This is a genomic window from Kushneria marisflavi (genome assembly GCF_002157205.1).
GTDB classification, from domain to species: Bacteria; Pseudomonadota; Gammaproteobacteria; order Pseudomonadales; family Halomonadaceae; genus Kushneria; species Kushneria marisflavi.
Genome location: NZ_CP021358.1, coordinates 113910 through 344595, shown reverse-complemented (window position 1 = coordinate 344595; position 230686 = coordinate 113910). Strand labels below are relative to the sequence as shown.

General features: G+C 58.1%; 211 protein-coding genes and 4 tRNA genes (2 of these 215 only partly in view). 137 read left to right on the top strand and 78 right to left on the bottom strand.

Annotated features, from left to right (window positions below):
- The 12 genes from leuB to B9H00_RS01610 all read left to right on the top strand — a co-directional run.
- Positions 1-655, top strand: the 3' portion of a protein-coding gene (gene leuB, locus B9H00_RS01665) for a 3-isopropylmalate dehydrogenase (RefSeq protein ID WP_086899191.1). It extends 431 nt beyond the left edge of the window; the window shows 655 of its 1086 coding nt (coding positions 432-1086); its start codon lies beyond the left edge, outside the window; it ends in the stop codon at positions 653-655.
- A 196-nt stretch (positions 656-851) separates the two neighbouring features.
- The gene (locus B9H00_RS01660; protein ID WP_157663161.1) at positions 852-1460 is read left to right on the top strand and encodes a GNAT family N-acetyltransferase; all 609 of its coding nucleotides are present in this window, start codon (positions 852-854) and stop codon (positions 1458-1460) included.
- Positions 1454-2569 (top strand): aspartate-semialdehyde dehydrogenase, encoded by a 1116-nt coding sequence (gene asd, locus B9H00_RS01655; RefSeq protein ID WP_086899189.1) that lies wholly within the window; start codon positions 1454-1456, stop codon positions 2567-2569. The genes B9H00_RS01660 and asd overlap by 7 nt, the downstream gene beginning before the upstream one ends.
- An 84-nt stretch (positions 2570-2653) precedes the next feature.
- Entirely contained in the window at positions 2654-4234 is a 1581-nt protein-coding gene (locus B9H00_RS01650; RefSeq protein WP_147376528.1) for a type IV pilus assembly protein FimV, read from the top strand.
- 99 nt (positions 4235-4333) lie between these two features.
- Positions 4334-5245 (top strand): tRNA pseudouridine(38-40) synthase TruA, encoded by a 912-nt coding sequence (gene truA, locus B9H00_RS01645; protein WP_086899187.1) that lies wholly within the window; start codon positions 4334-4336, stop codon positions 5243-5245.
- Complete coding sequence (locus tag B9H00_RS01640) at positions 5246-5878, top strand: phosphoribosylanthranilate isomerase (protein ID WP_086899186.1); 633 nt, start codon at positions 5246-5248, stop codon at positions 5876-5878.
- 158 nt (positions 5879-6036) lie between these two features.
- Positions 6037-6969, top strand: coding sequence for an acetyl-CoA carboxylase, carboxyltransferase subunit beta (gene accD / locus B9H00_RS01635; RefSeq protein ID WP_086899185.1), 933 nt, complete (start codon positions 6037-6039; stop codon positions 6967-6969).
- Between the two features lie 5 nt (positions 6970-6974).
- The gene (folC, locus tag B9H00_RS01630; RefSeq protein WP_086899184.1) at positions 6975-8240 is read left to right on the top strand and encodes a bifunctional tetrahydrofolate synthase/dihydrofolate synthase; all 1266 of its coding nucleotides are present in this window, start codon (positions 6975-6977) and stop codon (positions 8238-8240) included.
- A 15-nt stretch (positions 8241-8255) separates the two neighbouring features.
- Positions 8256-9035 (top strand): SPOR domain-containing protein, encoded by a 780-nt coding sequence (locus tag B9H00_RS01625; RefSeq protein WP_086899183.1) that lies wholly within the window; start codon positions 8256-8258, stop codon positions 9033-9035.
- Positions 9032-9586, top strand: a complete 555-nt coding sequence (locus B9H00_RS01620) for a CvpA family protein (RefSeq protein WP_086899182.1) — start codon at positions 9032-9034, stop codon at positions 9584-9586. The genes B9H00_RS01625 and B9H00_RS01620 overlap by 4 nt, the downstream gene beginning before the upstream one ends.
- A 59-nt stretch (positions 9587-9645) precedes the next feature.
- Positions 9646-11163, top strand: a complete 1518-nt coding sequence (gene purF, locus B9H00_RS01615; protein ID WP_086899181.1) for an amidophosphoribosyltransferase — start codon at positions 9646-9648, stop codon at positions 11161-11163.
- 155 nt (positions 11164-11318) lie between these two features.
- On the top strand, positions 11319-12512 hold the full coding sequence (locus tag B9H00_RS01610) for an O-succinylhomoserine sulfhydrylase (RefSeq protein WP_086899180.1): 1194 nt from the start codon (positions 11319-11321) through the stop codon (positions 12510-12512).
- Positions 12513-12583: 71 nt separating this feature from the next.
- On the opposite strand, the gene B9H00_RS01605 is transcribed toward B9H00_RS01610, so the two are convergent.
- Entirely contained in the window at positions 12584-13540 is a 957-nt protein-coding gene (locus B9H00_RS01605) for a LysR family transcriptional regulator (protein ID WP_086899179.1), read from the bottom strand.
- 158 nt (positions 13541-13698) lie between these two features.
- Between B9H00_RS01605 and B9H00_RS01600 the strand changes: the two genes are divergently transcribed.
- The 3 genes from B9H00_RS01600 (at position 13699) to B9H00_RS01590 (ending at position 16295) form a co-directional block, all read left to right on the top strand.
- Entirely contained in the window at positions 13699-14169 is a 471-nt protein-coding gene (locus B9H00_RS01600; RefSeq protein WP_086899178.1) for a hypothetical protein, read from the top strand.
- A 158-nt stretch (positions 14170-14327) separates the two neighbouring features.
- Entirely contained in the window at positions 14328-15674 is a 1347-nt protein-coding gene (locus B9H00_RS01595) for an MATE family efflux transporter (RefSeq protein ID WP_086899177.1), read from the top strand.
- A 57-nt stretch (positions 15675-15731) separates the two neighbouring features.
- Positions 15732-16295 (top strand): EF-hand domain-containing protein, encoded by a 564-nt coding sequence (locus B9H00_RS01590; protein WP_157663160.1) that lies wholly within the window; start codon positions 15732-15734, stop codon positions 16293-16295.
- 72 nt (positions 16296-16367) lie between these two features.
- On the opposite strand, the gene B9H00_RS01585 is transcribed toward B9H00_RS01590, so the two are convergent.
- Both B9H00_RS01585 and cfa read right to left on the bottom strand, forming a co-directional pair.
- Positions 16368-17558, bottom strand: a complete 1191-nt coding sequence (locus tag B9H00_RS01585; protein WP_086899175.1) for an amino acid aminotransferase — start codon at positions 17556-17558, stop codon at positions 16368-16370.
- Between the two features lie 133 nt (positions 17559-17691).
- Positions 17692-18837, bottom strand: a complete 1146-nt coding sequence (cfa, locus tag B9H00_RS01580) for a cyclopropane fatty acyl phospholipid synthase (RefSeq protein WP_086899174.1) — start codon at positions 18835-18837, stop codon at positions 17692-17694.
- Positions 18838-19038: 201 nt separating this feature from the next.
- Between cfa and B9H00_RS01575 the strand changes: the two genes are divergently transcribed.
- Complete coding sequence (locus B9H00_RS01575; RefSeq protein WP_086899173.1) at positions 19039-19371, top strand: MTH1187 family thiamine-binding protein; 333 nt, start codon at positions 19039-19041, stop codon at positions 19369-19371.
- On the opposite strand, the gene B9H00_RS01570 is transcribed toward B9H00_RS01575, so the two are convergent.
- The 6 genes from B9H00_RS01570 to B9H00_RS01545 all read right to left on the bottom strand — a co-directional run bounded on the left by B9H00_RS01570 (position 19352) and on the right by B9H00_RS01545 (position 23513).
- Positions 19352-19708 (bottom strand): hypothetical protein, encoded by a 357-nt coding sequence (locus B9H00_RS01570; protein WP_086899172.1) that lies wholly within the window; start codon positions 19706-19708, stop codon positions 19352-19354. The genes B9H00_RS01575 and B9H00_RS01570 overlap by 20 nt on opposite strands.
- A gap of 2 nt (positions 19709-19710) precedes the next feature.
- Positions 19711-20625, bottom strand: coding sequence for a LysR family transcriptional regulator ArgP (locus B9H00_RS01565; RefSeq protein ID WP_086899171.1), 915 nt, complete (start codon positions 20623-20625; stop codon positions 19711-19713).
- Positions 20626-20722: 97 nt separating this feature from the next.
- On the bottom strand, positions 20723-22087 hold the full coding sequence (locus B9H00_RS01560; protein ID WP_086899170.1) for a TrkH family potassium uptake protein: 1365 nt from the start codon (positions 22085-22087) through the stop codon (positions 20723-20725).
- Between the two features lie 2 nt (positions 22088-22089).
- The gene (locus B9H00_RS01555) at positions 22090-22332 is read right to left on the bottom strand and encodes a TrkA C-terminal domain-containing protein (protein ID WP_086899169.1); all 243 of its coding nucleotides are present in this window, start codon (positions 22330-22332) and stop codon (positions 22090-22092) included.
- Between the two features lie 27 nt (positions 22333-22359).
- Complete coding sequence (locus B9H00_RS01550) at positions 22360-22746, bottom strand: potassium channel family protein (protein WP_086899168.1); 387 nt, start codon at positions 22744-22746, stop codon at positions 22360-22362.
- The gene (locus B9H00_RS01545) at positions 22743-23513 is read right to left on the bottom strand and encodes an SIMPL domain-containing protein (RefSeq protein WP_086899167.1); all 771 of its coding nucleotides are present in this window, start codon (positions 23511-23513) and stop codon (positions 22743-22745) included. Before B9H00_RS01545 ends, B9H00_RS01550 begins: the two co-directional genes overlap by 4 nt.
- A 290-nt stretch (positions 23514-23803) precedes the next feature.
- Here B9H00_RS01545 and B9H00_RS01540 point away from each other — a divergent pair, with 290 nt between their 5' ends.
- Positions 23804-24904 carry an ABC transporter substrate-binding protein gene (locus B9H00_RS01540; protein WP_157663159.1) on the top strand — a complete coding sequence of 367 codons (1101 nt, stop codon included), beginning with the start codon at positions 23804-23806 and terminating at the stop codon, positions 24902-24904.
- 62 nt (positions 24905-24966) lie between these two features.
- Here B9H00_RS01540 and cobO read toward each other — a convergent pair whose 3' ends face one another.
- Complete coding sequence (gene cobO, locus B9H00_RS01535; RefSeq protein ID WP_086899165.1) at positions 24967-25575, bottom strand: cob(I)yrinic acid a,c-diamide adenosyltransferase; 609 nt, start codon at positions 25573-25575, stop codon at positions 24967-24969.
- Positions 25576-25623: 48 nt separating this feature from the next.
- Positions 25624-26844: a NupC/NupG family nucleoside CNT transporter gene (locus B9H00_RS01530; RefSeq protein ID WP_086899164.1), complete on the bottom strand. Its 1221-nt coding sequence runs from the start codon at positions 26842-26844 to the stop codon at positions 25624-25626.
- A 239-nt stretch (positions 26845-27083) separates the two neighbouring features.
- Between B9H00_RS01530 and B9H00_RS01525 the strand changes: the two genes are divergently transcribed.
- Positions 27084-28643 carry a BCCT family transporter gene (locus B9H00_RS01525; RefSeq protein WP_086899163.1) on the top strand — a complete coding sequence of 520 codons (1560 nt, stop codon included), beginning with the start codon at positions 27084-27086 and terminating at the stop codon, positions 28641-28643.
- 130 nt (positions 28644-28773) lie between these two features.
- On the opposite strand, the gene B9H00_RS01520 is transcribed toward B9H00_RS01525, so the two are convergent.
- Both B9H00_RS01520 and ydiJ read right to left on the bottom strand, forming a co-directional pair.
- Positions 28774-30663: a cation:proton antiporter gene (locus tag B9H00_RS01520; protein ID WP_086899162.1), complete on the bottom strand. Its 1890-nt coding sequence runs from the start codon at positions 30661-30663 to the stop codon at positions 28774-28776.
- A 109-nt stretch (positions 30664-30772) separates the two neighbouring features.
- Positions 30773-33865, bottom strand: a complete 3093-nt coding sequence (gene ydiJ, locus B9H00_RS01515; protein WP_086899161.1) for a D-2-hydroxyglutarate dehydrogenase YdiJ — start codon at positions 33863-33865, stop codon at positions 30773-30775.
- Between the two features lie 295 nt (positions 33866-34160).
- Between ydiJ and serS the strand changes: the two genes are divergently transcribed.
- A complete protein-coding gene (gene serS / locus B9H00_RS01510; protein ID WP_086899160.1) occupies positions 34161-35441 on the top strand; it encodes a serine--tRNA ligase in 1281 nt (426 codons plus the stop codon).
- Between the two features lie 79 nt (positions 35442-35520).
- Positions 35521-36696 (top strand): uroporphyrinogen-III C-methyltransferase, encoded by a 1176-nt coding sequence (cobA, locus tag B9H00_RS01505; protein WP_322788261.1) that lies wholly within the window; start codon positions 35521-35523, stop codon positions 36694-36696.
- Between the two features lie 46 nt (positions 36697-36742).
- On the opposite strand, the gene B9H00_RS01500 is transcribed toward cobA, so the two are convergent.
- From B9H00_RS01500 to B9H00_RS01485, 3 genes are all read right to left on the bottom strand, one after another.
- Positions 36743-36994 carry a hypothetical protein gene (locus B9H00_RS01500; protein ID WP_086899159.1) on the bottom strand — a complete coding sequence of 84 codons (252 nt, stop codon included), beginning with the start codon at positions 36992-36994 and terminating at the stop codon, positions 36743-36745.
- 252 nt (positions 36995-37246) lie between these two features.
- On the bottom strand, positions 37247-37603 hold the full coding sequence (locus B9H00_RS01490) for a hypothetical protein (RefSeq protein ID WP_086899157.1): 357 nt from the start codon (positions 37601-37603) through the stop codon (positions 37247-37249).
- A 41-nt stretch (positions 37604-37644) separates the two neighbouring features.
- Complete coding sequence (locus B9H00_RS01485; RefSeq protein ID WP_147376527.1) at positions 37645-37857, bottom strand: hypothetical protein; 213 nt, start codon at positions 37855-37857, stop codon at positions 37645-37647.
- Between the two features lie 414 nt (positions 37858-38271).
- On the opposite strand from B9H00_RS01485, the gene B9H00_RS01480 reads away from it, so the two are divergent.
- Positions 38272-38356 (top strand) — tRNA-Leu (locus B9H00_RS01480).
- Positions 38357-38551: 195 nt separating this feature from the next.
- Here B9H00_RS01480 and B9H00_RS01475 read toward each other — a convergent pair.
- Together B9H00_RS01475 and B9H00_RS01470 are read right to left on the bottom strand one after the other, a co-directional pair.
- Positions 38552-38983: a YybH family protein gene (locus B9H00_RS01475; protein ID WP_157663158.1), complete on the bottom strand. Its 432-nt coding sequence runs from the start codon at positions 38981-38983 to the stop codon at positions 38552-38554.
- A gap of 62 nt (positions 38984-39045) precedes the next feature.
- Positions 39046-39975, bottom strand: a complete 930-nt coding sequence (locus B9H00_RS01470; protein WP_086899154.1) for an alpha/beta hydrolase family protein — start codon at positions 39973-39975, stop codon at positions 39046-39048.
- Positions 39976-40078: 103 nt separating this feature from the next.
- Here B9H00_RS01470 and B9H00_RS01465 point away from each other — a divergent pair, with 103 nt between their 5' ends.
- Positions 40079-41014: a LysR family transcriptional regulator gene (locus tag B9H00_RS01465; protein ID WP_169713408.1), complete on the top strand. Its 936-nt coding sequence runs from the start codon at positions 40079-40081 to the stop codon at positions 41012-41014.
- Positions 41015-41163: 149 nt separating this feature from the next.
- Here the strand turns inward: B9H00_RS01465 and B9H00_RS01460 are convergent, their stop codons facing one another.
- The 10 genes from B9H00_RS01460 to B9H00_RS01415 form a co-directional block, all read right to left on the bottom strand.
- On the bottom strand, positions 41164-42099 hold the full coding sequence (locus tag B9H00_RS01460; RefSeq protein WP_086899152.1) for an SMP-30/gluconolactonase/LRE family protein: 936 nt from the start codon (positions 42097-42099) through the stop codon (positions 41164-41166).
- A gap of 3 nt (positions 42100-42102) precedes the next feature.
- A complete protein-coding gene (locus B9H00_RS01455; RefSeq protein ID WP_086899151.1) occupies positions 42103-43398 on the bottom strand; it encodes a TRAP transporter large permease in 1296 nt (431 codons plus the stop codon).
- Positions 43398-43922, bottom strand: a complete 525-nt coding sequence (locus tag B9H00_RS01450; RefSeq protein WP_086622633.1) for a TRAP transporter small permease — start codon at positions 43920-43922, stop codon at positions 43398-43400. Before B9H00_RS01450 ends, B9H00_RS01455 begins: the two co-directional genes overlap by 1 nt.
- Positions 43923-43936: 14 nt before the next feature.
- A complete protein-coding gene (gene dctP / locus B9H00_RS01445) occupies positions 43937-44881 on the bottom strand; it encodes a TRAP transporter substrate-binding protein DctP (protein ID WP_227875823.1) in 945 nt (314 codons plus the stop codon).
- 448 nt (positions 44882-45329) lie between these two features.
- On the bottom strand, positions 45330-46142 hold the full coding sequence (locus tag B9H00_RS01440; RefSeq protein WP_086622635.1) for an amidohydrolase family protein: 813 nt from the start codon (positions 46140-46142) through the stop codon (positions 45330-45332).
- Positions 46139-47644 (bottom strand): tripartite tricarboxylate transporter permease, encoded by a 1506-nt coding sequence (locus B9H00_RS01435; RefSeq protein WP_086899150.1) that lies wholly within the window; start codon positions 47642-47644, stop codon positions 46139-46141. The genes B9H00_RS01440 and B9H00_RS01435 overlap by 4 nt, the downstream gene beginning before the upstream one ends.
- Before the next feature lie 48 nt (positions 47645-47692).
- Positions 47693-48151: a tripartite tricarboxylate transporter TctB family protein gene (locus B9H00_RS01430; RefSeq protein ID WP_157663157.1), complete on the bottom strand. Its 459-nt coding sequence runs from the start codon at positions 48149-48151 to the stop codon at positions 47693-47695.
- A gap of 14 nt (positions 48152-48165) precedes the next feature.
- Positions 48166-49119, bottom strand: a complete 954-nt coding sequence (locus tag B9H00_RS01425; RefSeq protein ID WP_086622638.1) for a tripartite tricarboxylate transporter substrate binding protein — start codon at positions 49117-49119, stop codon at positions 48166-48168.
- Positions 49120-49459: 340 nt separating this feature from the next.
- Entirely contained in the window at positions 49460-50134 is a 675-nt protein-coding gene (locus B9H00_RS01420; protein WP_086622639.1) for an RraA family protein, read from the bottom strand.
- Positions 50135-50191: 57 nt separating this feature from the next.
- The gene (locus B9H00_RS01415; protein ID WP_227875824.1) at positions 50192-51184 is read right to left on the bottom strand and encodes a hydroxyacid dehydrogenase; all 993 of its coding nucleotides are present in this window, start codon (positions 51182-51184) and stop codon (positions 50192-50194) included.
- A gap of 145 nt (positions 51185-51329) precedes the next feature.
- On the opposite strand from B9H00_RS01415, the gene B9H00_RS01410 reads away from it, so the two are divergent.
- A complete protein-coding gene (locus tag B9H00_RS01410; protein ID WP_086622641.1) occupies positions 51330-52211 on the top strand; it encodes a LysR family transcriptional regulator in 882 nt (293 codons plus the stop codon).
- 29 nt (positions 52212-52240) lie between these two features.
- Here the strand turns inward: B9H00_RS01410 and B9H00_RS01405 are convergent, their stop codons facing one another.
- The 5 genes from B9H00_RS01405 to B9H00_RS01385 all read right to left on the bottom strand — a co-directional run bounded on the left by B9H00_RS01405 (position 52241) and on the right by B9H00_RS01385 (position 57402).
- A complete protein-coding gene (locus tag B9H00_RS01405; RefSeq protein ID WP_086622642.1) occupies positions 52241-53215 on the bottom strand; it encodes a Bug family tripartite tricarboxylate transporter substrate binding protein in 975 nt (324 codons plus the stop codon).
- 44 nt (positions 53216-53259) lie between these two features.
- Complete coding sequence (locus tag B9H00_RS01400; RefSeq protein ID WP_086899149.1) at positions 53260-54288, bottom strand: amidohydrolase family protein; 1029 nt, start codon at positions 54286-54288, stop codon at positions 53260-53262.
- Complete coding sequence (locus B9H00_RS01395) at positions 54288-55796, bottom strand: tripartite tricarboxylate transporter permease (RefSeq protein ID WP_086622644.1); 1509 nt, start codon at positions 55794-55796, stop codon at positions 54288-54290. The genes B9H00_RS01400 and B9H00_RS01395 overlap by 1 nt, the downstream gene beginning before the upstream one ends.
- 12 nt (positions 55797-55808) lie before the next feature.
- Positions 55809-56288 (bottom strand): tripartite tricarboxylate transporter TctB family protein, encoded by a 480-nt coding sequence (locus tag B9H00_RS01390; RefSeq protein ID WP_157663156.1) that lies wholly within the window; start codon positions 56286-56288, stop codon positions 55809-55811.
- Between the two features lie 157 nt (positions 56289-56445).
- Complete coding sequence (locus B9H00_RS01385; RefSeq protein ID WP_086622646.1) at positions 56446-57402, bottom strand: Bug family tripartite tricarboxylate transporter substrate binding protein; 957 nt, start codon at positions 57400-57402, stop codon at positions 56446-56448.
- 704 nt (positions 57403-58106) lie between these two features.
- Here B9H00_RS01385 and aspA point away from each other — a divergent pair.
- The 5 genes from aspA to B9H00_RS01360 all read left to right on the top strand — a co-directional run bounded on the left by aspA (position 58107) and on the right by B9H00_RS01360 (position 63681).
- Entirely contained in the window at positions 58107-59570 is a 1464-nt protein-coding gene (gene aspA, locus B9H00_RS01380; protein ID WP_086901639.1) for an aspartate ammonia-lyase, read from the top strand.
- A gap of 386 nt (positions 59571-59956) precedes the next feature.
- A complete protein-coding gene (locus tag B9H00_RS01375; RefSeq protein ID WP_236944328.1) occupies positions 59957-60442 on the top strand; it encodes a ComF family protein in 486 nt (161 codons plus the stop codon).
- A 36-nt stretch (positions 60443-60478) separates the two neighbouring features.
- On the top strand, positions 60479-61453 hold the full coding sequence (locus B9H00_RS01370) for a serine/threonine protein kinase (RefSeq protein WP_086901637.1): 975 nt from the start codon (positions 60479-60481) through the stop codon (positions 61451-61453).
- 93 nt (positions 61454-61546) lie between these two features.
- Positions 61547-62101 carry a GTP cyclohydrolase I FolE gene (gene folE, locus B9H00_RS01365; RefSeq protein ID WP_086899148.1) on the top strand — a complete coding sequence of 185 codons (555 nt, stop codon included), beginning with the start codon at positions 61547-61549 and terminating at the stop codon, positions 62099-62101.
- Between the two features lie 122 nt (positions 62102-62223).
- Entirely contained in the window at positions 62224-63681 is a 1458-nt protein-coding gene (locus B9H00_RS01360; protein WP_086899147.1) for an NAD-dependent succinate-semialdehyde dehydrogenase, read from the top strand.
- 70 nt (positions 63682-63751) lie between these two features.
- Here the strand turns inward: B9H00_RS01360 and B9H00_RS16705 are convergent, their stop codons facing one another.
- The 9 genes from B9H00_RS16705 to ppa form a co-directional block, all read right to left on the bottom strand.
- Complete coding sequence (locus B9H00_RS16705; protein ID WP_157663155.1) at positions 63752-63901, bottom strand: hypothetical protein; 150 nt, start codon at positions 63899-63901, stop codon at positions 63752-63754.
- 225 nt (positions 63902-64126) lie between these two features.
- Positions 64127-65740: a bifunctional phosphoribosylaminoimidazolecarboxamide formyltransferase/IMP cyclohydrolase gene (gene purH, locus B9H00_RS01355; protein ID WP_407656541.1), complete on the bottom strand. Its 1614-nt coding sequence runs from the start codon at positions 65738-65740 to the stop codon at positions 64127-64129.
- Positions 65741-65792: 52 nt separating this feature from the next.
- Positions 65793-66089 (bottom strand): DNA-binding transcriptional regulator Fis, encoded by a 297-nt coding sequence (fis, locus tag B9H00_RS01350; RefSeq protein WP_227875826.1) that lies wholly within the window; start codon positions 66087-66089, stop codon positions 65793-65795.
- Entirely contained in the window at positions 66086-67099 is a 1014-nt protein-coding gene (gene dusB / locus B9H00_RS01345) for a tRNA dihydrouridine synthase DusB (RefSeq protein ID WP_086899145.1), read from the bottom strand. Before dusB ends, fis begins: the two co-directional genes overlap by 4 nt.
- 94 nt (positions 67100-67193) lie before the next feature.
- Entirely contained in the window at positions 67194-68114 is a 921-nt protein-coding gene (gene prmA, locus B9H00_RS01340; RefSeq protein WP_086899144.1) for a 50S ribosomal protein L11 methyltransferase, read from the bottom strand.
- A 109-nt stretch (positions 68115-68223) separates the two neighbouring features.
- Complete coding sequence (accC, locus tag B9H00_RS01335) at positions 68224-69567, bottom strand: acetyl-CoA carboxylase biotin carboxylase subunit (RefSeq protein WP_086899143.1); 1344 nt, start codon at positions 69565-69567, stop codon at positions 68224-68226.
- Positions 69568-69580: 13 nt separating this feature from the next.
- Positions 69581-70054: an acetyl-CoA carboxylase biotin carboxyl carrier protein gene (accB, locus tag B9H00_RS01330; protein ID WP_086899142.1), complete on the bottom strand. Its 474-nt coding sequence runs from the start codon at positions 70052-70054 to the stop codon at positions 69581-69583.
- Positions 70055-70283: 229 nt separating this feature from the next.
- Positions 70284-72200 (bottom strand): protein-disulfide reductase DsbD, encoded by a 1917-nt coding sequence (gene dsbD, locus B9H00_RS01325; protein WP_157663154.1) that lies wholly within the window; start codon positions 72198-72200, stop codon positions 70284-70286.
- A 167-nt stretch (positions 72201-72367) separates the two neighbouring features.
- Positions 72368-72904 carry an inorganic diphosphatase gene (gene ppa, locus B9H00_RS01320; RefSeq protein ID WP_086899140.1) on the bottom strand — a complete coding sequence of 179 codons (537 nt, stop codon included), beginning with the start codon at positions 72902-72904 and terminating at the stop codon, positions 72368-72370.
- 229 nt (positions 72905-73133) lie between these two features.
- On the opposite strand from ppa, the gene B9H00_RS01315 reads away from it, so the two are divergent.
- The gene (locus B9H00_RS01315) at positions 73134-74822 is read left to right on the top strand and encodes a bifunctional protein-serine/threonine kinase/phosphatase (protein WP_086899139.1); all 1689 of its coding nucleotides are present in this window, start codon (positions 73134-73136) and stop codon (positions 74820-74822) included.
- A 94-nt stretch (positions 74823-74916) separates the two neighbouring features.
- Here the strand turns inward: B9H00_RS01315 and B9H00_RS01310 are convergent, their stop codons facing one another.
- Positions 74917-76176, bottom strand: coding sequence for a 6-phosphofructokinase (locus B9H00_RS01310; RefSeq protein ID WP_086899138.1), 1260 nt, complete (start codon positions 76174-76176; stop codon positions 74917-74919).
- Here B9H00_RS01310 and B9H00_RS01305 point away from each other — a divergent pair.
- Both B9H00_RS01305 and mpl read left to right on the top strand, forming a co-directional pair.
- Positions 76175-76417: a hypothetical protein gene (locus B9H00_RS01305; RefSeq protein ID WP_086899137.1), complete on the top strand. Its 243-nt coding sequence runs from the start codon at positions 76175-76177 to the stop codon at positions 76415-76417. The two genes, B9H00_RS01310 and B9H00_RS01305, sit on opposite strands and share 2 nt — an antisense overlap.
- Before the next feature lie 35 nt (positions 76418-76452).
- A complete protein-coding gene (mpl, locus tag B9H00_RS01300; RefSeq protein ID WP_086899136.1) occupies positions 76453-77838 on the top strand; it encodes a UDP-N-acetylmuramate:L-alanyl-gamma-D-glutamyl-meso-diaminopimelate ligase in 1386 nt (461 codons plus the stop codon).
- Between the two features lie 64 nt (positions 77839-77902).
- Here mpl and B9H00_RS01295 read toward each other — a convergent pair whose 3' ends face one another.
- Positions 77903-79321 (bottom strand): bifunctional DedA family/phosphatase PAP2 family protein, encoded by a 1419-nt coding sequence (locus B9H00_RS01295; protein ID WP_086899135.1) that lies wholly within the window; start codon positions 79319-79321, stop codon positions 77903-77905.
- Between the two features lie 206 nt (positions 79322-79527).
- Here B9H00_RS01295 and B9H00_RS01290 point away from each other — a divergent pair, with 206 nt between their 5' ends.
- The 14 genes from B9H00_RS01290 to msrQ all read left to right on the top strand — a co-directional run bounded on the left by B9H00_RS01290 (position 79528) and on the right by msrQ (position 92683).
- A complete protein-coding gene (locus tag B9H00_RS01290) occupies positions 79528-80808 on the top strand; it encodes a glutamate-5-semialdehyde dehydrogenase (protein ID WP_086899134.1) in 1281 nt (426 codons plus the stop codon).
- Positions 80795-81457, top strand: a complete 663-nt coding sequence (gene nadD / locus B9H00_RS01285) for a nicotinate-nucleotide adenylyltransferase (protein WP_322788260.1) — start codon at positions 80795-80797, stop codon at positions 81455-81457. Before B9H00_RS01290 ends, nadD begins: the two co-directional genes overlap by 14 nt.
- A 90-nt stretch (positions 81458-81547) precedes the next feature.
- On the top strand, positions 81548-81913 hold the full coding sequence (rsfS, locus tag B9H00_RS01280; protein ID WP_086622663.1) for a ribosome silencing factor: 366 nt from the start codon (positions 81548-81550) through the stop codon (positions 81911-81913).
- Positions 81910-82377: a 23S rRNA (pseudouridine(1915)-N(3))-methyltransferase RlmH gene (rlmH, locus tag B9H00_RS01275; protein ID WP_086899132.1), complete on the top strand. Its 468-nt coding sequence runs from the start codon at positions 81910-81912 to the stop codon at positions 82375-82377. Before rsfS ends, rlmH begins: the two co-directional genes overlap by 4 nt.
- A gap of 73 nt (positions 82378-82450) precedes the next feature.
- Entirely contained in the window at positions 82451-84367 is a 1917-nt protein-coding gene (gene mrdA, locus B9H00_RS01270; protein WP_086899131.1) for a penicillin-binding protein 2, read from the top strand.
- 5 nt (positions 84368-84372) lie between these two features.
- Entirely contained in the window at positions 84373-85509 is a 1137-nt protein-coding gene (gene rodA, locus B9H00_RS01265) for a rod shape-determining protein RodA (protein ID WP_086901636.1), read from the top strand.
- Positions 85510-85565: 56 nt separating this feature from the next.
- A complete protein-coding gene (gene mltB / locus B9H00_RS01260; RefSeq protein ID WP_236944327.1) occupies positions 85566-86546 on the top strand; it encodes a lytic murein transglycosylase B in 981 nt (326 codons plus the stop codon).
- A 1-nt stretch (position 86547) separates the two neighbouring features.
- On the top strand, positions 86548-87492 hold the full coding sequence (locus tag B9H00_RS01255; RefSeq protein ID WP_236944326.1) for a septal ring lytic transglycosylase RlpA family protein: 945 nt from the start codon (positions 86548-86550) through the stop codon (positions 87490-87492).
- A gap of 25 nt (positions 87493-87517) precedes the next feature.
- Positions 87518-88711 carry a D-alanyl-D-alanine carboxypeptidase family protein gene (locus B9H00_RS01250; RefSeq protein ID WP_086899129.1) on the top strand — a complete coding sequence of 398 codons (1194 nt, stop codon included), beginning with the start codon at positions 87518-87520 and terminating at the stop codon, positions 88709-88711.
- Between the two features lie 123 nt (positions 88712-88834).
- Positions 88835-89161 carry an HP0495 family protein gene (locus tag B9H00_RS01245; protein WP_086899128.1) on the top strand — a complete coding sequence of 109 codons (327 nt, stop codon included), beginning with the start codon at positions 88835-88837 and terminating at the stop codon, positions 89159-89161.
- A gap of 50 nt (positions 89162-89211) precedes the next feature.
- The gene (gene lipB, locus B9H00_RS01240) at positions 89212-89916 is read left to right on the top strand and encodes a lipoyl(octanoyl) transferase LipB (protein ID WP_086899127.1); all 705 of its coding nucleotides are present in this window, start codon (positions 89212-89214) and stop codon (positions 89914-89916) included.
- Positions 89916-90890: a lipoyl synthase gene (gene lipA, locus B9H00_RS01235; protein ID WP_086899126.1), complete on the top strand. Its 975-nt coding sequence runs from the start codon at positions 89916-89918 to the stop codon at positions 90888-90890. Before lipB ends, lipA begins: the two co-directional genes overlap by 1 nt.
- Positions 90891-91049: 159 nt before the next feature.
- The gene (gene msrP, locus B9H00_RS01230; protein ID WP_086901634.1) at positions 91050-92060 is read left to right on the top strand and encodes a protein-methionine-sulfoxide reductase catalytic subunit MsrP; all 1011 of its coding nucleotides are present in this window, start codon (positions 91050-91052) and stop codon (positions 92058-92060) included.
- On the top strand, positions 92060-92683 hold the full coding sequence (gene msrQ / locus B9H00_RS01225) for a protein-methionine-sulfoxide reductase heme-binding subunit MsrQ (protein WP_086899125.1): 624 nt from the start codon (positions 92060-92062) through the stop codon (positions 92681-92683). The genes msrP and msrQ overlap by 1 nt, the downstream gene beginning before the upstream one ends.
- A gap of 46 nt (positions 92684-92729) precedes the next feature.
- On the opposite strand, the gene B9H00_RS01220 is transcribed toward msrQ, so the two are convergent.
- Entirely contained in the window at positions 92730-93746 is a 1017-nt protein-coding gene (locus tag B9H00_RS01220) for a zinc-binding alcohol dehydrogenase family protein (RefSeq protein ID WP_086899124.1), read from the bottom strand.
- 141 nt (positions 93747-93887) lie between these two features.
- On the opposite strand from B9H00_RS01220, the gene B9H00_RS01215 reads away from it, so the two are divergent.
- A complete protein-coding gene (locus tag B9H00_RS01215) occupies positions 93888-94511 on the top strand; it encodes an NUDIX hydrolase (RefSeq protein ID WP_086899123.1) in 624 nt (207 codons plus the stop codon).
- 5 nt (positions 94512-94516) lie between these two features.
- Entirely contained in the window at positions 94517-95461 is a 945-nt protein-coding gene (locus tag B9H00_RS01210; RefSeq protein WP_147376526.1) for a DUF429 domain-containing protein, read from the top strand.
- Positions 95462-95539: 78 nt separating this feature from the next.
- Here B9H00_RS01210 and pyk read toward each other — a convergent pair whose 3' ends face one another.
- Positions 95540-97009: a pyruvate kinase gene (pyk, locus tag B9H00_RS01205; protein ID WP_086899121.1), complete on the bottom strand. Its 1470-nt coding sequence runs from the start codon at positions 97007-97009 to the stop codon at positions 95540-95542.
- A gap of 412 nt (positions 97010-97421) precedes the next feature.
- Between pyk and topA the strand changes: the two genes are divergently transcribed.
- The 4 genes from topA (at position 97422) to B9H00_RS01185 (ending at position 101672) form a co-directional block, all read left to right on the top strand.
- A complete protein-coding gene (gene topA, locus B9H00_RS01200; RefSeq protein ID WP_086899120.1) occupies positions 97422-100091 on the top strand; it encodes a type I DNA topoisomerase in 2670 nt (889 codons plus the stop codon).
- Positions 100088-100546, top strand: coding sequence for a DUF6586 family protein (locus B9H00_RS01195; RefSeq protein WP_086899119.1), 459 nt, complete (start codon positions 100088-100090; stop codon positions 100544-100546). The genes topA and B9H00_RS01195 overlap by 4 nt, the downstream gene beginning before the upstream one ends.
- 89 nt (positions 100547-100635) lie before the next feature.
- The gene (locus tag B9H00_RS01190) at positions 100636-100881 is read left to right on the top strand and encodes a hypothetical protein (RefSeq protein ID WP_086899118.1); all 246 of its coding nucleotides are present in this window, start codon (positions 100636-100638) and stop codon (positions 100879-100881) included.
- 89 nt (positions 100882-100970) lie between these two features.
- Positions 100971-101672, top strand: a complete 702-nt coding sequence (locus tag B9H00_RS01185) for a lipopolysaccharide kinase InaA family protein (protein ID WP_086899117.1) — start codon at positions 100971-100973, stop codon at positions 101670-101672.
- 45 nt (positions 101673-101717) lie between these two features.
- Here the strand turns inward: B9H00_RS01185 and lexA are convergent, their stop codons facing one another.
- Positions 101718-102362, bottom strand: a complete 645-nt coding sequence (gene lexA / locus B9H00_RS01180; RefSeq protein WP_086899116.1) for a transcriptional repressor LexA — start codon at positions 102360-102362, stop codon at positions 101718-101720.
- A 165-nt stretch (positions 102363-102527) separates the two neighbouring features.
- On the opposite strand from lexA, the gene B9H00_RS01175 reads away from it, so the two are divergent.
- From B9H00_RS01175 to B9H00_RS01160, 4 genes are read left to right on the top strand one after another with little or no spacing between them, the layout of a single operon-like run.
- Positions 102528-103235 carry a TetR/AcrR family transcriptional regulator gene (locus B9H00_RS01175; protein ID WP_086899115.1) on the top strand — a complete coding sequence of 236 codons (708 nt, stop codon included), beginning with the start codon at positions 102528-102530 and terminating at the stop codon, positions 103233-103235.
- A complete protein-coding gene (gene nagZ, locus B9H00_RS01170; protein ID WP_086899114.1) occupies positions 103232-104272 on the top strand; it encodes a beta-N-acetylhexosaminidase in 1041 nt (346 codons plus the stop codon). Before B9H00_RS01175 ends, nagZ begins: the two co-directional genes overlap by 4 nt.
- A 12-nt stretch (positions 104273-104284) precedes the next feature.
- Positions 104285-105625 carry a mechanosensitive ion channel family protein gene (locus tag B9H00_RS01165; protein WP_086899113.1) on the top strand — a complete coding sequence of 447 codons (1341 nt, stop codon included), beginning with the start codon at positions 104285-104287 and terminating at the stop codon, positions 105623-105625.
- A 22-nt stretch (positions 105626-105647) separates the two neighbouring features.
- Positions 105648-106205, top strand: a complete 558-nt coding sequence (locus tag B9H00_RS01160; protein ID WP_086901633.1) for a hypoxanthine-guanine phosphoribosyltransferase — start codon at positions 105648-105650, stop codon at positions 106203-106205.
- 104 nt (positions 106206-106309) lie between these two features.
- Here B9H00_RS01160 and mfd read toward each other — a convergent pair whose 3' ends face one another.
- Positions 106310-109759 (bottom strand): transcription-repair coupling factor, encoded by a 3450-nt coding sequence (gene mfd, locus B9H00_RS01155; RefSeq protein ID WP_086899112.1) that lies wholly within the window; start codon positions 109757-109759, stop codon positions 106310-106312.
- A 401-nt stretch (positions 109760-110160) separates the two neighbouring features.
- On the opposite strand from mfd, the gene B9H00_RS01150 reads away from it, so the two are divergent.
- From B9H00_RS01150 to B9H00_RS01105, 10 genes are all read left to right on the top strand, one after another.
- Positions 110161-111609: a glyceraldehyde-3-phosphate dehydrogenase gene (locus B9H00_RS01150; RefSeq protein ID WP_407656539.1), complete on the top strand. Its 1449-nt coding sequence runs from the start codon at positions 110161-110163 to the stop codon at positions 111607-111609.
- A gap of 277 nt (positions 111610-111886) precedes the next feature.
- On the top strand, positions 111887-113242 hold the full coding sequence (locus tag B9H00_RS01145) for a Na(+)-translocating NADH-quinone reductase subunit A (protein ID WP_086899110.1): 1356 nt from the start codon (positions 111887-111889) through the stop codon (positions 113240-113242).
- Positions 113242-114471, top strand: a complete 1230-nt coding sequence (locus B9H00_RS01140; protein WP_086899109.1) for an NADH:ubiquinone reductase (Na(+)-transporting) subunit B — start codon at positions 113242-113244, stop codon at positions 114469-114471. Before B9H00_RS01145 ends, B9H00_RS01140 begins: the two co-directional genes overlap by 1 nt.
- Positions 114471-115256, top strand: coding sequence for a Na(+)-translocating NADH-quinone reductase subunit C (locus B9H00_RS01135; protein ID WP_086899108.1), 786 nt, complete (start codon positions 114471-114473; stop codon positions 115254-115256). Before B9H00_RS01140 ends, B9H00_RS01135 begins: the two co-directional genes overlap by 1 nt.
- Before the next feature lie 2 nt (positions 115257-115258).
- Positions 115259-115939 carry an NADH:ubiquinone reductase (Na(+)-transporting) subunit D gene (locus B9H00_RS01130; RefSeq protein WP_086899107.1) on the top strand — a complete coding sequence of 227 codons (681 nt, stop codon included), beginning with the start codon at positions 115259-115261 and terminating at the stop codon, positions 115937-115939.
- Positions 115939-116559, top strand: a complete 621-nt coding sequence (gene nqrE, locus B9H00_RS01125) for an NADH:ubiquinone reductase (Na(+)-transporting) subunit E (RefSeq protein ID WP_086899106.1) — start codon at positions 115939-115941, stop codon at positions 116557-116559. Before B9H00_RS01130 ends, nqrE begins: the two co-directional genes overlap by 1 nt.
- Before the next feature lie 34 nt (positions 116560-116593).
- Positions 116594-117826: an NADH:ubiquinone reductase (Na(+)-transporting) subunit F gene (gene nqrF, locus B9H00_RS01120; protein ID WP_086899105.1), complete on the top strand. Its 1233-nt coding sequence runs from the start codon at positions 116594-116596 to the stop codon at positions 117824-117826.
- A gap of 165 nt (positions 117827-117991) precedes the next feature.
- A complete protein-coding gene (gene nqrM / locus B9H00_RS01115; RefSeq protein WP_086899104.1) occupies positions 117992-118246 on the top strand; it encodes a (Na+)-NQR maturation NqrM in 255 nt (84 codons plus the stop codon).
- 3 nt (positions 118247-118249) lie between these two features.
- Positions 118250-119641 (top strand): Si-specific NAD(P)(+) transhydrogenase, encoded by a 1392-nt coding sequence (sthA, locus tag B9H00_RS01110; protein ID WP_086899103.1) that lies wholly within the window; start codon positions 118250-118252, stop codon positions 119639-119641.
- Positions 119642-119682: 41 nt separating this feature from the next.
- Positions 119683-120018, top strand: a complete 336-nt coding sequence (locus tag B9H00_RS01105) for a YrhK family protein (protein ID WP_236944324.1) — start codon at positions 119683-119685, stop codon at positions 120016-120018.
- Between the two features lie 6 nt (positions 120019-120024).
- Here B9H00_RS01105 and B9H00_RS01100 read toward each other — a convergent pair whose 3' ends face one another.
- The 3 genes from B9H00_RS01100 to B9H00_RS01090 all read right to left on the bottom strand — a co-directional run bounded on the left by B9H00_RS01100 (position 120025) and on the right by B9H00_RS01090 (position 123013).
- Complete coding sequence (locus B9H00_RS01100; protein ID WP_086901632.1) at positions 120025-120885, bottom strand: DNA replication terminus site-binding protein; 861 nt, start codon at positions 120883-120885, stop codon at positions 120025-120027.
- A 147-nt stretch (positions 120886-121032) separates the two neighbouring features.
- The gene (locus tag B9H00_RS01095; protein WP_086899101.1) at positions 121033-121932 is read right to left on the bottom strand and encodes a carbon-nitrogen hydrolase; all 900 of its coding nucleotides are present in this window, start codon (positions 121930-121932) and stop codon (positions 121033-121035) included.
- 16 nt (positions 121933-121948) lie between these two features.
- Positions 121949-123013: an agmatine deiminase family protein gene (locus B9H00_RS01090; RefSeq protein WP_086901631.1), complete on the bottom strand. Its 1065-nt coding sequence runs from the start codon at positions 123011-123013 to the stop codon at positions 121949-121951.
- Between the two features lie 165 nt (positions 123014-123178).
- On the opposite strand from B9H00_RS01090, the gene B9H00_RS01085 reads away from it, so the two are divergent.
- Positions 123179-124420 (top strand): lipoprotein-releasing ABC transporter permease subunit, encoded by a 1242-nt coding sequence (locus B9H00_RS01085; protein ID WP_086899100.1) that lies wholly within the window; start codon positions 123179-123181, stop codon positions 124418-124420.
- The gene (locus tag B9H00_RS01080; RefSeq protein WP_236944323.1) at positions 124413-125132 is read left to right on the top strand and encodes an ABC transporter ATP-binding protein; all 720 of its coding nucleotides are present in this window, start codon (positions 124413-124415) and stop codon (positions 125130-125132) included. Before B9H00_RS01085 ends, B9H00_RS01080 begins: the two co-directional genes overlap by 8 nt.
- 89 nt (positions 125133-125221) lie before the next feature.
- On the opposite strand, the gene B9H00_RS01075 is transcribed toward B9H00_RS01080, so the two are convergent.
- Positions 125222-126019 (bottom strand): SDR family NAD(P)-dependent oxidoreductase, encoded by a 798-nt coding sequence (locus tag B9H00_RS01075; RefSeq protein ID WP_086901629.1) that lies wholly within the window; start codon positions 126017-126019, stop codon positions 125222-125224.
- 145 nt (positions 126020-126164) lie between these two features.
- Complete coding sequence (locus B9H00_RS01070; RefSeq protein WP_086899099.1) at positions 126165-126686, bottom strand: DUF2062 domain-containing protein; 522 nt, start codon at positions 126684-126686, stop codon at positions 126165-126167.
- A gap of 22 nt (positions 126687-126708) precedes the next feature.
- Here B9H00_RS01070 and B9H00_RS01065 point away from each other — a divergent pair, with 22 nt between their 5' ends.
- The 7 genes from B9H00_RS01065 to murB all read left to right on the top strand — a co-directional run bounded on the left by B9H00_RS01065 (position 126709) and on the right by murB (position 134432).
- Positions 126709-129066: a DNA internalization-related competence protein ComEC/Rec2 gene (locus B9H00_RS01065; protein WP_086899098.1), complete on the top strand. Its 2358-nt coding sequence runs from the start codon at positions 126709-126711 to the stop codon at positions 129064-129066.
- Positions 129067-129179: 113 nt separating this feature from the next.
- Positions 129180-130934 carry a lipid A export permease/ATP-binding protein MsbA gene (gene msbA / locus B9H00_RS01060; RefSeq protein WP_236944322.1) on the top strand — a complete coding sequence of 585 codons (1755 nt, stop codon included), beginning with the start codon at positions 129180-129182 and terminating at the stop codon, positions 130932-130934.
- Positions 130935-130958: 24 nt separating this feature from the next.
- Complete coding sequence (gene lpxK, locus B9H00_RS01055; RefSeq protein WP_086899097.1) at positions 130959-131942, top strand: tetraacyldisaccharide 4'-kinase; 984 nt, start codon at positions 130959-130961, stop codon at positions 131940-131942.
- A 15-nt stretch (positions 131943-131957) separates the two neighbouring features.
- Positions 131958-132167 carry a Trm112 family protein gene (locus B9H00_RS01050; protein ID WP_086899096.1) on the top strand — a complete coding sequence of 70 codons (210 nt, stop codon included), beginning with the start codon at positions 131958-131960 and terminating at the stop codon, positions 132165-132167.
- Positions 132164-132952, top strand: coding sequence for a 3-deoxy-manno-octulosonate cytidylyltransferase (gene kdsB, locus B9H00_RS01045; RefSeq protein ID WP_086899095.1), 789 nt, complete (start codon positions 132164-132166; stop codon positions 132950-132952). Before B9H00_RS01050 ends, kdsB begins: the two co-directional genes overlap by 4 nt.
- Positions 132949-133428 (top strand): low molecular weight protein-tyrosine-phosphatase, encoded by a 480-nt coding sequence (locus B9H00_RS01040; RefSeq protein ID WP_086899094.1) that lies wholly within the window; start codon positions 132949-132951, stop codon positions 133426-133428. Before kdsB ends, B9H00_RS01040 begins: the two co-directional genes overlap by 4 nt.
- Complete coding sequence (gene murB, locus B9H00_RS01035) at positions 133425-134432, top strand: UDP-N-acetylmuramate dehydrogenase (protein WP_086899093.1); 1008 nt, start codon at positions 133425-133427, stop codon at positions 134430-134432. Before B9H00_RS01040 ends, murB begins: the two co-directional genes overlap by 4 nt.
- Positions 134433-134508: 76 nt before the next feature.
- Here the strand turns inward: murB and rne are convergent, their stop codons facing one another.
- Positions 134509-138054 (bottom strand): ribonuclease E, encoded by a 3546-nt coding sequence (gene rne / locus B9H00_RS01030; RefSeq protein ID WP_086899092.1) that lies wholly within the window; start codon positions 138052-138054, stop codon positions 134509-134511.
- Between the two features lie 562 nt (positions 138055-138616).
- Here rne and B9H00_RS01025 point away from each other — a divergent pair.
- Genes B9H00_RS01025 through sppA form a run of 3 tightly spaced genes read left to right on the top strand, consistent with a single transcriptional unit; the run spans position 138617 to position 141305 of the window.
- Positions 138617-139555, top strand: a complete 939-nt coding sequence (locus B9H00_RS01025; protein ID WP_086899091.1) for an RluA family pseudouridine synthase — start codon at positions 138617-138619, stop codon at positions 139553-139555.
- A gap of 54 nt (positions 139556-139609) precedes the next feature.
- The gene (locus B9H00_RS01020) at positions 139610-140302 is read left to right on the top strand and encodes an HAD-IA family hydrolase (protein ID WP_086899090.1); all 693 of its coding nucleotides are present in this window, start codon (positions 139610-139612) and stop codon (positions 140300-140302) included.
- A complete protein-coding gene (sppA, locus tag B9H00_RS01015; RefSeq protein ID WP_086899089.1) occupies positions 140295-141305 on the top strand; it encodes a signal peptide peptidase SppA in 1011 nt (336 codons plus the stop codon). The genes B9H00_RS01020 and sppA overlap by 8 nt, the downstream gene beginning before the upstream one ends.
- 25 nt (positions 141306-141330) lie before the next feature.
- Here the strand turns inward: sppA and B9H00_RS01010 are convergent, their stop codons facing one another.
- Positions 141331-141990, bottom strand: a complete 660-nt coding sequence (locus tag B9H00_RS01010; protein ID WP_322788259.1) for a Maf family protein — start codon at positions 141988-141990, stop codon at positions 141331-141333.
- Between the two features lie 66 nt (positions 141991-142056).
- Between B9H00_RS01010 and B9H00_RS01005 the strand changes: the two genes are divergently transcribed.
- From B9H00_RS01005 to B9H00_RS00930, 16 genes are all read left to right on the top strand, one after another.
- Entirely contained in the window at positions 142057-142581 is a 525-nt protein-coding gene (locus B9H00_RS01005; protein WP_086899087.1) for a YceD family protein, read from the top strand.
- A 38-nt stretch (positions 142582-142619) separates the two neighbouring features.
- The gene (gene rpmF / locus B9H00_RS01000; RefSeq protein WP_086622709.1) at positions 142620-142796 is read left to right on the top strand and encodes a 50S ribosomal protein L32; all 177 of its coding nucleotides are present in this window, start codon (positions 142620-142622) and stop codon (positions 142794-142796) included.
- Between the two features lie 12 nt (positions 142797-142808).
- Positions 142809-143819, top strand: a complete 1011-nt coding sequence (gene plsX, locus B9H00_RS00995; RefSeq protein WP_086899086.1) for a phosphate acyltransferase PlsX — start codon at positions 142809-142811, stop codon at positions 143817-143819.
- A gap of 96 nt (positions 143820-143915) precedes the next feature.
- Positions 143916-144872, top strand: a complete 957-nt coding sequence (fabD, locus tag B9H00_RS00990) for an ACP S-malonyltransferase (protein ID WP_086899085.1) — start codon at positions 143916-143918, stop codon at positions 144870-144872.
- A 50-nt stretch (positions 144873-144922) separates the two neighbouring features.
- Positions 144923-145663 carry a 3-oxoacyl-ACP reductase FabG gene (fabG, locus tag B9H00_RS00985; RefSeq protein ID WP_086899084.1) on the top strand — a complete coding sequence of 247 codons (741 nt, stop codon included), beginning with the start codon at positions 144923-144925 and terminating at the stop codon, positions 145661-145663.
- A 93-nt stretch (positions 145664-145756) separates the two neighbouring features.
- Positions 145757-145990, top strand: coding sequence for an acyl carrier protein (gene acpP / locus B9H00_RS00980; RefSeq protein ID WP_019951639.1), 234 nt, complete (start codon positions 145757-145759; stop codon positions 145988-145990).
- Positions 145991-146257: 267 nt separating this feature from the next.
- Entirely contained in the window at positions 146258-147496 is a 1239-nt protein-coding gene (fabF, locus tag B9H00_RS00975; protein WP_086899083.1) for a beta-ketoacyl-ACP synthase II, read from the top strand.
- Positions 147497-147509: 13 nt separating this feature from the next.
- Entirely contained in the window at positions 147510-148349 is an 840-nt protein-coding gene (pabC, locus tag B9H00_RS00970) for an aminodeoxychorismate lyase (RefSeq protein WP_086899082.1), read from the top strand.
- A 32-nt stretch (positions 148350-148381) separates the two neighbouring features.
- Positions 148382-149365: an endolytic transglycosylase MltG gene (mltG, locus tag B9H00_RS00965; protein ID WP_236944321.1), complete on the top strand. Its 984-nt coding sequence runs from the start codon at positions 148382-148384 to the stop codon at positions 149363-149365.
- Positions 149366-149373: 8 nt separating this feature from the next.
- A complete protein-coding gene (gene tmk / locus B9H00_RS00960) occupies positions 149374-150015 on the top strand; it encodes a dTMP kinase (RefSeq protein ID WP_086899080.1) in 642 nt (213 codons plus the stop codon).
- Positions 150006-150989 (top strand): DNA polymerase III subunit delta', encoded by a 984-nt coding sequence (locus tag B9H00_RS00955; RefSeq protein WP_086899079.1) that lies wholly within the window; start codon positions 150006-150008, stop codon positions 150987-150989. The genes tmk and B9H00_RS00955 overlap by 10 nt, the downstream gene beginning before the upstream one ends.
- Before the next feature lie 82 nt (positions 150990-151071).
- A complete protein-coding gene (locus B9H00_RS00950) occupies positions 151072-151368 on the top strand; it encodes a PilZ domain-containing protein (RefSeq protein WP_086899078.1) in 297 nt (98 codons plus the stop codon).
- 143 nt (positions 151369-151511) lie between these two features.
- Positions 151512-152369: a TatD family hydrolase gene (locus B9H00_RS00945; protein ID WP_086899077.1), complete on the top strand. Its 858-nt coding sequence runs from the start codon at positions 151512-151514 to the stop codon at positions 152367-152369.
- Positions 152370-152379: 10 nt separating this feature from the next.
- On the top strand, positions 152380-152952 hold the full coding sequence (locus B9H00_RS00940; protein ID WP_157663153.1) for a DUF1285 domain-containing protein: 573 nt from the start codon (positions 152380-152382) through the stop codon (positions 152950-152952).
- Positions 152949-155129 carry an ATP-dependent helicase gene (locus B9H00_RS00935; RefSeq protein ID WP_086899075.1) on the top strand — a complete coding sequence of 727 codons (2181 nt, stop codon included), beginning with the start codon at positions 152949-152951 and terminating at the stop codon, positions 155127-155129. The genes B9H00_RS00940 and B9H00_RS00935 overlap by 4 nt, the downstream gene beginning before the upstream one ends.
- Before the next feature lie 15 nt (positions 155130-155144).
- Positions 155145-155990 carry a sulfurtransferase gene (locus B9H00_RS00930; RefSeq protein WP_086899074.1) on the top strand — a complete coding sequence of 282 codons (846 nt, stop codon included), beginning with the start codon at positions 155145-155147 and terminating at the stop codon, positions 155988-155990.
- Between the two features lie 59 nt (positions 155991-156049).
- Here the strand turns inward: B9H00_RS00930 and B9H00_RS00925 are convergent, their stop codons facing one another.
- Positions 156050-157696, bottom strand: a complete 1647-nt coding sequence (locus tag B9H00_RS00925) for an electron transfer flavoprotein-ubiquinone oxidoreductase (RefSeq protein WP_086899073.1) — start codon at positions 157694-157696, stop codon at positions 156050-156052.
- A gap of 314 nt (positions 157697-158010) precedes the next feature.
- Here B9H00_RS00925 and B9H00_RS00920 point away from each other — a divergent pair, with 314 nt between their 5' ends.
- The 8 genes from B9H00_RS00920 to B9H00_RS00885 all read left to right on the top strand — a co-directional run bounded on the left by B9H00_RS00920 (position 158011) and on the right by B9H00_RS00885 (position 165123).
- Positions 158011-158760, top strand: a complete 750-nt coding sequence (locus B9H00_RS00920; protein ID WP_086899072.1) for an electron transfer flavoprotein subunit beta/FixA family protein — start codon at positions 158011-158013, stop codon at positions 158758-158760.
- A complete protein-coding gene (locus B9H00_RS00915) occupies positions 158760-159695 on the top strand; it encodes an electron transfer flavoprotein subunit alpha/FixB family protein (protein ID WP_086899071.1) in 936 nt (311 codons plus the stop codon). Before B9H00_RS00920 ends, B9H00_RS00915 begins: the two co-directional genes overlap by 1 nt.
- 275 nt (positions 159696-159970) lie before the next feature.
- Positions 159971-160720: a DUF3450 domain-containing protein gene (locus tag B9H00_RS00910; RefSeq protein ID WP_086899070.1), complete on the top strand. Its 750-nt coding sequence runs from the start codon at positions 159971-159973 to the stop codon at positions 160718-160720.
- A gap of 14 nt (positions 160721-160734) precedes the next feature.
- The gene (locus tag B9H00_RS00905; protein WP_086901627.1) at positions 160735-162114 is read left to right on the top strand and encodes a MotA/TolQ/ExbB proton channel family protein; all 1380 of its coding nucleotides are present in this window, start codon (positions 160735-160737) and stop codon (positions 162112-162114) included.
- On the top strand, positions 162111-162647 hold the full coding sequence (locus B9H00_RS00900) for a MotA/TolQ/ExbB proton channel family protein (RefSeq protein ID WP_086899069.1): 537 nt from the start codon (positions 162111-162113) through the stop codon (positions 162645-162647). Before B9H00_RS00905 ends, B9H00_RS00900 begins: the two co-directional genes overlap by 4 nt.
- Positions 162640-163047 (top strand): ExbD/TolR family protein, encoded by a 408-nt coding sequence (locus B9H00_RS00895; protein ID WP_086899068.1) that lies wholly within the window; start codon positions 162640-162642, stop codon positions 163045-163047. The genes B9H00_RS00900 and B9H00_RS00895 overlap by 8 nt, the downstream gene beginning before the upstream one ends.
- Complete coding sequence (locus B9H00_RS00890; protein WP_086899067.1) at positions 163047-163826, top strand: energy transducer TonB; 780 nt, start codon at positions 163047-163049, stop codon at positions 163824-163826. Before B9H00_RS00895 ends, B9H00_RS00890 begins: the two co-directional genes overlap by 1 nt.
- Before the next feature lie 4 nt (positions 163827-163830).
- Positions 163831-165123, top strand: a complete 1293-nt coding sequence (locus B9H00_RS00885) for a tetratricopeptide repeat protein (RefSeq protein WP_147376524.1) — start codon at positions 163831-163833, stop codon at positions 165121-165123.
- Between the two features lie 68 nt (positions 165124-165191).
- On the opposite strand, the gene xthA is transcribed toward B9H00_RS00885, so the two are convergent.
- Complete coding sequence (gene xthA, locus B9H00_RS00880) at positions 165192-166007, bottom strand: exodeoxyribonuclease III (RefSeq protein WP_086899065.1); 816 nt, start codon at positions 166005-166007, stop codon at positions 165192-165194.
- Position 166008: 1 nt separating this feature from the next.
- Positions 166009-166263 (bottom strand): hypothetical protein, encoded by a 255-nt coding sequence (locus B9H00_RS00875; RefSeq protein ID WP_086899064.1) that lies wholly within the window; start codon positions 166261-166263, stop codon positions 166009-166011.
- Positions 166264-166434: 171 nt separating this feature from the next.
- Here B9H00_RS00875 and B9H00_RS00870 point away from each other — a divergent pair, with 171 nt between their 5' ends.
- Positions 166435-167793, top strand: coding sequence for a DEAD/DEAH box helicase (locus B9H00_RS00870; protein WP_086899063.1), 1359 nt, complete (start codon positions 166435-166437; stop codon positions 167791-167793).
- Positions 167794-167825: 32 nt separating this feature from the next.
- A complete protein-coding gene (gene dinG / locus B9H00_RS00865) occupies positions 167826-169973 on the top strand; it encodes an ATP-dependent DNA helicase DinG (protein ID WP_086899062.1) in 2148 nt (715 codons plus the stop codon).
- Positions 169974-170060: 87 nt separating this feature from the next.
- On the opposite strand, the gene B9H00_RS00860 is transcribed toward dinG, so the two are convergent.
- Positions 170061-171134, bottom strand: a complete 1074-nt coding sequence (locus B9H00_RS00860) for a 3-deoxy-7-phosphoheptulonate synthase (protein ID WP_086899061.1) — start codon at positions 171132-171134, stop codon at positions 170061-170063.
- Between the two features lie 310 nt (positions 171135-171444).
- Here B9H00_RS00860 and rpoE point away from each other — a divergent pair, with 310 nt between their 5' ends.
- From rpoE to B9H00_RS00780, 16 genes are all read left to right on the top strand, one after another.
- Positions 171445-172053 (top strand): RNA polymerase sigma factor RpoE, encoded by a 609-nt coding sequence (gene rpoE / locus B9H00_RS00855; RefSeq protein ID WP_086899060.1) that lies wholly within the window; start codon positions 171445-171447, stop codon positions 172051-172053.
- A gap of 131 nt (positions 172054-172184) precedes the next feature.
- Positions 172185-172871 (top strand): sigma-E factor negative regulatory protein, encoded by a 687-nt coding sequence (locus tag B9H00_RS00850; RefSeq protein WP_086899059.1) that lies wholly within the window; start codon positions 172185-172187, stop codon positions 172869-172871.
- 16 nt (positions 172872-172887) lie between these two features.
- Positions 172888-173925, top strand: a complete 1038-nt coding sequence (locus B9H00_RS00845; protein ID WP_169713407.1) for a MucB/RseB C-terminal domain-containing protein — start codon at positions 172888-172890, stop codon at positions 173923-173925.
- A gap of 280 nt (positions 173926-174205) precedes the next feature.
- The gene (locus B9H00_RS00840) at positions 174206-175582 is read left to right on the top strand and encodes a DegQ family serine endoprotease (RefSeq protein ID WP_236944320.1); all 1377 of its coding nucleotides are present in this window, start codon (positions 174206-174208) and stop codon (positions 175580-175582) included.
- A gap of 207 nt (positions 175583-175789) precedes the next feature.
- Complete coding sequence (gene lepA, locus B9H00_RS00835; RefSeq protein ID WP_086899057.1) at positions 175790-177607, top strand: translation elongation factor 4; 1818 nt, start codon at positions 175790-175792, stop codon at positions 177605-177607.
- A gap of 42 nt (positions 177608-177649) precedes the next feature.
- Complete coding sequence (gene lepB / locus B9H00_RS00830; RefSeq protein WP_086899056.1) at positions 177650-178447, top strand: signal peptidase I; 798 nt, start codon at positions 177650-177652, stop codon at positions 178445-178447.
- 118 nt (positions 178448-178565) lie between these two features.
- The gene (gene rnc, locus B9H00_RS00825) at positions 178566-179249 is read left to right on the top strand and encodes a ribonuclease III (protein WP_086899055.1); all 684 of its coding nucleotides are present in this window, start codon (positions 178566-178568) and stop codon (positions 179247-179249) included.
- A 73-nt stretch (positions 179250-179322) separates the two neighbouring features.
- Positions 179323-180261, top strand: a complete 939-nt coding sequence (gene era, locus B9H00_RS00820) for a GTPase Era (RefSeq protein ID WP_086899054.1) — start codon at positions 179323-179325, stop codon at positions 180259-180261.
- Between the two features lie 2 nt (positions 180262-180263).
- Entirely contained in the window at positions 180264-180974 is a 711-nt protein-coding gene (gene recO, locus B9H00_RS00815; protein ID WP_086899053.1) for a DNA repair protein RecO, read from the top strand.
- An 11-nt stretch (positions 180975-180985) separates the two neighbouring features.
- The gene (gene pdxJ / locus B9H00_RS00810) at positions 180986-181765 is read left to right on the top strand and encodes a pyridoxine 5'-phosphate synthase (RefSeq protein WP_086899052.1); all 780 of its coding nucleotides are present in this window, start codon (positions 180986-180988) and stop codon (positions 181763-181765) included.
- Between the two features lie 70 nt (positions 181766-181835).
- Positions 181836-182732, top strand: a complete 897-nt coding sequence (gene cysM, locus B9H00_RS00805) for a cysteine synthase CysM (RefSeq protein WP_086899051.1) — start codon at positions 181836-181838, stop codon at positions 182730-182732.
- Positions 182733-182734: 2 nt separating this feature from the next.
- Positions 182735-184108: an rRNA adenine N-6-methyltransferase family protein gene (locus B9H00_RS00800; RefSeq protein ID WP_086899050.1), complete on the top strand. Its 1374-nt coding sequence runs from the start codon at positions 182735-182737 to the stop codon at positions 184106-184108.
- Between the two features lie 24 nt (positions 184109-184132).
- Positions 184133-186394 (top strand): GTP diphosphokinase, encoded by a 2262-nt coding sequence (relA, locus tag B9H00_RS00795; protein WP_086899049.1) that lies wholly within the window; start codon positions 184133-184135, stop codon positions 186392-186394.
- 39 nt (positions 186395-186433) lie between these two features.
- Positions 186434-187264, top strand: a complete 831-nt coding sequence (mazG, locus tag B9H00_RS00790; protein ID WP_086899048.1) for a nucleoside triphosphate pyrophosphohydrolase — start codon at positions 186434-186436, stop codon at positions 187262-187264.
- Positions 187265-187378: 114 nt separating this feature from the next.
- Complete coding sequence (gene ppc, locus B9H00_RS00785) at positions 187379-190102, top strand: phosphoenolpyruvate carboxylase (protein ID WP_086899047.1); 2724 nt, start codon at positions 187379-187381, stop codon at positions 190100-190102.
- Between the two features lie 204 nt (positions 190103-190306).
- The gene (locus B9H00_RS00780; RefSeq protein ID WP_086899046.1) at positions 190307-190939 is read left to right on the top strand and encodes a superoxide dismutase; all 633 of its coding nucleotides are present in this window, start codon (positions 190307-190309) and stop codon (positions 190937-190939) included.
- Between the two features lie 118 nt (positions 190940-191057).
- Here the strand turns inward: B9H00_RS00780 and B9H00_RS00775 are convergent, their stop codons facing one another.
- Both B9H00_RS00775 and B9H00_RS00770 read right to left on the bottom strand, forming a co-directional pair.
- Positions 191058-193010, bottom strand: a complete 1953-nt coding sequence (locus tag B9H00_RS00775) for a DNA topoisomerase III (protein WP_086899045.1) — start codon at positions 193008-193010, stop codon at positions 191058-191060.
- 1 nt (position 193011) lies between these two features.
- Complete coding sequence (locus B9H00_RS00770) at positions 193012-194913, bottom strand: hypothetical protein (RefSeq protein ID WP_086899044.1); 1902 nt, start codon at positions 194911-194913, stop codon at positions 193012-193014.
- 172 nt (positions 194914-195085) lie between these two features.
- Between B9H00_RS00770 and B9H00_RS00765 the strand changes: the two genes are divergently transcribed.
- Positions 195086-196918: an SEC-C domain-containing protein gene (locus B9H00_RS00765; RefSeq protein WP_086899043.1), complete on the top strand. Its 1833-nt coding sequence runs from the start codon at positions 195086-195088 to the stop codon at positions 196916-196918.
- Between the two features lie 45 nt (positions 196919-196963).
- On the opposite strand, the gene mltA is transcribed toward B9H00_RS00765, so the two are convergent.
- Both mltA and B9H00_RS00755 read right to left on the bottom strand, forming a co-directional pair.
- Entirely contained in the window at positions 196964-197923 is a 960-nt protein-coding gene (gene mltA / locus B9H00_RS00760) for a murein transglycosylase A (protein ID WP_086901625.1), read from the bottom strand.
- 243 nt (positions 197924-198166) lie between these two features.
- Entirely contained in the window at positions 198167-199351 is a 1185-nt protein-coding gene (locus tag B9H00_RS00755; protein ID WP_236944319.1) for an AmpG family muropeptide MFS transporter, read from the bottom strand.
- A gap of 147 nt (positions 199352-199498) precedes the next feature.
- On the opposite strand from B9H00_RS00755, the gene rfaH reads away from it, so the two are divergent.
- The gene (gene rfaH / locus B9H00_RS00750) at positions 199499-200023 is read left to right on the top strand and encodes a transcription/translation regulatory transformer protein RfaH (RefSeq protein ID WP_236944318.1); all 525 of its coding nucleotides are present in this window, start codon (positions 199499-199501) and stop codon (positions 200021-200023) included.
- Positions 200024-200046: 23 nt separating this feature from the next.
- Here the strand turns inward: rfaH and B9H00_RS00745 are convergent, their stop codons facing one another.
- The 3 genes from B9H00_RS00745 to B9H00_RS00735 form a co-directional block, all read right to left on the bottom strand.
- On the bottom strand, positions 200047-200601 hold the full coding sequence (locus B9H00_RS00745; RefSeq protein WP_236944317.1) for a lytic transglycosylase domain-containing protein: 555 nt from the start codon (positions 200599-200601) through the stop codon (positions 200047-200049).
- Between the two features lie 37 nt (positions 200602-200638).
- Positions 200639-202345 carry a proline--tRNA ligase gene (locus B9H00_RS00740; RefSeq protein WP_086901623.1) on the bottom strand — a complete coding sequence of 569 codons (1707 nt, stop codon included), beginning with the start codon at positions 202343-202345 and terminating at the stop codon, positions 200639-200641.
- 442 nt (positions 202346-202787) lie between these two features.
- On the bottom strand, positions 202788-203366 hold the full coding sequence (locus B9H00_RS00735; RefSeq protein WP_086899040.1) for an outer membrane beta-barrel protein: 579 nt from the start codon (positions 203364-203366) through the stop codon (positions 202788-202790).
- A 363-nt stretch (positions 203367-203729) separates the two neighbouring features.
- On the opposite strand from B9H00_RS00735, the gene miaE reads away from it, so the two are divergent.
- Entirely contained in the window at positions 203730-204347 is a 618-nt protein-coding gene (gene miaE, locus B9H00_RS00730) for a tRNA-(ms[2]io[6]A)-hydroxylase (protein ID WP_086899039.1), read from the top strand.
- Between the two features lie 55 nt (positions 204348-204402).
- Here miaE and B9H00_RS00725 read toward each other — a convergent pair whose 3' ends face one another.
- On the bottom strand, positions 204403-205158 hold the full coding sequence (locus B9H00_RS00725) for a UDP-2,3-diacylglucosamine diphosphatase (protein ID WP_086899038.1): 756 nt from the start codon (positions 205156-205158) through the stop codon (positions 204403-204405).
- A 60-nt stretch (positions 205159-205218) separates the two neighbouring features.
- A complete protein-coding gene (locus tag B9H00_RS00720; protein ID WP_086899037.1) occupies positions 205219-205716 on the bottom strand; it encodes a peptidylprolyl isomerase in 498 nt (165 codons plus the stop codon).
- 206 nt (positions 205717-205922) lie between these two features.
- Between B9H00_RS00720 and B9H00_RS00715 the strand changes: the two genes are divergently transcribed.
- Both B9H00_RS00715 and cysS read left to right on the top strand, forming a co-directional pair.
- A complete protein-coding gene (locus B9H00_RS00715; RefSeq protein WP_086899036.1) occupies positions 205923-207602 on the top strand; it encodes a glutamine--tRNA ligase/YqeY domain fusion protein in 1680 nt (559 codons plus the stop codon).
- Between the two features lie 14 nt (positions 207603-207616).
- Positions 207617-208993 (top strand): cysteine--tRNA ligase, encoded by a 1377-nt coding sequence (cysS, locus tag B9H00_RS00710; RefSeq protein ID WP_086899035.1) that lies wholly within the window; start codon positions 207617-207619, stop codon positions 208991-208993.
- A gap of 94 nt (positions 208994-209087) precedes the next feature.
- Here the strand turns inward: cysS and folD are convergent, their stop codons facing one another.
- Complete coding sequence (folD, locus tag B9H00_RS00705; protein WP_086899034.1) at positions 209088-209945, bottom strand: bifunctional methylenetetrahydrofolate dehydrogenase/methenyltetrahydrofolate cyclohydrolase FolD; 858 nt, start codon at positions 209943-209945, stop codon at positions 209088-209090.
- 207 nt (positions 209946-210152) lie between these two features.
- Between folD and B9H00_RS00700 the strand changes: the two genes are divergently transcribed.
- The 10 genes from B9H00_RS00700 to B9H00_RS00655 all read left to right on the top strand — a co-directional run bounded on the left by B9H00_RS00700 (position 210153) and on the right by B9H00_RS00655 (position 220365).
- A tRNA-Pro gene (locus B9H00_RS00700) sits at positions 210153-210229 on the top strand.
- 65 nt (positions 210230-210294) lie between these two features.
- Positions 210295-210371: transfer RNA gene (locus tag B9H00_RS00695), tRNA-Arg, on the top strand.
- 41 nt (positions 210372-210412) lie between these two features.
- A tRNA-His gene (locus B9H00_RS00690) sits at positions 210413-210487 on the top strand.
- A gap of 276 nt (positions 210488-210763) precedes the next feature.
- Entirely contained in the window at positions 210764-212110 is a 1347-nt protein-coding gene (tig, locus tag B9H00_RS00685) for a trigger factor (RefSeq protein WP_086622763.1), read from the top strand.
- Between the two features lie 91 nt (positions 212111-212201).
- Positions 212202-212822, top strand: coding sequence for an ATP-dependent Clp endopeptidase proteolytic subunit ClpP (clpP, locus tag B9H00_RS00680; RefSeq protein WP_086899033.1), 621 nt, complete (start codon positions 212202-212204; stop codon positions 212820-212822).
- Positions 212823-212888: 66 nt separating this feature from the next.
- Positions 212889-214178: an ATP-dependent Clp protease ATP-binding subunit ClpX gene (gene clpX / locus B9H00_RS00675; protein ID WP_086622765.1), complete on the top strand. Its 1290-nt coding sequence runs from the start codon at positions 212889-212891 to the stop codon at positions 214176-214178.
- 155 nt (positions 214179-214333) lie between these two features.
- Positions 214334-216748, top strand: coding sequence for an endopeptidase La (gene lon, locus B9H00_RS00670; RefSeq protein WP_086899032.1), 2415 nt, complete (start codon positions 214334-214336; stop codon positions 216746-216748).
- A gap of 173 nt (positions 216749-216921) precedes the next feature.
- Positions 216922-217194, top strand: a complete 273-nt coding sequence (gene hupB, locus B9H00_RS00665) for a nucleoid-associated protein HU-beta (protein ID WP_086622767.1) — start codon at positions 216922-216924, stop codon at positions 217192-217194.
- Between the two features lie 218 nt (positions 217195-217412).
- Positions 217413-219251, top strand: a complete 1839-nt coding sequence (locus B9H00_RS00660; RefSeq protein ID WP_086899031.1) for a SurA N-terminal domain-containing protein — start codon at positions 217413-217415, stop codon at positions 219249-219251.
- 109 nt (positions 219252-219360) lie between these two features.
- Entirely contained in the window at positions 219361-220365 is a 1005-nt protein-coding gene (locus B9H00_RS00655) for an NADP-dependent oxidoreductase (protein WP_086899030.1), read from the top strand.
- Positions 220366-220426: 61 nt separating this feature from the next.
- Here B9H00_RS00655 and B9H00_RS00650 read toward each other — a convergent pair whose 3' ends face one another.
- From B9H00_RS00650 to B9H00_RS00625, 6 genes are all read right to left on the bottom strand, one after another.
- The gene (locus B9H00_RS00650) at positions 220427-220732 is read right to left on the bottom strand and encodes a YkgJ family cysteine cluster protein (RefSeq protein WP_236944316.1); all 306 of its coding nucleotides are present in this window, start codon (positions 220730-220732) and stop codon (positions 220427-220429) included.
- On the bottom strand, positions 220729-221577 hold the full coding sequence (locus B9H00_RS00645; RefSeq protein WP_086899029.1) for a 6-pyruvoyl trahydropterin synthase family protein: 849 nt from the start codon (positions 221575-221577) through the stop codon (positions 220729-220731). The genes B9H00_RS00650 and B9H00_RS00645 overlap by 4 nt, the downstream gene beginning before the upstream one ends.
- Positions 221577-222221 (bottom strand): 7-carboxy-7-deazaguanine synthase, encoded by a 645-nt coding sequence (gene queE / locus B9H00_RS00640; RefSeq protein ID WP_086899028.1) that lies wholly within the window; start codon positions 222219-222221, stop codon positions 221577-221579. The genes B9H00_RS00645 and queE overlap by 1 nt, the downstream gene beginning before the upstream one ends.
- Positions 222222-222223: 2 nt before the next feature.
- Positions 222224-222922, bottom strand: a complete 699-nt coding sequence (gene queC, locus B9H00_RS00635; protein ID WP_086899027.1) for a 7-cyano-7-deazaguanine synthase QueC — start codon at positions 222920-222922, stop codon at positions 222224-222226.
- Between the two features lie 249 nt (positions 222923-223171).
- The gene (locus tag B9H00_RS00630) at positions 223172-223789 is read right to left on the bottom strand and encodes a CBS domain-containing protein (RefSeq protein ID WP_086899026.1); all 618 of its coding nucleotides are present in this window, start codon (positions 223787-223789) and stop codon (positions 223172-223174) included.
- A gap of 71 nt (positions 223790-223860) precedes the next feature.
- Positions 223861-224361, bottom strand: a complete 501-nt coding sequence (locus B9H00_RS00625; protein WP_086899025.1) for a hypothetical protein — start codon at positions 224359-224361, stop codon at positions 223861-223863.
- A gap of 240 nt (positions 224362-224601) precedes the next feature.
- Here B9H00_RS00625 and B9H00_RS00620 point away from each other — a divergent pair, with 240 nt between their 5' ends.
- Entirely contained in the window at positions 224602-225201 is a 600-nt protein-coding gene (locus B9H00_RS00620) for a hypothetical protein (RefSeq protein ID WP_157663152.1), read from the top strand.
- Positions 225202-225282: 81 nt separating this feature from the next.
- Here the strand turns inward: B9H00_RS00620 and B9H00_RS00615 are convergent, their stop codons facing one another.
- On the bottom strand, positions 225283-225879 hold the full coding sequence (locus tag B9H00_RS00615; RefSeq protein ID WP_086899023.1) for a rhomboid family intramembrane serine protease: 597 nt from the start codon (positions 225877-225879) through the stop codon (positions 225283-225285).
- Between the two features lie 163 nt (positions 225880-226042).
- Here B9H00_RS00615 and B9H00_RS00610 point away from each other — a divergent pair, with 163 nt between their 5' ends.
- Both B9H00_RS00610 and eutC read left to right on the top strand, forming a co-directional pair.
- Positions 226043-227434 carry an ethanolamine ammonia-lyase subunit EutB gene (locus B9H00_RS00610; RefSeq protein WP_086899022.1) on the top strand — a complete coding sequence of 464 codons (1392 nt, stop codon included), beginning with the start codon at positions 226043-226045 and terminating at the stop codon, positions 227432-227434.
- Positions 227435-227446: 12 nt separating this feature from the next.
- On the top strand, positions 227447-228286 hold the full coding sequence (gene eutC / locus B9H00_RS00605) for an ethanolamine ammonia-lyase subunit EutC (protein ID WP_236944315.1): 840 nt from the start codon (positions 227447-227449) through the stop codon (positions 228284-228286).
- Here the strand turns inward: eutC and B9H00_RS00600 are convergent.
- Positions 228274-229800 (bottom strand): cobyric acid synthase, encoded by a 1527-nt coding sequence (locus tag B9H00_RS00600; RefSeq protein WP_086899020.1) that lies wholly within the window; start codon positions 229798-229800, stop codon positions 228274-228276. The two genes, eutC and B9H00_RS00600, sit on opposite strands and share 13 nt — an antisense overlap.
- On the bottom strand, positions 229797-230686 hold the 3' portion of the coding sequence (gene cobN, locus B9H00_RS00595) for a cobaltochelatase subunit CobN (RefSeq protein ID WP_086899019.1). The gene runs 2992 nt beyond the window's last position; 890 of the gene's 3882 nt are visible here — the last part of the coding sequence; its start codon lies off the right edge, out of view — the gene reads right to left on this strand; the stop codon is at positions 229797-229799. Before cobN ends, B9H00_RS00600 begins: the two co-directional genes overlap by 4 nt.

Sequence of the window (230686 nt, the reverse complement as noted above, 5' to 3'; positions counted from 1 at the left end):
GCCACGCGGTCGCGAGACCCGTGAAGACGGCACGCGCTACGGCTACAACACCTATATCTATGACGAGCACGAGATTCGTCGTATCGGCCGGGTGGCGTTTGAAATGGCGCAAAAGCGCAACAAGAAGCTCTGCAGCGTCGACAAGGCCAATGTGCTGGAAGTGACCATCCTGTGGCGCGATATCATGAACGAGCTGGCGCCCGAATATCCGGATGTCGAGCTGTCGCACATGTACGTGGACAACGCCGCCATGCAGCTGGTGCGTGCGCCCAAGCAGTTCGATGTCATCGTCACCGGCAACATGTTTGGCGATATTCTCTCCGATGCTGCTGCCATGCTGACCGGCTCGATCGGCATGCTGCCGTCGGCCTCGCTCAATGAGAGCGGTCAGGGCATGTTCGAGCCCTGCCACGGCAGCGCGCCGGACATCGCCGGCCAGGGCCTGGCCAACCCGCTGGCGACCATTTTGTCGGTGGCCATGATGCTGCGCTATTCACTGGACGCCCCGGCGCTGGCCGATCGTATCGAGCGGGCCGTGGGGGCTGTGCTGGATCAGAACCTGCGTACGGCAGACATCGCCTATGACGGCACGCGTCAGGTCACGACCGAAGAGATGGGAGACGCTGTGGTGGCGGCGTTTGAGGCCAGCATCTGAGCCGGGTTGTGTAGGCAGGTAACCGGGTGCCTTTAAAACATGCAGGGCACCTCTTGACGGCAGCGAACGTAACGGTTCGCTGCCGTTTTGTCTTGCCGTCCTGTCGGGCCTCTTCACACGATGGGTAATGCGGCTGGTCATGCGCGGCGCGGGTGGTAGACTGAAAACCGGTAGGCACGTGGATAACGGAGGGGGCATGTCAGGGAAGAGGGAAAGACAGCGCTGGTTGATTCGTCAGGCCAGCATGGCAGATGCCGAGGCCGTCTGTCATATGTTCAATCATGACGACGTTTTTCCCAACACGCTGCAGCTGCCGTTCAGCTCGCTATCCGATTGGCAGCAGCGCCTTGAACGCATGGATCACGGTCACCACATGCTCGCCGCCTGCCATCCCGAAACGCCTGAGGCGCTGCTGGGACTGATCGGACTGCATCCGGTTGCCGCCTCGGCGCGCGTGGCGCATGTTCGAACGATCGGGCTTGCCGTGCATCCCGACTACGCCGGTCAGGGGATCGGCAGTCAGCTTTTAAGAGCGGCCATTGATCTGGCAGACAACTGGTTGAATGTGACCCGGTTGAGCCTTGGAGTCTATAGCCACAACCATCGGGCGATCGATCTTTACGAGCGACACGGCTTCGTTAGAGAGGGCCTGAGTCGCGGTATATCCTTTGGCCATGGCCGCTATCTGGACAGTCTGGAAATGGCACGCCTGCACCCACGCCTTGAGCAGGCGATCGAGGCGCAGCGCGAGTCGAACGAAACAGGTATCCATCACTTATCACAACAGGGGAACACAAGATGTTGAGAACCGGATTTGTTGGCTGGCGCGGTATGGTGGGTTCCGTACTGCTGCAGCGCATGCTCGAAGAGGACGGCTTCAAGCATATCGAGCCCATCTTTTTCACCACGTCTCAGGCGGGCAAGCCCGGCCCGGACGTTGGCGTGGAAGTGCCGCCGCTCAAGGATGCCTTTGATATCCAGGCGCTGGCCGAGCTGGATGTCATCGTGACCTGCCAGGGCGGCGATTACACCGGCGAGGTGTATTCAAGGCTTCGTGAGTCCGGCTGGAAGGGCTACTGGATCGATGCTGCCAGCACCCTGCGCATGGCTGATGATACGGTGATCGTACTGGATCCGGTCAATCGCAAGGTGATTGATCAGCGCCTGGATGAGGGGTTCAAGACGTTTGCCGGCGGCAACTGCACGGTCAGCCTGATGCTGATGGGGCTGGGTGGCCTGTATGAGGCCGGGCTCATCGAGTGGATGACCTCCATGAGCTATCAGGCAGCCTCCGGTGCCGGAGCGCAGAACATGCGTGAGCTGCTCAACCAGATGTCGATGGTAGGCAATGCGGCTCGCGCCGAGCTGGATGATCCCGCCTCGGCCATTCTGGACATCGATCGCAAGGTCATTGAGACCATGCGTGGTAGTGACTTCCCCATCGATCAGTTTGGTGCACCGCTGGGCGGCAGTCTTCTGCCGTGGATCGACAAGAAACTGGACAACGGTCAGAGCAAGGAAGAGTGGAAGGGTGGCGTCGAGAGCAACAAGATTCTCGGCATGGCGCCCAATACCGTGCCGGTCGACGGTCTGTGCGTTCGCGTCGGTTCGATGCGCTCTCACGCTCAGGCCTTCACGATCAAGTTGACGCGCGATGTGCCGATAGACGAGATCGAGGATCGAATTGCACGTCATAACGACTGGGTCAGTGTGGTACCCAACGACAAGGATGCGACACTGGCGCGTCTGACGCCGGCAGCCGTCACCGGAACGCTTGATGTACCGGTGGGCCGTCTACGCAAGATGGCCATGGGCGGTGAGTATCTCTCGGCCTTTACGGTCGGCGATCAGCTGCTGTGGGGCGCGGCCGAGCCACTGCGCCGCATGCTGGCGCTTCTGGTCGAGCGTCACTGACGCACCATCATCGTTATGCACCATGGGGCGCCTCATCGAGGCGCCCTTTTTCATTGATGGCTCTGGAAAGAGTGACGGGAGAACATGATGGCCGAACGACCCTGTCGTTTGCGTTCAAGAGGCTACCTGCTGGGCATGTTATTGATGTCATGGACCATGGCCTCTCATGCCGTGGGCATTGCCGCGCCTCAAGTCATGTCCGGGTTCAACGAACCCCTGAGAGCACGCGTGGCGCTGCTGGATACCGGAACGCTGCGGGCCGATGATATTCGCGTCACGCTTGCAGACAGTGCGCGCTGGCAGGCCATGAATGTCACCCGAACGGCCGATACGGATACTCTGCGCCTGGCCGTCGACGGGACGCCGGGTCACCTGTACCTGGACCTGCGGGGCAGTCGCGCACTCGATACCCCCTGGCTGGATGTGGTGCTCACGCTTCGCTGGCCAGAGGGGGAGTTAACACCTCAACTGACATTACTGCCCACTGCGGAAGCCTCTGGCGCCGGTGAGGTGCCGACTGCCGGGAAACCCGCCTATGGGCCGGTAGCGCGTACTCGAGTGCCGGCATCAAGTAATCTACGGCGCGATCCGGAGGCGGATCGGCAGGCGACGTCTTCGGAGTCATCTGCGCGGGACGATCAGCGTCTTTCGGCTCTGGAGGAAAAAATTGATCGTCTTGAGCAGCAACTGCGCGCAAGCCTTGACGCTCAGACGGCACTGGCAACGGATCTGGCATCGCTCAGGGCATTGTCCCTCAATGCAGCTCCTGTCAACGATAGGCCCGATGATACCGCTGAGCTGGCGGCGCTGACGCAGCGACAGCAGGCGCTGGAAAGCCGTCTGGATCAGCTTGATCAGCAGGTGCTGGCGGCCGATACCGTTGCCTCGCAAGTGCCTCGGGCCGAAACCGTGCCATCAGCGGTGTCGTCTCAAACGGCAGCCCACATGCTCGATAACGGCGCCGGCCGCCACACCAGCTTTGTCTGGACCTGGGTACTCGCGGCGGTCCTTTTAATACTGGCAGGGGCATGGGCCGGGGTACGTCGCTGGCGGCAGCGCCGTTACCGGCTGGTCAGCGCTCAGGAGCTTTCTTCCACACCAGGGGCTACGGCGCCTTTTGAAGGCACGGCCGCTGCTGATGGGGGGGAGGACGATGCTCCAGAGAGAAGTGATCTCCACGAATATGATGAGGCATGGTCGGCGCATCGCGCGCAGGTCGAAGCCATCTGCGCAGAAGCCGAGGTATTTCAACGCCATGGACGACGTGAGCATGCCATCACCATGCTCAGGGAGGGACTTGCGCAGTATCCCGGGGATGCTCAATTGATACAGGCGCTGGCCGCACTGGAGGCAATGTCCGAGCGCCAGGATGCCTGCGATAGCGCAGACGATGACCAGGCCCGTCAGGGGGCATCGATGCCCTCGTCTGATCCTTCGCCGACGCTTGCTCCGGCGTGGACCTTATCGTCCTTTCCGGATCGCGATGCGCCTTCTGATGCTATCGAATGGGACATGTCCGATCCCCGGTCAGGTAACCGCGTGAATCTGCCTGCCACCCCTGGTGCTGTCTTTCCTCAGGGGTGGGCGCTGGAAGAGGTGGCATTTGAGGGTGGCGATACGGATAATGAGCGCCCCGATGCAGATTCTCCCCACCGTCATCGTTGACGAGCCGGGGCGATATCGATCCTTCAATCCCTTATATGAGGGTGCCCGGCCGGGAGACATGCGATGTCATGGCCGGGTACCCCTGCATTACCGAGTCACATGTCCCTTTTTACACGAATGGATGAAAACGAGCGCGTCAGCGGTCGAATCGCGCTGGGCCTTGAGTATCGTGGCACGGCCTATCAGGGCTGGCAGCGCCTGAGTCATGGTCCATCTCTTCAGGCCTCCCTCGAAACGGCACTTTCCCGCATCGCACAATCGCCCATCGAGGTCATGTGCAGTGGCCGTACCGACAGCGGCGTCCATGCGACCCGTCAGATCGTGCATTTCGATACAGACAGTGCGCGCGCGTTAAAGGCCTGGGTCATGGGAACGAACGTACATTTGCCGCGTGACATGTCGGTGCGCTGGGCACGTGTCATGCCGCATGATTTTCATGCTCGTTTTTCAAGCCTTGCCCGCCGCTATCGCTATGTGATTCTCAATCAGCCGGTGCCCCCAGCGCTTGATGCCGAGCACATGACCTGGCATCGCACGCCACTGGATGAGCGGCGCATGCATGAAGCGGCGCAGGTACTGGTCGGCGAGCACGATTTTTCCGGTTATCGTGCTGCTGGCTGTCAGTCCAGTACGCCCTGGCGCCATGTTCATTTTGTCGAGGTCACACGGGTCGGGCCGCTGGTCGTTATCGACATCCAGGCCAACGCCTTTTTACATCACATGGTACGTAACATTGCCGGTGTGTTGCTGACCGTTGGTGACGGGCGTCGCGAAGTGTCGCGCACGCGTGAGATTCTGGAAGGCCGGGATCGGACGCTTTCCGAGGCCACGGCTCCGGCGCAGGGCCTGCATTTCGTGGACGTGTACTATGATTCACGTTTCAATTTACCGGTCGAGCCGCTGGGGCCTGCAGAGCTTTACTTCAGCGGTGAATGGACCGGTGAGCGTACGCTGCCTGTCTCGAACTATCAGCGTCCGGTCTATCGTGGTGAACCGGCAGGACATCTGTAAATGCGAACCCGAATCAAGATTTGTGGACTGACCCGCGAGGCGGATATTGATGCCGCTGTCAAAGCCGGGGTCGATGCGTTGGGATTTGTCATGTGGCCCGGCAGCAAGCGGGCGCTGACGCCCGAGCGCCTTGAACAGCTCAGTGCCCGGGTGCCACCGTTTGTGACACGGGTCGGGCTTTTTGTCGATCAGGCCCCTGATTTGATCGCCGAATGTGCCCCCTGGCTCGACATGCTGCAGTTTCATGGTGAGGAACCGCCCGAGGCCTGCGAGCTTTATGGCATGAGCTGGCTCAAGGCGCTTCGCATGCGCGATGATATCGATCTTCATGAGCAGGCCAGCCGCTACCATCGCGCGCGCGGCCTGCTGCTGGATGCGTACCGCCCGGGCGTTCCCGGGGGTACTGGCGAGGTCTTTGACTGGTCACGTGTTCCGGCAGATCTGGCGCTGCCGGTCATTCTGGCGGGTGGGCTTTCCCCGGAGAACATCGTACAAGCCGTTCATCAGGTTACGCCTTACGGTGTAGACGTCTCTGGAGGGGTGGAAGCCAGCGCCGGAGTGAAGGATCATGATCTGATCCAGGCCTTTATCGGCGGCGTGCAGACAGCAGACGTCACGCCTGCGACACGCTGACGCTTCAAGGCGGTGGAAAAGAATGATGCAGGGTAGAGATGCACGCCGGGCTGGCCCTCACTACCGCCGATGATTGATAATGGGGCCATGCGCCACGAGTTTTTTCGGCGCGCCCATTTTAAAAGACTGACCATCAACGATATGGAAGCCCTTTCTCGATGAGCTGGCTCGACAAGATTGTTCCTTCAATGGGGCGTACTGCCCGTACCGATCGTCGCAACAACATCCCCGACGGCCTGTGGCGCAAATGTCCCAATTGTGAGGCTGTCCTTTATCGGCCCGAGCTTGAGCGGCATCACAATGTCTGCCCCAAGTGTGATCACCATCTGCGCCTGAACGCGCGTCGTCGTCTTTCCTGGTTCCTTGACAGTGAGGGACGTGAGGAAGTCGCGGCTCAGCTCGAACCGGTAGATCGACTCAAGTTCCGCGATTCCAAGAAGTACAAGGATCGTCTGGCCGGTGCACAGAAGGCCACTGAAGAAAAGGATGCCCTGATCGTCATGAAGGGAACGCTGGATGGCCTGCCGGTGGTGGCCGTAGCGTTCGAATTCGAATTCATGGGCGGCTCCATGGGCAGCGTCGTGGGCGAGAAATTTGTTCGCGCAGCCACGATTGCCCGTGAAGAGAAGCGTCCGCTGGTCTGCTTTGCTGCCTCTGGTGGTGCGCGCATGCAGGAAGCCCTGTTCTCGCTGATGCAGATGGCCAAGACCTCGGCGGCACTGGAGCGTCTCAGCGGTGCCGGTGTTCCGTATATCTCAGTGCTTACTGACCCGGTCTTTGGCGGCGTATCGGCCTCACTGGCCATGCTGGGCGATCTGAATGTCGCCGAACCCAATGCCCTGATCGGCTTTGCCGGCCCGCGCGTTATCGAGCAGACCGTACGTGAAAAGCTGCCCGAAGGCTTCCAGCGCAGCGAATTCCTGCTGGAGCACGGGACGGTTGACATGATCATCCATCGCAGCGAAATGCGTACGCGTCTGGGACGTATCCTGCGCACGCTGACCGATCGCCCCTCGGAGCCTGCCGTCACCATGCTGGAGGACGTGGAAGGTGATGATGGGACACCGTACAGCGCCGAAAATGCGCGCTGATCATCATGTCTCGCACACTGACACAGTGGCTGGCCCACCTGGAAAAGCTGCACCCGATCGCCATTGACCTGGGGCTTGAGCGTATTCGCGTCGTGGCCGAACGGCTGGGGCTTTTATCCCGTCCCATTGCCCGGCAGGTCGTGACCGTGGCCGGCACCAATGGCAAGGGCTCAACCGTTGCCATGCTGGAAGCCGTGGCGCGTGCTCATGGGCTGAGTACGGCCTGCTACACCTCGCCGCATCTGCTGCGCTATAACGAACGCCTTCTTTTTGACGGTGCCGAGGTTGGCGATGATGCCCTGATCGATGCCTTTGAGCGTATCGATGCCGTCCGCGAGGATACTGGGCTGACCTACTTCGAGATGGGTACGCTGGCAGCACTGGTCATTATCCGTGACCGTGCGCCGGACATGGCCATCCTTGAAGTCGGGCTGGGTGGGCAGCTGGATGCCACCAATATCATTGATGCCGATGTCGGCATCGTGACCAGTGTGGCGTTGGATCATGCCGATTTTCTGGGGACCGATATCGAAAAAATCGGTGCCGAGAAGGCCGGTATCCTGCGCGCCGGCCGGCCGGCGGTGCTGGGCAGTCGACAGATGGTCAAAACCGTCGCGGCGCATGCCAAGGCACTGCCGGTTTCCCGCTGTCTGGTGCTGGGTCAGGATTTTGACTGGCAGCATGCCGAAACAGGTCGCTGGCAGTGGCAGCGACCGAGCGAGGCGGCAGACGCCGGGGGTTGGTCGCTTCCCGACCCCGGACTGCCGCTGGATAACGCTGCCAGTGCACTAACGGCACTCGTCGCGCTTGGTCTATCGCTTGAAGCCGAAAAGCTTGAACAGGCCTTTTCCGGCATTCGACTGTCGGGAAGGATGCAGCGCATCGGGCGCTACTGCCTGGATGTGGCGCACAACCCCCATGCAGCGAACTACGTGGCAAGTCAGCTTGCTCAGCGGCCTGTGGGCCGGCGCGTGGCGCTTTTGGGCATGCTTGGGGACAAGGATGCCGAAGGCGTGATCGATGCCCTCTGGCCGGTTGTCGATGACTGGCTGGCGGTGACACTGTCGGGCGCGCGCGCGCGCCCCGGTGAAGCACTGGCCGAGATTATTCGCGCACGTGGTGGGCAAGTCCTTGCCGTGGTTGACGGCCCTGAAGCGGGCATCGACTGGCTCGAACAACATTCACAACATGATGACGTACTGGTTTGCGGCTCCTTTTTTACCGTGGCAGAAGCTCTGGCTCGGCTCGAAAGGGGCGAGGGAACCGCGTAACAAGGAGAGAGTCGCATGAAATACGGCATGCGTGAGCGCATCAGCGGTATCGTCATTATTGTGGCACTGGCCCTGATCCTGCTGCCCATCCTGTTTGGTGGTTCAAGTGATGATGAAAAGAGCAGCGACGATTCATCGGTGATCATCGAACAGCCCATCGAAATGTCACAGCCCGATGTGGCCGAGCCGCAGTCGCCGCTGTCCAGTGAAAACGATGTCGCGACCAATGACGACATCAGCACTGATAACACTGATGAGCGCTCCGGTCAGGCCAGCCAGAGCAACCAGCTTTTTCCGGACCGTGAGCGCGAGACGTCATCATCGCAGACCCCGGCCCGTAGTGCGTCGTCCTCTTCGAGCTCGCGTGACAGTGCTGCTGCGCGTGGCAATGGCGGCAGCACGAGTGCTGCAACAAGTGCGAGCAGGCCTTCCACAGCCTCCCGGGACAGCAGCGCCGGCAGCACTCAGCGCCAGACACCGGCCCGCAGCGATGACTCCTCGGGAGACCCGATCATGGCGGCTGCCAATCGAAATAGTCATAGCGCCTCACAGCCTTCCGGAAGTGGTGGCTGGGCCGTTCAGGCGGGCAGTTTCGGTCAGCCCGGTAACGCTGACCGACTAATCCAGCAGCTCAAATCGCAGGGCTTTTCTGCCTACCAGCAGCCGCGTGGCGAGCTCAACACGGTCTATGTCGGGCCGTTCAGCTCTACCGAAGAGAGTGAACGCGCGCGCGCCGAGTTGCAGGAAAAGGCCAACATCAAGGGGCTGATTGTTCGCCGCGAAGGTGGTCAGTGAGCTGGACCTGGATCGACTGGGCATTTGTCATCATTCTGGGGTTCTCCGTTCTCTCGGGGTTTGCGCGTGGCTTTATCCGTGAAGGGCTGGGGCTGGCGGCCTGGGTGGCCGCGCTACTTACGGCCCGAGCCCTGGCAGCGCCGGCTGCCGGTCTTTTCGCAGACTATATCGACAGTCAACAAATTCGATTGGTGATCGGCTTTGTGCTGGTGGTATTTGTCGTGCTGCTGGTAGCCAACATGGTCATCAGGTTGTTGCACGCCATGATCGAGTGGGTGGGGATGGGGTTTTTCAATCGTCTCCTGGGGGCCGCCTTTGGTTTTTTGCGCGGCGGTCTTGTCCTTGTCGTGATCGTGGCGGTGGTCGGTTTGACACCGTTGAGTCAGACCACTGACTGGCAACAGTCGACATTTTTACCCTGGGTCGAGCAGGGGCGGGATCTGGCCATTCGCCAGTATCAGCAGCTCGACAGGGATCAGTCCCTCATGGATGAAGCATCGCAGCGCGCTCGTGAACTGCAAGGGCATCTGCCACGGCAGATGTCGCAATGATCAAGCGATCAGTACGGCCGACAACACGTCGGCAATCACCGACAGCGAGGATGTAACGCATGTGCGGTATCGTGGGCCTGATGGCCAATTCGATGGTAAACCAAGCAGTCTATGATGCGCTGACGGTGCAACAGCACCGGGGCCAGGACGCTGCCGGCATGATGACCTGGGATAACGGGCGCTTTTTGCTGCGTAAAAGCAATGGTCTGGTGCGCGACGTCTTTCATACGCGTCACATGAAAAGACTCAAGGGCAATATTGGCATCGGTCATGTGCGCTATCCGACCGCCGGCTCTGCCAGCGAATCGGAGTCCCAGCCCTTTTACGTCAATTCTCCCTACGGCATTGCGCTGGTTCACAACGGCAATCTGACCAATTCCGAACAACTCGTGGCGGAGCTGTTCAACGCCGATCTGCGCCACATCAATACCAGTTCGGATTCAGAGGTGCTGCTCAACGTCTTTGCCCATGAGCTTGGCAAGCAGGGGCACCAGCTGGAAGCCGAAGATATTTTCGATGCCATTCGCCGGGTGCATCGTCGCTGCAAGGGCGGCTATGCGGCGGTATCGATTATTAATGGCAAGGGGCTGGTCGCCTTTCGCGACCCGCACGGCATCCGTCCGGTGGTCTTTGGTCGTCGCGATACGCCGGAAGGCCCGGAGTACATGATTGCGTCCGAGTCGGTGGCACTGGATGTAGCAGGCTTTGAGCTGATCCGTGATCTGGCACCGGGCGAGGCGCTCTACATCGATATGGCGCGCAATCTGCATACGCAGCAGTGCGTTGAAAACGCCCGGCTGACGCCCTGCATTTTTGAATACGTTTATCTGTCTCGTCCGGACTCGATCATCGACGGTGCCAATGTCTATGCCACACGCATGCGCATGGGGCAAAAGCTTGCCGAGAAGATCAAGCGTGAGTGGTCCGAACATGATATTGACGTCGTCATCCCCATTCCCGATACCAGTCGTACGGCTGCGCTGGAACTGGCACTGCATCTGAACGTGGCGTATCGCGAAGGCTTCATGAAGAACCGCTACATCGGGCGGACCTTCATCATGCCAGGGCAGACGCAGCGTCAGAAGTCGGTTCGACAAAAGCTCAATGCCATCGATATCGAGTTTGCCGGCAAGAATGTTCTGCTGGTCGATGATTCCATCGTGCGGGGCACGACCTGCAATGAAATCATTCAGATGGCTCGCGAGGCCGGCGCCAAAAATGTCTATTTCGCGTCTGCTGCGCCTGCCGTACGCTATCCCAATGTCTACGGGATCGACATGCCGGTGGCCATGGAGCTGATTGCCTTTGATCGCACGACCGACGATGTGGCCGAGTTGATCGGCGCCGACCGGCTGGTCTATCAGGACCTTGATGATCTCAAGGAGGCGGTCAGGGAAATCAATCCGGGGATTTCCGAGTTTGATTGCTCGGTCTTTGATGGCTGCTATGTCACGGGGGATATCGATCCGGACTACCTGGCCCGGCTCGAAATCGCGCGTAGCGATGCCGCCAAACAGCAGTCCAGCGGCGGTCATGCGCAGGTAGACCTGCATAATGATGTCGAGGAAGTTGACTGATTCCCGTGCCCGCGGCAGGGTAGGATATCGCTAAAGGGTATTCATTGAATGACCGGGCCATGCGCCCGGTCATTTTGTTCATGATGATGACGGGCCGCGCGGTCCCGGGCATTTTTAAATGACGTCACGGTCTTCGACCATTCAAGGAAGCCATCATGTTTGAAAAAGACGCCCAGGGCGATCATCTGCATCCGGATACACTGGCCATTCGAGCCGGCCATCAGCGTACCCATGAGCAGGAACACAGCGAACCGATCTTTCCTACTTCGAGCTTTGTCTACGAAAGCGCTGCTGAAGCTGCTGCCAAGTTTTCCGGCGAGTCGCCGGGCAATGTCTATTCGCGTTTTACCAACCCCAGTGTCCAGACCTTTGAAGCACGTCTGGCAGCCATGGAAGGGGCTGAGGCCTGTGTGGCCACCTCGTCGGGCATGGCGGCCATCATGTCGACCGTGCTGGGCCTTCTGGAAGCCGGTGACGAGATTGTGGCCTCCAGATCACTGTTTGGCTCGACGGTCAGTCTGTTTGCCAAATACTTTGGCAAGTTTGGTGTGGTCACCCATTTTGTAGAGCTTTCCGACCTGGAAAGCTGGAAGGCGGCCATGACGTCGCGTACGAAGCTTTTATTTGCCGAGACGCCGTCCAACCCGCTGTCGGAGATCGCCGATATCCGCGCGCTGGCTGATATCGCGCATGATCATGGGGCATGGCTTGCGATCGATAACTGCTTTTGTACGCCGGCGCTGTTGCGACCGATCGAGCATGGCGCTGATCTGGTGATCCATTCGGCCACCAAATATCTGGACGGGCAGGGGCGTGCCATCGGTGGGGCAGTGGCCGGTCGTGCCGATCTGGTCCGGGAAGTGCATGGGGTTGTGCGAACCTGTGGTCCCAGCATGAGCCCCTTCAACGCCTGGATATTTACCAAGGGCCTGGAAACCCTGGGGCTTCGTATGCGGGCGCACTGTGACAATGCGCTGGCGCTGGCACAGTGGCTCGAAGCGCATCCGGGCGTAGAGCGGGTCCATTATAGCGGCCTGACCTCGCACCCGCAGCACGCGCTGGCCGCTCGTCAACAAAGCGGTTTTGGGGCCGTGCTGGGCGTGGAAGTGAAGGGCGGTCGTGAAGGGGCCTGGTCCGTGATTGATGCCACGCAACTTCTGTCGATTACCGGCAATCTGGGCGATCTAAAGACCACTATCACGCATCCGGCAACCACTACGCATGGTCGGCTCAGTGATGAACAACGTGACACGGCGGGCATCACGGAAGGGTTGATTCGTATTGCGGTCGGTCTTGAGCATCTCGAGGATATCAAGCGGGATCTCTCGCGAGGACTGGACGCACTATAAACCCGTTGGTATCAGGGCTTCAGGCATGTTCTGGAGCCCTTGCAACGCTTTGCCGTCCGTTTTGTTCGTACTCAGGCCATCGGGTCATAGCCCTGCAGCATATTGATACGCGGCATATTGCGCTCCCATACGGGCGGCTCTCCCACGATTTCCTGCAGACATTCGATAAAGCGTCGGGTCTTGAGAGAGAGAAACTCTCGGTGGGGGTAGACCATGTAAATATCGGGGCTCGGCGCCAGTCGCAACTCTGGCAGCAGCGGAAACAGTTTGCCTTCCCGAAAGGGCTCTTCGAGCATGAAAGCTGACATTACGCCATAGCAAAGCCCTACCAGCATGGCTCTGACCATGACCTCAGGTTCGTTGGTCCGAAAGTGCGAGTTGAAAGCCCCACGCACGATCGTGTTGCTCTCGTCGTAATAGTGGAGATAGTCGAGCGTCAGGTCGTCGCGTGAGTAGGTCACCGCCGGTAGCTTCAGCAGATCTTCAACGCTTTCAGGCAGGCCGTATTTTTGAATGAATTCGGGACTGGCGCTGATGACTCGATGGTTGCTTGCCAGCGGCCGCGCAATCAGTGATGAATCCCTGGGCTCGCTGATGCGAATGACCAGATCATAACCGCCGGCGATGACATCGACGTAGGCATTGTCGAACTGCAACTCGACCTGCATCTCATTAAAGCGTCTCATGAAAAGACCCACGGCGGGGGCCACGTAGCGTCGACCAAAGTCCGTTGGCGCATTGATGCGCAGTACGCCTCGTGGTTCGCTGTGATAGGCTTCTGCCACGTGCCGGGCATCTTCCATGGCGGTGCGCAGCCGCAGGGCGCGCTGGTAGATTTCACGGCCGACGTCCGTGAGATGCACCACCCGGGTCGAGCGGTTGAAAAGTCGTACCTCAAGCTCCTTTTCCAGCTGCCCGATCTGGCGCGAGATGACAGAGCGGTCAACGTGGCGCAGATCGGCGGCACGCGTGAAGCTTCCGGCATCGACCACTTCGGCAAGCAGTAACAGGCGGCTGGACAGATCCATGGGAAACACGTCTCCCGGCTCGAATGTTGCATTTTTTGCAACATAAAGTTGTTATAGAGTGCATCGATCAGAAGTGCTTTCAGGTGGAGAATATATCTATCGATACGGGCGCTGACAAAAACAGCTCCGAGATATACCACACTGAAAAGGGACATGACATGACACGCACACTTCTGATCGCTGCACTTTCGCTGACCACACTGATGGCACAGCAGAGCATGGCGTCTACTACTGAAGGCCAGTTCATGAAGGCCAACAATGGTTCAGCTCTGAACACCAGCAGCAATGCACTGTCGCCTTCTGCCGTAGCCACTGCCGATGGTCTGACCGGCACCTATTACGCCGCTCAGGGCGCTCCGCAGCGCTTCAACTTTCACGTTGAAAACGGCGGTCAGGTTCAGCTTGCCAGCCGTCATTCGGCAGGCGCTCACAACGCCTCCTATCGTCTGAATGCCATGGTACTGGACCAGCAGGGACAGGTCGTTGCCAGCAGCGCCAGCGACGCGCAGGGCAACTTCAACATCGACAGCACGCTGTCCGCCGGTCATTACACGCTCGTCGTGGATGGCAATACCACCCAGAGCCCTTCAAGCTCGGACAGCAGCTACGAGATCCTGACCTCCATGTAATCCAGCTGCTTCCGGCGGCCGATAGGTCGCCGGAAAGTAATCCTCTCGAAAAGCAGGCCTTGCCTGCTTTTTTTTGTGCATAAGGTTAGACTGCGCGCCGCATTCATTCTCATCCCATCAACTCTGGAGGTGCTGTGGCATCGCCTCAAACCCGAGAAATGGGTAAAACTCTCTGGCGTCAGACACTGCCCATGGCCATGGGCGTCATGGCGCTTTTGGGCTTCAACCTGATCGATAGTATTTTTATCGCCCGCCTTGGGACCCAGCCGCTGGCGGCGCAGTCATTCACGTTTCCTGTCGCCACGGTCATCATTGGGGTACAGGTCGGTTTTGGCATTGCCATTGCGGCCATGATTTCACGCGCGCTGGGGGCAGGTGAAACGGCTCGCGCACGTCGTCTGGGCAGTCTGGTTCTGCTGGGAGGCAGTGCCGCAATGCTTGCGTTGCTGCTGCTGCTCTGGCTCATGGAACCCATTATTTTCCGTTTGCTGGGGGCCAATGCAGATACGCTGGTGCTGATCCATCAGTACTGGGGGCCGTGGCTTCTGGCCAGCTGGGTCGGGGCATTGCTGTATCTGGGTTACAGCCTTTTTCGCGCTCATGGCGAAACGCGGCTTCCCGGACGCATGATGATGCTGACCAGTCTGATCAATCTTGTGCTGGACCCTGTGTTGATCTTTGGGGTGGGCCCCTTCAATGGCTGGGGGTTGGCAGGTGCCGCATGGGCCACGCTGATTGCCTTTGTCATCGGCCTTTTGGTGCTGCTACGAAGTCTTGCCCGGCGTGACTGGCTCAGCAGAACAGGCCTTCGTCAGGAAGCCGGCGCCTCGTTGACACGCTTTATGGGCATTGCGCTTCCGGCCATGGCCTCGCAGCTGTTGCCGGCGGTATCGGCCCTGGCCGCGACCGGCATCGTGGCAAGGCTTGGTGAGGCGGCAGTGGCGGCCTGGGGGCTGGCAGCGCGTCTGGAAACCTTCGTCATTCTGGTCGTGCTGGGGCTGACCATGTCTCTGCCACCCTGGCTTGGCCGCAGCTTTGGCGCCGGTCGCTGGCAGGAGATTCGTGCGCTGATGAACCTTGCCGCTCGTGTGGTGCTGATGTGGCAACTGGTGCTTGGCATCGTATTGAGTGCTGTCGCCATGCCGCTGGCGGGGCTTCTGGCCGGTAACGAAGAAGTGCGTGGCATGCTGGCCACGCTTTTGCATTTCATGCTGCCAAGCTATGCCTTTTTGGGGATCTGTATGCTGGTGGTGTCGGCTTGTAATGCGCTTGGCTGGCCGCGCCGAGCGGTAACGGTCTCTTTCATGCGTCTTTTTGTCTGCTATTTGCCCTGTCTGAGCCTGGGCGCCTGGCTGGGCGGCTTCATGGGTCTTGGCATCGGCGCTGCCATCGGCAATGTGATGGCGGGTGTTCTGGCCTGGTGGAGTTATCGTCGCATATTGGGAGACAAGGGGCGCTCACCGGCTGACGTTCCTGTAGAGCAGTCTTCAGAACGTCTTTCGTGAAGCGTGACCTCATTGTGTTTATAGTATTAGTACTCTTTCATGATCGATGGTGCGGAGATGCTTATGCGCAGCGGGCCAATGGGGTATCACAAACGGCTGTCAGGATTTGTCATGATGGCAATGCTGGCCGGGTGCGCTCAGCACTCGACGCAGGAAGGCGATGCCACACAGGCAGGCGCCACATCGGACAGCGTGCAGCAGGCCGACGCGCTTTTTGATCAGGGCAATACCGATCCTCGCGATGGTCTGAGTGCGCTGGACCTTGAGCACCTTGGTCTGGGAGATCACTGGAATACGCTGGATGAAAATGGTGATGGTCAGATATCGCGTCAGGAGTTTCGCAAACGTCTGAGTGATCCTGCCCTTCAGCGACAGCTTCAGGCCAGCACGCAGGGGGCGGAGGCGATGGGCTCTGATCAAATCGTCTCATCTTCATGGCGACTGCCGCCAGAGCCGGCGTCCCAGACGTGGCAGCGCTCCAAAGCGACCGCTACGCCTGCCACCATGAGTTCGTCCACAGCGGCGGCCTGGGGCGTTGTTCCCTCATCCGAGGCGGGCGATGAGCCGGTGCAGATCGAGCCGAATACGTCTGCAGAGACGGTGGAGTCGGTCTCGCCCTGAGTCATGGAGACATAAAAAAGCGAGCCGGATGGCTCGCTTTTTTTTGTTTCAACAAATGGTGATGCCTAGGCGCTATTTCACAACGGTCGCAATGGCGTTGGCCACGTACTCCAGCGTCTTTTCAGACAGTCCGGCAATGTTGGCACGGCCGGAGCCCACCATATAGATACTGAACTCATCACGCAGTCGCTTGACCTGCTCGTGAGTCAGCCCGGTGTAGGAGAACATGCCGCGCTGCTCGGCGATGAAGGCAAAGTGCTCTTCAAGGCCGTGTGGACGGAAAGCGGCCACGAAATCGCTGCGCAGACCATTGATACGCCCGCGCATGTCGGCCAGTTCCTGTTTCCACTCGTCGGTCAGTGCCTGAGAGCTCAGAATCTCGGCGACGACCGCAGCGCCATGCGAAGGTGGCGTGGAGTAATTTTCGCGAGCGGCAATGGCGACCTGGGTGCGAACATTTTGCATCTGCTCTGTATCGGCGGCCAGTAGCATCAGCGAGCCGGTACGTTCACGATAGAGGCCGAAGTTTTTTGAGCACGACGTTGTGATCAGCATTTCGTCGAGTGCTTCAACGAAAAGGCGAACGCCAAAGGCATCCTGATCAAGGCCATCGCCAAAACCCTGGTAGGCAAAGTCGATCAGCGGCAGCAGTCCGCGAGACTTGACTACGTCCAGGATCTCTCGCCACTGCGCCTCTGACAGGTCAAAACCGGTCGGATTATGGCAGCAGGCATGCAGCAGGACGATGTCGCCTTCGGGGACTTCCTTTAAAGCGGCCAGCATGGCCTCGAAGTCCAGACGATTATCGGCGTTGACGTAGGGGTAGCGCTTAACGTCGATGCCAGCAGCATCAAAGATGGCCGGATGGTTGGGCCAGGTCGGGTCGCTAAGCCAGATGGCGCGGCCAGGCAGGTGCGCTTTCAGGAAGTCGGCGGCCAGACGCAGCGCACCGGTGCCCCCCGGGGTCTGGGTAGTACTGATGCGACCGGCGCTCAGTGCCGCAGAGTCTTCACCTACCACCATTCTGGTGACCGCCTCGGTATAGCGCGTATCGCCATGGGAGCCTATGTAGCTTTTGGTGGCTTCGTTCTGACAAAGCTGCTCTTCTGCTTTCTTGACCGTCGCAAGCACCGGCGTGCGGCCCTGGTCATCACGATAGACACCGACCCCAAGATCGACTTTCTGAGGGTTGGAATCCTTTTGATAGGCTTCGATCAGGCCGAGGATAGCGTCCCCGGGAACTCGCTCGATACGCTCGAACATCTTGAATGACTACCTCGTCGGGTTGACGGTCCTGAATGAATGGGCATAAGGATGATACCTGGGAAATAATGCCATTGCGGGGCCGCCACGGCTACCGCAGATGCCAGGTGGCCACACATCCGGGCGAGAGTGCCTAACGAGGCGCGTCATAACGCCCGGGGCGACGTTTGGAAAAGACGACCTGCCAGAGCTGAAGGTCACGGGCCCTGAAGGCGCCGGCACAGCTGGCCAGATAGTAATGGAACATGCGCTGGGTACGTTCATCGTAAGGCAGGCCGGGCCAGGCCGCTTCGATGTTCTCCAGCCAGGCCATCAGGGTGCGGTCGTAGTCGGCACCGAAATTCTGCCAGTCCTCCATCACCATCCTGTTCTCGGTAGGCGTGATGATCTGCGCTATCGAGGGCAGTACGCCATTGGGAAAGATATACTTGTTGATGAAGGGATCTGCATCGATGGTCGAATTGTTGGAGCCGATGGTATGCAGCACGAAAAGACCATCCGTCGTCAGCAGACGTTCCACGGTGTCGAAGTAGGTCTGATAGTTTTTCTGCCCGACATGTTCGAACATGCCGATGGAGACAACGCGATCAAAGCGGCCTTCCAGGTCGCGATAGTCCTCGAGCAGGATGTCGACATCGAGCCCTTCACAGCGTTTTCCGGCAAGCTCGGCCTGTTCTCTGGAGATGGTGATGCCGGTCACATGAACGCCGTAGTGACGAGCTGCATGCTCGGCGAAGCTGCCCCAGCCACAGCCGATATCGAGCACCCTCATGCCGGGTTCGAGTTGCAGCTTGCGCGCGGCCAGATCCAGCTTGGCCACCTGCGCTTCATGCAGGGTGGTGGCCTCTTTCCAGTAGCCGCATGAGTAGCACATGGTGCTGTCCAGCATGGCCTCGAACAGGTCATTGCCGAAGTCATAGTGCTGCTCGCCTACCATGAAAGCGCGTGTCCTGCTCTGCAGATTGGTCAGGCTGGTTTGAAGCTGATAAAACATCTTTTCACGGCGGGTATGGGCCCGCTCGCCCAGATTGGCCAGCAGGACGCGCTCGATGAACTGGTCGATGCGCTCGCACGACCACCAGTGATCCATATAGGATTCACCGAGGCCCAGTGAGCCCTGTCGCACGACCCGGCTATAGAAATCGGAATTATGAATCTGCAGATCCCAGGGCTTGTTGCCATTGAGTGTTATGCCCGTGGGTTCCAGCCAGCGCTCGATCAGTCGGCGTGATCGGCTTTTGCCGTAGGCTGTTGAATTGTCAAAGGTATTGCTGGTCATGCCATTCTCCCCTGGTAATGGTTCATTACCCCCACGATGCCTCCCTGTACCATGAGCGGGTGACACGTCCGGTGATGCCAAGGAAACGTCGAGCTATTTTTCTTGTTCGGACCTTAAAAATTTAAGCAACAATTGCCGATTTTGCAGCCCGTTTTTTATGAACCAAATTGACGTTACCAATATTTTCGGGAGGAAAGCGTTATGAAGGTCATGGTGGACCTGTGTGTTGTGCCACTGGGTGTGGGTGTTTCGGTAGGGGCTTATGTCTCGGCATGTCAGGATGTGATTGAGCAGGCAGGGCTTTCACATCAGATGCATGCCTATGGCACCAACATCGAAGGAGAGTGGGAGGCTGTTTTTGATGTGGTCAGGCGCTGTCATGAGGTCGTGCATGAGATGGGGGCGCCCAGGATCACAACCTCTATGCGTATCGGAACGCGCACGGATCGTGAGCAGAGCATGTCGGACAAGATCGAGAGCGTGCAGGCGATTCGCCAGCGTGAACAAGGCGGGCTCAGCGACAGCGAAGGGTAAGTCTGGCGCGCCAGATGTCGCCTTCAGAGGTGGCCGCTTCCAGGGCATCCGTGTTGGATCGGGCGAGCGGATCTTTATCAACGTTGGTCATGGTGGGTGGCGTGACCTGCATATCCACCATGCTGGCCTGTCTTCCACCGCGTGACAGACACAGATGCTGACCGGTTTCCATGGCATTGGCTCGGGCAGTAGGCTCATCGGTGGCGCCGGCAGCGACGACCAGCGTATCTCCACCCTGTCCGCCCTGCGGGGCAGTGCTGCAGGCTGTTAACAGACCGGATAAAAGCAGTATGCAGGGATAGAGATACGCTGTGCTGAAGACAGACGGAAAACTCATGATCAGAGCACTCCCGAAGGGTTATCAAAACCATCAAGGTCGGTCAGCCAGCGCCGCGCATGCTGGGTCAGATGCTGTGTCAGGGCTTCCAGAATATTCCCACCCTGACGCCAGTAATGCCAGTAGAGCGGCACGATAACATCGGAGCTTGTTTCGAGATCGACCAGCTCGCCCTGATCAATGGCCTCCTGAGCCTGAATTTCAGGGACCAGTCCATAACCGATGCCGGACCGAATCATTCGATAAAACCCTTCTGACGACGGGCATAGATGATGCGGGAAAGGGGCGGTCACGCCATGATTGGCCACATAGCGCTGCTGTAGCCGGTCATCGGGACCAAAGACCACGGCGGGCGCCTCTGCCAGCGCAATGCGGTTGAGGCCGTTGGGAAAATATCGGCTCATGAAGTCAGGCGTGGCCAGGGGGCGATAACGCATGCCGCCCAGCGGGCGCGCGCGCGCGCCCTGGATGGAGCGCGGGGTCATGCACAGACAGGCTGCCACTTCGCCGTCGCGCATGCGCTTGAGTGCCGTTTCCTGATCTTCAACGACCAGGTCGAACATGACCCGGTGATCGCGAAAGAAATCCTCTACCGCTTCGGCCCACCAGGTGGCCAGGCTATCGGCGTTGAGCGCAATGCGAAGACGCTGTTCGCGATCACCGAGTGAGGGGACATAGTCAAGCAGATCATGTTCGAGCAGACGAACCTGCTGAATATGATTGAGAAGTCGCTTTCCCAGATCTGTCGGGGCGATACGGGGCGCTCGAATCAGCACCGGCTGTCCCAGACGCGCCTCCAGAAGCTTGATTCTCTGCGACACGGCAGACTGAGTCAGCCCCAGTACCTGCGCACCGCGCTCAAACCCTGCCTGATCCACAACGGCGCCCAGCGCCTCAAGAAGTTTATAGTCGAGCATAACGCCTAGCCAGGAAGCCTTATATGATTGATCTATCAGGAACTACAGGATAGAGCAAACGATGCGAGTACGCGTCTTGTGAAGGGCCCTACGACTATTAGCCGATCTGCAGGGGCGCCCTGGCGAAGCGTGTCGCAGGTGTGTGTTTGCCGGCCATCATGTATCCCAGAGACAGGGGGCCAACGCGGCCGATCAGCATGGTCGCGATAATGATATATTTGCCAGGCATGGACAGCTCGCCGGTCAGGCCGCGGGAGAGGCCCGTTGTGCCAAAGGCGGACACAACTTCAAACATGATGTCGAGCATCCGGGCATGCGGCTCGGTGATGCTGAGCAGCATGATGACTGCAAAAATCATGAAGACGGCAGCTAGGGCCACGGCCACCGCCTTGTTGACGGTATCGATGCTCAAGCGTCGGTTCATGATAACCGGTTCTTCACGCTGTTGAAAAAAGGCGCGAGCCGTCAGTACCAATACGATAAACGTAGTGATCTTGATACCGCTGGCGGTAGAGCTGGGCCCGCCGCCAATAAACATCAGCATCATCGTAATCAACGAGGACGGTTGCGTCATGGCGCCCGTATCAACGGTATTAAATCCCGCGGTGCGCGGCGTCACGGCCTGAAACCAGCCGGCCATAAGACGGTCAGTGGTACTGTCAAGCTGGCCCAGCGTCCCGTTATTGTGCCACTCAAGTGTGGTAATACAGGCAAAGGCCACCATATTGAGCAGCAGGGTGGCGATCAGGATCAGGCGGCTCTGAGTGGAAAGGCGTGACCAGGCCCGCTTTTCATGAATATCGGCCAGCACCGCAAATCCCAGCCCGCCAATGATAAACAGCGCCGAGATGGTGAAATTGACCAGCGGGTTGCCGACTTCGCTCATCAGGCTGTCTGCGTGAGTGGAAAAGCCGGCATTGTTAAAGGCGGATACCGCATGAAAGAAGCTTTCCCATAGCCCGACACGCCAGCCGCTTTCAGGTACCCAGTGTATGGCCAGCAGCACGGTGCCGGCGATCTCCACGATGACGGCATAAAGCGCGACCGTGCGCACCAGGCGGCCAATCTCGCCCACCGAGGACTGATTAAGTGACTCTCTCACCAGGCTTTGCTGGGACATGGGCAGGCGGCCTCCCAGCATGATGACGGTCAATGCGGCGAAGGTCATGAAGCCCAGGCCGCCAACCTGAATCAATACCAGTACGATCAGCTGGCCCCAGAAGCTCAGATCGGCGCCGGTATTGATAACGCCCAGCCCCGTCACGGTGACCGCTGAGGTCGCTGTAAACAGGGCGTCCAGCCAGCCGACGCCCTGCGTGGTCGATATCGGTAACTTCAGCAGCACAGTGCCGATCAGGCTCATGGTCATGAAGCCCAACAGCAGAATTTCAGGTGGATGGAGCTGTAGTATCAACCCTCTTGGAGAGCGCCGTGCTGGCCTGCGTAGTCGCTTAAAGGCCATGGTCAGGCTTTCACATCAAATCGCTTCAGGGCATCAAGGTCCCCGATCAGAATGACATGGTCCCCGGCCTTGAGGTCTGCATTATTGTCCGGGGAGCAGTCGAGTTTGTCGTCGCGCTTGATGGCCACCAGCCTTGCCGATTCGTTGTCGTGAAGATGCATGATGCCCCCCTTGCCCTGATGTTCGACCAGGGCCCGAGTAATCTCGACCTCGATGACGTACTGGCCATCCCCCAGCGAAATCATGTCGACCACGGTGCGGTGATTGATGCTTTAGGCCACATGAATACCCTGGTCGTGCTCTGGATAGACGATATGGTTGACGCCCAGATGCTCCAGCAGCTTGTAATGATCATCGGATAGTGCCCTGACCCAAAGCTCCTGCACCTTTCGTCCACTGACGTGCATGGCGCACAGGATGCTGCTCTCTATGGTATCCAGATCGATCAGTACCGCATCGAATCTGTGCAAATCCAGTTCATCAAGCGCTCGCTCATCCTTTGGGTCGGCAATGACCGTATGCGTCAGCTGGTTGGCAAGAGAGTCCACCCGGCCCTCATCATGGTCGATGCCCAGGACCTCATGATCCTGGCGCACCAGTTCAAGGGCCACTGTCATGCCAAAGTACCCAAGGCCAATCACGGCATACTGACGACTCATGGCCGCGCCTTGTCGGCTGATGTATCAAGGGACCAGTTGACCAGTACACCGGCATCCACGCTGATGGTGCCCGGTGTATATGTCGCGCTGTCGGCCTGTTCGGTGCGTGCCGAGGCCATCATCATTGGGCGCAGAACCGGTGAGCGGGTTTCCTGGATGCGCTCAACGTCGCCCAGTGTCACGGACAGGGCGCTCGCCATCAGTTCTGCCTTCTGGTGCGCACGTGCCAGCGCCTGTTCAAGTGCCTTGTCTTCAACGGCTTCACGATCGCTGACGTCGTAGCGAATGCCCTCCAGGCGGTCGATGCCGTTGGCAAACAGGGCATCGATAATCCCGGGCAGGGCGCTCAGGTCGTTGATGTCGATATCCAGATTGCGCTCGATGACCACACGCTCTTTCAGGGGAGCGGCCTGGTCATTACCCTGCAGCTGCTGCTCGTTGTAGACGCTCAGATTGCCGGCATGAAGATGGTCACTGTCGACCCCCATCCTGTTTAAGGCCTTGATCAATGCCGTGCTGCGCTTTTCCAGCTTCTTGCGTGCCTCTGTCGTGTCATCTCCATCGCGCTTGCTGCCCATCTCGACCAGAGGGGTTGCCTCAACCAGCACCGCATTGAGGGTCGCGCGGTCAGGCAACACATCAATGCTGGCGCTGGCCTGAACCTCGATTTGTCGGGATGGGGTGCTCTCGGCAGCCGCAGCAGGCAATACGGGAAGGCTCATGGCCAGCAGTGCCAGGAGTGCAGGAAAACGCTTTGAAACGGACATTTGGCTGAAGCTCCATGCAAGGGCATCATCTGCGCCATCAAGGTGCGATGATGGTGTCAAAAGGATTCTGAAATGACCCCGGGGGAATGCTGTCCGAGATAGTAAAGAGGCTGTGACGTAAAGTGCAACGCTCTTCAAGAGACATCTTCTGCTGGCGTCGGGAAAGCAGCCCAGCCGTTTGATGCGATATTTGCCTCATCATCGCTGCAGGATCATGATGAACGCCGCGGGCAATGTCCCGCATCACGCTACCGTTTTTTGATCAGTCAGGACAATACATCAGGATGCATGTGAGTAAACGATGGCTTGCAGGTCTCGCCCTGGGTGTTTTTTCACTCTCGGCGCAGGCGGACATTACGGTACATGATATTGAAGGCCGGGATGTCACCCTTGAAAAACCGGCGGAACATATCGTACTGGCCGAGGGACGCCAGTTGATCGCATTGTCGTTGCTGGACACCAACCCGGCCCACTGGCTGCTGGGCTGGGGCAGTGACATGAAACGCTCCCCCGAACTTTATGACATCTACCACAAGCGTGCCCCCGAGCTTGATGACTTGCCCATCGTGGGGGATGGCCCGGGTCCGGGCAGCATCTCGGTGGAAAGGATCATCTCGATGAACCCTGACGCGGTCGTACTGAGCCGCTCGCAGATTCCGGTCTCTCAGGGACAGGAGCTCATGCATCAACTGGACGCCGCCGGCATTCCGGTCGTGTTCATTGATTTTGCAACCGACCCACTGGATGACACCGTACCCAGCCTGCGGGCCCTGGGGACTCTGCTTGGTCGGGAAGATCAGGCAGAACGCTATATCCGCTTTTATGAACAAAAGCGTCAGGCCGTGCTGGACCGGGTCGGGCAGATATCGAAAGCCGACAGGCCCACGGTCATGATTGAAGCCCATGCCGGTATGGGCGAGTGCTGCAATTCACCCGGGCAAGGCAGCTTTGACTATTTTGCCAAACGCCTGAACGTGGATAACATCGGCGCCGATGTGCTCAAGGGCAAAAGTGGGCGTATTGATCCCGAATATGTTCTGACCCGCGATCCGGAGGTTTATATCGCGACCGGTGGGGGCTATCTACGTCAGGTCAATGGTCTGGTGCTGGGGCCGGATGTCAGCGAAAGCGAGGCCCGGCAATCCCTCAAACATATTCTTGAGCGTCCGCTGATCGGTCATTTGAGCGCTGTTGAAAATGGTCGAGTGCACGGGCTGTACCACCATCTCATCAACACGCCGCTCAATATTCTGGTGCTGGAACAGATGGCCAAATGGAGCTATCCCGACCGGTTCAAGGATATCGATGCTCAAAGGACGCTTGAAGAGATCAACGAGCACTACATCAGTGACCCGTTCATGGGCTCGCTGTGGGTTGACCTGAAAAAGTAAGCGGCGCCATCAGGAATGGCGCCGCACTGGACGAGACGGTCCTGTTGTTGCCAGGCCCGCGTCTAGTAGTCGAGTCCCCGTCGTGCCTTCAAACCGTTATTGAAGGCATGGCGGGTCTCCTGCATTTCGGTAATCGTATCGGCCATGGCCATCAGTTCACGATGCGCATTGCGACCAGTCACGATGACGCTCTGTTCGACGGGGCGATTTTGCAGCGCGGTCTTGACCGATTCGATATCGAGATAGCCGAATTTAAGCATGTAGGTGATCTCGTCGAGCACGACCAGATAGATATTCGGGTCGCTCAACATTCGGCTGGCGTGCTGCCAGACCGCCTCACAGGCCTGACGATCGGTTTCCCTGTTCTGGGTCTCCCAGGTAAAGCCGGTGCCCATGGTCGCGACCTGTAGGTTTGGATCCTCCTGCAGGCGCGCTCGCTCGCCACACTCCCATTCACCCTTGATGAACTGAATGACCCCCACGCCATAGCCGTAGCCCAGCGCGCGCGTCACCGTGCCCCAGGCCGCGGTGGTCTTGCCCTTGCCGTTGCCGGTGAAAATCAGAAACTGCCCGCGTTCTTCACTGGCGTTGGCCACCCGCTCATCCACGTGGCTTTTCAGTTTCTCCATGGCGCGCTGGTGGCGCGCCTGACGCTGTTCGTCGTTGCTCATGTCATGACGTCCTGTGACCTGAAAACATGCTGTCGTGGCATCGCCGTGTTACAGCGATAAAAACAGACCTGCAAGCGAGGCGCTCATCAGGTTGGACAGGGTGCCGGCCAGAATCGCCTTTGGCCCCAGTCGAGCGACATCACCGCGCCGTGAAGGCGCCATGACGGCTAGACCGCCCATCAGGATGGCGATGGAGGAAATATTGGCAAAGCCACATAGCGCAAAGGTGATAATGGCCTGCGTATGTTCGCTGAGATCGCCCTCAAACCCTGTAAAGGAGGCAAAGGCGACGAACTCATTGAGGATCGTTTTCTGACCGATGAAGTTGCCGGCCGCAACGGCTTCCGACCAGGGAACACCGATCAGCCAGGCCACGGGAGAGAAGATATAGCCCAGGATCAGTTGAAGGGTGAGGTCTTCAAAGCCGAACAGCCCGCCGATACCGGTGAGGATGGCATTGACCAGTGCGATCAGACTGACGAAGGCCAGCAGCATGCCGCCCACGTTGAGCGCGAGCTGCACCCCGGTGCTGGCACCGGTGGCCGCCGCGTCGATGACGTTGGCCAGCTTTTCGTCGTTTTCAGCGGTCGATACGTTGGTATCGTGCTGGGGTGTCTCGGTTTCCGGCAGCATCATCTTGGCCATCAAAAGCCCGCCCGGTGCCGACATGAAAGACGCCGCAATCAGATATTGAAGATTGACCCCCATGGCGGCATAGCCTGCCAGCACGCCACCGGCCACGCTTGCGAGACCACCAACCATGACCGCGAAAAGCTCGGAGCGGGTCATGTTGGCAATGAAGGGACGAATTACCAGGGGAGCCTCTGTCTGGCCGACAAAGATGTTGGCCGCCGCTGACAGGGACTCCGGTCGGCTGGTGCCCATCAGCTTCTGAATGCCGCCGCCGAGAATATTGACCACCCAGCGCATGATACCCACGTAATACAGTACGGAAACCAGTGATGAGAAGAAGACAATGACCGAAAGTACCTGAATGGCAAAGATGAACCCGTTATTGCCACCGGCCAGCGAGCCGAAGAGGAAGGAGATACCGTCGCCGGCGCTGTCGATCACGGCCTGAACGCCGCCTGACATGCCCATCAGAATGTGTTGGCCCACCGGAACATAAAGCACGAACAGTGCAAAACCGGCCTGCAGTACAAAGGCCCAGAATACGGTGCGTAGACGAATGGCGCGGCGATTTTCGGAAAAGATAAAGGCAACGGTCAGCACGAAAACGATGCCGACCAGTCCCATCAGAATTTGCATGTGCAGCAACTCCCGGTCTGTATTGTTGATTGTTCCAGGGAACAACGTGCTCTTTCGTGTTGCCCGGGCGATATGGCGCACACCTTACCAGATTGAGGGCCTGACGCACGGGCCAGAGGCCGGTTGAAAGCCCGACGCTCCGAGATCGGGCAATTATGGACGGATTTGAAATTTGAATATACCTGAGGGGAATCGATTGGTAGGGTGAGCACCTTTGATTCCAATGGTGACCCTCCTTCATGTCCTCTTCCGACTCTGCTCGAGTGCGCGGTCAACGTATCGTATTTGCACTCAGTGGCGGCCTGCTTGTGCTGTTTGTGGTCGCAGCACTCATTGATATCGATAAAGTCAGTAGCTGGATCGATACAGCCTTCGGCTGGTCGACCCACTGGTTTGGTGCCTACTGGCAGCTCTGGATGCTGCTCAATCTCGTGATCGCGCTGGCGCTGGCGTTGACCCGTTACGGCGATGTCCGTCTGGGTGGCAATGACAGCGAAGTTACGATGTCGACCTTCAACTGGCATGCCGTGATCCTCTGTGCGCTGCTGGGTGGTGGAGGTGTGTTCTGGTCGACGGCCGAGCCCATCTACCACTTCATGTCCACGCCGCCGGCCTTTGACGGCGTTGAAAGCAGCACATCGTCGGCGATCGGTCCGGCGCTGGCGCAGGCCTTTTTCCACTGGGGCTTCAGTGCCTGGGCCTGTCTGGGCACGCTGTCAGCTCTGGTCATGATTCATGCCCACTATCACGGCGGCATCCGGCTGCGCCCGCGTGCGCTGTTGTATCCCTTTCTGGGACAGAAGGTGGAAACGCACTGGCTCGGAATCGTGGCCGATGTGATCTGCATTCTTGGCGTCGCCGCCGGCACCATCGGCCCTATCGGGTTTCTGGCGACCCAGCTTGCCTACTCCTTCAATACGCTGTTTGGCTGGGCCGACAGCTATGTCCTGCAGCTGGCCATTCTGGGTGGGCTGGTCGTGATCTATACGCTGTCGGCGGCCACAGGGCTTTCCCGCGGCATCCAGTGGCTTTCCAACTGCAACGTCTGGATCGTTCTGGCGCTGTTTGTGTTGATCATGGTGGCCGGTCCCGGCACGTTCATCATTCACTCCATGATGGAAGGCTTCGCCAGCTATCTGGATCATTTCATTGATATGTCACTACTGCGCGGCAGTGAAAACGAGGTCTGGCTGGGACAGTGGACGCTCTTTTTCTGGGGCTGGTTCATCAGTTTCGTGCCGTCGATGGCCATGTTTGTGGCGCGCATCTCGAAGGGCAGAACCCTGCGTGAGCTGGTCATTGCACTGGCCATTACCGCGCCGATCGCCACCAATATCTGGTTTGCGACGCTTGGCGGCTCGGGCATTTTCTATGAGCTGCAAAACCCGGGCAGCGTATCGGACTCCCTGACGGCCGGTGGTCTGCCTGCCGCGCTGCTGGCGGTGACCAGCCAGCTGCCGCTGGCGTTCATTATCGTTCCGGCGTTTCTGGTGCTGACGACGATCTTTGTGGCCACGACCGGTGATTCGATGGCCTATGCCATTGCCATGTCGGTCACCGGTGATGCCCGACCCTCGGCGTTTGTGCGTATTTTCTGGGCCATCTCCTTTGGCGTTGTAGCAGCGCTGCTGCTGATGATGGGACAGGGCGGTATCAATGCGCTGCAGTCCGTCATCGTCATTGCGGCCGTGCCGGTTTCCCTGCTGTTGTTACCACTACTGTGGACCGGGCCCAGAGCGGCCTATGCCATGGCACGTGAGCAGGGCATTGCCACCGAGAAACGTCCCGAGAGCGCATGATCGAATAAACGGCAGTGTTTTGTCGCCGTCATGAAAAAAGCCCCGCAAATTGCGGGGCTTTTTTTGTGTCACAGAGCTTGATGGACAGGCATATTAAACCATGTGCGCGAGTGCCTGTCGCCGCGCTGGATCAGGAGGGAAGTCGGCCCGGGTTGCCGCTGTCATTGCGTGTGGGCGTCACGCGCTGCTCCTCGCGGGCTCGCTCTTCGCGCTCGTTCGGCTGCATTTCCGGGGAGTCCGGATAGATCAGGCTGATCACGCGCTCGCCTGATTTGGGCGCCAGGGGCGAATCGGTATGCGCCACACGCAGGCGGCCGTTGGCGCCAATGCAAAACAGCGGCATCAGCCGGGCGTCATGAATGCGGCGATACTCTTCAAGCCCGAAGTTCTCTGTCATTTTCGCCACTCGTAGTTCGGCGCCGTTGGCCACAAGGCTTGCAAGCTTTGCAAAGGTGGCATCGTTATCGAACAGGCGGGGCAGATGCCCCAGAGCGCGATCCTGCTGGCGCTTGGCGTGCTTGCTCGACTCCTCGGCGAGTCGAAAGACATTGCCGTGACCGAGCATGTGTTCAAAGTGCAGGGCGGCCAGATTGTTGAGCTCGCGATAGGGCGATAGCGGCAGCAGTCGGCCAATGCCGGTCAGCTCCAGATGCTGGGTCGCATGTTCCGACAGCGGATTGCCGTAATAGACCGGCAGGCCGGCCATGCGGGCTTCCTGCACGGCATCCCAGCTGGTGTCGGTCAGCCGAACGGTCCATCCCATCGTCATCAGTTCGCTGGCAATGGCGCGGGCAACCGGATTGGCACCGATGATGAGAAAGCCGGTGGGTTCCGGTTCGTTGACCTTCAGGGCCCTGACGATGGGCTTTGAAAAGAGACTCTGGATCACCACGGTACCGATGATGACCAGAAAGGTAATCGGTACCAGCATCTCGGCGCCTTCGACGCCGGCCTTTTCAAGCTTGATGGCAAACAGTGATGCTACTGCGGCCGCCACGATACCGCGCGGCGACAGCCAGGCCAGCAGCGCCTTTTCCCGCCAGTGAAGCTCGGTCCCAATGGTACACACCCAGACAGTGATCGGGCGGGCCACAAACATGAGCACGCCCAGAAAGACCCAGGCCGGCCAGTTCAGCGTCATCAACTGTTCGGTGGAAATGCGCGCAGCCAGCAGGATGAAAAGCCCCGACACGAGTAAAACGGTCAGGGTTTCCTTGAACTCGATGATGGGTCGGACCGGAATGCCGCGCATATTGGCAAGCCAGATGCCCATGACCGTCACGGTCAAAAGGCCGGATTCTTCAAACAGCGCGTTGGAGCCGGCAAACAGCGTCAGCATGATCATCAGGGTGCCGAAATTGTGCAGCCGCTGCGGCAGCCAGTGATGGCGCAGGATCAGTCCCCAGAGCCAGCCGCCTAGCGCGCCGAGGCTAAAACCCAGCCCCACGGTCTGACCAAACAGCAACACGGTGTGCGACGCCGCGCCGTTTTCCTGGCCAATCGCCACGAATTCATAGATCAGGACCGCCAGCAGGGCGCCGACCGGGTCCACCAGGATGCCTTCCCAGCGCAGAATCTGGGAAAGGTTGGCCTTGGCTCGCAGTGTTTGCAACAGTGGAATGACCACGGTGGGGCCGGTTACCACCAGAAGTCCCCCCAGCACGGCGGCGATCTCGAGCGGCATGTCGAGAAGCCACCAGGCCGCCAGCGTGCCGATCAAACCGGTGATGATGACACCCCAGGTGATCAGGCGAATCACGGTGCGCCCGTGACCGCGCAGGTCTTCGTAATTGAGCGTCAGACTACCTTCAAAAAGAATCACGGCAACCGACAGCGAAACGAGCGGAAACAGCAACTCCCCCAGAATGGCATCGGGATCAAGCCAGCCGGTGACGGGCCCGGCAATCAGGCCGACAATCAACAATGGCAAAATGGCAGGCAGATGAACCCGCCACGCCGCCCATTGGCACATCAGGGACAGCAGGCCGATCAAGGCCAGATAAAGCGCAGCGTTTTCCATGCAGGAAGATTCCGATAGGGGTCGATAATGAGGGCGCAGCCTAGCCGCAGGCGATAGACGTTGCAACGGGCAAAAAAAGAGGCCGCCTTAAGTTGGCGGCCATTGATCATTATCGTGATGCTTGTTGATAGCGTAGATGCGCCAGCAGCGCCTGAAGAGGGTGCTCAAGCGTGACGCTGGAAAAGCGTTTGACCTGACTTCGACAGGAGTAACCGGTGGCCAGCAGTCGAGTGCTGGTTTGATCAGTCTCCACCAGTGGCTGCCAGGACTGGCTGTAAATGGTGCGAGACGTCTCGAGGTTGCGCGCTTCATGTCCGTAGGTGCCGGACATGCCGCAGCAACCCGTGGGCACCAGCTCAAGCTCGAGCCCGAAAGCCTGGAATACCTGCTGCCATGCCCTTGCGCTGCCGGGCGCGTTGGTTTTCTCGGTGCAGTGGCTCAAAAGTCGGTAGCGAGTATTCCTGCCGTCCGGGGCATTGAGTGATGAGGGCGCCAGAGAGCCTGCCATGGACAGCAGCCATTCCTGAGGCAGCATCACCTCTGGCACGGCCTCCTGACCCAGAGCATCGACATATTCCTGACGGTAGGTCAGGGTCATGGCCGGATCGAGACCGACCAGCGGCACATCAAGACGCGCCAAGGCTCGGAGGTGTTCGGCCTGGCGTTTGGCAGCCCGGGTAAATGCCCCCATGAACCCCTGGACGTGCATGGGCTTGCCGTTGGGCTGATAGGGCGCGACGAACACACGAATGCCCAGAAGACTCAGACATTCGATCATCTCCCGAGCCACACGAGCATCAAACCAGGAGGTGAAGGCATCCTGCACCAGCACCACGCTGCGTGCCTTTTGTTGCTCGCTCAAAAGCCCCAGCGCGACCGGAGTTGCTTCGCTGATGCCCCAGGCGTGGAGCTGCTTGTGAAAATCGCTGTGGGAAAAGCTCGGGGCATCCACCATGCCGATCCAGCGGGCCATAACGTGCTGTACCGGCTTCTGGCGTAGCAGGGCGTTATATAGCGGCGCGACGGGTTTGAGCCGTGGCATCAGGGTTTCCATGCGTGCAATCAGATGATCGCGCAAGGGCCTCACGCGTCGGCCATGGTAGAGCTCCAGAAAACGGCTGCGAAAATCCGGCACATTGACCCGCACCGGACACTGCCCGGCGCAGGACTTGCAAGCCAGACAGCCGGCCATGGCCTCATGAACCTCATCGGAGAAGCGATCACTGCCGCTGAAAGTGCGTCCCAGTCGCGCCGGCAGCGTTTTCAGACGCTGGAGGGTACTGGCCTGTCGCAGGGCCTGAGCCTCGGCCAGCACATCGTGGCCGGCCGACTGTTCGCGTCTCAGCCACTCTCGCATCAGGCTGGCACGACCCTTGGGCGAGTGGATGCGCTCGCGAGTGGCCTTCCAGGAGGGGCACATGGCGTCGTTGGGATCATAGTTGTAGCAGGCGCCGTTGCCGTTGCAGTAGACCGCGCTGTGATAGCTCTGCCACACACGCTCATCGATGGTGCGATCCAGCTCACCACGGGTGGTCACGCCATCCACGGCGAGCAGTGAGGCCTGCGTCTGCGGTGGCGTGGCAATCTTGCCCGGATTGAGCTGATTGTGCGGGTCGAAAGCGCCCTTGAGCTGCTGCAGGGCCGGATAGAGCTCGCCAAAAAAGGCCGGGGTATATTCCGAGCGCACGCCCTTGCCGTGCTCTCCCCATAGAAGTCCGCCGTAGCGCTGGGTAAGGGCGACAACCTCATCGGAGAGCGGCCGAATCAGGGCCGCCTGCTCGGGGTCTTTCATGTCGATGGCCGGTCGAACGTGCAGCACACCGGCATCGACATGGCCGAACATGCCATATTCGAGCCCGTAACCATCGAGCAAGGCGCGGAACTCACCGATATAGTCAGCAAGCTGCTCTGGGGGGACGGCGGTGTCCTCGATAAAGGGGATCGGGCGCTTCTCCCCGCGCACATTACCCAAAAGTCCGACAGCGCGCTTTCGCATGCCATAGACGGTGGTAATGCGCTCGCGGCCCCGAGCGATGGTATGGCCCAGTCGCTCGACGTCCCGATTTTTCTCCAGTGCGTCTGTAAAGCGCTTGATGCGACGCTCAAGGGCAGCCTCGTCGTTATCGTTGAACTCCACCAGATTGATCCCTCTGACCGGCGCGCTGCCTTCCTCGCCGGCGGGGAAATATTCTGCGACGCCATCCCAGATGATGTCTTCCATGGCGAGCATCAACACGCGGTCATCGATGGTTTCAATCGATGTGGGGGCGTCCTCGCTGTCATCACTGCCCATCAGGGCACGGGCATCACGCAGGGCGTCCATGAAGCCGGAGTAGCGCACGTTGATCAGGGCCGAATATTTCGGCAACGGCAGAACATTGAGCGTGGCTTCGATCAGAAAGCCCAATGAGCCTTCGCTGCCACACAGCACGCTGTTGAGATCGAAAAGACCGCTGTCGGTGCGCAGGTGCGCCAGATCATAGCCCGTCAGGCTACGGTTGAGAGGGGGAAAGACCTGCTCGATCTGCTCTTTGCGGGTATCGATGATGTCTCGGGCGCAGCGGTATATGTCACCGATGCGGTCTGTACGAGCGCACTGCGCTTCAAGGCTTTTGTCATCGAGCGGCTGGCTGATAAAACGCTCGCCGCCCAGAAGCGCCACATCGAGTTCAAGGACGTGATGGCGCGTCTTGCCGTAAGCCCGCGAGCCCTGACCGCAGGCATCGGTACTGATCATGCCGCCAATGGTGGCGCGATTGGAGGTCGAAAGCTCGGGGGCAAAGAATAGCCCATGGGGCTTGAGCGCGGCATTGAGCTGGTCCTTGACCACGCCGGCCTGAACCCGCACTCGACGGTTGTCCACGTCGATGTCGAGGATGTGGTGCATATAGCGTGTGACATCCACCACCAGCCCATCGGTCAATGACTGTCCGTTGGTGCCTGTGCCGCCACCGCGAGGGGCGAGCACAACCTCACGAAAGGCCGGTTCACCGGCAAGGCCCGCCAGCAGGGTGATGTCATCGCCATCTCGCGGATAAACCACGGCCTGAGGCAGTCGCTGATAGATTGAATTGTCGGTGGCAAGCACCACGCGGTTGGCATCATCGGCGGCGATATCACCCTTGAAACCGCGGGCATCAAGCGTGTCAAGAAAGTGCTGATAGCACTGCTCGAGCGTTGGGGTCTTAAGCTGTTCGGTCATGATCAGGTCTTGTGGCCATGGTCTGTCAGATGCGTGCTATGTCCTGCGTGATCGAATCCATCTACAGACAGTGTACAGGGACTGTCCGGTCATGGCGGGCAGGCGGCGGTCGCCATTGTGGTTCTGTATGCGCATAATGCACTGGCAGTGATGTAGCTGCGGCAGATAAAGTGTCGTGGTCGGCTGTCGGCCAATAGTGTCGGGCAGCGTTATTTTTTACAATGTGTTCCTTATCTTGATTCCGCATCGCGCTTGCGATTGGCGGACATTATTGTCACGAACCGACAGGATAGTCATGCTCGATCCCAAACTGCTGCGCAGCGACCCTGACAGTGTTGCCGCCAGGCTCGCCCGCCGCGGCTATGCCCTTGATGTTGATCAGGTCCGCACGCTCGAGGCTCGCCGCCGGGAGCTTCAGACCCGGACCGAAGAACTTCAGAACGAGCGTAATACCCGCTCCAAAGAGATCGGTCAGGCCAAGTCACGCGGCGAGGATATCGAGCCGCTGCTGGCACAGGTGGGCAATCTGGGAGATGAGCTCGACAATGCCAGCCGCGAGCTTGCCCAGGTGCAGGCTGAATTCGAAGCCATCGCCACGGCCATTCCCAATCTGCCGCATGACAGTGTTCCCGGCGGACAGGACGAGGAAGATAACGTCGAACTGCATCGGTGGGGCACGCCGCGCGAGTTCGACTTTACCGTGCGTGATCATACGGATCTGGGCGGCATGCACGGCTATCTCGACTTTGAGCTGGCCACCAGGATTACCGGCTCACGCTTTGCTGTCATGCGCGGACCGCTTGCGCGCCTGCATCGGGCGCTGGCACAGTTCATGCTCGATAAGCAGACGCTTGAGCACGGCTATGAAGAAGTGGCCGTGCCCTATATCGTCAACCGCGATTCGCTGTTTGGTACCGGACAGCTGCCCAAGTTCGGCGATGACCTTTTTCGGCTGGAGGGGGATCAGGAGTACTACCTGATTCCGACCGCCGAGGTGCCCTTGACCAACATCGTGCGTGACGAGATCCTGGAAGGCGCCAACCTGCCGCTTCGCATGACCGCGCACACGCCCTGTTATCGCAGTGAAGCCGGCGCCTATGGTCGTGATACGCGCGGCATGATTCGACAGCATCAGTTCGACAAGGTCGAAATGGTGCAGGTGGTTGACCCCGAGCACTCCTATGAAGCGCTTGAGGAGATGCGTGGACACGCCGAGGCCATTCTGCAGGCGCTGGAACTGCCGTATCGGGTCGTGACCCTGTGTACCGGCGACATGGGCTTTGGTGCGGCCAAGACCTACGATATTGAAGTATGGCTGCCCAGTCAGAATACCTTCCGTGAGATTTCCTCGGTGTCCAACATGGAGGATTTTCAGGCGCGGCGCATGCATGCCCGTTTCCGCGCGCAGGGTCAGAAAAAACCGTCACTGGTGCACACGCTCAACGGTTCGGGGCTTGCGGTCGGACGCTGCCTGCTGGCGCTGATGGAAAACCATCAGCAGGCGGACGGTTCGATCACTGTACCCGAAGCCCTTCGTCCCTGGATGGGTGGCGTGGAAGTGATTAACCAGAAGTAATGGTGCGCGCGCCGGTAACTGATCAGTCAATACCGGCGCGCGACATCATGACGTGATTACGACAACTCTCAGAGCGCTTATGGAACTGCTTTCTCTTCAGTTTGATCCTCGCCATCTTGAGGCCCACCTGATCGGTGCCGGTCAGGACGCCCTGATGATGGCTCGTCAGTTCCAGGGACTTGAGCTTGACCTGACCCTGCACGGTGAAATGATGCCGGCACTAACGGCGCTGGCACGTGAAGAGAGCTGGCGCTGTGTCGAGGAAATGCCTGAGACCGGCCAGCTCTGGGTGGTGGCCACCGGCAGTCCCGTCGAGGATGCCTGCTGGGCGGAGAGGGCGCATGAGCGTCGCATCGGCGTGTATGTGCCTTCGTGTCCGACACTGTCTACCGTGCGCTTACCCGTTCGCACCCGTGCACTGACGCCAGAAACGCCCAGTGCATTGCGGCGTGGGCATGTTTCCCTGGTGGGGGCCGGCCCGGGCGATCCCGGTCTCCTGACCCTGCGGGCGCTGGAGCGCCTGCGCGAGGCGGACGTGGTCATTCATGATCGTCTGGTCAGCCCGGAGATTCTGGCCCTGGCCAACCCGGATGCACGCCGCCTGTACGTTGGCAAGGCACGCTCGGCACATAGCGTGCCTCAGGAAGGCATCAACCAGTCACTGGTGGACTGGGCGCGTGGTGGTTATCAGGTCGTGCGGCTGAAGGGGGGAGACCCTTTTATTTTTGGACGTGGGGGCGAGGAATTACAGGCGCTGGCGGCCGCAAAGCTTTCCTTCGAGGTCGTACCGGGGATTACGGCAGCCACGGGGATTTCGGCCTATACCGGTATCCCGCTGACTCATCGGGATCATGCCCAGTCAGTACGGTTTGTGACCGGACATCTTCGTAACGGCACCTGTGATCTTGATTGGCAGACGCTGGCGGCCCCGGGTCAGACCCTGGTCTTCTACATGGGGCTGGGGACACTGGATACCCTGTGCGATCAGCTGGTTCAGCATGGCCTGCCTGCCTCTACTCCCATTGCACTGGTAGAACAGGGTACGACGGCTCGACAGCGTCTGCATACCGGCACGCTTGATGACTTGCCGGGCCAGTTGGCGGATCTGAAGGCCGCGCCTCCGACGTTGATTATCGTCGGTGACGTCGTGAATCTACACGACACGCTGGGCTGGTTTGCCACACAAACGGCGAAAAGCCTGGGCTGGGAAAGTGGCAAGCATCCTTCCCCGCTTTCCCTGGCGGACAGCCGTTGATGGTCAGGTAAATGTCCGGCCTTCGGGCAGGGCCTGCCAGGGGCGCTTAATGTAGAAAGGGCAGATCAACGCTCGAGAAGGGCGAGGGGATGTTTTGTACATGCCCGATCACCAGCGCCAGCACGATGGGGCTGAAAAGTGCGAACAGGGTCAGCATCAGCCAGTTGAACCGTTCGTACCAGAGTACGTTGCGATAGCGACGGTTGGACGGCAGCGGGTTGCGAAGGGAGCGATAGCCCATCGGCATCGTCTCCTCGGCATTTTCATCGCTTGCGTCACCACTATCCTGCTGAGCCATTACGATACCATCTGCGCCTGAATCAATGAGTCGATCAATACATCCTCGCCTATCCCGGGTCGTGTGACCTGCAGGATAATAAAGGCCGTCCTGTGGGCGGACTCAAATGTATTCCACGCCTCGTCGGGACTTGTCAGAAAGGACGCCACCCAACGGGATGCCCACGCCTGACAGGGGGTATGTTGTTCCGGATAGCAGGGGCTGGTCATCACGCGAACCTCCATCGAAAGCCGAACCGTTGATGACAGTGTATCAGCGAACGCTGCTATCGTGATCATTGCCTGTCGTGCGGGGCGAATTCGGCATAGAGCTGCTGCGCTGCTGATAGCGGCGCTTTTCCGACTGAAGCTCGCGCTGCGATTGCCGAAGCTGCTGTTGCTGCAGGGTACGTTCGGTTCGAGAGGTATTTTGCTGATTGCGAAGGCTTGAGGTCTGGCGATCAATGCTGGCTTCACCGGACTGGATGCGAGAGTGCTGCTGAGCGCGCTCAAAGCGTTGCTGTGCCTCGCTGCCGGCGCGCTCCTGTGTCGCTGCCACGGACTGTAGTGTGACCGTGGCCAGCATCAGGCCGGCAGACAATGAAAGAAGACCCGCGCGATCATAACGCATGGTAAAGCTCCTGTTGTCGGACACGACCTGTCTTGATGATGTTAACCAGCCTTGCGTGTCATACCGTTACGGTGCAGCTGAAACTCTTCGGCCAGGGCAAGCTCATGGGCCGCCTGACGAAATTCCTGCATCGTGCAGATATAGTGCCCGTTGGCACAGCGTAGCTCATGGTGATCGGGAATACGCTCAGGCCAGGAAAGCGTGATACTGCACTCCGGGCAGCGCGGGCCATTGCGGGAGCCGATTGGGTTCATGACATTTCCCTTGTCTATAGGGGTGATAAGAAGCAGATCCGCGATCAAAAGCATTCCTTGCCTTCGATGCGGCGCAGACTCTAGCACAATGTCACGGTCTGTAAAGGACCTCCGGTATCATCCAATAGGCTACCCTCGTCTTGATTTAAGAATGGGCTAAAGCTCGGAGGGTACCGGGAGAGAAGGTGTTGTTTAAGCGCTGTCATGACAGTTCATGCAGGCATTTCAGAATTAATTTAAAAATATCGGAACCAATCCCGACTACGGTAGTCAGAGATAGTGCAAGACATCCTTCTGGGTTTCTTTGCCCCTCTTTTTAGAGGGGCTTTTCTTTGCCCAAATATCGTCAAACTGATCCGGATCAACTTCTGTTGATTGACTGAAGTGTCGCAATGCGTACAATACGTCGCACTCGCGGGAGTGGTGGAATTGGTAGACACGCTGGATTTAGGTTCCAGTGCCGTAAGGCGTGAGAGTTCGAGTCTCTCCTTCCGCACCATTTGCTTTACTTGTACGCCCTCCGATATATCCTTGAGCCCCCACGGGGCTTAGCCTGCAGCAAATCTCTTTTATCATCCTTGAGAAGCTCTTCAAAAGAGTTCTCCGTCTATGTATGCCACCTCTGCGCTCGCTTGTCGTGGCAATTGCTCGTAACGAGACCATGCCTTGATAAGTGGTTCCTGTGTGAGCGCGTTCAGGGGTGATGGTCGGTCACACCGATGCCGGTATTCAGATCGATAGGCACCGACACGTGATCATGAATCATCAGCCATTGGCCATCGAGCTTTCGCAAACCGATGGTTTCACGCGTCCACAAATCGATTTTTTTGCCGGATATTGAGCCGGTGAAGCGAGTGAAGCCGGTGGTAAAGGCGACATCGCCGGAACAATGAATCTTCATGTCCTTGAACTCGAACACAGGGGCTTCGTCGAACATCTCGAAGAAAATGATCCAGTTCTGGCGAAAAGACTCCCAGCCCTCAAAGCTGAAGGGCGGCATCACATCGAAGCCGAGGTACTCCTTTCCCGGATAATAGGTGGCCATTGTGCGGTCGAGATCGCGTGACTGCACGGCATCCTGCCACTCGGCGCGCAAGGCGCGAATCTGTTGTTCATCATGGGTCACGGGTCGGTTCCTGGGTTGGATGACTTCGAAACGGTCTGTATCGGATCTGGCGCTGGCACCTTTCATGTCATGTATCGGTTGAGCCAGTCGAGTATCGGCTCGGGGCGGCGCTGGAATTCCAGATAGCCATCCCAGCGGGCCTGGGTACCGTATATCCAGTGCAGCAATTTCTCGCTGATCGGAAGCGCGTCAAAGGTCGCCTGGACATCGGCGGGAGTGGTCATCAGGTCGTCGTGCACCTGATAGATGAACGTCGGTGTGTGTACGCTGCGCGCCCAGTCGTTGGGCGACATCTGGTCGAAAGTACAGCTGGAGACGAGTTGCACTTCGCGTTCCAGCATGTCGAGGTGATCGACCAGGCCTATCATTTCCAATTCACGACGCATGACCGAGCCGATCGATAGTGGCTGACAGAGCACTAGGCAGCGCACGTCGTCGAACGCCCGCGGTTCGGTGTGGATCGCGAAGAGCGTCGCGTTGGCGCCGTTGCAGCGTGAAAACAGCCCCACTGCCACACCCTCGAGATCTGCCCGCGAACGCACGTAGCGCAGCGAGCCGATGACGTCGCGTGCCTCGAACCGACCGCCGCTGTTAAGTCCGCCATTGGCGGCTCCGCTCAATCCGAAGTTGCGCTCGTCGTAAGTGAGTACGTGGTAGCCTGCCTCATGGAGGATGCGGTAGTCGGCCAGATAGTCGACTTCGAAGGTGTTGCCGCCGGCCGCGCCAAAGGATCGCCACGGCTCCAGATGGCTGGCCAAACCATAGCGATTGAACGTCAGTGGATGGTTGATGATGACGAGTCGCCGAGAGTCCGGGCAAGGGATGTACCATGCTTCGAGCGGCACACCATCCTGTGACGGAAAAGTCACGTTCTCGAAGGCAAGCCCCTCATTTGCCGGTGTCCTTAGTACGGGCGAGCGAGCGGGCTGACTCCACCCCCTGGCCATGGCCTTCAGAGTCTGAACGATGTCCTCTTCTGGTTGTGACTGCATGATCTCGATCCTCTGGCGTGTTTTGGGGCGATACCATCTTGTCAGCGACCCAATTTAGACAGACGCTATTCATTCGTGGAATGACGATTTGTGATGGATGATCATGCAAAAATCGAATGACCGCGCGACGGGCCACCTTGATTTACGCTCTCTGCGTTTTCTGGCGCAGGTACTGAGCCTGCGCAGTGTGACGCGAGCGGGCGAGGTGATGGGATTGAGCCAACCCGCTGCGAGCCGGTTACTGGCTCAGCTGCGTCGTGCATTGGGCGACGACCCGCTATTGGTGCGCACTCAGGGAGGTGGCTACGTGCGTACCGCGCGCGCAGAAGCCTTGATGCCGCAACTGGCCGAGGCGATTGCTGCTGAAGACCGCCTGTTTCAGCCGCCCGGCTTCGAGCCCTCATGCTCGGAGCGTATCCTGCGAATAGCGACAACCGACTATGGTGCGGCAGTCGCAATCAGGGAATTTGCACGTTTGGTGGCCTGCGAAGCACCAGGCGTATCGCTGGAGCTACGCGTCTGGGAGAGTGAAACGCTGGTCGAGCTGGAGGAGGGAAGGCTCGACTTCGCGCTCTATACCGATGAGGCAGTGCCGCAAGGGTTCCATCATGAGACACTGTTCACCGAACGTTTCGCCTGCGTCGTGCGGCGCGACCACCCGGTTTTGGCGTATCGAGACGCTGACGGACATATTGCACCTTCACGGCTCGCCGAGTTGCCCCGCGTTGTTCTGCTCTACCCTGAAGGTCGTGCCACGGCAATCGACGATCCGTTGGCGAGCCATGGTCGAGCGCGAGGGCCGGGGGATACCATAACGCCGTATTTTCTTTCCAGCCCGCTGCTTATTGGACAGTCAGAACGCGTACTTTGTCTGCCACGTCGGGCAGCGGAACTCATCGCGCCGTTAGCCGATCTCGCCGTGATCGATTTCCCGCAGGCAGGAGAGATCCACTACTGCGTCATCTGGCATGAACGAGCGGCAAGGGACCCGGCCATCGCGTGGTCGATAGAGTGTCTTCAACGAACGGTGGGGTATTGAGCGAACCCGGCCACCCCGTGGCCGGGCGCGAATTTACCCATATCGACCCATGACGGCAGAGCTTTCTTCGATTCATGCCGCTCGTCTGGCCTTTTAAAACTAGCAGGCGCTGCGCGATGGTATGCGTATTGCCTTGCGCGTCGAAATGATCAGCGCCCCCAGCCGGAGGCCATGGGATGACCGGCGACGGGCAGCTCGGCGCGCAGGATGCTGCCGGAATCCGATTCGGTGATGTACAACGTGCGGTTTTCCGGCCCGCCGAAGGCGCAGTTGGTGGTTCCCAGCCTCCTGGGTGACTTGACCACCGCGATGGGTACGCCAAGCGCGTCATGTACCCACACCAGCCCCATGCCGGTCTGGCAGACCACAACGCCGTTATCCTGTGTCAGTGCCAGGCCATCCGGTCCGGCGCGGCCACCGGAAAACTGCAGGAAAAGCCCCGCTTTCACCACCCGCTGGCTGGGCGACAGCGGCAGCCGCCATACTGCATTGGCACGCGTTACCGCGACGTAGAGCGTATGGCCACTGGTATCGAGCACCAGCCCGTTGGGGCTCGGCACACGATCGATCAAACACTCGAGCCGGCCATCATCGGGTGTCCAGCGGTAGACACGCCCACTGGGGTCATGAAGCCCGGTCTGTCCCTGGTCGGTGAAATAGATCGCGCCGTCCGGGCCTATATGCAGGTCATTACAGCCCTTGAAGCCTTCCGAGTCGGCATCGCCCAGCACCGTACTGATGCTGCCGGTTGCCGGATCGAGTTGCAGGATGCCGTTCTTGAAATCGGCGATGAAGATGCGGCCCTTCGTATCGATCTTGAGGCCGTTGGGCTGACCGTCGTATTCGGCGATCTGTTCAACGTCGCCTTGTGGTGAGGCGCGAAGTATCCGGCCGAAGAGAATATCAACGAACCATAGATGCCCGTCCAGATCAAAGGAGGGGCCCTCGATGAAGCTGTCGACAGCCGCGCCGCGGCGATTCTTGGTTGCCCAGTCAGAAGGCGTACCGGGGCGCCGCAGCGCCTCAGGCAGGGTCGTGAAGACCTCGGCCTCGATCAGGGTCGGGTCTGGATGGGGAAAGGCCACGGGTCAACCTCCGGAAGTCAGTTGGGGAAGCCACAGCACGATGTCGGGCATCGCAATGAGCAGCACGAGAAACGCCAGAATGATGGCGAAGAAGGGCAGCACGCCCATGACCACGTCTTCGACTCTGGTTTCCGCATCGGAGCTGGCCACCACGAACAGGATGACGCCTAGCGGCGGGGTCAGCTGGCCAAGCTCGACCAGGATGACCACGAACACGCCAAACCAGACCGGATCGACGCCCATTGCCATCAGGGTCGGGAAGATGACCGGGACGATGATCGCGATCATGCCAAGGCCTTCCATGAAGCAGCCAAGAATGGCAAACACCACCACGAGAATCAGAAGCAGCGAAAACTGCGACAGACCTGCCTCGGCAACGCGGTCGACCAGTGCTTCGCCGACGCCGGACAGCGCCGTGGCGTAGGCAAACAGCATCGAAATGAACACGATGAACAGCACGTTGCCGCTCATGGTCAGCGTGCGCGACAGCGCCGACTTGAGCATTGTGATATTGAGTCGGCGATACAGTGCCGAGATGGCCACGGCACCGACCACGCCCAGCGCACCCGCCTCGGTCGGGGTGGCGATGCCGGCGTAGATGCTGCCAAGAATGAACACGATCAGGATCGTAAAGGGCAGCACGTCCGCGGCGGCGCGCAGGTAATCGGTAAACGTGCGTTGCTGGGTATCTTTGGGAACCAGCGAAGGTTTCGCCAGCGCACGCGCGATGATGAAGAGGCTGTAGCAGGCACCGAGCAGAATACCGGGCACCAGACCGGCGGCGAACAGCTGGGCGATGGAGGTTTCGGTAAAGGTGGCGTAGATGATCATGGTGATCGACGGCGGGATCAAAATGCCCAGTGTGCCGCCGGCCGCCAGTGAGCCTGCCACGAATCGGCGGTTATAGCCGCGTGCCGACAGGGCCGGCAATGCCACGGTCGACATCGCCGCCGCGGTTGGCGCACTGCCGCCGGCGACGGCGGCAAATACGCCGCTACCCACGATGTTGGTATGCAGTAACCCGCCTGGCAGGCGGCGCATGAAGGGGGCGATACCGTTATAGAGTCGCGCACTGAGCCCGCTGGCCAGCAGGATCTCCGCCATCAGAATGAACAGCGGAATCGCAGCCAGCGTGAAGCTGTTGGCGGCTCCCCAGCTGACCAGCCCGAGAGCCTTCCAGCCAGCGACGCCCTTGATCAGCCACAGGTAGGCCAGCGCTGCCGCGCCAACGGCGAATTGAACCCACAGCCCGCCAACAATCAACACCAGTAATACGCCAAAGGCGATCAGGGCATCCATCAATCAGTTCCTCCATGACGCAGGGTGATGATCGCGCGCTCGATGATGAAGATCGCGGTAAAGGTCAGTCCCAGCGGAATCAGCAGCTGAGGCATCCATAACGGCGTCATCAAAAATGTCGGCGCGACATTGCCGCGTGACCAGGAGCTCAGGACCAGTTGCAGGGTGTACCAGATCAGCACGCCGCAGACGGCAAGCGACAGGGCCATATAGATCAGGCTCAAGCCCTTTTTGAGAGCGTGGGGCAGGGCGTCAAAGATGAAACCGACCTGAAACAGACTGTTTTTCCGAACAGCCAGACTGGCGCCGAACAGGGTCAAGCCTACGACGAGGTACCCTGCCAGCTCTTCGACGACGCGCAGTGAATGGTTGAAGAAAAAGCGCGAGACGATTTCGGCGCTGACGATCAATACCAGTACCACCAGCGCCAGTCCCGCGATAAATCGCACGCCGGCGGCGATCATATCGAACAGGGAGCCGGCAGATGCCGGCTCGTTGACCTGATGGGGGGATGTATCACTCATGAAGGGCTCCGGAATTACTTGCCAAGGGCGTTCAGAACCGCCTCAAGCGCTTTTTCATGCTCCGGTCCCGCCTGTTTGGCCCACTCGCGCCACCATGGCGCCATCTTTTCCTGGGCGCGTTTGATGTCGGACGGGTCGGCATCGACAATCGTCATGCCGGCGTCTGCCTGCTTCTGTTCCTGTGTCTTCTCATCGACGAGGAAGTCCTGAGTGATCCGGGCTGTTTCCTCACTCACGATACGATCGAGTGTCTGGCGCGTGCTGTCCTTGAGGCCTTCATACGCAGAGGCATTGGCGATGATGGCACTGTTGGCGTAGTTGACCGGCAGGCGGTAGTTGTAGGGCAGGAATTCGTGCCAGTTCTTGGCACCGCCCGCACTGGCTGTCAGTACGCCATCAATGACGCCACGTTCCAGCGCCGTCGGTACTTCCGAGCCTGAAAGTGTGATCGGTGAACCACCGAAGGCCTCGACGAATTCACCCTGTTCAGGCGAGGTGACGCGCACCTTGTGATCCTTGAGGTCGTCCAGTGAGTCCATTTTGAAGGTACTAAAGATGACCTGTTGCGGGTAGCGATAGCTGCCCAGATAGGTCACACCCTGATCCGCGAACCCTTGTTTGAGATACGGCTCCATCACCGCGTAGGCCTTGTTCCACTCTTCATCGTTGTTGATCAAAAGGGGCAGGTTGAGAATGCGCGCGATGGGGACGTTGCCTGAAAAGAACAGATCCGCGGCGAAATCGACAATGCCATCGCCGGTGGCCTGCGTGATATCGCTTGAGGAGATTTGAAGTGTCTTGCCCAGGTGAAGCGTGATCGACAGGTCATCGTCCGTTTCCTTCTCGACACGGTCGGCAATTCGTTTCATGCCCTGAACAGCAGCGGTCGTGGACACGGAGGAATAGGTATATCCCGTCCAGTTATCGGCCATGACGTTACTGGTCATCGATGTACTCAAGATGACCAATCCGGATAGTAGAGCATTCTTGATTGTTTTCATCAGGACTTCCTCACGTTCAATGATAAAAGCTCGTTATTTTTGAAGTGTGCGGGTGCATTATTGGAATAAGCCGGCGTATTTTTTCGACTTTCGTCTATATTTTGGCGTCATTTTCAAGAAATTATGGGGTAGTTGGCGCTCTTTCAGACGTCGAGTGAACATGAAAAAGAAGGATTGCTAAAGCGTGTTTTTCTGCATTAAACGTGCAGTGAATCTTTATGCTCAGCCCTTGAGATGAATGTTTTGTCGATGAGACCTTGGTCGTTTTAATTCAGCGAGATAAATCGGAAATTGCTCGATAAAACGAGCTTTTTATATTCGGGAAAAGGGGATGCCAAAAGTGATCGACGTCACCAAAGGACGTCGATCATGGCGGGCAATGCGAAGGCTGATCCAGGTCCGCAGATCAGAACCGATAAAGTCGTTCAGGGTTATCGCGCAGGCAGGCCTGGCGCTGAGATATGGAAAGGGTACGCTCGAGAAACCTGATCATGTCGAGGGAGCTGGGGATAGGCGACGGCGTCATGACGTGGGGCCAGTCGCTTCCCCAGAGGCAACACTCGCGGTAGCGCTCGACAAGATGGCGAGTTAACTCGATGAGGTCGTCATAGCGCCTCGGGTGCTGGCTGACACGGGTGGGGGCAAGTTTGATCCAGACGCGCCCGGTGTCGAGCAGGCGGCAAAGGCGGGTCAGTTCATCAGGATGGCCGGGTGTTACGTGTCCGAAATGATCCAGGACGATTGTTTGCCCTTCCGGGAGCGTCGGTAACAGTGCTGCCAAAATGTCGTAGCGCTCGGGTTCTGTATTGAGTTCGACATGCCAGTCCAGTGCTGCGGCGCGAGCAGCAAGCTCCGGCAGGCGCGCCAGGTCGTGCTGGCCCAGCCGTGTGCGGTCCTGAACGCGGATGCCACGCACGCCAGCTTCGCGCATCGCCTCAAGCCCTGAGGTGTGCTCATCGATCATGACCACGCCACGCAGCTCAAGCGGCGGGTTGAGCGTCTGCGCCTGACGAAGCGTCTCGAGCAGATAGTGGTTGTCGGTGCCATCGATGGAGGCCTGTATCAGCACGGCGCGCCGGATGTCCGAGACCGCGGTTTCCTCCATGAAATGGCCGATGCCCTTGCGAGGGGGCTGGTAGGTCGTCTCGATGTACTCCCGGTCACGGTCGAAGACGTGGATATGGCAGTCACAGGCGGGCGCCATTGAGGTGTGAGTCATGACGCATCTCCCTGGCGCGTATGGCGGTAGCGCCTGATGGTGACACCCAGAACGCACAGCAGCGTGACGGCCAACAGCCCCATGGCGATCGGTGACTGCAAAAAGATGTCAGCGCTTCCGGCACTGGTCAGCAGCGCCTGGCGCAGGCTCTGCTCAAGCGGTGGACCGAGGATCAGCCCGATCAGCAGGGGCGGCAGCGGAAAACCGGCCCGCCGCAGCACAAAGCCAATCCCCCCGGCACCCAGCATCACGGCGACATCGAAAAGACTGTTGTTGACCGAATAGGCACCAAATATCGCCAGAATCGCAATGACCGGGAACAGATGACGGGGGCGGATTTTAATGATGTGAACGGCGCCACGAAACATGGCCAGCCCGAACACCACACAGGGAATGGACAGCAGTATCAGCGCCTCGAAAATCGCATAGACCTCAACACCGTGCTGCTGGAAGAGGAACGGCCCCGGCGTCAGCCCCTGCAGCATGAACGCTCCCAGAATAACGGCGGTAACGGCGTCGCCGGGAATGCCGAGGGAGAGCATGGGCACCAGCGCGCCACCAGTTACCGCATTATTGGCGGCCTCCGGGGCGGCCACGCCCTCCGGTTCTCCCTTGCCGAAGCGGGCCGGATCGCGTGAACGGGAGCGAGCCAGGTTGTAGCTGACGAAGGCGGGCACCGTTGAACCAATTCCCGGCAGGATACCCACCAGGGTGCCGATGATGGAGGACACCATTAAGGTGGCGCGCATCTTCCACAGGGTCAGCCACCCGACCGGGCGATTCGAGGTGCCGTTGCCCGAAATCGGGCCGATGTCAGTGTCCGGTGCCGTCTTCTGCTTGCCGGCAAAGGCCTGCAGCAGTACTTCGGACATCGCGAAAAGACCGATCAGCACCGGAATCAGCGCCAGGCCGTCTTCGGCCGCAAAACTGCCAAAGGTGAAACGCGGCAGCCCCTCGATGGGATCGAGTCCGACAATGCCGGCGGCGACGCCGATCAGTGCCATCAGGGCTGCATCAAGAATCGAACCACCGCCGAACAGCACGATGATGATCAACGCAAACGTCATCAACGCCGCCATCTGTGCAGGGCCAAAATCGAGCGCCAGCGAGGCCAGTGGATGGGCCAGCACGATCAGCACCAGACAGCTGAAAATGTTGCCGAACACACTGGCATAGAGCGCGATGCGCAGTGCTTCTCCGGCACGGCCCTGCCGTGCCATGGGATGGCCATCCAGCGCCGTGGCTGCCGAAGACGGTGTCCCGGGAACGTTGAGCAGTATGGCGGAAATCGAGCCACCAAAGATCGCCCCCTGATACACCCCTAGAAGCAGGATAAGAGAGGGAATGGGGGACATGGTGAAGGTCACCGGGATAAGCAGGGCAATGGCCAGTGTCGGGCCCAGGCCGGGAATTGCGCCGATGACAATACCGACGGCCACCCCCACCAGGGCGGCGATCAGCACCCAGACATCAAGCAGGGCATGGAAGGCATCAAGAAGCATGTGAAGTATCTCTTGGGGTGTCTCGGACGCGAAAACGCGGTGACGGACTCAGGGCAGGGGCAGGTTGAGCAGATGCTGTCCGGCCCAGAAAATGGCAACGGTGACCATCAGCGGCAAGGCCACGTTGAACAGCCAGTGGCGCTCACCCAGCAGCCAGGCCAGCACGATACCGATCGTGGCCACGGTAACGATGAAGCCCAGCAGCGGCATGGTTGCCAGGGCCACGGCCATCAGCATCATGATGAAAAGCACGCGGATCCAGCCGGCAACCGGGCCAATGGCCGTCTCCGACACTCGTCGATGGCGCCACAGTCTGAGTACGGCACCCAGGGCCAGTAGCCACAGCACCAGTCTGGGGAAGAAGCGTGCATCCGGGCCCGGGTCGCCAAAATCAAACACCGTCACCTGATCATTCAGAGTCAGCAGACCAATGACGGCAATGAGCAGGATTGCGAGACAGGTACAGCTCTGTAATCCATAACGCGACGCTCGCTGTTGGGAGGACATGCTCTTATCGATGCTCATCGCTTCAGGGTCTCGGCCAGTTGATGGTAGGCGGCCAGATTTTTCTCGATCACGGCCTCGACCTCGTCACCGGGCAGTAGCCTCACGGGCTGGTTGAGTTTGTTCATGACGGTGGCAAATTCCGGTGAAGAGGCGGCCTGGCTGAATGCGGCGCGCAGTGTCTCGGCGCGCTCGGCGCTGACGCCATGGGGCACCATCAGGGCCACGATGGAGGGAAATTGAATATCGTGTCCTGACTGCTCAAGCGTGGGGACTTCCGGGAAATCCGGGTCGGGCTGGTCATCAAGCACGGCAAGCAGCCGTAGCTGGTCACTTTTAACCAGATCGCGATAGGCAGGCACCAGCGCGATATCGACATGGTGGCCAAGCAGGGCTGCGGTTGCGCCGGCGGCGCCGTCAAACGGAACGTGCTGAAGCCTTGCATCGGTGTCGCGTCCCAGCTGAGTAAACGCCAGGCGTGCACCGCTCAGGGCGCCAGCCGTTGCATAGGTGAGGCGAGCGCCATCGCGGGCAGCGTCAAGCAGCTCCGCCAAGGTGTGGTAGGGACTGTCGGCATTGACCAGGACACCATGCCAGGGCCCGGAATAATTCAGGATCGGCGTGAAATCCTTGAGCGTGTCATAGCCCGTATCGCGCAGTGCCGGCGCGACAAAGGAGGGAGAGGAGGTGGTCGCGATCAGGGTATAACCATCCGGCGCGGCGCGGGATACCGTGCGCATGGCATTCACACCACCACCGCCAGGGCGGTTTTCGATAACGACCGGTTGGCCGAGCAGGGGTTCTGCCAGTCTGGCGAGCTGCCTTGCTGAAATGTCGGTGGTTCCCCCTGCACCGTAGGGTACAACCAGTGTGATGGGGCGAACGGGATAGTCATTCGCCCCGGCTGCAGAGGCCAGCATGATGAAAAGGGCGCAGAAAAAATAAACCCAACGGTTTCGAAGCGAGGGCATTAAAACTCTCCCAAAAATATAAATATAAAAGCGGTGATGGTGAGTTTATGGCGTGTTGAAAAAGTAAAAATGGAAGGGTTTTGTCGAAATGAATGATATCGACATTCCATGGGTTTTTAGTCATCACGGCAAGCGATTGATGGTACGCCGAAACGATTGCGTTTAATTATTAAACCTTCGTCTATGTTTTCATTTTTTATGTTTTATTATTAATGGTTTGAGTGGTTGTTATCTAAATTTAAAACGCCAAAAGGATGCCGGATATTGTGGTATCTGGCATCCTTTGATAGTCCATAAACCTTGGCTTTTATCGACTTTATTTAGTGAGAAATCGCCGAGTTTATGCGAATTCAAAGCCTGTCGATTTTAGTGCGGCATCTACCCAGCTTCGATCATTTTCGCCGGCATGGATCGCGGCCATTTGCTTTTCTTCTGCCGCCTGCTTGGCTTGAGCAGCCTTGAGTACAGCATCGGCATCGTCATACGGGACGCAAAGCATACCGTCACTGTCACCGATGATCAGATCGCCCGGCTCGATAACCATGCCGTTAAGGCTGATCGCCGTATTGATTTCGCCCGGACCATTCTTGTAGGGACCGCGATGGGTAACCCCGGCTGCAAAGGTGGGCAGATTGGTCTCGCGAAAGCCATCAAGATCGCGGATAGCACCATTGAGGACAAAGCCGACCACGCCCTTTTTCACCGCATAGGCCAGCATCAGCTCGCCCATCAGTGCGTTGGTGGTGTCACCACCCGCGTCGCAGACAATGACATCGCCGGGTTCAGCCATGTCGATGGCCTTGTGCAGCATCAGATTGTCGCCCGGACGAGTGCGCACGGTCAGGGCCACGCCTGCCATTGAGCCATCACGGTGCATGGGGCGAAGGTCGCTGCCACCAGCAAAGACACGGGACATGCTGTCGCTGACAACCGCAACAGGAAGTGCTGCAAAAGCCTCGACGACAGATGCGTTGACCTGGCGCTGGCGCTTGAGAACTCGATTACCGATGGACATGTTGTTACTCCATTGAGGTGGCCAGTACCTCTGGCCGATATGTCATGAAAACAGGGCTCAGGAACAGGTTGTTTCTGAAATGCTGTTGACCATGCGCGCCGGTGGCAGCGCTGTGCCAGAGAGAAAGTCGACAATGCCACTGACGGCCAGAACGCCAACACGTGTACCGGCTTCTTCAGTAACGCCTGCAATGTGCGGCGTAAGGATGACTCGTTCGGAGCCAGCGAGCGGGTTGACACCCTCGGGTGGCTCACGCTCGAAGGTGTCCAGCCCGGCACCGGCAATGTGGCCGTTCTCGAGCGCAGCCAGCAGAGCCTTTTCGTCGATCAGCCCACCGCGGGAGGTGTTGATGACGTAGCTGTCTTTCGGCATCAGGGCCAGCGTTCTGGCATCAAGTAGATGTGCGTTGGCTTCGGTCAGGGGGCAGTGCAGGCTGACGATGTCGGATCGGGACAGCAGTGTGTCGATATCGTCGATGGGCTCGGCGCCGAGGGATCTGATGGCTTCTGGTGAGGCGTATGGGTCGTAGACGGCAACGTCCAGACCCATACCCTTGACGATTCTGACCACGGCAGCGGCGATGGCACCACCGCCGACCAGGCCCAGGCGCATGCCTGACAGTTCTCGTCCAAGAAATTCGGCCTTTTCCCAGCGGCCCTGACGCATGCCCGCGTCCAGTGGCAGCAGGCGCTTGACCGTGGCAAACATCAATGCAACGGCATGCTCTGCCACCGAGACCGCATTGCCACCGGCGGCGCGAATGACCTGAACACCATGGTGAGTGGCCGCATCAACATCAATGTTATCCACGCCGGCGCCATGCTTGGAAATCACCTTGAGTGACCGGCCGGCCGCAACCGCTTCAGCCCCGAATCGCCCCATGCGTGACACGATGCCTACCGGGTCATGACGGTTGATGTGTTCAACGAGCACCTCTGCCGTCGGATAAGCGGGCGTGTGGTATACGTCGTAGCCTGCGGCTTCTGCGTATTGACGTGCCTCATCAGCCAGGTAAGGGCCGGTTACAAGAATGGCGGGTCGGTTCTCCAAGGTCTTTCTCCATTGATTATCAGCGACAGTGCGCATGGTTTTCCGTGTCGTTGGCAGACGACCAGCGATCAGAATACAGCTAGTTTTTCTTTATAAAAGCGACTAATATTTTATATTAAGTGAAGAAATTCTTAATGGTGATGGCATGGATACACGTCAGCTACGCACGCTAATCGCGATTTCCGAATACGGTACTTTTGCCCGGGCGGCCCGCGAAGTCAGCCTGACCCCCTCTGCTGTCAGTCAGCAGATGCTCGCGCTGGAGCAGGAGCTGGATACCTCGCTGTTCAATCGACAGACGCGCCCGCCAAGTCTTAATCTCCAGGGTCTGCAGCTTCTGGAAACGGCAAGGAAAGTTCTGGGTCTGGTCGAGGAAACCCGGATTTCGCTGAAGGGCAGCAATGTCTCAAGCTCGCTCAGCATTGGTTCTGTTCGCACCAGCACCATTGCCCTGTTGCCGCGTGCGATCGTGGCGCTGCGCGAGACGTTTCCCGAGCTGCATGTGGATCTTCGTGTCGGGATGTCCTCGGCGCTTCTCAGTGATGTCAACGCCGGCCGCCTGGATCTGGCGGTCGTGGCCGAGCATGCTGGCGTCTCGAGAAATCTCTCCTGGGCTCCCTTCCTTCGTGAGCCGCTGGTCTTCATCGCGCCTCCCGGTACGCCGGTAAGGCCGGTTCGAGAGTTGCTGGAAACCCTTCCTTTTGTGCACTTCGCCAGCGACGTTCCTCTGGCGGCACTGATCAACAACGAACTGACCCATCAGGAGATCAAGGTCAGACACATTGCCGAGATCGACACCATCCCGGCGATTGTCGAGTGTGTCGCCGCCGGCCTGGGCGCGGCAGTCGTGCCCGATATTGCGGTGCGCGAGAATGGCCGCGACATGCTCAAGCTGCCGTTCGGCCGTCCTCAGGTCTATCGCCAGATTGGAACGGTACGGCGCGCCAGTTCGCCCAAGTCCGAACTTCTGGTGGCGATGCACAACAAGCTGGCGGAGCTTTCCGGCAAGTTCGGCGTGTTCATGTGATCCGAAACCGGTCGGGCACTTCATGACGCTCATTTCCATGGATGGCTTTCCCACAGTTTTTTGGCGACGTCGGCCTGGGATTCGCTCAGCTGGCGGTAGTCCTCTCCCGTGATGATGTCGAGCGTGTTGCCCTGGGCGGCCAGTTCATCGAGCAGATTCTCGTTATCGGCCAGCGCCTTGAAGGCCGTCACCAGTCGAGTCCTGACCTTCTCCGGGAGCCCGTGAGGCGCCACGAAGCCGCGATAGGAGCCCATCGTGACGTCGTAGCCCTGCTCCTTTGCCGTTGGCACGTCAGGCGCGAAAGAGGAGCGCTTGTCATCAAGAACGGCCAGTACGCGCAGTTCGTCTTCAAAGCCGATGGTCTGGCTCAGGGCCATGGTGCCAGCGGCGACATGGCCGCCCAGCAGGGCAGTGCGCGCCATCGAGGCGCCGCTGAAGGGAATCAGGTTGAATTCGGTATCTGCGGCTGCAGCCAATAACAGCGCACTGAAGTGGTCATTGCCTCCCAGTGATGCCAGGGCCATGCCAACGCTACCCGGTTTCTCTTTCGCCGCCTGAATCAACTCTTTCAGGCTGTGATAGGGAGAGTCCTGACTGACGACCAGGGTATTGGGGTCGTGCACCACATTGGCGAGGTAATCAAAGCTGTTGACATCGTAGGCCGCCTTGCGATCGTAGGTCAGCGCCATGGCGGCCGGCAGGTTGAAGGTGCCAAGAGTAGTGCCGTTAGCCTTTGCCTTGGCGACGCTGGTAAATCCGATCTGGTCGCCGGCGCCAGGCTGGTTCTTGATCACCACACTGGCGTCATTTCCCAGCTCCTTCTCCAGATACTTCCCGACGACGCGGGCGAGGACATCGGTGCCCCCTCCGGCGGAATAGCCGACAATCACTTCTATGGGCTTTTCCGGATAGTCGGCGAATGCAGGGTTGCCCACCGCTGTCACCGCCTGTGTCGACAAGGCGATTGCTGAAATGATCAGTGTCTTTCGAAAGGTTTTGAACATGTCCTGTTGCCCCATTGTTATTCGTATTGTGGTAGCGCCACTGGTTAGGTCAGAGCGTGAGGTGTGACAGCATCGTTGAAGGCCACACGGTAAGTACTGGCAGCAGTCTTCCAGAACAGCTGATCCCGGTCGTTCTGGCTTAACGCTTGCGTCAATCGCTTGAAGGCATTCCAGAGCGCGACATAGGAGAACATTCCCTTGTCCACGGGGAAGTTGCTCTCAAGCATGCAGCGCGTCGGACCAAAGGCCTCAAGACAGACTCCGAACCAGGGCGCCCAGTCTCTTGCCAGACGTTCGGAGTCCGGGGGCGCGGGTTGGTGGTGGTAGTCATTGCCGAAAACAGCAAGCCCGAACCCGCCGATCTTGAGGTGCGTATTGGGCAGGGCGGCAAGTTTCTCGAGGCCCGCGCGCCAGGCGGCAAAGTCAGCCGGTGTTCGTTCACGAAATGGCCCGACGCCGAGTGGCCCGCCACAGTGATTGATCACCACCGTCAGCTCCGGCAGCAGGCGAGCGAGCGCTTCGACTTCATGCAGCTGCGTCTGGTAGGCCCAGACGTCCAGGGTCAGTCCGGCCCGGGCGACTTCAGCGGCACCTCGGTGAAATTCCTTTGATCGCAGCAGACCATCCGGAGCCGGCCTCGGATTGGAGCGCACCGCCGGGTCGGGGTGATAGGCCGTGGTATTGCGAATGCCACATACGTGATTCGGGGCCAGTTCCCGCAGGCCATCGAGGGTGTCGCGTACCGCGTCGCCCTGCATGAGGTCGGCAAAGGCAACGATGCCGACCGGATGATTCGGGGTCTGAGCGCTCCACTCAAGGATCGTTTCGACCTCACCCAGCGGGTAGAGCGACTCGGGCCCCGAGCGGCGATACCCGGTGCGGCACTGCACGTAGATACTGGCGCGCACGTCATGGCCACGGCTCACATCGGCGATGAAGTCCTCGGTGCGATAGCGGCTCTCTTCGCGATCCCACAGATGATGGTGCGCGTCCAGAATCGGTTGGGCCGGGTCCAGCACCGACTCATCGGTCAGTGCCAGCCATGCTTCCCGGATCGAGGCATGAGGTGTCATCACTCGGCGACTCGTTTGGCCTTGCGCGCACGCATCAGCCGTGAGAAGACCGGAGACAGTATCACCAGCAGGATCATGCCGATCAGCACCTTGGCCGTCGGGCTCGAGGCCAGAATGTCCCAGTTACCGCCACCAATGCGAAGTGCAAGACGCAGGTTCTGTTCGGCAAACCCTCCCAGAATCAGCCCCAGTACAACCGGCGGCAGCGGGAACTTCAGCTTGTCCATGAAATAGCCGATCAGGCCAAAGCCGAGCATCAGATAGACATCGAACATGCGGCCATTGATCGAGTACACGCCGATGAACACCAGGGAGATGATAATGGCGCCAAGCAGCGGTCGTGGCAGGCGCAGTACCTGCGCAAAGCTGTTGGTGGCCAGCGCCCCCCCGAGGAAGATCAGCAGGATGGCGGCAAACAGGAACTGCCACATGAAGCCAAAGACGATTTCAGGGTTGTCACGGAACAGCATGGGGCCAGGCTGCAGGCCGTGGATCAACAGTCCACCGAGCATGACGGCAGCGACCGCCGTGCCGGGAATGCCCAGCGTCAGCGCCGGGATCAGTGCGGCGGCAGTATCGGCATTGTTGGAGGTTTCCGAGGCAGCAACGCCTTCCGGTTCGCCCTTGCCCCAGTCATCCGGATTTTTGGAGGCTCGGCGGGCTTCGTTGTAACTGAGAAACGCTGCCATGGAGCCGCCGGCGCCAGGCAGGATGCCGACAAACACGCCGATGATTGAAGAGCGTACCCAGGTCTTCCAGTACTTCAGCATGCCGGGGATGGCCTTCCAGATGCTGGTGGTATTGAGTCGGCCGGTATTTTCGGTATCGAAATCGCGGATTTCCTCAAGCAGGCCGATGGCCGGCGGCAGTGCATAGAGCCCGACCAGCAGCACAACGATGTTGATGCCGTCGAGCAGCTCCAGATGCCCAAAGGTGTAACGCTCGGCGCCAGAGATGGTATCGGCACCGACGAGGGAGACAAAGACACCAAAGGCTGCGCTGATCAAACCCTTGATCACGTCACCGCCAAGCAGGAAGACGATGGCCGACATGCCAAAGACCGCCACCCAGAAAATTTCGGTCGGACCGAAAAGCAGAGTGACCTTGGCCAGTGGTGGTGCCAGCAGCATCAGGACCAGCGCCGAGGCGATACCGCCCAGCGCAGAAGAGACCACGGCGACCTGAAGGGCATAGCCACCACGGCCCTGCTGGGCCATCGGATAACCATCGAAACTGGTGGCGACAGCGGCTGGCGTGCCTGGAATGCGCAGCAGGACAGCGGGAATTGAACCGCCGTACATGGCCCCGTTGTAGATACCGGCCATCATGCCAAGGGCGACCAGCGGGTCCATGCCGAAGGTAAAGGGAATCAGTACCGAGATGGCCATGGTGGCGCTGAGACCGGGCAGGGCGCCAACGCAGATACCAGCGACAACACCAACAACGACCGCCAGCAGGTTGCCCAGGGACAATACGGACGGTAGTGCATCAATAAGATTGCCGTACATGACATGTCCTCGTTAGCGCAGGAAGAATTCGGTGGGCAATTCCTGACCCATCAGCAGCACGAAGATGATCGCGATGCCGCCTGTAAAAATCAGATCGGCGAGCAGTACGCCCTTGAGGTTTCGGTACCCGAAGCACCAGGCCACTACCGGGATCATGACGGCTGTTGAGGTGTAGAAGCCCAGCAGCGCTACAGCAGCGACATAAATCGCAATGGACGCCACAATGCCGATAAATCGTTTGGCATTGTCAAAAACCTTGATGGCTGCCACGGTCTGACGCCGGCGGCGCAGTACGCAGCGTCCGATCAGCAGGACGCCGAGCAGGATCAGTGCTGACAGCATGGTGACCGGTAATAGCGCTGTCATGCCCGGCATGTCTGAAGTCCGGGTCAATAGTGCGCCTGCGCCAAGCACGATGATCACGCCAGCGATCAGGTCCGGATCGATACCGCGAGAAGGCTCGTGGGCAGTGTTAGCGGGTTCACTATTCATGGGAGATGTCTCATGGAGTAGCGTTGGAGCCAGCCATGACAGGCCGGCCATGACGATTCAGTCATGCCGTTTGAACCACCGCGCTTTCGTTGGGGAATGGCGCGGTGGCTCTGTCGTGGAGGTCATGTGTCAGAAAATCGGGGCAAGTGGCGCAGGCTTACTTCCAGGGAGTGGTTTCCCAGATGCGTTTTGCCAGTTCCAGCTGCTCGGCGTTGAGGGTTTTGAAGTCATCGCCCAGAGCCAGTTCTGTCGGGTTGCCGGATCGACGCATGGCTTGCTGGAATTCAGGGTCGTCGTAGGTCTTCTGGAAAGCGTCGAGCAGCCTGGTCCTGACGTTTTCAGGCAGGTTCGCCGGCGCTACGAAACCACGAAGTGCCCCGTTGACCAGGTCAAATCCCTGCTCCTTGAAGGTAGGGATGTCGTCAGCCATGGAAGAGCGCTTCTCGGAGGCAATACCCAGTACGTTTAGCTCATCGCGGAAGGCCACGACTTCGGAGATGTTGATGATGCCCATGGTCACATGGCCGCCCATCAGTGCGCTGCGGGCGGGGGCCGAGCCCGAGAAGGGCACAACGGTATAGTCGGCACCGGTGACATCGGTGAGTCTTTGAAGGAAGAAATGGTCGTCGCCACCCAGGCTGGACATGGCCACCGTCACGGCACCGGGACGCTTTTTGGCTGCCTCGACCAGCTTGTCCATGGTGTCAATGTCGCTCTTTTTAGGGGTGACAATGACATTGGGATCGTTCACGACATTGGCCAGATAGGTAAAGCTATCGGCGTTGTAATCGGCGTCCCGGTCCAGGGTTCGAGCCATGGCGCCCGGCAGATTATAGGTGCCGATCGTATAGCCGTCTGGCCTGGCTTCGGCGACCGCGGTAACGCCAATCTGACCACTGGCGCCCGGCATGTTCTTGACCACTACCGAGACATCATTACCCAGGTATTTTTCCAGAAATGGAGCCGTTGTACGGGCCATGACATCGGTGCCACCGCCAGCAGCAAAGCCGACAACCAGGTCGATGCGTTTTTCGGGATAGTCCGCCAGTGCCGCTGTGGACATGCTGCTCGACAGGATAAGTGCTGTGGCAATGGCAATCGATTTGAAACCCATTGTGGTGCCCCTTGAGACATGAATTCGTCTGCGAAGTTAAAGGCACGATTAAAGGGTATTAAAGCGAATAATTTTTCCTGCGTTATCCAGTTTTGTTTCACGAAGCGCTTTAAAGCCAATAATTTATACCTTGGTCTTAAAAGATATTATTTTGCTTAATTGATATAAAAATAAGTGTCAATAAGACTAATGATCTCTGGTTTTGGCCGCACTTGTGGATGCCCGTCCACACCATAAAGATGATCATGATGCCGTAGTGAAAAATCATCACGAACGGATAAATGCTGTTGGCCTTAATAACGTCATTCGTCATGGACAAGTTTAAAAACCGACATGATGAAAAGATGTGGGGCAGAGGCCGTATTGCGCTGAGTTGGCCTGATGCCTTTAAAGGGTTTTGATCTGCCCACGACAAATGGAACAAAACCTTTTGAGATGAAGTTTCCCTTCCTTGATGACTACCTGTCCTTATTGAACTTGATGGGGGACCCAGCGATTTCGTCAAATCGGGTGGGCATTGTGATGTCTTCAGGACGTTCGCTTTCGACGGCCCACCAGCACGGTGGTTGAACCGTCATTCGTATATGCCGAGCCTGCATGAGACAGGAGGTAATGGCATTGGTCGGCTGGTGCCTTGAGAGAGTAGTGTGGCCTGGTTGGGCTCTATTGATACTTCTTCTCTTCAGGTGGGTGGAAATACCGGCATGACTTCGTCTCAAAAGATTGACTCGAGTAAAAAACACCCGAGCGTTCGTCAGGAAAAGGATCTACTGGGCATTCTGGAGGTCCCGTCGGAAGCCTATTACGGTATTCAGACGCTGCGTGCCGTGAACAATTTCCATCTTAGTGGGGTTGCGCTGTCTCACTATCCTCGGCTGGTTGTGGCGCTGGCCATGGTCAAACAGGCCGCTGCAGAAGCCAATCATCATCTGGGCCATCTTGATGAGCAGCGCTTCAGGGCGATTCATGAGGCCTGCCAGCACATCATTGAAGGCCGTTATCATGAACAGTTTGTGGTCGACATGATTCAGGGCGGCGCGGGTACTTCAACCAACATGAATGCCAATGAGGTGATCGCCAATGTCGGCCTGGAAATTCTGGGGCATGCCAGGGGGGACTATCACCACCTCCATCCCAACAATGATGTCAACATGTCCCAGTCGACCAACGATGCCTATCCGACGGCCATCCGTCTCGGCTTGTTGTTGGGTCATGATGCCCTGCTCGATAGCCTGGAGCAGTTGTCCACCTCCTTTGCCGAGAAGGGAAGGTCTTTTGCCGATGTGTTGAAAATGGGGCGTACCCAGTTGCAGGACGCGGTCCCAATGACGCTGGGTCAGGAATTTCAGGCATTTGCCACGACCCTGGGTGAGGATCTGGGTCACCTGCGTCAACAGGTGCCGCCCTTGCTGCGTGAGGTCAATCTGGGTGGCACTGCGATCGGTACCGGCATCAATGCCGATCCGGGGTATCAGCATGTTGCTGTCAACCAACTGGCAAGAATCAGCGGTCAGCCACTGGTTCCGGCGACCGATTTGATTGAAGCCACATCCGATATGGGTGCCTTTGTTCTGTTCTCGAGCATGCTCAAGCGACTGGCCGTAAAACTCTCGAAAATCTGCAACGATTTGCGCCTGCTCTCCAGCGGGCCCCGTACCGGCCTCAACGAAATCAATCTTCCTGCGCGTCAACCGGGCAGTTCGATCATGCCCGGCAAGGTGAATCCGGTCATTCCCGAGGCCGTCAATCAGGTGGCCTTTGAAGTGATCGGCAACGATCTTGCCCTGACCATGGCAGCTGAAGGCGGGCAGTTGCAGCTCAACGTCATGGAGCCGCTGATTGCCTACAAGATCTTTGACTCCATACGGCTACTGACACGAGCCATGGATATGCTGCGCGAGCAGTGCATCGTGGGCATTACGGCCAACAGGGAACATTGTCAGGCGCTGGTGGAAGGCTCGATCGGGCTGGTGACGGCTCTCAACCCATACATCGGTTATGAAAACTCCACACGGATCGCAAGACAGGCGCTGACAAGTGGCCGGGGGGTGCTTGAACTGGTGCGTGAGGAGGGGCTTCTGGATGAAGAGACCCTGCAGGATATTCTGCGCCCCGAGAACATGATCGCACCGCGGCTGGCACCGAAAAATGTTGTGAACAAGCCGTAATCCGGCTCTACCAATCACCCTGCCGTGATGCTTCTGGCTGACACATTGTGTCAGCCAGAAAGCCTCTCAAGCGCTGCTGCCGGTTGCCGATAACCCCTTGATGGATCGTGGGTATGGCGAAAGCCGGGGCAGGGTATCTCTTGCAGGGAAAAGGCAGGCGTTGGATGACATGGCTGGATCGCGTTCTCGTCTGGGCCATGCCGGGCTATTGCAGCTTTTGTCTGGCCGGCGCAGGGGACAGCCCCTGGTGTGAACAGTGTCTGGTCGGGCTGCCATGGCACGTCAGCGGTTGCCCCGTATGCAGCGAGCCGAGACCGGCTTCAGTGCCTTCCCATGTGATATGCGGCCATTGCCTGAAACGGCGACCAGATTTCGATCAGAGCTGGGTGCCCTTTCTTTATGAGGATGAGATTGCGCAGCTGATCCAGCGCTTCAAGTTCAATGCTGATCGGCGTGCCGGACAGATTCTTCTGCAGCTCATGGTGCACGCATTTGACGTACAACATGGCCCCGAACATGTACAGGCCATCGTCACGGCAGATCTTCATTTGAGTCGTGCGCGCGAGCGTGGCTTTGATCAGACACGGTGGCTGGGTCAGCGGCTGGCTCATGCGCTTGACCTGCCGTTGTATCGAGCCACACGACGTCGTCAGACTCCGACACAGAGAGGACTGTCGCGATCGGCCCGCCAGCGTAACGTTCGCCACGTCTATCACGTCACATCAGCGTTGCCGCCATGCGTATTGCTGCTGGATGATGTCATGACCACTGGCGCGACGCTTGATGCGCTCTCGCGTGCCTGCCGTGAAAAGGGCGCCGAGCACGTGACTGCCTGTGCGATGGCTCGTACCCCGGCAGGACGTGCAATCTGATAGCATGGCGCCTTCAGCACGTGGAGGTGGTTTATGGTGGCTCATCCCTTTGAACAGCTCGATCCGGCGCGCATTGTCGCCGCCATAGAAGCACAGGGCTTTTATACTGAAGGCGAGCCCTTTGCCCTCAACAGCTACGAAAACCGGGTCTTTTTGTGGCGCGACGATCAAAATCAGCGCTTTATCGTCAAGTTTTATCGACCCGATCGTCTGGGGGATGCCGCCATTCTGGAAGAGCATGCCTTTGTTGATGAGCTTTATGCCGCCGGTTGTCCGGTCAATCGTCTCTGGCGAAACGATCTGGGTGAGTCGCTCCTTCACCATGACGGCTTTCGACTCGCCATCTTTTATTTTGTGCCAGGTCAGGCGCCGGAGCTGGATAACCCCGAACATCTGTTTGCCCTGGGGGGCGCCATTGGACAGATGCATGCCATTGCCCGGCAAAAGCCCTTCATGCACCGATCCATTCTAAAGCCTCATGCCATCGCGCTTGAGAGTCTTGAAAGCATTCGTGCCAGTCAGTGGCTCAATGCTCGTCAGCGTCGCGCCCATGAACAGATCAGTCAGGCGCTGCTGGACATGCTGCCCGAAAAGGCCTGGCCGGATGACGCCTTTCAGCGTGTTCATGGCGACTGCCATCTGGGCAATATTCTGGGACGGGGAGATAGTTTTACGCTGGTGGATTTTGACGACTGCGTCATGGCGCCGGCGGTTCAGGATCTCTGGATGCTGTTAACCGGAGAGGATGAGCCTGCCTGGCAGGGGCAACTGGCAGAGCTGATCGAAGGATATGAAGAGCACTGTCCGCTGGATCGACGACAGCTGGGCTGGATTGAACAGCTACGAACGCTGCGCCTGGTGCGATATAGTGCCTGGCTGGTAGAGCGCTGGAGTGATCCGGCCTTTCCCCGTGCCTTTCCTTGGCTTGCCAGCGAAAATTACTGGGATCAGCATATCAGAACTCTCGAACAACAGCGTGTCGCGCTGTCATCACCTCGATGGCTGGCGTGACAGGCACTGCGACGATCGCCGGCCAGTCCGGCATTGAAACATGACACGGTGGCCGCCGAGCCACTGGATATACCCGAAACGCAGGAAAGAAACATGAGTCAGGAGATGGAAAATCACTATCGCGAAATCCTTTCGGCGCTGGGTGAAGACCCCGAGCGTGAAGGACTTCAGGACACACCGGCACGCGCTGCCAAGGCCATGCAGTTCCTGACGCACGGCTATCAGCAAAGCCTTGAGGATATCGTTAACGGCGCGGTGTTTTCATCGGATACCGATGAGATGGTGATCGTGAAGGATATCGAGCTCTATTCGATGTGCGAGCACCACATGCTGCCCTTTATCGGCAAGTGCCATATCGGCTATCTCCCGCGTGGCAAGGTGCTGGGGCTTTCCAAGTTTGCCCGTATCGTGGACATGTACGCGCGTCGTCTGCAGATTCAGGAAGAGCTGACGCGCCAGATTGCCAATGCCGTACTCGATGCCACCGATGCCCGCGGGGTTGGCGTGATCGTCGAGGCGCGTCACATGTGCATGATGATGCGTGGCGTCCAGAAGCAGAACTCCAGCATGAAGAGTTCTGTCATGCTGGGAGATTTCCGTGACAACCTGTCGACACGTCAGGAGTTCCTGACCCTCGTCCATAACTGATCTCCATTACACTGCCTCTATGGCCACATGGCCGGTGGCAACGGTTCTCCTGTTCAGCGGCATGTCCTATGCTTGGGCCTATCCCGAGTGCTCAAGGGACTTCAAGCTGACAGGAGAACGACATGGATACGTTGAACGACAAGCATCTTTTCAGACCCTTCGCCTATATTGACGGCAGCTGGGTAGCGGCCGACAGCGGTGAGCAGATCGAGGTCGACAATCCTGCCACGGGCGAGATCATTGCCCGGGTTCCCCGACTTGGTGCTGCCGAGGCGAATCGTGCCATTGAAGCGGCACATGCTGCCTTTCCGGACTGGCGTGGCCGTACGGCCATTGAGCGCGCTGATATCCTCTATCGCTGGTATGAGCTGATGATCGAGCACAAGCGCGATCTTGGCCGAATCATGACGCTTGAACAGGGCAAGCCCGTTGCCGAAGCAGAAGGCGAAATCGTCTATGCAGCCAGCTTCATGCGCTGGTTCGCTGAAGAGGCGCGCCGCGTCTATGGCGATACCATTCCGGGTGCGAAAGCCAATCAGCGCATCATGGTGCTCAAGCAGCCGGTCGGCGTTGTCGGCGCCATCACGCCCTGGAACTTTCCTTCCTCCATGATTACTCGCAAGGCGGCGGCCGCACTTGCTGCAGGCTGCCCGATCGTGATCAAGCCGGCAGGACAGACGCCGCTTTCTGCCACGGCGCTGGCGGTATTGGCCGAGCGTGCCGGCGTGCCACGCGGTGTGTTTAACGTCCTGCCGGGCAGCGCCAGCGATATCGGCAAGGCGATGACCGAATCACCGCTGGTGCGCAAGATCACCTTTACCGGGTCCACCGATGTGGGTCGAAAGCTGATGTCACAGGCCTCGACCCATATTCAGAAGGTATCGCTTGAATTGGGCGGCAACGCGCCCTTTATCGTCTTTGATGACGCCGATCTGGATGCCGCCGTCGCCGGCGCCATGGCGTCGAAATTCCGCAATGCGGGACAGACCTGCATCTGTACCAACCGATTCCTCGTGCAGTCGGGGGTCATCAACGCCTTTTGTGAAAAGCTGGCGGCGGCGATGAACGGTGAGCTGGTGGTCGGCAATGGCATGGAAGAGGGCGTCAACATCGGCCCCATGATTGATGAAAACGCCGTCAGCAAGGTACATGAACACGTGCAGGATGCCATCGACAAGGGCGGTGAGCTCATGATCGGCGGTCACCAGCATACGCTGGGCGGACGCTTCTACCAGCCGACCCTGATCAATGGTGCTGATACGTCGATGAAGGTGGCCTCTGAAGAGACCTTCGGACCGCTGGCGGCGGTATTTCCCTTTGACGATGAGGCGCAGGCCATCAGCATGGCCAACGATACCGAGTTTGGCCTCGCCGCCTATTTCTACACGCGCGATGCCGGGCGGATCTGGCGTGTGGGTGAGGCGCTGGAATACGGCATCGTGGGGATCAATGAAGGGCTGGTCTCCAACGCCGCGGCGCCGTTTGGCGGTATGAAGGAGTCCGGGCTGGGGCGTGAAGGTTCACGCTATGGACTGGAAGAGTATATGGAAACGAAGTATCTGTGCATGACCATCGATTGATCCGGGTCAGTGACAGACACTTTCAAGCATTAAAAAACCCCGCCCTGGCGGGGTTTTCGGTATTCGAGGTTCAGGAGCACATGCTGCCCTGTGCCGGCGTGAACCACCAGCTGTGCTCGCTGGCATAGCCGTATGTGCCGGCTGTCGTTACGATGGTGATCGCAACGGCAATAGTGATTTTCTTGATGGTCAATCCCTTGAGAGACAGTACCTTCCACATGCGTGTTTACTCCGGACAATTTTTTTAATTTTTGCCATCAAGGGTCATTGCTGTTGACCCTGACCGGGCTACGCATTATTGCTCGAAGAAATGTGAGGCGACTGTGCTGTTTGGATTAAGCCCGGTTTCAGTATGAACTTTTTATAACCATGGGTGTGATGAAAAGCGGGATGTTAAAAAGGCCATCCCCTATCGGGTATGGCCTTTTGGATCTGCGGGTATGCGTTAGTGCCTGAAGTGACGCATACCGGTAAAGACCATGGCCATGCCGGCTTCGTCGGCAGCCTTGATGACTTCTTCGTCGCGCATGGAACCGCCTGGCTGAATCACTGCCGTGATGCCTGCTGCCGCGGCATTGTCGATGCCGTCACGGAACGGGAAAAAGGCATCCGAGGCCATAACGCTACCCTTGACCTCAAGACCGGCATGATCTGCCTTGATGGCGGCAATGCGTGCAGAATTGACGCGGCTCATCTGGCCGGCGCCTACCCCGACGGTCTGGCCATCGCGCGCATAGATGATGGCATTGGATTTGACGAATTTGGCGACCTTCCAGGCAAACAGCAGGTCATCAAGCTCTGAGGCCGTGGGCGCGCGTTGTGTGACCGTACGCAGCTCTTCTTCAGTGACCATGCCGTCGTCGCGGGACTGAACCAGAAGGCCGCCGGTCACGCGCTTGTAATCAAAGCTCTCGGGCGCATGCTCGGGCCAGGCGCCACACTCCAGCAAACGTACGTTTTTCTTGTCGGCGACGGTCTTGCGTGCGGCATCGCTGATGGCTGGTGCGATGATGACTTCAACGAACTGACGCTCGACGATAGCGGCGGCCGTGTCGCCGTCGAGTTCGCGGTTAAAGGCAATGATGCCGCCAAAGGCAGATTCGCTGTCGGTGGCAAAGGCGAGTTCATAGGCGCTCTTGAGCTGGCCGTCACGGCTGATGCCAACGCCACAGGGATTGGCATGTTTGACGATGACACAGGCGGGGGCATCAAAGCTCTTGACACACTCCAGTGCGGCATCGGTGTCCGCCACATTGTTATAGGACAACGCCTTGCCCTGTAGCTGGACGGCGCTTGAGATACTGCCCGGGCTCGGTTCACGCTCGGTATAAAAGGCCGCCTGCTGGTGCGGGTTTTCGCCATAGCGCATCTGCTGACGCTTGTGGAACTGGGTCGACCAGGTACGGGGCAAAGCGGTGGTCTCACCATCACCGGCCTCGACGATGCCGCCCAGATAGCGAGCGATAGCAGCGTCATATCCGGCCGTATGCTCGAATGCCTTGACGGCCAGATCAAAACGCAGGGGCTGGTGGGTGCCCTTATCTGTTCCTTCCAGTGATTCAAGCACGCGCGTGTAATCGACGGGATCGACCACGATGGTGGTATAGGCATGGTTTTTGGCGCAGGCACGCACCATGGTCGGGCCGCCAATGTCGATATTTTCGATGGCGCGCTCCAGCGTGCATGCCGGATCTGCCACGGTTTCCTCGAAGGGGTAGAGATTGACCACCACCATATCGATCGGAGCGATGTCGTGTTCGGCCATGACCGCGTCATCCTGGCCACGGCGGCCCAGGATGCCGCCGTGAATGCGCGGATGCAGGGTTTTGACCCGACCATCCATGATCTCAGGGAAACCGGTGTGCTCCGACACTTCGGTAACGGCAATGCCCTGTTCATTGAGAAGGCGCCATGTGCCACCGGTCGAAAGAAGTTCCACGCCAAGGTTGGAAAGGCGGCGGGCGAAGTCCACGATGCCTTCCTTGTTGGAGACACTGATCAGTGCACGGCGGATCGGCAGGCAGGCGTTGGACATTGCAGTCTCGTCTTGATGAGTCATGAGGTTTCCGTGGCAGGCAGTAAGCATGTCATGCGCGAGCAGCGCATCAGGCTCAGATCAGATCGTACTGTTTGAGCTTCTTGCGCAGTGTTCCGCGGTTAAGGCCCAGCATCTGTGAGGCCTGGGTCTGGTTGCCGCGGGTATGGGTCATGACCGAGCGCAGCAGCGGGGCTTCCACTTCGGCCATGACCATGTTGTACAGGTCGGTTACGTTTTCACCATCAAGATGGGAAAAATAAAGCGACATGGCCTGATCAACGGCTTCACGCAGCGTGCGCGACTGAGAAGGATGCTGGTGAAGCTGAATGGGGGTTTCACCCGGTTGATCAGACAATGGATGACTAGTCATGCGGCACGCGTTCCATCTATATGGGCGAACGGAGAATTTTCGGCAAAAAGCTCTTTCAGGTAGCGCTGCTGTTCATCGCACTGTTCGAGGGTATTGAATGCGCGACGCCATTGTTCGCCATCCTCGGCGCAGGCGAGATACCACCCGATATGCTTGCGTGCAATGCGCACGCCCATGTGCTCACCGTACAGTACATAAAGGGCTTCGAGGTGGTCGGTCATGACCTCGGAACGCTCGGCGGCGGTGGGCGGGCTCAAAAAATTGCCGCTTTCAAGGTAGTGTTCGATCTCGCGAAAGATCCAGGGGTTACCCTGTGCCGCGCGACCCACCATGACAGCATCGGCGCCGGTATAGTCGAGTACGTGTCGGGCCTTCTCGGGTCCGTCGATGTCGCCATTGGCAAACACCGGTATGGTCAGCTCGGACTTGATCCGAGCGATGGTGTCGTACTCGGCCAGCCCATGGTAGCGCTGCTCGCGAGTGCGTCCATGGACGCTCAGTGCGGCGATACCGGCAGATTCTGCCATGCGCGCAATAGTCAGTGCATTGCGGGTCTGATCACACCAGCCGGTACGAATCTTGAGCGTCACCGGAATCTCGACGGCATTCACTACGCGCTCAAGTATTTCGGCCACCAGTGACTCATCGCGCATCAGGGCTGAACCTGCGGCCTTGTTGCAGACCTTCTTGGCTGGACACCCCATGTTGATGTCGATGATCTCGGCGCCGTTATCAGCGTTGACGCGAGCAGCATCTACCAGCATGGCGGCATCGCCGCCGGCGATCTGCACCGAGCGGGGGCCGGGCTCGCCGGTGTGATCCAGTCGCAGGCGTGATTTGGGCGTGTGCCATAGACGCTTGTCGGCCGTGACCATCTCGGAAACCACCAGTCCGGCACCCAGCTTTCTGCAGAGCTGGCGAAAGGGGCGATCGGTGATTCCCGCCATGGGCGCAAGAATAACGCGCCCGGCCAGCCGGTGAGGGCCGATACAGGGCAGTCCGCTAACCATTGAAAGCTTTATCCGAAAAAGGGAGAGACATGATAGCGACCTGAGCGCCGATCTTGAAGGGCCAGGTCGCGTTGCTACGCCGAAAGAACGGGCCTCAGACGGACTCGGCCGGGCGATAGCCTTCGACACAAACCCAGCCCTCGCGCTCGCGCGGCTCGTTCATGTGAAGTCCCTGATCGCGATAGGCATCAAGAATATCATTGGCCTGGTGCGACAGAATGCCCGAGAGTGCCAGGCGTCCGCCCGGAACGACATGACCTGCAATCATGGGCGCCAGTTCGACCAGCGGTCCGGCCAGAATATTGGCCACCACTACGTCAAAGCGATCATTGGGTGCCTGTTCGGGCAGATAAAGATCGAAATCCTGCTCGGCAATGTCATTGCGACCGGCATTGTCGCGGCTGGCCAGCAGTGCCTGCGGATCTATATCGGTGCCCACGGCATGAGCCACGCCGAGCTTGAGTGCCGCGATGGCCAGAATGCCCGAGCCGCAACCAATGTCGATCAGGCGCTTATGCTCCAGCTCACCGGCTACGGCCAGCTCGTCAAGCCACTGAAGACAAAGGGCGGTGGTCGGGTGTGTGCCGGTCCCGAAGGCCAGGCCCGGGTCCAGCATCAGATTGACGGCATCCGTTTCCGGCGGGTCGAACCAGCTGGGTACGATCCATAGCCTTTGGCCCATTTTCATGGGTTCAAAGCCGTCCATCCACTCGCGGCTCCAGTCGCGATCCTCAAGCACTTCGTATTCAATCTCGGGGCAGGGCTCATCACCAGCAACGCTGGCCCAGTGCTCTCGCACTCGGGCGATCATGTCGCTGACGCCTTCCAGATCGTCATAGAGACCGGTCAGAACGGTTTGATTCCACAAGGGGGTGGTGCCGCGCTCGGGTTCGAAGACCGGATCATCCACGGCATCTTCAAGCGTAATGGCCTGAGCGCCTTCATCGGTCAGAAGCTCTTCGAGCAGTTCGGCGTATTCCGGCGCGATGTGCGCCTTGAGTTGAAGCCAGGCCATAAGGCCTCCTGCAAGCAGGGTTGAAGGCAGTCACGACTGCCCTGAAAGCATCAGGGGGCGATATGATCGCCCCCTGATGGGTCAGGAATATACCGCTATCCGGTGAGCGTTATTGCAGGCCCAGTTTCTTTTCCAGATAGTGGATATTGACGCCACCGCGCTGGAATTCGCTATCACGGACCAGATCCTTTTGCAGATCGGTATTGGTCTTGATGCCCTCCACCAGCAGCTCATCCAGCGCATTTTGCATGCGAGTCAAAGCGCTTTCGCGGTTCTCGCCCCAGGTGATCAGCTTGCCGATCAGGGAGTCATAGTTGGGCGGTACCGTATAGCCGGTATAGAGGTGTGAATCCATGCGTACACCCAGCCCGCCCGGCGCATGATAAAAGCTGATCTTGCCGGGCGAGGGCATGAAGGTGCGCGAATCCTCGGCGTTGATGCGACACTCGAAGGCATGCCCGTTGGCCACCACATCTTCCTGGCGAATCGACAGGGGAATGCCGGAGGCAATCTTGAGCTGTTCCTTGACGATGTCCACACCGGTGACCATTTCGGTGACCGGGTGCTCGACCTGAACGCGCGTGTTCATCTCGATAAAGAAGAACTCGCCGTTTTCGTACAGGAACTCGAAGGTGCCCGCGCCGCGGTAATTGATTTCGAGACAGGCATCCACGCAGGCCTTGAGCACGTTCTCGCGGGCCTTTTCATCAATATGGGGTGCCGGAGCTTCCTCGAGCACCTTCTGATGACGACGCTGCAGTGAGCAGTCGCGATCGAAAAGATGGATGGCATTGCCCTGGCCGTCGGCGAGTACCTGTACCTCAACGTGACGAGGCCGCTCCAGATACTTCTCCATGTAGACGACATCGCTGCCAAAAGCAGCATTGGCTTCCGATTTGGTTACCGCTACGGCCGATACCAGCTGGGATTCTTCACGAACCACTCGCATGCCACGGCCGCCGCCGCCGGCAGCTGCCTTGATCATGACCGGAAAGCCGATGCGGCGACCGATCTCAAGGATTTCAGCCTCATTGTCGGGCAGCGGACCATCGGAGCCCGGAACCGTGGGAACACCGGCCTTTTTCATGGATTCGATGGCCGAGACCTTGTCACCCATCAAGCGAATGACGTCAGCCGTTGGTCCTACAAAGACAAACCCGGAGCGCTCGACCTGTTCGGCGAAGTTGGCGTTCTCGGAGAGAAAGCCATAGCCCGGATGGATGGCGGTGGCATCTGTCACCTCGGCGGCTGAAATCAGCGCCGGGATGTTGAGATAAGAGGCCGGGGAGGGCGCAGGCCCGATGCAGACGGCTTCGTCGGCGAGACGGACGTGGATCAGGTCACGATCTGCCTTTGAATGGACCGCCACCGTCTTGATACCGAGCTCCTTGCAGGCGCGCAGTATACGTAGTGCGATTTCGCCGCGATTGGCGATCAGTACCTTTTCCAGCATGCTGAAAATCCTGTCAGGCAATGATGATCATGGGCTGGTCGAACTCGACCGGCTCGCCATCTTCAACAAGGATGGCATCGATCACGCCGTCCTTGTCCGCTTCGATCTGGTTCATCATCTTCATGGCTTCAACGATGCAGATGGTGTCACCCTTTCTGACGGTCTGGCCGACTTCGACGAACGACTTGGCACCGGGTGCCGGCGCGCGATAGAAGGTGCCGACCATCGGAGAAAGCACCTGATGGCCGCTCGGCACGGCCGGTGCGGATTCTTCGGCCGCGGCCGGTGCACCGCCGGTGCTCTGCTGCGGCTGTGCCTGAGTCTGCGGGTAATAGCCCATCGGTGCCTGCGGCATCATGACCTGACCCTGCTGGCCGGGCAGATTGCGGCTGATGCGGACGGACTCCTCGCCTTCCTGAATCTCGATTTCGCTGATGTTGGATTCTTCCAGCAGCTCGATGAGCTTCTTGACCTTGCGAATGTCCATGGCAATACCTGTTGATCGATCGGGCCTCGTCTGGCACAGGGCCCGGGAAATAAACTCTGTTGTCAGGCAGCGGATGTGCCCTCGAACACCTCATGGTTAACCTGAAGGTCAACCGGCAAGATAGCGACATGATCTCAGACGATCACGTCGCCGCAAATGTGTTGGGGGAGTTTGCCGAAAAAAGCGAACGGTGTCCAGAAAGTCGCCGAATGATATGAGCCAAATTCGATCAGGCATTTTCTTTAACCTGCTTGAGCAAATCGCGCATCCGGGGACGCTCGATTTCACCCTGAGTACGCTGATCGGTCATTTCCTGTCCGCCGCTGAAAAACAGCAGTGCCGGGGGGCCGAAAAGGCCATAACGCTTGAGCAGCGCACGTACTTCCGGGCCGTTATCCGTGACATCCAGACGAATCAGGTCAAGGTCCTGAAGCTGCCGGCGTATATCGTCGTCTCCCAGTACGTCACGCTCAAAATGACGACAGCTGATACACCAGTCAGCATAGACATCCACCATGACCGGCCTATCCGCATGACGGATTAAATCGTCAAGGGCCTGACGCGTTGTCACCGTAGTCATCTCGGGGGCTGCAATATTGCTGGTGCTCGGCGAGGCTTGCCCATCACTGGCCAGCGGCATCCATGGATCCTCATGCCCCATGGCGGCACCGATCAGGCATAAAGCCCCCCAGAAAAGAATCATCAGGGCCAGTGCCTGACGAAGACGCGACCAGAGTGCCAGCCTGCTGCCCGACAGGGCGCCCATGCCTGCACTGGTCAGTACCATAAGCCCGCCCCATAGCCCCAGCGACAGGGTTGAGGGGATCAGACGGTCAAGCAGCCACAGGGCAACGCCTGCCAGCGCCACGGCAAAGAGCTGACGAACGCCTTCCATCCAGGGCCCGCTATGTGGCAGCCAGCCGGCGCCCAGCGTGGCGACAAGAATCAGGGGGAGGCCCATGCCCACCCCCAGTGCCAGCAGAGCCAGCATGCCGGTCAGCGGGTTGGCGCCGGCGGAAAGATACACCAGTACGCCGGCCAGCGGAGCAGAAATGCAGGGCGAGACGATCAGGGTCGACAGGGCTCCGGCCAGTGCGGCACCGGACAGGCCTGCATGACGCAGCCGATCCTGCCATGTATTGATGCGTTGTTGAAAACGCCCACCAGTCGGAAGCTGCCAAGCTCCCATTAGCCACAGGGCCAATATGACAAACAGGCCGGCAAAGGGGATCAGAATCCAGGGCGACTGCAAACGTGCCTGCAGGTTGAGGCCGGCGCCGAAAAGACCCATCAGTGTCCCCAGGGCGGCATAGGTCAGCGCCATGCCGGCGACATAGGCCGATGACAATGCCAGTGCCCGGCGTTTGTCGGCATTCTGGCCGACCACCAGGGTGGTCACGATGGGCAGCATGGGAAGCACACACGGCGTGAAGGCAAGCCCCAGGCCCGCCAGAACAAAGATTCCCATCATGACCAGCAGGCCGGCCTGGTCTGGCAGTAGCGGCGCCCCGGTAGCGTTATCAGATGATGGCGGCGTGACAGTATCGGTCGCCGGTATCGAATTATCCGGCCCCTGAGCATCAATGAAGCGCTCGGGCGTATCGCCTGGCGCTGCCTGAAGATGGCGTGTCTCGGGTGAATAGCAAAGGCCGGCCTCGGCGCAGCCCTGAAAATGAACCCGGATCGGAACCGCGGCCTCGTCGGGCAGCGGCGTTTTCAGTATCGCCGTCATGATCAGCGGATGATGAAAGACTTCCACATCGCCCAGAAACTCATCGTGAATGGCTTCCCCGCGAGGAATGTCGGGTGCACTCAGGGTGATGTCGGCACGGTCACTTTCAAGACCGAAGCGGTGACGATAGAGGTAGTAAGCGTCTGCACTTTCAAATCCCACCTTGATCGTATTGCCTTCACGCCATGCTTTGTAGGTAAATGCCTGATCAACCGGCAGGAAGTTGCCGTCGCTGGAGGCATTGTCCTTCGAGGTTTGCCATGGAGAGGTCGTAACGGCGCTATCGACGCGGCTGGCGCCCTCAACAACCACATCGTCGTTGACGCTGGAAAAGATATCGTTTGCAGAGGCCGCGCCTGAAAGGACCGCGCTCAGCAGGATAACGAGTAACAAAAAGAGGGCGCGCGACATCATGAACTCCGCAGCGCTGGCATATCGCAATGCCGAAAATGGAAAAGGTAGTGCCGGAATAAAACATGTCGCGGCACCATGGCGCCGCGACATGCAGTCAGAAAGACACTTTTTCAGCGAATAGGTTCGCTGATCGGTCTTTCAATGGTCACACGATCATGACGTGATGATCAGTGACTTTCCTTCTGGAAAGCATCAATGGATTTTTCGATGGCCTTGATGGCGGCTGCCTTGTCGCCCCATGTGTCGATCTTGACCCACTTGCCCTTTTCGAGATCCTTGTAGTTCTCGAAGAAATGAGCAATCTGCTGACGCAGCAGCTCGGGCAGGTCGGTGACTTCTTCGATATCGTCGTAGGCGGCAGAAAGCTTCTGGTGCGGTACGCAGATCAGCTTGGCATCTTCGCCGGCTTCATCGGTCATGTGCAGGATGCCTACCGGGCGTGCACGGATGACGCAGCCAGGCTGTACCGGGTAGGGCGTGACGACCAGTGCGTCCAGCGGATCCCCGTCGTCGGCCAGAGTATTGGGGATAAAGCCATAGTTGGCCGGGTAGAACATCGGGGTCGGCATGAAACGATCGACCAGCAGCGCGTCGAGATCCTTGTCGATTTCATACTTGATTGGCGTATGGTTGGCAGGAATTTCAATCGCCACGAACAAATCGTGGGGAACATCCTTGCCGGCGGGGATCTTGTCGAAACTCATCGATCGAGTCCTTGCGTTTGCGGGTTGAAAATTCGAGGGTGAAAATCGTGGAAAATTATACGAACCAGGCAGGACGATTACCAATCCGGTCGATCGGTAGCTCCCGATCCGCACAATACGATAAAACCGTTGCCTCGTAAAAAAGGATGCCAGTGACGTGCAAAGTGGCCTGTCTTTAAGTTTCGGACATGCGTTCGTGGCGCCTGATCAACGCCGTCACCGCTCATCGATGTCGGTCCAGATCCCCGACAATTCGCGTCAGCTCGAGGCCAAGGGCGCCTGTGCCATTATCGCGGACTCTACCTGGCGCAATGCCATTGCCCGTCAGGCCGGCGACATTTCCGTGCGTGGTTTCCTGGCTGACTACTACTCCACACCTGATCACTGGGACATCAAGACGTCGGCCACGAGAGTGCTGCGAGCGCTTAACGGCTGGTGTTATAGCCAGAGTCGCTATGTTCAGGGTGGCAGTTATATCAGCTCGTTGTCTGCCATTATCTTTCGTGGCCGGGAAAGTTTTCTGTTTCACATGGGAGATACGCTTGTCTTTCGCCTGAGAGGTGCCGAGTTCGAGCAGATTTCACGTGATCACGTCACGGACCTGGGGGGGTATCGCTATCCCTCTCGTGCGCTGGGCATGGACAACAACATCGATATCGATCACATGACCCTGCCGCTCAAGACGGGTGATGTGTTTCTTTTTACCTCGCAGGCCGTACGCGGAACGCTGACGCCCACGGATTATGTGCATGCCATTCGTCAACAGGATGATGATTTGGATGCTGCCTGCGAGCGTCTGGCCGGCATGGCGCGCGAGCGTGCCGGCGCGCGAGGCTATGGTGCCGAAGCCTTCTGCTTTCAGCTGGTGAAAATTGAAGGGCTGCCCAGTGAGGAGGCGGGCTTGCCCTCTCAACTGCCCGGGCAGATGCCGATTCCTGCCGAGCTTGAAGCAGGAGATCGCATTGATGGATTTCTCATTGAGTCGATCATTTCAAAAACGGCGCGCGCCCACGTTTACGGCGTTCGGGATGAGACGTCGCTGCGGCGAATGGTGATGAAGGTCCCAAGTCCGGAGATGTCGTCCAGAAATCCGTATCTGGAGCATTTCCTGTTACAGCAATGGATTGGCGAGCGAGTGCGCTCGCCTTTTGTGGTACGTATCGTGACGCCACCGCGACCCCGGCGTCATCTTTACTACCTGATGCGACCGGTGGAAGGGCAGCCGCTGGATCACTGGCTGGAGCAGCATCCCGAGGCCGGGATCGAGCAACGACTGGATATCGCACGCCAGCTTGCTCGTGCCGTGCATGCCCTTCATCGTCGGGATATTCTTCATCAGGCCATTCGTCCTGAAAACATCATGATCGACGAGCATGATCAGGTCGTCCTGATCGATTTTGGGGCCTGTGCCCGTCGACTTGATGACGACAACAATGCTGCATTGGCGCTGGCGCGCGAAGGCAGGCTCGGCATGCATAGTGCGCCGGAGTATGCTCTTGGGCTGGGGGTCAGTCGCCGAAGCGATCAATATTCACTGGCCTCAACCACTTATTGGTTGTTGACGGGTGCCATGCCTTACGCGGCGGCACCGAATACGTTGAAAGATGAGCAGGCACTTTCAACGCTGACCTATCGTCGCGCTAGTGATATCAACCCGCAGGTGCCGGTGGCGCTGGACAATGCATTACAGCGTGCACTTTCACCGCGTAGAGCCCTGCGTTTCCGGCGTCTATCCGAACTGATTCAGGCGCTGCGCTATGCCACGACGTTTGTGGATGATGAAGACGATGATGCATCTTCTCTCGTGCCAGAACCGGTGCCCGATATGCTGCCCTCAAGGCAAAAATCCCTGAGGGTATGGCAGGGCATTGCCGCGGCACTGCTGGCGCTTTTGATTGCCGTCATGATGATCAAATAGGATAGATATGAGGCATTGAAAAGCCCCGGCCACACCTGTGTGACCGGGGCTTTTTGTTGACGTGGCGTTAAAGCCGGTGCGTCAGGGGCTGGCTTTAGAGGTGGTATTCCGGGAGCTTTTTGGCGATGCGCTCAAGTCGCAGGGAAGCAACCTTGGGCAGGCCGTTTTCAAACGGAGGGAAATCCTCTCCCTGAATCAGCGGGCGCAGATAGCGACGACCGGCATCATTGATGCCAAAGCCATCTTCACGGATGTATTCCGCCGGCATGAACTTTTCCTGGTTGGCGACCTGCTCGAGCGGTGCGTCGATGATCGACCAGCGGTAGGGCTCTTCGCTGTCACGTTGAATGGCGGGCATGACGGCGTTTTTGCCTTCAAGCGCGCATTCAACGGCACGCTGACCCACGGCGTAGGCCTGTTCAACATCGACAGCAGATGCCAGATGGCGCGCAGCACGCTGGAGATAGTCAGCCACGGCCCAGTGATACTTGTAGCCCAGATCCTGCTTGACCATGCCGGCAAGTGTCGGTGCGACACCGCCGAGCTGGCGATGACCAAAGGCGTCGGTGTTGCCGGCATCGGCCAGGAAGGTGCCGTCTTCATAGCGGGCGCCTTCGGAGACCACCACCACGCAGTAGCCGTGTTTCTTGACCGCCGCGTCGATATGGCTCATGACGCGCTGGCGGTCGAAGGGCACTTCCGGCAGCAGGATCATGTGCGGCGGGCCATCGTTGGTTTCGCTGGCCAGTGCGCCGGCTGCCGCAATCCAGCCGGCATGACGGCCCATGGATTCCAGGATGAACACCTTGGTGGAGGTGGAGCACATCGAGGCGATGTCCAGGGCCGCTTCACGCGTCGATGTCGCGATATATTTGGCTACCGAACCGAAGCCGGGAGAGTTGTCGGTAATCGGCAGGTCATTATCAACGGTCTTGGCCACATGGATGGCCTGCAACGGATAGCCCATCTGCTCGGAAAGACGCGAGATCTTCAGGCAGGTATCGGCACTGTCACCGCCGCCGTTATAGAAGAAATAGCGAATATCGTGGGCCTTGAAGACTTCGATGAGCCGTTCGTACTGGCTGCGATGCGTCTCGATGTCCTTGAGCTTGTAGCGACAGGAGCCGAAGGCGCCGCCCGGGGTATGTCTCAGTGCTGCAATGGCCTCGTCACTTTCCAGGCTGGTATCAATCAGATCCTCGGTCAATGCACCGATAATGCCATTGTGTCCGGCATAGAGTGTGCCAATGCGATCGCTGTGCTTGCGGCATGTTTCGATAACACCGCAGGCACTGGCATTGATCACGGCCGTCACACCACCTGATTGTGCGTAAAAGGCGTTACTGGAGGTCATGAGCTTCCTGCTTCTTATGAATGAAGGTCGGCCAACATCGTGGTTGCTGACCGAGCTGTCTCTCGGCAACGTGGCGCGCCTCTTGTGGGCTGCGCTGCTGTTGGTCGATCAGCGGATCGATGGCCGGCATCGGGCATTGCCCGTGGGGCGATCATATCCATTACCTGCAGGCCTGATCCAGTCAGAGATGCATCAATTGCAGGTGAACCGGAGCCTGACGTTGATTCGCGGGCCATGCTAGGCTGATTCGGCTTTTGACGGAGAGCCCTATTTTTCATGCATATTCATATTCTCGGCATCTGTGGCACTTTCATGGGCAGCCTGGCGCTGCTGGCACGCGAGCTCGGCCATCAGGTGACGGGCTCGGACAAGGGCGTCTATCCGCCCATGAGTACACAGCTTGCCGCTCACGGTATTGATGCCGGGCACGGCTTTGACGCCGCCAATCTGCAGCCCGTCCCTGATCTGGTGATCATCGGCAATGCGCTGTCTCGCGGTAATGTCGAGGTCGAGGCCGTCCTCAATCAGCGCATTCCCTACACCTCGGGGCCTCAGTGGCTGGCCGATAACGTGCTGCGTCATCGGCGTGTGCTGGCAGTAGCGGGGACCCATGGCAAGACGACCACGGCCAGTATGCTGGCGTGGATTCTTGAGCAGGCCGGACTGTCACCGGGTTTTCTGATCGGTGGCATTCCACGCAATCTGGGGATTTCGGCGCGAGCCGGGTCGCCCGGGGGCGTCTTCGTGATCGAGGCCGATGAATACGATACAGCCTTTTTCGACAAGCGCTCCAAGTTCGTCCATTACCTGCCGGAAGTGGCCGTGCTCAATAATCTGGAGTTTGATCACGCGGATATCTTTGCTGACCTGGCCGCGATCGAGCGCCAGTTTCATCACCTGGTACGGCTGGTGCCGGGCAATGGCCAGCTGATAGTGGCAGATAACGAGCCGGCACTGTCACGCGTGCTCGAGATGGGGGCCTGGTCGCCGGTCGCCCGTTTTGGCCGTACGGATCAGGCGCAGTGGCAGCTTAAGGACGGCTTTGAAGACCAGCAGTTTGTTGTCACATCGCCCGATGGTGAAGGGGTAGTGCGCTGGAGAATGAGCGGTGAACACAACCGGCGTAATGCACTGGCGGCAATGGCTGCGGCCAGGGCTGTAGGCGTCACGCTCGAACAATCCTCGGCGGCGCTGACCACCTTTGCATCACCAAGGCGTCGCCAGGAACTGCGCGGCAGCGTCAATGATATTCAGGTGATCGATGATTTTGCCCATCACCCCACTGCCATTGCGATGACGCTGGAAGGACTTCGGTCCGTATCATCCCATGGGCGGCTGATTGCCGTCATCGAGCCGCGCTCCAACACCATGAAACTGGGCACCATGAAGGCTCGGCTGCCGGCCAGCGTTGCCAGTGCCGATGAGGTTTACTGGTATCAGCCGGCGACGCTGGGATGGTCTGTAGTTGAGGTGGCAAAGGCCTGCCCGGTCCCGGCTCATGCCATGACCACCACCGAGCAGTTGATCGATGCGCTGGTCGAAAAGGCCCGCCCGGGAGATCGTATCGTGATCATGAGCAACGGCGGTTTTGATAATGTGCACGAACGTTTGCTGGACGCTCTTGGCCAGTATTATGGACAGGAGGTGGATGTCGGGGCCTGAAAAATCGACCGGGGCCATATGTATATGGCCCCGGCATGAGCGTGGCGCTGGCAGGCAGGGCGCGTCAGAAGGCAGGTAGCCACACAATCCTTACGATCACCATCACAAGGGATGCCAGTGTCAGCAGGACAATCTGTCTGCGCTGGACGGCACCTGCAACGTAGCGGTGTGCAAAGAAGTGGTAGCTGATGCGGGTAGCGCTACAGATGATCAGCCCCAGCAGAGCACCGCCGACAATATCGCTGAGCCAGTGCACCCCAAAGGTCAACCGCGACAGGGCAACGACGCTGGCGGCCATGATGGCCACCCAGTAGGGCCACCGTCTGGCACGGCTTGAGAGCCCTTCGGCAATAAAGGCAGCACTCAGCCCCCAGAACACCACGGCAGTTGAAGCGTGGGCGCTTGGATAGGAAAACGACCCGATCAGATGCTCAGGGGTCTCGGGCCGAGCACGACCTACCCAGTGCTTGAGGGTTGTATTGCCAAAGGCCAGCAGGGCCATTGCGCCGCCCCAGTGGAACAGGGCAGCCAGACGTTTTCGCCACAAAAGCCAGACAAGCCAGGGTAAAAGCATGGCCATGATGCCAATGGCATCGCCGATGCGATCCAGAACAGTTGAGGCACGCATCAAAACGACATTATCCGGCCGCGAAAAGAAGCCTTGAGCGGCAATGTCCATCGCAAGGGGCTGCTTGAGTCCTGCGACCAGCCAGGTCCAGCCGATAAAGGCAAGGATGCCTGTCAACAGCAGCACGATGGACGCCAGCGGAATTTCACCTCTGATTCGTTTTTGTCGAAGGCTTAACCAGAGGCGTCGTGAAAGGCTGTAGCGCCGTGCTTTCATCAAAAGCCCCCGATAGATAAAGCTGTCGCGATCGAGTCGGCGGCGCAGCCATGACAGGGCAAAGGCGAGCACAATCAGCATGAGCATTAAAACGGATAACCACTGCTCAGTGCCGGGAGGCATGTGCACCAGCCGCTGCCAGCTGCGACCCAGATAGTAGCCGGGCAATAGATAGGCCGGTGCCCAGAACAGTGCCGAGAGCACGTTGACGGTCAAAAAACGCGTCGGCGGCATGTGCATCATGCCGGCCACCATCGGAATGATGGGTCGTACGGGGCCGACAAAACGACCAAACGCTACCGACAGGGCACCGTGGCGAGTAAAAAAGCGCTCGCCCTTGTCGACCCACTGCGGATAGCGATTGAATGGCCACCAGCCGCGAAGGCGGTCACGCTGGGTACGGCCCAGCCAGTAGCTGGCACCATCGCCGATCACGGCGCCAATGAAGGCACTGATCATCAGAAAGGCAATGGAGGTCTGATCATGGCCTGCCAGTGACGCCGCCGCCGTCAGCATGACAACGCCTGGTACCATCAGGCCGACCAGTGCCAGCGACTCGAGCAAGGCAACAATACCCACGATCAGAATCAGAACCATTGGGTTATGTGCCCACTGATCAATCAGGGCAACGGGGTGCATTCGAAAGGACTCCACACAATGGCTTGTCGCGCCCGGCGCGGTTTTTACTGCCGCCGACAACTGGCTTATAGTAGCGATTCATAAGTATCGGATAGGCAAACGTAAATCGTTGGCCAGTATAGTCAGCCGCAGTGCGCTCCGATAGCGTCATGGCAGGACAATGGACAAGCACAGCCGCGCATTTGGGATACAGGAGAACAGCGCAGATGACGTCTGAGGGGCACCAGGAAGATATCGATATTGCCGCACATATGGCCTTGCTGGGCCAGCAGGCGCGCAAGGCATCCGGTTGGCTTCGCAGCAGCTCTACCGGGCAGCGCAACGCCGCCCTTGCTGCCATGGCTGACGAGCTGTCCCAGCAGCGAGATATGCTGATGGAGGCCAATGCGCGCGACATGGCACGTGGCAGGGACAATGGACTTTCAGAGGCGCTGATGGATCGCCTGCTGCTGACGCCGGCACGCGTTGACGCCATGATTGCCGGGCTTGAAACCGTGGCTGCCCTGCCGGACCCGATCGGCGGTATCGATGAGATGCGTACCCAGAACAACGGGCTGCGTATCGGTCGCATGCGTACACCCCTGGGGGTCATCGGCATCATCTATGAGTCCCGGCCCAATGTGACGGTGGATGCTGCAGCGCTTTGTCTCAAGGCTGGTAATGCCGCCATTCTGCGGGGGGGCTCGGAAGCGTTCGAGTCCAACTGTGCCATTGCTCGCTGCATCGCCTCCGGGCTTGAAAAGGCCGGCTTGCCAGGCCATGCCATTCAATTGATTGAAACCACCAGTCGCGAGGCCGTGGGCGCGTTGATCACGGCGCGCGACTACGTGGATGTCATCATCCCTAGAGGTGGGAAGTCGCTGATTCAACGAATCTCGGAGCAGGCCAGTATTCCGGTTATCAAGCATCTGGAAGGGCTTTGTCATGTCTTTGTCGATCGCCATGCCTCGCTGGATATGGCCGCCGAGATTGCCTTCAACGCCAAGTGTTTTCGCTACGGCATCTGTGGTGCCATGGAGACACTTCTGGTGGATCAGCCCGTGGCCGAAGATTTTCTGCCGGCAATGGTTGAGCGCTTTCAAAAGGCCGGCGTGACGGTGCGCGGCTGTGACAGGGTGCAGAAGCTGGCTGACGTCGAGCCGGCCACCGAGGAGGATTGGCTGACCGAGTATCTGGGGCCGGTGCTGTCCATTCGGGTGGTCGATGACATTGAGGTAGCCATCGAGCATATCAATCATTATGGCTCTCACCACACTGATGCCATTGTCAGTGACCACTTCGGTCATGCCCAGCGATTTCTGGCCGAGGTGGATTCAAGTTCCGTGATGGTCAATGCGCCGACCTGCTTTGCCGATGGCGCGCAGTATGGTCTTGGGGCCGAAATCGGTATTTCCACCGACAAGCTGCATGTCAGGGGGCCGGTAGGGCTGGAAGGTCTGACCACGCGTAAATACATCGTGCTGGGCGATGGTCATGTCAGAACGTAATGCTCGTGTCGCCATGTTTGGCGGCACCTTCAATCCAATTCACATGGCGCACCTTCGTGCCGCCGTCGAGTTGCGCGAAGCGCTCTCGCTGGATGTCATTCACATGGTGCCGGCGCATCTGCCGCCGCATCGCAGTGCACCGGGTGTCAGCTCCGAGGATCGTCTGAGCATGCTGAAGCTGGCGCTATCGGACACGCCGGGGCTGGTGGCCGATAACCGCGAGATTCACCGCGATGGACCATCCTGGTCGCTGGATACGCTCCGGTCATTGCGCGAGCAATACGGTCAGCAGGCGCGCCTTCTCATGGTGCTGGGCCGCGATGCCTTTTTGAAGCTTCATGAATGGCACGAGCCCGAGGCGCTGTTTGATTATGCCCATATTCTGGTCATCGGTCGTCCCGAAAGCGATGAAGTGCAGTGTCAGGCGCTTGAAGCGCTGGTCGAGGCGCGCCGCGTGGACAGCATTGATGCGCTCATGGCAACGCCCTGTGGTGGTGTACTCGATTATGATCAGACTACCGGCATGGCCATCTCAGCGACCGCGATCCGGCGGGCGCTGGCATCAGGGCGCAGCGTGCGATATCTGATGCCGTCGGCCGTTGAAGCCTTTATTGAGCAGCACGGACTTTACCTCGATACGTCCGAGTAACTGCCCTGGCGGTCAAAAGCGTCAAATGTCTATGGTGCATCCGCCCGACAGCGGTACAATGCGCTTTGAATCATCTATATCCGAGGAGCTATGCAGACAGTACTTTCATCTCTGGTGGTTGACGCCCTGGAAGAGCTCAAGGGGCGTGATATCGCCGAGCTCGATGTTTCCAGACTGACCAGCGTGACCGATGTCATGGTGGTGGCCAGCGGTACTTCCAGTCGACACGTCAAGGCACTGGCCGACAACGTGGTCGAGCGCGCGAAAAATGAAGGCGTTCGTCCGCTGGGCGTGGAAGGTGAGGCCGGCAGCGACTGGGTGCTGGTGGACCTCGGCGATGTGGTCGTCCACGTCATGATGCCGGAGGCCCGCAGGCTCTATGATCTGGAAAGGCTCTGGAGCGAGCTTCCCAATGATCTGGGTCGCCATGAAGCAGTAGGTGAGCATCAGTCTTGAAGTTGAAAATGCTCGCTGTCGGTACGCGAATGCCGGGCTGGGTGACGCAGGGCGTTGAGGAATACCGCAAGCGTCTGCCGCGCGAGATGTCTCTCGAGGTCGTCGAGCTTTCGCCCGGGCCACGTCAGAAAAGCGCCGATCCCGCAAAGGCAATACGCGTAGAGGGAGACCGTTTGCTGTCCAGAATCAAGGACAGTGAACTCGTTGTAGCACTGGATGTCGAAGGCAAGCCATGGTCGACCCCGGTGCTTTCCGAGCGAATGCGGGACTGGCAGATGGCCGGCAGCGACGTGTCGCTGCTGATCGGTGGTCCTGACGGTCTCGATCAGCGCTGCCTGGCGCGCGCTGATCTTCGCTGGTCATTGTCACCCCTGACGCTGCCTCATCCGCTGGTACGTGTGTTGCTGGCCGAGCAGCTCTATCGTGGCTGGACGCTGATGACCGGCCATCCCTACCATCGCTAGCGGGGTCTAAGCGTGCATCGTCTTGCGCCTATCGGGCGACTTATCCGTTCATCGTTTTTGGGCAATATTGTCAATGCGCCCACGTCGCGCCACGCTTAAGGATTCCGAACAGCAGGCCCGCATCTTTCGCCGTCGCAGCATCGTGGCGGCATTGTTTGTGCTTATCATGTTTTCCGGTTTGATCGGGCGCATGGTATGGCTACAGGTTGTTCAACACGACATCTTCATTACGCGCTCGGATAAAAACCGCATGCGCGTCGAGCCGTTACCGCCTAACCGTGGTCTGATCTTTGATCGCAACCACGAGGTGCTGGCCGAGAACCGCCCAACCTATAACCTGACGCTGGTGCGCGAACAGGCCGGCGATGTCGGTCAGACCATTGATCGGTTAATCAATATTCTGGGGCTTCCCGAAGATCAGCATGACGTCCTGACTCAGCGCTCGCGCGAGCGGCTGCGCTCCTACGAGCCGGCGCTGCTGCTCAGTGATCTTACCGAGGATCAGATCGCCAGAATCGCGGTCAATCGATATCGGTTGCCCGGGGTCGAGGTAGAGGCCCAGCTCATCCGTTACTATCCCGACGGGGAGTGGATGTCCCACGTGCTGGGCTATGTCGGACGCATCAGTCAGGAAGACCAGCAGCGTATTGATACCAGTAACTATGCCGGAACACACTTCATCGGCAAGACCGGCATCGAGCGGTTCTATGAAGATGAGTTACATGGTCATGCGGGCGTCAAACGGGTGGAAACCAACGCTCGTGGACGCGCACTGCGTGAAATCGATCGAACGCCTCCACAGCCCGGCAAGAACCTGACGCTAACGCTGGATTCAAAACTGCAAAAGCTGGGTCACGATCTTTTGAAGGGCAAGCGTGGGGCCATTGTCGCTATCGAGCCCGCGACCGGCGCCATTCTGGCCATGGTGTCAGAGCCTGGCTTTGACAATAACAAGTTCGTGACCGGCATTGATACGAAGTCCTACGCGGCTCTGCGAGACGATGTGGATATGCCGTTGTATAACCGGGCGGCGCGCGGGCAGTATCCGCCGGCCTCCACGGTCAAGCCCTACATGGCGTCTGCAGGCCTTGAATACGGTCTCATTCAGCCGTCCGATACGGTCTATGATCCGGGCTATTATCAACTGCCCAATGATTCCAGACGCTATCGTAACTGGCTGCGCTGGGGGCATGGGCGGGTCGACATGAAACGCGCCATTACGGTTTCCAACGATACCTACTTCTTTACGCTGGCCCATCGAATGGGGATCGACCGGCTCTCAAGCTTCATGCACAAGTATGGGTTCGGCGAGGATCATAGTCTGGATGTCTGGGGGGCAGGCAGCGGCCTGATGCCCAGTCGTGACTGGAAGCGCGGTCGCTACAATCAGGTCTGGTATCCGGGAGAAACCCTGTCAGTCGGTATCGGCCAGGGCTACTGGCTGGCAACCCCGCTTCAGATGGCCACCGCCGTGGCCGTGATGGCCAACAATGGCAAATGGGTACGACCTCATCTGGCCATGCAGGTCGGTGACAAAAGGATTGCCCCGCCGTTCGAGAATACGCCTGACGACATCAAGCTGGACAACCCGCACTGGTGGGATCTGATCCACGATGCCATGGAAAATGTCATGAGCGGCAGTGAAGGCTCGGGGCGTGCGTCAGGTCGTAACCTTCAATATCGCATGGCGGGCAAGTCAGGCACGGCTCAGGTCTTTACGCTGGGTCAAAAGGAGAAGTACAACGCCTCCGAGCTTGAAGAGCGTCTGCATGATCACGCTCTGTTCACAGCCTATGCTCCGGTGGATGATCCCAAAATTGCCGTGGCGGTCATTATCGAAAATGGTGGCGGCGGCAGCAGGGTCGCCGCGCCGATTGCGCGCGAAATGCTGGATGCCTGGATTTTGCCAAACATGAAATCCAGTGAGGAAGCACAGCGTCATGCCCGGCAAAATGAAAATACCGCACAGCGGATTGCAACGGGAGACTGACGATGATGATCGACTACTGGCAGCGGGTTTACCGCCGTAGCCGTCGACACTACCAGCGTCTGAGCTGGCGCACCCTGCATCTTGATCCGTGGCTGTTGCTGGCGCTGTTGACCATCGTGACGGGTGGTTTGATTGTACTGTACAGCGCCGGCGGAGAGTCGACCCATCTGGTGGAAGCTCAGGCACTTCGATTCTGTGCCGCCTTTTTGATCATGCTTTTGATCGCGCAGTTTTCGCCGCGCACCATGCAACGCTTTGCCTGGTTTTTTTATGTCGTGGTGACCCTGATGCTGGTGGCCGTGGATGTCATCGGAACGCACGCCATGGGCGCCCAGCGCTGGCTAACCATTCCCGGCTTGATTCGTTTTCAGCCTTCCGAGCTCATGAAGCTCGCCATGCCAATGACCATTGCCGCTTATCTGTCGAGACGGGTACTCCCGCCCGGATGGCTGGATCTGATGGTCTGTCTGTTGTTGATGGGGCTACCGGTGGGGTTGATCGCCAACCAGCCTGACCTTGGGACTTCCATGCTGGTCACGGCTTCCGCGGTTTTCGTGATACTGCTGGCCGGGCTTTCCTGGCGCTTTATTGCCGTGTGTGCAGGGCTTGGGATCGCGGCCATGCCGCTTTTATGGTTCAACATGCATCAGTATCAGCGACAGCGGGTGCTGACGTTTTTGAATCCGGAGAGCGATCCTCTGGGCGCCGGCTGGAACATTATTCAGTCCAAGACGGCCATCGGTTCGGGAGGCATTCATGGCAAGGGCTGGATGCAGGGAACGCAGTCACAGCTTGAGTTTCTGCCCGAACGCCATACTGATTTTATCGTGGCGGTGCTGGGAGAAGAGTTCGGTCTGATTGGTATGGTCGTCCTGATGAGTTGTTATTTGCTGCTGATATGGCGAGGTCTTTACATGGCCAACCAGGCGCATGACACCTTTGGCCGATTGCTGGGAGGCAGCCTGATTCTGACCTTTTTCGTGTATGTCTTCGTCAACGTTGGCATGGTCAGTGGCGTACTGCCGGTCGTTGGGGTGCCATTGCCGTTGATCAGCTATGGCGGTACAGCCAGCGTGACCCTGATGGCCGGCTTCGGTATGCTGATGGCCGTTTTTACTCACCACAAGATCACGCCACGCTAAAGAGAATCGGGATGAAGCCGGATCGATGTCCTTCAGGTAAAAGATGGCGCTGGGCCATGGCAATGCTGCTGGCCGTTTCGCCTCTGGTCAATGCAGCGGGCGAATATGCCCCGAGTACCAATGATCAGGCGCGTGCCATGGTCGACAGGCTGGCCGAGTCAGGGCTTGATCGACGGGAGCTGACTGCCGCGCTCGACCAGGCCAGCCGTCAGCAAAAGATCATCGATGCCATTTCAAAACCGGCCGAGCGGCATCTGCGCTGGGATCAGTATCGCAACATCTTCATCAAGCCCGAGCGGATTGCTGGTGGTGTTGATTTTATCCGTGACCATCGTGATGCTATGGCACGCGCCGAGCAGGAATACGGCGTGCCGCGCGAGATCATTGCGGCCATCATCGGTGTGGAAACATGGTATGGGGGCAATACAGGCAGCTATCGCGTCATCGATGCGCTGACCACGCTGGCCTTTGACTACCCGCCTCGTAGTGATTTCTTCGGCCGTGAGCTGGAGTCCTTCCTGACGCTGACCAGTGAGCAGGGCCTCGACCCGCTGGAACTCAAGGGGTCTTATGCCGGTGCCATGGGGCTGCCCCAGTTCATGCCCAGCAGCTACCAGGCCTACGCGGTCGATTTCAACGACGATGGCATCAAGGATCTCTGGAAGGAGCCGGTGGATGCCATCGGCAGCGTGGCCAACTACTTTGCCGAACACGGCTGGCGTCCCGGTCGGCCACTGACGGTAGCGGCACATCTGAACACTTCGGAAAAACCCGAAGACATCGATTTCAATCAGGCAAAACCGCCCTATATGCGTGTCGCCGATCTCCAGAAAAAGGGGGTTGTGGCCGACATCGCCATTCCTGAGGATGAAGAGGTGATTCCGCTGGCGCTGGACTATGCCGACGGCCATAACGATTATCTGTTCGGGCTGCATAATTTCTACGTCATTACGCGCTATAACCATAGCCATCTCTATGCGATGGCGGTCACGACGCTGGCCGAGCAGATTCAGGCTGCGCTTCAGCGGGAGAGTTAGCGTGTTGTTCACAAGTCTCTTCCTGCCCTCAAACGCCTGGCGTTCGGCCGTGCTGATGATCGCGGTGACGCTTGTGGCCGGCTGTGCCAGCGGCGGTGGCGGGGGAGGCGGGCGTTATGCCATGTCCCGGGATGCCTATCCCGACCGTCAGGTAGATGTGTCGAACGTGCCGGATGCCGTTCCTCGCGTAGAGCCGTTATCGCGCAGCGGCAATCAGTCCACCTATCAGGTACTGGGCAAGCGCTATCACGTGCTCTCTTCAAGCAAGGGATATACTCAGACGGGACGCGCTTCGTTCTACGGCCAGAAATTTCAGGGCTACGATACGGCCAACGGCGAGCAGTATGATATGTACACCATGTCGGCGGCGCACCGTTCCCTGCCATTGCCGACCTTTGCCCGGGTGACCAATCTGGCGAACGACCGCTCTGTCATTGTTCGGGTCAATGATCGCGGGCCGTTTCATGACGACCGTTTGATTGATCTCTCCTATGCAGCAGCGTCTCGACTGGATATGCTCGGCGCTGGCACTGCCAGAGTACGGGTCACCGCCATCGACCCGCGTCAATGGCAGGCTCGACATAACAATAGTCAGCAGGTTGCGGCGCACACCGATCACTCTCCGGGGGCATCAAGAATGCAGACGTCTGCGCCGCAGGAGGCGGCTGTCTCCTCGACGCAGCAGCCCGCACCTGTTGCCGGTCGCAATGACGCAAATAGCGTTGTCTATCTGCAGGTTGCTGCACTGGGATCGGATGAGCACGCTCAGGCACTCAGGGACAGACTCGAAGCGCGTCTTTCAAGGCCGGTTCGGGTAACACGACATGCCGCCATGCATCGGGTACAGGTGGGCCCGCTCGATGATCCGATCATGGTGGAATCAGTCAGGTCCGAACTGCATGAGGCAGGCTATGACCAGCTACATCAGGTAACTGGCTCGGACTGAATACAAGCAAACAGAGAAAGGCAATATGACCCTTTTTGCAGTAAACGTATGCCGTTGGCGCCACCTTGTCGCGTTTTCCTCACTGGCGCTGACGCTGACGGCGGCGCCCGCGATGGCATCCGATGGTCCATCCCCCTCCAGCTTCATCCCTTCTCCGCCCGGCCTTGCTGCGAAATCCTGGGTGCTGATGGATGCGAAGTCCGGCCGTGTTCTGGTCGAACATGATGCCGACGAGCGCGTACCGCCGGCCAGTCTGACCAAGATGATGACGGCCTACATTGCCGAAAGTGAAATCGAAAGCGGCAACATGTCGCCCGACGATGAAGTTCGCATCAGCAAGGAGGCCTGGCAGACCGGTGGCTCACGCATGTTCGTCAAGGTGAACAGCAATGTGCCGGTCAAGGATCTGATGCAGGGGATCGTGGTGCAGTCGGGCAACGATGCCACGGTGGCCATGGCAGAACATATTGCCGGTAGCCAGTCTTCGTTTGCCGATCTGATGAACGAACATGCCCGTCAGATGGGTCTGCAGAACACGCATTTCATGAACCCGACCGGTCTGCCGGACCCGGGGCACTACTCGTCAGCACATGATATGGCCATTATCGCGCGTCATATCATTAATGATTTCCCCGATCATTATTCGCTGTATGCCGAGAAGTATTTCACCTGGAACGGCATCAAGCAGCCCAACCGTAATCTGCTGCTGTGGCGTGACAAATCGGTTGATGGCCTGAAGACCGGTCATACCGACGAAGCCGGCTACTGCCTGGTGGCTTCCGCACTGCAAAGCGACACCCGCCTGATTGCGGCAGTCATGGGCACCAACTCGGAAGAGGCCCGGTCTCAGGAAACCCAGAAGCTTCTGAGCTACGGTTTTCGATACTTCCAGACCCAGAAAGTCTATGACGCTGGTCAGGAACTCACGACAGCACGCGTCTGGGGCGGTACTCAGGACGAAGGCTCCTTCGGCGTGGCCAACGATGTCTATCTGACGGCTTCCAAACAGAATGAAGAGGGACTGTCCAACCGCATCAACATCAATGGCGATCTGCAGGCGCCCATTCAGGCCGGCCAGCAGTATGGTACCGTTCAGATCGTTCAAAATGACGAGGTTATTGACGAACAGCCGTTGGTAGCACTGGAAAGCATTGAGCAGGGCGGTCTGTTCAAGCGTCTCTGGGATGGCCTTCTGAAGTTTGTTCAGGGTCTGTTCTAGGATCTGAAGACCAGACAGTCTCATGACCAAAAAGGGGGGATTCGGCTGACGAATCCCCCCTTTTTAAGTAAAATGGCAGGCAATCGGGCGTACTCCCGCCCTGCAATGATCAAGAGGTTTATCATGTCTAGGCCTTCATCTCAAAAGCCTGCTGCTATCCTGTCGTCGCCAGGTGATGACAACAAGGCCCCGGAGGCGCCGAAAATCGAGTTTCCCTGTGATTACGCCATCAAGATCGTGGGAAACAACGACGTTGAGTTCGATCAAGACATGCTTGATATCGTGGAGCGTTTCTCGCCGGATCTGGATCGCTCAAGGGTAACGCATCGCGATAGCCGCAACGGCAAGTACCGTTCCCTGCATGTCACCATCTACGCCACCGGCGAAGAGCAGCTCAACGACCTGTTCGTGGCGCTCAAGGCGACCGGTCGAGTTCAGATGGTTCTTTGATGCTGCGCCACTGAAACGCGCTTTCGCCAGCACTCCCCGAGGTAGTATTGATGAGTGATACAAGCCTGGATGATCAGCCCATTGGCGTATATCGTCTGGGAACCTGTGATTACACAACGATCTGGGAGGCGATGCGCCGCTTCACCGACGAGCGCACGGCCACGACGCAGGATCAGATCTGGCTTGTGGAGCATTTCCCCGTCTTTACTCAGGGGCGTGCCGGCAAACCTGAGCATCTATTGCGTTCAAGCGATATTCCGCTGGTCCAGAGTGACCGCGGTGGGCAGGTCACCTATCATGGCCCCGGTCAGCTGGTCATGTACCCGCTGATTGATGTCAAACGGCGCCGCATTGGGGTGCGGGCAATGGTGGATGCCCTTGAAAATGCCGTTATTCGTGTGCTGAGCGAACATGGCATCAATGCCTGCTCAAGGTCGGATGCGCCGGGAGTCTATGTGGATGGGGCCAAGATTGCCTCGCTCGGACTTCGCATTCGACGAGGCAGCAGCTTTCACGGCATTGCCTTTAATATCGATATGGATCTTTCGCCCTTTGACCATATCAATCCCTGCGGTTATGCAGGGCTCAGAATGACACAGCTTCGCGATCTTCTGTCTCAACCACCGGACATGGCGCATGAAGCACAAGGATTGCTCGGAGCCTTTGCCGCTGAACTCGGCAACCCCGAGCTTCAGAACATGGTGAATGCACCCGGGGTGCTGACCCACATTTCTCGAGTAACAGGATCAAACTGATGACCGAGACGACTGCTACCACCCCCAAACAACGGGCCGAAAAAGGCGTCAAGCTGCGCGGCGCCGACAAGGTTTCCCGTATTCCGGTCAAGGTCATCCCGACCGAGACCCTGCCGACCAAGCCGAGCTGGCTCAAGGTGCGCATGCCCATCTCGAAAGAGGTGACCCGCATCAAGGAAACCCTGCGCCGACACAAGCTGGTCACGGTCTGCGAAGAAGCGTCCTGCCCCAATCTCGGGGAGTGCTTCAATGGCGGTACGGCCACCTTCATGATCATGGGCGATATCTGCACGCGCCGCTGCCCCTTCTGTGATGTGGCACACGGTCGTCCCAATGCGCTCAATGAAGACGAGCCGCGTGAACTGGCAGAAGCCATCGCGGAAATGCGGCTGAAGTATGTCGTGATCACTTCTGTGGACCGTGATGACCTTCGTGACGGCGGGGCGCAGCATTTCAATAATTGCATTGAAGAAATTCGTAAGCGCAATCCCGATCTTGAAATCGAAGTGCTGGTACCCGACTTTCGTGGCCGCATGGACAAGGCGATCGATATCATGCGTCAGGAGCCGCCGGATGTGTTTAATCACAATCTCGAGACGGTACCGTCGCTGTATCGACGCGTTCGTCCAGGCGCGGACTATCAGTGGTCACTGGATCTGCTCAAGCGCTACAAGGAAGTTCGCCCTGAAGTGCTGACCAAATCGGGGCTGATGCTGGGCGTTGGCGAAACAGATGAAGAAGTCATCGAAGTCATGCGTGATCTTCGTGCGCATAATGTCGACATGCTGACGCTTGGCCAGTACATGCAGCCGTCACGTAACCACTTGCCGGTCGACCGCTGGGTACATCCGGATACCTTTGCCTGGTTTGCCGAAAAGGGTCATGAGATGGGCTTCAAGCACGTCGCGTCCGGTCCGCTGGTGCGCTCAAGCTATCATGCCGACAAGCAGGCACATGGTGAAAAGGTGTCCTGATTTCTTTTCAGGACCCGCACTCATGGTCATGTTCTGTCTGTTACGCCCGGCACTGCCGGGCGTTGTCGTTTCATGTCCTGGTGTATGCTGCCTGCAGGTCTGAAACTATTTCCCGATGTAACGGTCAGTAACCATAACGATCGTCAAGTGGAGGGTGCCATGCTGATCAGGACACGAAAGCGTCACCATATCGGTGAAAACGAAGTGACATCAGAGTCGGTCTATCATGCGCGCCGCCACTTCATGGCAGGCGTGGCAGGACTGGGTATGGCCGCCGCATTGCCACGCAGTGTCTGGGCAGCGTCCGAATATGATGATGTCGAGCAGGGCAGTCGCCCTGACTGGTTTGCCTCGCGACTCGACAATACACACTGGAAGGCGGTTGCGGCCGGGGAAAACGACAAGCTCACGCCGTTCAATGATGCCACGCACTACAACAACTTTTTCGAGTTTGGCACCAGTAAGGATGACCCCTACAAGCATGCGGGGGCGATGACAACCGAACCCTGGACCATCGAGATCGATGGCGAAGTGGCCAGACCTGGAACGCTGGACATGAACCAGCTGCTGGGTGAGCAGCAGCTTGAAGAGCGTATCTACAGGTTGCGCTGCGTCGAGGCCTGGTCGATGGTCATTCCCTGGCTGGGCGTGCCGCTGTCGGCCATTCTCAAGCGTGCCGAGCCAACCAGCGATGCAAGGTACGTGCGTTTTCAGACCCTGATGCGACCCGAGGAAATGCCAGGCCAGCGTTCCCGTTTTGGGCTGATCGACTGGCCCTATCAGGAAGGGCTGCGCATGGATGAGGCCATGCATCCGCTCACCATTCTGAGTGTTGGCATGTATGGGCGAATTCTGCCCAACCAGAATGGCGCGCCCGTACGGCTGGTGGTGCCATGGAAATATGGTTTCAAGAGCATCAAGTCGATTGTGCGTATTTCTCTGGTCAGGGAGCAGCCGCCCACGGCCTGGCCCACCATCAATGCCAATGAATACGGCTTCTACTCCAACGTGAATCCGGACGTGGATCATCCGCGCTGGAGTCAGGCACGTGAGCGACGTCTGCCCAATAGCCTGTTCAGCCCCAACATGATCGATACGCAAATGTTTAACGGGTATGGAGACGAGGTCGCGTCTCTCTACAAGGGCATGGATCTGCGGAAATATTTCTGATGCGACTCTGGCGATGTAGTGTGTTCGTGGCGGCACTGCTGCCCTTTCTCTGGTGGGCGTGGCAGGTCGCTTCAGGTCAGGCCGGTCCTGAACCCGGGCAGTACCTGCTGCTCAACTTTGGGCAGTGTGCGCTGATTCTACTGCTGCTGACGCTGAGTCTGACGCCGCTCATGAAACTGACCCGCTGGAAAGGGTTTGCACTCATTCGCCGTCAGTTGGGTCTTTGGAGCTTCACCTACGGTGTACTGCACCTGACCAGCTACCTGCTGTTTATACTGGGGCTCGATTTCTCGGCGCTTGGGGAAGATCTGCAGCGCAGGCCCTATATCATTGTGGGTTTTGCAGCACTTTTGATGCTGCTGGCGCTGGCGGTAACGTCCAATCGCTATTCGATGAAGCGTCTGGGCAAGCGCTGGAAGTTTCTGCATCGGCTGGCGTATATCGCGCTCGCCCTGGTGCTTTTACATTTTTTCTGGGTGGTCCGCGCCGATATGGCGCAGTGGAGCGGCTACGCTCTGGCAGGTGTCGTATTGATGCTGCTTCGTATCCCCGTCATTTCTCGCGCGCTGGGCAGGATAGTCCCTAGGCGTGGGAGTACTCGCCGAGCCCCCCGCACATCATGAAAAACGCCGGCTGTGAGCCGGCGTTTTTTTACAGGGCAGGAAGGCGTTATTTCATCGCCGTCAGTACCAGTTTGCCAATGGTGTGACCGTCTTCCAGCATCTGATGGGCACGGGTCAGATTCTCGACGTTAAGCGGCCCGACGATTTCTCCCAGTGTGCTGCGCAGTCGGCCTTCATCAAGCATTCGAGCCATGGTCGCCAGTGCAGCCCCCTGTTGCTCGCGTTGCACATCATGCAGGGGGCGGGCAAACATGAACTCCCAGTGGAAGCTGGCGGCCTTGCCCTGCAGGGCGTTGAGATCCACCTGCTGCTTCGTTTCGGCAATGGCCACGATCTCCCCGAGCGGCTTGATCAGGGAAACCATGTTGTCCCAGTGCACGCCAATATCATGGCAGTTGAAGATGTAGTCGACTTCTTCCAGATCAAGCCGTTTAAGCTCGTTGATCAGATCATGATGATCGACCACGTCATGTGCGCCCATTTCAAGGCACCACTGTCGCGATTGTTCGCGTGATGCCGTGGTTATCACGCGGATGCCGGTCAGTTGACGCGCAAGCTGAATGGCAATCGAGCCGACACCGCCGGCACCGTTGATGATCAAAAGTGTCTGGTCGCCATGGTCTCCGGTGTCCTGCGCCAGGCGCAGCTTGTCAAACAGTGCCTCCCAGGCTGTCAACGCCGTCAGCGGCATGGCGGCAATTTCTTCGATATCCAGCGTCTGTGGGGCACGGGCGACCAGACGCGAGTCAATCAGTTGATACTCGGCGTTGCAGCCGGGACGATTGACCTCGCCCGAGTAATAGATGCGCTCGCCGACGGCCAGTTCGCTGACCCGCTCTCCAAGTGCCTCGACAATGCCCGTGGCATCCCAGCCCAGTATGGTGGGCTCACCGAGTTCGCCCAGCGCGCCGGCTCGAATCTTGGTATCTACCGGATTGACCGAGATGGCTTCAATGCGGACCAGAACGTCCTCGCCTGTCGGCGCAGGGCGCTCGATGTCGATGGCTTCAAAGGCCCCGGGCGCATTGATGTCGCTGGCGCCTCGTGTGGCAATGGCTTTCATGGTCTCTCCCTTGATTAACGAACGCATGCACATGCGTCATCCACTAGACTATCAGCCATTAATCTGGACCATGATGACAGCCAATGCCAGTCGCTGTGCTTGTGGTGATACGGGCATGATGAAAAGCAGGAGAGAAATGGCATGACGCATGACTGGTTGGCTTTTGCAAAGGCACTCAGATCCATCGCCCAGACCGGGCAGACCTATACCGACAACAAGTATGAGCTTGAACGCTACAAGCAGCTGGAAACGCTGACCAATCAGATGTTTGCCGTGCTGGGTGATGTACCCATCGAAAAAATCGAAAATCTGATCATTCCCGACCGAGGGTATGCCACGCCCAAGGTGGATGTGCGCGGTGCGGTATTTGATGACCAGGGCCGCGTGCTGCTGGTTCGCGAAATCAAGGACGGGCTCTGGACGCTACCCGGGGGCTGGGCGGATGTTAATGAAAGCCCCAGCGCCAATGTGCTCAAGGAGATCATTGAGGAGTCCGGGCATCGGGCCAGCCAGCCGCGGCTGGCCATGCTCAAGGATCGAAGTCTGCACCCTTACGCCCACTATTCACCGGATCATATCTACAAGCTCTTTTATGTCTGCACGCATGACGGCGGCGAGTTCATGCCCAATAACGAAACGGATGCGGCGGACTTTTTTGCACTGGACGATCTACCGCCCTTGTCCGAGGGGCGAACGCTGCCTGTGGACATTCATGAGTGCTGGGCCTTTGCCTCGTCCGGCGCTGCTGGCATCTATAGCGACTGATGGCCTTGATCGACATTGATCGTCTGCTCCATGCCGACTGGAGTCTGTCGCCCTCAAAGCGCTGGTACACGCAGGCTCGGCGTTTCAACGGTCTATGGCAGATCAGCGCACCGGTTTGCATCGATAATAGCCGCGCCTGGTGTGAAAGCGTTTTGATGGCGCCCTCACAGGGCGCAACGCTGGCCGGATTTGATTTTCCCATCGGGGTGCCCGGGCAATGGGCCAGACAGGTCAATGTGACCGATTTCAGGCAGTGGCTGGAAACGCTGGAAACACCGCAATGGCAGCACTTTTTCGATACCGCTGCCACTCGTGACGAGATTTCACTGACGCGTCCCTTTTACCCTCGGCGGGCCGGAAAGGGGATGCGGCAGTCGGATCTGACGCAGGCCCTGGGCGTTGAAAGCTTCGACGCGCTGCGTCGGCAATGCGAGCGTGACATGTTGGGGCGCCAACCCTGTCCGCTGTTCTGGACGCTGGGGGCCAATCAGGTGGGCAAGGCCGCCCAGGTCGGCTGGCAGGACGTTATTAGACCTGCGGTGGGGCAGGGTGCTGCACTCTGGCCCTTTGATGGTGAGCTGGCCTCACTGGCCGTGTCGCATCGCTGCATCCTCTGCGAAACCTGGCCGACGCTGGCGGCTCGCCTCATGGGCGCAGAACTGTCGGGACGTCAGAGCAAACGTAGACAGTCAGACCGTCTGGAGGTTTGCCGTCGTCTATTGGGGACCGGGCTGCCGGTGGCATGGGAGACGCCCGCAAGGGCATGGCTTGAATCCGGTTTCGGCGAGCGAGCCGATGGGGAGGACGCATTTGACGCCATGCTGGGGCTTGTGATGATGATCGCAGTCGTGGAGGGGCAGTTACCGGCATCATCGGCTCTATCACCCATGGCGAGGCATATCGAGGGGTGGATCCTGGGATGGTGTCCGGATGAGACGCCAACGTCCTGAAAAGCACTTGGCTATCCAAAAAAAAGGCCTTCAGATGAAGGCCTTTTTGATGTTGCAGAACAATCTCGAAAAGCTCGATCAGCCGATGTGTTCACCGACCTGAACAATCTTCATGGCGTTGGTGCCGCCCTGGGCACTGACGTGATCGCCGCGCGTCAGGATGACGTAGTCGCCAGGGTTGGCCAGCCCACGTTTTTCAAGCTCGGAAACGGCGCGCTGGTTGACTTCGGCATTGGGCATGTCATCAGTATTGAACTCGATGGCAGAGACACCGCGGTAGAGTGCCATGCGACGCAGTGTCCGCGGGTGTGACGACAGTGCCACGATCGGCAGGCCGGAGCGGATACGCGAGGCGATCAGCGGTGTATAGCCGGTCTCGGTCAGGCAGGCAATGGCGGCCACGCCTTCCAGATGGTTGGCAGCGTACATGGCAGACAGGGCTACGGTTTCATCGATGCGATGGAACTCATCGGCCATGCGGTGCTTGGATTCCTGAGCCGCGCGCTCGCGCTCGGCGCCCATGCAGCAGCGGTCCATGGCTTCAATGGTTTCGACCGGATAGCTGCCGGCCGCGGTTTCAGCAGAGAGCATGACCGCGTCGGTACCATCAAGCACCGCATTGGCCACGTCAAAGACTTCAGCGCGCGTCGGCAGCGGGGACTCGATCATCGATTCCATCATCTGCGTAGCCGTAATGACCGCACGGTTAAGCGTACGGGCGCGGGCAATCATGCGCTTTTGAACACCAATCAGCTGCGCATCACCGATTTCCACGCCAAGATCGCCGCGGGCGACCATAACGGCGTCAGAGGCGATGATGATTTCATCAAGCGTGGCTTCATTGGCGACTGCCTCAGCGCGCTCAACCTTGGCGACAAGGGCAATGTTCTTGCCGGCTTCGCCCAGCAGGTCGCGTGCCAGCTGCATGTCGGCACCGGAGCGGGGGAAGGAAACCGCCAGAAAATCGACTTCCAGGTCAATCGCGGTTTTCATGTCTTCGCGATCCTTGTCGGTCAGTGCTGCTGCCGAAAGACCGCCACCCTGCTTGTTGATGCCCTTGTTATTGGAGAGCTTGCCCCCCACCTTGACGGTACATTCGATGCGACCGCCTTCGACATGCTTGACTTCCAGTACGACACGTCCGTCGTCGAGCAGCAGTACATCGCCACTTTTGACATCGTCAGCCAGCTCCTTGTAGTCACAGCCGACCTGGTGGTCATTACCTTCATCACGGCCCAGATTGACGTCGAGGGCAAAGTCCTGGCCGTTTTCGAGTTCGACCGAGCCATTGGCGAAGCGAGCAACCCGAATCTTGGGTCCCTGTAGATCCCCAAGAATGGCCACATTGCGCTTTTGGTTTTTGGCAGCTTCGCGAACGGCGACGACGCGACGACGGTGGTCTTCGGGGCTGCCGTGGGAGAAGTTGATTCGAACGACATCAACGCCTGCGTGCACCATGGCGTCGAGAACACCTTCCTTGTCACTGGCAGGGCCAAGGGTGGCGACAATCTTGGTGCGGCGAATCGGGCCGGCAGTCGCTTTCGTCATGAAGCATTCTCCTGATGCGGTGTCTGAGTGTATTCACTATACCTTCTTCACCCCTTTGGGTGCGACGGCTATGCGCCAAAGTCTCCGGAGAGACTCTGAAGAAAGCCTTGACGAGACTTGCAGCAGAGCGCTGATGAGCGCCCTTGCAAGGCTTGATCAAACTCGGGGTAAAGTCTTGATGAGACCCCGGATAATGTCGAGGTGTTCAATGCGCCATGAAACGCTGTGGCGATGTTTGAGATCGGGCGTCGTTATTGTGCACCGTTTTTTAACCGGTGGCGCCATGGATAAGGCCAGGGTAGGGTAGTCGCATTTTCAGGGTGTCTGAAACTGTCCGGGTTAACGGACGCTCACGCACGCTGCTTTTCTGACATGACAGTGCCGGCAGGACCGGCAAAAGAGACGGAGATCTATGGGCAAGTCACTGGTGATCGTCGAGTCGCCGGCCAAGGCCAAGACCATCAACAAGTACCTCGGCAACGATTTCATCGTGAAATCGAGTGTGGGTCATATTCGTGACCTGCCGACCAGTGGTAGTGGCAAGAATGCCACTGATCCCTCCGAGCGTGCGCGACAGGCAGCAGCCACGCGCAAGATGTCTGCCGAGGAAAAGGCAGTCTATAAAAAGCGCAAGAGTCATGATCAGCTGATTCGTCGCATGGGCGTTGATCCTGAAAATGACTGGCAGGCGAATTACGAGATACTGCCGGGCAAGGAAAAGGTGGTCGACGAGCTTAAAAAGCTCGCTGAAAAGGCAGATGCCGTTTATCTCGCGACCGACCTTGACCGTGAGGGGGAAGCCATCGCCTGGCATTTGCGTGAAACCATTGGCGGTGATGAGTCGCGCTATCGGCGAGTGGTGTTCAACGAAATCACCAAAAATGCCATTGCCCAGGCGTTTGAAACGCCCGGCGAGCTCAAGGTTGACCGTGTACATGCCCAGCAGGCCCGTCGGTTTCTGGATCGGGTCGTGGGATTCATGGTATCGCCGCTGCTCTGGAACAAGGTGGCTCGCGGGCTTTCCGCCGGTCGAGTTCAGTCCGTTGCGGTGCGTCTGATCGTCGAGCGCGAGCGCGAGATTCGTGCCTTTACGCCTGAAGAGTACTGGGACGTTCATGCTGACCTTGAAGCCGGCAGCGGTGACCGTGTGCGCTTTGAAGTGGCGCGCCACGATGGGGAAGTGTTCCGACCGGTCAGCGAGTCACAGACCGCCTCGCTGATTGCGCCTCTGAAAACGGCCGACTACGTCATTACAGGTCGAGAAGATCGCCCGACTTCCAGCAAGCCCGGCGCGCCCTTTATCACTTCGACGCTACAGCAGGCTGCCAGTGGTCGCCTCGGGTTCTCGGTCAAAAAGACCATGACTCTGGCGCAGCGGCTGTATGAGGCCGGTTATATTACCTACATGCGTACCGATTCGACCAATCTCTCCGCCGATGCTATCACCATGGCGCGGGACTACGTTGAAGCGGAGATGGGCAGCAACTATCTGCCCGAAACCCCCAATGTTTATTCCAGCAAGGCCGGTGCCCAGGAAGCGCATGAGGCGATCAGGCCGACCGATGTTCACCGTCGAGCGGATGATCTGGGCAGCATGGAACGTGATGCTGAACGTCTCTATGAGCTGATCTGGCGCCAGTTCCTGGCCTGTCAGATGGTCCCCGCCCAGTATCTGTCGACCACACTGAGCATCGAGGTCGAGAATTTCGAGCTTCGTGCCAGGGGACGAGTGCTGCGCTTTGATGGCTATACCCGTGTGCTCAAGCCCTCGTCCAGAAAGGAGGAGGATCAGCAGCTGCCGGATATCGGCAAGGGAGAGCGTCTCGAACTCAAAACGCTCGATCCGAAGCAGCACTTTACCAAGCCGACTGCGCGCTATACCGAAGCCAGTCTGGTCAAGGAGCTTGAAAAGCGAGGGATTGGTCGTCCGTCGACCTATGCGGCCATCATCTCCACGATTCAGGAGCGTGGCTACGTCAAGCTGGACAGCCGGCGTTTCTATGCCGAGAAGCTCGGGGAAATTGTTACCGATCGGTTGACGGAATCCTTTCAGGACCTGCTGGACTACGGATTCACGGCCCGGATGGAAGACGAGCTGGATCATGTCGCCGACGGTGAGCGTGACTGGCGTGAGCTTTTAAACAGCTTTTACGGCGATTTTCGTGCTCGCCTCGATCATGCCGAGGGCGAGGAGGGCATGCGTCCCAATCAGCCGGTGGAAACCGACATCAAGTGTCCCACCTGCGGTCGGCCAATGCAGATTCGCATCGCCTCGACCGGGGTGTTTCTGGGCTGTTCGGGATATAACCTGCCGCCCAAGGAGCGCTGCAAGACCACCATCGATCTGCTGCCCGGTGATGAGGCAGTGCCGGCGGATGCCGACGAAAATGCCGAGACTGATGCCCTGCGCGCCAAGCGCCGTAACCCCAATACGGGTACGGCGATGGACAGCTATCTCATCGATGAAACGCGCAAGATCCACATCAGCAATGATGACGATGGCTATTACGAGATCGAAGAAGGTCACTTTCGCATCAAGGGCTACGAAGGCCCGACCATTGAGTGCGATAAGTGCGGCTCGGAAATGCAGCTTCGTACCGGGCGCTTTGGCAAGTACTTCGCATGTACCAACGATGACTGTAAAAATACCCGCAAGCTTTTGAAAAGCGGGGAGCCGGCGCCGCCCAAGATGGACCCGATCCCGATGCCGGAACTGGCCTGTCAGAAGGTGGATGATCATTATGTGCTGCGGGATGGCGCTAGTGGTCTTTTCCTGGCAGCCAGTCAGTTCCCGAAAAATCGCGAGACGCGCCCGCCGCTCGTCAGCGAAATCAGACCTCATGCCGACGCATTGCCGGAGAAGTATCACTTTCTTCTGAAGGCACCGGATCATGACCCGGATGGCCATCCGGCGCAGATCCGATTTTCGCGCAAGACCAAAAGTCAGTATGTGTTGAGCGAAGAGGATGGCAAGGCGACCGGTTGGAAGGCGCTGTGGGATGGCGGTCGCTGGCAGGTCGAGGATAATCGTAAGGGAACTGGTGCCAAAAAGAGCAGCAAGGCAGGGAAGCAGGCTTCATGAGCCATCAGGGACGAACCAATCAGCTGCTTTATCAGGCCATGCTGCTGCTGGAGCAGCCAGCAGGTGATGATGAACACGCTGATGCCAGACGTCGAGCGCTCGAGGAAGGGGCGCTCTCAATGCTCGAAATGGCCCTTGAAAGCGTGATCAGGGAAATTGCCCATACCTGCCGCTGGCCGTCGATGCACTGGCGTACCGTATTGAATGAACCGCCGGCACGCGTGGCCGAGATCGAGCTGTTGCGAGAACTCATGGCGCAGCCCGAAAGCTGGCTGGCCAGGCTGCTGATACTGCTGGATCGTCTTCATGACGAAGGTGGAGCGGCTCAGCTTCGTCGTCATGACAATATGATCGCGTCCAGCCAGAGCGCACCCCTTTCCCGGGAACTGGCAAAGTGCCTTGATGATTTTCGAGCTCTGCTTCCCCGGCTTCGTGAAACCAGTTATGAGTGGTAATGACTTGTCCTTGATAAACGTGACATCGTACGCAGGTGTCCTTAATATTGCGTTAATGTTGTTCGCTGATCGGATCAGTGAGGTGGCGCATGACTGAAGCGGCCGTATTTGAAATTGTCGAGCTTGAAGACGGCCAGTTTGTGCTGCGAGCCGCTGATAGTGATGATAAAAACGAACCCCTGGCCAGCATCCGCTTTTCATCGCAAACGCTGGAGCTGCTGCGCCACCATCGCTTTGATGTCGCTCGTGAGATGCTGGACCATTTAATCTCCCGCTCTGTACTGGCAGATGACGATGACGCCATTGATGCTCCCGAGCCTGCCGCCATCCATTGATCCGTTTTCCTTGACCGGGCCGATACCTGTCCACGGACAGGTATCGGCGTTTCAGGCGATTGTGTCTGAAAAAATGGAATAAATTCCTTATGTCAGAGACCCCAAAGGGTGATTTTGACTTCTGGTGGCAGGCACCGGGAGAATGGGTAGAGCCCCCCAATCAGCGCAAGGGCGGCCTTAGCGGCGTGCGGTTCGTCAGGCCACATCCGCAGGGGCCTGCCTTTTACGTCAAGATTCAGCAGGGCCATCTCTTTCATAGCCTTCGTTATCCGCTGGGTCGCCCCACCACCGTGCGTGAATGGCAGGGACTCAAGCGATGTCAAAAGCTTGGAGTGAATGCGCCGCCACCGGTCTTTTTCAGAGCACGCAAGGAAGATGGCGGGTGGCAGGCGGTCATGGTGACGCAGGCGCTCCTCGGTTATGAAAGCCTACAGGCGATGCTTTCTGCGGACCGCCATTCTCTCGAGCAACGCAGTACCATCTTTAATGCTCTGGCGGACAATCTGATCAGGCTGCATCAAAGTGGCTATAAACATGGCCATCTCTATCCCAAGGAAGTGCTGGTGCGCCTTGGTGAAGAGGGCGTGGCAGCCACTGCGCTTGTCGATCTGGAGAAGTGTCAGCGTCGGCCATCGGCGCGCCTGGCGGCAATGCGGGATCTAACCCGTCTTTTTGGCGATGCTCGGCCGATGGGAATGCGCGATGAGGAGTGCCACCTGATGATGGACGTCTATCAGCGTGTGGGTATTTCGCTGGACAGGGAACGGCTCATGTTGCCGAGGATACGTTAGGTGTGGTGTGCCCGCAGGCACACCTGACGCTTTAAAGGGGCAGGCTTAAAGGCTGTTGCCGTCGCCACCCCGAATGACCCCAACGCCTACGCCCTCTATATCCAGGCTCTGACTTGTCAGGTCGATCATGATGGGCTCGAAATCAGGATTTTCGGCAATCAGACTGACGATGCTGCCCTGACGCTTGAAGCGTTTGACCGTCACATCATCTCCCAGTCGTGCCACGACAATCTGTCCATCGCGGGCATCATGGGTGCGATGCACCGCCAGCAGATCACCATCAAGAATACCAGCGTCGCGCATGGAAAGACCGCGGACACGCAGCAGATAGTCGGCGCCCGGATTAAAAAAATCGGCTGGCATCGGGCAGTAACGTGAAATGTGCTCGGCGGCAAGAATCGGGCTGCCGGCAGCGACTTCCCCGATGACCGGTAGACCGGCGTTGATGCTTTCCTGCTCCTGTGCGGCCTGTTCATGAGCGGTGATACGGATGCCGCGTGAGGTACCCGGAATCATCTCAATGACGCCCTTCTTGCGCAGGGCACGCAGATGTTCTTCGGCAGCATTGGGCGAGCGAAAGCCCAATGCGCCGGCAATTTCGGCACGCGTGGGGGGGTAGCCGAGTTCACTGATGGTTCTGGCAATGAAATCGAATACGGCCTGTTGGCGTGCGGTCAACGGTCGTGTCATGGGCGATGGCCATTGTTGATGTATACAGTATGTGATTGTATCCAGTCATCAGATCAATGCAAGCGCTTCGATACGGTCTCAAGTGCAGGTGAATGCGTGCATTGGTGATACCATCACGCACTGGCCCGTAAGTTTTATTTTCATGAAAGAGAACTGATATTTTCCATGGTGCCATCCGATACCGTGACCCGAATCCTTGATGCGGCCGAAGTACTGTTTGCCGAGCACGGCTTTTCCGAGACGTCGCTTCGTCGGATTACGGGTCGAGCCGAGGTCAACCTGGCGGCTGTCAATTACCACTTTGGCTCCAAACAGGCGCTGATACAGGCCGTGTTCTTCCGCTATCTCGATCCTTTCAGCGCGGATCTGCATCAGCGTCTGGATGCGCTTGAGGCAGACGAGACAGGCGCCTGCGATCTTGAAGGGCTGCTCGATACGCTGTTTACCAGCGTGCTGGAGATGCCCTCTGAAGGCCATGATTTAAGAACCTTCATGAAGCTTCTGGGACTGGCCTACTCACAGGCGCAGCGCCATCTGCGTGACGAGCTTCGAAACCGCTATGGCGACATCTTTTCGCGCTTTTTGAAGCTTCTCAGGAGGGCCACTCGCGAGCTGGCCGACGATGAGCGCTTCTGGCGCCTGCATTTCATGCTGGGGTCGGTCATTTTTACACTTTCCGGTCTCAACACGCTGCGCGATATCGCCGAGCATGACTATCACCAGCGCATCACGATTCGGGAGCTGGCCCAGCGTCTGAAACCGGTCGCCCTGAATGCGCTGCGTGCCCCAGTGACGGAGGTTGCCTCAAATGCCATGACGGCTCAGCACGCCGATCAGGTGACCTGCTATCCCAGAACAGGAACACATTCATGACGAATTCCCGGTCTGCAGCCCCGGTTGGGCCGCTCATGTGCGACGTTCAAGGCACATGTCTGAGCGATGACGAGCGAGGCTGGCTGGCTCACCACAGCGTGGGCGGCATTATCCTTTTTGCGCGCAACGTCGAGTCACCCGAGCAGATGCGAAAGCTGTGTGACGACATCCGGCGTGCTCGTCCCAATATTCTGATCGGCATTGATCAGGAGGGAGGGCGTGTTCAGCGTCTTCGCAACGGTGTGACCAGCCTGCCTCCCATGGCATGTCTGGGACAGTACTACCTCGATGCACCTGCTGAAGCGCTTGAGCTGGCGCGCGACACCGGCTGGCTGCTGGCGATGGAAATGGCCGCCTGCGGCGTCGATTTCTCCTTTGCGCCAGTGCTTGACCTTGATGATGCCCGCTGCCCGGCCATCGGCAATCGTGCCTTCTCTGATGATCCGCAGCATGTGACTGCTTTGGCGGGCGCCTTTATCGAGGGGTTGGCCGATGCCGGGATGGCCAGTGTGGGCAAGCACTTCCCGGGGCATGGCGGCGTCACGCTCGATTCACACCTTGTCATGCCGGAAGACACACGCACGCTCGAGGCGCTCGAATCCCGTGACCTGATTCCCTTTCGAGCGCTGTCTGACCGACTGAACGGGATCATGCCGGCTCATATACGTTTTACCCGAATCGATGACCGCCCGGCCGGATTTTCGCGGCGCTGGCTGGAATATCTGCGCCAGGACATCGGTTTTGAGGGTGTGATCGTTTCTGATGATCTTTCCATGGAAGGGGCTGCCATGGCCGGTGGCCCAGGAGAAAGGGTCATGGCGGCGCTGGAGGCCGGATGTGATCTTGTCCTTCTGTGTAATGACCCGGAAGGGGCGGCAGAAGCCCGTCAGACGCTGCATTCATCCATGAAGAAACCGTTAACACAGTGCCGTCTGGAGCGACTACGCTTTGCCGGTGGCGTCGTTGATCTTGCAACGCTGAAGGAGCAGCCGCGCTGGCACCGTACCAGGGAGCGGCTGGCGAATCTCCCTACCTGAAGAGAGAATACAATGGCGCAGCAATCAGGCAGTGGTGGCTCATCATCGGGCGGTTCCCAGTCCGGCGGGTCGGAAGCCACCCATTACTGGCAGCAGTTGCTCGACAGTACACGGGAGTGGTCCACGGGCTATTTTGGTCTGCCCGGCTGGGTACTGATGATCATTCTTGTCGTGCTGCTGGTACTGCTGTTTGATCTGATCTGCGCCTTCTTGTTGGGTCGACTTGAGCGGCGTCTGAACAAGAGCCCGAGACGTTGGGATGACGCGCTGGTGCATGCGCTTCGCGGGCCGCTGCGATTGTGGTTATGGCTCGGAGGGCTGTGCGCCATACTCACCCTGGGGGCTCAGGGGTTCGATATCTCCGGTGTCACTTTTTATGCCAGTCTCTTTTTCGGGCTCTCGACGCTGGCCATCATATTCTGGGTCGAGGTGCGTCTGATGCAGCGTCTCGAACAGCGACTGGTATTTCCACCGGCCCACTCCAGGGCAAAACCGGTAGATCAAACCTCTGCTTCGGCAATCACCAAGATTACGGGTGCGCTGACCCTGATCCTGGTGCTGTTAATGGGCCTTCAGATGCTCGGAGTGTCGGTATCGAGTCTTCTGGCGGTAGGCGGCGCTGGCGGGATTCTGATCGGTTTTGCTGCCCGCGATGTCATGGCCAACTTCTTTGGCGGCATGGTCGTTCATCTGGACAAGCCCTTTCAGGTCGGGCACTGGATACGTTCGCCCGACCGCGAGATCGAAGGCGTCGTTGAAGACATCGGCTGGCGTCTGACCCGTATTCGTACCTTCGCCGGGCCGCCCATTTACGTTCCCAACGCCGCATTCAGCCGGATTACCATTGAGACGCCTTCGCGCATGGAGGCCCGTCTTCTGTGGGAAAACGTCGGTATTCGCTATCAGGATGCAGGGGCCATCGAGTCGATTACCACCGACATACGCGAGATGCTCGATCAGGACGAAGAGATCAACAGCGATGAGATGATCACGGTGACCTTCAGCCAGTATGGTGACTATTCGCTGAATCTTATGATTTATGCCTTGAGCAATGTGGTCGACTGGCAGGGCTATAACGAAATCCGACAGCGCATCCTTCTCAAGGTGCGCGACATCATTCATCAGCATGGTGCTGAACTGGCATTGCCCGCCTCCCGGATCTATGTGCCTGACGAGATACGTCTAAGCAATGGGTCAAAGCAGGATGACCTTGAGTCCGAGGGGGATTCCCGGCAGGATAGCGACCCTCAAAATTCCCGGTCGGCATCTGCAAGCCGCGTGCGGGAAAAGGACAAGGGGACGCGTGCCCCATTTGATACCGAACAGAACAGTGAGTCAGATGGCGATGCCTGAACACCATGATGGTCACCTCGAGATGGCCCAGTATCACAACGACATGAAGGTCCTAATGGATGAGGCAGATTGCCTGATTGACCTTCCTGCCGTCGAAAGGGCGCTGGATGACATGGCCAGCCGATTGACGACGTCGCTCTCTGACAGCATGCCGGTGTTTTATTGCGTGATGAACGGCGGGCTGATCACGACCGGCCACCTGCTGACCCGTCTGGGCTTCCCTCTGGAAGTGGACTACCTCCATGCCACACGCTATCGCGGTGGCCTGCGCGGCGGCGAGCTATTCTGGCGTGTTTCTCCCGAAATTCCGATGGCAGGCCGGCACGTGGTGATTGTGGACGATATTCTGGATGAAGGCGCAACGCTTGCCGCTATCCTTGAATACTGCCATCAGGCAGGAGCGGCCAGTGTGTCTTCGGCCGTACTGGTCGAGAAGATGCATGATCGCAAGGCCGTACCTGATCTCAAGGCGGATTACTGTGGCCTTGAGGTCGAGGACCGCTACGTTTTTGGTTTTGGCATGGACTACAAGGGCTACTGGCGCAACGCACCGGGCATCTTTGCCCCGCGCGGTCTTTGATCCGTCAGAGATCGTCGTTACCTGTACCCCAAAAAGGGCCGGCCATCAGGCCGGCCCTTTTTTTGCCACCGTCAGCCAGGTCACCGGCTGATGACCGATGTGACCTAAGACTTCTGATTGAAATGTTCGAGCAGGGCTTCGATGGCAGCGAAGCGTGATTCTGGCGTTTCCATGGGCTTTTCAAAGCGCAGGGTATCTGCGCCATCCAGCCGATACTGATCAGGTGCTTTTTGCATCATTTTGACCAGCGTCATGGGTTCAACCGAAGTGTCGGCTCCGAACTGTATACGACCACGCTTTTCGCCTGCTTCAAGTCGCGTAATGCCCAGCCGCTCGGCCTTGAAACGAAGGGTGGCCTGTCGGAAGAGATGCTTGACCGGCTCCGGGAGCAGGCCGAAGCGGTCGATCATTTCGACCTGAAGCTCACGCAGCTCACCATCGTTTTTGGCATTGCTGATGCGCTTGTACATGACAAGCCGCTGCTGAACGTCATGCATGTAGTCGTCAGGGATCAGCGCCGGCAGCCCAAGGCTTATATCTACACCTTCCGACATGGGGGCTTCGATGTTGGGCGTCTTGCCACTTCGAATGGCATTGACGGCACGATCGAGCATTTCCATGTAAAGGCTGTAGCCGATGGTCTCGATCTGGCCGCTTTGCTCCTCACCCAGAAGCTCACCGGCACCACGAATCTCCAGATCATGGCTGGCCAGCGTAAAGCCTGCCCCCAGGTCCTCGGCCTGTGTGATGGCCTCCAGACGCTTGGTGGCATCCGTGGTGATCTGCTTGGGTGGGGGAGTGAGCAGGTAGGCGTAGGCCTGATGGTGCGAGCGGCCTACACGTCCGCGCAGCTGATGAAGCTGCGCCAGACCGAACTTGTCGGCCCGCTCGATAATGATGGTATTGGCGCTGGGAACATCGATGCCGGTTTCAATGATGGTTGAGCATACCAGCACGTTGAAGCGCTTGTGGTAGAAGTCCGACATGGCCCGCTCCAGAGCGCGCTCGGCCATTTGACCATGAGCGACGCCGACGCGTGCGTCAGGCACCAGTTCGCGTACCTTCTCGGCAGTGGCCTCGATCGATTTGACCTCATTGTGAAGATAATAGACCTGACCACCTCTGAGCAGTTCACGCAGGACGGCTTCCTTGAGCACGGCCTGATTGCGCTGTTGTACGAAGGTCTTGACCGATAGCCGGCGAGCCGGCGGGGTGGCAATGATGGAAAGATCACGCATGCCGCTCATGGCCATCGACAGGGTCCGCGGAATCGGCGTGGCAGTCAGGGTCAGAATGTCGACTTCGGCGCGCAGCGACTTGAGCTTTTCCTTCTGGTGGACACCAAAGCGGTGCTCCTCGTCGATGATCACCAGTCCAAGATTGGCAAACTCAAGTTCCTTGCCCAGCAGCTTGTGGGTACCGATAACGATATCGATGCGGCCATCGTTGAGCCGCTCAAGTGTCTGCGACTGCAATTTACCGCCCTGAAAGCGCGACAGGATATCGATGTTGATGGCGGAGTCGGCGAAGCGGTCGCGGAAGTTATCGAAATGCTGCTGTGCCAGCAGGGTCGTTGGTACCAGCACTGCCACCTGACGTCCGGACTGTACGGCCAGAAAGGCCGCCCGCATCGCCACTTCCGTTTTGCCAAAGCCGACGTCGCCGCAGATCACGCGATCCATCGGCTGGGTCGAGGTCATGTCATGGATGACGGCATCAATGGCCATGCGCTGATCCGGGGTTTCCTCGAACGGGAAGTTGGCGGCAAAGCGTGCGTATTCCTGTCCCGGCGGCTCGCAGGCAAAGCCTTCACGCGCCTCGCGTCTGGCGTAGACGTCCAGCAGTTCAGCCGCCGTATCACGTACCTTTTCTGCTGCCTTGCGCCGTGCCTTCTCCCACTGGTCACTGCCCAGCTTGTGTAGAGGGGCGCTGTCATCGCTGGCACCGGCGTAACGTGAAATCAGATGGAGGCTGTCGACCGGCACATAGAGTCGCGCACCGCTGGCGTACTCAAGTGTCAGAAACTCTGCCGGCATGCCGCCGGCGTTGAGCGTTTCAAGCCCCAGATAGCGGCCGACACCGTGCGCCTTGTGGACAACCGGGGCGCCTTCCCTGAGCTCCGAGAGATGACGTATGGCCAGTTCATTATCATCCGTGGCACGGCTGCGCCGCCGGCTCTGGCGTACGATTTCGCCGTAAAGCTCGGTTTCTGTGAGTACCAGCAGCTTGTCGCTTTCAAGCCAGATGCCGCGCTCAAGCCCACCTTCCGCGATGGCATGGGGCTGATGGGCATCCAGAAAGCCTTGCCATCTGTCGATGTCATGTAGATCGAGGTTCAGGGGCGCAAGCGTTTCGTGCAGGGCTTCCTGCCGACCCCTTGACTCGGCCACAAACAGCACCCTGACATCATCGTGATCCGCCATGAACTGCTCAAGCGATGCAAGCGGCTTTGTGGCGCGTGCGTCGATGGCGATGTCAGGCAGTTTTGACCCTTCAACGGGGGTGCCTTCTTCATCAGTGCGCCACTGGAGGCGGGGATAGCGGTTGATCTGACCGAACAGCTCTGCCACTGGCACAAAAGCCTTGACCGGGGGGAGCAGTGGCCGGGTAGGGTCAACGCCCAGATTTTCAAATCGACCGGTAATGGATTGCCAATGACTCTCGGCGGCCTCGAAGCTGCCCGGCATCAGGGCGCAGCGCAGCTGATCACCGATATGATCAAAAAGCGTCGACGTGTGCTCGAAAAACAGCGGCAGATACTGCTCAAGGCCCGGAGAAGGAATGCCCTGAAGTGCGTCCAGATAGAGCGGGCAGTGACGCGGATCAACGTCAAAAAGCGTCTCGAAACCCTCACGAAAGCGCGCGATGGCATCCTGCGTCAGCGGGTATTCATGGGCTGGCAGCAGTTCGATTCTTTCGGTGCGCTCGCTCGAGCGCTGAGTATCGGGATCGAAATATCGCAGCGTGTCGATCTCGTCATCAAAAAGGTCGATACGCAGGGGGTGCTCGCTGCCGACCGGATACAGATCGATCAAGGCACCGCGAAAGGCATATTCTCCGGGTTCGTAGACGGTTTCGACCGCGCGATAGCCGGCGCGGTGAAGCTGGCCACGAAAATGTTCGCGATCCAGCGACATCCCGTTTTCCAGATGCAGTGCCTGTACGGCGACATAGTCCGTTGGCGGCAGACGCTGCATGAGCGTATTGACCGGTGCCAGGATAATGCTCTGGTACTGATGTTGAAGCTGGCGCAGGGTGCGGAGCCGCTCCGAGACGATGTCCTGATGTGGGGAGAAGCTGTCATAGGGCAGAGTCTCCCAGTCGGGAAAAACGAGAACCTGCTGGTCGCTGAAAAAGCGTAATGCCAGTGCCATGCGCTGAGCGCTGGCCGAATCCGGCGTTATCACGAGCAGGGGTGTCTTCTCGGCGCTGGCCAGATGGGCCATGGTGAGCGCATCAGCGCTACCCTCGGGAAGTCGCCAGCGTGTGTTTTCCCGGGCAGGGGACAATGCAGGGGGCGAAAGAGGGCTGATGGTGTGGCTATGCGATGGCATGGTTCACTTCAGATCGATGGGCACAGGAACAAAATGCGGACAGTATCGTCAATATGGAAGAGGTTTGCCTTGAAGTCTGTCATTCCCGAAGCATTTGAGAGGCTCATTGTGCCGTATCACGCCCGGTCATGCTGGCTTCGATGATGTGCTTTTGGATATCGGTAAGACGTTTGTGGCCAGTCGTGGCGCTACGCAAGGCACTTGTCAACTGATGCTTTGGTGTAGTCCGGCTACATGTTTGCGACTACGCAACCATTGTGACAGGACGTCGCTCTTTCGATAATGCCGCCACCTTAAGATTGCAGCTGCCGAGAGAGTGCCCATGATACCGAAAAGGATATCAACTAAAATAAGGGCAGGCGCTGCAGGTTTTCGATCATCGCATTGTAAGGAAACCTGACGTGAGTATGGAAAAAGAAGAAATGTGTCTGAAACAGTGGCAGGAACAGGAGGCGCTGGCAGAAGAGATGATCCCATTGCTGGGACGTCTTTATCGCACCTGTCAGGTAGTGCCATTGATGTATGGCCGTTCCATGGTCAATCAGTCGGTCATTCAGTTGCTGAAGCATCATCGCTATGCACGGCATGCTGAAGGCGTCGAACTTGAAGTCAGTGATACCTTTGCCCTTGTCAAACGACTGATCGAACTCGAGCCCGGTCCTGCCCATATCGACGTGGGTAAACTGGCCGTGGCCTATAAAAGTAGCGGCGAGCATGATGTTGCGGGCTTTTTGAAGAAAGAGCTTGCCCCCATCGTGGGCCAGCAGGGTAAAGGTGGTTCAGCGCAACCTCGCGATGTGGTGCTCTATGGTTTTGGCCGTATCGGTCGTTTGCTGGCCAGGCTTTTGATTGAGCGCACCGGTGGCGGACAAACACTGCGTCTGCGAGCCGTTGTGGTTCGTGGGGATAGTTCCGATCTGGAAAAACGTGCCAGCCTGCTGCGTCGTGACTCCATTCATGGACCTTTCCCGGGAACGCTGACACTGGATTACGACAATGATGCCATTATCGCCAATGGCAATCGTATCCAGTTCATTCGTGCTGAATCGCCTGACAGCATTGATTACACAAGCTATGGCATCGATAACGCTATCGTGGTGGATAACACCGGTAAATGGCGTGATCGTGAAGGTCTTGAAAGGCATCTGGTCTCACAGGGTGTCGCGCGTGTTCTCCTGACGGCACCGGGCAAGGGCGATATCAAAAATATTGTTTATGGCATTAATCAGCATGATGCCGATGAGAGCGAACGAGTTCTGTCGGCGGCATCCTGTACCACCAATGCCATCGTGCCAGTGCTGAAATGCCTGTCGGATCGTTACGGTATTGAGCGAGGCCACGTAGAAACAGTGCATGCCTATACCAATGATCAGAATCTGACCGACAATTATCACAAGGCCGAGCGTCGTGGACGCAGCGCGCCCATGAATATGGTGCTGACCGAAACCGGTGCCGCCAAGGCAGTGACCCGTGCTCTGCCTGAACTTGAAGGCAAGCTGACCGGTAACGCCATCCGCGTGCCCATCCCCAACGTTTCCATGGCCATTTTGAATCTGACGCTTGAAAAGGCATGCGACCGGGAATCGCTCAACGGCTACCTGCGCGAAATGTCGATCGATTCAAAGCTGCGGCGTCAGATCGACTTCGTCGATTCGCCTGAAGTCGTGTCGTCGGATTTCGTTGGCAACCGTCATGGCGGCATTGTCGATGGCAAGGCCACCATTGTTGACGGCAAGAATATCGTGTTGTATGTATGGTACGACAACGAGTTTGGCTATAGCGCTCAGGTCATTCGCCTGGTCCAGCACATGGCACATGCGCGACTTCCTTCCTTTCCTTCGCCAAACTGAAATGATCGCATTTCCTCCTGGACTTTGGTCCAGGAGTTCCTCGAGTCTGACGTGAATCCCTTGTAACGCATGTGGTTTTTCATGTTCCAGCTCCTTATAATACGGCTGGTTTTTAACCGTGCTAAATCATGTCCGCTCTTGCGGATCACCGAAACATCTCATCTGATTGATCATCACCCAAGGGGATCACCGGTAACAACGGTTGCTATCAATAGCTTGCGTCGAACGGTTATCAAACCCTGCATGACTGCATCAGATTCGACTACTGGGCGAGACTATGATCGAAGTCAAACGAGGCCTGGATCTCCCCATCGCGGGTTCACCTTCCCAGACCATCGATAATGGTCAGCCGGTGAAGCATGTGGCTGTTCTTGGCCCTGATTACATCGGCATGCGGCCAACCATGGAAGTCCGCGAGGGAGACCGGGTATCGCTTGGTCAGTTACTTTTCACTGACAAGAAAACCGAAGGCGTACGCTATGTGGCGCCGGCTGCTGGTGAAGTAGTCGCCATCAATCGTGGCGAGAAACGCCGTCTTTTGTCGGTGGTCATTCGGGTTGATGAAAACAGCGATGCCGAGGCGCCTGTCATTGAGCGCCACGATCCTGAACGTCTCGACACGCTGGAACGCCAGACCGTCGTTGATCAACTGGTGGCTACCGGCCTTTGGACCAGCTTTAGAAAGCGTCCATTTTCCCGGGTGCCGTCGGTGTCCGAGCACCCGCTCAATATCTTTGTGACGGCCATTGACACGCATCCACTCAGTGCTGATCCGGAACCCGTGATTCAGGAGCGCCGCGATGACTTCGTCAATGGACTCAAGGTTATACGACACCTGACCGAAGGTAAGGTCTATCTGTGTACCGCGCCGAACGCCGAAGTGCCCGGTGGGGAAATTGACGGGGTAGCGCATGAACGCTTTTCCGGTCCTCATCCGGCAGGTCTGGCTGGGACTCACATACACTACCTTTCGCCTGTTGGTATCAGTCGACAGGTATGGCATCTGAACTATCAGGATGTCATGGCCATTGGGGCCACGTTCACGCAGGGTCGTCTGGACACGCGACGTGTGGTGGCACTGGGTGGTCCGGCGGCCAAAAAACCGCGGCTGGTGCGTACACGTCTTGGTGCAAGCCTTGATGAACTCCTTGCCGGTGAAGTCGAGAGCCACCAGGATGTTCGTGTCATCTCAGGGTCGGTGTTCGGTGGCAGCACTGCCAAAGACGAGACGGCCTATCTCGGTCGTTATCACCTGCAGGTGTCATTGATTGAAGAAGGTCACAAACGCGCTCTGTTAGGCTGGCTATCGCTGGGCCTCGACCGGCATTCTGCTACCGGCATCTATCTGTCGCGGCTGACACGACCGGCCTCATTCCGGCCCAATACCAGTACCAACGGCTCCGAGCGTGCCATGGTACCAATCGGCTCTTACGAACAGATCATGCCTCTGGATATCCTTCCGACTCAGCTGCTGCGTTCGCTGATCGTTGGGGATATAGAGGTGGCCATGCAGCTGGGGTGTCTGGAACTTGACGAGGAAGATCTGGCGCTTTGTACCTATGTCTGCCCTGGCAAGTATGAGTATGGTCCGATCCTGCGCGACAATCTGACAACGATCGAGAAAGAGGTCTGATGATGGGGATTCGTCGTTTACTGGATAATATCGAGCCCCACTTCCATGAGGGCGGCAAGTATCAGCGCTTCTACGCCTTGTATGAAGCGGTGGATACCATTTTTTATTCGCCGGGCCATGTGACAGGATCAACATCACACGTACGTGATGGTATTGATCTCAAGCGCATCATGATCACGGTCTGGATGTGTACCTTCCCGGCCATGTTCTTTGGCATGTACAACGTGGGTCTGCAGGCCAATGTTGCCATTGCTGACAACTACGGCGCGCTGGAAGGATGGCGTGAAGCGGTCGTCATGGCACTGGCAGGAGGACATGATCCAGGCAGTATATGGGGCAATTTTGTTCTTGGGGCAACGTGGTTTGTCCCCATTTATGCCGTGACCTTTATCGTGGGTGGCTTCTGGGAAGTCCTGTTTGCCATTCGCCGTGGTCACGAGGTCAATGAAGGGTTCTTCGTCACCTCCGTTTTGTTTGCCCTGATTCTGCCGGCCACTGTGCCGCTGTGGCAGGTTGCCTTGGGCATCACCTTTGGTGTGGTGATTGGCAAGGAAGTGTTTGGCGGGACTGGCAAGAACTTCCTCAACCCGGCTTTGACCGGTCGCGCCTTCCTCTACTTTGCCTATCCGGCACAGCTGTCGGGTGATTCCGTCTGGGTACCGGCCGACGGCTATACCGGCGCTACAGCACTTTCTACCGCAGCGCAGGGCGGTGTCGATCAGCTGGTTGCCCAGACCCCCTGGATCAATGCGTTTCTGGGCTTTATCCAGGGCAGTATCGGTGAGACCTCAACGCTCATGATTCTACTGGGTGGTCTGGTCATGATCTGGACCCGTGTTGCTTCCTGGCGCATTATTCTGGGTGTGTTCCTGGGCATGGTTGCCACTGCAACGCTTTTCAATCTGATTGGCTCCGATACCAATCCGATGTTCGCATTGCCCTGGTACTGGCATCTGGTTATCGGCGGCTTTGCCTTTGGCATGATCTTCATGGCCACCGACCCTGTCTCCGCTTCCATGACCAATACAGGCAAGCTGATCTTCGGCGCACTGATCGGGTTCATGACGGTGCTGATCAGGGTCGCCAACCCGGCCTTTCCAGAAGGCATCATGCTGGCCATCCTGTTCGCCAATCTTTTCGCACCGCTGATCGACCACTTTATCGTTCAGGCCAATATCAAACGTCGGCAGAAGCGTCTTATGCCGTCAAGGGATAAGGAGGTTGCCTGATGGCCAATAATGATTCGATCAAGAAAACGCTAACGGTGGCGCTGTCCCTGTGCGTGGTCTGCTCCGTGGTGGTGTCCACGGCGGCCGTGGCGCTAAGGCCGACCCAGCAGCAAAATCAGGAACTGGATCGCAAGACCAATATCCTGCAGGTTGCCAACCTGATGGCGCCCGGTAAAAGCGTTGAGCAGCAATTTGGTGAGATCACTCAGCGTGTGGTGGATCTTCGTAGCGGTGAGTATGTCGACGACATCGACCCCGACCGCTTTAATCAGATTGCTTCCACTCAGGATCCGGCCATGTCGCGAACCCTGAGCGGTCCGGAGGATCGGGCCGGCCTTGGTGGCCGCGTCGAGAACTATGCCACGGTCTATCTTGTAGGTGACCCCGATAACCCCGATGAGATCATTCTGCCGGTTCGAGGTCAGGGCCTGTGGTCGCTAATGTTGGGTTATCTGGCACTGGAAGGCGATGGCAATACCGTCGTTGGCCTGTCGTTTTACGATCAGGGCGAGACGCCAGGGCTTGGTGGTGAGGTGGACAACCCCCGCTGGAAGTCACTCTGGCCCGGCAAGGAAATCTATCCCGAGGGCAGCACCGATCCCGCCATTCGGCTCGTCAAGGGCGGCGTTGGCAGCAACACACCTGATGCAGAACACAAGGTGGATGCGCTTTCCGGTGCTACCCTGACCAGCACGGGTGTCACCAACCTGCTGCAGTTCTGGATGGGCGACGAAGGTTTTGCCAAGTATCTGGCGCGCTTTCGTGACACTTCACAAGGAGCTTGATCATGGCAAAAACTGATACAGCCAAGGGTCTGCTGATAACTCCCATTTTTCAGAATAACCCCATTGCATTGCAGATCCTCGGGATATGTAGTGCGCTGGCGGTGACCAACTCCATGAGCACTTCGCTGGTCATGGGGCTGGCGGTTATTGCGGTTACGGCCTTTTCGAACATGTTCGTCTCGTTGATTCGCAATCACATGCCATCATCGATTCGCATCATCATTCAGATGACCATCATTGCTTCGCTGGTCATCGTGGTGGATCAGTTGTTGAGAGCGTTTGCCTACGACCTGTCCAAGCAGCTGTCGGTATTTGTGGGTCTGATCATTACCAACTGTATCGTCATGGGCCGTGCCGAGGCCTATGCCATGCAAAATGGCCCCGTCCTCAGCTTTCTGGATGGTGTCGGTAACGGTCTGGGGTACACCTTTATCCTGCTGGCGGTCGGTTTCTTCCGCGAGCTGCTGGGCTCGGGCTCGGTGTTCGGCATTACCATCATGCCGACCATCAATGACGGTGGCTGGTATGTGCCCAACGGTCTTATGCTGCTGCCGCCTTCTGCCTTCTTCGTGATTGGTCTGTTGATCTGGGCTATCAGAAGCCTTAGCCCGCAGCAGGTCGAGACGAGTGAGTTCAAGATCACGACCAATACAAAACCGCAGACTGCACAGGGGAGCGTGTAATGTTTGAACATTACCTGAGCCTTTTCATCAAGGCTGTATTTGTTGAAAACATGGCACTGGCGTTCTTCCTGGGCATGTGCACGTTTCTGGCCGTGTCCAAGAAGGTCTCCTCGGCCATCGGTCTGGGCGTGGCGGTCATTGTTGTTCTGACCATTACCGTGCCGGCCAATAACCTGATCCTGAACTATCTGCTCAAGGCGGGTGCGTTGTCGTGGACGGGTATTGAGGGCGCCGAAAACATCGACCTGTCGTTTCTGGGGCTTCTGAGCTACATCGGTGTGATTGCCGCCATCGTTCAGATTCTTGAGATGTTTCTCGACAAGTTTGTGCCGGCGCTTTACAACACGCTGGGCATCTACCTGCCGCTGATCACGGTAAATTGCGCCATCATGGGGGCAGCGCTGTTCATGGTGCAGCGCGATTACGCCTTCGGCGAGTCGGTAGTTTACGGACTTGGTGCCGGGGTTGGCTGGGCACTGGCTATTGCGGCTCTGGCGGGTATTCGTGAAAAACTCAAGTACAGCGATGTACCGGCCGGACTTCAGGGATTGGGCATTACCTTCCTGACCGTTGGTCTGATGTCACTGGGCTTCATGTCGTTTTCCGGCGTTCAGCTGTAAGCGGCGGATCATCGACTGAGCAAGGAAACGAGTCATGGTAGATATCTCTGTCATCATCGTTGGCGTGGTCATGTTCACGCTGATTATTCTTGGCCTTGTGGCCATTATCCTTTCCGCTCGCAGCCGACTGGTTAGCAGCGGTGATGTCACCATTGAAATCAATGGTGATCCTGAAAGCACCATCACAACGCAGGCCGGCGGCAAGCTTTTACAGACGCTGGCCGGTCAGGGCATTTTCTTGTCCTCTGCCTGCGGTGGCGGCGGCTCCTGCGCGCAGTGCAAGTGCCGTGTGCAGGAAGGTGGCGGTTCGATACTTGCAACCGAAGAAAGCCATTTCACCATGGGTGAAAAGAAGGAAGGGTGGCGTCTTTCCTGTCAGGTGCCGGTCAAGCAGGACATGAAGATCGAAGTACCTGAGGATGTCTTCGGCGTCAAGAAATGGGAATGCACCGTTGTTGATAATGACAACGTGGCCACCTTCATCAAGGAGTTGACGCTGCGACTGCCTGAAGGCGAGAACGTGGCCTTCCGTGCCGGCGGTTATATGCAGCTTGAGGCGCCGCCATATGAAGTTGATTTCAGCAAGTTTGACATTGCTGAAGAATACCGGGGCGATTGGGACAGGTTCGGCTTTTTCAACCTGAAAACCAAAACGACCGAGCCGGTGATTCGTGCCTACTCGATGGCCAACTATCCGGAAGAGAAGGGCATTCTCAAGTTCAATATCCGTATTGCAACGCCGCCGCCCAACTCGAGTCATCAGCCGGGGCTCATGTCGAGCTGGGTATTCAGCCTCAAGCCGGGTGACAAGGTTACGGTTTACGGGCCCTTTGGCGAGTTTTTTGCCAAGGACACCGATGCCGAGATGATCTTCATCGGTGGCGGTGCGGGAATGGCGCCAATGCGAAGCCATATTTTCGATCAGCTCAAGCGTCTTGGTACCGATCGCAAGATCTCGTTCTGGTATGGTGCCCGTTCGGTACGTGAATCGTTTTATAACGATGAATATGACCGACTGGAGGAAGAGAACCCGAACTTCGAGTGGCATCTGGCTCTGTCCGACCCGCAGCCAGAAGACAATTGGACCGGTAAGACAGGCTTTATCCATAACGTACTGTATGAAAACTACCTGAAGGATCATCCGGCGCCTGAAGATTGTGAGTATTACATGTGCGGACCGCCGATGATGAACGCATCGGTCGTCAAGATGCTCCTCGATATGGGGGTCGAGCCGGAAAACATTCTGCTTGATGATTTCGGCGGCTGATTCCGAGCCTTCCCTGCGGCACCGGTAACCCCGGTGCCGTTTTTGTTTCAGGGGTATCGACTCGATTGTCTTGCAGGCATTGGTGCTTGTATGGGCATGGCGGTTAAAATGGTCACTACGGTCCATCGCTGGTCGATGATGACTGATAACGAACAGGAGCAATCCATGCTGTTATGGTTAATAGTGCTGGCAGTCATGCTGCTTGTCGTAGGCGTCATGTCAGTGGGTGTCCTACTGGGGCGCAAGCCCATCAGTGGCTCGTGTGGCGGACTCAATAATCTGGGGCTCAAGCAGGGATGTGATATTTGTGGCGGCAAGGACGAGGTCTGTGAGGAGCAGCAGCGCAAGGAAAAGCTGCAGCAGGTGACCTATCGACCCGAGCTGGCGCTCGATGCAAGCCGCAAGACTGGAGCGTCGTAATTCATGCCGACCTATCAGTATGATGTTGTGGTACTGGGTGCCGGGCCTGCAGGTGAGAGTGCGGCGGTCAACGCGGCCAAACACGATAAGCGTGTTGCCATCGTTGAAATGCAGTCAGCCGTTGGGGGGAACTGTACTCATAAGGGTACGATTCCTTCCAAGACCCTGCGCCACGCGGTCAAGCAGGTAGTTCAGTTCAACAGCAATCCCATGTTCAGGGATCTGGGAGAGCCACGCTGGGTGTCTTTTCCTCGAATGCTTGAGCGCTCTCGTCGCGTGATCGAGGATCAGGTTGCCATGCGCACGCGCTTCTACGCGCGCAATCGCATCGACGTGTTTTTCGGGACGGCTTCCTTTGCCGATCCTCATACCATTCATGTGTCTGACGGACATGGTGCCAGAGAGTCGCTCGTCGCCGACAATATCGTTATTGCCACCGGCTCACGTCCCTATCGGCCTTCTGATGTCAACTTCAGACATCCGCGTATCTACTGCTCTGATACGATTCTGGGTCTTACGCATACGCCACGCCGTATCATGATCTATGGCGCGGGTGTTATCGGTTGTGAGTATGCCTCGATCTTTTCCAATCTTGGTGTGAAGGTCGATCTGATCGATACTCGCGATCGACTGCTGTCCTTTCTGGATGATGAAATCAGCGACGCACTGTCCTATCACTTGCGCAACAACGGTGTGCAGATTCGCCACAACGAAGAATACTCCCGCGTTGAGGGGGATGAGACCGGCGTTACCCTGCACCTCAAGTCGGGCAAGAAAATGCGTGCCGATGCCTTCATGTGGGCCAATGGCCGTACGGGGAATACCGATACGCTCAAGCTGGAAAACGCAGGGCTTGAGTCCAACTCACGCGGACAGTTGCAGGTCGACACCAGTTATCGCACTCGAGTCGAACACATCCATGCCGCTGGTGATGTCATCGGCTGGCCAAGCCTTGCAAGTGCTGCCTATGATCAGGGGCGGTCGGCATCGGGCGATGCGTTGAGTAAAAAATCGCGGTTCGTCGACGATATACCCACGGGGATTTACACCATTCCCGAGATCAGTTCGCTGGGCAAGACTGAACGGGAGCTGACGGATTCGAAGACGCCATATGAGGTAGGACAGGCCTTTTTCAAGGATACGGCACGGGCGCAGATTACCGGTGATACGGTAGGCGTACTCAAGATTCTGTTTAATCCGAGCACGCTCGAGATTTATGGTATCCACTGCTTTGGTGATCAGGCCTCCGAAATTCTTCACATCGGACAGGCGATCATGAACCAGTCTGGTGAATCGAACACGCTGGCCTATTTCGTGAATACGACCTTTAACTATCCGACCATGGCGGAAGCCTATCGCATCGCGGCGCACAACGGGCTCAACCGTCTACACTAGACTGGCAATACAGTCTGACACGCTGTAACAGCGCCGACCTGATGGTCGGCGTTTTTGTGAACCCATTGTTCATGACAGAGGAGCCGACGATTTTGTCCAACAAATCAAACAACATCGACACAAGAGATCTAACGCTACATTTCAATCACGACATGCTGGTCGTGCACCGCCGCTACGAAGTCGTCAGTATCATTAATGATGTGTTGATTGGCATCTGGTTTTTGATCGGCAGTATCTGTTTTTTTTATTCATCGCTAATGTCGATCGGTACCTGGCTTTTTGTTATCGGCAGTGCGCAAATGCTGATCAGGCCTGTAATCCGGCTTACCCGGCACTTTCACCTGAAACGGCTGCCGCAGCCCAGCGGTGATTTTTAAGCCTCTTTAATAGCGGTATCGATAGATACGCAGGCTGGGAATGAAGGGCTCGCTTTCGATTTTCGAGTCTCCACGCAATGCGCGAGTGCGCTTCTCTGGTGGCTCTGGCGCCGGCTGATTGATCTGCGGCAGACGATGATCCATGGCCGGGACAAAAAGTGGCAGGGCCACGTTCATGGCGCGGCGTGTATGCCCATCTTCCAGCGGTTCCCGAAAAAACAGATTGGCGCGCATTAGGGGGGCTTGTGTTTGTACCTGCGCCAGCATTTCACCATCGGGAAGTGATGCCAGCAAACGATACTGGATCTGAACATGCGCGGCTTCATTGTTGAGTCTGGCCAGTTTGGCCTCTACTTCGGCCACGCTCATGCGCTTGATCGAGCGACCACTGGAATACCATGCCAGACGAATGCGCGAGACAGGAGCATCCGCGATCGGAATGCGTCGCCAGCACTGCTTGAGATGCAGGCGCGCCATGCCGCTTCCCTTGAGATGATCGTGCAGTACGGGATGGCGAAAGGGTAGTGTGGCCTTGAGCTCGGCAATCATGGAAGGATGCTGCTTTCGGGCCACGCCAAGCTGTTGGGCGAAGATATCCTTATACCGATTGACGTCCAGCGCGTGCGCCAGCAGCACATCATTGGCCACCACAACGCCCACATGATCGCGTGTTGCGCGTCCATCCTGACCATCCTGATACCAATAATCGGTCAGTGCCCGCATCAGCCAGTCGAGATCGGCCTCACCGTCAAAGCGCCACATGGTGGGAGGATGCTGGCGTGCCGTAGCCATGAGGGCCTCCGTGGCCTCGACAAGGTCATCAAAGGCCTTTTCCAGCTCCGCCATCAGCTGATACTGCGGTGACATGGCCGTCTCCATTCCTTCCTGTGGGAATATACCGTTATCTTTTTAGCATGAACTCATGCAGGTCACAATCATGAGTAAACAGGCGGTAAGGGCAGGCAGCGATGACCATGATGTCAGTCATCGCTGCTGTGAAATGACTCCCTTGAGTCAGCGGTCCAGATACCGCTCGATGATATCACCATAGGCATCGATACGACGGTCGCGTAGATAGGGCCAGATGCGCCGTACTTGTTCGCTGCGCTCTGATGAGAGGGTCACCAGAAGCTCCTCGGTGCCTTCACCGGCAAGTGCCAGAATTTCTCCCTGTGCGCCGGCAATAAAGCTGCCGCCCCAGAAGTCGATACCGCTGCCAACCTGACTGGGGTCGTCTTCGTGACCGACACGATTGGCCGCCAGTACCGGGATACCGTTGGCGACGGCGTGCGATCGCTGAATCAGCGTCCAGGCATCCTTCTGACGCTGCTTTTCATCGGCGTCATCGCCCGGGTCCCAGCCGATGGCTGTGGGGTAAAGCAGCATGTCGGCACCGGCCAGCGCCATCAGGCGGGCGGCTTCCGGATACCACTGATCCCAGCAGACCAGTACGCCCAGACGACCCACGGAAGTGTCGATAGGGGTAAAGCCCTTTCCACGACTGGCATCACCCGGGGTGAAATAAAACTTCTCATAAAAGCCCGGGTCGTCCGGTATATGCATCTTGCGATAGGTACCTACCAGCCCAAGACCGGTATCCAGTACCACGGCCGTGTTGTGATAAAGCCCAGGCGCGCGGCGCTCGAAGATAGAGCCCACGATGACGATATCGAGCTCTTTGGCCAGTCCAGCCAGAAACTGTGTAGTTGGGCCTTCCAGCGATTCTGCCAGATCAAAGATATCGGTGTCTTCGCACTGACAGAAGTAGCGCGTGGCATGCAGCTCCTGCAGCAGTACAAGGCGTGCGCCGCGTGCCGCCAGGGCTCGAATGCCTCGTTCGCTTTCGCTCAGGCTTCTGGGTTTGTCGTTCCAGGCTTTCTGCTGAACGATGCCGACTTCAATGCTTTCCTTCATTCAATCTCTCCGCACATCAGTATTTGATCTCGTTTAGCAACCCTGCGGGCAACTGCATGGTCAGACAGTGCAGGCTGCCATGCTGTCGAATTACCTGACGGCAATCTATCGGAATGATATCGCGCGTCGGAAATGCCTCGGCCAGCGCCCTGAGCGCGTCATGATCGACCGGGTCAGCGTAGGACGGCATTAGAACCGCTCCATTGATGATCAGGAAGTTGGCATAGGTGGCCGGCAGGCGATGGCCATCTTCCGGATCAAGACAGGCTCGCGGCCAGGGCAGCGCGATCAGACGATAGGGCTCGCCATCTGCGCGACGAAAGGCCTTGAGCTCACGCTCCATGGCGTTTAAGGCTTCAAAATGTGGATCGGTGTCATCATCGCAGCGCACATAGGCGATGGTGTGCTCATCGCAAAAGCGTGCCAGCGTATCGATATGACTGTCGGTGTCATCGCCCTCGAGATAGCCGTTCTCAAGCCATAGCACGCGGCTGATGCCCAGCTGCGTCTCAAGAAGTTTTTCGACAGCGGCCTGATCAAGATGAGGATTACGATTGGGATTTAAAAGACAGCTTCGTGTGGTCATCAGCGTGCCCTGACCATCGGTTTCCACGCCGCCACCTTCCAGCACAATCTGCTGCAGGTTTTGTAGCTCGGGAGTGAAAATGCCCTGGTCTGCTAATACCCGGTTGAGTGCGTTGTCACGTTCGGCCGGAAACTTTCCCCCCCAGCCGGTGAATCGATAGTCCAGCAGCACCGATGTGTCATGCTCGACCACGGTCAGAGGGCCATGGTCGCGTGCCCAGGTGTCATCGCTCGGAGCAATCACCAGCGACAACCTGTTTTCAGGCACGCCAAGATTGGCCAGGGTGCGGGCAAGGCGCTGACGGGTGTCCTCGTCCGGCAGGGTGACCAGAACATGCTGATAGCGGGCAATCACCTCGATCAGGGTGATAAAGGTGGTCTCGATGGCGTCCAGCAGCGATGCCCAGTCGCTGTCACGGCCGGGCCAGCTGAGCATGACGGCCTGCTGAGGCGTCCATTCGGGTAGAAACTGACGGGGTGAAGGGCCCTGATTCATGGCAACAGTGTTATCCGCTCGATCGGTGGTGCAGGAAATCTGCAGGTCTCGGCGCATGGCCTGAGGCAATATTTTATCACTGACAGGGATTAAGGCGACGCCTGATGCAGGGTGATCCAAAAGTCCGTACCATATCGGCTCCTGTCACTGGATCCCAGGCCAATAATGCTTGATCGAATTCCCTTCCTGATCGGGCTTCGCTATACGCGAGCCAAGCGGCGTAACCACTTCATCTCCTTTATCTCGCTGACCTCGATGCTCGGTCTGACGCTGGGCGTGGCGGTACTGATTCTGGTGCTCTCGGTCATGAACGGCTTTGACCATGAGCTGAGAACCCGTGTTCTGGGCATGGTCCCGCATACGCGCATCGAAGCGCAAAATGGCGTCAATGACTGGCGTGCGCTGGCCGAGCAGCTGCAGCGACACGATCATGTCGTGGGGGCTGCACCCTACATCGAACAGCAGGGCATGTTTTCCTCCAACGGTCAGACGCAGGGCGCAATGATCGAAGGCATTCTGCCCGAGGCGGAGAAGAAGGTCTCCATCATTGGTAATCACATGGTGGGAGGGCAGCTGGACTCCCTTCAAAAGGGCAGCTGGAACGTTGTCCTTGGCAGTCTTCTGGCCAGAAATCTGGGCGTGGGCGTGGGCGACAGCGTCACGCTTTTGGTGCCGGAGGCTTCGATCACGCCTGGTGGCGTTTTTCCGCGTTTGAAGCGCTTTACCGTATCCGGCATTTTTCAGGTCGGTGCGCAGCTTGATGGCAGCCTAGCCTACACGAGCCTTGGCGACATGAAGACCCTGGCGCGGCAGCAAGGCGAGGCTCAGGGCATAAGATTGAAAATCGATGATCTGTTTCAGGCGCACAGTGTGACGCGTGAGATCATCAATGGCATGCCGCCCGGTTATCGCGGGATCGACTGGACCTACACGCAGGGCAATCTGTTTCAGGCCATTCAGATGGAAAAACGCATGATCGGTCTGTTGTTGATGGTCATCGTGGCCGTAGCGGCGTTCAATATCGTCTCGACTCTGGTGATGGTGGTGACCGACAAGCATGCCGATATCGCCATCTTGCGTACGCTGGGCGCAACACCTCGCTCGATCATGGGCATTTTCATGGTGCAGGGCATTACCATCGGCATCATTGGCATTGTGCTGGGGGTGATTGCCGGCATTGCGCTGGCGCTGTCCATCGCCGATATCATCAGCTGGGTCGAATCCGTCTTTGGTATTCAGTTTCTGGATCCCAACGTTTATTTCATCAGCTACCTGCCGTCGCGCCTTGAGCTCTCTGATGTTCTGGTTGTGACAGGCGTGGCACTGTTGTTGAGTTTTCTGTCGACCCTTTATCCGGCGTGGCGAGCTGCGCGGGTACAACCGGCCGAGGTGCTGCGCTATGAGTAGTCAACACGAGACGACAATGACGGGGCGAGACAACATGCTGGCGTGTCGAGGGCTGAGTCGTATCTATCAGGAAGGCCCGCAGGATTTGACCGTACTCGATAACCTGGAGCTGACGGTCGCGGCCGGCGAGCGGATTGCCGTAGTAGGCAGTTCAGGTAGCGGCAAGACCACATTGCTCAATCTGTTGGGTGGGCTGGATCGGCCGACACAGGGTGAAATCCTCATCGGCGGTCACTCCATCAAGGGCTTGTCCGAGACGGCCATCGGTCGGTTTCGTAACCAGCACATCGGCTTTGTTTATCAGTTTCACCATCTGCTGGCCGAGTTCACGGCGCTGGAAAATGTCTCCATGCCGTTGATCATTCGCGGTCAGAGTCGCAGTGAAGCAGCCAAAAAGGCCAGAGCACTGCTCGAAAGGGTCGGCATGGCGCCGCGCGGGGAGCACAAACCGGGCGAGCTTTCCGGGGGAGAGCGTCAGCGTGTCGCCATTGCAAGGGCGCTGGTGACGGATCCCAGTCTGGTGTTGATGGATGAGCCGACCGGCAATCTGGATCAGGTGACCGCACGCCAGATTCTGGACCTGATGGACGAGGTCGCCGAACGCTCACGCAGTGCCTTTGTCGTGGTGACGCATGACATGGCCATTGCCCGGCATCAGGATCGGGTATTGCGTCTGGACAAGGGGCGACTGGCACCTGATGTGATGAGCTGATGTTGACCTGAAAGGTCTTGAAAAGGCCCACCAGCATTGCTGGTGGGCCTTTTGTCGTTCAGGAACAGCGATGTTTTTGAAATCCGGCCTCAGTTTTGAACCGACATGACCGCGCCGCCATCCACGCGAAGGTTGGCGCCGTTGATAAACGATCCGCGCTCGGACACGACCAGGGCAATGGCGGCGGCCACTTCTTCCGGCTGCCCGCGGCGCTTGAGCTTGATGCCGGGACGCTCTTCTTCAAGAAAGCTTTCTACCGCCTCGTCAAAGGAGCAGCTGTTCTCTTTTGAACGCTTTTCCATCATGCCATTGGTCATGGGAGATTCGATAAAGGCGGGAGATACCGTATTACAAAGAATGCCGTTTTCCGCCTCTCCATAAGCTAGGTTTTTAACAAAGGTCGCCAGCGCTGCCTTGGAGACATTGTAAACGGCTTCATCCCAGTAGGGCTGCACGGCGTTTTCGGAGGTGATGCAGACAAAGCGTCCCCAGCCCTTTTCCCGCATGGTGGGGAAGGTGGCACGTGCCATTCGCACGGCAGACATGAAGTTGATCTGCCAGGTATCCTCGTAGTCGTCATCCTTCATGTCGAGAGGATGTCCTTTCTCACCGGTGATACCTGCCGTGTGGATCACGATATCGATAGTGCCAAAGTGTTCGATGGCGGCACGGGCCAGCGCATCGACCTCTTCCTGCTGGGTGATATCGGCCTTGTGGCAAATCACCTCGCCCTTCATGAGCGCGGCATCCTTCTCCAGCTGCTCGATATCCATGTCGGACAGCACAAGCCTGACGCCTTCATTGGCCAGCTCATGGGCGGCAGCGAGGCCAAGCCCCCCCTTTGCACCAGTGATGATGGCAACGCGATTGGTTATTCCCAGATCCATGATGTCGGCTTCCCTGTCGATACTGCATGAACTTGCCTGATGAACGGACAGAATCAACATAGTTTAAAAGCCACAGGAGAGAAACGTTCTCGCCTGTTGTTCCGTGATGCGCGCTCCTCAGAGGAGGCAGGTGTTCAGGACGACTTCATCGCTGGCGTCGATGCTGACGACGCTTGCGCCAGACGCGCAGGATGTGCCAGCGCCAGCACAGGCGCGTCAAGATATTGGCAATGATGCCGATAACCAGTGCACAAACGAGGGAACCGATAATCAAGGCCGGCATCATGTCGACCACCTGATTGGCAAACCAGCTGACGCTGACTTCATCGGGCAGGGCACGAGGCGGGGTATGCAGTATCCATGCGCCCACGCGGTAGGTGACATAAAAGACCACGGGCATGGTCAGGGGGTTGGTCAGCCATACCAGTGCGAGCGCCAGTGGCAGATGGCCTCGCAGCCACCAGGCCCCGAGAGCAGCTACCAGCATCTGTCCGGGAATGGGGAGAAGCGCGCAAAAAAGCCCCACGGACAATCCATTGGCAATGCTTCGTCGCGTGACAAACCAGAGCGCCGGATTGCCCAGCAGTGGATGAATCAGTCGAAGCGATTTTCGGCGCCGAATGGTTTCCGGGTCCGGCAGATAACGTTGAATAAATCGGCGCAGCATCAGGCAGCGTCCAGACAGAACGATGTCACCATTATCCCTGAACCCCATGGGTGAGGAAAATCTTTCTGAACATCATGAGCGCGTTGTGCCCATTCGTTGTGAGCTGATCGACTGCATCAAAGGTATACGCCTTCCACTGTTGTGTCTTGGTGCCGTTGTCGGCGCCTTGCTTGTACGCCTGCCCCAGAAGGAGTGGCTTTGGGCGCTGGCACTTTTATGGCTGTTGGCGGCAGCACTCTATCACCGACTGCCCCTGCTCATGGCCCTGGTGACAACGCTTGTGCTTTTTCATGGGCTCACTCAGTGGCCAGAGCCCTTGGCGGACGGACTGGCAAAACAGGACGTCACGCTGAGTGGTCGTATTGTTTCGCTGGAAAAACCTGATGGTCGAGCCCGGTTGAACCTTGCGGTGACACGCTGTGAGGCTGCCACTGAATTACCACGCTGTGACCGGCTCAAAAACGTCCGCCTTGACTGGTACCACCCTCCGGCACTGAAGGAGGGTGATCGGTGGCGCCTGACAGCACGTTTAAAGCCACCTCATGGATTTCTCAATCCAGGTCGATTCGACTATGGCGCCTGGCTTATGGATAACGGTTTTGGCGCTACCGGTTATATACGTGATGAAGACAGTGCCGTACGCCTTCAGTCGGGTACCGGTCCTGCATTGATGCAGCGCTGGCTGGAAGCTCGGGTCGAGGACGACTTTACCCGACGCTGGCTGCAGGCGCTAACACTGGGAGATGGCGGGGCACTTGAGGCGTCTCAATGGACGCTGCTTAGAGAAACGGGCACAACACACCTTGCCGTGATTTCAGGGCTGCACGTTGGACTGGTCTCGGGCTGGGTGCTGCTGCTCGGGCGTCTTGTTGCGCGTCTTGTGCAACCATATTGCTGGCGCATGGTGCTCTGGCCCTGGGGGATGGCCGGGGCAGCCGCGGTGCTCTATGCAGGGCTATCGGGATTCGCTCCGCCAGCCGTACGGGCTGCCATCATGACCCTCATTGCCCTCTGGAGCGCCTGCGGGCGTCATTCGCCCGGGGTGTGGCAGGCCTGGTGGCTGGCGTTGCTGGCAGTGGTCGTCAGTGCCCCGCTGTCTTTGGTGCGCCCAGGGCTCTGGCTCTCCTTCGGGGCCGTTGCGGTATTGATTATTGCCTGGCGCTGGCAGGAAAAACGCGTCTGGTGGTATACCCTGCTGCGCAGTCAGGGGCTTTTAAGTCTGGCAACGGGAGGTGCCACGCTGCTTGTTTTCGGACAGATGGCGAGCCTTTCCATGCTGACCAATCTTATCGCCATCCCCTGGGTCTCCATGGTCATGGTGCCCTTGGCACTTCTGGGGTGGTTACTGTCACCTGTACCCGGAGTGGGCCAGTTGCTCTGGTGGCTTTTTGGACAGGCCGCCCATCTATTCGAAACGGTGCTCGAGCAGGTGCGCCAGTGGCAACCCGATTGGCAGCCTGCTGCCGATCAGATATGGCCGTTTGCCATTATGCTACTGCTGATTTGTCTGATATGGCTCCTGCCGGGGCTTGCTCGTTTTTGGCGGTGGTTGGCCAGCATCATGGCCGTTTCCCTGTTTCTTGGCGCGAACCACACTGCAATGCTTCGTGATGGCGAATTGTCACTGGTCATTCACGATGTCGGTCAGGGGCAGCTGATTGACATTCGCACCGCTCATGGCCGCTGGCTTTATGACAGTGGTCCGCGATCACGTTCGGGGTTCATGGCGATTACCACACTCTGGGATCAGCCACAGCATTTTGATGGCGTTATTGTCTCACATGGGGACAGTGATCATGCCGGCGGGGTGTCTGTACTCAAGGGACTGCACAAGGTTGATCGCTGGTGGGCGCCGCTGTCGGAGACCATCGACGTCGATGCGCTTACCCCTTGTCGTGCCGGGTTGTCATGGCGAGCCGATGCCGTCAATTTTACCTTTCTCTGGCCTCGCAGTACCGCCACCTTGCCGGCGGCTGAAAATGATCATTCCTGCGTGCTGCTGATCGAAACGCCTCGACACCGCTTTCTGATCACTGGGGACGCCGGCCAGAACGTCGAGTTACGCATTGTTGCCCATTACCGCAAGCCGGTGGATGTTCTGGTGGCAGGTCACCACGGCAGCCATGGCAGCTCCTCGCAGCGCCTGGTTGATATGCTAAAGCCAGCGCGTGTGATCTATAGCGCTGGCTATCTCAATGGCTATGGTCACCCCGCTGACAGCGTCGTCAGGCGCTTTCATCATGTCGGCAGCTGTCAATGGAATACGGCTGAGGATGGCGCCATTACCGTGACAAGTCGTGCCACAGGGCTCCGCGTTGTTTCGCCGCGCCCGGCTGGCGGTGTCGAACCGTGCCGACCTGGGGTAGAATCCGGCCGGTGATTGCCCATGGGCAGTCTTTGATCATGACTGGTAGCAGGTCACCATTGGGTCTGGCGCTGTCAGCGCCGTCGCCTGGTCGATCCGATATCGTTATCAGCAAGGCAGGAGAGCCCGTGAAGTCAAACGCCAGCCTGACGCTGTACGCCCGTCTGCTGACCTATGTAAAGCCTTTTTGGAAGGCCTTTGCGATCGCGCTGATTGGCAATGCCATTTATGCCGGTTCCAGTACTCTCATGGCGCGAATCATGGAGTTTCTGACCGACGGTATACAAAACCCGGATGCTGATTTTCGACAGGCCCTTCCCCTGATGATCATCGGCATCTTCATTGCCCGTGGCTTTGGTACCTTTCTGGGTACCTATGGCATGGAATATGTAGCGCGCAACGTGGTTCATCGCCTGCGCGTTTCGGTCTTCGACCAGATGCTGCATCTGCCGGGACGTTTTTACGATGAAAACAGCGGTGGACACCTGATCTCGCGTGTGACCTACCACGTGGAACAGGTGACCGGTGCGGCCACCAAGGCCCTGAATGTGGTACTTCAGGAAGGCATGCTGGTTATTGGGCTGACGTGCTATCTGTTCTGGGTTAACTGGAAGCTGATGCTGATCTTTATCGCGGTCACGCCGCTGATCGGCCTGGTGGTGGCCTGGTGCAGCAAGCGCTTTCGCAAGCTTTCAAGACGCATCCAGAAGTCGGTGGGTGAAGTGACCCATGTCGCCTCCGAGACCATTACAGGTTACCGCGTGGTGCGTACGCACGGCGCAGAGCAGCATGAATACAACCGCTTCAACCAGGCAAGCCAGTACAACCGTGATCAAAGCCTGAAGGAAGCCTTGACCAAGGCCATCAGTGCCCCGGTCATTCAGACCCTGGTGGCCGTATCACTGGCACTGCTGGTATGGCTGGCACTTGACCCGGAGCTTTTGGGCAACATGAGTGCGGGTCAGTTTATCGGTTTTATCACGGCGGCCAGCATGATTATCAAGCCCATCAAATCGCTGACGGAAATCAACGGTGTAATTCAAAAGGGCCTGGCCGCGGCTCAGGAGCTTTTCGAGCTGATGGACAAGCCGCGCGAGCCGGATAACGGCACCCATGATCCGGGGCGTGTGCAGGGGCGGGTCAGCTTTGAAGATGTTCGCTTTCGCTATGGCAATGATCTGCCTGACGTGCTCAAGGGCATCAGTCATGAGGTTCATACCGGCGAAATGATTGCGCTGGTCGGGCGCTCAGGCAGCGGCAAAAGCACCATGATGAACATGCTGCCGCGATTTTATGACGCGACGGGCGGTCGTATCTGCATCGATGGTGTGGATGTTCGTGACTACTCGATGCAGGCCCTGCGTCGTCAGGTCGCCCTGGTTACCCAGAATGTGACCCTGTTTAACGCCACCATTGCCGATAATATTGCCTATGGGATTGATAATGCCTCGCGCGATGAAGTGATCGCCGCAGCGCAGGCAGCCTATGCCGATGAGTTCATCGAGAGATTGCCGCAGGGGTACGACACCATGGTCGGGGACAATGGCGTCATGCTCTCGGGCGGGCAGCGCCAGCGTATTGCCATCGCGCGTGCCATTTTCAAGAATGCCCCTATCCTGATTCTGGACGAGGCGACTTCTGCACTGGATACGGAGTCCGAGCGCTACATTCAACGGGCGCTCGAGAAGGTCTGCGAAGGGCGGACCACTTTCGTGATTGCGCACCGACTTTCGACCATCGAGCAGGCCGATCGCATTCTGGTCATGGATAATGGTGAGATCATTGAATCAGGTGATCACCTAACGCTTCTGGCTCAGGACGGTGCCTATGCCGCGCTGCATCAAATCCAGTTCAGCGAGGAGCGTAGCAATGCTCCGGTGTGAGCGCCTTCTTGAGATGTCTGCCCCATGAAACGGCTCGAAAGGGCATGGTACAGCGGCGCCCGTTGGCCGGAAGTGCTGACGCCGCTGGAGTCGCTGTACAAGAAGGTGACAGCTCGGCGGCGTCAGGCCTTTCAGAGCGGCCGCCGTGAAACATGGACGTCACCGGTGCCGGTCATCGTGGTTGGCAATATCACGGTGGGCGGCACCGGGAAATCGCCACTGACGGCATGGCTTGGCCGCTGGCTACGGGATCAGGGTTGGCAGCCGGGCATCATCTCTCGTGGTTATGGCGGTCATGCGCCGCGTTATCCCTTTTATGTCAATGACACCAGCGATGTGGCTCATGCCGGCGATGAACCTGTCATGCTGGCGCAGCAGACACAGCTGCCGGTTGTGGTGGATCCTGATCGGCCTCGGGCCGCGCGTAAGTTGATTGCCGCCGGCTGCAATATTCTGCTGTCTGATGATGGCCTTCAGCATCATGCGTTGGGTCGGGATATCGAGCTGGTGGTGGTGGATGGCATGCGCGGGTTTGGTAACGGTCGTTGCCTCCCGGTTGGGCCGCTTCGTGAGCCGCTTTCACGGTTGCAAGAGGTGGATGCCATCATCTCCAACGGTGATCTGCGGTCTCGGGATGTCGTGGCACAGTATTCCATGTCTCTGGTACCCAGCGCCTGGCGTCACCTCAATGATGGTGTTTGCTATAGTATCGATGCTCGTCCTTTTGACGGGCGAGTTCATGCCATTGCCGGCATTGGTAATCCGCAGCGTTTTTTCAAAACCCTTGAAACGCTCGGTGTCGCGTTTGATGAACATCCGCTACCGGATCATCATCGTTTCTCGGCGCATGATGTCCGCTTTGCCGATAATCGCCCGGTGGTCATGACGGCCAAGGATGCTGTCAAATGTCGTCCCTTTGCCAACGAGCGGTGCTGGTCACTGGATATAGAAGCGTGCCCCGAGCCAGCACTGATCGAGTGGCTGGCAGCACGTCTTGGAAAACTCTGATACAGGAGAAAGAGAATGGATCAGGAACTGCTTGCCATGCTGGTATGCCCTGAAAGTGGCGGAAAGCTTGAATACAGTCGCGAGACCAACGAGCTGCTGTGTCGTGAAAGTGGTCTGGCCTATCCGGTCGCAGATGGCATCCCCGTGATGCTGGCCAGTCGGGCACGTCGCCTGAATGTGGAAGAGGCGCTGGGCAAGCAGCAGGGCGCACCGGCTGCATCATGAGTCATGCCTTTACTGTCATTATCCCGGCACGGTTTGCCTCGCAACGTCTGCCCGGCAAGCCGCTGCTGGAGATTGCCGGCAAGCCCATGATCGAGCACGTCTGGCAGCGGGCCATGGCCTCCAGAGCCGCCAGAGTGTTGATTGCCACTGACAACGAGCAGATTGCCTCGGCTGCGCGGGCCTTTGGTGCAGACGTTGTCATGACGCGCGAAGATCATGTTAACGGCACATCACGGCTCACGGAGGTTGTCGATAAGCTCGACCTGCAGGGTGATGAGTGTATCGTCAATGTCCAGGGGGATGAGCCGCTTCTACCGAGCAGTATGATCGATCGAGTGGCTGAGTCACTCAAGGCCGACGATGGAGCGGCCATGGCAACGCTTGCAGAGCCCATTGCCGATCGGGCTACCCTGATGCGTAGCAGTGTGGTCAAGGTGGTTTGCAGCCAGGGTGGGCGCGCCCTTTATTTCTCGCGGGCCCCCATTCCATGGGACCGTGACCGCTTCGATTTGTCTGATGCTGATGATAAGCAGGGTACAGCCGATCTCGGGCAGGGCTGGCTTCGCCATATCGGTATTTACGCCTATCGCGCCTCCTTTTTACGCGATTATCAAAATCTTCCAGTCGCACCCGTAGAAGCCTGCGAGCAGCTTGAACAGCTGCGCGCGCTCTACCATGGTTATGCCATTTCGGTCGCCGTGGCTGCCGAGCAATATCCTGCTGGCGTTGACACGCCCGAGGATCTGGCGCGTGTGCGTGAATTGCTGACAAGGAGCTCAGATTGATTCGAGTCCTGTTCGTTTGTCTGGGAAACATCTGTCGCTCTCCCATGGCAGAAGGTCTTTTTCGTCAAATGTCACAGCGCCGGGGGCTCGATAGCCGAGTCGAGGTCGATTCCTGCGGGGTCGGCGATTATCACGTGGGCGAGCCGCCTGACCCGAGAGCCATGCGCGAAGCACATCATCGCGAGGCCGATATTTCCGAGCTGCGAGGACGCGTCATTCGCTCGGACGATTTCGAGCGCTTTGACTATATCCTCTGTATGGATGAGGACAACCTGCAGGCTTTGCGACGGATGGCGCCGGAAAGCCGCCGCGCGCATGTGGGGTTGCTGATGGATTTTGCACACGAGGATACCAGTGCGGAAATCGGTGATCCCTACTTCGGCAACACCGATAATTTCGGGCACGTGGCCGATCAGATCGAGGCTGGCTGTCAGGGTCTACTTGACCATATCGAGTATCAGGATGCACCGGATTGAAAATACAGTACGGTGTCTCCCTGAGGTCCCACAATACGCTGGGATTTGAATCCCGGGCGCAGGCGCTCGCTGAAGCGGACTCGCTGCTCTCCCTTCGTCGCGTTCTTGCCATCGGGCGTCACCGCTTTAGTCGTGTGATTGCGCTGGGGGGCGGCAGCAATGTTGTCATGAACCCCGATATCGAAGGGCTGGTAGTGCGGTATACAGGCCAACGTATCTGGCAGAAATTCCTTGGCCCAAACAAGGCGCTCTGGCACGTCGAGGCCGGGGTCAACTGGCATGCGCTGGTTGAAAAGACCACCCGTGAGGGCTGGTGGGGCATCGAAAACCTGGCGCTGATTCCGGGCTCGGTAGGGGCGGCACCCATTCAGAACATTGGTGCCTATGGTACCGAAATCGGTGATGTCATTGAGAGTGTGCATGTCGTGCACCTTGAAAATGGTCGCTATGAAATACTCGACCGTGCGCAGTGCGACTTTGGTTATCGGCACAGTGTATTTAAGACGGCACTGGCCGGAAAGGTCATGGTTGTTCGAGTGGTGCTGCGTCTTGACCTTGATGGCAGGCCACGCACCGGGTATGGCGATCTGGCTGAGCGACTGCCGGAAAACGCAGGCCCAGACGATGTTGCAATCGCCGTGGCGGCCATCCGCCGAAGAAAATTGCCGGATCCGCTGGTGCTGGGCAATGCCGGCAGTTTCTTTAAAAACCCGGTAGTACCTGCAGAGCAGGCGGAGGCTCTGATAACCCGCTTTCCCTCAATGCCGTTCTGGAAGACCGATCAGGGCACCAAGCTGGCGGCCGGCTGGATGATCGACCAGTGTGGCTGGAAGGGATATCGTGACAACCGTGTGGGGGTTCATCAGCAGCAAGCACTGGTACTGGTACATTATGGCCAAGGGCGCGTCAGTGATCTGCTGGAGTTGGCAATGCGTATTCGTGAGTCCGTCGAGGTACGCTTTGGTGTAACGATCGACATGGAGCCCGGCATCATCGGGCACTGACAGCGACCTCCCTGTATTTGGCAGACAAAAAAAGGCCCACTCCATTGGAGTGGGCCTTTTTGGTGCTTACCGAACGTTATTCCTTCGACGTCTGGTTATCACGCTCACGCTGCTGCTGGCGACGGCGTTCGCGCGGATCATTATGCGCACGACGACGCTGACGCTGCCGAGAAGTCACTTCGGTGGCAGTAGCTGCATCCTTTGCTGATGCGCTGTCAGGAGTAGCTACCTTGTCAGTGCTTTTGTCAGCAACGGTGGTGGCTTCGCTGGTCGCAGGTGCCGCCTTGTCACTACTGCCGGTCACCTCGGCGGTCTTGCGAGCGCTATCGGTCCTAGCGTTAGTGGCGACAGTTTCAGTTGTGGACGGCTTGTCAGTACCTTTGGCGACAACACGGCTGTCAGCCTGGTCTGATGCCTGTTTTTCCTCAGTCGCTTTCTGCGCCTTCGATGCAGGCTTTTCAGAGGCCCTGTCACGCGCTGCCACGCTCTGGCGATTGATGTCGCGTGCCGGCGCTTCGCTGGAAGCTCTGTCGGTCACGGGAGCTTCAGCGTTCTGGGAGACCAGATGAGGCTGCTCGCGCGGTGTGGCTTCGCTGGCTGCTGTTGCGTCAACCGCTTTGGCCGGTTCGGCATCTTTCTTTTGAGAAGTGGACGCCGTTTCAGCTGCGGTGCGTTCGTTACCTTGATCAGCCACGGTTTTGGCAGCATCCATGGGTACTGGAGCTGCTTTGGCCTCGGTTGTCGGTTTGCCTGACGTTTTGGAGGCTGTTTCCCCGCGTGCCTGGTCACCGGTGATGCCAGACTCTTTGGCCGGAGCCGGTGCAGCATTTTTGGTCTGCTGCTCCGCGACAGGCTTTTGGGCCGTGTTGACACCAGATTGTGTTGCATCCGCTGCTTTAGCGCTGGCCGTCTCCTTCTGGTCTGAAGCCTTTTCAGAAGATGACGGTTCGCGACCGAAAGTAGCGCTCACCGATTTACGACCGTTGCCGGAGGTAGAAGAGTCCTTGCTGTCAGTCGTGACTGGCTTTTCTTCAGTGCTCGATGCTTTCCTTTCAAAGGTGTCCGCCGGCTTTGCCGATGCAGAAACATCGCTGCCTTGAGCTGCCGCTACTTTCGGCTCGGCGCCGGCAGGCCCGCTGGATGCTATTGCCTTTGAACCTGCAGAGTCAGTGTGCTCGCTGGCAACGGTTTCAGAGCTGGCGGATGCCTCTGATTGGCTGGCTTCAGCCTGCAGGCGCTCCTGCTCTGCCACCGCCTCAGGGTTCAGGGCCTGCTTGCGGCTGCGTTGGCGAGGATTGTTACGGGTACGGCGTGGTTTGCCGTCATCGCTGTCCTGCGCCTGGGCGGGCGACTGATGCGCACAATCGTCCTGAGTACCTTCTGCTTTAGCGGGAGCAGACGACTCGGGGGCAGACTTCTTGCGGTCACCCTCATCACGTGGCTTCTCGGCGCTCTTGTCAGCCGGAGCACTCTGCTGACGCTTGTCACTGCGTTCGGGCGTCGCATTATCGCCTTTGGTCGGCGTTGCATTTTGCTGGCGCTTGTCGTTGCGATCGGTATTGGCACTATCTGCCTTGTCCGATGGGCTACCCTGCTGGCGCTTGTCATGGCGACCGCTGGTGTTATCACTCTTGTCAGCATCGCGTGACGGCCGGTCGCGTCGGTTCTTGTCATCGCGGCCCTTGTTGTCAGAGGACGTGCGCTTGTCGTTGCGGTTGTTCCTGCTTCCAGCACTGTCGTCGCGCTTCGTGTTGTCGCGGCGGTTATTGCGTTGTTCGCCACCACTGGAAGATTTCTGCTCTTCGCGAACGTTGGTCTCCTGACTGGCCGCCGGCGATTTTTCTTCTCGCGTGGTCGGCGTCTGGTGAGCGTTTTCCTTTTTGGGCTGCGCGCTGGCCGCTTCCTGCTTGCCGCTTTCTTCGCTGCCCATCAGGCGATTGAAGCCTTTCATGAGGCGACCCAGGAAGCCGGAAGGCGCTTCTTCTGCCGGAGCCGCAGCGGATTCGGGCGCCGGCGTGCGATGCGCTACCGAGCGCACGGCTGCCTCGGTACGCTTGACGGGCTTGCGATAGGTTTCGCTTTCGTCTTCCGGTGCTTCGAAATCATCTGACAGCTCAAAGCTTGAGCGTGCGGCTTCCTCCGGGTCGACCTGATCATCGCGATAGCGCTGAACATCGTAATGCGGGGTTTCGAGCTCAGGCTGTGGCAACAGCATGACACGAACACCCTGACGACGTTCGATGTCGGCCAGTACATTGCGCTTTTCGTTAAGCAGATAGGTAGCGACCGGTACCGGCAGCATGGCGCGAATCTGGGAACTGCGATCCTTCATGGCCTCTTCTTCAATCAGGCGCATGATCGACAGTGACAGCGAGCGGACATCGCGGATGGTGCCCTGGCCATTACAGCGGGGGCAGACCACGCCGCTGGTTTCGCCCAGCGAAGGACGCAGACGCTGGCGCGACATTTCCATGAGGCCGAAGCGCGAGATGCGACCGATCTGAACACGTGCGCGGTCGAGCTTCAGCGCATCCCGAACGCGGTTTTCAACTTCACGCTGGTTGCGGGCAGGGGTCATGTCGATGAAATCGATGACCACCAGGCCGCCGATATCACGCAGTCGAAGCTGCCGAGCGATTTCGTCGGCCGCCTCGAGGTTGGTCTGCAGTGCCGTCTCCTCGATGTCACCACCCTTGGTAGCGCGCGAGGAGTTGATGTCGATGGAGACCAGTGCTTCGGTGTGATCGATGACGACCGAGCCGCCTGACGGCAGTTTGACTTCGCGCTCGTAGGCCGTCTCGATCTGGGATTCGATCTGGAAACGAGAGAAGAGTGGGACGTCGTCGTTATACAGCTTGATCTTTTGCTGATAGGACGGCATGACCTGCTTGACGAAGTTGAGCGCTTCTTCATGCACGTCAGTATGATCGATCAGCACCTCGCCGATGTCCTGGCGCAGGTAGTCGCGCATGGCGCGAATAATGACGTTGGATTCCCGATAGATCAGGAAGGGGGCCGAACGCTTGCCGGCTTCCTCGGTAATGGTTTCCCAGACCTGTACCAGATAGTCCAGATCCCACTGGAGTTCCTCGGAGGAGCGCCCAATACCGGCCGTACGCACGATCACACCCATTTTTTCGGGCATGGTGAGCTGGCTCATGGCTTCTTTCAGCTCGGTACGCTCATCACCTTCGATACGGCGAGAGATCCCACCGGCCCGCGGGTTGTTGGGCATCAGAACCAGAAAGCGCCCGGCCAGGCTGACAAAGGTGGTCAGTGCCGCGCCCTTGTTGCCGCGCTCTTCCTTGTCGACCTGGACAATGACTTCCTGGCCTTCCTTGATCACTTCACGAATATTGGGACGTCCGTTACCGGAAGGCTCCTTTGAAAAGTATTCGCGAGAGATCTCCTTGAGCGGCAAAAAACCGTGACGGTCGGCGCCAAAATCGACAAAGGCGGCTTCAAGGCTGGGTTCGACTCGCGTAATGCGGCCGCGATAAATGTTGGCCTTTTTTTGTTCTCTCGCACCGGATTCGATGTCGAGGTCATAAAGTCTTTGGCCGTCGACCAGCGCGACTCTCAGCTCTTCAGGCTGAGTCGCGTTGATAAGCATGCGTTTCATATTGTCTCACTGACTGAGCGTACCGCTAGACAAATGCCGGGCCACAGCAGCAATCAGCCCTTTGGTTGATCGCCTGTAGCGCCGGGCATCGGTGCAGCCGAATCGCGGGCCAGAGTGTTTGTGCTCAGCGCATGTCTACAAGTATGTTTCACTTCCTCGGGCGCCATACAAACGTGCCCTGGAAAGGCTTCATGATCATGTTGAGTACGTGACCGCCTGAAGACATGTCGCGGCAGCATGGTTGCTTAACCGGTCTTCCAGTAAGGCGGTCACACCTGATGGCCATCGATACGACAGCACCGGCTTTCGGCACGGAAAATGGTTGATCCCGTGATGCAAAATCCGGGTACTTCAATACTGTCAGGTGCCGGATTGATATCATCCGACGACTGTTCTGTTGCTTCGGCCTGCGTGTCATCTGATGCAGGCGCTGTCAGGTCTTGCGGACCTTAAGGAAGCCCCCGGAATATAACAGTAAACCCTGGTGCCCACAATCGGGGCCATCACTGCGTTATTTCGCTACAATGCCGGCCTTTGCAGCAGGTAAAAAGAGGGAGAAGACATGGCCGAGGGGCGTGGAGTTCAGTGGCTTGACATTGACGAACATCATGATGGACAGCGACTGGATAATTTCCTTCTTGCCCATCTGAAGGGCGCGCCTCGAACCCTCATCTATCGGATTATTCGCCGTGGTGAAGTGCGCATTAATGGTGGACGTGGCAAGGCAAGTCGTCGGCTCGTCAAGGGAGATCGTGTCAGGGTGCCGCCGCTGCGGTTGACGCCTCAGGAGGCGGTGCAGGACGTCAGTGATAATCTGCGCCATGTCATCGAGCGCAGCGTTTTGAAGGAAACGCCTGACTGGATGGTATTCAACAAGCCCTCAGGGCTTGCCGTTCATGGCGGCAGCGGTGTCAAGATCGGTCTCATAGAGGCCCTGCGCCAGATACGCGATGATCTGCCCTATCTGGAGCTGGTGCACCGTCTGGATCGTGATACGTCGGGATGTCTGTTGGTGGCCAAATCCCGTGAGGCACTCAATTTTCTCAGCGATGAACTTCGCGCGCATCGCATGCAAAAACATTATCTTGCTCTGGTTGAAGGGCGCTGGTCGGTTGAGCAGCGTGAAGTGTCGGCACCGTTGCTGCGCTTTGAACTTCCCAATGGTGAGCGTCGCGTACGGGTGGAGGAAACCGGCAAGCCTTCAAAGACGCGTTTTAAGCTGATCGAGTCATTAAGGGGGGCCACCCTGATCGAGGCGGAGCCGGTAACAGGACGGACTCACCAGATTCGAATTCATGCCGTTCATGCCGGCCATCCACTGCTGGGAGATACCAAGTACGGCAGTGTGACCGGTGAGCGTCTGGCAAAACGTTGCGAGCTTTCCCGCCTCTTTCTGCATGCCAGAACGCTGGGGTTCACCGATCCCGCCTCACGACAGCCCGTGACGCTACACGCACCTTTGAGCGACGATCTACTGAGTGTGCTGGCGCGCCTGCGCTAGTCGGATGTCTGCAGACAGATTTCCTCTGATGGCGACAAAAGGAGCAGGACTGCAATGCGTTATCGTCTGATCATTTTTGACTGGGATGGCACGCTCATGGATTCGGCGGATCGAATCGTGGACTGCATGCAGCGTGCTGGTATGGATATCGGCTGGCCTGCATTGAGTCGCGAGGCCGTGCTCGACATTATCGGTCTCGGCCTGCCCGAAGCCATTGCTCGGTTATGCCCGGGCATTGACGCCGAACGCGCCGAACATCTTCGTAAGCGTTACGCCGATCATTTTGTGGCTGCCGAACGGGAAGGGCCCGCCCTGCCATTTTTTGAAGGGGTGCAGGAGGGGATCGCCCGACTCAGGGCGGCGCCCGATGTCAGGCTCGCCGTGGCCACGGGCAAGAGCCGTCGCGGGCTCGATCGCATTTTTGCCGAGCGTGACTGCGGTCACTGGTTTGCTGACAGCCGTACTGCTGATCTGACACGGTCAAAACCTGATCCACTTATGCTGGTCGAGTTGCTGGAAACGCTTGATGTCTCTCTCGAGGAGGCCGTCATGATCGGGGACAGCGTTTATGACATGGGCATGGCGCAGGCGCTGGGCATGGATCGTGTGGCGGTGACCTGGGGCGTCCACAATGCGAAACAGCTGGGCGATTTTTCACCCGTGCAGGTGGTGAATAATTTCCATGATCTGATGGGGTGGCTGGAGTCATCGGTTTGCCCACAGACAGGGGTGGAAATGGATGAGTGATCGAAAGGATCAGTGGACGGGACGTGATCTGAATGATGATGGTATAGCGGCGGAAGGGCGGTCCGGGGAAGGCATTGATCGCGATGCCATGATGGAGCGATGGCTGCTTGAAATGGTACGCGAGCAGCGTCGCACCCGGCGCTGGAAGATCTTTTTTCGATTGCTGTTCTGGAGTTTCTGGATTGTGATCGCCGCGGCCGTCGTATTCATGGTGACCGGTGAGCAGGAGTCGATGACCAGCCGGAAGGTTGGGGTGGTCAAGATTGAAGGCGTTATCGATAGCCAGTCGCCCGCCAGCGCCGAAAGAGTCATTCGTGGTCTGAATGATGCCTGGCAGGGACCCGAGACGGCGGTCGTGCTGGATATCAACAGCCCCGGTGGTTCTCCGGTGCAGTCGCAGCGCATTTACGACGAGATTCGCCGCCTTCGCAGCACCGGCGACAAGCCCATCATTGCCGTCATCGAGGATATCGGTGCAAGCGGCGCCTACTATATCGCCTCTGCTGCCGACAAAATCTACGCTGCACCGGCCAGTCTCGTGGGCTCCATCGGCGTCATCTACTCGGGGTTCGGGTTTGAGGGGGCAATGGAAAAACTGGGTATTGAGCGGCGTGTGTTCACGGCAGGAGAAAACAAGGACATGCTTGATCCCTTCCAGCCCGTCAGCGATGCACAAAGGCGCTTCTGGCAGCATGTGCTGGATCAAACCCATGATCAGTTCATCAATGCCGTTAAGGCCGGCCGCGGCGATCGCCTGTCAGACGACCCTGCGCTTTTCTCCGGGCTGGTCTGGACGGGAGAAGAGGCCGTGGACAAGGGGCTGACAGATGGCCTCAAAAGCGTTGATGATGTCGCGCGTGACATGACCGGAAGTGCCGAGACGAAGGACTACACTCAAGGTGGTGATCCGCTTGAACAGATATCGCGCCACTTTGGCCAGATCGCCGCAGAGTATCTCGGCCTTGATATTTACGCCGGATCGTCGCCCGTTCGCCTGCGTTGACGCCTGAGCACGGCGCTGGCCGGTATTATTCAAGCAGCGGATTGATGCCGGCGTCACGAAGCAGTCGGCACAGGGCAATCAGGGGAAGCCCGATCAGAGCGCTTGGGTCTGAGGTATGGATGCCCTCAAAAAGGGCCGTCCCCAGTTTTTCCATATAGAAGCTGCCGGCGTTATCGATGGCCGGCTCTTTTATGAGATATCCCTCGATCTCCTCCGGGCCCAGGCTTCTGACATCCACACTGGTGAGATCCACGAAAGTGTCGCAGTGGTGTCGACGGGTATCCAGAAGTGCCACGCCTGTCAGAAAGTGGATCCGTCGGCCGGAAAAGCGCTGGAGCTGTTGCCGGGCCCTGTTGAGGTTGCCTGGTTTACCCAGCAGGTCATCATCGATGCTGACCACCTGGTCGCTGCCGATGATCAGGTGATGTGGATAATGCTCGGCCAATGCTTGCGCCTTCTCCCGCGAGAGACGCTCGGCCAGCATGCGGGGCGTTTCACCTGCTCTGGGGGTTTCATCGATATCAGGGGAGTGATGTTGAAAGGGCAGGCCGAGACGGCCCAGCAGCTCCCTGCGAGAAGAAGAGCTGGAGGCAAGAACGATCAGAGGCATCATGGCTCCCGAGGCAGTGGGTGGTGAGAAGCGCAGGGAGGCAGAATAACCGTTTTTGACAGTGATATCGGTCACCTGCGCCTCTTCTTTTGCAACAACTCTTTTGACACTTTCACGGACAATCCCTATTATTGCGCGCCTATGTCAACCACGCGACTACCCAAAACGGTCGAGCCCTATCGGCTTGCTGCCAGCGGCGAACGTCTGGAAGGGAGAGTTCCTCTCTCTGCCATGCCTCGTATCGTCGATGCCATCGGCCGGCAGGAGGCCGAATGTCATGTTGTCATGACGTTTGATCTTGATGCACAGCGTCAGCATTATATCGAAGGCTCACTTGTTGCCGATGTCGAGATGCCCTGTCAGCGGTGCCTGCAGGCCATGCCGGTTCATCTTGAAAGCACTTTCCTGCTTGGCATGGTAACCAGTGATGAGCGTGCAGCGACGCTGCCAGCACGTTACGAGCCGGTACTTGTGGAAGACGAGCATCTGGCTTTGCTGCCGGTTGTCGAGGACGAACTGCTTCTGACACTTCCGCAGGTGGTTTATCACGATGAGGCGGATTGCGCCGTTTCTCGTGATGCGCTGCAAAGTGGTGACGAAGTCGAGCAAACGCCGGCGCGAGCCGATAACCCGTTCAGTGTGCTTCGCTCCCTGAAGGATCACTGAGTCTTTTTTGACGTTACGTTACAACCGGAGACAACCCAATGGCTGTCCAACAGAATCGCAAGTCCCGTTCCAGGCGCGGTATGCGTCGTGCCCATGACGCGCTGACAGCGCCGACGCTTTCCCAGGACAAGGAAACCGGCACTACCCATCTCCGTCACCATGTTGCACCGGACGGATACTACCGTGGCCGCAAGGTCATTGACGTCGAAGAATAAATGATTCGGGCGATGCCGCCCTTGCGTATCGCCATCGACGCCATGGGCGGGGATTACGGTCCCCGCGCTACTGTTTCTGGAGCTGCACTTGCACTGGCACAAAAGCCGGGTGCCAATGTCACGCTTTATGGCAGGCGTCATCTTCTTGATGTCGAACTCTCTCGACTGCCCGCTATCCTAGCGCATGTTCGTGATCGCATTGATGTCATCGAAGCCGGTGACAGCCTTCCTGCTAACATGACACCCTCCCGTATTCTTCGCGATACCTTTAATGGCAGCCTGTACGCAAGCCTTGATGCCTTGCGAAGCGGTGACGCCTGCGCCTGTGTCAGCGCAGAGCATACCGGTGCCATTATGGCGCTGGCGCGGCGTGATGTCGGCATGCTGGACAATGTGGCGCGTCCCGCCATCAGTGCTGCTATTCCCACTGTTTCTCAGAAACCCTGCTATATGCTGGACCTTGGTGCCAATGTCGATGTTCGTGCCGAGCATCTTGTGGATTTTGCCATCATGGGCGCTGCCATGGTCAGGCTGGTTGACGGCGTACAATTGCCGAAGGTCGGGCTTTTGAACGTGGGGACCGAGAGCTCCAAGGGGGAGCGGCGAGTGCGTGAAGCCGATATGCTGCTGCGTGCCAGTGAGCACACTCGTTTCGAATATGTCGGTTATATGGAAGGGGACGCACTTTTCACTGGCAATACCGACGTTGCCATCTGTGACGGCATGGTAGGCAACGTCGCGCTTAAAAGCAGTGAGGGATTGGCCCGAATGCTCGGCGAGCGTCTTCGAGGAGAGTTTCAGATCGGCTGGTACGCTCGAACTGTCGGCTGGCTGGCCAAACCCGTATTGCGCCGGTTCATGCAGGAACTCAACCCTGTGCGATATAATGGCGCCAGCTTTCTGGGGCTCAGGTCCACCGTTGTCAAAAGCCACGGCAATGCACAGGCTGAGGGGTTTGCCTATGCTGTGCGGCGTGCCATGGATGAAGCTGCGATGAATTTGCCGGAAAGGCTGATGTCATAGGAATTTCGTATGGCGAAGCTCTAATTGAACCTGCATTGCGGGCGCTTATAAAGCTTCGCTTATTTAATCTTCAGTGAGTTAGTACAGGTGAATCAGATGAGCAATGCCCTCGCCCTGGTCTTTCCCGGTCAGGGTTCTCAGCAGCTGGGCATGCTGCGAGAGCTCGCCGAACGTTACAGCGTCGTGCGAACGACCTTCGAGGAGGCTTCAGAGGCACTCGGATACGATCTCTGGCATGTGACTCAGGAAGGGCCCGAGACGGCGCTCAACGCTACGGCCTGCACGCAGCCGGCGTTGCTGACCGCCAGTGTCGCCATCTGGCGTGTCTGGCAGGAGCTCGAAGGCCCGCGTCCCGCAGCCATGGCCGGCCACAGTCTGGGCGAATACAGTGCGCTGGTCTGTGCAGGTGCCATGAGCTTTGCCGATGGCGTACGGCTGGTACGTCTGCGCGGTGAAGCCATGCAGGATGCCGTGCCGGCCGGTCAGGGCGGTATGGCGGCCATACTGGGGCTCGACGACGATGTCGTGGAAGCGGTGTGTGAAGAAGCAGCGCAGGGCGACATTGTGTCGGCCGTCAACTACAACTCGCCCGGACAGGTCGTGATTGCCGGGGAGAAGGTCGCCGTCGAGCGTGCCATTGCGCTTTGCCAGGAGCGAGGCGCTCGCCGTGCCATGCCGCTTCCTGTATCAGTACCGTCGCATTGTGCGCTGATGAAGCCTGCTGCTGAGCGCCTTGAGCAGGCCATGGCAGATATCGATCTTCGTCAGCCGCGCTATCGTGTTATCCAGAATGTGGATGCCGTATGGCATGAAGATCTTGATACCATCAAGACGCGTCTGGTTCAGCAGTTGTATCGTCCGGTGCTCTGGACACGTTGTGTAGAAACCCTTTGCGAGCAGGGCGCCAGCGTCTTTATCGAGTGTGGTCCCGGCAAGGTGCTGACCGGGCTGGGCAAGCGAATCGCACGTCAAAGTCGTGGACTTGCGGTCAACGATCCCGAATCGCTGGCGGCGGCTATCGAGCTGGCAAAAGAGATGCCGGACGATCGATAAAGGCCTGCGAGCACGCAGTACAAGACATTAATCCCAAAAGGGAAACAAGCATGAGTGAAGCAAGAGTGGCACTGGTTACCGGTGCAACACGTGGCATTGGTCAGGCCATTGCTCGTGAGCTAGGTCGACAGGGCCATACGGTCATTGGCACGGCCACCAGCGAAGACGGTGCGCGTCGCATCGAAGATGATCTTGCCGCACATTCCATTCCTGGGGCAGGTATGGTCCTCAATGTGACGGACAGCGCCGCCATTGATCAGGTGCTGGGCGAGATCACCGAGCGTTTTGGCGCCCCACTGATTCTGGTCAACAATGCCGGTATCACTCGTGATAACCTGTTGATGCGCATGAAGGATAACGAGTGGGACGAGGTTCTGGATACCAACCTCACCTCGGTATATCGTGTCTCAAAGGCCTGTCTGAAAGCCATGACGCGTGCGCGCTTTGGCCGCATCGTCAATATCAGTTCGGTTGTCGCAACACTGGGCAATGCGGGTCAGAGTAACTATGCTGCGGCAAAGGCCGGCATGGAAGGATTCACTCGTTCACTGGCGCGCGAGCTTGCCTCGCGTAATATTACGGTGAATGCTGTAGCGCCTGGTTTCATTGCAACCGATATGACCAGTGAGCTGCCAGAGAAACACAAGGAATCATTGCTGAGTCAGATTCCGCTGTCGCGCCTGGGGCAACCCGAGGAAATAGCAGCGGCTGCGTGTTTTCTGACCAGTGATGTCGCCGGGTATATCACCGGTGAAACGCTGCATGTCAATGGCGGTATGAACATGCGCTAGAACCGGCGAAGGACGCTGTTGCGTCCGAGAAAGACGGTCTATAAACTACCGCCAGTTTTGATCTGGCGACTCGTAAACCAGGAGTGATGATAAATGAGTACCATCGAAGAGCGCGTTAAAAAAGTTGTTGCCGAACGCTTGAACGTCAAGGAAGAAGAGATCCAGAACAGCTCTTCCTTCACTGAAGATCTGGGCGCCGACTCGCTCGACACCGTGGAACTGGTAATGGCTCTCGAAGAGGAATTCGATACTGAAATTCCCGACGAAGAAGCAGAGAAGATCACTACCGTGCAGGAAGCGATCGACTACATCGTCGCCCATCAGTAAGTTTTTGGCGCAATTCGGCCTTATGGGCCAGGATTGACCTGTAAAGCCGCCCCCTCTGGGAGCGGCTTTATTTTTAAATGGCATTAACCGGCAGACGGCATACGCTGCGCCGGGCCTTTCAGGCTGAATTATCAGGGTATATCAGTCAGAGACCGAGTCGATAGAATCGGTATAATGACCGGGATATATCATGCAGCAGGCGGTCGGGTATCCAGCAGTAATTCATGCTCTCGGGCGCACTCATCTGTCTTTTTTGGAGGAAAAACGATGCCTCGCAGAAGGGTCGTGGTGACCGGCATCGGTCTGGTAACACCGGTAGGTAATACAACTGATGCCACCTGGGACAGTATCAAGGCTGGCAAAAGCGGTATCGGAGCGATCGAGCATTTTGATGCCAGTGGTCTGAATACTCGCTTCAGCGGTGCTGTAAAAGGGTTTGATCCAGCGCCCTGGTTCAATCCGAAGGATGCCAAAAAAATGGATCTTTTCATCCAGTATGGCATCGCTGCTTCCGTTCAGGCGGTTCAGAACTCCGGCATTACCTGTAGTGAAGAAAACGCTCACCGCATCGGGGTTGCCATTGGCTCGGGCATCGGCGGATTGCCGATGATCGAAACCAACCACCAGTCGTTGTTGAAGTCGGGGGCACGTCGTATTTCTCCCTTCTTTGTGCCCGGGTCGATCATCAATATGATCGCTGGCAACCTGGCGATTCAGTTTGGCTTTCGCGGTCCCAACATTGCCATTACAACTGCCTGTACATCAGGCACGCACAATATTGGCTACGGCGCACGTACCATTGCCTATGGCGATGCCGATGTCATGGTGTGTGGTGGCGCCGAAATGGCCAGCACGCCGTTGGGTGTCGGTGGGTTTTCCGCTGCCAGAGCGCTTTCTACCCGCAACGATGATCCGCAGGCCGCCAGTCGTCCGTGGGACCGTGACCGTGATGGTTTCGTACTCTCCGATGGCGCCGGAATTCTGGTGCTGGAAGAGTACGAGCACGCCAGGGCGCGCGGTGCGAACATTCTTGCAGAGTGTGCCGGTTTCGGCATGAGTGATGATGCGTGGCACATGACAGCACCGCCCAGCGATGGGGCCGGCGCCGCCATGGCCATGAGCAACGCCATTCGCGATGCAGGGCTTGATCCTTCAAGCATTGATTACATCAATGCCCATGGTACCTCCACAATGGTGGGCGATGTCGCAGAGAGCCTTGCCATTGAAAAGGTGCTGGGGGCTTCAGCGCGTGATGTGGCCATCAGTTCGACCAAATCGATGATCGGCCATCTGCTGGGCGCTGCCGGCGCAGTCGAGGCGGCCTTCTCGATTCTGGCCCTGCGTGACCAGGTCGCACCACCGACCATCAATCTGGACAATCCCGATGAGCAGTGCCGTCTGGATTACGTGCCACATACCGCACGTGAAATGAAAATCGAGCATGTGCTGTCCAATTCGTTCGGTTTTGGTGGCACCAACGGCTCGCTGGTATTTTCGCGTATCTGATGAGGGCACAGGCATGACCGGCTCGGGTGATACTGACGCCACGGTGGCCCTGACGGATCGGGGGTTCGCCTATGGAGACGGTCTTTTTGAAACCGTGCTGGTAAGAGACGGGGTGCCTCTGTTGTGGGATGAGCACTGCGCGCGTCTGGCGCAGGGGGCCCATCGTCTTGGCTTTGAGCCGCCTGCTAAAGGGTGGCTGGATGCCCTGCCTGCAAAGGCGCCTCGCGGCAAATGTGTGCTCAAGATCGTACTGACTCGTGGCAGCGGTGGCCGTGGCTATCGTCCGCCACTGCCGGCCGAGCCGCGCTGTTATTGGCAGTTCACGTCGTTTACGCCCATGCCCGAGCGGTGGGAAAGGGGAGTCAGCGTTCGGCTATGTCAGCTGCGGCTGGCCCGTCAGCCCGCGCTGGCGGGTCTCAAGCATCTCAATCGGCTGGAAAACGTGCTGGCACGTCAGGAGTGGCAGGACGATGCCATTGCTGAAGGTCTCCTCCTCAATGACCGCGATCAGCTTGTCGAAGCGACCGCCATGAATCTGGCCTGGTTTGACCAGGGGCAGTGGTGGACACCTGAGCTGATCGAGTGCGGTGTGGAAGGTACCCTGCGCCGTGCCCTGATCGATCAGGGGCATCTGAGCATTGCCCGCGCCTCGGATGCACCGCTTTCAAGATTTTTGAATGCGCCCAGTACCTGTCTTTTCAATTCCGTGCAGGGGCTATGGCCGATCGTCAGGTGCCTAGACGCTCAGCATCAGCATGTACATGGTCAATGGCCCATCGATGATTCAGTTCGCCGGCTGCAGGGTGATGCGCACGCTCTATTGGGTTATCCCTCCAATTTTCCAATCTTCTGATCCGAGTCTCATGTATGCGATGGTTAAAGGGTATGCTTCTGTTAGTGGTGGTCATGGTGGCAGCCATTGGCGGGGGCTGGCTCTGGTGGCAACACAAGCTGGATGAACCGATTGCATTGCAGTCCCCAATGGTTTACGACATTCGCTCTGGCATGGGGGCCCGGCAGATCATTGATGAGCTTCACGAGCGTGGCATTATCGATGAACGCTGGCCCTATCAATTACTGGGCGTGATCGAGCCCGCCCGTCTGCGAGCCTTGCGCGCCGGTGAGTTCGAAATTCTGCCTGACATGAATGCTCATGCGTTGCTGGGCAAGCTTTCCAGTAACGATGTGGTTCGTCATCGTCTGACAATCCCAGAAGGGCGCACCTTTTCCCAGATGCGTCAGATCCTGAATCAGGCCGAGCCGCTCGAGCACAAGACGCGTGACATGAGCGATGAAGAGATCATGGCCGCGCTCGGAATGGACGGAGAGTTTCCCGAAGGCTGGTTTTTCCCTGATACCTATCAGTGGCTCAAGGGCGCTACGGATCTTGAGCTGTTCAAGCGCGCTCATGATCGAATGGTCAGCACCCTCAACGAGGTCTGGGCCGAGCGCCAGCCTGATCTGCCGTTTGATAGCCCCTATCAGGCGCTGATCCTGGCCTCACTGATTGAAAAGGAAACGGGTGCCCCTGATGAGCGTACCCGAATCGCAGGCGTGTTCGTTCGCCGTCTCGAAAAGGGAATGCGCCTTCAAACGGACCCTACCGTCATCTATGGTCTTGGGCAGGCGTATAACGGGTCGCTGACGCGTGCCGACTTGACCGAGTCGACGCGCTGGAACACCTACGTGATTAATGGATTACCACCCACGCCCATCGCAATGCCCGGGCGCGCCTCGCTTGAGGCTGCGGTCAATCCCGCAGAAGGTGATGCACTTTATTTCGTGTCAAAGGGAAATGGAGAGCATCAGTTTTCTGCCACGCTGGAAGAACACAACGCGGCGGTGCGTCGCTATATCCTCAATCGTTGAGAGCTGTAATGACCCAGCAAGGCCGCTTTATCACTCTTGAAGGGGGCGAGGGTGTCGGTAAAAGCACCAACCTTTCCTTCGTTCGCGATTATCTTCACTCACGGGGTATTCGCGTGACCACCACGCGGGAACCTGGCGGTACGCCCGTGGCCGAGCGTATTCGCGCGCTCCTGCTTGCCAATGATGAGCAGGAGCCGCTGGATGATCTGGCAGAGCTCTTACTGATATTTGCCGGGCGCGCCCAGCATCTGGCCCGGGTCATTCGCCCGGCGCTTGCCCGTGGAGAATGGGTGGTCAGTGACCGCTTTACCGATGCCACCTTTGCCTATCAGGGCAGTGCTCGCGGTATCGCGCCGGAGCGTATCGCCATGCTTGAGCAGTTTGTGCAGCAGGGGCTCGCGCCCGATCTCACGCTCTGGCTTGATATGCCTGTCTCATATGCGGCCGACCGTCTTGCAGCGCGAGGGGGCGAGCGTGATCGGTTCGAGCGCGAGCGGGGCGATTTCTTTGAGCGGGTGCGACAGGGATATCGTGCACGTGCCGAACAGGCACCCGAACGCATGGTTGCAGTGGATGCTTCACAGTCACTCGAGCAGGTGCAGCGAGACATCGCTCAGCGACTCGATCAACAGCTCGCATCATGGAATTGACGCCCTGGCCCTGGCAAGCCTCGATCTGGCAGCGTCTGACGGCGCTTGCCGACGAGTCTCGTCTGCCACATGCGCTCATGCTGACCGGGCCTTCAGGGCTCGGGAAGGAGCGTCTGGCACAGGCGCTGATTGCGCGTCAGCTCTGCCATTCGCCTCGTGACACGGCCTGTGGCGAGTGTCACGCCTGTCAGATGTTGATATCGGGATATCATCCCGATCTTCTGGAAATTCTTCCCGCCGAGCGCGGCAAGCAGATTCGCATCGATGCCATTCGTGACATCAATGCCTTTGCGTCACAGACAGCGCAGCAGGGGGGCTATCGCATCATCCACCTGGCACCCGCCGAAGCGATGACCGTGGCGGCTTCCAATGCGCTGCTGAAAAGTCTCGAAGAGCCAGGCGCTGATACGCTGTTCATTCTGCAAAGCGATATTCCATCCCGGACGCTGCCGACCATTCGCAGCCGCTGCCAGCAGTGGTCGCATCCCCAGCCGTCCCGTGAGGTCGCTCTGGCCTGGCTGACCCAAGAGCTTGAAGATCAGGAACAGGCAGCATTCTGGTGGGAGGTAGCCGGTGGCCGTCCGCTGCTGGCTCGTGATCTGGCCGCGCCCGAGGCGCGCCAGCTGCGCCAGGAGTTGCGAGAGCTGTTCGAGTCTCTGGTACGTGGTGGCGACCCGGTAGCAGAGGCTGCGCGCCTCGACAAGCAGGCGCTGTCCGATATTTTGTGGCACGGGGTGCTCTGGCTCGAGGACCTGATCCGTCTGGGCGTGTCCGGCGACATGGATAGCGTTCGCAATCGCGACCTTCTGCCGCTGTATCGTCAGGCCATCAAAAATGCCCGTGTCCGCGACTGGTTTCGACTGCTCGATTACGCTCACGAGCAGCGGCGTTTGCTGGCCGGCGGTGGCAATCCCAATGCGCAACTGGTCATCGAGTCCTGGCTGATTCGATGGTCGGAACTGCTGCGCTCCTGATAGCTGTACGCATGGTCGTTTGCGAAACTTCTCGCGCCAGCGGCCGATAAGGACAGCATCATTTTCTTATCAGGAGATTTGCATGAGCGCTCGGGCCCTGTCCTTCACGTTCAATGATACCAATGCTCTTAGAACGGCCTGGATGCCGCTTTTCGAACGTGGCGGCCTATTCCTTTCAACACCGGTACGTCATCGCCTTGGCCAGCGAGTCTATATGCTGTTGACGCTGCCCCAAGAGCAGGAGGCGCGCCCGGTATCAGGCATTGTGGCCTGGCTCTCGCCTTCGGGTATGGCCGGTCATCGCGAAGGAGGCGTGGGAATTCATCTTGATGCCGAGGAGCAGTCGCTTCGCGAGCATATTGAAGCCCTGTTGGCCTGATCAGGATTTGGCAGGTGTTAGATATCTGCGTTTTATACCGTTATCATATCAATACCGGTAAATGATCCGACATGATCGATCCCCCTGGAAGTCGATGATCTGCGATAATACCCGGTCTGTATATCTTCAACCGGGTGGGTTTAATGAGCCAGTTAGCCGAACAATTGTCATGGCCTTCGGTACTGATCGATTCTCACTGCCATCTTGATCGTCTCGATGCCGCAAGTGGCAGTGTGGATGAAGTGCTCTCGCGTGCACGCGAGAGTGGCGTTCGCGGTTTTCTTGCCATTGCCACAACGCTTGAGGGCGTGCCGGGGCTGGCAGAAATCGGTCGTCGTCATGACGATGTCTTTTTTGGGGTCGGCGTTCATCCCATGCAGCGCCTTGACCATGAGCCCACGCTTGAAGAGATCACCGACTGCATCGAGCGATTCGAGCCGGTGGCTGTCGGTGAAATCGGGCTGGATTTCCAGGCCGATGATCAAGGCCAGCTTCGCGTACCACGCGATGTACAACTGAACCGCTTTGAGCGCCACCTTCAGGCCGCTCGTGAGGCTGAACTGCCGATCAGCGTTCACACCCGCGCGGCACGTGAAGAGACGCTGGACATGATCGAGCGTCACATTGATCCGAAGATAGGCGGTGTACTGCACTGCTTTACCGAAGATCTGGAGATGGCGCGTCGCGCTGTTGCCCATGGTTTCATGATTTCCCTGTCCGGTATCGTCACTTTTGCCAGCGCCGAAAACGTGCGTGCGCTGGCACGTGCCTTACCGCTGGATCGATTGCTGCTGGAAACCGATAGCCCCTGGCTGTCACCGGTGCCTTACCGAGGGCGAGCCAATGAGCCGGCCCGCGTGCTGGAAGTAGCTCGGGCCATTGCACGTGAGCGCAACATCAGTCTTGATGAAGTGGCAATGCAGACCACAGCCAATTTTCACCGTCTTTTTCGGCGGACCGCCCCTTCACATGACGCCGCGGCATCGTTTGCCAATGGCTGAGGAGCCTGCCATGTCATTAAAGACGCTGCTGACGGTTCAAACCAATGATCAGCCCCTGCCGCTGGAAGAGTGGGATCCGGCATTGTCAGGGGATATGGATATTCGGGTGGACCGCGGAGGTGTCTGGTGGCATGAAGGCGCGAAGGTCAAGCATCCACGTGTCCTGCGCACCCTGTCACGGCTGCTGCGCCGCGAAACTGACGGACACTACTATCTGGTGACGCCGGTTGAAAAATGGCGAATCCGGGTCGATGACCATCCACTGCTGATCATCGACGCTGTCCGTCGGGAAGAGGCGGGCACTGGGGGCTGCTGGCATTTGACCACGCAAACCGGCGAGCACGCCACGCTGGACGATTCCTGTCGCCTGGTGCTGGATGACGATGCCGATATCCCGCGAGTCATCCTGCGCCATGGCTTGTCGGCCCGGCTGTCGCGTCAGTGCTGGTATCAGCTGGTCGAACAGGCGGAGTGTATCGAAGACGCTCAGGGTCAGATTCATATGGGACTTCATAGCGGCGGCCACTGGCACGCCCTCGGGCCGCCGATGAGTCCGGACGACCTGCCGACATTGTCATCATGAGATTGACCGAGCAGCAGCAGGCCGTGGTTCAGCATGGGCAGGGTCACGCGCGCGTTTTTGCCGTGGCCGGTGCTGGCAAAACTTCCACCATGGTGGCCCGGGTGCTTCATCTCATGGCGATCGGCACGCCGGCGGATCGCATCATGATTTTGATGTTCAATCGCGCTGCCCGCGAAGATTTCGCGGCACGACTGCGCATGCTGGCACCGGCCGGCGCACGGTTGCCTCAGGTACGTACCTTTCACTCCATTGGCCACCGCCTGGGTCAGAGCCTGATGCGCTGGGGCGCGCTGCCAGCGCGTCGGTTGATCGAGGGAGAGTGGCAGCGCGAACGGCTGGCCCGCCAGGTGCTGCAGCAACTGCTCGTCGATGAGCCGGCACAGCTGGCACTGGCGCTTGAAGAAGAACGAATCGAGGCGCTGCTGCAGTTCTGTGATCTGGTCAAATCGGAATGCCTGCCGCCTGCCAGACTCCATGAGCGGGGAGATTACGGTGCTGATACCGAGCACTTTGTGCCCGCCTTTCTGGAGATGGAACGCCAGATGCACGAGCAGGGCGTCATGACCTATGCTGACCTGCTATATCGTCCGCTCAGGGCACTGATCCGCGATGACAGGGTACGCGCGCGCATTCAGGGGCGTCTTGATCACATCATTGTCGATGAGTATCAGGACATCAATGAGGTTCAGCTGCGTCTTCTATCGATGCTGGCAGGCGACAGTGCCAGCGTCATGGCGGTCGGCGATGCCAATCAGTGTATCTATGAGTGGCGTGGCGCACGTCCGGATGCCATGAATGCGCGGTTTAGCGAGCTTTTCGGAACGCCGGCCGACTATCCTCTGAGCTGGACCTTTCGCCATGGTCATGCGGTATCGCTGATGGCCAACCATGTGATCCGCGCCAATCCAGGTGCTGCGGATCAGCTAACACTATCGGCGCCGGACAATCCCGACACGCAGGTAGAGTGTGACAGCGGCGGAACGCGTCTGGTCAACGTGCTGCAGTCATGGCAGGCGCAGGGGCGGGACCTGAAGGAGTGTGCGGTGCTGGTGCGCAGCTGGTCGCTCAGCGTGCCGGTACAGCTGCGTCTTCTGCGAGAAAACATTCCCTTCCAGCTGGGGCAGCAGGACCGTTTCGTGTTTCGACTGCCGCTGGTCAGAGCGTTGGCAGGGTACCTGGAGCTGACCCGGCGTCCCGAGCTTTTACAGGACAGTGATCACCTGTTGTTGCTTTACAGCCAGCCCAGTGCTTTCGTCAGTCAGGAGCGACTGGCACCGCTGACGGCGGAGCTTGCCCGCACCGGGCGCTGGCCCGACCAGCACATCGTGCTGGAGGGTTTAAGACCCTTTCAGCGGCGCCATCTCAAAAAGCGCTGGGCGCTGCTGCAGAAACTGCCTTCCATGCGCGATCAGGCACCTGCCTATGTGTTATCGCATGTGGTAGAAACGCTGGAGGCAGAAAAGCTGCTGCGCCGCGCTGCGGCTCGCCGCGACAAGGGTGAAGAAGATATTCGATTGCTGGATGTTCTGATCGAACAGGCCGGCGAGCTGGCCGATGATCCGGATGCCTTCATTGCGCTGCTCAAGGACCCGGTCATCAACCAGGAGCAGGGCGTTTTGCTGTCGACCATTCATGGTGCCAAGGGGCTTGAATGGCCGCTGGTGGCCCTTGCCGGACTCAACGAAGAGGACTTTCCCCTTTACTCCAGAGAAAATCCGCTGACACCCCAGGCACTGGAAGAAGAGCGACGACTCTTTTATGTCGGCATTACCCGCGCCCGCGAGCGGTTACTGCTGCTTTCTGATCCGCCACCCCATCGCCTCAGCCGATTCGTGGAAGAGGCGGCCTGGGAAGACAGCATCAAAATGGCCCGCGCAATTGGCTCGAGTCAGGAAGGAGAGCCCGGTGTACGTGACCCGTCACTGGTCAACCGCTACCTTGAAGGCATCGGTGTGGAGAACTCTTTACGTGTCAGGGCCGGACAGAAAACGCCGGCAGTACTGTCACAGGCCGGTGACTGGCAGCCGGGGGAACAGGTCCGCCATGCGGTCTTCGGAGAAGGGCGTATTGAGTTGGTAGAGGGCGACCGCGAGCGCTGCGTGCTGGAAGTCATGTTTCATCGAGCCGGCCGTCGCCGGTTAATTGCTTCACGCGCGCCGATCGAGCGCGTCAGTTAAATTCAGGGAGTTTTCATGACCACTGCACTGACAGATGTCACAACCCTTCTGATGTGGCAGCGCGACAGCACACCACTGGTGATTCTCGACTGTCGTGCGCGACTGGATGATGCCCGGGCCGCTTCGCAGCTCTACCAGGAAGGTCATCTTCCCGGCGCCTTGCTGGCCAATATGGACGAGGATCTTTCTGCGCCGTCTGGCGGTGCCAAAGGGGGGCGTCATCCGCTGCCGTCGCCTGAGACATGGCAGAAGACGCTGCAGAACTGGGGCATTACGCCGGAGACTCGTGTGGTGGTTTATGACGATCTGGGCGGACAGCTGGCCGCGGCGCGGGCCTGGTGGATGCTGCACTGGGCCGGTCATGACAATGTGTTTGTCCTTAACGGCGGACTTCAGGTCTGGCAGGCCGTGGGCGGTGCGCTGGAGAGCGGTATGACTGAGGCGCCAGCGCCGAGCGAGTGGGTGTGTGACTTTCAGCATCAGATGGTGGCCAGTGCCGATGATGTGGCTGAAGGCGATGCGCTGCTGCTCGATGCCCGGCCGCCAGCGCGCTATCGCGGCGAAAGTGAGCCGATCGATCAGGTGGCCGGCCATATCCCCGGTGCCGTCAACGTCCCGGGTGCGTCGCTTCTGGGAGAAGACAACTGCATGGCCGAGAGCGATGTCCTCGAAAAGCTGATACCGGCTACCGGACAGTCGAGCATTGCCTACTGTGGTTCCGGTATTTCCGCCTGCATGATCATTCTGGCGCATGCCGCGCTTGGCAAACCGCTGCCCAGACTATATCCCGGCTCATGGAGCGAGTGGAGCCGAGACCCGGCGCGTCCTGTTGCTACCGACACCAGCGCGCCGACAGCCTGATAGAAGGCATCCATGAAAAAGGTCCCGATGTTTCCAGACATCGGGGCCTTTTTTTATCGCTACATATTGGGATAGCCAGGCCCGTTGCCACCTTCCGGCGTGACCCAGTGAATGTTCTGGGACGGGTCCTTGATATCGCAGGTCTTGCAGTGAATGCAGTTTTGGAAGTTGATCTGAAAGCGTGGCGTACCCGCGCTGTCTTCAATGACTTCGTAGACGCCGACCGGGCAATAACGCTGGGCGGGTTCTGCGTAGCGGGGCAGATTAACGCTGATCGGGATGCTCGGGTCGCGCAGCTGCAGATGGCAGGGCTGGTCTTCTTCGTGGTGTGTATTGGAAAGATACACCGATGAAGGCTTGTCAAACGAGAGCACGCCATCAGGACGTGGATAGTCGATCCTTTCTGCGGTGTCAGCCGTTTTCAGCTGCGCGTGGTCTGCAGTGGTGTCATGTAGCGTGGGCAGCGGCAGATGCAATTTCTGCTCAAGAAAGTTCCACGCGCCACCCGCGACCATTCCGAAGCGGTGCATTGCCGGTCCGAAATTGCGGTGTTTGGCCAGTGCCTCGTGGGCCCAGCTGCCCTCAAAGCGCGTGGTGAAATCGTTGAGCGTGCTGCCGCCTTCATCGCCAGCGGCAAGCGCGGCGACGACGGTGTCAGCCGCCAGCATGCCGGACTTCATGGCCATGTGAAGCCCCTTGATACGCGCAAAATCCAGCGTACCGGCATCACAGCCGATCAAAAGACCGCCGGGGAAGACCATCTTTGGCAGGCTGTTGAGACCGCCCTTGGTGAGCGCGCGTGCGCCAAAGGCCAGCCGTGTCCCGCCCTTGAGATGACGCGCGATGTCCGGGTGGTGCTTCATGCGCTGAAATTCATCGAAGGGAGAAAGCCAGGGGTTGTCGTAGGCCAGATCCACGATCAGGCCGACCATGACCTGACGGTCGCTGCCGTGATACAGGAAGCTGCCGCCGTGGGCTCGGCCAGACAGTGGCCAGCCAGCGGTGTGCACGACCAGTCCCGGTTCGTGCTGCTCGGCAGGGACTTCCCAGAGCTCCTTGAAACCGATGGCATAGTGCTGTTCATCGCGCCCGGCGGCCAGATCGAAATGCTTGATCAGCTCCTGGCCAAGATGGCCGCGCGCGCCTTCAGCGAAGAGGGTATAGCGACCGTAGAGTTCGATGCCCGGCTCATGGGAGGGCTTGGGGTTGCCATCATGGTCAAGCCCCATATCGCCGGTAATGACACCGGTGATTTCTCCGCTGTCACCAAATATCAGTGACTGGGCGGCGAAACCCGGAAATATATCGACGCCCAGCGCCTCGGCCTGCTCGGCCAGCCAGCGGCACAAATCGCCGGCACTGATCAGATAGCTGCCGTCATTGAGCATGGACGGCGGAATCAGTGCCTCCGGAAAGCGCACGGCCTGCTCGCTGTCGCGCAGATACAGGACCTCATCGCGCGTTGCCGGCGTGTGAAGAGGGGCGCCGCGATCCTGCCAGTCGGGAAAAAGCTCTTCGAGTGCGCGCGGGTCAAACGCCGCGCCCGAAAGAATATGTGCCCCGACTTCGGCCCCCTTTTCCAGTACGCAGACACTCAGTTCACACGCCTGCTCACTGGCTGCCTGCATCAGACGGCAGGCGGCGGAAAGACCGGCCACGCCTGCACCGACGATCACCACATCAAATGACATGGACTCTCTGTCCATTGAGCAACTCCTTGCATGATTCATTCCCCCATCCCGATTGAGCATGGCGTGTTACACTCACGCTTTTGGATAGCAATGATTCTCAGCCGCTTTCGGGAGCAGTATCAGGGGGTGGATAATGCCTGATTATCGCATCAAGTCGGGGTCCGGCCCAATTCGAACCCTTTTTTCAGCGTCGGTTTGTTGTCTTGAGGCGCCCTGATCCCCATCTAGGCTGACAGTCATCCTGCAAAAACCGTCCCGAAGCGCTCTGTACATCGATGCCGGGCGGTCATGTTTACGAATTTCGAAATATCCGACACCACGAGGAAGGCATGAAAGTACTCGTCGCCATCAAGCGCGTGATTGATCACAACGTCAGGGTGCGCATCAGGGAAGACCACAGTGACGTGGACCTGACGCATGCCAAAATGGCCATGAACCCATTTTGTGAAATTGCGCTCGAAGAAGCCGTTCGTCTCAAGGAGCAGGGCATCGCCGATGAGGTAGTGGCGGTCTCCATCGGGGACAAGAGCGTGCATGAGCAGCTTCGCACGGCCATGGCGCTGGGGGCGGATCGTGCCCTTCATGTGAGCTGTGACACTGCCGTCGACTCGCTGGGCGCGGCCAGGGTGCTGGCTGAAGTGGTCAAGCGTGAAAGCCCGGGGCTGGTGCTGCTGGGCAAGCAGTCCATAGACAGTGACAGCAGTCAGACCGGCCCCATGCTGGCGGCCCTGACACGGATGCCACAGGCTACCTTTGCCTCGAAGGTCACCATCGATGGTGAGCGTCTGGAAGTGACGCGTGAAATCGATGGCGGACTGGAAACGATCGCCATGTCACTGCCGGCTATCGTGACAACAGACCTGCGCCTTAACGAGCCACGTTACGCCAAGCTGCCGGCCATCATGAAAGCCAAAAAGCGCCCGATCGAGCAGCTGGATGTCGAGACGCTGGGCGTTGATGTTACCCCCCGCCAGACGCTGCTTCGGGTCGATATCCCCAGGGAGCGTCAGGCCGGGGTTCGCGTGAATTCCGTGGATGAATTGATTGATCGACTCAAGAACGAAGCGAAGGTGATCTGATGAGCGACGCACGTATTCTGGTCATCGCCGAGCAGGAAAAGGGCCATCTTTCCAGTGCCACCGCACGGGTCATGGCTGCCGCTTCAAAACTTGGCGGACAGGTCGATGTGCTGGTGACCGGCAGTCAGGCCGGTGAGGCAGCCCAAACGGCGGCACGCCTGACCGGTGTTGCCGGTGTGATCTGTGTTGAAGACGATGCCTTTGATCACATGCTGGCGGAAAACATGGGCGCGCTGATCACATCGCTGGCAGGCCCCTATACCCATCTGTTGTGTGCCTCGACCACCAGTGGTCGTAATGTCATGCCGCGTGTGGCTGCACTGCTGGGGGTTGGACAGATCTCCGATGTTATCGCGATCGAATCCGAGGACACCTTTGTCAGGCCCATCTATGCCGGTAGCGTACTGGCCACGGTGCGTAGTCTGGATGATAAAAAGGTCATCACCATTCGTCCGACGGCCTTTGAGCCGGTTGGCGAGCAGAGTGCGGCCAGCGTCTCAAGCGCCGACAGTACCGGCGATCAAAAGCTTGTGACCTTCGTCGAGGAGCAGCTGGCTGGCGGCGAGCGTCCCGAACTGGGCGGCGCGCGCGTGATTATTTCCGGCGGCCGAGGCCTTGGCAGTGCCGAGAACTTCCGGCTGATCGAGGGCGTGGCTGATCGTCTTGGTGCGGCGGTTGGCGCCTCACGCGCGGCGGTGGATGCCGGCTACGTCCCCAATGACCTTCAGGTCGGTCAGACCGGCAAGATGGTTGCACCAGAGCTCTACATTGCCGCCGGTATTTCCGGTGCGGTACAGCATCTCGCCGGGATGAAGGATTCCAGAGTGATCGTGGCGATCAACTCCGACGAAGAGGCCCCGATCTTTCAGGTGGCCGACTACGGTCTGGTGGCTGATCTGTTTGAAGCGTTGCCGGAGCTGGAACGCAAGCTCTGACAGCGTTGTCCAAAAATTACCACAAGCCGGCCGCGTGCCGGCTTTTTCGTGATGGGCGGGCAGATGTGAACATTAATGGCATTGTTGCGGCGATGTTAGCGATGATCATTTGATAATTGTTCTTGTTTCTATTAACTTGCGCTGGACGTCCGGTGTTCCCTCTCCGGATTGCGCCCATTTTCATGTTTATCGTATGCCTCTTGCTGGAGAACCATGTGAGGATCCACCGTCGTAATCGTTGTCTCAGAGGCGCCGCCCTTTCCCTGGTGACGATAATGGCCTTACCGACGCTGGCAGAGGCGTCATCACTTCGTGATGAAACTGCTCAGCAACAGCAGCAGCAACAGGCCATTCAGACCCGTATCGATCAGGCGGATGACGAGACCCGCGAGCTGTTGACGCGTCTTCAGGAGGCGCAGTCGTCAGCACAGCGTCTGGAGCGCTACAACGATCAGCTCTCCTCGACGCTGAGCGAACAGCAGCAGCGGATTGACCGGCAGCAGCATGCGCTTGAAACGCTGGGCGATACGCGTGAGGCGCTGCCGGATACCCTGCAGGATATGCTTGATCGTCTGCGGGCGCTGGTGGAGGCCGATATTCCGTTTCGCCATGCCGAGCGGGTAGCCCGCCTGGAGGGACTTGAAAAAACTCTCGTCGATCCTTCCGTTTCCGACGACAAGCGTATGGAGCAGCTTCTGTCCGTCTGGCGCACGGAGCTTGATTACGGGCGCAGCATGGACAGCTGGCGCGGTCAGTTGAACCAGAACAGTCAGCAGCGCGACGTTCAATTCCTGCGCATGGGGCGAATCGGCTTTTATTACCTGACGCCCGATGGTGAGCAGGGCGGTGTCTGGAAAAATCGCGACCATCAGTGGCATCCCCTGGACAGTGCCGAGCGCACCGAGGTCAACCGCGGTATTCGCATTGCCAATGATCAGCGCGCGCCGGAACTGCTGTCTCTGCCGCTGTCCATCGAACTGGATCAGCCCTCCTCGGAATCCGCATCGCAGGGGGCATCATCATGAAGGTGATAACGCACATGACCCGACCTCTGGCAGGGGCGGCACTGGCCATGATGGTGGGCGTCTCCCTGCCGGCATCGGCCGCCGAACAGTCCGCGCCGTCGCTTGAAGATATCGTCCAGAGTTATCAGCAGGGCGCGGCTCAGGCGCAGCAGCGTGACCTGTCGCGTCTTGACACTTTGCTGAAGGATCGTGGGCAGCTGGAGCAGGCCGTGGCGGAGGCCGAAGCGCGTCAGCAAAAGGCTCAGGCGCGTCGTGACAGTCTCGACGGCACACGCCAGCGCCAGGAAGAGGCAATTGCCAGCATTAACGAGCGACGCAACAGTGAAGGCGATGATCTTCAGCCCATGTTTGATCGCCTTCGTCACGAGATCGATGACACCCGCGACAGTCTGAAAAACAGCTGGCTGACGCTTGGCAGCGATATTTCTCTCCCGTCGCTGGACGATTCAAGCATTGCCTCTAGCGATGATCTCGAGCAGTACGCGCAGTCGATGAGTCAGCTGATCGCGCGCAGCGCTCAGGGCGAGCATCTGACGCTTCCCGTGGCCGGGCAGGATGGCAACATCACTCAGCGTGACGTGGTGCGTCTTGGCGGAATGAGTGCGTTCAGTGGCGGGGATTTGCTGAGTGCACCAAACGGTGACCGGCCGCTGGCTGTGGCTGCCCATACGCCGGACAGCGTCTCGAGCGAACTTAAAGCCCTGGCCAGTGGCCAGGGGGACACCATGGCGCTTGATCCCACTGATGGTGAAGTGCTTGAAGCGCTGGCGCAGCAGCCTTCGCTGCTTGAACGGATCAAACAGGGTGGCGTGATCGGCTATATCACGCTGGCGCTGGGCGCGGTCGGACTTTTGATTGCACTGGCCCAGTTTGCATGGCTGGCGCTGGTCAGCACGCGCACTCGCCGTCAAATGCATCACTTTGAAGAGCTGCGCAGTGACAACCCCCTGGGGCGCGTGCTCAAGCGCTTTGGACAGCAGCAGCGCTACCACGAACCTGAAGTGCTTGAAGCCCGCATGGACGAGATGCTGCTGGCCGAGCAGCCGGGACTGGAACGCGGCCAGGCGGTCGTCAAGGTGATCGCTGCCATTGCCCCACTCATGGGGTTGCTGGGGACAGTGACCGGCATGATCGGCACCTTTCAAGCCATTACGGTGTTTGGCAGTGGCGATCCCAAAATGATGGCCGGCGGCATCAGTCAGGCGCTGGTCACGACTGTGCTGGGTCTGGTGGTGGCCATTCCGCTGCTGTTTGCCAACACCGCGCTCAACAGTCGCAGCCGCAATCTGATGAATCTGCTGGAGCGCCAGGCCAGCGCGCATCTCGCCGATCGCATGGACGAACAGCAGTCAGGGCTTGAAGCCGATACCCGGCGTCATGGAAGTGCATCATGATCGAGGCGCTGGTGCATCCCATTGCACGACTGGCCAATGCCGGAGGTCCGGTACTGGTGGTGATCGCGCTGGTGGCGGTTGTGCTGTTTACCCTGGCGCTTGAGCGACTGATCTACTGGCAATGGCGCTATCGTCGCCAGCGTCAGGCGCTCATCACCCGCTGGCAAAAGCGACATGAGCATGTCAGCTGGAGCGCACGCACGTTGCGCGAGTGCTGGTGCGGCGAGCTGATCAGTGCGCTGCGCGCTTCGCTGCCGTGGCTGAAGCTTCTGGTGGCCCTGTGTCCGCTGCTGGGGCTGGTGGGTACCGTCACCGGCATGATTCAGGTCTTTGATACGCTTTCCATTACCGGTGTTGGCCAGGCTCGTGGCATGTCGGATGGCGTGGCACGCGCCACGCTGCCGACGCTTGCCGGCATGGCGGTAGCTGTGGTGGGCATTCTCTTTACCAGTCGGTTTGAACATATCGTGCGGCGTGAGGATCAACATCTTCACGATCGACTGACCCGTGCCACGGAGATCGATCATGCGTAGACGGCGAACTCGCATGGAAGAAGACGCCACCGGCATCGATCTGACCCCGATGCTGGACGTGGTCTTTATCATGCTGATCTTCTTTATCGTGACCACCAGCTTTGTACGTGAAAGCGGCGTGGATATTGATCGCCCTGAATCGAGTGAAGCCACCCAGCGCAATGACACGCAGGTGCTGGTAGCGATCACTTCGGAAGGAGCTGTCTGGGTGGATGGCCAGGCCGTTGACAGCAACGCCGTGGGTGATCGCGTCAAGGATGCCCTGTCAGGAAGTGACGGCAACGTGGTCATTCAGGCTGATCGCGCTTCACAGACCGGGCTTTTGATTCAGACCATGGACCTTATCCGCCAGGCAGGCGTCGAGAATGTGGCGGTCGCGGCGTCGCGAGGGGGGAACTGATGCGTCAGGCGCTTGCGCTGCTGGGCGCGCTGGCTCTTGCACTGCTGCTGTTCTGGGGCCTGGCCCTGATGGTGGCACCGCCCGAGCCCCGTGAGACGCCTCAGGAAGCCATGACCATGTCGATCGTGGATGATGTGGCCGCACCCGCCAGAGCGCCTGAAGCGTCGAACGACATTGCCGCGGCGGCACCGCCGCCGCCGCCACCAGCCGCGCCTGCGCGGCCGGCACCGGCGCCACAGCCGGCAGACAACGTGCAAAGCGACATTCAGCTTAAAAAACAAAAGGTCAGCGAACCACAGGCACCGGACGTCAAAATGAACGACGACCTGCCGGAACTGGAGGTCAAGCGGCCCGAGCCAACCCCTGAACCAAAGCCCGAGCCCAGGCCGCGTCCGACACCAACGCCGTCCAAAAAGCAGACCACACCTGCGCCGTCATCCCAGGGCACGCAGCAAAGCGAGCAGCAGGGGAGTCAGAGCGGTGGCACGCCCGATGGGGCAACGGCTCAGGGCGGCGGTACGGTACAGGCACAGCCGACAAGCAGAGTGCAGCCCGAATATCCCATGCGGGCGAGGCGTCGTGGTGAAGAAGGCTTTGTCGAGCTGAGCTTTATCATCAATGCCGATGGCAGTGTCAACGCAGGCTCCATTCAGGTCACGGCGTCAGATCCTGATGGGGTGTTTGACAGGGCTGCCCGCGATGCTGTCAAACAGTGGCAGTTTCCGGCTCGCGATGCGCCGGCACGTACGCGTCAACGGCTGGTTTTCAAGCTGAGGTAATGCCATGTTTCGTCACTATCGTCTTCGTTGTGGGCATCACTGCCGGAGTCGGCTGAAAACGTTGATGGCCATGGGCGTCGGTCTGGCCATGCTGCTGGGCGGTGAGCAGCGTGCGCTGGCTGCCGGTCCGGCGCTGTCGCAGCAGAGTATCGACAGGCTGCAGGGGCTTGAGCGCCAGCTCTCCAGCGGCCACTACCAGCAGGTCGTGGAGTCGGCACGATCGCGCGCCGCCAGTGCCGGCAGCAGTCAGGCGGATCAATGGGCCCGGGCACTGTATCTACAGCTGGCCGCCAGCGCTGCACAGCGCATGGATCAGCCCGGTCGGGCCGCCGATCTGCTTTATCAGGCACGCGCTATCGAAACGGCGCCACTGTCCCAGCGTTTGCAGTGGCTTGAACAGGAAGCAAAGCTTCGGCTCAGGGCTGGACAGATGGATCAGGCTTCGGCGCTCTTTGATCGCTGGCAGGGCCAGGCATCGCTTGGGAGCGATGATCTCTGGCTGGGGGCGCGCATTCATGCTCGCCTTGAGCAATGGGATGACGCCCTTCACTGGGTTCGGCTTGCCCGCCAGAACGATGCGTCTCCTGACAGCGAGCAACTGGCACTGGCAGCCAGTATCTATCAGCAGTCCGGACAGTTCAGCGAGGCCTCCCGCGCGGTTGAAGAGCAGCTCAATCAGGATGATAGTGATCCTGCTCGCTGGCAGCAGGCGGCGGCGTTGTACCAGCGTATTGGTCAGCCTGACCGAGCCGCTGCGCTTTGGGAGGCTGGCTGGCAGCGCGGTATTCTCAAGGGCGAGGAGGCGTTGCTCACCCGGGCCAGACTGCATATGGCCGGTGGTACGCCGGCACGTGCGGCAGAGATGCTCTCGGCGGCGCTGGATCAGGGCAGCATCGAGGATACCGAGGCGAACCGTCGACTGCTGGCAAGCGCCTGGGCGCAGTCACGCGATCACCACAAGGCGTTACAGGCCTGGCAGGTAGTTGCCGAGCGCAGCGATGACGCACACGACTGGTACATGCTGGGGGATCTTGCCTATGGTTGGGGTGTCTGGTCACAGGCCGAAAAGGGATTTGCAAAAGCGCGGGCCAGGGGAGCTGATAACCCGGGGCAGCTTCTGCTGATGGAGGGTGTGGCAGCGTACGAACAGGGCCGCCTCGACCAGGCACAACAGGTTTTTCAGCAGGCTGAAGAGTTCGGTGACAGTGCGGATCAGGCGGGGCAGTGGCTTGCTCTGATCGAGAGTGACCGCCGCAGCCAGCAGTCCAGTCTCTCTTCACGAATTTCAATGCGCTGAAGCAGATATGGCCCGCAAAGAGCGGGCCATATCATCATTGAATCAAGGAGCCAAGCCCTGGGAGTGCGTCAATCCACGTTTAGCGAAGTCCAGACCGGGGCGTGATCCGAGGGGCGCGTCATGGCCCGCAGCTCATAATCGATGCCGGCATCCTGCACGCGAGGCGACAGACCCGTACTGGTCAGGATGTAGTCGATGCGAAGGCCTCGTTTGGGTTCGCGGTCGAATCCCTTCGATCGGTAGTCAAACCAGCTGAACAGATCATCACGCTGCGGATGACAGCGGCGATAGCTGTCTTCAAATCCCCAGCTGGTTAGGCGTTCGAGCCAGCCACGCTCTTCGGGCTGAAAGCTCGTTTTGCCTTCTCTCAGCCAGCGTTTGCGAGCGGGCTCGCCAATGCCGATGTCAATGTCGGCAGGAGAGATATTGAAATCGCCCATGACCGCGATCATCTCATCAGGACGATGTGCCTGTTCCAGATGGCGCGAGAGCTGGTCATAAAAGTGACGCTTGTTGGGAAACTTGGTCGGATGATGAATACTCTCACCCTGCGGAAAATAACCGTTGTAGACCGTTAATGGGCCGGCAGGCGTTTCCAGCGTCACCGCAATCATGCGGCGCTGCGCCTCATCGTCATCATCCGGCAGTCCGAGCTGCACCTGCGTCGGCGCCGCCTTCGTGAGGAGTGCCACGCCGTAATGCCCCTTTTGACCGTGATAGTGCACGTGATAGCCGAGACCGGCCACGGCATCGAGGGGGAACTCGCTGTCCTGAACCTTGGTCTCCTGCAGGCCGATGACGTCGGGTGCATGAGCCTCGACCAGCGCTTCAAGCTGATGCTGGCGGGCACGAATACCGTTGATATTGAATGAAACCAGGCGCATGTCAGCTGTCTTGTGATGAATCGGTCGGGGGAGTGTCGTCCTGCGGATGCAGCGACAGGGTCGTGGCCTCGCGGCGCTGGCGCTCCAGCTTGCTGGCGGCCTGACTCTTGCGCTGGTCGCGCTTTTTGGCCGCAAATCGCGGCGTGGACTGTAACTGGTCGGGATTGTCATGCCGCCAGCGGCGGTAGTCCTTGCGCTTGCCGGTACGGATGGTCACCTTGTCGGCCAGCGAGCGCGTCTTCTTTCGACGGGTCATAAAAACCTCTCGTGTCTCGCCTGAAGCAGTGTGCTGCAGTGGCGTGCAGTTTAACAATTTGCGCGCGCGCTGGCTTGCCCCTGACACGGTTGATGCACAACTGAGTCGGCGGTGCTGATACAATGCCCGGGTATCTTGTCTATTCATCTCAAGCCAAAGTGATCGCAGCATATGAGTGAGTCGGAAAACTCTCAGCCGGCACAGACGTCGGCGGAGGCTCCCGCCAATGCCAATCGTCGGCCCAAGCGCCGTCGTCGCAAGCCCCGGCGCAGCCAGTCCCGCAACAATGCTCAGACCGGCAGCGTTCAGGGCAATCAGGCGTCCGGGAGCGACAACCATACCGCTTTGCCGGAAGTCCCGGCCGTGGCAGGCAAGTGGCGTTTTCAGGATTTCAATCTGCCGATGCCCTTGATGCAGGCCATCGCCGATCAGGGCTTCCATTACTGCACCCCGATCCAGGCCGAAGCGCTGCGCCATACGCTGCTGGGTGGTGACGTGGTCGGCAAGGCGCAGACAGGCACCGGCAAGACCGCGGCCTTTCTGATTTCGATTCTGGCCTATTTCCTGGAAGAGCCGGCACCAAATGGCCAGAAACCGGGCGCGCCCCGGGCGCTGATCATTGCGCCGACGCGTGAACTGGCCATGCAGATTGAAAAGGATGCCAGGGCGCTGATGACCCATACCTCGCTGAGGGTGGCCAGTGCGGTGGGTGGCATGGATTATCAGAAGCAGCGCCAGAAGCTTGAAAAGCCGCTAGACATTCTGGTGGCCACGCCCGGTCGTCTGCTCGACTTTCATCAAAAGCGCGACGCCGATCTTTCCCAGGTGGAAGTGCTGGTGCTGGATGAAGCCGATCGCATGCTCTCGATGGGCTTTATTCCGGACGTCAAGCGCATCATTCGTGCCACGCCCAAAAGCACCGAGCGCCAAACCTTCCTGTTCTCGGCCACGTTTACCCAGGACATTCTTAACCTGGCCAGTCAGTGGACGCATGAACCGGCACACGTCGAAATTGAAGTCGATGCCAGCGCCGCTGCCAACATTGATCAGCGGGTCTATCTGGTCAGCGATGCCGAGAAATTTACCATTCTCAGGCGTCTGATCGAGCGTGAGAAGCTGGAGAAGGTGATGGTCTTCGCCAATCGGCGTGACCTGGTACGCAAGCTCGATGACCGTTTGCGCAAGGCGGGCATCAATGTGGCCATGCTCTCCGGTGACGTGCCGCAGAAAACACGCGTCAGCACGCTCGAACGCTTTCGCGAAGGCAAGGTTGCCGTACTGGTGGCCACTGATGTGGCCGGTCGTGGCATTCACATCAACGACATCAGCCACGTCGTCAACTACACGCTGCCCGACGATCCGGAAGATTATGTCCATCGTATCGGCCGAACCGGCCGCGCCGGCGCACAGGGCACCTCGATCAGCTTTGTCGGTGAAGAAGACGGCTATGCGTTGCCGGAAATCGAAGCCTACATCAAGGATCGGCTCCCCTGTCAGCAGCCGCCGGCCAATCTGCTCAGTGATGACTGAGGGCGCCGTGTACCACAAGGCGGAGAAGACACTTGCTCGACGACGCGCTTAAACGCGAGATCCAGACGGCCTATCGACGCGTGATCGAGGCGCGCTCGCTCAGACCGCGCTACGGTCAGCGTCTGATGATGGCCGAAATTGCCCGAACGCTTGGCGATATCAAGACCGATGAGCAGGGCAAGCGGGTCAGTCAGGAGCATGTCTGTGTGCTGGAAGCCGGTACCGGTACCGGCAAGACCCTGGCCTATCTGCTGGCGTCGCTTCCCATCGCAAAGGCGCAGGGCAAGCGCCTGGTCATCTCGACGGCGACCGTTGCGCTGCAGGAGCAGGTCCTGCACCAGGATCTGCCGATGCTGAAGGCCAGCAGCGGGCTTGATTTCGAGTATGCGCTGGCCAAGGGGCGCGGGCGCTATGTCTGCGTGGCCAAACTCGATCAGCTGATGGACGGGATGGAAGAGAATCCGACCATGTCGCTGTTCGAGCAGAGCCTGGTGAGTAGTCAGGAAGATATTGGCGAACTGGCCCGGGAGCTGGCCGATGCCTATGGCAGCGGGGAGTGGCAGGGCGACCGTGACAGCTGGCCGCAGGCCATTGCTGACCCTCAGTGGCGTCGTCTGACCGTCGATCACCGCCAGTGCACCAACCGACGCTGTGGGCATTTCGGTGCCTGTGCCTTTTTCCGGGCGCGGCGTGGTATGGATGAAGCCGATATTATCGTTGCCAATCACGATCTGGTACTGGCCGATCTGTCACTGGGCGGGGGCATCGTACTGCCCAACCCAAAAGATACGATTTATGTCTTTGATGAGGCGCACCATCTGCCGGACAAGGCGCTGGAGCACTTTTATCATCGCCAGGGCATCAATGCGGCGATGCGCTGGCTGGGTCAGCTCAAGAAGTCATTGACGGATCTCAATACGGGCCTTGGCGCGCAGCACACCATCGCGCGCCTGCTGGGGCAGTTTCCGGAAGTTCTGGCCAGTATCGAGCCCCGGCTGGGGGATGCCTTTCGCCTGGCACAGCCTCTGGCCGAGCGGACGCCGGAAGACAACGAGCGACTGCACTACCGTTTTACCATGGGCAGGCTGCCGGCCGCCTTTCGCGATCTGGCCCAGCAGCTGGTAACCCCCTTTGCCGAGCTGTCGCGGCATCTGGAAACCATCAGCGATATCCTTCGAGAAAGCCTCGATCCGGACAAGTCCACGGGGCTGGCACGTGAGCAGGCGGAAGCTTGGCTGCCGCTGATCGCTCTTGTTCACGGGCGTGCCCTTGAAGCGCATGCGCTATGGCAGGCCTTTGGTGCCGATGAGGTCGAGGATGCTCCGCCTCAGGCGCGTTGGCTGACCTTCGAGCAACGCTCGGGTGAGGCGGAGCTGACCTTTTCGGCCAGCCCGGTCAGTGCGGCTGAAACGCTGGCCCGTTATCTCTGGGGCAGCTGTCACGGCGCGGTGTTGACATCGGCGACCCTGACGGCACTGGGTCGCTTTGATCGCCTTCAGGAGCGTGCGGGGCTGGCCAACCGCTATCGCTATCAGAGTTTGCCCAGCCCGTTCGATTACTCCCGTGCGGTCCTGTCTGTGCCGCTTGAAGCCGTTGATCCGGGTGATCGAGAGGCACATGAAAGTGCCATCGTCCACTTTGTCGAAAAGCTGGGCGAGGACGAGGCCGCGCTGGTGCTCTTTTCATCGCGCAAGCAGCTTCGCGCCGTGACGGCCAGGCTTGAGGCAGATGTGGCCGGTCGTACGCTGTCTCAGGATGACATGCCAAGGCGTGAGTTGATCGAGCGCCATCGAAAGCGTATCGATGATGGGCAGGGCAGCATCATTCTGGGGCTGGCCAGCTTCGCTGAAGGCATTGATCTGCCGGGGGACTATCTGACCCACGTGGTGATCACGCGCTTGCCCTTTGCCGTGCCTGACGACCCGGTGGGCGCTACGCTGGCGGAATGGATCGAATCCCGGGGCGGCAATCCCTTCATGCGCATTTCGGTGCCCGATGCCTCGATCAAGCTGGTGCAGGCCTGCGGACGTCTGATTCGCAAGGAAGTCGACAGCGGTCGTATTACTCTGCTTGATCGTCGTGTGTTGACGCGTCGCTATGGACGAGCATTGCTGGATTCGCTACCGCCGTTTCAGCGTGATATCGAGGGTGCGGGGGCATCTGCCCCCCTGGCTTCCTGAGCTTCAGTGTTAATACCTACCCGAAAGCACAAAAAACCCGGCCTTGGCCGGGTTTTTCATGCGAGCTGTGCGCCCAGGCGGTGATGCTCAGCGCTTGCGCGTTTTAAGCGGCTCGCCCAGCTTGTCGTTGATCTCCAGCAGCAGCTTCTCGCTGGTATCCCAGTCGATGCAGGCGTCCGTAATCGACACGCCATACTCAAGTTGCGAGGGGTCGCTGGTCAGCTTCTGGGCACCCCAGTTGATGTGGGACTCGATCATCAGGCCCATGATGGAGGTGTTGCCTTCCAGAATCTGCTGAGTAATGTTTTCAACGACCAGAGGCTGCAGGGCCGGGTCCTTGTTGGAATTGGCGTGAGAGCAATCGACCATGATGTTGGTCTTGAGGCCTGCCTTTTCCAGCTCCTTTTCGGCCAGCGCCACACTAACGCTGTCGTAGTTGGGCCGACCGTTGCCGCCGCGCAGAACGACATGGGCATTGGCATTGCCGCGGGTACGAATGACGGCGACCTGACCCTTCTGGTCGATGCCCAGGAAGTTGTGCGGTGAGGCCACCGAGCACAGTGCGTTCATGGCGACATCCAGACTACCGTCGGTGCCGTTTTTGAAGCCGACCGGTCCTGAAAGCCCCGAGGCCATTTCGCGATGCGTTTGTGATTCGGTAGTGCGTGCCCCAATGGCAGACCAGCTGATGCAGTCCTGCAGGTATTGTGGCGAGATCGGATCCAGCGCTTCCGTGGCCAGTGGCAGACCCATTTCACAAAGCTCGACAAGCAGGTTGCGGGCCAGATGCAGTCCATTCTCGACGTCAAAGGAGTCATTGAGATGCGGGTCGTTGATCAGTCCCTTCCAGCCTGTTGTCGTGCGGGGCTTTTCAAAATAGACACGCATGACGATAAACAGCGAGTCACTGACGCGCTCTGCCAGGGCCTTTAGACGTCGGGCATAGTCCTGTGCGGCTTTGGTGTCATGAATGGAGCAGGGGCCGATGACGACAAGCAGGCGAGGATCTTCACCGCTGAGAATGCGTTCGATGGTGCGACGGCTCTCGATAACGGTACTTTCAGCTTCTTGTGAAAGGGGAATCTCGCGCTTGAGCGCTTCGGGAGTAACGAGTACGTCCTGGGAAAGAACGTTGAGATTGTTGACCTGTTGCTGTGACATGAGCGTGCAATCCGGCAGTACTTGGAAGTCGAAACGAAATGTGATCTGCATGATACGCGGCTGGCAGAGAATACTACCATGGAACCACGGTACTTTTTCGTGGTCTCAATACTTTACAGTTTCCGGGGGCTCATGTCCGATGGATGGATGTCGACTTGATGAGGCGTCGATAAAGGGGAACACTAACGCCATGGATCAAGGCCCGGAGCTTTCAGGTTATCACTATGATTTTAATTGTTTGTTACTTTCCTGAAGGGCCTGAAAAGACAGGTTCGAAAGGTTTGAGCCCTGTCGTTGCGGGGGATCGCGAATGGGGTTAAAGGAAACGGATCATCAGCTGGTCGAGCGGGCACAGAAAGGAGACAACCAGGCCTTTGACCTGTTGATACGCAAGTATCAACACAAGGTGATCGGCCTTGTGAGTCGCTATGTCCACGATCAGGCAGAAGTGCATGATGTGGCGCAGGAAGCCTTTATCAAGGCTTACCGGGCATTGGGGCGGTTTCGAAATGAAAGCGCCTTTTATACCTGGATGTATCGCATCGCGATCAACACTGCGAAAAATTATCTTGTTGCGCGTGGGCGTCGTCCGCCCAACAGTGACATGGACATCAGTGACGCAGAAGTACTGGATCAGAGTGGGCGGCTGGCGGATATCGACACGCCCGAGTCTGCCATTGCACGCGACCAGCTTGAAAAGGCGGTGTTCGAGGCGATCGAAAATCTGCCCGAGGATCTAAGGACGGCCATTACGCTTCGTGAGTTTGATGGTCTTTCCTATGAGGATATCGCCAGCATCATGCAGTGCCCGGTGGGCACGGTTCGCTCTCGTATTTTCCGGGCAAGAGAGGCGGTTGATAACCGAATCAGGCCGCTGCTTTACCCGGAAGAGCAGGATGACATGGTGCGCGAGCAATGAAATGGATCATGAGTTGATCCGAAAGCAGGAGAATTACCGATGAGATGTCTTTCATGGGTAAAACTTAATCGAGTTTGGACTGTCTACCATACCGTGACGATGCGTCACGACGGGTTTGAGGGTGTCTGGGTATGAATCAGAAAGTACGGGAATCCCTTTCGGCATTGATGGACGGCGAGTGCAGCGAGTTCGAAACTCGTCGAGTGCTCAAGTCGCTGTCAGAAGATGCGTCCGAAGAGGCCGATACCTGGCGTCGCTATCATCTCATGCGCAGTGTGATGCAGCGCGAAAGTGCCATCGATGTGACGACCGATCTGTCTGCTTCCATCCGGGCGCGTCTTGAACAGGAGCGTATGGAGGATGGTGCTGCCAATCAGGAAACACATCAGCGACGCAACGTGCCGTTCTCCTTCATGGGCAGTGCTGCCATTGCTGCAGCTGTCAGTCTCATGGTCATGACCGGCGTTCAGGTATATCGAGCCAATACGGGCGTGGATAGCGTCCCCGGCAATAGCGGCACAAGCCTTGCATCGAGCGATGCCACCATTGACGGTACGGGGTCCATGACGGGCGGTAATGGTGCCATGGCCTCTCTGGCAGCCTTCCGGGGTACCGGTCAGGAAGGAGGCAACGTGATGCCTATCGGCGCCCAGACGTCCTGGTTCATGGCGCCGGGTGAAGAGGATGCTGCGCGTAACGATCGTCAGCAGGCAGAAGTGCTTCAAAACTATCTGAACCGACATGTCGAGCAGGCAGGCTATCGCAGCAATGTCTGGATGGCGAACATGCAGGGTCTGGCACCTGCCAGCGGCGAGTAAGGCGGACCTTCAAACGATGCGACAATGGTTTTGTGCTTCCTTGATGGGCGCCTTGCTGTGTTCGCCGCTGTCTGCGGTTCAGGCCGATGCCGGTAAGCCGGACAACAACAGAAGTGTGGCGCAGATTTCATGTGACCAGCTGGATCAAGAGGTTGGTGACAAGGGGGAGCAGTGGTTCAGGCGCAGCCTGCTGTCTGAACGCTGCTACGCCTTTCAGGCAGTAGCCCTGAGGCTGGGCATGGGTTCCCTTCGAACCTTTCTGTTTGAACATCGTATTGACGACGGCCAGGAAGAGGAGCGTATTCAGTTCCTTGATGGTCCCGCCGAAACCATCGAGCACAAGGGGCATTCTCCGGGGCTCTGGTGGACAAGGGGCTCGGATAATGCCCTGCGCCTTGCGTCCATCGACGATACCGTAAGGCAATTGCAGGATCATTATGATTTCAGCCTGATCGCGCGTGATGTCGTGGCTGGCCGCAATGCGGTCGTGATGGACGTTACCCCCCGCGATGATCAGCGCTTTCCCCATCGGCTGTGGCTGGATATTGCCAGTGGTCTGCCCCTTCGTCAGCAATTGCTGAATGGCAAGGGTCAGGTTGTCGATACCGTGCAGATTGTACGTATCGATTCGCTGGTACGTTTCAGTGACACTCTTTATCTCCACGAACCTGATGATACTGATACCGCCATGCCGGAAGCCGACTGGCATCCGGATTGGCTGCCAGAGGGATTCTATCGTCAGCCCGCGTCTCTTGATGTCACGCTCAATGGTGCAAATCTTGAGCGCGAGCTTTACAGCGATGGGCTCGCGACACTCAGCCTCTTTGCTGGCCCTGCCAGGGACAATACGGCACTACGTGAAGGCGTTCATCAACTGGGTAATTTTCGCGCCGCTGCGCGTCATCTTCAGCATGATGGTCAGTCATGGCAGATTATTGCCGTCGGTGCCATGCCGGCAAACGTGCTTACCCGTGTGGTATCACAGGTAAGCCTGCCAGACGACTCAATCGATGACAGCCAGCCCGGTTCAGGCAGCGAAGAGACATCTCCCTGAACGAGAAGGGCGCCTATCACGCCTTGAATAAAAACGGTGATTGGTTGAGGTCGTGAAACTGAATTCATCCTTAATTGTCTATTGGAGGCGACAGGGCGAGCCTGCTCCCTCCTGAACGTCCCCTGTATCTGCTACCGCCATAGCCAATAAGAGTATCCGGAGTTCAAAGATGGCCGACCTCTCATTTCATTACCCGCCTGTTACTGATACTTCCGCAAATCGCCAGCCTGCCCATAGATGGCAGATCATGGCGTTCTTGATGCTGTTAATGACAGCTCTGATGATCATGTCTCTGCCGGCCAGAGCCGTTGAGCAGCGAAATGGTCTGCCGGATTTTACGGCGCTGGTTAAAAGCGCTGCCCCGGCGGTAGTTAATATCTCAACGACGCGGGAAGCCGCTGCTCGTTCCGGCATGATGGGCCCCAATCAGCAGTTGCCCGATATCTTCCGTCACTTTTTTGGTGATCAAATGCCACCCGGCTTTGGTGGCGCGCCTGATCAGGGTGGAAGCAGAACACTGAGTTCGCTGGGCTCTGGTTTCATCATCAGCAAGGATGGCTACATCCTGACCAACGCCCACGTCATCGATGGAGCAGATACCGTGACGGTCCGACTCAACGATCGTCGTGAGCTCAAGGCCAAAGTGGTCGGACAGGATCAGAAAACGGATATCGCCTTGGTCAAGGTCGACGCCAACGACCTTCCCACGCTCAAGATGGGCAACTCTGACAGTCTCGAAACCGGTGAGTGGGTCGCGGCCATTGGCTCTCCCTTTGGATTCGATCACTCTGTCACTGCAGGCATTGTCAGTGCCATTAACCGTACGCTGCCCACTGACAGCTATGTCCCCTTTATCCAGACCGATGTGGCGATCAACCCCGGTAATTCCGGTGGGCCGCTGTTTAATCTGGATGGAGAAGTGGTTGGCATCAACTCCCAGATATTTACACGCAGCGGGGGCTTCATGGGCGTCTCCTTTGCCATCCCGATCAATGTGGCCATGGACATTGCCGATCAGCTCAAGGACAACGGGCGCGTTGATCGCGGCTGGCTGGGTGTAGTCATTCAACCTGTCTCCGAGGACCTGGCCGATTCCTTTGGTCTGGACCGTGCCCGCGGCGCGCTGATTGCCGATGTCGCACCGGAAAGCCCTGCTCAAAAATCGGGTCTGCGCTCGGGCGATATCATTCTCAAGGCCGGTGACAGCGATATCGAGTCGTCCGATGCCCTGCCGCGTCTTGTCGGGCGTGTCTCGCCAGGCGACAGCATCGATCTGCTAGTACAGCGCGATGGTCACGAGCAGACGATCAAGGTCAAGGTAGGGCAATGGCCTGATGCCGACAGCGATGCCGGTAACGTCTCAAAGACGGGTAGTGATAGCGTCGGCCTGTCGGTCTCGGGATTGAGCGCCGAACAGCGCCAGCAACTCGGGATTGATGCCGGCGTGCTGGTTCAGCAGGTGGCGCCGGATAGTGCTGCCGCACGTGCCGGCCTTCAGCCGGGTGATGTGATTGTTGAGCTGGCGGGCAAGGCTGTGGATTCCGTCGGCACACTGCGCAAGCTGGTCAGCCAGCTGGATGATAAAAAGGCGGTCCCTGTGCGTATCAATCGCGATGGTGCCACGCTGTTTGTTCCGTTACGCCCGAGCTCGCATTGATCGAGCGGGTTGATCAAGGGGGCCTGCTCGGGCCCCCTTTTCTGTCACCCGATCCGTTTTGCACTTGGGACGTCCTTCATGGCATTGCCTATCACCTGATTCCCCAACACGCTACAATGCGCCCATTTTCGGCCATGGATTGCGCGCAGAGTTTATGCCGCGCCGAAGCGCCATGGCTTACGACGCTTTAACAGGTGATCACCTCGAATGACGAATGACGCAAGCAACGGGACGCTGAAACACATCCGCAATTTTTCGATCATTGCCCATATCGACCACGGCAAGTCGACCCTGGCTGATCGTATCATCCAGATCTGCGGCGGGCTGACCGAGCGCGAGCTCAAGGAGCAGGTACTCGACTCCATGGACCTTGAGCGTGAGCGCGGCATCACGATCAAGGCGCAGTCGGTCACGCTCGATTACAAGGCCGAAGACGGTACGGTTTATCAGCTTAATTTCATCGATACTCCCGGGCACGTCGACTTCTCCTATGAAGTGTCACGTTCGCTGTATGCCTGTGAAGGAGCGCTGCTCGTAGTGGATGCCGGGCAGGGTGTCGAGGCGCAATCGGTGGCCAACTGCTACACCGCCATCGAACAGGGTCTGGAAGTACTCCCCGTACTGAACAAGATGGATCTGCCTCAGGCAGACCCGGACAAGGTCATCCACGAAATCGAGGAGATCATCGGTATCGAGGCGAGCAATGCTTCGCGTGTCTCGGCCAAAAGCGGTCTTGGCATGGAAGGTCTGCTCGAGCAGCTCGTCAGTTTCATCCCGCCACCAAAAGGGGATGTCACCAGGCCGGTTCAGGCACTGATCATCGACTCCTGGTTCGATAACTATCAGGGGGTTGTCTCACTGGTGCGGCTTTTCGACGGGACGCTCAAAAAGGGCGACAAGATCCTGATGAAATCCACCGGCCGCGAGTGGGAAGTCAACGATATCGGCATATTTACACCTCGCCAGACCAGCACCGGTATGCTGCGTGCGGGCGAAGTTGGCTATATCGTGGCTGGTATCAAGGATATCCAGGGGGCGCCGGTGGGTGACACCATCACTCATGCCAAGACGCCTCAGGTCGAGCGCCTGCCCGGGTTTCAAAAGGTCAAGCCGCAGGTTTATGCCGGCATGTTCCCGATCAGCTCCGATGATTACGAGGATTTTCGTGACGCGCTTGAGAAGCTTGCGCTCAATGATGCCTCGCTGGATTACATTCCCGAAAACTCGGACGCGCTCGGCTTTGGTTTCCGCGTTGGCTTTCTGGGCACGCTGCACATGGAAATTGTGCAGGAGCGTCTGGAGCGCGAATACGATCTTGATCTGCTCACGACCGCACCGACTGTTATCTACGAACTTGCAATGGAGGATGGAGAGCTTCTGTATGTTTCCAATCCCTCCAAACTCCCGGATATGTCCTCGGTTCAGGAAATTCGCGAGCCCATTGTGCGCGCCAATATCCTCGTGCCACAGGAATACGTTGGCAACGTCATCAACGAGTGTGTGATCCGCCGCGGTGTGCAGCTCGACATGCAGGTACTGGGCAGCCAGATGCAGCTGGTCTATGAGCTGCCGATGAGTGAGGTCGTGATGGACTTCTTTGATCGATTGAAATCCATCTCAAAAGGCTACGCTTCACTGGATTACAGCTTCGAGCGCTTTGATGCGGCCAAACTTGCTCGGCTTGATGTTCTGATCAACGGAGACCGGGTCGATGCGCTGGCGACCATAGTTCATCGTGACCAGTCTCATCAGCGCGGACGCTCGCTGGTCGACAAGATGCAGGAGATGATTCCGCGTCAGATGTTTGATGTCGCAATACAGGCAGCACTCGGTGGCCATGTTGTGGCACGTTCCACTGTCAAGGCGTTGCGCAAGAACGTGACGGCCAAGTGTTACGGTGGTGATGTGTCGAGAAAGCGCAAGCTGCTCGACAAGCAAAAGCAGGGTAAAAAACGCATGAAGCAGGTCGGCAAGGTCGAAATTCCACAGGATGCCTTCCTGGCCGTACTGAAAGTCAATGATTGAGCGTAGCCCCGGCTACGCTCCCGTGAGTCGGGAAAGCATGTAATGGATTTTTCACTTCTGCTGGTGGTCGCCGTTTTTGTGACCGGGGCGATCTGGCTGCTCGATATCGCTGTATTGCGCCGTACGCGCAAGACTTCTACTGGAGGCAGCCGACCGCCGGGAGAGGTCACTCACGATACGGCAGCGTCCAGCACGCCGAAGGAGCCCTGGTATGTGGATTATTCCAGGGCCTTTTTTCCAGTGCTACTGGTAGTGCTGGTATTGCGCTCCTTTGTCATTGAGCCGTTTCAGATCCCATCCCGCTCCATGGAGCCAACGCTTGATGTCGGAGACTTCATTGCCGTCAGCAAGTTCTCCTATGGTCTGCGCCTGCCGGTAATCAATACAAAGATTCTGGACGTTGGTGAACCCGAACGTGGCGATATCATGGTTTTTCGCTTCCCCGGAGACCCGTCGGTCAACTATATCAAGCGTGTGATCGGGGTTCCCGGAGATCGCATCCGCTATCAGGACAAGCAGCTTTATATCAACGGACAGCCGGTTCGAAAGGAGCTGCTGGATGACAACAGCGTTGACGACACTCAGGCGCTTTACAGGGAATACCTCAAGGGCGCCGAGCACCATATCTTCAATAATCTTGACGCGCCCGGACCGCAGATGAGTGAAGTCACCGTGCCGCCCGGCCACTACTTCATGATGGGCGACAACCGCGACGACTCCAACGATAGCCGTTACTGGGGCTTTGTCCCGGAAGAGAATATCGTGGGCCGTGCCTTTGGTGTCTGGATGCACTGGAATGGTGGTCTGCCGGACTTCACCAAGGCCAGATTGCTGCACTGACGTTTGCCGTTTTCTTTCCGTCAGAAGGTTCTGATGGAAAATCCCATCTGACAGAAGCTGTCGAAGGACAGCTTCTGTTATCATTTATGCCTGTTTCATTGAATAAAGCGACTATCTCGTGAGCAGTTCCCTCAACATCCTCAGCGACCGTCTCGGCTATCGTTTTGACGACAAGAGCCGCCTTGAACTTGCCCTGACGCATCGCAGCTACGGCGGTGCCAATAACGAACGCCTCGAGTTTCTGGGCGATTCCATTGTCAACTTTGTCGTGGGTGAGGCACTTTATTCGCGTTTTCCTCAGGCACGTGAAGGGCAGCTTTCAAGACTCAGAGCGCGGCTTGTGAAGGGAGAAACGCTGGCCGAACTGGCACGCGAGTTCGAGCTTGGCCAGTTTCTTCGCCTGGGCTCCGGTGAGATGAAAAGCGGCGGTCATCGCCGTGATTCCATTCTGGCTGATGCCGTGGAAGCCATCATCGGCGCCATCTATCTTGATAGTGACATGGTCATTGCCAGACGTTGTGTGCTGGCCTGGTATGAAACGCGTCTCAAGGCGCTCAATCTTGAGGATACCCAGAAGGATCCCAAGACACGCCTGCAGGAATTCTTGCAGTCTCGCCAGATACCGCTGCCGCGCTATGAGGTTCTCAATATTGAAGGAGAGGCTCACGCCCAGCAGTTTACGGTCAGCTGCCATGTTGATGTGCTCAAGGCGCCCACCAGTGGCACCGGTGCCAGCCGCCGGCATGCCGAACAGCAGGCGGCCGAGCAGGCGCTGGCGCTGATCGAGTCCGCCCGGCGATGATTGCTTGCCCTAGCGCGATAAATCCTGCGAATCACCCTTTTAACACCGGACACACGTTAACGTGGAGCATCTCATGAACGATATCACCACGGACGACACTCCCGAATCCGGTGCGCCCACGCGCTGTGGATTTGTGGCCATTGTCGGCCGCCCCAACGTGGGCAAATCGACCCTGATGAATCGCATTCTGGGTCAAAAGATTTCAATTACTTCGCGGCGTCCGCAGACGACTCGCCACCAGGTCATGGGCGTCAAGACCGAAGCCGATACGCAAACCATCTATGTGGATACGCCTGGTATCCACATCATGCAGAAGGACCGTAATCGGGCCATTAATGCCTTCATGAATCAGGCTGCCACGCAGGCATTACGTGATATCGATTGTGTTGTCTTCATCGTTGATCGCACGAAATGGACCAGCGAAGACGACGTCGTGCTGGAGAAGCTCTCTCACGTTCAGGCACCGGTGATCGTGGCGGTCAACAAGGTGGACTGGATCGAGGATCGCTCGAAACTCATGGCCTGGCTGGCCGAGCTTGAAAAGCGTCGCAACTTTGCCGCCATCGTGCCGATCTCGGCGCGTCATGGCACCAACGTTGAGGCACTCGAGGCCGAAGTTGCCAAACACCTGCCGCAGAACGTTCATTTCTTCCCTGAGGATCAGGTGACCGATCGCAGCCAGCGTTTTCTGGCTGCCGAGCTTGTGCGTGAAAAGGTCATGCGTCAGCTGGGTGACGAACTGCCCTATCAGATGACGGTAGAAGTCGAGCAGTTTCGTGACGAAGGTCACATCATCCATATCCATGCCCTGATGCTGGTCGAGCGCGATGGTCAGAAAAAGATTCTGATCGGAGAGGGGGGGGATCGCATCAAGAAAATCGGTCAGGAAGCCCGCCTTGAAATGGAGCGGGCCTTTGACTGCAAGGTCATGCTCAAGCTCTGGGTCAAGGTCAAGCGAGGCTGGTCGGATGATGCACGCGCTCTGAAAAGCCTCGGTTACGATCTGGACTGATCATGGAATTGCAGCCGGCGTATCTGCTGCACCGTCAGGCCTGGCGTGAGACCAGTGCGCTGGCCGATATTCTGACCCTGCATGATGGGCGTATTCGCGCCGTGGCCCGCGGGGTCATGCGTCCGGGTAGCCGAACACGTCACCGTCTTCAGCCCTTCACGCCGCTGCATCTGACCTGGCAGGGTGAAGGAGATCTGAAAACGCTGAGGATCATTGAATCCCAGGGCCCAGGGGCCATGCTGGCAGGGGAAGGGCTCATCTGCGGTCTTTACGCCAATGAATTGATGAGTCGTCTTTTGCCGCTATCGATGCCGGTGGACACCCTGTTTGCCTTTTATGCGGCCCTGCTTGAGGCCCTGCCTTTTCCCGACCGACGCAGCGGTGCGCTCAGGCGCTTTGAAATTACACTTCTTGAAGCGCTCGACAGTGAGCCTGTCTTTCTCGATGAGCAGGACAGACCGCTGGATCGTGAAGGGCGTTATCTCTACAACCCTGCCTTGAAGCGTTTTCGTCCGGCACCTCCGGAAGAGCCAGCGTTCGAGGCGCGTGCACTGGGGTGGCTGGCGCGTGGAGACTGGGATTCCTCGGGCCTTGCCGGTACCGCTCGTGTCCTGATGCGTCAGGCGCTGGCGCCGCTTCTGGGGAGTCGTGAATTGCGCTCTCGTGAACTGATGAATGAGCTGATGCGCCGCCGTCGAAACGGCACACGCTGAAGGAGAATGACATGTCTGACCAGATCGCCAATGCCTTGCCACCGCGTATTCTGCTGGGGGTCAACGTTGATCACATCGCAACGCTGAGGCAGGCGCGAGGTACACGTTTCCCTGATCCGGTACAGGCCGCGCTGATCAGTGAAGACGCTGGCGCTGATGGCATCACCATGCATCTGCGCGAGGATCGTCGTCATATTCAGGATCGTGACATTGAGCTTGCCACGCAAATGCTCAATACGCGTCTTAATCTTGAAATGGCCGTGGTCGAAGAAATGATTGCTCTGGCCGAGCGCCTCCGGCCTGCCAACGTCTGCCTGGTGCCTGAAAAACGTGAAGAGCTGACCACCGAAGGCGGGCTGGATGTGGTCGGCGGTCTTGATCGCATTCGCAAGGCCTGTCAGCGCCTGAGTGCGGTCGGTTGTGAAGTGTCATTATTTATCGATCCCGAGCCGGCTCAGATTCGAGCGGCCTTTGATGCCGGCGCTCCCGTGATAGAGCTGCACACCGGTGCCTGGGTGGAAGCGTCGGGTCAGGATGCCGACATTGAGCTTGCTCGTATTGCCGCGGCTGCCGAGATGGCTCATACCCTTGGCATGACCGTCAACGCAGGCCATGGTCTTCACTACCACAATGTGGAGGCCATTGCGGCCATGCCCTGGTTTCATGAGCTCAATATTGGTCATGCGATCGTGTCGCGTGCGGCATTGACCGGGCTGGGTGAGGCCGTGCGGGAGATGAAGCGCTTGATGGTGCAGGCGCGCGCCTACAGCACGTTCGAGCGCCCGGACTGAAAACAAAGCATTAAGCGGGCCGCGCTATAATTGGCTCTTTTCTGGCATCCCGTTGATTCTGGAGCGCTGCATGGATTACCCCACAATTGAATCCACCGTCGGGCATACCCCGCTGGTGCGTCTCAAGCGACTTCAGGTGGGCAGCAATACGCTGCTGGCCAAGCTTGAGGGCAATAACCCCGCTGGTTCGGTCAAGGACCGACCGGCGCTTTCGATGCTCACGCATGCTGAGGCACGGGGTGAAATCACGCCCGGCGATACGCTGATTGAAGCGACTTCCGGCAATACCGGCATTGCGCTGGCCATGGCCGCCGCCATCCGCGGCTACAAAATGATTTTGATCATGCCCGACAGTGCCAGCAGCGAGCGCAAGCAGGCCATGGCGGCCTACGGTGCTCGTCTGATCGAGGTGACCAGGGATCAGGGCATGGAAGGTGCCCGGGATCTGGCCGATGCCATGATCGCTCGCGGAGAAGGCAAGCCGCTCAATCAGTTTGCCAATCATGACAATCCGCTGGCGCACTTTGAAACGACCGGCCCTGAACTCTGGGAGCAGACGGGCGGCAGGATTACCCATTTCGTCAGCTCCATGGGTACGACCGGGACCATCATGGGCGTGTCGCGCTATCTGAAGTCGAAAAACGATGCGATTCAGATCGTAGGCCTTCAACCCGAGGATGGTGCCAGCATCGCCGGTATCCGTCGCTGGCCTGAAGCCTATCGGCCGAGCATCTTTGAACAGTCACGTGTTGATAGAATCATCGATATCGGCCAGCAGGAGGCTGAAGAATACATGCGGCGTCTGGCGCGCGAGGAGGGCATTCTGGCTGGGGTTTCCTCGGGCGGCGCGCTGGCCGGCGCCCTTCGTATTGCCCATGAGGTCGACAACGCCGTGATCGCCTTTATTGTTTGTGATCGGGGAGATCGATATCTCTCCACCGGTCTTTATGCTCCGGAGCAGCACTGATCATGGCCATGTTGGGACAGCGTCGTCAGCAGCGCCCCGCAACGCGCAAGCGTCTTGAATCACCGGGAGCGAAGCGCGACGACGAAGGTAGTGTCGTGATCAAGCGTCTGGCGCACGATGGGCGCGGCGTGGCGCACAATCGGGAGGGCAAGACGCTTTTTATCGAGCAGGCGCTACCCGGTGAAGAGATCGAAGTGGCCATCCATACCCAGCACGGGCGATATGATGAAGGGCATGTACGCCGTGTACTCAAGGCCTCTGATGAGCGTGTGACGCCCGGCTGTGCGCATTTTGGACGCTGCGGGGGCTGTGATCTGCAGCATCTGGCCATTGAAGGTCAGCGTCGCTACAAACAGCAGGTGCTTGGTGAGCATCTGGCGCGCCACGACATTGCCTTGCCTGAACCGTTGTCGCTTGCCGGGCAGGCGTGGGGATATCGCCGTCGCTCGCGACTGGGTGTGCGCGTTGGTAATGATGGTCGCATCCATATGGGCTACCGGGTGCGAGGGCAGGATCGATTGTTCAACATCGAGCAGTGCCCGATTCTTGAGCCACGCCTTGAAGTGTTGATCGAGCCGCTGCGAGCCCTGATCGAAACCCTTGAGGCCCCACGTCGTCTGGGTCATATCGAGCTGGTGGCCGGGGATGACCACGTCATGATCACTCTGCGCCAGCTACGGCGTGTGCCCGGCGATCTGGCACGCTGGCAGGCATTTGCGAGAACGCATGAAGTGCTCTTGAGTGTTCTTTGTGGTGAAGGCGAAGCGCCGGTATCGGAACGCCTGGATGATCATCCTGACGTATGGCCTCATTACCGCGCGCTTCCCAAAGACGATGCGGCCAGTATCCATGTACGAAGTGGCGATTTCCTGCAGGCCAATGCCGAGGTCAATCATCAGCTGGTAGCGCAGGTACTGGCATGGGCCGAAGTGAGTGAGGAAATGCCGGTCGTGGATCTTTTTGCCGGAGTGGGTAATTTTTCGCTGACGCTTGCGGCTGCGGGGGCTCGGGTCATCGCCTACGAAGGTCGAGAGTCAATGGTGCAGCGCCTGCGCGATAATGCAGAAAGAGCCGGCGTGTCGAATCATGTCGAAGCACGCTGTACGGATCTTGCCAAAGCGCCTGCCGGTCTTGAGGATGCCGCACTTGTGGTGCTCGACCCGCCTCGTGCCGGTGCTCAGGGCATTTGTCAGTCACTGGCCGTCAAGGGGCCCTCAAGAGTGCTTTATGTGTCCTGTGAACCGGCCACACTGGCACGCGATGTGCATCTATTGATCGAGGGCGGCTATCGCCTTGTCAAGGCCGCGGTGGCCGACATGTTTCCGCAAACGGCACATCTGGAATCGCTGGTGCTGCTCGAGCGTCAGCCTACATAAAAGACATGATGGGAATCGCGTTACATGGTCAAGGTTCGTGAAGATCAGCCGCTCGATGCCGATGGACGGGTCGATATCACGACCTGGATGACACATCTTCAAAACGAAGTTGCGCTCAAGGACCCAGCCGAGCTTGAGCGCGCGTGTCGATTTGCAGCGAAGATCAATCAGGAGGCGGCCAGTCAGCAGCCTGCCTGGCGTGATATTTACTCTGCCTTTCGTATCGGTCTTGAAATGGCCGATATTCTCAGCGAGCTCAAGCTCGATCAGCAGGCCATTACGGCTGCAGTCCTTTATCGCAGTGTGCGAGAGGGTCTGACGCGTCTGGAAGTGATCGAGCGCGAGTTCGGGGCGGAGGTCTCGGGCTTGATCGATGGCGTGCTGCGCATGGCTGCCATCTCTCAATTGCAGGCACCGGATCATCAGGGCATGACCCAGCACAATCAGCAGGAAAATCTGCGTAAGATGCTGGTTGCCATGGTGGATGATGTTCGGGTGGCTCTGATCAAGATTGCCGAGCGCACCAGCATGCTGCGTCAGGTCAAGGACGGCTCGCGTGAGCGTGCTCTTCGTGTGGCGCGTGAGGTCTTTGATATCTATGCCCCACTGGCGCATCGATTGGGCATCGGTCAGATCAAATGGGAGCTGGAGGACCTTTCCTTTCGCTACCTGCATGAAAACGATTACAAGACCATTGCCAAACAGCTGGCGGAGAAGCGGCTGGATCGCAATCGTTATATTCACGATGTGGTGGATACGCTCAAGCGTCTTCTCGAGGCGCAAAACATTACGCGCTACGATCTTTCCGGGCGTGCCAAGCATATTTATTCGATCTGGCGAAAGATGAAGCGCAAGCACATCGACTTTTCACAGGTCTATGATGTGCGCGCCGTTCGGGTGCTCGTCCCCGAGGTGACCGATTGCTACACGGTGCTGGGCATTGTGCACTCGCTGTGGCATCACGTGCCCAACGAGTTTGATGACTATATCGCCAACCCCAAGAAAAACGGCTATCAATCGCTGCACACGGCGGTCTTCGGCCCGGAAGGCAAGGTGCTGGAAATCCAGATTCGTACCTTCGCCATGCATGAAGATGCAGAACTTGGCGTATGCGCGCACTGGCGCTACAAGGGCACGGATGTTGACTCCAAAAGTCGCAGCTATGAGCAAAAGATTGCCTGGCTGCGTCAGGTGCTGGAGTGGCAGGAAGAGGTCGGCGAGCTTACCGATCTGACCGAAGGGCTCAACTCCGATATCGCCCCGGATCGTATCTACGTCTTTACCCCTGATGGTCATGTCATCGACCTGCCGCGGGTGGCCACGCCGATCGACTTTGCCTACCGCGTCCATACGGAAGTCGGTCACCACTGCCGTGGCGCCAAGGTGGATGGTCGTATCGTGCCCTTGACCTATCGCCTGAAGACCGGTCAGCAGGTGGAAATTCTCAATGCCACCAAGGGCGGGCCAAGCCGCGACTGGCTCAACCCCTCGCTGGGTTATGTCTGCACCTCCCGGGCCCGAGCCAAGATCCAGTCATGGTTCAAGCTGCAGGCGCGAGAACAGAATGAAGAGGAGGGGCGCGTCCTGCTGGAGCGTGAGTTTCGTCGTCTCGATCTCGAGCGGCTGGACCGTACGCGTCTGGCCCAGTCGGTCAACTACAACAGTCCCGAGGACATGTACGCCGCCATTGGCGCCGGTGATCTGCGTATCGGGCAGGTGCTCTCTCAGGCGCAGCATCTTTTTGGTGAAACCGAAGATGTCGACGAGCTTGACCGTCTGCTTGCCCGTCCACGTCGTCAGGGCGTGCGGGAGAATACCGATACCATTACCGTGCTGGGGGTCGGCAATCTCAAGACCCAGATGGCGAACTGCTGTCATCCTGTCCCCGGCGACGACATCGTGGGGTTCATAACTCAAGGGCGTGGCGTGACCGTTCACCGTCAGGACTGCCCCAATATCCTGCAGCTTCAAAGCGATGAGCCGGCGCGTATCGTTCAGGTCGAGTGGGGGCAGCAACAGCCGATCCAGTATCCGGTCGACATTGAAATCAAGGCATGGGATCGCTCCAACCTGCTGCGTGATGTCACCGGTATCCTCTCCAATGAAAAGGTCAACGTTCTGGGGGTCAACACTTCGACCAATCGTGATGATCACATGGCGACACTGAAAATCACCCTTGAGGTGTCAGGTCTTGATGCCCTGTCCAAGGTGATCAATCGAATCGGGCAGTTGACTAATGTGACCGATATTCGTCGACTGCGTCAGGGGGGCGGCAATCTACATTGACCCCCTGTAGATGTATTTTCGGTAGATAAGGGCCCTTTGATGAAAGCCTCATCGCGTTACACGCTAGATGATTTAATGCTGCTGATGCAGGTACTTCGGGACCCGCAACAGGGATGTCCCTGGGATGTTGCCCAGCACTGGGATTCGATCGTCCCGCATACGCTTGAAGAAGCTCATGAGGTGGCCGATGCCATCGAGCGTCGCGCCTTTGATGAGCTTCCCGGTGAGCTGGGCGATCTGCTGTTTCAGATCGTCTATTACGCCCAGTTCGGTAGTGAGGAAGGGCGCTTCGATTTTCATGACGTGGTCGATGTCCTGACGACCAAGATGATCATTCGTCATCCGCATGTGTTCCCCGAGGGACATCTCGGCTCGCGTCGACAGGGCGTGGCGGCCGCCGATGTAGATACCTCCAGGGTCGGGCAGCGCTGGGAGGCGCGCAAGGCTGACGAGCGCGAGGCGCGTGAGGCCAGATCATTGCTTGATGATATTCCACTGGCACTACCGGCTTTGTCGCGGGCCGGCAAGCTTTCCAGTCGTGCTGCCCGGGCAGGCTTTGACTGGCCGGACCATCGTGGTGCTCTGGACAAGGTGCGAGAAGAGCTGGCCGAGCTTGAAGTCGAGATTGAGGCCGGGCATCAGGAGAACATGAGCGCCGAGCTGGGGGATCTCTTGTTCGCGATGGTCAACCTGGCCCGTCATCTGGACATTGATCCGGAACAGGCATTGCGTGGTACCGGAAAGCGTTTTGAAAGCCGTTTTCGCGACGTCGAAAGCGCCGTGCAGGCCAGCGGACAGGCGATCGGCAGTACTGACCCTGGTACCCTTGAACGTCATTGGCAGGACGCAAAACGCATTGAGCGTGAATAGCATCGTCAGCCTTGATGGGTTCGACTTTGGTCGCAAGTCATTGTTGTAGTGTTGTTGTTGTTGCCCGTCCGCGTCAGGCTCTGGACTCCTGTCATGAGCCTCGCGGAGTCTTTCATGCAACACGTTTCTTCTTCTGCCCCTGAAGGTGTCTCTTCAGGGGAGGTTTCCAATAACGATAATGCGCTGGAAGACAATGTGCTTCATGCCTCCCTGCGTGAGCATGTGCGTCTGCTCGGCGACAGTCTTGGGCATACCATTGCCGATGACCTTGGCACCGATTTTGTTGACCAGATCGAAAAAATTCGAGCGCTGGCCAAGCAGGGGCGCAAGGATGCCGGTGCCCGTGCCGAATTGATCGACTATCTACGCGCCCTGCCTGAAGAGCGCATGCTGCCGGTCACTCGGGCCTTCAATCAGTTTCTGAATCTTGCCAACCTGGCCGAACAGCACTATCGCGGCCGCTTTCGCCGGGTCGAGGATTACCGCCCTGGTACCCAGCCGAGGCTGGATGAGCTGCTCGAGCGCCTGACTCGGGAAGGGCATGATGGAGAAGCGCTCCTCGAGCGGATTGCCTCAATGCGCATCGAGCTTGTGATGACGGCGCATCCGACCGAGGTGGTTCGGCGGACCCTGATTCGCAAATACGATGCCATCAATCTCTGTCTGGCTGAAATCAACGGCAGCGACGAGTATCCCGAGCGTCTGGAGCAGCTTCAGGGGCGGCTGAACGAGCTGGTCAGCCAGGCCTGGCACACCAGTGAAATACGCGCTGAACGGCCAACACCGGTTGATGAAGCACGCTGGGGTTTGGCGGTCATCGAGCAGTCGCTGTGGCAGGCGGTGCCAACCTTCTACCGTGAACTGGATCAGATGCTGCTGGCACGTGCGGGCCGTCGGCTACCGCTGGAAGCAGCGCCCATTCGGTTTGCGTCATGGATGGGAGGGGATCGCGACGGCAATCCCAACGTAACGTCAGCCGTGACTCGTGAAGTACTGCTGCTCGAGCGACACCGTGCGGCCGAGAGCTTCCGGCGCGATGTTCAGCAGTTACGTCTTGAACTGTCGATGTGGAAGGCCACGCCCGAACTGATCGAGCTGGCGGGCGGTCCCTGTCCTGAACCGTATCGAAAGGTACTCAGCGATCTTGAGCAGCGTCTGGCTGCGACCCGTGACAAGGCTCAGATGATCTGGGAAGGGCACGGCTGGAGCGGCGAGCGGCCCACGGTGGATACCCGGGAGGCCCTGCAGGCGCCACTGGAAGCCTGCTACCACTCACTGATGGCCTGTGGCCTTGATGTGATCGCCAACGGGGCGCTGCTGGACACGCTGCGCCGCGTGGCCTGTTTCGGCACCACCATGACCCGTCTGGATATTCGTCAGGAATCCACGCGGCATACGCAGGTGTTCGAAGAGCTGACCCAATACCTGGGGCTGGGCAACTACGCCGAATGGGATGAACCCGCCCGTCGCGAATTTCTGCTCAAGGAGCTGGGGTCGCCGCGTCCGTTGATTCCGGCGCAGTGGCCCTGCTCGGACGATGTGCGAGAGGTGCTCGATACCTTTGACGTCATCGGCTCGGAATACAGTGAGGCACTCGGGTCCTACGTGATCTCCATGGCCGGTCAGGCCAGCGATGTGCTGGCCGTGGCACTGCTGATGAAGGCGGTTGGTGGCCGGGTCAGCCTGCCCATTTCCCCGCTTTTCGAAACGCTTGATGATCTCGACCGTGCCGGCCATGTGATCAATGACCTGCTGGGCATGCCGGAGTACCAGGCGCTGATCGATGCGCGCCAGGAAGTCATGATCGGCTACTCGGATTCGGCCAAGGATGCCGGGCAGCTGGCGGCGGCCTGGGCGCAGTATCGTGCTCAGGAGCGACTGGTCAAGGTATGTCATGAACATGGTGTAACGCTGACGCTGTTCCACGGCCGGGGCGGTACGGTAGGTCGTGGGGGCGGTCCGGCGCATGCGGCCATCCTCTCTCAGCCTCCGGGCTCGGTTCAGGGCAGCCTGCGTGTCACCGAACAGGGCGAGATGATTCGCTTCAAGTTCGGTCAGCCTCGAATTGCCGTGCGCTCGATGGAGATCTACCTCAGCGCCGTGCTCGAAGCCACGCTGCTGCCGCCGATCGAGCCAAAGCAGGAATGGCGGGAGGAGATGGATCATCTCGCTGCACGCGCTCATCAGGTGTACTCGGGCATCGTTCGTGAAGATCCGGCCTTTGTTCCCTATTTTCGCGCAGTCACTCCGGAAACGGCGCTGTCCGGTCTGCCGCTGGGGTCGCGTCCGGCCAAGCGTCGCGCGACAGGCGGTGTCGAAACGCTCAGAGCCATCCCCTGGATCTTTGCCTGGACGCAAACGCGCCTGATGCTGCCGGCATGGCTGGGCAGCGATGCTGCCTTTGCCGAGCGCAGTGACAGTGAAGAAGGGATGGCGCGTCTGCGTGAGATGATGAACGAGTGGCCCTTCTTTGGCACTTTCCTGGACATGCTCGAGATGTTGCTGGCCAAGGCTGATGCCGGCATCAACGCCTATTATGAAGAGCGTCTGATCGAGGATGAAAATTCCAGAGCGCTGGGCACGTCATTGCGTGAGCGTCTGGAGGGGCTTGAGGCGACGCTGTTGCGCATTCGTCAACAGGAGCATCTGCTCGAACATGCGCCACTGATCCGTCAGGCCGTCGATGTGCGCAACCCCTATATTGACCCGCTACATGGACTACAGGCCGAACTGCTTTACCGAAGCCGTGAGCATGAGGGCGATATTTCGCCGGATCTCCAGCGGGCTCTGATGGTGACCATGGCGGGGATTTCAGCAGGCCTTCGCAATACAGGTTAGGCCCAATGAGTGAGGCAACGACACAAAGGGCGAATAAAGAATTGTGTCGTTGACCTTGAAAAGACAGCGTTGGCACCTAATGTCTTATAGGACGCACGTGGAGGTGGTTAGCCATCTCGTTGTGTCCTCAACTTTCATGACGATTGCAGGGAGAAATGCAGTCGTCGGTTTAAACCCGCTCAGTGAGCGAAAAGGAGTTTGACCATGGCTTATAAGCTTCCCGAACTGCCCTATGCATTTGATGCACTCGAACCCCATATCGATGCGCAGACGATGGAAATTCACCATGGCAAGCATCACAACACCTATGTGACCAACGCAAACGCTGCGCTGGAAAAGATTCCTGAAGATCTGGCAGGACTCGAAGCGTCCGAACTGCTCAAGCAGCTCGACCGCGTTCCCGAAGAGCAGCGTACAGCACTTCGCAACAATGCTGGCGGCCACGCCAACCACTCCCTGTTCTGGGAAATCCTGACGCCCAATGCGCGTGGTCTGAAGGAATTCCCCACGTTGATGAACGATATCGAAAAGACGTTCGGTAGCGTTGAAGCCTTTGCCGAGAAGTTCGAGACCGCTGCCAAGGGTCGTTTTGGCTCCGGCTGGGCATGGCTGGTAGTCAAGAATGGCAAGCTGGAAATCGTTTCCACTGCCAACCAGGATAGCCCGGTCTCTTCCGCTGCCTACGGCGGCTGCGATGCCACGCCGATTCTGGGTGTAGACGTGTGGGAGCATGCCTACTACCTGAACTATCAGAATCGTCGCCCGGACTACCTTAAGGCGTTCTGGAACGTCGTAAACTGGGCAGAAGTCGAAAAGCGCTATAACGCTGCCAAGTAAGCACGTATTGCGCTAACAGATTGTTCTGTCTGATACCCGCATCAGCAATGGCTGATGCGGGTTTTTTTAATGGCCGGAATTTACTCGCAAGGTCAGGACTCCGCCATGGCATTAAACGTTAGGAAGTGCTGCGACCCTTCGAACTGCTTCGTCCGGTACGCTTGCGCGACCCTGAGGGGGGCTGACGGTTGCTCTTGCCGCGTCGGGTGGTTTTTTTTCGATCGGTAGCTGCCTGTGGCTGTTCACCGCCAGCCTGTTGCATGGCGCGGGCAAGGCGCGCGGCATCGACATCACCGACCAGGGTTTTGAGCTCTCCTGCCATATCCTCGAGAAAGGCGGCCAGCGAGTCGTTGCCTTCGCGAACGCGCGAGAGTCGCTGTTCCCATAGGGCTGTTCGTTCAGGGCCGGAGAGGCTTTCCGGCAGGGCATCGATCAAGCCGCGTCCTCGTCGTGTGGCACGGATGGTGCCCGACTGGCGATACACATAGTCGCGACTCAACAGCGTCTCGATCATGCTGGCTCGCGTGGCCTCGGTCCCCAGCCCATCCGTCTCCTTGAGCGTGGCCCGAACCGTGTTGTCGGTGACGTAGCGTGCGACATGAGTCATGGCATTGATCAGGCTGGCGTCGGTAAAGGGTTCCGGCGGGCGCGTCTGACGTGTTTGTACCTCGCACTGTATTACCCGGGCTTTATCACCCTGCGTCATGGCCGGCAGGGTGGCCTCTTCATCGGGCGTATTGAAAAGCACGCGCCAGCCGGGCTGCAGGATTTCACGACCTTTCGTCATGAATCGCTCCTCAAGCGCCACCAGCGTGACGCGGGTATCCCGATACTCAAAAGAGGGATAAAACTGGGCCAGCACATTGCGCACCACCAGCGTATAAACGTTTTGCTCGTCTCGGCTCAGGGCCTGCCAGTGTGGTATCTGGCCGGTCGGAGCAATAGCATGGTGGGCACCGATTTTCTTGTCGTTGAAGGCACGCGACACGCGAGTGGTATCGATGCCGGCCTGCCACTGCTTCAGGGTGTCATCTCCCTGGCAGGCATTTTGTAGTGTGGCGCCAACGCCCTTGAGATAATCACGCGGCAGATAACGACAATCCGAGCGCGGATACGTAATCAGACGGTAGCGTTCATACAGTCGCTGAGCACAGTCGAGCACTGACTGCGCCGACATTTTATAGCGTCGGGCCGCATCGATCTGAAGGGTCGAAAGAGAATAGGGCAGCGGTGCACTCTGGCGCTGATGTTTCTGCTCTACGGCCTGAATGAGTGCGGACTGACCGGGCAGTTTTGCTGCCAGTGCCCGGGCGGGCTCGGCGTCCAGAAGGCGACCCTGATCATCCTGACGGTGCTGATCGCTCGGCTGCCACCAGGCGCGAACAGTGCCCTGGCGAGTGTCGAAGTCCGCCCATAACGGATAGAAATCTACCGGCTGGAAATCTTCGATGGTTCTATCACGGCGCACGATCAGCCCGAGCAGCGGCGTCTGCACCCGCCCAATGGAGAGTACGCCCTTGAGGCCGGCCTGCTGGCCGGTCACCGTCCACGCTCGCGTCAGGTTGATGCCATACAGCCAGTCTGCCCGTGATCGGGTCAGCGCGGCCTGGTAGAGCGGTTGAAACCGGGCATTGTCTTCAAGCGTTTGCCAGGCGCGCTTGACGGCGGGCGTATTCATGTCGCTGATCAAAAGGCGCTCGACCGGCCCCTTCCAGCCCAGATATTCAATGGTTTCCTGTACCAGCAGCTGGCCTTCGCGGTCTGGGTCGCCAGCGTGGATGACCCTGTTGGCGGACTTGATCAGACGGCGCAGAATGGCGAGCTGGCCACGCGCTTTCTGGCGGGGCACCAGCTTCCATTGCGAGGGGATAATGGGCAGATCATCCAGGCGCCAGCGCTTTAAACGCTCGTCATAGGCTTCCGGAGCCGCCTGCTCCAGCAGATGGCCAAAACACCAGCTGACCGTAATTTCAGCGCTGCTCAGCGCACCTTCCGACTGGCTGAAGCGCCCGGGCAGGGCTGAGGCGATGGCACGACCCAGTGAGGGTTTCTCGGCAATAATCAGTTGCATGTCAGTTCAATGCCCTCTTGGCCTTGATCAGCGCCCTGTACCAACGCCTTGGGACAGTACCGATACCGGCGGGGCGCTGGCTGAGCAGGCTAATATTGCGATGGGCGGTCTGGTCAATGTTGGACAGGATATTCAGCGTCGAGGCACGGGCACCGTATTGGCGGATCAGGAAGTTAATCGCCTCGGGTTCAAGCGCTACCCGATAGTGACGAACCAGGGCGATGGCCAGTGATTCGGCGCTACGAGACAGGTCGTCGTTGATCTCATTGACCATGGCTGCCCCCAGTGTGGCCTTGGCTGCCGCGGATAGATCCGGTTCGAGATGTCCGAAATAGGCCGCATTGGTGGCGTTGATGGCGCGCTGGACTTCCGGGCGCGAGAGATGAATATAGGGCTCAAGCGCAAGGGCGATCTCGATGGCCAGATGCTTGGCCATGGCGATATAGCCACTGGTCGTAGCCCCTTGGCTGCCGTGGTCCTGCTGGTGATACCGCTCGCGGTCGGCACGTGTTTCGTTAAGATAGCGGGCCAGATGGCGGCAGACGCGAGCCTTTTCACCGTCCGTCAGCTCGATATGGTTTTCATGAATGCGAAGCCCTCGCTTGCCCGGCCCGACCTGCAGGTGGGTCGCCTTGTCGTTCATCTGCTCGGTAATGGCTTCCCAGCGCTGAGAATGACGAATGAGCGTGGCGTGGCTCCGGGCGATTTGACCATAGTTTTCCTGCACGCTTCGAAACAGCTTGATGGCGTTGGTCAGGATTTCGGCGCGTTCGCGCAGCTCCGGGCGTAAATCGCTGCGTCCCTGCTTCACGCCGCTGGCCAGATGTTCGATCTGCTCGGACAGCGCATCCATGGCCTGTCGGCAGCGCGCTGTCAGGGTCTCGGCGCGCAGACCGGCGGCGGCGTCTTCGACCAGGGTGCCCGACTGTTCTGCCAGATAGACGGTCAGGGCCTTGAGACGGGAGAGTCCGGTGGCCTGCTGGATACGATAGCGGGAGCGGGTCTGTTCGAGGGCATCAAGCGCGCGAGCCAGGTGCCAGCGTCCGCGATACTCGAAGGTCAGCATGGGGATGCGGCGACCACAGAGCAGCTCAAAGGCCAGAATGATCATCTCCTCGACGTCCTGCAGCGTCATAAGCAGCGCGTTGTCCTGCTCGATGGCTGCCAGTACACGCTCGATAAAGTTTTCATCTCGTGCCACGCCCTGATGCAGATCCGGCGCACGCCCGGCAAAACGATCGCGCAGCAGGGAAATGGCTTCTGGCGCCACGTCGGCCAGTTCGTTGAGTCTCGGGTCGATATGCTCGCGGTAAAGCCCCACCAGATCGCGAATGCGTGATTGCATACCGACGCGCCGGTAAACATCGATCTGGGCAATACGTCGGGCGCTTTCCTCGTCGTCGAGCAACTCAATGGCTGCAAGCTCCACGCCCTCGGGGGCCAGGTCATGCTTTCGCAGCAGCATGGCGGCGGCCTCGCGCCGGCGGGCATCGCCTTCAAGACTTTCAACAATCAGGTTACGGGTGATGAGTACCAGCTCCGGCAGGGTATCAAGCACCTGAGACACCCTGGCCGCCGCCCGTTCATGCTTGCGACCCCTCGTCAGGTGATGGGCAAAGTTGGCGATGATCCCGGCAAGGCCCGTGATCAGGGCATAACTGATGAAAAACACATAGTTTTCCATCGAGGGACCACGGCCATAACCGAGCAGGTAACCGACCCAGGCGCCAAGCAGGGTGACCGGGCCGCTGACCCAAATAATCTGCATGGCACTGTTGGTCCAGGGGACCTTGTTCATCGCCTGAGTAATGCGGCGGATGCGGTCGCGTCCTTCGCGCTCAAGACGAACGCGGGGTTCGTCGGGATTTTTGCGTCGACGGATCAGTAAGCGTGCTGAAAACAAGCGGGTATTTCCGAAACAAAGTGGGCGTAGTGACGCAAGGGCTGCTTCAGAGCATGTATGGAAGGCCTTGCTGGTCCCTGGTGGGTCATCAGCGAGGCAAACATGATGGCGTTATCATGAGACGCAGGCAGTCAGCGTGCTAGCATAAGCGTGATCATGGTGGAGGAACAATATGCTGTCAGCCTGGGTGGACCAACTCCTTGGGTTTTCGACGGGAGCGCTTGAGGCCATACGTCGTGAAGAGCGTTACCCTTCACTGATGGGCTGGGCAAGGAAGGAGGGCGCCGAGCTGCTTGGCGGCGACGTGGCGCTGGCGCAGGCGCTGGCACCGGTGCTCTGGAATCAGATGCCTCTTGAGCGTCTTGGCTATCGGATTGAAACGCTGGCGGTACCTGCGCCTCAGGAGCCCTGCTGGTGTGATTCGGGTCGGCGCCATGCCGACTGCTGTGCCCGCATGATGCTGCCGGGGCAGGTGCCGCCACATCTGATGTGGATGCTATTGCTTCAGCGTCTTCGGGGCAAAACCCTGCATGAGGCACTCTCATCACATCAGGTACCGGCTCAGGCCCTGCTTGAAGCCGGTATCGTCAGTGCCGAAGGCGGTCAGCTCGGACGGGCGCAAACCATCCTCGAGTCGCTGTTCAACAACGTCGACTGGGAAGGTCTGCCGCAGGAGAGCGAGCCGGCCTTTGAGCTGTTGAGTGATGTCTATCAGGAGCGCGGCTTTATCCGCAAAAAGGCGGCCCTGATGGACAGTGTGGTCGAGAACGGGCCAGGCTTTCTTCGCGGTGCGGCACTAAAGCGCCTGTGTCTGCGCTATCTCGACAGTGATGATCTGCCCAGTGCCCGCGAAACCTTTATTCGCACGCTGGAAACCATGCCCAACGAGCCGGCGCTGGCCTATCTTGAAAGCATGTTGCTGTTGCATGAAGGGCAGCCCGAGCAGGCGCGCGCGCGTGCCGATTTCTGGAGACGCCGATTGGTGCACCGCACTGATCTCGACGAGGACCAGCAGGCCTTTCTCGAACAGCTGGCGGAAGACCCCGAAGCGACCCTGGCCGAGCAGATGATTTATGCCGACGAGGAGCTGGCCGAACCGCTGGATACCCTGACCCGGCTGTTGCCGATGTCGAATAACGGGCCACGGTTGTCGCTTCTGATCAATGCCGATGGGCGGCTTGAGTATCAGCAGGACGACCTGGATCATGCCCGCTACGAGATGTGGCAGCAGCACTTCACCACTGAAAACGAAGAGGCGCCCGGTAGCGGTCTGCAGGGTGACCCTTGGCGTGATGCCCGGCCCTGGCTGGACGCTCTGTGTCTGCATCCCGAATGGCTGTCAACGCCGGCAATACTTCAGGAACTGGCCATGGCGCTTGCTGGGCGCTTTGGCAATCTGCCATGGATGTTTCAGGCGATCTTCTCGCCGCTGGCGCAGCGCTTTGAGACGTGGCTTGCAGCCGTCGAGCGGGCCGAAAGCCCCTTTGTCTGGGGGGATGGCGATAACCATATCCTGTTCCGGCTGGGTCTGGGGCTGATCATCGGTATGGAGCGCGGCGCCCGTGAGCAGTCGCGTCAATTGGCCGAGCGTTTGATTCGTCTGGACGGCGAAGACAGCATGGGCCTTCGTGAACTGTTGCTGGAGCAGCTTTTAAGTGATGGGCAGGACGTCAGGGCCCTGACGCTTATCGAGGAAATCGAGCGCAGCAATGATGACGGCGAGCCATGGCTGGGACTTTTGCTTGGCAAGGCATTGGCGCTTTATCGCCTGGCGCGACTGGAAGAGGCCCGCCAGGCGCTGGTCATGGTCGAGCAGGCCAACCCCTGGATGCTCAAGCTGCTGGTGCGGGAAAATCCCCGACGAGAGCCGGTGACCGGCAATTCACCGATACCGGGCTCGCGTGCCGAAGCCTGGCAGTATCGCGTTCTCATGCGGCCCCATTGGGTGGCTACACGGGGAGCGTTGCGGTGGGTGGACGCCAGGCTGCGATCAAGCGTTGAGTAGCGCCATGGTGGCCCATGGCACCTCGTCATCCGTTTGACCTCTCATCTACTGACGATTGGGTAGAACGACCCACATCTGACCGGGCTGCTTCATGCGCCCGGCATTAAGGCTTGCCTCATCACCGTGGCCCCAGAAAAAGTCCGCACGTACGGTACCCTTGATGGCGCTGCCCGTATCCTGAGCCAGCATCAGTCTTTGCATACGCTGGTTGGACAAAGGGCGAGTCGTGGAGAGAAAGACCGGTGCGCCCAGTGGAATCTGATCGGGGTCAATGGCGATGCTACGTTCGGGCGTTAGCGGCACGCCCTGCGCGCCGATTGGGCCGTCACTGCTCTTGTGTGTGCTATCAAGCTCCCTGAAGAAAACAAACCGCGGATTGACGTTGAGCACTTCCTGCACACGACCGGGGTTGGCACTGGCCCATGCCTTGATGCCCGGCAGCGTGGCCTGAGCCGGTGTAATTTCGCCATGATCCAGCAGCCAGCGAGCAAAGGATTGAAAAGGCTGATCCGTGGCCCCGGCAAAGCCAACGCGCATTTCGCCGCCTTCCGCCAGCTTGATTCGACCTGACCCCTGAATCTGCAGGAACGCAGCTTCAACCGGGTCATCTACCCAGACCAGTTCGCGCCCGCGCAGGACGCCGCTTTTGATCAGTTGGCTACGGCTGGCGGCCATCAGGCTACTGTTGCCGATGTTACGATACAGCGGCACCTGATAGGGCCCGTGTCGGGTTCGAGAGCCTCGAAGCACCGGCTCGTAGTAGCCTGTAATGGTCCCCACCGTTGAACCATCGCTGTTGCTCAGGGTAAAGGGCGTAAAACGATGCTCGAAGTAGCGTCGTATCGCACGGCTATCCAGAGGATCGACGTGTCGGGCGTCGTTGCAGACCGATGCCCAGTCCGGCTTGCGTGCGAGCTTTTCACAGCTGGTTCTGAAGGCGCTCCAGGCACTCAGGAGATTGTCGTCCTGCCAGCCGGGTAGTTGCTGCCAGCTGGTTGGATGCATCGGGATGCTTGAATCGGTGTACTGCGGCGTTTTTGCCGGCTGAAAGCCGGTTTGGCCGGTGGAACAGGCGGTTAGAATCGCGCCTGTGAGGATAACGCCCGTGCCTCGGCCCACCAGGCGTGCCAGTCGCAAAAGGCCCTGAGGGCAGGATGTTTCAGCAGATACAAAAGACAAGATCAGGGTCTCTTCTAGGGGCGCGGCCGGAGCCTGGCGCCCGTGGAACAGTAAAGGCGCTAAACCGTATTACCGATGGGAAGAATCGGCAATATCGCGCCATTGGCGAAAATACCAAAGGATTATCAGCCCCGGAATAGCGGCCAGTGTGCAGATTAAAAAGAAACCGTCCCAACCTACGGCTTCTGAAAGGATGCCACCGGGGGCTGAAATCACGACTCTGGGCAGGCCCATGATCGAGGAAAGCAGGGCGTATTGGCCTGCCGTGAATCGCTTGTCGGTCAGGGCGGCCATGAAGGCCAGAAAGGCAGCGGTGCCCATCCCCGCGGCGGCGTTTTCAAAGCTGACCACGGCTGCCAGTACCGTGATTGAGTGGCCAACATGGTTGAGCCAGATAAAACCGGCCGTGGAAGCCATCTGCAACAGCCCGAACCACCATAGTGAGCGGTAAATGCCGATACGCAGGATGACCAAGCCACCGAGAAAGATGCCGCCCAGCAGCGGCCAGAAGCCGAAGATCTTGACCGTGGCGCCGATCTCGGCGTTTGAGAAGCCGATTGACTTGTAAAAGGGGGTGGTCAGGTTGCCGGCCACCGAGTCGCCGAGCTTGTAAAGCAGGATAAAGAGCAAAAGCCAGAGTGCGCCCGGACGCGTCAGAAAGTTGCGAATGGGATCCAGAAAGGTATCGCGCCAGTTCTGCGGATGCGCGGGGCGCTGGGCTCCCGGTTCGGGCGCCATGAGGGTCACCAGCATGCAGGCGCCGAGTACGACCGCCATGGTCAGGTAGGTCGCACGAAACCCGATGCTGTCAGCCAGCATCAGGCCGCCACCGGAGGCAAACAACATGCCGGTACGATAACCATAGGTATAAAGGCTTGAGCCGATGCCGAGCTCTTTCTCGGGAAGATGTTCACGGCGATAGGCATCAATGATGATGTCCTGCGTCGCGCTGAAAAAACTGATGCCCAGTGCTACAGCGCCAACGGTGAGTGGGGCGAGACCGGGATCGGACAGGGCCAGCGCAACGATCAATGAGGTCAGCGCCAGCTGTGTCAGCAGCAGCCAGCCCCGACGCCGGCCCAGAAACGGCAGCTCGAAGCGATCGAGCAAGGGGGCCCAGAGAAACTTGAGTGTGTAGGGAATACCAATCAGCGCCAGCAGGCCGACGGCATCCAGAGAAACACCGGCATCGGTCATCCATGCCTGAAGGACGCTGCCCGTCAGCAACAGTGGCAGGCCTGACGCGAGCCCCATGAGGAACGTGATACCATGGCGCGCAACGGCGGCCCGGGCTGTAGCAATCGAAATCAACGGTGTTATCCAGAAAGTCGCGGGCATTTAAATGGCGCGCCGATTCTCTCAGACCGATGCGCTGACGGCTACTGACCGGGGATGGTTTTAATGAAGACGACAGGACCTGAAGGACTGCGCTGGTACGCGGTCCAGTGCAAGTCAGGTGAATCCTTTCGCGCTGCCGAGCACCTGCAGTATCAGGGCTACACCGTCTTTCATCCGGTCATGCAAAGGGAAAAGCGCCAGCGTGGCAAGGTCGGGCATGTCCTCGAGCCCCTGTTTCCCTGGTATCTATTCATTCAGATGAATCCGCTACAGGACAACTGGGTGCCCGTGCGCTCTACCCGTGGGGTGATCCGGTTGCTTGCCTTTGGCCGTGAGCCGGTGCCAGTACCGGATACTCTGATCGAGACTCTGCGCCGGCAGGTCAGTGATCAGCCCTTGATTGAGGAAGGGCCGCGTTTTAGCGAAGGGGAGCGAATCGAAATTACCGATGGACCTTTCAAGGCGCTGGAAGGACTGTTTGTTCATGGAAAGGAAGATGAACGCGTCGTCGTGTTGCTCAATATTCTGCAGCAGGAGCATCGCGTCACGCTTCAGGCCAGCCAGATTCAGGGCATTTCAAAAGACTGAAACAGCACTGATCTTTGCCAGGTCTAGCTGTCGACCCACCAGCGGCTATCCCAGCTTGTCATGACCTGCTCTGGATAGCGTGTTTTGCCGAGACTGCCGTTATAGCGTGCCAGAGCGCGCGTCACGTCCCCCTTTTCGACCTTGAGATACCACGCCAGAATGGTGCAGCCGTAGCGCAGGTTGGTATCAGGATCGAAGAGGTCATCGCTTTCCCGGCCAATCTCCTTTTTCCAGAAGGGCATGACCTGCATGAGCCCCTGAGCCCCGGCGCTGGAGCGTGCCTCGGGCATAAAGCGACTTTCGACATCAATGACTGAAAGCACCAGTTGTAGATCCAGCGAGGCGCGCCGGGATTCACGCTGAATGCTCTCCAGTAACGCAAGGCGTTGATGCGGATCGACAAGGTAGCGCGACAGGCGTCGATTCATGTCCGTCATCCAGACTTCAGCTTCAAAATGATCGTCAAAGCGTTGATCGTTTGAGACGGCGCTGGAGAGTTGTCGGATCATCTGAGCCGAGACATGTGCCTCCGGTACGGCAGCGGCCAGAGTGACAGGCGCAAAAAGGGCGCCTGTCACCAGACAGGCGCCCCAAAGGCATGCTGGGAAACCGGCGTCAAGCCAGCTTTTGACAAATAAACTCGACGGCCTCCTGTTGCGCCACCATTGTAATATCGTCGTCACGCCTTCCCTTGTACTCCAGTTCACCCGTTTTAAGACCGCGATCACCGATAACGATACGGTGAGGAATGCCGATCAGTTCGAGATCAGCAAACTTGACGCCGGGACGCTCATCGCGGTCATCCAGCAGAACTTCGATGCCCTTTTCGTTGAAGGCATTGTAAAGCCGCTCGGCTTCGTCACGTACTGCCTGCGACTTGTGTGCGTTCATGGGCACCAGCGCCACCTGATAGGGGGCCAGACTTGCCGGCAGCGAGATGCCACGCTCGTCATGATTCTGCTCAATGGCAGCAGCCACCACACGGCTGACACCAATGCCGTAACAGCCCATCTGCAGCGGTACATTGTCCCCGTTCTCATCCAGAACGGTCGCCCCCAACGCCTCGGAATATTTTGTCCCGAGCTGGAAAACGTGGCCGACCTCGATACCGCGGGCAATCGAGAGCGTACCCTGGCCGTCCGGTGACGGATCGCCGGCGACGACATCGCGAATATCAGCCACCATCGGCAGGGGCAGATCGCGCCCCCAGTTAATACCGAAAAAGTGTTTGCCATCGATGTTGGCGCCAGCGCCGAAATCGCTCATGACCGCTACGCTACGGTCAATGATCAGAGGAATCTCAAGGCCTACCGGGCCTAGTGAGCCGGGACCTGCACCGACGGCCTGGCGAATTTCTTCTTCATTGGCCATGACCAGCGGAGAAGCCACCTGCGCCAGGTGCAGTGCCTTGATCTCATTGAGCTGGTGATCACCGCGGACCATCAACGCAACCAGCCCACCTTCAGCGCCATGAACGATCAGCGTCTTGACAGTCTTTTCGATCGGCAGGCCGTGCTTTTCTACCAGCGCAGCGATGGTTTTGGCATCCGGTGTATCGACCTCGTGCATATTTTCTTGAGGTGCGGCACGCTCCTGACGATCGGGCAGGGCTTCGGCCTTTTCGATATTGGCGGCATAATCGGACCCCGTAGAAAAGATGACGGCGTCTTCACCCGAGTCGGCAAGCACGTGAAACTCATGAGAGCCGCTGCCGCCGATCTCGCCGTTGTCAGCCTGCACGGCGCGGAAATCAAGCCCAAGGCGCGTGAAGACACGAACATAGGCCTCATACATTTTCTGATAGGAGGCCGCCATGGCTTCCTGACTGATATCGAAGGAGTAGGCATCCTTCATGATGAATTCGCGTGCCCGCATGACGCCAAAGCGAGGACGGGTTTCATCGCGAAACTTGGTCTGAATCTGATAGAAATTGCAGGGCAGCTGGCGGTAGGAACGCACTTCATTGCGGACCAGATCGGTAATGACCTCCTCATGGGTAGGGCCATAGCAGAATTCACGATCGTGTCGGTCACGAAGGCGCAGCAGCAGGTTGCCGTACTTGTCCCAGCGCCCCGACTCCTGCCATAGCTCGGCAGGCTGCACCGAAGGCATCAATACTTCCTGGGCGCCGGCGCGGTCCATTTCCTCGCGCACGATCCGTTCAACCTTGCGCAGGGTGCGAAGCCCCAGCGGCAGCCAGGTGTAAAGACCCGAAGCCAGTTTTCGAATCATGCCGGCACGCAGCATCAGTTGGTGACTGACAACCTCAGCGTTGGCGGGCGTTTCCTTGAGCGTGGAGAGCAGCAGTTGACTGGCGCGCATGAATCGAATGTTTCCCTTGGCCGGATGAAATGAACCGCATTGTACGAGCATTCGTTGCCTGTCGGCAAAATGCGTTTCCTGCCGTCCTCAATGATGGTATCTGTTTATTCATGATATGGGCCGACGCAAGCGGGGAGGCTGGCTCGTTGGCCCTCACCAATGATCAAAGACGAGGGAGGTAACATGCAGCGCCGATACCATGGTGTGATGATTGTCATGCTGACACTAATGATGACAGGCTGTGCGAGCAGGGATGACACGGAGTTTGTCTGGCAATCCCCCAGGGTCAATGATCAGGGCACTCAGCCGGGACAAAGAGCCTGCATGCCCGGACCGGACGGGCCCAGTAGTTGCAACCCCTGAGAGCATGGATCCCTGAAGAAGGGCATAAAAAAACGGCACCCGAAGGTGCCGTTTTTCAGAACCTTTCGACAATCGTCGATTAGAACTGTACGCCGACAGAAGCCATGGCAGCGTCGATCTTGTAATCGCTGTCCATGTCATAACGCGTGTATTCAGCACGAGCGAAGACCGGAACGGTCTCGAACTGGTACTTGAGGCCCAGACCGTAAACCGGGTCGGTGCCGTACTGGTTGCTGGCCGGACCTTCCTGCGCATTGGCCTTCCAGTAGGCAGCACCAACGCGTGCGTAACCGGAAACACCGTAGAACAGGGGCAGTTCACCGATGGCGCTCAGGCTATAGGCCTTGGTCTGGTAGTGGCCGTTACCCTGATCAGTAGCGTAATCGATGTCGCCCAGATCAGCGTAGTTGATCTCGGTAGAGAACCAGTCGTTGAACTTGTAGCCAACGAAAGCGCTCTGAGCAGTATCGTTGTTGTCAGTGATGCGGCTACCGGACACGTTGCTGTCGCTGAAGCTGCTGACATCGGCATTATGGACCTGTGCGCTACCAACACCAACGCCTGAGTAGATACCGGAGCTGGTGTCAGCCATGGCCATTGGCGCGGCGACCAGAGAAGAGGCGAACAGCGGTGCGGCGAAAAGTGCAAATTTTTTCATGATGATCTCCTTGCATGAAACCTTTATTGACTGGAGCGTCCTGCTCCATGGTCAAAATCGATTCGGTGAGCTGTTATTACTCGAACAGTGTTTTCAAAACTATTTTTAGCATGAGAATCGGTTCACGTAAAGACTAGAATGCATTAGCTCGTTTGATGAGAGCGCTTACAAAAAACCTTTACCCGATACGGGCTGACAGTATAGCAACGCTTTGCGTTTTCGCTTTGTGAGAACACATTTTGTGTCTCTACAGCCTCGAATGATGGGGAAGCCATCCTTTCACCGGTACAATGACCATTATGACGATCGTGCTGCATGGTCGTTGTATTTTCATGTTCTCTTTCTCTACTACCCGGTTTTGATATGTCCGATGACCTGATGCCCACGGAACTGCTCGATTTTCTCCCCTGCCGAACGCCTCAGGGCTGGGTGGCTGCAGCGCTTGGCAATGAGCGCCTTTTGATGATCGACCATGCGCAATGTGAAAAGAAGGCAGCCTCCACGGCCATGAGCCTGATGTATCGCTATACCAGTCGGGCTGATCTGTTGACCAAAATGTCCCAGCTGGCGCGTGAGGAGCTTCTTCATTTCGAGCAGGTCGTTACGTTGATGCGCGAGCGTGGTATCGCCTATGAACATGTTTCCGCGTCACGCTACGCCCAGGGGCTGCGTGAACATGTTCGCGAGCAGGAGCCGGGGCGGCTGATCGATGTACTGATTGTGGGGGCATATATCGAGGCCCGCTCCTGTGAGCGATTCGCCTGTTTGATTCCTCATCTGGATGACACCCTGGCGAAGTTTTATCGCACCCTGGTGAAGTCCGAGGGGCGCCATTTTGAAGACTATCTTGAGCTGGCGGCGCAGTATGCTGACGAGCCTATTGACGAGCGGGTCGCCTTCTTCGGCGAAGTGGAAAAAGCGCTGATCGAATCGCCGGATAGCGAGTTCCGCTTTCACAGCGGCGTGCCGGCGGCTGCCTGATAGGGATGCGACAATCTTCCGACAGGGACGCCTACCATGAGGCGTCCCTTGTTTTTTATCGGCCAGACAATTCTGACAGGCTGAAGGATTCTAGCGTCAGAGTTGCATCCTCAAGACGAATTTCCCAGCCCTTGTCCTTTTGATCGCTCCAGTCACCCAATACGTAGCGTTTGACGGCTTCATCATCCTGCAGGCGGAAATCATGAACGTCGGGGCGATGGGTATGGCCATGGATCAGCGTGCGGACGTGGTATTGCTGCACGATCTCTTCCACGGCGTCCTGACTGACATCCATGATGTCATCGGACTTGCTCCCGTTGGCACTGCCCGAGCCTTCCCGCATGCGATCTGCCAGCAGGCGGCGTTGCTCGACCGGTAGGGCCAGAGTTTTCTGCTGCCACTCTGGATCACGCGTCATGGCACGAAACTGCATGTATTCACTGTCCTGAGTGCAAAGGCTGTCACCGTGCATCAAGAGGGCAGGAACGTCTTCGCTCAGAGTAATGATGGCCGGGTCATCAATGAGTACGGCACCAGTGAGTTCGGCAAAGCGTTCGCCCAGCAGAAAGTCGCGATTGCCGTGCATGACATACAGGTCCTTGCCGCTGTCACTGAAACGGCGCATGGCTTCAATGACCTGTTGTTCAAACTCACTGATGGCATCGTCGCCGATCCAGCTCTCAAATAGATCGCCCATGATATAGAGCGCGTCAGCACTGCGGGCGCGATATTCCAGATAATTCAAAAATGCCCGGGTCAGTTCGGGAGCGTCCTGCTGCAAGTGCAGATCGGCAATAAACAGTGTCGTCATGACCTCTCCTGCTTGAAGGGCGCAGTACTTTACTGCGCCTGAAACATTGTTATTCAGCGATCAGGCATCGATGAGACGGGCAGACTCAAGGACAACGTCTTCTGCGGGGACGTCGGCGTGGCCATGACGGCGGGTGGTCGCCACCCCCTTGATGCTGTCTACAACGTCCATGCCTTCAACGACACGACCGAAGACACAGTAGCCCCAGCCCGGAGGTGTCGGAGAGGTATGGTTCAGAAAGTCGTTGTCGGCCACATTGATGAAAAACTGCGCCGTGGCTGAATGTGGGTCGCCGGTACGGGCCATGGCGAGATGGCCGCGGCTGTTTTTGAGGCCGTTGTCGGCTTCATTTTTGATGGGTTCATGGACCGGCTTTTGAGAAAACGAGGTATCAAACCCGCCGCCCTGAACCATGAAACCGTCGATGACACGGTGGAAAAGGGTGTTGTCGTAATGACCTTCACGAACATAACGCTCAAAGTTGGCGGCGGTTTGCGGCGCCTGATCGTGAAAAAGCTCGATTTTAATATCGCCGGCACTGGTGGACAAAATGATCATGAAAAATTCTCTAAAAAGGCAACAAGGGGACAACTTCAGGGCAGCTACGCAGGCATGGCGTGTATCGATCTGCCGATGACTCATGACGTCGGTACTGATACCTGCATGGCATGGTCCCGGGCGCTCACGCTATAATAGCGGCTTTGTCCGTGCAGGCGAAACCGCGCCTGCCGGTATCCGTTGTCAACAAGGCCTGATCACGCCCCATGAGCTCAGAAAGCACCAGCGCACCGAATTTCATTCGTACACAGATTCGTGAAGAGATCGAGCAGGGGCGCGTTGATTCCATCGTGACGCGCTTCCCGCCCGAACCCAACGGCTTTTTGCACATCGGTCATGCCAAATCGATCTGTCTTAACTTTGGATTGGCCGAACAGCTCGGAGGGCAGTGTCATCTGCGCTTTGACGATACCAACCCCGCCAGGGAAGAGCAGATCTACATCGATGCCATTCGCGAGGACATCGAGTGGCTTGGCTTTCAGTGGAGCGGTGAGGTTCGCTACGCCTCCAGCTATTTCGATCAGCTGCATGAGTGGGCCTGTCAGCTGATTCGCGACGGTCTGGCCTATGTCGATGATCTCAACGCCGAGCAAATGCGTGAATATCGCGGCACACTGACCGAGCCCGGCCGTCCGAGCCCGTGGCGTGATCGAAGCGTTGAAGAGAACCTGGCCCTGTTCGAGGGCATGAAAAACGGTGAATTCGCTGAAGGCGAGAAGGTGCTGCGGGCCAAAATTGATATGGCGTCTCCCAACATCAATCTGCGTGATCCGACCCTTTACCGTATTCGCCATGCCTCGCATCATCAGAGTGGCGACAAGTGGAAGATCTATCCTTCCTACGATTTCACGCATGGTCAGTCCGATGCCATTGAGGGCATCACGCACTCGATCTGCACGTTGGAATTTGAAGATCACCGCCCGCTCTATAACTGGTTTCTGGAAAATCTGCCGGTGCCCTCGCGACCGCGTCAGATCGAGTTTGCTCGTCTTAATCTGAATTATACCGTTACCTCCAAACGCAAATTGAAGCTGTTGGTAGATCAGGGCGTGGTCAACGGCTGGGACGATCCCAGAATGCCGACCATTTCCGGCATGCGCCGTCGTGGCTATACACCCGCCTCGCTCCGTAAATTCTGCGATATGGTTGGCGTTTCGCGCGCGTCCGGTGTTGTCGACATTCAGATGCTTTATCACGCCATTCGCTCGGATCTGGAAGACAACGCCCCCAGGGCCATGTGTGTCATGAAGCCGCTTAAGGTCGTGTTGACCAACCTGCCCGAAGATCATGAAGAGATCTTTGAAGTGCCCGGCCATCCGGCTCGCGAAGACATGGGCATGCGTCAACTGCCGCTTAATCGTGAAATCTGGATCGACCATGAGGACTTCATGGAAGAGCCGCCGAAGAAGTTCTTCCGTTTGGCGCCCGGCAAGGAAGTGCGCCTGCGCAATGCCTACGTCATTCGCTGTGATGACGTCATCAAAAACGAGCAGGGCGAGATAGAAGCACTGCACTGCAGTGTCGATCTGGAGACGCTGGGTCAGAACCCGGAAGGCCGCAAGGTGAAGGGCGTCATTCACTGGGTCAGTGCCCGTCACGGTGTCGAGGTTGAAGTGCGCAACTATGACAACCTGTTCCAGGTCGAGGCGCCGGATCGTGACAAGGACGTTGATTTCCTTGATCACCTCAACGCTCAGTCTCTCGAAACGGTTTATGGCATCGGCGAGCCTTCCCTTGCACAGTCTGGCGCCGAGCAGCGTTTTCAGTTCGAACGTGTTGGTTACTTCTGTGCCGACCGCCATGATCACAGCAGTGACAGGTTGGTCTTCAACCGTACGGTCAGCCTCAAGGATGGCTGGGCAAAGGCGCAGAACAAGTCAAACTGAAGGGGAGTATCCGCGTGCAGATTTACAATACCCTGACGCGTCAGAAGGAAGTCTTTGCTCCCATTGATGCCGGCAATGTACGCATGTACGTCTGTGGCATGACCGTGTATGACTACTGTCATCTGGGGCATGCGCGCATGCTGGTCGCATTTGATGTCATCACCCGCTGGTTGCGTGCCAGCGGATATGGTCTGACCTACGTGCGCAACATTACCGATGTCGACGACAAGATTCTGGTGCGCGCCAGGGACAACAACGAGCCGATCAATGCGCTGACAGAGCGCATGATCGATGCGATGCATGAAGACGAGCGGCGACTCGGCGTGCTGCCTCCGGACCAGGAGCCGCGCGCCACGGCACATATCGACGACATCACTGCCATGATCGAGACTCTGATCGAGCGTGGCTATGCCTATCAGGCCGATAATGGTGACGTGTTCTACCGCGTGCGTCGTTTCGAGCGTTACGGAGCACTCAATAATCGCAATCCGGACGACATGCGCTCTGGTGCAAGGGTTGATATCGACCAGGCCAAGGAAGATCCGCTGGATTTTGTGCTCTGGAAAAGCGCGACGCCTGGTGAGGCCAGCTGGCCATCGCCGTGGGGCGAAGGCCGACCAGGCTGGCATATTGAATGTTCGGCCATGTCGACCTGCTGTCTGGGCAATACCTTCGATATTCATGGGGGCGGGCCGGATCTTGCCTTTCCCCATCATGAAAACGAGATTGCGCAAAGCGAGGCGGCCACCGGGCAGAAATATGTCAACACCTGGATGCATGCCGGGGCACTCAGGGTTGATAACGAAAAAATGTCCAAGTCACTGGGCAACTTCTTTACCGTGCGCGATGTATTGAAAGAGCATGATCCGGAGGTCGTGCGTTATCTTCTGGTGGCCAGTCATTATCGCAGCGCGATCAACTATGCGCCTGACACGCTCAAGGATGCCAGACGTTCACTGGAGCGTTTTTATAATGCGCTTGACGGGGTGGAGGCCATCCAGGGGAATGTCGACGATGATTACGCGACGCGCTTTACCCGGGCGATGGATGATGACTTCAATACACCGGAAGCGCTGGCGGTCATGTTCGAGCTGGTGCGCGAGATCAATCGCCATCGTGATGATGCCGTACAGGCCGGCGCCCTGGCGCATGAATTGATTCGGCTGGGCAACCTGCTGGGGCTGCTGGAGCGCTCGCCGGGTGATTTTCTGCAGGGGGCGTCGTCCGGCCTTGATGACGAGGAGATCGCGCGACAGATCGAGGCAAGAAATGCGGCGCGTCGCAATCGTGATTTCGCTGAGGCTGACCGCATTCGCGATGCGCTCGCAGAGCAGGGTATTATTCTTAAAGACAGTCGGGAAGGTACGACATGGGTCAGCGAAAGCCGCTGATACATATGTCGGCCCCAGGGCTTGTTCATTATATAAAGAAAGGCCCCGCCAATGGCGGGGCCTTTTCGTATCCAGCACTTGGTGCAGTGTCATCTCAGCCATGCTCATGCAACTCGGCAGCTGTGAGCGTATTTTCCAGCAGCGATGCCACGGTCATTGGGCCAACGCCGCCCGGTACCGGTGTGATGTGAGAGGCGCGCTCCCGGGCACCCTCGAACTCGACATCGCCCACCAGCTTGCCTTCGGCGGTGCGGTTGATGCCGACATCAATCACGATAGCGCCCGGGCGAATCCATTCACTCTTGACCAGATTCGGGTTACCCACGGCCACGATCAGCAGTTCAGCACTTTCAACATGCTGCTTGAGATCGCGCGTAAACCTGTGGCATACCGTGATGGTGCACCCTGCCAGCAGTAACTCGAGGGCCATCGGGCGGCCGACGATATTGGAGGCGCCCACGATAGTGGCGGTCATGCCTCGGACATCAAGCTGGTGCTCGTTGAGCAGTGTCATGACGCCCATGGGCGTGCAGGGGCGCAGGGTGGGCATGCGCTGTGCCAGACGGCCAAGGTTATAGGGATGAAAACCATCGATGTCCTTGTGCGGATGAATGCGCTCAAGCAGGGGGCGAGCATCAAGATGGCCGGGCAGTGGCAGCTGTAACAGGATGCCATCGACGCTGGTATCGGCATTGAGCTGGTCTATCAGCGCTTCCAGTGCGTGCTGGGAAGTATCTGCCGGCAGCTTGTGCTGAAAGGAAAGAATGCCGGCCTGTTCACAGGCGCGATGCTTGTTGCGTACATAGACCTCCGATGCAGCATCATCGCCTACCAGTACCACAGCCAGGCCAGGCACTCTCTTGCCCTCTCGGCGACGTTGGGCTACCTGCTGGGTAACTCTTTCACGCACCTTTTGTGCTGTGGCCTTGCCGTCTATCAACTGTGCACTCATCTATATTCTGTCCTGGTGACGATTCGAGTGAGCCTTGCTCATAAGTGCTGCAATTGTCGCATCCCGCCGGGTGCAGTCAATGAATGTTCTTTCGGTAGTAGAGGAAAGGCGCGAAAGCGCACATGACAAGTTATGCTTGACCCCGATCTGTTATCAGGTAAAATGCGCCTCGCATTGGCAGCGGCCTCGGCAGAGGTGCTGGCGTATCGGGGTATAGCGCAGTCTGGTAGCGCGCCTGCTTTGGGAGCAGGATGTCGGGGGTTCAAATCCCTCTACCCCGACCAACCTTTTGATTTTGATAAAGAATTTAAAATCAAAGGTTGACAGCAAGAGCCACGGTCAATAGAATGCGCCCATAGCTCAACCGGATAGAGCAACGGCCTTCTAAGCCGTAGGTTGCAGGTTCGAGTCCTGCTGGGCGTGCCAATAAAGCAAGTTTGGTTAACGTTGCCAGCAAGAAAGTAATGGTGGGTGTAGCTCAGTGGTAGAGCCCCGGATTGTGGCTCCGGTGGTCGTGGGTTCGATCCCCATCATCCACCCCATTATTTTTAGGCGCTGATGAATGTCGGCGTTTGTGTCGAAAAGGGCGGCCCTGTTGGGTCGCCCTTTTTGCTTTGCATGCCATCCATTGGTGGCCTGTTCGGGAAGAGGGTTTGCTGACATCCAGTAAGCAAAGAAATTCCACTTTTCCCCTTGAAATCGTATTAATCGGTGCCAATTAAGGCTTCGAGCTTGCCAGTATCTGATGGGGTTCTTAAAATCTGCGCCCTTGAGTTTTTTATTTCGAACACGCCACCTGAGTGGGTAGAGGATCATTCATGCAAGTTTCAGTCGAAACGACTTCACCGATCGAGCGTCGCGTAACCGTCCAGGTCCCGGCTCAAGAAGTGGACAAAAATGTCGATGAGCGACTCAAGGATACTGCTCGTCGTGTACGCTTGGATGGTTTCCGTTCAGGACGCGTTCCGATGAGCGTTGTTCGCCAGCGTTTTGGTCGTGATGTACGCAACGAAGTCGTTGATGAAGTGATGCGTCAGCATTATGTACGCGCCATCACCGAAAACGAGCTTAATCCAGCGGGCTATCCCTCACTGGAAGCAACTGTTAATGAAGCTGGCAAGGATCTCGAATTCGTCGCGACTCTGGAAGTTTATCCTTCCATCGAGTTGACGCTGCCTGAAGACGAGCAGATCGAGCGTCCTCAAGCCGAAATCAGCGATGCCGATATCGACGAAATGATCGATACGCTTCGCAAGCAGAATGCACAGTGGAACGATGTTGAGCGTGCTGCTGCCGATGGCGATCAAATCACCATTGATTTCGAGGGTTTCCTTGGTGATGAGCCCTTCGAGGGCGGTAGTGCCGAAGGTCATCAGCTGGTACTGGGTTCCAACAGCTTTATTCCCGGTTTTGAAGATCAGCTGGTCGGTGTCCAGGCAGGTGAGGAACGTGAAGTCACGGTCACCTTCCCTGAAGATTATCAGGCCGAGCATCTGGCCGGTCAGGAAGCACGCTTCAAGACCACTACACACAAGGTCCAGGCGCAGGAATTGCCTGAAGTTGACGCCGAGTTCATGTCCCGTTTCGGTGTTGAAGACGGCGACAATGACAGCTTCCGCAAGGAAGTGCGTAACAACATGCAGCGCGAACTGGATAACGCCATCGACAATCGTGTGCGCCAGCAACTGATCGATGCGCTGAAAGCTCGTAACGAAGTATCTGTACCGAGCTCTCTGATTTCTCAGGAAGTCGAAGGGCTCAAGCGTCAGGCCGCACAGCAGTTCGGTCTGGGCGACGATTTCGATGTGTCTCAGCTGCCCGACGAGCTGTTTGCCGAACAGGCGCGCGGCCGTGTTGAAGTTGGCCTGCTTCTGGCAGAAGTGGTCAGCCATTTCGAACTGGACGCTGACGACGATGAAATTCGTGCCTTCATCGAAGAGCAGGCGGGTCAGTTTGAACAGCCTGAACAGGTTGTCGAGCAATATATGGGCAACGAGCAGATGAAAAACCAGGTGAAATCTGCTGTGCTTGAACGCAAGGCGATCGACAGGCTGCTGGATAAGGCCAGCGTTGTTGAAACGCCCATGAGCTATCAGGAAGCCCTTCAGGCCGCGCAGCAGCAAAATGCTGACGAAGCTGAAGAAACCGAAGAGCAGGCCGGCTGATATCCGGCGTCACAGCCATGTCCAGGCTGGCAGTCGGGGCCCGGCTAAAGCCGGGTTCTATCATTGGCCCACATCACTGTAAGGTTGCTACATGAGAAGCGAGTCTGATATTACCAATGCTGGTGGGCTGGTCCCCATGGTGGTGGAGCAGAACGCACGTGGCGAGCGGGCCTACGACATTTACTCTCGTCTGCTCAAGGAACGCGTCATTTTTCTTGTTGGCCCGGTCGAAGACTACAGTGCCAATCTGATCGTGGCGCAGCTGCTCTTTCTGGAGTCAGAGAATCCTGACAAGGATATCCATCTCTATATCAACTCTCCGGGCGGTTCAGTGACTGCCGGCATGTCGATCTACGACACCATGCAGTTTATCAAGCCCAATGTTTCAACGGTGTGTATCGGTCAGGCTGCCAGCATGGGGGCATTGCTGCTGGCAGGTGGCGCAGAAGGCAAGCGTTACTGCCTTCCTCATTCGCGCATGATGATTCACCAGCCGCTGGGTGGTTTCCAGGGACAGGCCAGCGACATCGAAATTCACACGCGTGAAATCCTGACGATTCGACAGCGTCTTAATGAAATTCTGGCGCATCACACCGGGCAGGATATCGAAAAAATTGCGCGTGATACCGATCGTGACAACTTCATGAACGGTGAACAGGCTGTCGAGTACGGTCTGATCGATGCAACGCTGGCGCATCGCCCGGTATCCTGATAGCGTTGATTCAGAGTTTGACCATGATGGCGTGCCAGTGCGCCGCCATCTTCAAGAGGTACGCGAATGGCTGACGGCAAAGGCAAGGACGAAGGCGGAAAGCTGCTTTATTGCTCATTTTGTGGCAAAAACCAGAATGAAGTACGTAAGCTTATCGCTGGACCCTCTGTTTACATCTGCGATGAATGTGTTGATTTATGCAACGACATCATTCGCGAAGAGGTCGTGGAGTCCGAAGCGTCTTCCGACGACGAGCGTCTTCCTGCTCCACGGGAAATTCGCAACACGCTTGATGATTATGTCATCGGTCAGGACCGCGCCAAGATGGTGCTTTCCGTTGCCGTTTACAATCACTACAAGCGGCTAAAGGTAGGTCAGCAAAAGGGTGACGATCGAGTTGAGCTTGGCAAGAGCAATATTCTGCTGATCGGTCCCACTGGCAGTGGCAAAACGCTGCTGGCAGAGACCATGGCTCGCCTTCTCAATGTACCCTTTACCATTGCTGACGCCACGACGCTGACAGAAGCGGGCTATGTTGGTGAAGATGTTGAAAACATCATTCAAAAGCTTCTGCAAAAATGCGATTACGACGTAGAGAAGGCTCAGCGTGGTATTGTCTATATCGATGAAATCGACAAGATTTCTCGTAAATCGGACAACCCCTCCATTACACGTGATGTCTCGGGGGAAGGCGTTCAGCAGGCGCTTCTCAAGCTGATTGAGGGTACTACGGCTTCTGTTCCTCCACAGGGTGGACGCAAGCATCCTCAGCAGGAGTTTCTCCAGGTCGATACCGGCAATATTCTGTTTATTGTTGGTGGTGCCTTCGCCGGGCTGGACAAGGTCATTAGTGATCGTGCCGAGCGTGGCGGTATCGGCTTCAATGCCGTCGTCAAGAGCAAGGATACCAACAAGGGTGTTGGCGATATCCTTGCAAGCGTCGAGCCCGAGGATCTGGTCAAGTACGGCCTCATCCCCGAGTTTGTCGGCCGTCTGCCGGTCATTGCCACGCTCAATGAGCTCGATGAGCAGGCACTGATCCAGATTTTGACCGAGCCCAAGAACTCTCTGATACGCCAGTACGTTCGTCTGTTTGAAATGGAAGGCGTCGAACTGGATTTTCGAGAGGATGCGCTCAAGGCGGTTGCCAACAAGGCCATGGTAAGACGTGCGGGGGCCCGCGGTCTTCGTTCGATACTGGAATCCGTACTGCTGGATACCATGTATGAAATTCCCTCCGCCGAGAATGTTGTCAAGGTGGTCATCGATGAGACCGTCATCAACGGTGACAGCAAACCGTTGCTGATTTATGCCAACCAGCAGGAAAGCAAGCTGGTCGTTGGCGACGATCGATAATCAGCAAGATGATGCTTGATCGGGGGGCCGTCACGGCCCCCCAGTCATATCAGACTCCTGCCCGGTAAACGGTTGTAATTCCTGCCGTCATCCCCATATTGATCCCATCAAAGTCGCTTCGTGCGGCCCACACACAAGATTCGAGGTTGTCTGCGATGGAGCGTAACCCCGCACAGACGTTAAACATACCCCTGTTGCCGCTGCGAGACGTTGTCGTCTATCCGCAGATGGTCATACCGTTGTTCGTGGGTCGCGAGAAATCGATTCGTGCCCTCGAAGCCGCGATGGAATCGGACAAACAGGTGTTGCTGGTCGCTCAGCGCGATGCCGGACAGGACAATCCCGAAGTGGAAGACCTGTTCGATATCGGAACCATCGCCAGTATCATGCAACTGCTTCGCCTACCGGATGGGACCGTCAAGGTGCTCATTGAAGGCAGCTCTCGAGCTGACATTGCTGAAGTCGATGACAGTGAAGACGAGAATGGCTACCCGGTGGCCAGCGTTACCCTGAGAGAAAGCGAGCCGCTCAACGAGCGCGAGCAGGAGTCATTGGTACGCGTACTGCTGGATCAGTTCGAGCAGTACGTCAAGCTGTCGCGCAAGGTACCCAATGAAGTACTGAGCTCGCTTCAGGGGATCGAGGATGCCAGCCGTCTGGTCGATACCATCAGTGCTCATCTGTCGCTCGAGATTGGCGATAAGCAGTCCCTGCTTGAGATGGACAAGGTACGCGATCGCGTCGAGCATTTGATGACGTTGATCGAGTCCGAAATTGATCTGTTGCAGGTAGAAAAGCGCATTCGCTCCCGCGTTAAGGAGCAGATGGAGAAATCCCAGCGCGAGTATTACCTCAACGAGCAGATGAAAGCCATCCAGAAAGAAATGGGTGAGCTTGAAAATACGCCCAATGAGGCGGATCAGTACGAACAGAAGATTGCCGAATCCGGCATGTCGGCTGAAGCCGAAGAAAAGGCTCGTCAGGAGCTCAACAAGCTCAAGATGATGGCGCCGGCTTCTGCTGAGGCGACGGTTGTGCGCTCCTACCTCGACTGGATTCTGGCTGTTCCCTGGAAAAAACGAACACGTGTTCGTCATGATATCAGTCATGCCGAGCAGGTGCTCGAAGAAGACCACTACGGGCTTGAAGAGGTCAAGGAGCGCATCCTTGACTATCTGGCCGTTCAAAAGCGTGTACGCAAGCTCAAGGGGCCTGTCCTTTGTCTGGTAGGGCCTCCGGGCGTGGGCAAGACCTCACTGGGTCAATCCATAGCGCGTGCGACCAATCGCAAGTACACGCGACTGGCGCTGGGTGGCGTGCGTGATGAGTCGGAAATTCGTGGCCATCGCCGGACCTATATCGGTTCCATGCCTGGCAAGGTGTTGCAGCGCATGAGCAAGACCGGCGTGCGTAATCCGCTGTTCCTGCTGGATGAAATCGACAAGGTGGGCATGGATCATCGCGGCGACCCTTCGTCGGCGCTGCTGGAAGTGCTGGATCCGGAACAAAATGACAAGTTCAGCGATCACTACCTGGAGCTGGATTACGATCTTTCGGATGTCATGTTCATCTGTACTGCGAACTCAATGAACATTCCGGGGCCGCTTCTGGACCGCATGGAAGTCATTCGAATTCCGGGTTACACCGAAGATGAAAAGCTTGGCATTGCCAGACGCTATCTGGCGCCCAAGCAGCTCAAGGCCAACGGCCTGAAAAAGAACGAGCTGGTGCTGAGCGATGAGGCGCTGCTTGAGCTGATCCGTTATTACACCCGCGAAGCCGGGGTGCGTGAGCTCGAAAGGCAGATCGCCAAGGTCGCGCGCAAGGTGCTTCGTGAGCGTATCGGTAATGAAGTGGCCCAGGTAGATAGCCCCACACAGCATCTGGAAGCTTCCGATATTGAGCGCTATGCTGGGGTCAGACGTTTCAGCTATGGTCTGGCTGATCAGGCGCATCAGGTTGGGCGAGTGACCGGACTGGCATGGACCTCCGTAGGAGGCGAAATCCTTAACATCGAATCGGTGGTTACACCGGGCAAGGGACGCGTCAACAAGACAGGTTCTCTTGGCGATGTCATGAAGGAGTCGGTCAGTGCAGCGCACACGGTAGTACGCTCGCGCGCCGCCGCGCTCGGTATCGACCCTGAGCGGTTCGAGAAGGAAGATCTTCACATCCACGTGCCCGAAGGGGCGACCCCCAAGGATGGTCCAAGCGCTGGTATCGCCATGGTCACGGCCATGGTGTCGGCCTACACCAACCGAGCGGTCCGTGCAGATGTTGCCATGACCGGCGAGGTGAATCTCCGGGGTGAGGTCATGCCGATCGGCGGTCTCAAGGAGAAATTGCTGGCTGCCCGACGTGGTGGTATAAAGATTGCACTAATACCCGAAGAAAATCGTCGTGATCTCAAGGAAGTCCCGGATACCATCAAGGATGCACTTGATATCAGACCCATGCGCTGGATCGACGAAGTTCTTGAGGTTGCTCTGGTGCAAAAGAGCGATGACGATTTTGAGGACACCCGGGTAGAAGAAAAAAGTACTTCTCAAGCGTCTGTAAATACTCATTAGGGTTATTTTTGATTAATGTTGGCTAACAAAGCCTGAAATGACGGGCTTTGTTGCCAACATTGCTTGACGGTATTTGTGGTCGTTGATATAAAATGCGGCTCGTTATGATTGCGTATGCAGTTCGATTGCCGCGCTTAATCCTAGCAACGATTGTTATAGTCAAGGGGTGAAGAGTGAATAAATCCGAGCTGATTGAGGCTATTGCCGCTTCTGCAGATATTCCCAAGGCAGCGGCCGGTCGGGCTCTCGATGCCATGATCGATTCCGTGACCGATAGCCTTAAGCAGGGTGATTCCGTAGCACTGGTAGGTTTCGGAACATTCAGCATCAAGGAGCGGGCTGCACGCACTGGTCGTAACCCGCAGACTGGCAAGACCATCGAAATCAGCGCTGCCAACGTGCCCAGCTTCAAGGCCGGCAAGGCGCTGAAGGACGCTGTCAACTGATAGCGGTGTTACCTGCAATGGAAGGCGTATTTCTGGATGCCTCCCCTGTATGAAATAAACGCATCGTGAAAACGATGCGTTTTTTTATTTTGTGGACAGGTGCCGGCTTGTGACGCCTTCAGTCAGATACCGGCTTATGGCATGTCGGTTTGTGTCATGTGTCGTTATAATCCTTCGCCAAACCTTCCCATCATCCATCAATTTCAAGGGCCTGCTGCATGCTGCAAAAGATCAGAGATCGGGCACAGGGCTGGATCGCCAGAATAATCGTGGCTCTGATCGCGCTGACATTTACACTATTTGGCGCAGAATCACTGCTGAGCTATTTCAACGGTAGCCAGCGTGATGAAGCGGCTTCTGTCAATGGTGAGAAAATCAGCCGTCAGACCCTGGATACTGAAGTTCAGCGAGCCGTTCGCTCGGGACGTGTGCCACCTGAACAGCAAAACGAAGCGCGGCGCGCGATTCTGGACGGTCTGATTACCCGTACAGCCATGGAGCAGTATGCCCGTGATGGCGGTATGAGCTTCTCGGATCAGCAGGTGGATCAGCTTCTGGTCAACCGCCAGGAATTTCAGGACAGCAATGGCCATTTTTCGGCCGAGCTTTTCCAGAGAAGGTTGGGCAGCGCCGGATACACTCCCGAGGAGTTTCGCCAACAGCTTCAGGAAGACATGCTGACACAGCAGCTTCAGAACGGTTTGATTACCGGCACCTTCCTGCTGCCTTCAGAAGTCAAGCAGCTGGCCATGCTGCGCTATCAAAAGCGCGACTTTCGATATGCCATGTTGAGTGACAGTGCGCTCGAGCAGCCGGTTAAGGTGAGTGATGCCGAGGTACAATCGTGGTATGACGCCCACAAGGAAGCCTATCAGCGTCCTGAAGAGGTAAAACTTGAATATGTCGTGCTCGATCGTCGTCAGCTACCTGAAGACAATCAGGCCATCGATGAGCAGCAACTTCGTCAGCGCTACGAACAGCACCGTGTCACGGCGCCTCGTGAAGTATCGGATATCGTGGTGACCTTCGGTGATCAGCGTACGCGTGAGGAAGCTCAGCAGCGTGTTGACGAGATTGAAGCACGTCTGCAAAAGGGTGATAACTTTGCCGATCTCGCGAAACAGTACTCCGATGATCCTTCCAGTGCTGACAAGGGTGGACGAATGGGCGCTGTTACCGAGGGCATCTTCGGGCAGCCCTTTGATGAGGCCGTGGCTTCCATGGCGCCGGGTGAAGTCTCTCAGGGCGTGGAAAGTGATGGCGTCTTTCATATCATCCGTGTAGACAACATCGCCATCGACAGCTTTGAGGATATGCGCAGTCAGCTCGCCGATGAGGTTCGACAGGATCAACGCGATGAACGCTTCCAGCAGCTTGCCCAGCAGTTGAGTGATGAAAGCTTTTCAGCAGATGATCTCAAGGGCGTCGCCGACCGGTTGAATCTTCCGCTCAAGCGTACGGACTGGGTGTCTCGAGACGATCAGTTTGGCGGTGACAATGCCGTGCTGGGAGAAGCTGGCGTCATGGATGCAGCCTTCAGTGATGATGTTCTCAATAATGGCTACAACAGCGAGCCCGTAGAACTTGGGCAGGATCGTCGCGTGGTGGTCCGTGTCACCGAGCATCGCCCGGCCACGACACTGGCTCTGGATGATGTTCGTGATAAGGTCAAGCGTTCGGCGCTGGAGCAAAAGCGTCATCAGGCTCTTGCCGAGCAGGCCGATAAGGTACTGGCCTCGCTTCGCCGTGGCGATAATCCGGCCGGGCTTGAATGGCAACAGGCCAGTGGCGTGACACGCGATGGTTCGGAAGAGTTGTCTGCCGAGCTGGTCAATGCTGCCTTCGGCATGCCGCATCCGCAGGATGGCAAGCCCGGCTACGGCCATGCTGCGACAGGGAATCAGCAGGTCATTTTTGCCATTGATCAGGTCGATGATGAGGTCAGCGATGACCAGATATCAACCATGTCGGATCGTCTCTGGAATGCTCAGGCAGGGCAGACGATCAATGTCATGACAGATGCAATTCGTAACCATGCCGATATCTCGACAAATTAAATAGTCTGCTATCTTTTTCAGGGCGCAACTCCGGTTGCGCCTTTTTTTATACCTTTAAACGATTCATCTTATTGTCGGCACCCCTTTCAGGGCCTGCAGGAGAGTTTTCATGACCCAGTCACGCTATTTCACGATCAGTGAATACCCAGAAGGCCTGCCCGAGCGTTCTCTTTTTCAGCTTGAGACGCAGGAGCTGCCCGAGCTAAAAGAAGGGGAAGTGCGCATTCGTAACCAGTGGCTTTCGGTGGACCCCTACATGCGCGGACGCATGAGTGGTGTCAAAACCTATGTCGAGCCCTTCGAACTGAACAAGCCCCTGCAGGGTGGTGCGCTCGGGAAAATCATCGAGTCCCGTCACCAGACGCTCAAGGAAGGTGACCGCGTCGTTCACATGGGCGGCTGGCGAGACGTGGCACAGCTCAGCGGTGACCAGGTGCAACCGCTGCCGGATATCGATGTGCCGCCTCAGGCGTTTCTCGGCGTGCTTGGCATGCCGGGAATGACGGCCTGGGTCGGACTGACACTTGTGGCGGAGCTCAAGTCTTCGGATACCGTGCTGATTTCAGCCGCCAGCGGTGCCGTGGGCTCGCTGGCCGCGCAGCTGGCCTCTCAGAAGGGCTGTACCGTCATTGGTAGCGCCGGCAGCCAGGAGAAGCGGGAGTGGCTTGAAGCTCACGGTATCAAGGCGATCGATCATCATCAGAGTGCCGATGAGATCAAGAAGGCGCTCAAGGAAGCTGCACCGCAGGGCATCGACGTTTACTACGAAAACGTGGGTGGTCCCATGCTGGAGGCGGCCCTGGACGTCATGAACGATTTCGGTCGAATAGCGGTTTGCGGCATGATCTCGCGTTACAACGAAGCAGCGCCTTCTGCCGGCCCTGCCAATATTTCAGCCGTATTGACCAAACGCCTGCGTATGCAGGGCTTTATTGTTTATGAATGGATCAAGGGCCATGAGCAGGCGTTTTACCAGCAGGTAGGCCCGCTGGTTGCAGATGGCCGCATCGAGTATCGTGAAACCATGGAAGAAGGGCTTGAACGGACACCGGATGCTTTTCTGGCTCTGTTTGAGGGCAGTAACCAGGGCAAGATGCTGGTCAAGCTGGACTGATCATTAGTGTCATGGTGATAGTAATCGTAATGAACCCGCCCAATGGGCGGGTTCACTGTTTTCAGGGCATGCTGCTCGCTTCAAGCAGGGCAATCGTATCGAGTGCCTCTTTTCGCGAGTAACCACAGATCTCCTGATCGTAAGTGAAGTCGTGACATACCCCTGGTCGGCGCGGATCACCAAAAAGCTGACAAAGATTGTTGTCATCAAGCTGGATACAGCGAACGCCGGCAGGTTTGCCGTGGGGCATTCCAGGAATAGCGGAACTGATGGACGGTGCAATGCAGCAGGCACCACAGCCTGGACGGCAGCCGTCCTGCTGGCGGCTTGTGGCGATCATGTCATGATGTCCATCATCGGTGTTCATGCGCTATCCCGGGCGCCCTGGGCAGTTGCGACAGCCCCCTTGTCGATCCCTTCAAACGCTTGCACCCTCACGCTGCCTCCATGCAGTGACGCAATTTCCTGTGCCATCCAGTTGGCAATCTGCTCGACGGTTGTGGGCGTTGGCAGGATCTCGGCGCGGTCACGCGGCAGTCGTATCGAAAAACGGCCCTGAGCCGATTCATAACCGACATGACAGGTCTCGTTGTCGGTACCGATCAAATCCGCCTGATCGATCAGGTAAATATCTTCAAGACGCTGTGACCACTGAGTTTCAAGTGTCTCGCTGCGCTGTCCGTTGTGCCAGATCGCCAGGCGCGAGCGATGACCGTGTGCGATGCGCTGACAGTTGCCGCTGTGGCGACGAAGGCCATGGCTATAGGTGTAGCCACCGGCATCATGAGATTCCTCGCGCAGCGTCACCCGTATTTTTTCTACCTGTGCCGGCGGACGCCGAGAAAGTTCGGCAGAGAGATAGTCTCCCAGACGTTCGGGCGTAATCTGTTGCCAGGGCAGCAGGGTGTAGGCCTGACGCGGTGCTCGAAGCTCCATTGGCCAGGGATGGCGGGTCTGCAGGCGCAGGCCTTCGCTGCATTCACTGACCGAGATGTCGTGTGCTTTTGTCGGCACCAACAGGGTGTGATCGACGCCAGCGTCGATGCGTGACTTGATCCAGGGTTTTACCTCCCCGAAATCGAACAGCATGCCGTCGTCACCGAGCTGACCTTCCAGCTCGACATCGATATGGTAGCTTGCGCCCACCAGGCCACGCTGTGGGCACCATATGGACACATCCAGCGCGCTGAGCGCATTTACGAAAAGAATCATCAATCAATACCTGCAATCTTATGCGTCTGCAGGGAAAGGCGCCACTGCGGGTTTTCCATACAGTAGGCAACCGTATCGGCCATGGTATTGCCTGTCTGGCCACGCGGCGCAAGGTCCATGGGCTGCAGAAAAAAGTGATCAAACTCGAGCGTTTTGAAGCGCTCGGGTAATGCATCCGACTGGGGATAGACCAGCTTGAGCTCGTTACCCGACAGCTGCTTGAGCTCTGCACGGCCCTTTGGGCTGACGCAAAGCCAGTCAATGCCTTCGGGCGCTGGCAGGGTGCCGTTGGTCTCTACCGCGATTTCGAAGCCGCGTTCGTGTACGGCATCAATCAGGCGGCGGTCCAGCTGGAGAAGTGGTTCTCCACCGGTGAAAACCACGTAGGGACGTGCAGAGTCCGTCTGGCGCGGCCACAGGGCAGCAATGTGTTCTGCCAGCTCGATAGCCGTTCGAAAGCGACCACCATTCTGGCCGTCCGTGCCGATAAAATCGGTATCACAAAAGCGGCAGATACTGTTGTCACGATCCTTTTCGCGCCCGGACCAGAGATTACAGCCGGTAAAACGACAGAACACCGAGGCGCGACCGGCCTGACCACCTTCTCCCTGCAGGGTGTAGAACGCTTCCTTGACGCTGTACATGGCTACACCTCCCGCGTTTGACTGGTCTGGTCACGATAGGGCAGCGGGTCTACAAGACCCTGCGATGCAAAGGCCTGAAGACGTTCGCGACAGCTGCCACATTCCCCGCAGGCAAGCGCCTCTCCCAGATAGCAGGTCCACGTATGGGCATAGTCGAGGCCCATCCTGAGCCCTTCGGCAAGAATGTCGCTCTTGCTCGCATGCAGATAAGGAGCCCGTATTTCCACGGGTGTGTAGTTGGCAATGGCTGCCACGTCGTTCATGCGTGCGACAAACTCGGGGCGGCAGTCAGGATAGATGGCGTGATCGCCGCCGTGTGCCCCGTAATAGCAGAGCTCTGCTTCAAGGTTGACGGCATGCCCGATGGCCAGCGACAGCAGAATCATGTTGCGGTTGGGCACGACCGTCGCTTTCATGTTGTCTTCGGCGTAGTCGGCGCGCGGCATCTGCTGAGTTGCATCGGTCAGTGCCGAGGCACCAATGAGTCCATGAATGGCGCGTATATCCACGACCTGATGTGCTACTCCGAGGCTTTCACAAACCTCGCGTGCAACATCGAGTTCACGGGCATGGCGCTGGCCATAGTGGAAGGAGAGCGCGTGAACTTCGTAACCTTCACGTAGTGCACGATGTAAAACGGTATAGGAGTCCATGCCGCCGGAGTAGATGACGACGGCGCGTGATGCGGTTTGTAATGTCATGACGGAGAATTTCTTTGCCGATGAGATCGACGCCCGGGATCCGGTCCGGACGAATGAAAGGCGGCAGTTTAACGCTAAACCACGGACATGTCAGTATTCAATTTTATACCGTTATCTTTTAATGATAATAAGACAGCTCCAAGAGATCACGCTTGTTAATGGATTTGTGAGGAAAACCGAGAAAGTTGAAAATTCAGGGAGCGATCAAAAAACAGGGCCGATTATCGGCCCTGCCTGTACCTCGATGACTTACAGATCGTGTCCCAGAACGACCGAACGAATGGCCGAGAAGCTGTGAGCTTCCGGGGGATGGTCGAGATTGACACCGAGTGCGTTGCTGACCTCGCGGGCAGAAATGACGCCGCGAATGCGCAGCCCGCCCTGAGCGTCGTGGTCGGTGACCAGAACATGGCGGTCGCCGGACGTTTTCAGGGTCTGCACCAGATCCCCCAGTGTGGCACGCTCGATCCGCTCGTAATCGATGGAGTGCATGTCTTCACGTGCCAGCTTGATCATGTCGACCGTAACATCGGCGCGATCAATACCACGCTCCTGCATGGCCCGCGTGACCGCACTGCCACCAAACAGGATGCGGGCACTCACGACGCCGGTAAATTCGCCCTTGTCATTGATGACCAGCAGCATATGAATGCTGTTTTGCTTCATCGTTTGAAGGGCATCATCGACACTGCTCTCGCAGGAGACGGTAAAGGCGCGGACCTGCTGGAAATCGGTCAAAAGCGCCAGCGCCGAGCTGTCCATATCCAGCGAAGCAGATGCCGTATGGTGTCCCGGGCGGCAGATGCTGGTGACGCTGTCCATCTCCTTGAGTGGCAGAGGACTATAAGGGGTAGGGGTAGTGTTCATGAGCGTCTCCTGTGCATGCCTTGTCAGGCATTTTACTCAAACATGAAAAGCCGAAAACGGGTGTCGTCCAATTACAGATGGGCCTTTAAATCGCCCCGAACCATGTCGACGAATGTGACGAAACGCGTGTCGCGATCATCATCGCTGCGATCTACCCGGCAGCCCAGCTGCATGGTGTTTTTGACCAGCAGTTCATCAAAAATTTCCAGCGTCACGCTGGTTCCAGGCATTGATCCGGGCGTAATGACCCCGTGTTCCAGCGTAAAGGTTTCAAGCAGGGTGGCCCTGACTCTGGTAGTGCCGCCTTCTGCGAGCACACGCCGTACAAACAGCCAGCCTTCGCAGGCCAGCTGCTCACCGTTGTCCTGGCGACGGCTGAACAGCGTGCGATAGCAGGCACCTTCCGAGGCGGCACGCTCTGCCATGCTTTTGTAAGAGGCCGCCATTCGTGTTGCCATGGCGCCGGACTTTGCAAGCTTTTGCACGGCACCAAGGTGTTCCTGATCCAGTTTTTCCTGTTTGGAAAAACGCTGCCAGTGCCGGTATTCCTCTAAGATTGAAGTCACATCCATCCCTGTCGTCGCTGCCAATGATAGTGTCGAGGGCTATCTTGCCGATACACAACGCTTCTCGCCAGCCCAGCCAGTAAAATATGGCCTGTCACGTTGTTGAAATCGAGCAGTCATTCATCAGAAAAGCCCTCTGTTCAAAGGCGTGTCAACATCACTTGCTGCCTGTATCAGGCAGACCGGCTCGCCATCCATTACAATCATGGCAACTGAAGGCTCGACACGGATGAGAAGCGAATCAAAATGATGAACAAGACATGGATGGGCGCTGCGGCCCTGACCCTGATGACAGGGTGTGTTTCCGGGCAATATATCCTGGACGATCAGGTCACCCAGAACCGGGAAATTCATCCCGTACAGGGGGAGGACGGTAACTATCTGGGGTCGTTCGCACTGCGCAGGCCCTATACGGAAGTGACGCCCATGCAGCTTGAGCAGTGCCTGAACGCGAATGTGGATCAGCGCCAGATCAACCTGGCAACAGGCGGGTTGCGTGATCCGATAGGCCAGAGTGAGGGGATGGCCTTCAATGGAATGTCAGGTGACGATCATCACGTCGTCTCGGGTCTGACCGGGGTCACTCATCATGACGGACGTGATCTGGCGTATCGCCTTGAAATACAGCGTCTGCCTGAAGCCAACTATTACTATTTTGATCGTCTCGGCGAGGCCGGCACTGGTGGCAGTGATCAATTTACTCCGATCGGCGCGTGGGCCGGTGCCTCACCCATTCAGGCCACTCAAGGGTATGAAGCCGTGGCGGAGCATATTCAGTCCTGCCTTGAAAAGGCCGCCGCCAATACGCCGGGTGAAGACCCGACCGGTTGGCAGCCAAAACCCTGATCTCTCGTTGGCAGTAGCCTCCCATGAAAAAGGGCCCCTTCATCAAGGGGCCCTTTTGTTATGGCCACTGGTAGCGGTGGATTAGAACGCCACGATCTGCTCCAGAAACCGAGGGCCCAGCGCCGGCTCCATCAGCAGCGCAAATACGATTCCGTAGGCAGCCCCCCACAGGTGCGCACTGTGATTGACGTTATCACCGCCACGGCGGCCGGCATAAATCGACCAGGCCGTGTAGATAATGGCAAAGACAATGGCCGGTACGGGAATGATCAGCACGTAAAGCGTGGTCCATGGCGCCGCCAGAATGAAGGCAAACAGCACCGCCGAGACGGCGCCCGAGGCGCCCAGGCTTCGATAGTTCGGATCATTACGATGCGCCAGATAGCTGGGCACAATGGCTACGATAATCGCACCCAGATAAAACCCGATGAACCCGGCCGCGCCAATGTAAGAGACAAAAAAGCGTTCGATGGCTCGCCCAAAGAAAAAGAGCGTGAACATGTTGAAAAACAGATGTGCGCCGTTGGCATGTACAAATCCATGCGTCACGAAGCGATAGATCTGGCCTCGGGCCACGGCCGGTGGCCAGAACAGCAGTTTTTCGATCAATCGATGATTGGTAAAGCAGGGGATGGAGACCGCGCAGGTCACCACGATGAGAAGTAGCGTCAGTGTCATGCGTTTCTCGTATCGATAGGGCGGTTCGCTCGATCATAGCGCAGTGCGCAATGCCATGCCTGTTTCGACGCCGAGCGCTTTTGTGGTCACTCCATGTGGCTCTCGTTTATGCTGAACGCCGGTATCACGACAAGATCAATAACATCACGATCCGGAGGTGCGCATGAGTGAATATCATCATGACGTCGGCCATAAACGCTATCGCTTTGAAAGTCTCAAAACCCTGATGGCCTGCGCAACGCCGGAACGTTCCGGAGATCAGCTGGCAGGCATTGCGGCCGCTGACAGCGAAACGCGGGCCGCAGCGCAGCTGGCACTGGCGGAGGTGCCGCTCACGCGCTTTCTCGAAGAGTTGCTGGTGCCTTACGAAGACGATGAGGTCACGCGCCTGATCGTTGACGGGCATGACCGGGAAGCCTTTGGGCGCATTGCCCACCTGAGCGTAGGCGAGTTTCGCAACTATCTGCTCTCTCATGAAGTCGACAGTGATGTGCTGGCGGCCCTGTCGCCGGGGCTGACCCCTGAAATGGTGGCCGCCGTGGCCAAGATCATGCGTCTGCAGGATCTGGTGCTGGTGGGGCGAAAGTGCCGGGTGGTCACCGCCTTTCGCAATACCATCGGGCTTGAAGGGCGATTGTCGACCCGGCTACAGCCCAATCATCCCACGGATCACCCGACCGGCATTGCGGCCAGCATTCTGGACGGGCTGCTGTACGGCAATGGCGATGCGGTCATCGGTATCAATCCGGCAACCGATAATACCGGCGCGGTGGTCACGCTTTTGAAAATGCTTGATGACATCATCAGCCACTACGAGATTCCCGCTCAGAGCTGTGTACTCACCCATGTCACCACCGCGATCGAGGCCATCAACCGTGGCGCACCCACCGATCTGGTCTTTCAATCGATTGCCGGCACTCAGGCAGCCAATCAGGGCTTTGGCATTGATCTGGCGCTTCTCAGGGAAGGACAGGAGGCGGCGCTGTCACTCCAGCGTGGCACGGTTGGCAACAACGTCATGTATTTTGAGACGGGCCAGGGCAGTGCGCTGTCGGCCAATGCCCATCACGGCGTGGACCAGCAAACGCTTGAGGCGCGCGCCTACGCCGTGGCGCGAGCGTTCGATCCGCTACTGGTCAATACGGTGGTCGGCTTTATCGGGCCGGAATATCTTTTCAACGGCAAGCAGATTACCCGGGCAGGCCTTGAGGATCATTTCTGCGGCAAGCTTCTGGGCGTGCCGATGGGGTGCGATGTCTGTTACACCAACCATGCCGAAGCCGATCAGGATGATATGGACGCGCTGTTGACCCTGCTGGGCGCTGCCGGCTGTAACTATGTGATGGGCATTCCAGGCTCCGATGACATCATGCTCAATTATCAGACCACCTCCTTTCATGATGCTCTTTATGTCCGCGAGGTGCTGGGGCTACGGGCTGCGCCCGAGTTCGAAGCCTGGCTGGAACGAATGGCCATCACTGACAGTCGCGGCAGAATCATCGTGGATCAGAATCTGCTGACCCCCTTTGCCCACGCCCTGACGCGTGCCCACTGACGGAGTGCGTCCATGACAGAGCCATCAGACACGTCGATGACATCAGATACGGGTTCTACGGTCACGCCCAACCCGTGGCAGCAGCTGAGTGAACATACCGATGCCCGAATCGGGCTGGGCCGCGCTGGTGGCAGCCTGCCGACCGCGCCGCACCTCGCCTTTCAGCTGGCACATGCTCAGGCCCGCGATGCCGTGCATCTTCCACTTGATACCGAAGAGATGATGAGTACGCTTGAGTCGCGCTTTGAAAGTGTTGTGCGCCTTCACAGCCAGGCCAGTGATCGCAGCGAATATCTGCGCCACCCGGATCTGGGGCGCCAGCTCAGTGACGAGAGCCTTGAACAGCTCAGCGCCATGAATATCGAGCAGTGCGATCTGTCCATTACGGTCGTGGATGGCCTGTCGGCCCGAGCCATTCACGAGCATGCCGCTATGCTGCTGGATCATCTTATCCCGGCGTTCGAGTCGCGTGGCTGGTCGGTAGGGCCGGTGGCGCTGGTCGAACAGGGGCGTGTGGCGATCGGTGACCCGATGGGAGAGGCGCTTGGCGCGCGCATGGGGTTGGTGCTGATTGGTGAGCGCCCTGGGCTTAGCTCGCCGGACAGTCTGGGCGTCTACTTTACCTGGAAACCGCAGAGCGGGCGTCGCGACAGCGAGCGTAACTGCATTTCCAACATTCGCCCGCGGGGACAGTCGTTTGAGGCCGCGTCAAGGCTGGTCCTGTATCTGCTTGATGAGGCCAGCCGCCGGGAGCTCTCGGGCGTCGAACTCAAGGACGACTCGGTCGTGGACTCCGAGCTGGGCGATGGCAGTCAGGGCAATTTCCTGCTGCCTCGGGATCAGGCGTCCTGAACCGGCGTTGCCGAATCGGCCGAGGTGGAGGCGTCCTCCGGCATCGGCCAGCGTGACCAGTCAATCGCCGCCTCAACGTGATCGGCCAGCCGGTCGATCTCGGTCATCCGGAGGGCGTCATAATCAAAGGCAACGGGGCCGGAAAGCCCGGCCCACTCAAGCAGGGCCTGTAGCGCGGCCGGGTGATCGAACACTCCGTGCAGATAGGTGCCAAGAATTTGGCCATCCTCGGAAATGGCGCCATCAAGCCGGCCGTCATCGAGGGCAAACACGCCGCGAGAAAGCCCGTCACCCAGACTCTCGCCCACATGAATCTCATAACCCGTGACCGGAGCGTGCACTCCTCCCAGCAGGCAGTGCCCGGTGACACGATGCAGCTGTTTGGTGGCCCTCAGCGTGGTGGAAAGATTGAGCCAGCTCAAGCCCTTACTCTCACCCGCAGGGCCTTCCACACCCTCCGGGTCCTCGATACAGATGCCCAGCATTTGATAACCGCCACAGATCCCGATGACCCGGCCGCCGTAGCGCAGGTGTCGAGCCAGCACGTCTGACCAGCCGCGCTCGCGCAGCCACGCCAGATCAGCGCGCACATGCTTGCTGCCGGGCAGGATGATCAGATCTGCTGTGCCAAGCTCCGACGGGTCCCGCACGAATCGCACGCTGACCTGCGGGTGCAGGCGCAGGGCGTCAAAGTCGGTATGGTTGCTGATGCGGGGTAGCAGAATGACGGCCACATGGAGCCCGTCTGCTGCCCCGGTACTGTCACCACCACGGGACAGGCCGTCCTCGGCTTCAAGGTGAAGGTCCTCAAGCCAAGGCACCACGGCCAGCACCGGCTTGCCGGTACGCGCCTCGAGCCATTCAAGCCCCGGCTTGAGCAGACTGATATCGCCGCGAAAGCGATTGATCACCAGACCAACAACCCGCTCACGCTCCGAGGCGCTGATGATATCGAGTGTGCCTACCAGATGGGCAAACACGCCGCCCCGGTCGATATCAGCAATCAGGATGACCGGGCAGTCGACGGCTTCGGCAAAGCCCATGTTGGCCAGATCATGCTCACGCAGATTGATCTCGGCCGCGCTGCCGGCGCCTTCGACCACCACGCGGTCATAGCCCTGGCAGAGCCGATCATGGGCGGCCACAACCTGTTCCAGCAGTCGAGGCTTGTAGGCATAGTATTCGGCGGCTTTCATGTGACCGATGGCGTGGCCCGCCACAATGACCTGAGAGCCCTGGTCGCAGGTGGGTTTTAACAGCACCGGATTGAAATCCACGTGGGCATCGACCTCGGCTGCCATGGCCTGGACGGCCTGGGCGCGGCCGATTTCACCGCCGTCGACCGTGACCGCGCTGTTGAGCGCCATGTTCTGCGGTTTGAAGGGGGCCACCCTGTGTCCACGGCGGGTCAGTATTCGGCAAAGGGCAGTGACCAGCGCACTCTTGCCGGCATCCGAGGTAGTGCCCTGAACCATCAGGGTGCGAGACGCCCGAAAGCGATTTGCACGGCTCATGAGGCGCGCTCCTCCTGCTCGTCAATGGCCAGCAGTAGATCCCGCAGGCGGGTCTGATAGTCTGCCGGGGACTGCCACAGCCCACGAGCGATGGCATCCATTAATGTCTTTCCCATGTCCTTGAGGGCCTGCGGGTTGTGATCGTTCAAAAAGCGCTGGTTGTCGGCATCCAGCACCAGCGCATCGGTGATCTGTTCGTACTGGTAGTCGCTGACCAGCGCCGTTGTGGCATCCCAGGCAAAGAGATAATCGACGCTGGCGGCCATTTCAAAGGCGCCCTTGTAGCCGTGGCGCTGCATGGCACTGATCCATTTCGGATTGGTCACGCGCGAGCGCATGACCCGGTTGAGCTCTTCTTTCAGGGTGCGCATCCGCGGGCTGGCGGGGTTGGCGTGATCCCCGAAATAGAGCGCAGGTCGGGCGCCCTGCTGGCGGGCCGCGGCGGTCATGCCACCCTGGAACTGGCTGTAGTCGCCGGAATCAAGCAGGTCGTGCTCGCGGTTGTCCTGGTTCTGGACGATGCCTTCAAGCGTTGATAGCCGTTTTTCAAAAGCCGCCATGGCAGGCTCGCCCTCAACGCCCTTGCCATAGGCGTAACCGCCCCAGTTGACGTAGGCGCGGGCCAGATCCGCTTCCTCCTGCCAGTGACCGTTGTCCAGCAGCTTTTGAACGCCGGCACCGAACGTGCCGGGGCGGGCGCCGAAAATGCGAAAACCGGCCTGGCGGCGTGCGGTATCTTCATCAACGCCCTGAGCCAGCAAGGCCCTGCGCTGCTCGGCAACATTGGCCGCAATCGTATTGCCATTGCCGGGCTCGTTGAGATCCACGAGTTTTTGAACGGCACTGTCGTAAAGCGCCATCAGCCCGGGGAAGGCGTCACGAAAGA

Coding starts and splice junctions, on each gene's coding strand:
- B9H00_RS01660 (WP_157663161.1), top strand. CDS start 852: ATGTCAGGGAAGAGGGAAAGACAGCGCTGGTTGATTCGTCAGGCCAGC.
- asd (WP_086899189.1), top strand. CDS start 1,454: ATGTTGAGAACCGGATTTGTTGGCTGGCGCGGTATGGTGGGTTCCGTA.
- B9H00_RS01650 (WP_147376528.1), top strand. CDS start 2,654: ATGATGGCCGAACGACCCTGTCGTTTGCGTTCAAGAGGCTACCTGCTG.
- truA (WP_086899187.1), top strand. CDS start 4,334: ATGTCCCTTTTTACACGAATGGATGAAAACGAGCGCGTCAGCGGTCGA.
- B9H00_RS01640 (WP_086899186.1), top strand. CDS start 5,246: ATGCGAACCCGAATCAAGATTTGTGGACTGACCCGCGAGGCGGATATT.
- accD (WP_086899185.1), top strand. CDS start 6,037: ATGAGCTGGCTCGACAAGATTGTTCCTTCAATGGGGCGTACTGCCCGT.
- folC (WP_086899184.1), top strand. CDS start 6,975: ATGTCTCGCACACTGACACAGTGGCTGGCCCACCTGGAAAAGCTGCAC.
- B9H00_RS01625 (WP_086899183.1), top strand. CDS start 8,256: ATGAAATACGGCATGCGTGAGCGCATCAGCGGTATCGTCATTATTGTG.
- purF (WP_086899181.1), top strand. CDS start 9,646: ATGTGCGGTATCGTGGGCCTGATGGCCAATTCGATGGTAAACCAAGCA.
- B9H00_RS01610 (WP_086899180.1), top strand. CDS start 11,319: ATGTTTGAAAAAGACGCCCAGGGCGATCATCTGCATCCGGATACACTG.
- B9H00_RS01605 (WP_086899179.1), bottom strand. CDS start 13,540: ATGGATCTGTCCAGCCGCCTGTTACTGCTTGCCGAAGTGGTCGATGCC.
- B9H00_RS01600 (WP_086899178.1), top strand. CDS start 13,699: ATGACACGCACACTTCTGATCGCTGCACTTTCGCTGACCACACTGATG.
- B9H00_RS01595 (WP_086899177.1), top strand. CDS start 14,328: ATGGGTAAAACTCTCTGGCGTCAGACACTGCCCATGGCCATGGGCGTC.
- B9H00_RS01590 (WP_157663160.1), top strand. CDS start 15,732: ATGCTTATGCGCAGCGGGCCAATGGGGTATCACAAACGGCTGTCAGGA.
- B9H00_RS01585 (WP_086899175.1), bottom strand. CDS start 17,558: ATGTTCGAGCGTATCGAGCGAGTTCCCGGGGACGCTATCCTCGGCCTG.
- cfa (WP_086899174.1), bottom strand. CDS start 18,837: ATGACCAGCAATACCTTTGACAATTCAACAGCCTACGGCAAAAGCCGA.
- B9H00_RS01575 (WP_086899173.1), top strand. CDS start 19,039: ATGAAGGTCATGGTGGACCTGTGTGTTGTGCCACTGGGTGTGGGTGTT.
- B9H00_RS01570 (WP_086899172.1), bottom strand. CDS start 19,708: ATGAGTTTTCCGTCTGTCTTCAGCACAGCGTATCTCTATCCCTGCATA.
- B9H00_RS01565 (WP_086899171.1), bottom strand. CDS start 20,625: ATGCTCGACTATAAACTTCTTGAGGCGCTGGGCGCCGTTGTGGATCAG.
- B9H00_RS01560 (WP_086899170.1), bottom strand. CDS start 22,087: ATGGCCTTTAAGCGACTACGCAGGCCAGCACGGCGCTCTCCAAGAGGG.
- B9H00_RS01555 (WP_086899169.1), bottom strand. CDS start 22,332: ATGATTTCGCTGGGGGATGGCCAGTACGTCATCGAGGTCGAGATTACT.
- B9H00_RS01550 (WP_086899168.1), bottom strand. CDS start 22,746: ATGAGTCGTCAGTATGCCGTGATTGGCCTTGGGTACTTTGGCATGACA.
- B9H00_RS01545 (WP_086899167.1), bottom strand. CDS start 23,513: ATGTCCGTTTCAAAGCGTTTTCCTGCACTCCTGGCACTGCTGGCCATG.
- cobO (WP_086899165.1), bottom strand. CDS start 25,575: ATGAGCAACGACGAACAGCGTCAGGCGCGCCACCAGCGCGCCATGGAG.
- B9H00_RS01530 (WP_086899164.1), bottom strand. CDS start 26,844: ATGCAAATTCTGATGGGACTGGTCGGCATCGTTTTCGTGCTGACCGTT.
- B9H00_RS01525 (WP_086899163.1), top strand. CDS start 27,084: ATGTCCTCTTCCGACTCTGCTCGAGTGCGCGGTCAACGTATCGTATTT.
- B9H00_RS01520 (WP_086899162.1), bottom strand. CDS start 30,663: ATGGAAAACGCTGCGCTTTATCTGGCCTTGATCGGCCTGCTGTCCCTG.
- ydiJ (WP_086899161.1), bottom strand. CDS start 33,865: ATGACCGAACAGCTTAAGACCCCAACGCTCGAGCAGTGCTATCAGCAC.
- serS (WP_086899160.1), top strand. CDS start 34,161: ATGCTCGATCCCAAACTGCTGCGCAGCGACCCTGACAGTGTTGCCGCC.
- cobA (WP_322788261.1), top strand. CDS start 35,521: ATGGAACTGCTTTCTCTTCAGTTTGATCCTCGCCATCTTGAGGCCCAC.
- B9H00_RS01500 (WP_086899159.1), bottom strand. CDS start 36,994: ATGGCTCAGCAGGATAGTGGTGACGCAAGCGATGAAAATGCCGAGGAG.
- B9H00_RS01490 (WP_086899157.1), bottom strand. CDS start 37,603: ATGCGTTATGATCGCGCGGGTCTTCTTTCATTGTCTGCCGGCCTGATG.
- B9H00_RS01485 (WP_147376527.1), bottom strand. CDS start 37,857: ATGAACCCAATCGGCTCCCGCAATGGCCCGCGCTGCCCGGAGTGCAGT.
- B9H00_RS01470 (WP_086899154.1), bottom strand. CDS start 39,975: ATGCAGTCACAACCAGAAGAGGACATCGTTCAGACTCTGAAGGCCATG.
- B9H00_RS01465 (WP_169713408.1), top strand. CDS start 40,079: ATGCAAAAATCGAATGACCGCGCGACGGGCCACCTTGATTTACGCTCT.
- B9H00_RS01455 (WP_086899151.1), bottom strand. CDS start 43,398: ATGGATGCCCTGATCGCCTTTGGCGTATTACTGGTGTTGATTGTTGGC.
- B9H00_RS01450 (WP_086622633.1), bottom strand. CDS start 43,922: ATGAGTGATACATCCCCCCATCAGGTCAACGAGCCGGCATCTGCCGGC.
- B9H00_RS01440 (WP_086622635.1), bottom strand. CDS start 46,142: ATGACTCACACCTCAATGGCGCCCGCCTGTGACTGCCATATCCACGTC.
- B9H00_RS01435 (WP_086899150.1), bottom strand. CDS start 47,644: ATGCTTCTTGATGCCTTCCATGCCCTGCTTGATGTCTGGGTGCTGATC.
- B9H00_RS01430 (WP_157663157.1), bottom strand. CDS start 48,151: ATGTCCTCCCAACAGCGAGCGTCGCGTTATGGATTACAGAGCTGTACC.
- B9H00_RS01425 (WP_086622638.1), bottom strand. CDS start 49,119: ATGCCCTCGCTTCGAAACCGTTGGGTTTATTTTTTCTGCGCCCTTTTC.
- B9H00_RS01420 (WP_086622639.1), bottom strand. CDS start 50,134: ATGTCCATCGGTAATCGAGTTCTCAAGCGCCAGCGCCAGGTCAACGCA.
- B9H00_RS01410 (WP_086622641.1), top strand. CDS start 51,330: ATGGATACACGTCAGCTACGCACGCTAATCGCGATTTCCGAATACGGT.
- B9H00_RS01405 (WP_086622642.1), bottom strand. CDS start 53,215: ATGTTCAAAACCTTTCGAAAGACACTGATCATTTCAGCAATCGCCTTG.
- B9H00_RS01400 (WP_086899149.1), bottom strand. CDS start 54,288: ATGACACCTCATGCCTCGATCCGGGAAGCATGGCTGGCACTGACCGAT.
- B9H00_RS01395 (WP_086622644.1), bottom strand. CDS start 55,796: ATGTACGGCAATCTTATTGATGCACTACCGTCCGTATTGTCCCTGGGC.
- B9H00_RS01390 (WP_157663156.1), bottom strand. CDS start 56,288: ATGAATAGTGAACCCGCTAACACTGCCCACGAGCCTTCTCGCGGTATC.
- B9H00_RS01385 (WP_086622646.1), bottom strand. CDS start 57,402: ATGGGTTTCAAATCGATTGCCATTGCCACAGCACTTATCCTGTCGAGC.
- aspA (WP_086901639.1), top strand. CDS start 58,107: ATGACTTCGTCTCAAAAGATTGACTCGAGTAAAAAACACCCGAGCGTT.
- folE (WP_086899148.1), top strand. CDS start 61,547: ATGAGTCAGGAGATGGAAAATCACTATCGCGAAATCCTTTCGGCGCTG.
- B9H00_RS01360 (WP_086899147.1), top strand. CDS start 62,224: ATGGATACGTTGAACGACAAGCATCTTTTCAGACCCTTCGCCTATATT.
- B9H00_RS16705 (WP_157663155.1), bottom strand. CDS start 63,901: ATGTGGAAGGTACTGTCTCTCAAGGGATTGACCATCAAGAAAATCACT.
- purH (WP_407656541.1), bottom strand. CDS start 65,740: ATGACTCATCAAGACGAGACTGCAATGTCCAACGCCTGCCTGCCGATC.
- fis (WP_227875826.1), bottom strand. CDS start 66,089: ATGACTAGTCATCCATTGTCTGATCAACCGGGTGAAACCCCCATTCAG.
- dusB (WP_086899145.1), bottom strand. CDS start 67,099: ATGGTTAGCGGACTGCCCTGTATCGGCCCTCACCGGCTGGCCGGGCGC.
- prmA (WP_086899144.1), bottom strand. CDS start 68,114: ATGGCCTGGCTTCAACTCAAGGCGCACATCGCGCCGGAATACGCCGAA.
- accC (WP_086899143.1), bottom strand. CDS start 69,567: ATGCTGGAAAAGGTACTGATCGCCAATCGCGGCGAAATCGCACTACGT.
- accB (WP_086899142.1), bottom strand. CDS start 70,054: ATGGACATTCGCAAGGTCAAGAAGCTCATCGAGCTGCTGGAAGAATCC.
- dsbD (WP_157663154.1), bottom strand. CDS start 72,200: ATGATGTCGCGCGCCCTCTTTTTGTTACTCGTTATCCTGCTGAGCGCG.
- ppa (WP_086899140.1), bottom strand. CDS start 72,904: ATGAGTTTCGACAAGATCCCCGCCGGCAAGGATGTTCCCCACGATTTG.
- B9H00_RS01315 (WP_086899139.1), top strand. CDS start 73,134: ATGTCGGTCCAGATCCCCGACAATTCGCGTCAGCTCGAGGCCAAGGGC.
- B9H00_RS01305 (WP_086899137.1), top strand. CDS start 76,175: ATGAGCTTCCTGCTTCTTATGAATGAAGGTCGGCCAACATCGTGGTTG.
- B9H00_RS01310 (WP_086899138.1), bottom strand. CDS start 76,176: ATGACCTCCAGTAACGCCTTTTACGCACAATCAGGTGGTGTGACGGCC.
- mpl (WP_086899136.1), top strand. CDS start 76,453: ATGCATATTCATATTCTCGGCATCTGTGGCACTTTCATGGGCAGCCTG.
- B9H00_RS01295 (WP_086899135.1), bottom strand. CDS start 79,321: ATGCACCCCGTTGCCCTGATTGATCAGTGGGCACATAACCCAATGGTT.
- B9H00_RS01290 (WP_086899134.1), top strand. CDS start 79,528: ATGACGTCTGAGGGGCACCAGGAAGATATCGATATTGCCGCACATATG.
- nadD (WP_322788260.1), top strand. CDS start 80,795: ATGTCAGAACGTAATGCTCGTGTCGCCATGTTTGGCGGCACCTTCAAT.
- rsfS (WP_086622663.1), top strand. CDS start 81,548: ATGCAGACAGTACTTTCATCTCTGGTGGTTGACGCCCTGGAAGAGCTC.
- mrdA (WP_086899131.1), top strand. CDS start 82,451: ATGCGCCCACGTCGCGCCACGCTTAAGGATTCCGAACAGCAGGCCCGC.
- rodA (WP_086901636.1), top strand. CDS start 84,373: ATGATCGACTACTGGCAGCGGGTTTACCGCCGTAGCCGTCGACACTAC.
- mltB (WP_236944327.1), top strand. CDS start 85,566: ATGGCAATGCTGCTGGCCGTTTCGCCTCTGGTCAATGCAGCGGGCGAA.
- B9H00_RS01250 (WP_086899129.1), top strand. CDS start 87,518: ATGACCCTTTTTGCAGTAAACGTATGCCGTTGGCGCCACCTTGTCGCG.
- B9H00_RS01245 (WP_086899128.1), top strand. CDS start 88,835: ATGTCTAGGCCTTCATCTCAAAAGCCTGCTGCTATCCTGTCGTCGCCA.
- lipB (WP_086899127.1), top strand. CDS start 89,212: ATGAGTGATACAAGCCTGGATGATCAGCCCATTGGCGTATATCGTCTG.
- lipA (WP_086899126.1), top strand. CDS start 89,916: ATGACCGAGACGACTGCTACCACCCCCAAACAACGGGCCGAAAAAGGC.
- msrP (WP_086901634.1), top strand. CDS start 91,050: ATGCTGATCAGGACACGAAAGCGTCACCATATCGGTGAAAACGAAGTG.
- msrQ (WP_086899125.1), top strand. CDS start 92,060: ATGCGACTCTGGCGATGTAGTGTGTTCGTGGCGGCACTGCTGCCCTTT.
- B9H00_RS01220 (WP_086899124.1), bottom strand. CDS start 93,746: ATGAAAGCCATTGCCACACGAGGCGCCAGCGACATCAATGCGCCCGGG.
- B9H00_RS01215 (WP_086899123.1), top strand. CDS start 93,888: ATGACGCATGACTGGTTGGCTTTTGCAAAGGCACTCAGATCCATCGCC.
- pyk (WP_086899121.1), bottom strand. CDS start 97,009: ATGACGAAAGCGACTGCCGGCCCGATTCGCCGCACCAAGATTGTCGCC.
- topA (WP_086899120.1), top strand. CDS start 97,422: ATGGGCAAGTCACTGGTGATCGTCGAGTCGCCGGCCAAGGCCAAGACC.
- B9H00_RS01195 (WP_086899119.1), top strand. CDS start 100,088: ATGAGCCATCAGGGACGAACCAATCAGCTGCTTTATCAGGCCATGCTG.
- B9H00_RS01190 (WP_086899118.1), top strand. CDS start 100,636: ATGACTGAAGCGGCCGTATTTGAAATTGTCGAGCTTGAAGACGGCCAG.
- B9H00_RS01185 (WP_086899117.1), top strand. CDS start 100,971: ATGTCAGAGACCCCAAAGGGTGATTTTGACTTCTGGTGGCAGGCACCG.
- lexA (WP_086899116.1), bottom strand. CDS start 102,362: ATGACACGACCGTTGACCGCACGCCAACAGGCCGTATTCGATTTCATT.
- B9H00_RS01175 (WP_086899115.1), top strand. CDS start 102,528: ATGGTGCCATCCGATACCGTGACCCGAATCCTTGATGCGGCCGAAGTA.
- nagZ (WP_086899114.1), top strand. CDS start 103,232: ATGACGAATTCCCGGTCTGCAGCCCCGGTTGGGCCGCTCATGTGCGAC.
- B9H00_RS01165 (WP_086899113.1), top strand. CDS start 104,285: ATGGCGCAGCAATCAGGCAGTGGTGGCTCATCATCGGGCGGTTCCCAG.
- B9H00_RS01160 (WP_086901633.1), top strand. CDS start 105,648: ATGGCCCAGTATCACAACGACATGAAGGTCCTAATGGATGAGGCAGAT.
- mfd (WP_086899112.1), bottom strand. CDS start 109,759: ATGCCATCGCATAGCCACACCATCAGCCCTCTTTCGCCCCCTGCATTG.
- B9H00_RS01145 (WP_086899110.1), top strand. CDS start 111,887: ATGATCGAAGTCAAACGAGGCCTGGATCTCCCCATCGCGGGTTCACCT.
- B9H00_RS01140 (WP_086899109.1), top strand. CDS start 113,242: ATGATGGGGATTCGTCGTTTACTGGATAATATCGAGCCCCACTTCCAT.
- B9H00_RS01135 (WP_086899108.1), top strand. CDS start 114,471: ATGGCCAATAATGATTCGATCAAGAAAACGCTAACGGTGGCGCTGTCC.
- B9H00_RS01130 (WP_086899107.1), top strand. CDS start 115,259: ATGGCAAAAACTGATACAGCCAAGGGTCTGCTGATAACTCCCATTTTT.
- nqrE (WP_086899106.1), top strand. CDS start 115,939: ATGTTTGAACATTACCTGAGCCTTTTCATCAAGGCTGTATTTGTTGAA.
- nqrF (WP_086899105.1), top strand. CDS start 116,594: ATGGTAGATATCTCTGTCATCATCGTTGGCGTGGTCATGTTCACGCTG.
- nqrM (WP_086899104.1), top strand. CDS start 117,992: ATGCTGTTATGGTTAATAGTGCTGGCAGTCATGCTGCTTGTCGTAGGC.
- sthA (WP_086899103.1), top strand. CDS start 118,250: ATGCCGACCTATCAGTATGATGTTGTGGTACTGGGTGCCGGGCCTGCA.
- B9H00_RS01105 (WP_236944324.1), top strand. CDS start 119,683: ATGGTCGGCGTTTTTGTGAACCCATTGTTCATGACAGAGGAGCCGACG.
- B9H00_RS01100 (WP_086901632.1), bottom strand. CDS start 120,885: ATGTCACCGCAGTATCAGCTGATGGCGGAGCTGGAAAAGGCCTTTGAT.
- B9H00_RS01095 (WP_086899101.1), bottom strand. CDS start 121,932: ATGAAGGAAAGCATTGAAGTCGGCATCGTTCAGCAGAAAGCCTGGAAC.
- B9H00_RS01090 (WP_086901631.1), bottom strand. CDS start 123,013: ATGAATCAGGGCCCTTCACCCCGTCAGTTTCTACCCGAATGGACGCCT.
- B9H00_RS01085 (WP_086899100.1), top strand. CDS start 123,179: ATGCTTGATCGAATTCCCTTCCTGATCGGGCTTCGCTATACGCGAGCC.
- B9H00_RS01080 (WP_236944323.1), top strand. CDS start 124,413: ATGAGTAGTCAACACGAGACGACAATGACGGGGCGAGACAACATGCTG.
- B9H00_RS01075 (WP_086901629.1), bottom strand. CDS start 126,019: ATGGATCTGGGAATAACCAATCGCGTTGCCATCATCACTGGTGCAAAG.
- B9H00_RS01070 (WP_086899099.1), bottom strand. CDS start 126,686: ATGCTGCGCCGATTTATTCAACGTTATCTGCCGGACCCGGAAACCATT.
- B9H00_RS01065 (WP_086899098.1), top strand. CDS start 126,709: ATGTCACCATTATCCCTGAACCCCATGGGTGAGGAAAATCTTTCTGAA.
- lpxK (WP_086899097.1), top strand. CDS start 130,959: ATGAAACGGCTCGAAAGGGCATGGTACAGCGGCGCCCGTTGGCCGGAA.
- B9H00_RS01050 (WP_086899096.1), top strand. CDS start 131,958: ATGGATCAGGAACTGCTTGCCATGCTGGTATGCCCTGAAAGTGGCGGA.
- kdsB (WP_086899095.1), top strand. CDS start 132,164: ATGAGTCATGCCTTTACTGTCATTATCCCGGCACGGTTTGCCTCGCAA.
- rne (WP_086899092.1), bottom strand. CDS start 138,054: ATGAAACGCATGCTTATCAACGCGACTCAGCCTGAAGAGCTGAGAGTC.
- B9H00_RS01025 (WP_086899091.1), top strand. CDS start 138,617: ATGGCCGAGGGGCGTGGAGTTCAGTGGCTTGACATTGACGAACATCAT.
- B9H00_RS01020 (WP_086899090.1), top strand. CDS start 139,610: ATGCGTTATCGTCTGATCATTTTTGACTGGGATGGCACGCTCATGGAT.
- sppA (WP_086899089.1), top strand. CDS start 140,295: ATGAGTGATCGAAAGGATCAGTGGACGGGACGTGATCTGAATGATGAT.
- B9H00_RS01005 (WP_086899087.1), top strand. CDS start 142,057: ATGTCAACCACGCGACTACCCAAAACGGTCGAGCCCTATCGGCTTGCT.
- rpmF (WP_086622709.1), top strand. CDS start 142,620: ATGGCTGTCCAACAGAATCGCAAGTCCCGTTCCAGGCGCGGTATGCGT.
- plsX (WP_086899086.1), top strand. CDS start 142,809: ATGCCGCCCTTGCGTATCGCCATCGACGCCATGGGCGGGGATTACGGT.
- fabD (WP_086899085.1), top strand. CDS start 143,916: ATGAGCAATGCCCTCGCCCTGGTCTTTCCCGGTCAGGGTTCTCAGCAG.
- fabG (WP_086899084.1), top strand. CDS start 144,923: ATGAGTGAAGCAAGAGTGGCACTGGTTACCGGTGCAACACGTGGCATT.
- acpP (WP_019951639.1), top strand. CDS start 145,757: ATGAGTACCATCGAAGAGCGCGTTAAAAAAGTTGTTGCCGAACGCTTG.
- fabF (WP_086899083.1), top strand. CDS start 146,258: ATGCCTCGCAGAAGGGTCGTGGTGACCGGCATCGGTCTGGTAACACCG.
- pabC (WP_086899082.1), top strand. CDS start 147,510: ATGACCGGCTCGGGTGATACTGACGCCACGGTGGCCCTGACGGATCGG.
- mltG (WP_236944321.1), top strand. CDS start 148,382: ATGCTTCTGTTAGTGGTGGTCATGGTGGCAGCCATTGGCGGGGGCTGG.
- tmk (WP_086899080.1), top strand. CDS start 149,374: ATGACCCAGCAAGGCCGCTTTATCACTCTTGAAGGGGGCGAGGGTGTC.
- B9H00_RS00955 (WP_086899079.1), top strand. CDS start 150,006: ATGGAATTGACGCCCTGGCCCTGGCAAGCCTCGATCTGGCAGCGTCTG.
- B9H00_RS00950 (WP_086899078.1), top strand. CDS start 151,072: ATGAGCGCTCGGGCCCTGTCCTTCACGTTCAATGATACCAATGCTCTT.
- B9H00_RS00945 (WP_086899077.1), top strand. CDS start 151,512: ATGAGCCAGTTAGCCGAACAATTGTCATGGCCTTCGGTACTGATCGAT.
- B9H00_RS00940 (WP_157663153.1), top strand. CDS start 152,380: ATGTCATTAAAGACGCTGCTGACGGTTCAAACCAATGATCAGCCCCTG.
- B9H00_RS00935 (WP_086899075.1), top strand. CDS start 152,949: ATGAGATTGACCGAGCAGCAGCAGGCCGTGGTTCAGCATGGGCAGGGT.
- B9H00_RS00930 (WP_086899074.1), top strand. CDS start 155,145: ATGACCACTGCACTGACAGATGTCACAACCCTTCTGATGTGGCAGCGC.
- B9H00_RS00925 (WP_086899073.1), bottom strand. CDS start 157,696: ATGGACAGAGAGTCCATGTCATTTGATGTGGTGATCGTCGGTGCAGGC.
- B9H00_RS00920 (WP_086899072.1), top strand. CDS start 158,011: ATGAAAGTACTCGTCGCCATCAAGCGCGTGATTGATCACAACGTCAGG.
- B9H00_RS00915 (WP_086899071.1), top strand. CDS start 158,760: ATGAGCGACGCACGTATTCTGGTCATCGCCGAGCAGGAAAAGGGCCAT.
- B9H00_RS00910 (WP_086899070.1), top strand. CDS start 159,971: ATGGCCTTACCGACGCTGGCAGAGGCGTCATCACTTCGTGATGAAACT.
- B9H00_RS00905 (WP_086901627.1), top strand. CDS start 160,735: ATGACCCGACCTCTGGCAGGGGCGGCACTGGCCATGATGGTGGGCGTC.
- B9H00_RS00900 (WP_086899069.1), top strand. CDS start 162,111: ATGATCGAGGCGCTGGTGCATCCCATTGCACGACTGGCCAATGCCGGA.
- B9H00_RS00895 (WP_086899068.1), top strand. CDS start 162,640: ATGCGTAGACGGCGAACTCGCATGGAAGAAGACGCCACCGGCATCGAT.
- B9H00_RS00890 (WP_086899067.1), top strand. CDS start 163,047: ATGCGTCAGGCGCTTGCGCTGCTGGGCGCGCTGGCTCTTGCACTGCTG.
- B9H00_RS00885 (WP_147376524.1), top strand. CDS start 163,831: ATGTTTCGTCACTATCGTCTTCGTTGTGGGCATCACTGCCGGAGTCGG.
- xthA (WP_086899065.1), bottom strand. CDS start 166,007: ATGCGCCTGGTTTCATTCAATATCAACGGTATTCGTGCCCGCCAGCAT.
- B9H00_RS00875 (WP_086899064.1), bottom strand. CDS start 166,263: ATGACCCGTCGAAAGAAGACGCGCTCGCTGGCCGACAAGGTGACCATC.
- B9H00_RS00870 (WP_086899063.1), top strand. CDS start 166,435: ATGAGTGAGTCGGAAAACTCTCAGCCGGCACAGACGTCGGCGGAGGCT.
- B9H00_RS00860 (WP_086899061.1), bottom strand. CDS start 171,134: ATGTCACAGCAACAGGTCAACAATCTCAACGTTCTTTCCCAGGACGTA.
- rpoE (WP_086899060.1), top strand. CDS start 171,445: ATGGGGTTAAAGGAAACGGATCATCAGCTGGTCGAGCGGGCACAGAAA.
- B9H00_RS00850 (WP_086899059.1), top strand. CDS start 172,185: ATGAATCAGAAAGTACGGGAATCCCTTTCGGCATTGATGGACGGCGAG.
- B9H00_RS00845 (WP_169713407.1), top strand. CDS start 172,888: ATGCGACAATGGTTTTGTGCTTCCTTGATGGGCGCCTTGCTGTGTTCG.
- B9H00_RS00840 (WP_236944320.1), top strand. CDS start 174,206: ATGATCATGTCTCTGCCGGCCAGAGCCGTTGAGCAGCGAAATGGTCTG.
- lepA (WP_086899057.1), top strand. CDS start 175,790: ATGACGAATGACGCAAGCAACGGGACGCTGAAACACATCCGCAATTTT.
- lepB (WP_086899056.1), top strand. CDS start 177,650: ATGGATTTTTCACTTCTGCTGGTGGTCGCCGTTTTTGTGACCGGGGCG.
- era (WP_086899054.1), top strand. CDS start 179,323: ATGAACGATATCACCACGGACGACACTCCCGAATCCGGTGCGCCCACG.
- recO (WP_086899053.1), top strand. CDS start 180,264: ATGGAATTGCAGCCGGCGTATCTGCTGCACCGTCAGGCCTGGCGTGAG.
- pdxJ (WP_086899052.1), top strand. CDS start 180,986: ATGTCTGACCAGATCGCCAATGCCTTGCCACCGCGTATTCTGCTGGGG.
- cysM (WP_086899051.1), top strand. CDS start 181,836: ATGGATTACCCCACAATTGAATCCACCGTCGGGCATACCCCGCTGGTG.
- B9H00_RS00800 (WP_086899050.1), top strand. CDS start 182,735: ATGGCCATGTTGGGACAGCGTCGTCAGCAGCGCCCCGCAACGCGCAAG.
- relA (WP_086899049.1), top strand. CDS start 184,133: ATGGTCAAGGTTCGTGAAGATCAGCCGCTCGATGCCGATGGACGGGTC.
- mazG (WP_086899048.1), top strand. CDS start 186,434: ATGAAAGCCTCATCGCGTTACACGCTAGATGATTTAATGCTGCTGATG.
- ppc (WP_086899047.1), top strand. CDS start 187,379: ATGCAACACGTTTCTTCTTCTGCCCCTGAAGGTGTCTCTTCAGGGGAG.
- B9H00_RS00780 (WP_086899046.1), top strand. CDS start 190,307: ATGGCTTATAAGCTTCCCGAACTGCCCTATGCATTTGATGCACTCGAA.
- B9H00_RS00775 (WP_086899045.1), bottom strand. CDS start 193,010: ATGCAACTGATTATTGCCGAGAAACCCTCACTGGGTCGTGCCATCGCC.
- B9H00_RS00765 (WP_086899043.1), top strand. CDS start 195,086: ATGCTGTCAGCCTGGGTGGACCAACTCCTTGGGTTTTCGACGGGAGCG.
- mltA (WP_086901625.1), bottom strand. CDS start 197,923: ATGCATCCAACCAGCTGGCAGCAACTACCCGGCTGGCAGGACGACAAT.
- B9H00_RS00755 (WP_236944319.1), bottom strand. CDS start 199,351: ATGGGGCTCGCGTCAGGCCTGCCACTGTTGCTGACGGGCAGCGTCCTT.
- rfaH (WP_236944318.1), top strand. CDS start 199,499: ATGAAGACGACAGGACCTGAAGGACTGCGCTGGTACGCGGTCCAGTGC.
- B9H00_RS00740 (WP_086901623.1), bottom strand. CDS start 202,345: ATGCGCGCCAGTCAACTGCTGCTCTCCACGCTCAAGGAAACGCCCGCC.
- B9H00_RS00735 (WP_086899040.1), bottom strand. CDS start 203,366: ATGAAAAAATTTGCACTTTTCGCCGCACCGCTGTTCGCCTCTTCTCTG.
- miaE (WP_086899039.1), top strand. CDS start 203,730: ATGTCCGATGACCTGATGCCCACGGAACTGCTCGATTTTCTCCCCTGC.
- B9H00_RS00725 (WP_086899038.1), bottom strand. CDS start 205,158: ATGACGACACTGTTTATTGCCGATCTGCACTTGCAGCAGGACGCTCCC.
- B9H00_RS00720 (WP_086899037.1), bottom strand. CDS start 205,716: ATGATCATTTTGTCCACCAGTGCCGGCGATATTAAAATCGAGCTTTTT.
- B9H00_RS00715 (WP_086899036.1), top strand. CDS start 205,923: ATGAGCTCAGAAAGCACCAGCGCACCGAATTTCATTCGTACACAGATT.
- folD (WP_086899034.1), bottom strand. CDS start 209,945: ATGAGTGCACAGTTGATAGACGGCAAGGCCACAGCACAAAAGGTGCGT.
- tig (WP_086622763.1), top strand. CDS start 210,764: ATGCAAGTTTCAGTCGAAACGACTTCACCGATCGAGCGTCGCGTAACC.
- clpP (WP_086899033.1), top strand. CDS start 212,202: ATGAGAAGCGAGTCTGATATTACCAATGCTGGTGGGCTGGTCCCCATG.
- clpX (WP_086622765.1), top strand. CDS start 212,889: ATGGCTGACGGCAAAGGCAAGGACGAAGGCGGAAAGCTGCTTTATTGC.
- lon (WP_086899032.1), top strand. CDS start 214,334: ATGGAGCGTAACCCCGCACAGACGTTAAACATACCCCTGTTGCCGCTG.
- B9H00_RS00660 (WP_086899031.1), top strand. CDS start 217,413: ATGCTGCAAAAGATCAGAGATCGGGCACAGGGCTGGATCGCCAGAATA.
- B9H00_RS00655 (WP_086899030.1), top strand. CDS start 219,361: ATGACCCAGTCACGCTATTTCACGATCAGTGAATACCCAGAAGGCCTG.
- B9H00_RS00650 (WP_236944316.1), bottom strand. CDS start 220,732: ATGAACACCGATGATGGACATCATGACATGATCGCCACAAGCCGCCAG.
- B9H00_RS00645 (WP_086899029.1), bottom strand. CDS start 221,577: ATGATTCTTTTCGTAAATGCGCTCAGCGCGCTGGATGTGTCCATATGG.
- queE (WP_086899028.1), bottom strand. CDS start 222,221: ATGTACAGCGTCAAGGAAGCGTTCTACACCCTGCAGGGAGAAGGTGGT.
- queC (WP_086899027.1), bottom strand. CDS start 222,922: ATGACATTACAAACCGCATCACGCGCCGTCGTCATCTACTCCGGCGGC.
- B9H00_RS00630 (WP_086899026.1), bottom strand. CDS start 223,789: ATGAACACTACCCCTACCCCTTATAGTCCTCTGCCACTCAAGGAGATG.
- B9H00_RS00625 (WP_086899025.1), bottom strand. CDS start 224,361: ATGGATGTGACTTCAATCTTAGAGGAATACCGGCACTGGCAGCGTTTT.
- B9H00_RS00620 (WP_157663152.1), top strand. CDS start 224,602: ATGATGAACAAGACATGGATGGGCGCTGCGGCCCTGACCCTGATGACA.
- B9H00_RS00615 (WP_086899023.1), bottom strand. CDS start 225,879: ATGACACTGACGCTACTTCTCATCGTGGTGACCTGCGCGGTCTCCATC.
- B9H00_RS00610 (WP_086899022.1), top strand. CDS start 226,043: ATGAGTGAATATCATCATGACGTCGGCCATAAACGCTATCGCTTTGAA.
- eutC (WP_236944315.1), top strand. CDS start 227,447: ATGACAGAGCCATCAGACACGTCGATGACATCAGATACGGGTTCTACG.
- B9H00_RS00600 (WP_086899020.1), bottom strand. CDS start 229,800: ATGAGCCGTGCAAATCGCTTTCGGGCGTCTCGCACCCTGATGGTTCAG.